Here is a 230,686-nt window from a genome sequence, read left to right on the forward strand (position 1 = left end):
TAAACGTAGTAGTAAATCATAGTCTTGCATGCTTGGTAGACTGTTATCAAAGCCTTCAACATCGCGGATAGCATCCGTTGCAATTAATAAGACGGATGTGCAAATACCATAACCTTGATTTAGTAACGATTCGTATAAGTTATCCGCTCCAAGGCAGCCAAAGTACTTTTTCCAGCCTTGATACTCTAAATACATATCGGAATAACAAATAGCTGCATTGCTTTTCTCTAATGCGTCGATTTGTTGTTCAAGTTTAGTTTGTAGCCACAGGTCATCATCATCTAAAAATGCTACATATTCGCCTTGCGCAAAATCAACACCGGTATTGCGCGCTTGGCAAGCTCCTTTGTTCGCACTATGGCGAATATATTTAATTCGCTGTTCATCAGCATATTGTTCCATTACAGCTTCGGTTTGGGCACGCGCATTGCTACTAGGATCATTATCATCAACAATCACTATTTCCCAGTTCTCATAGCTTTGAGCCTGTACACTTGCGATTGCTTTAGGTAATGCATGCGCACGTTTGTACGTTGGTATGATGACAGTAATTAATTTATTCATTTTAAAAGCCTAGGTAATATATCGCGCTTACTTATTTCGGTAACCATCGTAATAAGTAATATCTGTTTCGCTATAGTGCTTAAAGGTTAAGAAGTAATCTAACCCTTTGTTTTCTATCGGATGTCTATGTATTTCATCTTGATAAAAAAAGTTACTTTCATTAATCAGGAGCACATAAGAAAATGCGGCCATATGAAAAGCGATAACTAAAAATAAAAAGGTGCCTGTTATTATTTTGGGTGTTATGTACTGAAATGCTAACAACATTAAAGGGGCATACAAAAGATACAACGGCAATAAAATGCGATGTAACTCATCACCTATAAAAAACAGCGCAATAAAGCTGAGCAATGTCAAAAAGCTCATCATATTAAATAATCGAATATACGTTGGGCTTGTTGTTTTTATATAGCCAGGTAATGCGATAATCGTGACGAAAATAAAAAACAACAAAGAAGGTAGTTTTGAAAAACTAGGTTCAAAAACTAAACGCGTTAAAATTTTATTAATCATGTAATGATTAATAACAGAACCTACCCCTTTAATTGCTAACACCCCAAAAATTGCTGCAAAAACAAACCCTAAGATCAACAAGATTAATTGTTCAATGTTCCAACGTCTATTTAAATGCTTACTAAAAATAAGCAAAGGGAGTAGTAAAAAGCTTGTTGAAAAGTGCATTAAACTTCCTAAGAAAAAAATGGCTATGCCATGTTTCTTATTCGTTTGTGAGTACCAAATTCCATAGAGTAAAATTGGCACAGCCATACACGCTCTGATCAAGTGCCACTGACTTTGAAAGAACTTATAAAAAAATACAATCATTAAAAAGCACAACAGTGGGCTAGGATTATCAACTAACTTACAAAATTTCCAAATTAACAGGTAGGTAACCGCTAGCGTTGTAAAGTAGTAAAGGAATGAGTGATTATTAGTTAGGCTCGCTACAACCCAGCTATATAAAGCAAACAAGAAATCTGCATGCTTTGCATACAGTAATGAGGTGGGTAACATACTAGAAAAGCTGCTATAACGCTCATAAGCCATTAAGTAAGAGGGCATATCATCTGCTCCCCCCCAAAGATAGCCTATATGACGCGAAGCGATCAGCACAGATAACGAGAACACAACAAAAAAGACGATTGCACTATCAAGCTTGGTTTTTTGTACTGCAAAGGCGTAAATAAATACGCCTGCAACCCAAGCTAAAAATGGCAAAAATAACCAGCCTGCAAGCAACAGGCAGCCAGTGATTAATAGCTTGGTATTTACTACTTGCTGTTGTTGTTCAGCAAAGCAGAGAGAGTCGTCAGCGTTCAAGTTATAACCTTATCACTTTGGCTTAATCACCTTTGTGCTGACGATTATTAATACGAACAAAATGTAGCAATAAGATGCTTACACAAACAAAGAACCCTGAAAAAATAGCACCAAGAATACAAATAACCGCTCTGTTAGGAGATGACTTTCGTTCTTCAATGATAGGACTTTCAATAATCTTGAACGCAAAATCCTTACGAACCTCGGCAAGTAACATTGCTTTGGTTTGCTCTTCTACAATTGTGTAGAATACGTTTTGCATTTCGGCTACGTTGGTTTTTGATAGCTGTTCATTTAAGTACTTTATGCTTTCTTTTTTCTCAGCTATTTCACGCTCTCTAACCGATTTGTTAATCAATGCAACGATATTTTCTACATACTGCTTAGAAATGCGAGGGTCGATATGCTCAAATGAAATTTTAACTAAACCATTTACTTTGTCTTGTTGTACAGAAAGCTTTTTAAGTAGTCTCTCATATGTTTCGAACATTGAAGGTTCTAGACTTTCTTTTGTCTCTTCGTCTACTTTCCATTTTCCGTCGCTATAAAGCGCAGGATCGATTACCAGCTGCTGAGAATCTCTATTCCATTCTTTTACAGCGAATAAATTCACTTTTACGTTATTTTGCTCAATAAATTTATATAGAAAGTCTTTTGATTTGATGATCTCTAAATACACAGCAGTGTCATCACCAGCACCACCTAAATTGATACCTGCAACACTTGCTAAGCTACCCAACTGCCCTAGTGATGCTAAGGCACCACTTTCTTGCTGCTTTTGCGGCGCTAACAGTACCGTCGACTTATACATATTTGGCAAGGTTAACGAGTAAGCTAAAATTGCTGCACTAAAAACGATTGATAAAAATATGATTAACCACTTTTTGTTCCAAAGTACTAACCAAAGCTCAATCAGATCAAAGGGCTTTTGTGAACTTACGTTCTGATTTACAGTGCCTGTCATTGCGCTTTCCCTGCTGCCAATTTTAATAAATACTGACCATAACTTGTTTTACTTAAAGCTTGCCCTTGCTCTATTAAAGACTCTTTAGTGATCCACCCCTGCTTATAAGCAATTTCTTGCAGACAGGCTATTTTGAAGCCTTGGCGCTTTTCAACTGTTTGTACAAAGAGCGACGCCTCCATCAGACTATCGTGCGTGCCTGTGTCTAGCCATGCAAAGCCTCGCCCTAGCACTTCAACTTTAAGGCGGTTTTCGTCTAAATATGCTTGGTTAATTGCTGTAATTTCTAACTCACCACGAGCTGAAGGAGTGACCTTTTTGGCTTTTTCAATAACTGAGTTATCGTAAAAATACAATCCTGTTACTGCATAGTTAGATTTGGGCTCTAACGGTTTTTCTTCAATTGAAATACCATTAAAGTTTTCATCTACTTCAACAACCCCAAACCTTTCAGGGTCGTTTACTTGATATGCAAAAATACATGCTTCTTGGTCAAGTTTTGCATGGGCTTTTAACTTTGGTGAAAAGTTAGAACCATAAAAAATATTATCACCCAAAATGAGGCAAACGTTATCGTCGCCAATAAATTCTTCACCAATAATGAAAGCTTGTGCTAGGCCTTCAGGTTTTGGCTGTACCTCGTAGCTCAAATTGATACCAAAACGGCTGCCATCACCTAATAGAGTTTTAAACTGCGCTTGATCTTGAGGTGTAGTAATGATGAGTATATCTTTAATTTCAGCAAGCATTAGCACCGATAATGGATAGTAAATCATCGGTTTATCGTAAATCGGTAATATTTGCTTAGAAACACCTTGAGTTATCGGGTGTAAGCGTGAACCACTACCACCGGCAAGTATGATGCCTTTTGTTTTGCGTAATGATGAATTGTCATTGTTCATTTGTGAATTACTCATTTCCATACTTCATTTAATGGTCAGTTCTGAGCGCTTAGGTATGCTTACTTTACACTCAACTTTCTTTATCGAAACGTCCAATTTAGGCTGCAAAAGCTAGCAATTATTCTTCGGCTGCACCTAGTCGCTCACGTTGATATGAGCCATCCTGAACATTTTGGCACCAATCTAGATTGTCTAAATACCATTGCACTGTTTTTCGAATACCAGACTCAAACGTTTCTTGAGGTGTCCAATTTAGTTGGTCAGCAATTTTAGCTGCATCGATTGCATAACGACGGTCATGGCCAGGACGGTCTGTAACATAGGTGATTAGTGAAGCATACCCTTCTGCTAAATCTTTACTTGGTGCTAACTCATCTAACAAACTACAAATAGTTTTTACTACTTCAAGGTTTGTTTTTTCGTTATGTCCACCAATGTTGTATGTTTCACCTACTTTACCTTCACTCGCAACGGTGTATAAAGCACGCGCGTGATCTTCAACAAATAGCCAATCTCTAATTTGTGACCCATCACCGTAAATAGGTAATGCCTTGCCTTCTAACGCATTTAAAATGACTAGTGGGATCAGCTTTTCAGGAAAATGAAACGGGCCATAGTTATTCGAGCAGTTGGTAACAACGACAGGTAAACCATAAGTGCGGTGCCACGCTCTCACTAAATGATCAGAGCTTGCTTTACTGGCAGAATAAGGGCTACTAGGCGCATACGATGTTTGCTCTGTAAATAAAGGCAAACCTGAGCTATTTTCTACATCATCTGGATGAGGTAAATCACCATAAACTTCATCTGTCGAAATATGGTGAAATCTAAAGGTTTGTTGCTTATTGGTATCTAAGCTTGCCCAATAACCTCGTGCTGCGTCAAGTAGGGTATATGTACCAACAATATTTGTTTGAATAAATTGGCCAGGCCCATCAATTGAACGATCAACATGCGATTCTGCAGCTAGGTGCATTATAATATCAGGCTGATATGATTGGAAAAGTGAGTCGACAGTTGCACGATCACAAATGTCACCTTGAATGAAGGTATAACGTTCGTTATTTTCTACGCTTTTAAGTGACTGTAAATTTCCAGCATATGTGAGCTTATCTAGGTTTATAACTTTATGCGCTGTTTCGTTTATTAAAAAACGTACCACGGCACTTCCAATAAACCCTGCACCACCTGTTACTATAATCGTTTTCATCCACACCCTTTTTAACTAAATTAATTAGCTTTTCAACAGCAGCGAATTATCGCAAATATACAGCCTATTTGCTATAACCTGCAGATTTTTTGCCGCTTTCTAACTGTTCTAAATACAATTCTAACGTTAATAAACTGCCTATTTTTTCAGGGCGAATTGAGTCGTCCATTGCAAAGAACTTGGATAGAATTTTATTAACTTGGTCATTGCCAATTAATGTTGCGACTCGGCTATTTGGCATACATAACATATCTGTAAGATACTGCTTAAATTGCGTTTCTCTGAGCCAAGTGTCGTAGGCTACATAGTGTCTCTTAGGGGCAATTGAGCGATATAGCTTGCGTGCCACTCTTTCAAACAAAGAACCTTTTATTAGCTTTACTAATTGTTGCTTAACTGGATTTACCTTTGGCTCAACTTGATTTTCGGTCAATGAAATTGGTTTTCCTGTTTGTTGCCAAGGGATCGCTGCAAAATAGTCAGGATAATAACGTAACAACATTGCGTGGTATAACTTACCATTACGTCTAAAGCTTTCTGGTAGAGAATAAAGAAACTCAACCAAATCGTTATCCATAAACGGTTTAAGGTTATGTAACTGATGACTCAATAAATCACTTCCAGCGCCAATAAAGCGTACTCCGCGATTATAGATAAGCACTGGATCATCATTTTCATGTGTAAAGTAGTCATGATCAATGTTTGCATGTTGAACATGCTTAGTGTAGCGAGTTGCAATTCTTTTCTGCTTTGAGATTGTTGCTTGCGACTCAGGGAATAAATAGCTCCCGCCAAAAGTCACATCACCTAAATAACCATTGAGTAAATAATTAGACTCTTGCGCAATCAACTCTACAGAGCTAAGTGCATGCATGTGTAAAATATTCTTTAAGCCATCAGTCAACCAAACACCACGTTCTCTGCCAGAGAACCAATTGCTTTGATCAATTGCAACCAACTGGTTAGATACCCCTGCGAAATCTGCCACTTGTTTGGCTATAACGGCGTCATCACAGCTTGGTTCACCAAAGGTAAATGTTTTAATTTCGCCTTTATAATGCTGCTTGGCTCCTGCTAGTAAAACTCTAGAGTCAAGGCCTCCGCTTAGCGTGATCGCTAATTTAGGCTGTTTTACCACACTCATACATCGAGCCATACTAGCATCAAAAAGCTGATAAGATTTATCAACAGCCTCATCAAACGAGATGTCATTTAGTGGTTTAATCTCTGACCATTGCCAATAGAGTTGCTGCTGATAGTGTTCTGCTTGGGTATTAATAGTGACTAATGTTGCCGCTGGCACACGTCGTATATTCTTAAATAAAGTTTGCTCACCAAGCATGTGCCCTACATCAACATAGGTATCTAAAGCCGACTGATCGATCTCTTGTGTGTAGTCTGGGTGCAGTAGTATGGCTTTTGGCTCACTTGCAAACCCTTTTATACGATCACCTTCAACCCATAGGTAAAGTGGTTTAATACCGAAGCGATCTGTTGCCAAATGAAGTGCTTGTGTTTGTTTATCATATACCGAAAAAACAAAGTAACCATTTAAGCCATGACAAAACTCAAGTAGGTTATCAATTAGGTACTGCTCGCAAAGATTCTGTAGCGCATCTTCAGTTTTACAGTCATTACCATTGATTGAAAAGATATCGCCCCAAATAGTGACGTGCAAACGATCATCGCTATATTCGTAGCACGCTATATGCTCAACATTTTTAAGCATGTGCTGATAGTGCTGCGAAACAAAATAACTATGTTTATCGCCTGCTACATTCGCAAAGCAATCATGATCTTCTGCTACTTGGTCTGGGCTAATAAAACCGATCATACCGGGCATACTAAGAACCTCGAATAAAACTGTAAAACTTGAGTAGTTGCGGTGTAATTGCGATTAAGTAACCTACACAAATAAGCACAAACAAATATACTGGAGCTAATATTAATAATGGCTGTATAAGTAATAACAACAAGGCTGCTATCGCAAAAAATGCTATGCATGCTGGCCCGAGTGCGGCAGCAAACTGGAAAAAAGACAAACCACTAATAGGCTTAATAAGAAGTTTCCAGTGCAGTAAAAATAATAAAACCTGTAACGCAACCAGCGCTTGCACCATTACCGTAATACCTTCATTAATTGAAAGTACGATAACTAAGGGACGCACAATTGTTACTGCAATATTCCACCAAAAACCACGTTTTACTTCACCACTAGCACGCAACAGCACACCGATAGGGTTCATCATAGATATGATAAGCATATATAAGCCAAGCCAACGAAGAAGCTCAGCATGTTCCAGCCACTCATTTCCATAAGCCATTCCTAAAATAAACTCAGGGAATAGAGCAACTAAAGAGTACAAAGGTATATTGATTAAGCTAAGTAGCCTAATCACCATGCCATATAAAATAGCTAAGCTATGCGTTTCTTTATGTTTAACAATAAGCGGGAAGGCCACTTTATTTACCACTGGATTAATCAATTGTAATGCAGGTCTAAATACAAGGGCTTTAACGTAAGCATAAATACCAAGAACTTCTGGCCCTAGTAATTTACCGATCAGCAACTGATCAAGCTGGGCACTTATAAAGTTTACGAAGCTCTCACCTGTTTGATATAGACCATACTTAATTGGTGCGATAATGCTGTTTAAACTTAACTTGCTAAACCCAGGCCTTAAAAGAGGGAAGCCAACTAAAAAGCAGGTACTTAAAAGCAGAGCATTCAGCAATTGAGAAAACACAACTGACTCTAATCTCAAATCAACTGCTAACAATATAATTAATGCTATAAAACTTGCCACACTGGCGAATACTTCAATTTTGGCAATACTATTAAAGTGCATTTTTTGCTGTAACAAGGCTAACTGCTGCTGCCCTAAACTGCGAATAAAAAATACCGGAGACAAATAACATAACAACAAAGACAGTTGTGGCATGTTAAAGAAAGACGCAGTAGGCACAGCCATCATAAGCACTAGCAAAGAAATAACGATACCTAAAATTACATTGACTAGGTATAACTGGTTGAGTTGTGATTTTTCTAACTGTTTATGGAATATCAAGGCGTTTGAAATGCCTGCATCGCCAAAGATTTGGGCAAACCCTACCACCAACTGTATAATTGCCAGTACACCGAGCTCTGCTGGCGTTAAGAACCTAGCAAGTACAACTAGCTGCGCTAACTGAAGGCCACCTTTAATAAGTGTGGCAGAGGCAGTCCAAGATACGCCAGATACAGCATCACGTGCGACACTCATACTAATTTATCCATGGAGCTGCTCTAACATATTGCGCCATTTAGGTGCTAATGCTTGCTCAGTAAAATGTTGGTTCATCAAGTCAGGGTTACGGTTATTATCTTTGCTAATTAAATTATTTAGCTCTGAATAACTCATGCTGGCTACTTCATCAGTTTTGTAAATTTCAAAGCCAAGCTCAGTTAAGTAGTTATAACTAGATGTGTCTGAAAGCAAAAACATGGGTTTACCCATTAATAACATGGCATATGCAACATATAACCCTTGTTGACGATGTTGAGCGAACACCGTTAAATGCACATCATTTAGTAATTTATCGTAGTCTTGCTTGTTAAGCATTTCAGTGATAGCAATAAATTTATCACCAAATAGTGTCGTTGCATGTTTAACCACTTCATCAATGTAACTTTGCTCACCACCATAATTAAGTGGCATGATAATTTCGATATTTTCATTGGCCAAATGAGCAAGCTTGTTTAAAGCGTCAATATGGTTATTACTCGCTGATGCCGAATTACCTACGAGTATTTTAAGTGGTTTTTCAGACGTTAATTGCTCGCGGTCTTGTTCAACTTTCATCCCGATGAGTGGATATGGCAGCACTTTAACATTTCGCTTAAATAATACGTGTTGAGCAAGTTTTGCATCACCTTTATTTAAAGCAAATACTTGCTTATATCGGTTAATCACTAATGCATGTAAAACATGGACGACACGTTCTTTTATGGTGCGCTTCGGCCTTGTATGACGATAGAGCTCAGCCCCCCAAAGTACACAACTACAGCGTTTTGTGACCGAACTAAGCAAGAGTTTTTTCCAAACATGCATGTCAAAAGAGCCGTGAAATACTATTTGGTCTTCTTTAGCTGTACTCTCAAGCAAAGCAAAAAGCTCTGCATTATTCTTATAATTTACAAAGTTTGGAATCGATTCGGGTGTTTTAACCCAAAACAATTGTTCAGCGTCAGGTCTACATTGTTGTTCAAAAAATTGTTGCATCGGTTTATAGTGATGCGGCGTATCAGCAAAGATATGGATTATACGTTTTGTCATATCGATTATTTAGTTTGGTAGGCTGCTAGGAAAGATTTTTCATGCGCAAGTAAGCCATCTTCTCGCGCTTTAATATATTTTGCAGGCTGACCTGCGTAAATCCCCCAAGCAGCTAAAGAACGATTCACCATAGTTAATGCGCCAACAGCAACACCTTGCTCTAACGTAACACCTGGTAAAATAACACTGCCACTTCCAACAATTACATGCTTAGCTAGTGTTACAGGGGCATGTTCAACGTTAGTAAACTCACTATCAATAGTCGGGTTAGTTAAAAAAGCCCCTGAATAATCATCACTGCTTGAGTAGATAGCAACCCTTGAAGAAATATTACAAAAATCGGCCAATTGAATATGCCCAGCGCCAATAAGGCAGCTGTATACGGCAAGATGAATATGACTGCCTAATGTAATACCGCCCTCTCCAGCAGAGAGAACACAAAAATCATCGATGCGGACGTTGTCGCCTATAGAGATTCTTGAAGCACCGTAAATAGACGCTTTTTTTGATATTTTTACGTTCTCACCGAGTTTTGAAAGACCCAGGCTGAGTAATTCATCTCGCGTATAAATTGCCATCTAGCTTCCTATTAAATGGGTGTATATCAACAACTGCTTTCAAGTGCTGAAATTAAACTACTGCAAATCTGTTCAACGCCTTCTAATGTCAAATCAGTAAACATAGGTAAACATAAAATTCGTAAACTTAACTCATTACCATGTGGCGTGCTGCCCTGCATTCCATAAGCAGGGACTGTAGATAAGCTCGGATAAAAATAGCGTCTTGTTTGAATACCTTGTTCGAGCAACTTAGTCTGTACTTGTAACAATTGTTGTTCACTTTTAAGGACTACAGGCATATATGCACCATTATTTACACCTTGAGGGTGCCAAGCCTGTAAACTCAATAGGCCTTGCTCTGCAGTCGCTTTTAAAAGTAGATGGTAATGAGTAACAAGGTCACGCCTTTTCTGGGTTATCTCAGTAACATGCTCGAATACAGATAACCCCATAGCAGCGTGCATTTCGCTCATTTTAGCATTAATACCAACCAGTTCTGGGTATAGTTTTGCATCAAAACCAAAGTTAATTAATTGCTTTGCTTTTAAATAATCAGATTCATGCTTAAAGATGATGGCACCGCCTTCCACGCTATGGAACAACTTTGTAGCGTGTAGGCTTAACGTTGCTACATCACCATGATCAAGCACCGTTTTCCCATCAATATCGCTCGCAAAAGCATGAGCAGCATCATATATAACTTTTAAGTTATATTCTTTTGCTTTGTTCTCTATCGCCTCTACATCGCATGGGTTACCAAAAACATGCACAGCTAAAACCGCTGTCGCACTATTAAGCTGTGAATGCGTTGCTTTATTAATATCTAAATTATAAGTACGTGGGTCTATATCAATAAACTCGGGGGTAATACCCGCAAACTTGAGAGAACTTGCTGTTGCAGCAAATGAGAAAGGTGTGGTTAATACCGTTCCTTTAGTATCTAATGCAGCAAATGCGACTTGCAATGCTAATGTGCCGTTAGCAACCAATAGTAAATATTCAACACCTAAATATTCTGCTAGTTGTTGCTCAAATTGCTGCAAACACGGGCCATTATTTGTTAACCAGCAGCGTTCAAATACACCATCAATTTGCGCTTTGTACGCGTCGATTGAAGGCAAAAACGGTTTTACTATTGGATACTTCACTCATCATGCTCACAAAACAAAAACAGTGTCGAAGTGTAGCAAACAACGATTACAGGGGCTAGCGGAGAAAGGAATTTTTGATTAATAGCAATCCGCAATAATACTTAACCTTTTTAGGGATAAAACCTGTCGCCTCCTAGATTAACAATTTCTCATTTAGAGCAAGTAAACGTTATACATAAAAAAAGCGAGCCAAGGGCTCGCTTTTTTAAAACCATAGCTGGTTATGTACTAAATACTTATTAGTAAGTTAATACACGGTCAGCTGAAGCTTTGTGGTAGTAAACACCTTTAACACCGATGTTGCTAGATGGAGCATTAACAACTACGTTTACGTGTGCGTTACCAGTGATGCCTGACTCTTTAGCAAATGCAGCAACTTCTAGGCTGATGTTTGTTACAGAGTTAGCAGCAGCCATTTGAGTAAGCTCTTTAGTGTAAGTTTTACCTTCAGCTTTAAGAGTTACAGTGATTGCACCTTCAACAGAACCACGGTTAGCAACAGTGATTGACTGAGCGTACTCAGAACCGAAAGGCATAAGCTCGATGTCGTCAGTTGAACCATCAAGAGACCAAGAACCAGCAGAAGCTGTAGCTAAAGCAACTGTAGTAGATGCATCAGCAACTGTTGAATCAATAGTGAATGATTGTGGAGCTTTAAGTACTGAACCACCATTCGCTTGACCGATTACTTTGAAAGTTAAAGTTGAAGAAGCAGCAGGAAGAGTTGTATCTTTAACTGTTAACTCGTTTAAACCAGTATTGATTGAGAATGAAGCTGAAGTGAAACCAGTTGTAGTGATTGCGTTAGCAAGCTCAGCTGGCTCAACAGTACCGTCTTCGTCACCACCGTTTGCTTTAAGATCGTAGTCAGCTAGGTAAGAGAAATCACCTTTAATTACGTGAGTTTCTTTAGTGAAAGTAAGTGCATCAACAGCTGATGTATCGTTAGTAGCAGCAAGAGTTAACTCGTCCGCTAGTGCTGAAGTACCAGTGAATTGTGCACGGCCTTTACCAGTAGAAACTTCACCATCTAACTTAGTGATTTTGTAAGAAAGCTGGTTTACAAATTGACCAAGCTCAACTGCTTTAGCTGCATCATAGTTACCGATTAACGGGTTAACTGAGATTGCATTTGTAGCAACTGTGATTTTTTGTTTGTTTGAAGGTGTGCCTGAAACTAGACGGAAACCTGCAACTGTAATAGTGTTTGCTTTAGCGTGGTCAGCTTGAGAAACACGTAGACGTAAAGTATTTGCGTCTGAGTAATCAACAAAATCAAACTGTGAAGAACCAGCGCTTACAGTGATTGTTGGAGTTACTGTAGTGTCAAAAGTTGCACCAGTTACTTTAACGATTAAAAGGTCATTAGTAATGTAGTCACTGCCTGGAGTTAGAACTACAGAGCCAAGGTCAGCAGCATCGATTTTACCAGCATTAGCTGTTGTAGCATTACCTTCGATTGAGATGTTTTTTGAACCACCAGTTACAGCGATAGAACCAGCGTTAGCAACACCAGCAACACCAGTAAGAGCTAGTGCTAATAGAGTTTTTTTGAACATTATATATTCTCCAAAGTTTCATGAAACAGGAACGTTCATTGTTCCTTTTTTTTTAGTTTTGAATGACCATGCACTATAGGCCGTCACCTAAGTGACTACTAGTCAGATTCAGAATTAGTCTAATGAATGTTAGTTTATTGTCAAGTAATTAACAGTCGTTACACTAACAAATTTATATTACAGTTTTATGGATTCTATGTACACCTTTTAAAAACCTTAATTTTCAGAAGCTTAAATATAATGTAAATTTTTAAGTTAAAAAAAAAGTCTTTCGTTACAATTGTTTACACAAGCTGTTTTGGGTGTTTTTTGTACTATATTGTATTATGCTAATTATGCTGTGTTTTATTTACATCAATTAATGAACATTTCAAGCGACTAAATTTTTGAACAATACAGTTTTAGTACTTTCAGTCGATTTAATTACCAATCTAATTAACCCCCCCCCCTATTTGGGGTTGTTGATAACTTTAATTCAGATAGACCTTCTTTAAACTGCTCGTAAACACTTTCCCATTCAGCTGTATTACCTATGATTCGGGGTGTCACTAATACAACAAGTTCTGTTTTAGTAGAGTTATTATTTGTTTTATCAAACAGCTTTCCTAATAATGGAATACTAGAAAAGAAAGGCACTGAGGTATCACTTAACGTACTGTTTTCGCTAATTAGCCCGCCAAGCATAATTGTTTGACCATTTGCAGCAATTACCTCTGTCTGTAAACTACGCTCAAACACAATTGGATTTCCCTCTGCTCCAGTACCATCTGCTTGAGTACTTATATCTTGGCTTATTTCTAAAACAACTACACCTTGCGCATTAACGGTTGGCGTTACTTTTAAATCGATACCTGTTTCTAAGTAGTTCACAGATGTACGAGACCCATTAGTTGAATCACTAACAATCTCCCCTACAACAGGGATACGGTCACCAACACTAATATTTGCTTCAACACCGTCTCGCACTGCGAGTGTTGGCCTTGATAGTACATTTACATAATCATTAGTTTGCAATAAGTTAATTGCCAAGCTACCAGCAGCTCCAGACAAGGCGTAAGTTAGGCCTGGACTATTTTGTGTATTTGCATTAAGTGTAAACCCACCTTGAGTCGTTGCTCCTAAGTTTGTAAGAGCAAATTCAACTCCCTGTTTAAACACATCGGTCAAACTGACCTCTGCAATCATTACTTCTAACATGATCTGTTTAGGCATAATATCTAATCGTTTAATCATAGGAAGTAAGTTACGATAGGCATCACCCGTTGTATAAAAAATCAATGAATTAGAACGTTCATCAACTACCATCTTAATACCATCAGATTGAACTGAAACATTTGCAGAAGCTGATTTTTTTGACTGGCTAGAAGTATTTAGTTGTTGATTTTGGCTCGCAGCTGAGGTGCTATTCGATAAAGTCTGAGCGCTGCCTCCACCTAAAAGATTTTGAATACTTGTGCCTAAATCTACAGCTCTTGCAAACTCTGGTACAAATACAAAGTATTGCTCTTGATTACCGTCAGCTGGTTTATCAAGTTGTTTTGCCCAAAACGACACTCGCTTCAAAAAATCTTTGTTGTTTGTAAAAAACACCATGGTATTCGTGCGCTCAAGCGGCACAATAGAAATAGCTTGCTCACTTGACGCATTTATACTCACTGATATGCCTTCTTGCTTAAGTAAATCTTGTAATTGTTTACTCAATTCATCGACTGGAACAAAACTTGATTTGTACATGCCTATTGAACGATCACGAAACACGGGCTGATCAACTAACTGCATGAACTCAAGCGCCTTAATAATATCGTTTCGCTTACCTTTAAACATTATCGCTTGCTGCTCGAATAGCGGTCTAGCATCTACTTTTGTTAACTGTTTAATTGTATTTGATAAGGAGGTCTGCATACCTGCTTTAAAAGGCGCGAGTTGTACAATTTCGCTCGAAGTATTAGGTACATCTTCAGGGTTAGCACCATAACCGTACACTAAGTTATTTGATATACCATCTTCTGATTGATGAATGTAATAAATGCCGTCTTGAAAACGAATAACAATGCCTCTTTCTTGCAGCATTTGCTCACTGATTGTAAACAATTTACGCTTACTTAACGCATCTTGAAGATTTAATGTGACTTGAGCTTTACTCGTATTTAGCTGTTCACCCAAAATGTAATTAACATTTAATAACTCACCAAACACATAATGCAGGTAATCTTTAACTAGTAAGCTATCAGCAGTTAACTTAACTTGCTCAGTATCACTAAATTGGCTTGCAAGGTCTGTTTGGCTTGATTTTAGGCTGCTTTTATTTTGTAACGGCTCTACGTAAACAATTCCTTGGTTTGCTTTTTTAGCTTGCTGCGTATCTTCAACTTTGTCTACGTCTGTTGCTGTAACATTATTTGTCTGTGCTTTTTCTAAATACGATGGCGCCGCGGTAATACCGCTATTTGATCTTGCGCACCCTGTAAGTACACTCATCGCAACCATGCCTAAAAAAATGGCCTTGCTATGTTTCATAAATTTTCCGGACACTATAACTAGTTGTTTATCAACCACGTTGGTACATGATTAAAGTAATATTTTGTTGACCTTTAGTAAGCTCAACTTCGGTATTTGACAATACTTTTAAGCTATAACCATGCACTGTTTGCATATCGGCATACTTAACAAGTTGTGTATTATCGTCATTGATATTTTTTTGTTCTATTAATACATAAGGTTCATTTGTAGTGATTACAGCTTTTAGTTTAAGTTCATAATCGCCAGCAAATACGCTAATTAGTTCACCATTTTGCTCTGCTTGTTCAGCCGCGGACAAGCCTTTTTCTGCTACTTGTGTATTTTGCACGGGTTGGCTGTATTTTTTGTATGTTTGCTCTAGTGTTTGCCTTGTTGTCTCAGATAGTAACGGCAAAGGCATAACCTTTAAACTTTTCTGGTTAAAGTCGTTATCTGCTTTGGTGCTTTCTAAAATTAAACGATTGCTAAAATCTAAAGCTAATAACAATAAAATAAGAACGCTAGGAATAAGTATTGCTCTATTCATTAGGTTCTCCTTGTTGCATATAAAAGCTTAGCTGAATTGTACCATCAACCTGACCAAGTTCTTGCGCAGTTTGACCTTTCATACGCATATTAAAATCACTAACTTGCATTAATGGCGTGTTCGTTTCTAGTTGCACCAACACATTTTGAAAGTTTATCAGTTTACCACTTATGTTTAATGTAAGTTGATGACGCATCAAGCTGTCTTCTGCTACTTTAAGGCTGACCAACCAGTTGCTGTTGTTTATCTGTAGATTATGCGTTGCCATCAACTGCTCAACTTTTTGCTGCATAGCAAGTTTAAACTCTGTATCTTTTTGTGGCTCGACAAATAACCGATTAATACTCTCTAGCTGCTTACTGATTTGCTGTTGCTGAGAATCAATAGTCGCTTGATTATCGATTACAGTTTGCGATTTTGTAGCACGCTTTTGTAAGTTGCTAATTATGCCTATTTGCTCATCTTGCCAATCAAGTAGTGGGACTACCGCAAACTTAAGCACTAATAAAACCGCTAACAATGCTAAAGCTATTTGCTGCTTAGGTTGTAACTGACTCATTGCGCCCCCTGCTCAGACACCGCAGGTATCACTTGATCATTACCTGTATTTAGAACAAAACTAATAACAAAGCTTTCACCACCGCGTTCTTTACGCGATGGGTAATCAAACTTAGCATCTTCCACTCGACTATCTTGCATAACAGTCGCAAGTGCATCGGTCGCTTTATTTGCCTTACCTCTCAAAACAAAGCGCCCTTCTTGCCAGCTTATACTACTCAATTCTGCAGAATTAAATAAATCACTTATAACCATAAAAACCGGGCTAGTTATAGGAAGTTGTCGCAACAATTGCTGTCGCTGTTGTAAAGCATCACGACTGGTCATATATACATTCAATGTATTTAGCGCTTTATTGACTGTTGCTTTGTTAGCGTCGAGTTGACTTTCTAGCTGATGCGTTTTGAAAACTAAGTAGCCACTAGTTAATAAACCATAGACAACAAATATACCGCCAAAAATAGCACTGTATCGAAGAGCTAGGCGTTTGTTAAATATGTTGACTGGAATATTTAAGAAGGCTTGTAAATATTGCTTAGGTACAGCATACAAGCCATTGATTACCCGCTCTAAATATTCTTGCTCTGTATTAATATTGATTACTTTGCTTAACGGAATACCAAACATACTAGCGAAGCGTTCAGGGCTATTTATTATTTTACTTTGCAATGATGAGCAAACATTCTTCTGATGTTTAGTGATGAAGCTAGCATTATGATGAGTATTTAAAATCACTTCTCCATCATTGACTGTTTGGCTCATTAATAACGACTCAGGTAGCGTAAACCACGCTTTAGGTAAGTCTTTAGCAAATTGCCATTGCATTACTTGGCTTTGTTCTGCCGCCATCACAGTTACTAAGGTCTGGGTGGTAGCTTGCTGTTTATCTTTACTTTTTTTCTCAATTTCTAGTAACTGCTTTAATTCTTTTTTATTACCAATAGGGTAAGCATTGAGTTGCTCATTGTAGTGTTGACGCCCAACAACTAATAACCACTTCGTTGATTGTGTGTCTGATGATGGTTTTAAAGCAAATTGATGGTGCTCATTTAGCACAAGTTCGTAGGGTTGATCAGTATAAAAAGCAACCACTTTACATAACCATTTTTTAAACAACAGCTTAATTTTATTATTAATCATTATGCTCTCTATCGCGTCTTAACAGCTACTTCATTGATCACGGGATCTTTTGTTGGTTGCAAATGAAAGTATATTGTTTTATTTACTACCGCCTGCCCAACTCTCGATGTTAACGATACCCTGAATAAATTGGATGGGTACAAAATAATATCATCACTTTCAGTTATGCCAGTTGCTTGGACAAAGTCTTTAACCGTTAACCTATTGGCTTTACGTTGCATAATAACATACTCTGCAACGTCGTTACTTAATAATGCATAAAGTAACGTATTAGGCGAATTCATAGGGTTGAACGTGCCTTTTTTATATTGCGTTGTGTTTTCAGCAAGTACTGCCAATTGCTTCGAAGGCAACCCCAAATGCCCAAGCTCTTCAATATCATGAATAGCTGCATTACGTGTAACAGTGCCACCACTAATGTAGTCTGAACGCTTCTCTAAACTCTGCCAAGCTATGATCTGCAACATCGCAAGCTGGGCATCATAATCATTTAAGCCGCTATAGGTCAACAATCGCTTTAAGCGAACTTGATTTGGGTAGTGAATATTTAGCAAACCACGTAAGTCTTGTAACCGAACTTCAACATTGTTGGTTGTTTTAAAAGGCTCCCCATAAAAGTTCCACGTTGTAATTTGAGGATTGTTAGCCGGAGGACTAGGGATAGGTGTTAACTTTTCAGTCAGCAGAGAAAATACGATATTCGCTTGGGCGTTATTTAACTCAACTAAGGCTTGGGCCTTATCAACCATCATAGTTGCGCTTTTTACTTGCTGTCGGGCTGACTGCGTAAAGTATAAGGCTAATATAGAAACGACTGCGACGATTAATAATACTTGTACAAGAGCTATTCCACGCTGCTTTGTCATAATTCACCCGTTTGAATGTAATTACCAAACCAACGATTAGGCTCTTTATCTAATTGGAAGTAAAATTCCATTGGCTGCTGTTTTTTGACTAAGGTTAGCTTGATTACTAGAGGTGTTAACTGTTGATCTAGACCTGAATAAGTCGGTTGCCAAAAAGGTTTTTCGCCTGGCTCTTGCAGTGCTTTTTGCTCAAGAGAACTCCAACCATAATAACTGAAAGTAACGCTATCAAGATCGTTCAAGAGTGTGTACTTATTTGAAAATTCGATGTTTTGTTCAGAGTTAATTAATAACATATTAGCACTTGAAATCGACTGATAAACTAACTCAAAGCGACCTTGTTGATTTTGAACAGCTGTTAATCTCACAAGCTCAGGATTTTTGGTATCTGTATAACCATTTTTGGTCATCATCAGTAGGCTGTCTTCAGCGCCAACAAAAAACATCTCTGGGCGTCCTCGATTATTCTTGATCAGGTACGGTTCTATACCCTCTAAGATGTTTTGCAATATATAGATTGATTTTGTCTGTTCAATATCTTGCTCAAAGCTACCAAGCTCCTTGTCCCAACGAGAAGCCAATTGCATGTATACATAGTTTCCAGTAAACATTATGAGGGAAAGCAACGTCACTGAAATCAGCAGCTCGATTAAAGTAAACCCTTGCTGTTTATCCATTGTGCCAACTCACTTCATTAAATGTATAGCTTTTTTCAATACCATTTCGTTTAACTATGAGAGTGACTTGCCACAAATTTATTTGTTTTTTTTCAGCAGCCTGTCTACCAAATTCAAGAGTCATTGCCTCATCTACAACAACTTTACTTTGCACAATTGCAGCCTGCCATTGATATTCAACTCCCCAGCCGACTCCACGGCCTGACAAGGTAGACTGTTCTGAAGTTGATAACTTTATTTGTTGTTGGATTTGCGTTATTAATGAAGGGAGGTTAGCAACCATTTTTACATGGTTGCTCGCTTTTTCACTGGCAATAAAGGCGCCCCTATAAATAAGCGAAACGGCTGCAAGCGAAGAGAATAAAATAATAGTCGCGATAAGCAGCTCAACTAATGTAAAGCCTAACTGGTGCTTTGTTTTCATTTTGATGAGGACTCTAAACTTATCATTAGCGGTTCATCTCGAAAATAGCCTTGGATCTGTGTAGGTGAAACGAGTCCATTATTATTGAAGTTTACTTGCAGTGCATCAAACCGTAATGATTCTAATTTTTTTGTTTTTATTAGTTGGTTTGTATCACTTTGATATAAATAAAGCATATCGCCTTTGAGCTCAAGTTGATACGAACGCGATTCGACAAAAGATTGAAATGCAATGCTTTTAACCCAATTACGTGTTGTAAGAAGCTCAGTTCTAGCTACACTTTTGTCTACTGCTTTTACTGAAATTGGCGCCACAACCGAAAGTAATAATGAAACAATACTTAATACAATGATTAACTCGATCAAGGTAAAGCCATGTGCAAATTTATTATTTGCGCCCGTCATTAGAAGCCTACGTCGTTTAAAGAGATCATGCTCATCAACATGATAACGACGATACCACCGACGAAACCACCCATAAATAAAATCATTAATGGTTCAATCAACGACGTCATATTGTCTGTCCAGGTTTCAAAATCTTGTCGTGAACGATTTGCTATTTCATCGAATACGATATCTAAATTACCGGACTCTTCCCCCACTTCAAGCAGTGAAATATAAAATGGTGGATATAAAGAAGTTTGCTGTAATGCTGGGGTTAATTGACTACCACGTTTTACTTTTTTTCGCGCAATTGTCATTTCGTGATGTAGTACATGGTTTTTGATATTACCCGCAGCCAGTTCTAATGCTTGGTCAATAGGTACACCAGCTTTCAACATCAAACTTAAACCACTATTAAAACGTATGCGCTCAACTGTGGCGCTCGCATTCGCTATTACAGGTAATTTTAGTGCTGTTTTATGCCACCAATGCTGAAAACCTTTACGTTTACTTGCCCAAATAAGGGCAGGGACTGAAGCAATAACTGCTAATGCCAAGAACACTTGATAGTCATTCATCCACTCACTAATAGATAACATAAGCTGGGTATACCAAGGAAGCGAGCTTAATTGACCAAACATATCAGCCATTTTTGGAATGATGAAATTAAATATGAAAAAAATACTTAAAATACAAACAAATAAAATAACGCATGGATAAGTAAGTGAACCTACAATTTTTCGTTGTAGTTCACGTTTAAACTTAAGATCTTTGGCGATACCAGCAAATATTTCGCTTAAGTTTCCTGAAGCTTCACCTAATTCAATTAAGTTACAATAAAGGTTATCGAATACATCAGGATAAGCTCTGATTGCTTGAGAAAGGCTACTCCCTTTCTTTATGCTACTGCTAATGTTAGCAAGCATTTGTGCTAATGCAGCTTTAGCTTTTGTTCGCCTAATAATGTCTAGGCCACGATCAATCCTAACTCCAGTTGCAAGTAACAAACTTAACTCTGCTGTTAAAAATTCTAGGTCGGCTAAGGATACCTTGCTTTGAAAAAGCACACCGGTCGTTGCTCTTTTTTGCTCTTCTTTAACTTCAAATGGCAGTAACTTTTGAACTTTTAATTTGTTAATTGCATCTTGCTCAGAGGTTGCTTCAATAAGCCCCTCTGATTTTGCGCCAGATGAATCATAGGCTTTGTAATTAAAAAGCGCCATTAACCTGCGACCCGTATTACTTCATCAATAGTTGTATGACCTAGTACCGCTTTGTGTAAACCATCCTCGAGTAAGGTTCGGCGATTAAGCGAGTGGTTATGATTTTTAGCTTTAGGTATGAAATCAGCATCTTTTGGCATTGCTTTAATTTCATTATCACAGCGTAAATACTCTGTTACGGCCATTCGGCCTTTATACCCGGTATGAGCACAATGCTCACAACCTTTACCTCGAACTAAATTAATCGTATCGATACTAAAGCGTTCAGCAAACTGATTCAGGTTATATTTTTCTATAAGCTTTTGTGCATCTGGATCAGGTTCACTGCAATTGCTACATACTTTTCGTGCTAAGCGCTGTGCAACTATCGACACCAGTGCAGCATTGAGCAAGAACTCTTCTACACCAAGGTCAAGTAATCGAGTATAAGCACTTGCAGCATCATTTGTATGAACAGTACTAAATACTAAGTGGCCAGTTAATGCAGACTGTAATGCAATTTGAGCAGTTTCTTTATCTCGTATTTCACCCAACATAATTACATCAGGATCTTGACGAACTATAGAGCGCAGGCCCGCTGAGAAGTCAAAACCTATATCACTATTAACTTGCACCTGATTTATGCCTGGTAATTGGTATTCTACCGGGTCTTCTAAAGTAATAATTTTTACATCATCATTATTTAGTGCGTTCAAAAATGTATATAAGGTTGTTGTTTTACCAGAACCTGTAGGGCCGGTTAATAACACAACCCCTGCTGTTGTTTTAATATCTTCGCGGATCAATTCATCAATGTCATCTGATAAACCCAAAACGGACATATCGTAACGTACGTTCTCTTTTCTTAGAAAACGCATAACGACTGATTCACCATCATTTAATGGTAATGACGATACACGAATATCAAGCTCTTGATTGGCAATTTTCATTTCGATTTTGCCATCTTGCGGGCGGCGCTTTTCAGCGATATCCATTCCCGACAAGATTTTCAAACGCGTAATTATTGGCAGTTGTTTACGAGCCGAAATAGTTTCAGCTTCATGCAACACACCATCAATTCTAAAACGCGCCCTGTAGCGGCCTTGGTAAGGCTCTAAGTGCATGTCTGATGCACCTTGGCGTAATGCTCTGCTAATTAGTGAATTTAGTAAGTTTACTGTAGGGGCTTCTGTAGCTAATTCTTTTAGGCGTTCTTCCTCATCTAAAGGACTATCATCATCGATATCTGTTAAAGGCTCTTCGTACTTTGCTGCTAATAATTGAATATCAACTTCATTCGCAATGAATAAAGAATAAGATTGATTATTTTTACTTAACCAATCATTCATTACTTGGTTAAGTGGATCCTTACAAGCAAAGGAAATGTGCTCTTTATTGTCAGTTATTGGTAACCAGCTTTGCTCAACAAACATATCAAGCATAGGCTTATCGATGACTAGTGCAGAAAAGTTAGCGTATTGTTCACTAGTAAACAGTGGGATACCTAAATATTCACTTAGTAACAAAGGAACTTGATCTTCTGGCAAGCTCCCCATGTTTACAAGTACTTGTTCTAACCTTCCGCTATATTTTGCCTGATAATTTAAGGCTCGAGTAAGATCTTGAGGGTCAACACTAAACTTTTCTATTAATAAATCATGTAATTGCATTATTGATGTATTATATCCGCGTTGTTGTCGGTACCACCCTCTTTACCATCACTACCGTATGATTTTAGTGAATAAGGATTGCCATTTTCACCAGGGGTCTTGTAGACATAAGGGTTTCCCCAAGGATCTAACGGGATATCTTTTGGTAAATAAGGACCATCCCAACGTGGATCATCACTTTTACGTAACTGAGAAAGTTCTGTTGGGTATTTACCTAAATCAAGTCGATAAGTATCAATAGCGGTTTCAAATGATGACATTTGTGCTGCTGCTATTTTACGCTCTGATGAACTTAACTTAGAAAAAAACTTAGGCGCGACCAGTGACATTAAAAGCCCTAAGATGACAATAACAACAAGTAGCTCCATCATCGTAAAACCATTATTTTTTTTCATAAAACTCTCTTTAAATTTAGTTATTTTTTGACGTCTATTTTTTTTCGTCTTAGAAATCTTGCTACTTTCCAACAGTGTTGTAGTGCTAAAGAATAAAACACAAATACAATTAAAAATAGGGCAAGCATTATCCATTCAGGAACATTTAAAACTTCCCCTAGAATACCAACACCGCTCAAAATTATGGCAAAAAACAATATTGAGCTCAACGCCCTGCGAGGACTAAATCCTACCCGCATAAAGATATGGTGCAAATGATCGCGGTCAGCACTAAACGGGGATAGCCCCTTACGTTTACGGCGAATTATTATTGCCATCATGTCCATTAAAGGCACACCAATAATCCATAACGCTGTTACAGGTCTAAATGCTGATTCGGTTGTCTGAGTGCCTACCATTAGAAACCAAATAACACTCAAACCAATAAACATAGAAACCCGCATCACCCATAAAAATTTTCTTATTTCTATGGCCTTTAATACCTAAATTAAACGCTAAATAAGGTAGTACGGTCGCAACAATAATAAGCGGTAAATAAACCAAAGCATAGTTACCACTAAACAGCATTAAAATAAAAACAGATAATAAGGTGAGAATACTAAGTGAGCCAGCTAAACCGTCAATGCCATCGATCATATTAAAGGCATTAATACAAGCTATGACACTAATCACTGTAAATATTATACCAAACCAACCAAGGTCAATATCACCCATTAAAAATAGATTGCCCAGATTATGAATGTATATTTCACTACTATAGATCATCACAAGAGCAACTAGAACTTGGACGCCTAACCTAATTTTTACACCTAATTGACGGTAATCATCTATAACCCCCAAAACTACAATAACCGCAGCACAAGCTAAGTAACTTACAATTTTCACTGTTAGTGGGTGAAATGCCATAATCGAAATTGCCACAGCCAAAAAGATTGACAATCCACCAATTAAAGGGATGGTGCCGGTATGCTGTTTACGCAGGCATGGTTTATCGACTAAGCCAAATTTTACAGCTAATGGCGTAATCGCCAAAATTATGATGTATGAAAAAACAAATGCAAACATCAATGTTATGAATTCAAAGGTCATTATGAAGCCTTAATTAAGAAACATACTTCATTGTTATAATGAACTAATAGCCGCTACAGCTACGCCCATTTGATACACTATTTGTGTTGCTGTGCTCCAAAGAGTCAGGTTATCAATATAATCAGAATCTAAAGGTACTACTATAGTATCACCTGGCGATAACTGAGAATTATTATTAACCGCAAACCAAGACCCTTCATTTGGCACTTCAATTAAACCACTTGCCTTAATGATATAAATACGGTCTTCATCAGCACGTTGCTTTAAACCACCACTGCGGCTTAAATAGTCATTAAGGCTAAGCTCTTCCTGATAAAGGTGTGAGCCTGAAAAGTTAACCTCACCTACAACACTTACACTTGAGCGTTTTGAAGGTATATATAGTACATCTTGATCTTCTACCTCTAAATGACGCTGGCCATTCATAATTGATGGTAGATCTATAACCAAACGACCAACGGCCCTAACATTCGCTAAGTCATTTATTAAATTATTCATATCTTGATACGATAGTGACGCATCCGTGATAGAGTTGTTAAAACTTTTAGAAGCAATATCTCGGCGTAAGTCTTCAGATAACTTCTTTAGTTGTTGCTGCTGTTGTTTTCGAGTTTCCTCACGCGTAAAAATAGCCCCCTCAGGATAAGAAAACTCAGTAAAACCGCCTGCTCGCTCAATTACTTCGGCTAACGTTTCGCCTTTTGAAATACTATAAACACCAGGGAATTTTACTTCGCCAACAATATTAATTTTTCTATCTTGCTGCCAATTTGGAATCGGGTAAATATTAATTGTATCTTTGCTTTGTAACTCAAATGATGAGCTTGACTCATCATTAACTAATCTAGCTAAATCAATACTAATGTGTTCCAAATTAGATTTCCCTGCAAAGCGAGTAATTTCAGCACTCTTCAAATAGGCAGATTCTTTTAGGCCACCAGCAGCTAGCAGCGCTCCTTTCACTGATGCATTCACAGGTTTTGGATATACACCTTCGTAAAATACCTCACCACGAATACCTATAATTTGTAATCCGTCATCAGAATTTGCTTGCTGGTTCAGTTTAGCCAAAATAGGTTTAAGCAACCTTTTTCTACTAAAAACAGCATACTCATGCTCTTCTAATTCTTCCTTACTTGTGAGCAATTCTGTGATAGAAAGAACTTCTTGCTCTTTTTCTTTAGAGAGTGTCTCAGCTAGTTCCTTATCCAAAGCTGAACCAAGATCGATAAATTCATAAAACTTTCGCTCTTCGTACTCATCCCAAAGCTTGATTTTTTCTTGTTGTTTTAACTGCTCTTTAGTCAAAGCCATGCCTGCGAGGGCATTTTCTTCACTTTCTAAAGATTGGAAACGACTAAATACAACAACAATATCGCGAGGCTTTAGCTCTAGGTCTTCTTCACCACTTACTGCATTTATGAGGGAAAACTGATGTAACTCAATATCACCACGTAAGTTAGTCTCGCGAACAATTAATGAATAATCATAGTCTGCAATTGGCAGTAAATCTGCTTTTAGAGAACCAAATAGCTGACTGACAGTTTTTCCTTCATGCCACGCGTAGTTACCTGGATGAGCAACAGCACCAAGCAGAGTCACTGCATTGTCTAATTCTTTACTAGAAGATGGAACGCGAATTACATCTCCATCATTTGGTTTATATGCATCTCTTTTAGATAAGTTAAGTTGCAGGACGGTTCTCGAACTATTACCTGTGTAGCGTTCTACAACTGTTTTCTGCGGATATGCAGCTGCATTAAAGCCACCTGCCATAGCTATTAAATCTTGACTAGATTCATTTTTTTTAAGCTCAAAAATGGCTGGTCTACGTACTTCACCTTCAACACTCACTCGCATACCAACTGGTGGAATAAATACAACATCACCCGGCTTTAAAATGACATCGTTACTACTATCACCTTTTATCAATAGGTTATATAAGTCGAGAGTTGTTACTGTTTTTCCTGCACGCTTTAATTGTATATTTCTAAGTGAGCCAATATCAGACACGCCACCACTCACAAATAATGCATGTGTAATTGAAGCTAGAGAAGGAACTGTATATGCACCAGGCTTATAAGCTTCACCTAAAACCATTATGCGGATTGAGCGCGTTTTTCCCATTGATACATAAGCCTCTGTACCAATGATTTCCTGTTTAACTTTCGCTTTTATTAAGCTCACGACATCACTGTACTGCATGCCACTAACTGTAACCGGCTTAAGATTACTAATAGTTAAGCGACCTTCGCGATCTATAATAACCTCTTCTGCGGACGTTTCTTTACCAAACAAGTTGATAGTAAAAGTATCACCAGGCCCAACAATGTAACTATCAGGTACAAGTGCACTTTCTGACGGAGCAAAAGTGGTTGGTTCGCCAGAAAAAAGCTCATACCCAAATGGTTTTAACTCATCTTCTTCTGGTTTGAACTTCTCTTCTGCTGTAATTTTTTTGTTATCTTCGTTATCGTCAAACATGCCTCTAGGCATTACAGTATCTGAGACTTCATTCGTAGATTGATTTTCGTTTTGGTCTGCCGAGACTAACATACTGAGGTCTAAGCCGTACTTCTTAGCAAGTGCTTCTTGTTGAGATTTGGGGAGTTTTTTAAATTGTTCGATTTGTTGCTTAGTTGGAGTGACTGAATGAGCTTCAGTAATAAATAAAAGCGAGATAAAAAGCGCAATTACAAGTCTAAAAAACTTCACAAAGTTTCCCTTCTAAGAAAATAAAGATAACCGCGGCATACTACATCATTTTATAAACAAAAAAAATGGGTAAACAAGTTTACCCATTCATTCTCAACTGAAAAACATTAGAAACTATACACTAGCGTTAGTGACGTTTCTGTATCTGTGTTTTCTTTATCATCCGCAACATCTGAGTTGTGGGTGATGTTGTAAGCCACTTTCATTTGTAATGAGCCGTTGATCTTAGCAAGGATTGCAGACTCTGAACGTGTTTTAGTGTTGGTATCACCATATTCAACTGATACTAACTGAGTAAAACGTGCACTGTCTGAAATTTGCCAGTTATAGTCAACTTTACCTAAAGCGATTACTTCGCCTTCACGCTCACCAGCAAGTGATTCACCGTTGTCATCAACTTCTGTGCTGTTATCAGGGTATTGGAAGTATTTATAACCCGGACCAATTTCAGCGTTTAACCACATATCAGAGCGGTCGATTAAGCGTAAACCGTAACCCGCTGAGATAACAGATTCGTTGCGGTATGCACCAAAGTAATCAGATACGTGCGAACCGTAAATGAATAGGTGTGAATGCTTTTCGTTTAACTTGTAGTTACCTTGTGCAGAGATTGAGTACTTTTCGTTAGTGCGCTGTGTTTCTTTAACGCCTTGGTCGTTTTCGATCTCATCTTCTTTATAAAGACCGTCTAACTTGTACTCGTTATTCCAGTTTTCTAGGTTATGTAGAACCTTGATACCACCTTTAAGTGTGGTTGTTTCAGTGTTACCGCTTGTTACGATAGCACCTAATTCACTGGTTACATCCCAAGTTTTGGTTTCATCTGCTGCGAATGCGCTAGTTGCAGCGCTTGCTGCAACTAGAACTGATAAAGCTTTTAATTTCATTAAAAAATAACCTTTACTACTTGTAAGTTAGACTTATTAGTCTTCTTTGTGCAAATGAACATCCATTTGCGGGAATGGGATTGTGATGTTGGCATCATCTAATGCGATCTTAATGTTTTCCATTAAATCGAAATACGTTGGCCAGTAATCAGCTGAGTTAACCCAAGGGCGAACGACAAAGTTTACGCTTGAATCTGCAAGCTCAGATACAGCTACTGTGTATGCTGGGTCTTTTAATAAGCGCTCTTCCTTATCTAAAACTGATTTAAGTACTTCTTTCGCTTCTTTAAGATCTGCATCGTAACCAACACCGATAACTAAATCGATACGACGAGTTGATTCACGAGAGAAGTTAGTAATTGGGCTGCCCATAATTGATGAGTTAGGCATGATAATTACTTTGTTATCTGGTGTACGTAATTCTGTAGAGAAAATTTCGATTTTCTTAACTGTACCCGCTTTACCACCAGCTTCTACATAGTCACCTGATTTGAAAGGACGAAGTAAGATGATTAAAACGCCTGATGCAAAGTTAGAAAGTGAACCTTGAAGTGCTAAGCCTACAGCTAGACCTGCCGCACCTAAAATAGCAATGAACGATGTTGTCTCAATACCAAGTTGAGATAATGCCATTAAGATTGTTGCAGCAAATACAATTGCATAGACAATGCTAGCAACAAATGAACCTACAGCTTTATCGACTTTCTTTTTATCAAATGCTTTTTCAGTTAAGCCTTCGCAGAATTTAGCGATGCGACCACCGATGAAGAAAATGATTAGCGCTAGAACCGCCTGAACGGCGTAATGTATGATTAAACCTGAATTCTCGTTGATCCAGTTCATTATTGTATCCATGTTCTCTCCTGAAGTTCATTTGTAGCATGACGCTGTGCAAATTATATATGATCTTTGGTTAAAAAATCATTAAATTACACGCAAAACTAAGAAATGAGTATTTGCTCAATTACAAAAAACGCAAGTCTAATCTGCGAAACTGAATGCCAGCTGACCAAAGGGTTATTTCTGAATTTTCTGAGACAAGTAAGTTTTTTCGACTTTTTTCATTTTAGGGGTTCACAAGCTAAACTTAATTATGTAATATGCGCGCCACACCAAACGAGGTGTATCTCAGTGGCGGCTGTAGCTCAGTTGGTAGAGCCCCGGATTGTGATTCCGGTTGTCGTGGGTTCAAGCCCCATCAGTCGCCCCACTTCTCTCCCCTTGTAAATCTAACAAACTAGAATCTCTTCAACTATTTAAGTTTATTTAAATAATGAAACTCCTCCTAGCTTTCAATATTAAACTGACTACAAACTAACAACCCGGTTCATTTACTGTGAGTGGCTAGAAATGGATAGTTACTGTTTAATCTATTTGCTTCCAATATAGTGCTTATCACCAGCAACATAACTTAAAGGCAATAAGAAGAGATTTAAAGGTAGGTTTTCTTGTCCCTTTACTGCCTTCCCGTTCATAGCCCTTACAAATACGACTCTTATTCAAGTGCTTAATCGTAATTAAGCTCAATGAAGTTACCTGAATATTCTGGTGACTCGTAAATAAAACCAAACTCTAAATCTATAAATTTATTCATATTTTTAAAAAATTCAAAGTCAGTATCAGTTGGTTCAACCCCGCCTGATACTACAATCAACTTTTCACCTTGTTTCTGTATGTCAGGATGAAGTGTGTATCTTAATAGCTGCCCAATGGCCATCTCTATGTTTTGAATTACAGAGTTAGTGTACTTAAGTTCTGCAACTACATACTTATTACCCTCGGTATAAACAACATCTCTTCGAAATAAACCATCTGTATCTTGAGAGCGAGCATCTATACCTTTTGAAGATTTAAGCCATTTAACAAATCGCTTCTCCATTTCTTGTTCACGAAGAACAACGGAGGTAAATTCTGATAATTTACGTCTAACTATTTTAGCATCCGCATTATTACTCCACATATCTGTTGAGCATTCATCTGAGGGAGCACTAAAATTATCAAACTTAAACCTATCAAGGATTTTATCGATAATAGCTAAACATGGCTGTAATTCGGTAGCATTTATAGGAATGTAATAGTCAAAAACATTATCAACCTCTTTAACTTTTATTGCGCATTTACTTGGCAGCTCACCTAAGTCAACATTAATAAATTCTTCATTTATAATTTTAGAGCTATTTAATGGCGCAAACCTTATACGAACATTACCCTTATTTGGTGTAACAGAAATCCTTCCTTTAGATTGGTTCTTACCAAAGACTACCTTCACTGTGGCATCTTTTCGCCACTTAGTTGAGCCTGTGTAAAATTGAGATAGATGAAAATCCAATATCATACATACTTTTTTATACTCTGGATTATCATCAAACCAAGCTTTTGCTTTCTCTGTCACTGTATCTGACATTACTTTACTCTCCTTAAATTTTTCAAAAAAATAGTTCTATTAATTGTATCAAGAGTTTCGAGAGCAAAAGTCCCCTATAGCTCAAGCACCTTGCGTTGCATATAACTCTTAAACAGATATTTTGAGTTTAATCAAACGAATCATAAATCGCATTACAGCCATTAGTTCTCCACAACTCTTGATGAACTAGCTTCCAATCAAAATCATATTTCTTTTTTAACTGTCTTTTATTGGCTTCGAATGCTTTGTCAGGCTCAGACATTTTTGCGACCATATAACCCAATAAAACCCTACGGTCTTGAAGCATGTCTAAAAAAACCAGCATTCCCTTGTCATTAGCTCTAATCTGTAACTCTATGAGCTCATCAGTATTTGCTGTGATAGCTTCGTAAAACTTGGACATTGCTTTTTGGGTTTGGGTTTCTGAGTTAAAATTCCCTAATGCAACATCCAAACACTTTGCATAGTCTTTATTTATCGCATAGAGTTGCTCTGCTAAATCTGTATTAGTTTGTCCAGTTAAAGGTACTGTAAGCGCAATTAGACTAAGAGCTGTAAAAAATTTCATATATTTCCCTCAATCCAACTCCCCTAATAAAAGGCCGAAGAAAGCTTGGATAAACTGTGTAGCGAGTAAAATCAAACACCTTCACTCCCACTTGAACAACTTGCCATAATTTTTCTTAACGAAGCCTATTTTTCTGAATGATGTAAATAGGCAAAATGGCATCAAACAAGCTATCTACTTTATCGATGATTTTAGATAAATAGTTCTCTAAATCATCTTTCGTTACATCAAGAAATGTAGTTATTAGAAACTGGAGTTTATCAGCAGTCATGAACTCGACTCCACTTGCTTCTTTTGACAAGTAGTCTGCATTAGTTCCCCCCTCTTTAAAAGCCCTTAACTTTTGGTAGATTAAGAAGAAAAAATAAGCCTACATGACACAACAAATGAAAAACTCAGGTACTGAGATAGTTCAGCTTACTCTATTTGGTAGAATTGCCGCTATGAAAGGTTGACAACACCAAATTAAAAAATAAAGTGTAGAGGGGTTCGCAGTGACTATAGCCTTCTACAAGCACTAATTGCTCTACAATTTACGTATATATTTGAAGTAAACTTGAGTGTTTTAAAAACAACCACGCCTTTAAACCAAATCATCGTTAAACTTATTAGTACCCAGTAAACTATAATAAGAACACGGTTTATTGCCTTAGCCAGCTTTTATGAATCAACAAGAGGATAATAAGCTTCTCCCCAGAGCTCTTTTGAATTATCCATCATAATATCAATAATAAAAGGCACTAATTGCGATAAAAATTGTACGCCATCTTTTAATTGCTCTCTATTTGCACTGCTGTTCCATGTTGCCCCACCGTGCATTAGTTGGTTTCGTAATGTATATAAACGTTGTAATACAATAGATGCAAGTTTATCTGTTTCATTATTTGCTAATGCAAAATTTGCAAACTTCTTTGCTTCACTAAATTTACTTTTAAATTCTTGTTCAGTGATATAGCCATTGTGGAATGACCAAAATGGCTGAAATACGAATTTATTATTCAATAAAACACGAATGCTGTTAGGGAACTCATGCCATAATAAATTATAAATGCGCTTTTGCTTATCGAGTGAGTTGAGCTTTTCCAAAAATAATGTAAAAGATTGAGTTTCGTTAATGCTTAGACACTCTGTATCTTGTGCGTAAGCCGCATTAAACGATACCCACAAGAAAATAAATTGTGAGTCAAGGTCATCACACTGCTCTGACTTATTTAACCAGCTTAATGATCTATGTACGCGTAGAGCTAGATTATCAGAGAAGGACTCTCTAACTTGCTTTTGTTTATCTTTTAAGTCGCAGTATTCCATATCAATTTTCGCTGTCTCCTTGATTATAAAAATAACTTACACAGTTTACTTGCTAAAATCTAGCTCTTTATAGTGTTGTTTTTTAAGGCTTAAATAAGGAAAAACTAAAACCACCATAAATGCTAAAAATTTTTCATAAGCGACACTCCCTGTCGTAGACCCTCTGTAATCTACAAAAAACAGATAAGGTGACACTATGAAAACAATAACAGTAAATACGCAGCAAGAACTAAACTTAGTACTCGCTGAAGAAGCATATATAGCGATTATTCTTGATGGAGATGAATTTTCGATTCCTGATCAAAGATTATTAACTGGCTTTACATTTATAGGTAAAAATCCAGATACCTCATTAACATTGACAGGTACATCAGGTTACTCGTTTTGTAAAAAGAGCAAAGGTGATGTACACGATATAAATCAACTTGCTCCTCTTGGCGGAATAACAGCCGTTAAAGATTTATATATAACCTCTGAAACCCCGCTCGAGTTAGCATTTCAAGATCGTGAAGAATACAAAAACTGGAGTAGCGCGACGATTGATAGAAATAAAATCAATGTTGTTTTTATTAATGAAACAATGGACTACTTAATAGACCAAAGCAAAGACAAATCTCCAGCAGAGAGGTTTATTGACGACTTATTTGAAGATTTCGTGGATAGTGTCTTTAAAAACTAATATGAATAATGTACGTTACACGTGTAATCACAAGGAAGTAGTAATTTGAACTCACAAGCAGAAGTTAAACTTGCAGAGCGACTAGCAAGTATTATCACTCAATTAAACGATGCAAAAACACTTAGCATTTCTTCGCTTGCAGAAGAGTTTAATGTCAGTGTTCGTACAGTCCAACGCGACTTGAACGAGAGACTTAGCTTTTTACCCATACTTGAAAGTAAAGGGCACTACAGCCTAGCTCCTTCTGCTCTTGGTAATCTCTCTCCAAAAGATATACGCCACTTCGCTGCCATCTCAGGGATTGAAGCACTTTATCCTAATTTAGATACCCATTTTATCTGCTCAATTTTATCACAAGCCATCAATAGCCCATACCTAATCAAAGGTCACAACTATGAACCTAAGCATAAAGTTGAACCAAACTTAAATAAACTTGAAGAAGTTATTCAACGCAATAAACGTATTAACTTTAGCTATAAAAACAAACAATATAACAACATTGCCCCTTACCGGCTTGTTAATAGTAAAGGTATTTGGTACTTAGCGGCTGTTGATGACAATACATTAAAATCATTTCACCTGTCAGAGTTAACACATATTTTAGAGCAGGCAGAAGCGTTTACCTCACAACAGCACTTTATCGATGTAATAGAGCAAGATGATGGAATATTTTTTAGTGAAACCAAGTTTGAAGTTGTTGTAAAAGTATCAAAAGACATTGCTCAGTACTTCCTAAGACGCAACCTATTCCCCAATCAACGAATTATTGAAGAACTCGAAACAGGTGAGTTACTTGTTTCTTCAAGAGTGGCAACGAGTAAACAAATACTGCCACTAATTAAATACTGGGTACCTGAAATAGAGGTTGTTTCGCCTGATGAAATTAAACAAACTTTGATCCAAGAGCTTAAAAAGTATGTTGCAAGTTAAATGTAAAACAACGAAGCAATATTAAAGAGTCCAATTAAAAGAAAAAAAGTTATCTAATAAAGGGATATTTATGCAAATCCACCAAAACACTATTTTTGATGTACAAGATCAAACTCTTGCATTACTAAAGTCAACACAATCATTTATTGAAAGAGTGAATAAGAATAAAGAGCTACACGTAAAAGACGGTTTAATTGAAGAAAAGTACCTTACAGATGTTGCATCAATCTTAAAAAATGAGTACCAAAAAGCAAATGAGCTAGAAATGGTGATAGCTGTTGTCGGAACGATGAAAGCGGGTAAATCTACCACAATCAATGCAATTGTGGGTCATGAAGTACTTCCCAATAGAAACTACCCAATGACTGCTCTACCTACTGTTGTTACTCATATCAGTGGCAAAAAAATACCATCTTTAGAATTTCCAAATAGTAAGCCTATTAATAGTTTAAGTAAAAAAATTGCTGAAAAGATTAACAGCATGAGTGGCGATGAAATTAATGAAATTGACTTTCTACACCACAAGGAAGTTGAAGATTTAATTGGAGAGTTAAAAATAAAAGGCCAATTAAAATTAAGCCGCAATTATGAAGGGCAAGAGCAAATCTTCAAATTCTTAAAAAGCTTAAATGATATTATGCGACTTGCTAAAGAGCTAAATATTGAACCGCCTTATGAAGCTTACCGTTTAATAAATGACTTACCGACTATTGAAGTTGAGTTCCAACATTTGAGTGGCTTAGAGCAACAAAGTCACGGCAAACTATCAATTATTGATACTCCTGGACCTAATGAGTATGGGCAAAGCGAAAAATTAAAAGCAATATTCAAAGATCAACTGCAAAAAGCATCAGCAGTACTGTTAGTTGTGGATTATACGCAAATGAATAGCGAGGCAGGTGGTGATGTAAGAGAAGAGATATCAACCGTACAAGGCTCATTAGGCGAACGCTTTTTCGTAATGCTGAATAAATTCGATGCAAAAACAAAAAATGATGTATCGCAAGAAGATACCGTTTCATTTTTTTGTAACCAATTAATGGATGGCAGTGTCCCACCCTCTAATGTTTTCCCAGTGTCAGCACAAAGAGCTTTTCTTGCCAATAGAGCAATTAATGAACTGGACAGCAGTAACGCTTTAAATGTGAAAGATGATTGGGTTCCCGACTTTGGAGAGATAGCCTTTGGTGAGGATTGGGAAGAAGACATTGAAGATGCTGAAGATGTAAGAAAAAAGGCGAAAAGAATATGGAAAAGAGCAGGCTTTGAAGCGCCTCTTGAAAATGTTGTTATGGAAGCAGCAAATAATGCCGCAACCTTGAGCCTTGAATCTGCTTTAACTCAACTGGAAACCATTCACAACCGTTTAAATGAAGGGATAAATGGCTATAAAGAAGCTATTAACACAAATATCGATTCTTTAAGAGTAGCAATAAAAAATATTGAATCTGACAAGCTAAAAATTGACTCGGTTCAAAAACAAACACAAACATTAATAGTCAAACAGACGCAAGAAATGAATACTGCCATTCTGGACTTAGCTAAAGCTACTATTCAGATAGCCGACAAAAAAGTTCAATTACTTTTCGATAATACTCAAAACAATATTTTTCTTACCAAAAAAAAACAGGCAAAAATAGAGTCTAACGAAGGGGGGCAAATCATTGACTTATCGCGAATTTTTAGCAAGTTTCGCGGTTGGCGCTCAACCAGTACCCCTTCTGACAAATTAGAATCATTAATAGAAAAAGGTGAAATAAAATTCGAGAATAGTCAAAAAGCTGAAATGAAAAAACTGTTAAAATTTATTAATTCAGCTTTAGAAACCATTCAACAAGATGCGTATAAAGAGGTAACAACAAATCTCAATAAAACGATTACTAAAGCAAAGAATGCAATAAATAAAAGCATCTCGTCTGAACTTGAAGAGGTTTTAAATGAAGCAAAAAAAAACCTTAAAGATTCTGGTTTTACACTATCTCTGTCCCTTAATAAAATATCGACAAGTATAAAAAATATCGATACTGAAACGATTTCTACTGACGTAAAAAAAACAAGTGAATCCCGCAGACGTACAAGAGTTAAAGACAGCTATTTTTCAAAGTTTACTAACTGGCTAAATGATGATTGGGGCAGAGAAACTTACTATGTTGATGTAGATGTTTACATTGTGAAAGTAAACGATATTAAACAGCGCTCAAACGCAGCAATATCAAATGCTATGCAAGGAATCTCAGACACAGCTAATCGTTTTCTATTAGAGAATGTTAAGCCAGATATAGATGCACACATTACAGAGGTGTCTCGCTATCTCGAAAAGTATCGTAAGACATTACTTGCGGGAGCGAGAGCTAAAGAACAATCTCAAAAAAATCAAGAAGAATTAATTGCCAAGCTCAACGTCTTCGGAAAGGAGCTGCAATATATAGCAGAAGATACTCTGGATACGAAAGAAGACTTAAACCTAACTCAAGAGAAGTCAGTATAGTGAATTCAATTGATGTATTAGATAGCTGTGGCTTCAAACTAGACAAACAACATTTGGAAGTCGCACCTCCACATTTAACAGATAAAATGATTGTTGACTTAGTTAATGGTATAGAGGTGATAGATGACCAAATTAAAGTGTCAAAAACCAGAACTTCAAGGTGGGATCGTTTCAAAGACTCGTTCAGTGGAAGAGCTAATCAACGTGAGAGCATTATCAATGATAATTTAGCAAAGTGCCTACAAAGTACCGCAACATGGCTTCAAAATCATGACTACGAATTAGCTTCTGTTAACCTTGCGATTACAAAAGTGACTGACAAGCTTTTGGAAACAAGAACCGGTGTAATGAAGTTGAACGATAAACACAATGAACTAAAAGAGTCAGTCATTCAACTAGCAAATACTGTAGAAGAAAAAAATAGCAAACTCTACGACTATATAAGGGATATTGACCTGAGAACTCGAGCTGATAGGCAATTGGATAGAGCAATTGCGAAATGGCAAGCTGGAGGATATACCTCAGACGTGTATACAAATGTTTTTATGATTCTAGATACATTAAAAAATAACGAATTTGGACTATATATTGACAATGGTAACTCAAACTTAACTATTAAGAATGAAATGTTAGAGCACTTAAAGCATGAAATTCAAAATCAGTTATGTAATGAATTAAGCATATCGTCAACAGTGTTTAATTCATCTAGTGCTAGGTTTAGATTGGAAAACGTTGCTAAGAATATAAATGAAATAGGTAAGTCACACCTTTTATGTATAAATTATCTAAGTGATTGGAGTACTCAAAATAAAGAGCCAAATACTTGGCTACTTAATCAACTCTCAGAAGCCACAATCGAGAGAAAAGAAGCTCAAGTACTAACTTTATTTCCTAAAAATATCAGAGTAAACCGTTGGTCTGAAAGGCTCACAAATGAAAATATTTATCTAAGGAACGCCTAATATGGAAGATAAATTAGGCTTGGTGCTTTCAGGAGGTGGTGCCAAAGGTGCTTATCAAGTGGGTATTCTTAAGTATTTATCTGAAGTTGGCATTCAACCAGATGAAGTTTCGGGAACCAGTATCGGTGCTCTAAATGCTGCTGTTGTAAGTGCTCAACAAGATATTACTGCGTCAGCTAAGTGCCTTAATAAAATTTGGTTAGAGCTTGGCGAAAATAGTCCTTTACAGGTAGACAAAGGTAAAATGATATCTACCGCATCTGTTTTTTTAAGCCTTTTACCTATGGCTAAAGTTACACCGTTATTTAAAGCATATCAGATAGCTAAAGGAGGAGTAGATTTCATTAAAGATCTGCGAGCACTACTTTCAGATGAATACAAAAATAGCGATAAATACAAAGAGCATCTAGAGAATGAAGAAGGCAACCTTTACCAATCAGAACCAATCATTGACTTATTAGACAGGTTTAGTCCAATAGAGAGATTGCAAGATGGGCTTCCAATGTATGTTGGTGTATATGAAAGTGAAGGGGCAGGCAAAGACATAGTTGATTATTTTAAAGCCAACTACCTTGGTTTTGAAAATAAAGCTTCTGAGTTTTGGCATTTACAGTCACTTCCACATAAAAACATTCATGAAGCTATAATCGCTTCAGCTGCCTTACCATTATTATTCAAAGCTAAAGCTATTAATGGCAAAAAGTACCGGGATGGTGGCATAGGGGGGACATTTAACCAACAAGGAAATACACCTATTAAACCGTTAGTTGATAGTGGGTGTAACCACGTAATAGTTTCATTGCTAGATGATGCAAGCTCGTTCAACAGACATGATTACCCTGATACTACGATTATTGAAGTCCGCCCTAAGGAGTTCATTTCTGAATCTATGGAAGATATGCTCGCATTCAAACGTGGTCATATTAATAAATGGATAAGACAGGGGTATAATGATGCTAAAAGATGTATTGGTAATAGCTTAAATGCCATCAATATGAAAAATCACAAACTAGCTACATCGATACAGCGTGACCAGAGCATAGCAAAACTTAACTCTGATAATTTCGAAATAATCTAACCCAAGTTTGAAGGCATAAAGCGGCAACTAGGATTGTGATTCCGGTTGTCGTGGGTTCAAGCCCCATCAGTCGCCCCACTTCTCTCCCTTAGTAAATTCTTTTATTTTCTTAAATATTTCTCGATTTTAATTCCAAGACCTAGTTTTATCTTCAACACCTGTTTTCAATTCAAAAGTCCATCAGCTGTCAGTTTTGAGCTGAATAGTTTGTTTGCGGGTAATGTGATTAACTGACTGACAATTCGCTGTACGTTAAGAAAGATCAAATTCACAAAGAGAAGAGAATGAGTAAAAGAGAAAACCCAAGCATTACCTTAATTTACTTCCTCTAAAGCGCAGCGCCTCTTAGCCTATTTGTGAACATAAGTGATTTTAGAGCAAGCATGATGCCTACTATGTAGAAGGCGTTTTAACACCGAACAGATTTGACCTATTCACGGCTAAAGCCCTTCCCACGAGATGCGAGGTATTGTAGGCGTGAAATTTATTTCGCGCGAAAGCCTAGAACCTAATCTCTCAAATCCCAAACAAAAAAATGCCACCTTTCGGTGGCATTACACACGGGATTATTTCTATTTACTAGAAATGCTTTTCAAAGCTCAAGGCCATTAGGTTTTACATCTAGCCTCAAGCTCATAATTACTTCCAACTTTTCATCTTGTGGCCTTTCACAGCATAGAAAAGTATGAATAAATAACAAGGCAACATAACAATGTAAGCCATTTGTTGCGCTTCAGCGCTTTTTACACCACCACTTGCAAGGCCCCAAAATAATGGGCCAAATGCGCCACCGGCTATACCCATAACAAGCAGACCAGAACCTACGCTTGTAAGTTTGCCTAAACCAGATAGTGCTAACGGCCAAACGGCTGGCCAAACAATCGCATTAGCAAAGCCTAGCACAGCAATGAGCAATAGGGTATCAGGCAGTACCGATTTTAGGCCAAATAATGTTGATATAAATACAGATTCATTACTACCTGTGACTATCGCTAACGTTAACACACACCCCAATATTGCTGAGATAGTCAGCGCTGTTTGCTGCGACAGTACTCGTGGGATAAGTAAAATCCCTAAAAAGTAACCTAACACCATACAACCCATGGTGTACGAGGTCATCACGCTATATTTTTCAACACCTAACGACAACGCAAAGCTGCCTATTGTGTCACCTGCTATCACTTCAACAGCAACATATACGAATAATGCTACAATACCTAAAGCAAGGCTTGGATGCGCTAGTGCTTCTTTTACTTGCCCTGGTTTTTGTTCATCAGCATCATCAATAAGTTCTGGCAGTGGCATTTTCGTTACTGCAAAACCAAGTATACCAATAAAAAGTGCCATTCCTAAATAGGGGTATATTAAGCCATTAGCCATGGCATCAATATCAGTTTGGCTAAGTTCTTTACCGACAAAACCTTTAAAATCACTCAGTATTAATGCGGTAAATACAATCGGCGCAACAACACCAGCACCTTTATTTAATATACCCATAATACTTACTCTGGCTGCAGCTGACTCTTCTGGGCCGATTCTTACAACATACGGGTTAACTGCTGTTTGTAGCAATGTCTGCCCAGCTCCCATAACAAGTTGCGCAAATAAAAATAGCGCAAACACCTGCGTTTTTGCAGCAGGAATAAATAGCAAGCCTGCCACCATCATAGTTGCCATACCCAGTGCCATACCATTTTTATAGCCGACCTTTCTGATGATCATTGCTGAAGGTAGGGCAGTAAAAGTCACTGCAATATAAAATGAGAAAATAATCAGCGATGCCTGAAAAGGTGACAGCTGTAAAACTTGCTGTAGAAACGGCATCAATGAGCCATTTAACCACGTAGCAAAACCCAATATAAAAAACAGCGTGGCAACAATTGCCATAGGCACAACACTGCTTTGTTTATTCATTTCAGACATAACATTTCCCGTAACAGCACAGTTCAATTCTATAGCGCTGCTCATTTAGATGATTATATAAAAGGTATATTAAATATTTATAACACTACTGCAACAAAAATGACAGCGCTGACATATTTCTTTTAAGTAGTTTCTAGGAGCGGTCAGCTTTCAGCTGTCAGTTTTGAGCCGAATGTGCGGATACGTAACTGAAGTGATAGTCAATACCGTAGGCGTGAAATTTATTTCGCGCGAAGATTTATTCACAAAGAGAAGTAAATGAGAAAAGAATGAGGAAGTACTAATAATGCTTTTTGTAGCGCTCTCTTACCCTCTTTGTAATCATTTGGCTTTCTCTGTGAAGCGCGCAGCGCCTCCGTGTACTCTGTGGTTCAATAATTTTTTGCACAAAGACTAATGAATGAGAAAAGAATGAGGAAACCAAAACATTACTTTCTCTTAAGCGTAGCGTCTCTTATCCTCTTTGTGAATATAAGTGGTTTAAAACAAAAAATGACGCCTGCGGTTTACTGCAGGCGCCAAATTTATCTATCGCAAAAACAAAGATATTACTCACCTACAACTGTGACGCGGCTGGTTTGCTGAGCGTTTAAACGGGTGCGTAACGTAACTTTTGCATTGCTATCAACTTTGACTGGTTCAGCGTAAGTTTGCCAGCTTTGGCCGTTATCTAGGCTGTATTCAATGCTCAAATAAGCAAATGCACTGTTGGCATATAACTTACCATTTTCAATCACACCACCCGGTACTGGTAAATGCAGGTTGATGCCGTCTTTAGCTAATTTATCAAGCTCTTTTAAGCCTACTGCACTTGAGAATTCAGCCCAATCTTTTGCTTGTTTTTTAGTATCTACACTTTCACCTTCCCAATCGGCTTTATGCCATGCGCGCTCTGCTACTGACAGAATACGCGGGAAGATCATTGCCAATACTTGATCTTCAGTGCGAATCGTTTCTGACCATACCTGACCTTGCATACCTAAAATGTTCTCAGGCTTTTCAAGTTTAGGTAATGGACGACCAACCAAAGCTTCTAAATTAACGATTGGCTCACGGGTGCGTGTGTAATCAGCATTTGCATACACGTCATCAGGCATATAATTAAACGCTTTTTTAGTATCTGTGTAACGGGTTGCCCAGTAATAACCTCGTTCTTCTGGGCTTGCTTCATATGGGTGGTCAAAATACAAGTGCGTACCATGTGATAGCACCACTTGGTAACCTGCATTGGCTAGGCGGTATGCTCTATCTGCAACACCCCACTCCCAAATATTATCCCAGGTATTAACGGTAAAAGTTTTATTAGGGAACTCATCACGTTTAAACGAATTTTCGCGGTCATACATGATGCCGTCTTCCCAAATACCCGGAGAAATACCGCGCTTTTCAAGTAAGGTTGCAACACGCTGGGTAAAGTAAGGCTTTAAATCAGCGGGGCCAGACACACCATTGTTAGGATCTGCAAATAGCGCCTGACAGATTGGTGAGCCAATCCACGAACCAGCACCTACTTCGTCACCACCAATGTGCAGGTTCTTTAACTGAACACCTGCTTCGCGATACATCTGCTGAAGCTCATAGGTCACTTTATCTAAAAATGCGTAGGTCGAGTCCATACACACATTCATTGAGTTATCTTTGTAGTTTTGTACCGTCATGTACACAGAGGTATCTTTAGGATCGGTTAGCAAGTATTGCGTTGCTGGTCCCATATCGATGTGCTGAACTTCTTTGTTCGCTGAACGAGTTTTAATATTATTTTTAGCGGCTTTTTCAGCTTGCTCTAGCATGTTGTGATAGCGCGCTTCCATCGCTTTGATTGAGGCACGCGCATGACCCGGGCCTTCAACTTCAGGAATAATTTGAATATGGCGGTCTTTGGCAAACTTCAGTAACTCGACAAACTCTTCACGTTTCAGATAGCCATTACCTGAGCCTGATTTAAATGGCCCAGTCCCAAGCTGAGTTAATAAACACTCGCGCTCTTCTAAATCAAAACAGCGATAACCGCCAACGTCAGTGAGCTCAGGTAAACCAGGGATCTCAAGTCGCCAACCTTCATCTTCTGAAAAGTGCCAATGCAGCTTATTCATTTTGTAGCGTGCCATTTGCTCAACAAGCTTGAACATGGCTTCTTTGCCATGATAGTTACGACCGTTATCATAATGCATGCCACGCCAGCCATAGCGTGGTGAATCTTCTAACTCTAACTGCGGTAAACTCGCACTACCTTGGCTGTTTGCAGGGATCAGGTTCAACAAACTTTGCATCGCATAAAATACACCTGCGTTATCGCTACCCACGATTGTGATTACTTCATCATCAATCTCAAGGGTATAGCTTTCTGCTTTTGCATTATTGAGCTTAGGGTCAACTTTCAGGCGAATAACTTTGTCTTTGCCTACATTAATATGGTCAGGTTGTGCTTTAAGGCTAATGCCATAGTCATCTTGCAAGTCTTGCATAAACACCATGACTTCGTGTTTAAGTAGCCCTTGATAACTGATTTGCCAATTATTGTTTAACGTTGCGCTGCCACGGTTAAAATCGACTTTACGTGGCTTTGGAATAATACGCTTTAAAGCATCGTCTTTACTGACCGAAAACTTATCAGCACTATTACGTTCATAGCGGATCTTAGCTGTTGCTAAAACCGATAAATCTTTTGGTTCATTGTAACGACGTAACTGATTTTCGCGGGTAAATGGTGCTACAAACTGTTTAAAGTCTTCAGTGTCGGTATTTGCGAATACCGCGGGTTTGTTCTTACCTGAAACAAAAAACGCGCGTGGCATAAAGTCACTGTAAGCGACAATCCACACTTGTGCATCAAACGGCAGCTCTAAGCTCTCGCCAGCCGCTAAACCTTTAAATGAACTGGTTGGTACAATGCGATGTAAATCGCCATTAACGTGCTCGATATTAAGGCCAGCAACATGCTCTGTCGAAATTTTACGCACTGAGTGAATATAAAGTTGCCAGTCGCTTTCACCCGCAGGTAATGGCACATCAGAACGATTATTGAGGGTAATTTTCCCTAAAAAGCCCGCATCTTTATTACGAAAGTTATCTTCAACCGAAAATAATAACTCGGTATCTTTAGCAAAGTGATTAACTTGCGATTGGGTCAACGCTGCATTTGCCATCACAGGCGCAGTTGCTAGCATTACCGCGAATACTGACCTTTTAAAGCCCATTACATTCTCCTCGTTTAAGCCCTGAGTGTACGGTATTTCTGCGTACTATTTGTCATTTTTGTTAATAATTCGTTCCTATCATATAAAAACTAAAATGACAGCGCTATCATTTTATGAAAAATATAGGTGAGGAGTTAGCTATCAGCTATCAGCTATCAGCTATCAGCTATCAGCTATCAGCTATCAGCTATCAGCTATCAGCTATCAGCTATCAGCTATCAGCTATCAGCTATCAGCTATCAGCTATCAGCTATCAGCTATCAGCTATCAGCTATCAGCTATCAGCTATCAGCTATCAGCTATCAGCTATCAGCTATCAGTCTGACGGCTGACGGCTGACGGCTGACGGCTGACGGCTCAAACCTTAACACAAAGATACTTCTCTTCTAGGTACTCATCTAACCCTTGATGGCCGCCTTCTCTGCCTAAGCCTGACTGTTTAACACCGCCAAATGGCGCTACTGGATTTGAGATTAAACCTTCGTTAATACCAATCATGCCGTATTCGAGTGCTTCACTTACGCGATAAACTTGTTTGATATTTTCACTATAAAAATATGCAGCTAAACCATAAGGCACATCATTTGCTAACTTCAACACTTCTTCTTCATCATCAAAAGCGATAATGCTTACCACTGGACCAAATACTTCATCATGATAGATATCCATCTCTGGTGTCACATCCGTTAAAATCAGCGGTGCTTGAAAGCTGCCTTCAAGTTCGCTGTTATCGCCGATCAATGACGCGCCTTTATTAACTGCATCATCTAAGAGAGTTTGTACTTTCTCTTTAGCCTTAGGATAAATTAGTGGACCAATATCCACCCCTTCATCAAGGCCATAGCCAACTTTTAACTCAGCCACTTTGTCTGCAAGTTTTTCAAGCACCGTTTCAAGTACTGAACGTTGCACAAAAATTCGGTTAGCAGCCACACAGGTTTGGCCGGCGTTTCTAAATTTTGCAGCCATGAGGCCAGCAACAGCTTCATCTAAGTCAGCATTTTCGAAAATAATAAACGGCGCATTACCACCAAGCTCCATCGAAGTTTGCTTAATAGTTGAGGCACATTGCGAAAGTAACTGCTTACCTACACCAGTTGACCCCGTGAAGGTAAACTTACGCACTCGCTCAGATTCTGTCATGATTTCGCCAACCATTTTTGCATTTTCAGAGACCACAACATTCAACGCCCCTTTCACAAATCCAGCCTTATCAGCAAGATATGCCAAGGCAATGGCGCACAATGGTGTATGCTCAGAAGGTTTAATCACAAAGCTACAACCTGCCGCATATGCTGGTGCCACTTTACGTGTGATCATCGCGATCGGAAAATTCCAAGGTGTGATCCCAGCAACCACACCGATTGGTTGTTTTATGGTTGATAAACGATGTTGGCTGTCGGTGGCAGGGATATTATCGCCGTAACTACGCTTAGCTTCTTCACTAAACCATTTAATAAAGCCTGCACCGTATTCAACTTCACCTAACGACTCTTTTAATGGTTTGCCCTGCTCTTTGGTCATTAGTTCAGCGAGCTGTTGCTTGTGCTCAATGACTAACTCATACCAACGGCGTAACGTTTCACTGCGCTCTGTGGCAGTTGTTTTCTTTAGCTTGCTAAATGCCTCGTCAGCACTTTTTATTGCTTGCTCAACGCCAGCCTCATCAATATTAGAGACCTGCGTAATTGCTTGTCCAGTTGCAGGGTTATCTACACTAAAACGCTGGCTTGTAGAGTAAAAATCACCGTCGATAAACGAATCAGAAAAAACCAAATCAGACATAGAACCTCCAAGTAAAAGCTGTCAGCTATCAGCTCTAAAAACAAAAAACCGCTGTAGAGACCAAGCAACTACAGCGGTTTTTACGAAATCAAAGCCGTTAAAAATTAATGCTCTTCATTAACGATATTGAGATTATACTTTGGAATTTCAACCACTAAATCTTCATCTTTAATCACTGCTTGGCAACCAAGGCGTGACTCTGGCTCAAGACCCCATGCTTTATCAAGCATGTCATCTTCTAACTCATCACTTTCATCTAGAGAGTCAAAACCTTCACGGATGATTAAGTGGCATGTTGTACACGCGCATGATTTTTCACACGCATGTGGAATGCTAATACCATTTTTTAGCGCAACATCTAATACTGTTTCACCTGCAGGAGCTTCAATTGCAGCGCCTTCTGGGCATAACTCTTCGTGTGGAAGAAAAATAATTTGTGGCATACCTTACCTCGTTAAACTTCGTCTACTGACTGCCCTTGCAGCGCTTTTTTGATTGATGCATCCATTCTGCGAGCAGCAAATTCGCTACTTGCATTGTCTACAGCTTCAATCGCTGCTTTAATTTCTGCAGGTGTTGTTGCGCTTTCGCGTACGGCAACAAGTTTAGCAATTTCTGCTTTTAACGCACCTAATTCTTGTTCATCAAGTAATGCACTGTCGGTTGCGAGTGATGCTTCAAGCGCTTCAACAACACGTAACGCTTCAACTTGTTGCTCTTTAAGCATCCGCGCTTGCATATCGTCTTTAGCGTTAGTCATTGATTCTTTAAGCATGTTTGCAACTTGGTCGTCCGATAAACCAAATGATGGTTTCACCTGAATTTCAGCTTGTACACCAGTTGATTTTTCCATTGCCGATACACTTAATAAGCCATCAGCATCAACTTTAAAGGTTACGCGAATATGCGCAGCACCTGCAGCCATTGCCGGAATACCCTTTAAGCTAAATTTAGCCAATGAACGACAATCATCAACTAGCTCACGCTCACCTTGTAATACATGCAGTGACATAGCTGTTTGACCATCTTTGAAAGTGGTGAACTCTTGGGCACGTGCAACAGGAATCGTGGTGTTACGTGGAATGATTTTCTCAACCAAGCCACCCATAGTCTCAAGACCTAGCGACAGTGGTAATACATCTAATAGCAGCATGTCTGAGTCAGGCTTATTGCCAACCAGTACATCTGCTTGAAGTGCCGCACCAAGTGCAACCACGCGATCTGGGTCAATAGAAGTCAGTGGCTCTTTATCAAAAAATGCAGCAACTTGAGAGCGTACAATTGGCATACGAGTCGAGCCGCCAACCATTACAACTTGTAGTACTTCTTCGTTCTCGATACCGGCATCTTTTACGGCACGGCGACAAGAACGGAGTGTTTTCTTAACAAGGCTAAGAGCGAGCTCATCAAAGGTTTCGCGGGTTACTTCAACTTTGTGGCTTTGACCATCAAACTCTAAACCAACATTAACAGTTTGGTACTGGCTTAATGCTTCTTTACATGCTTTGGCTTTGTTGATGAATAAACGTAATACCGATGCAGAAAGCTCGCTCACACCCGTTTGTGTTTTAAAGTAATCAACTAATAGCGAGTCAAAATCGTCACCACCAAGGCTCGAGTCACCGCCAGTGGCAAGCACTTCGAATACTCCTTGGTGTAAACGTAAAATAGAAATATCGAAGGTACCGCCACCTAAATCGTATACAGCGATAATACCTTCTTGACCCGAATCAAGGCCGTAAGCAACAGCCGCAGCCGTTGGCTCGTTTAATAAACGTAAAACCTTAATACCGGCAAGCTCTGCAGCATCTTTTGTGCTTTGTCGCTGCGCATCATCAAAATACGCTGGTACAGTAATTACCGCACCTAGAATATCTTGGCCTGCAAAGCTGTCTTCTGCACGCAGTTTTAATGCTTTTAGAATTTCACTCGATGCGGTGACAGGACTAATTGCACCCGCAACTGTGCTGATTGCTAATGAGCCATCATGCTCACAAAATTCATAAGGCAGTTGACCATAGCTTTTTTCGATTTCAGCCTGCGTTTTACCTAAGAAACGTTTCACCGAGATTAATGTGTTTGCAGGGTCTTGAGTAGCAGCAGCCGCTGCTCGTTCACCTACAATAATGCTATCAGTTTGGTATTGCACAACCGATGGAAGCATCGCATTGCCCGCTAAATCAGTCAGTGTGCGAGCTTCGCCGCTTTGCACTGTTGCAACTAACGAGTTAGTCGTACCAAGGTCTATACCGACTGCTAATTTGTGCTCATGTGGTGCCGCGCTCTGCCCCGGCTCAGCAATTTGCAATAATGCCATAATGCTCTTTTTAAACTCTTAAATAGCTGCTTTAAAACAACTAACGATTAATCATCAAATAAACTGTCTTCAATACGCTCTAGTTCATCGCGTAACTTATAAACAAACTTCAATTTACGAATATTGTCAGCGGCAGCTTGCCATTGTTGCTCGTCGTTACTTGCCAACTGAGCAGCTAATTCGCTGCTGTATTGTTTATCGAGCTGTTTAATTTGCGCTTCAAACTGGGCAATTGCTGCATCAGGATCTGCGGCATTTTCAAGTTCTTCTAATTCTTCACGCAGTTCCATTTGCTGCATTAAGAATAACGGATCTTGCAATGTTTGTTGCTCGGCGCGAATATCAACACCTAGTTCACTTAGCATGTATTCAGCACGTTTTACCGGGTGTTTTAAAGTTTGTAATGCATCATTGATTTCAGCTGCATTTTGCACAGCGAGTAGTTTATCGCGGCTACTGGAGCTTGCGTGGCGATCTGGATGAACTGCGCGTTGCAGCTCGAGGTAGTTTTTATTAATAGTCGCTAAATCAATGTTGTAATCTACTGGAATTGCAAATAACTCAAAGTAACGCATTACATAATCCAACTCGGTAAACAGGAAATAACAAAGCCCTACATAGGCAGGGCTTCAAGCAAAGAAAGTTTGTTAAGCTTAAACGGTGAAGCTTTCGCCGCAACCACACTCATCGGCTTGGTTCGGGTTGTTAAATTTAAACCCTTCATTCAAACCTTCTTTGGTGTAATCAAGCTCAGTACCATCAATGTAAACTAAGCTTTTGGCATCAACGATAACTTTCACGCCACGGCTTTCAAAAATTTCGTCGCCGTCAGCTAACTCATCAACAAATTCAAGAACATAAGCAAGACCTGAACAGCCCGTCGTTTTAATGCCAACGCGTAGGCCAATGCCTTTGCCGCGATTTGCTAAAAATGATTCTACGCGGTTTGCTGCCGCATCTGTCAATGTCACTGCCATGAATTTATCTCTTACTTCGCTTGTTTGCTTTTGTAGTCAGCAATTGCTGCTTGAATCGCGTCTTCTGCTAAAATTGAACAGTGAATTTTCACTGGTGGTAATTCAAGCTCAGCACTGATATCAGTGTTTTTGATTGTTGCAGCTTCATCTAATGTTTTGCCTTTTACCCACTCAGTTACAAGTGAAGAAGAAGCGATTGCGCTACCACAACCATATGTTTTGAATTTTGCATCTTCAATTACACCTTCTGGTGATACTTTGATTTGCAATTTCATTACGTCACCACATGCTGGTGCACCCACCATGCCTGTTGCAACTGACGGATCATTTTTGTCTAAAGCACCCACGTTACGTGGATTTTCAACATGATCGATTACTTTATCACTATAAGCCATAATACTATCCTCACTACCTGCTAGCGGCGGCAATCACTGATTAGTGATGCGCCCACTCAACTGAATCTAAATCAATACCTTCTTGATGCATTTCCCATAAAGGAGACATCTCACGTAAACGGCCGATCGAGTTTTTGATTAGTTCAACGGTGTAATCAATCTCTTCTTCAGTCGTAAAGCGGCCAATGCTGAAACGAATTGAGCTGTGTGCTAACTCGTCATTACGGCCTAATGCACGTAGTACATAAGAAGGCTCTAAGCTTGCTGAGGTACAGGCTGAACCTGATGAAACAGCAATGTCTTTAACAGCCATTAATAACGACTCACCTTCAACAAAGTTGAAGCTGATGTTTACAATACCCGGAACTGACTGGCTTGGTTCACCATTGAAGTAAACTTCGTCCATATCAGCCATAATGCCATCAACCAAACGCTTACGAAGTGCGCTGATGTGTGCATGGTCTTTTTCGAAATCTTCTTTAGCGATTCTAAATGCCGCACCCATACCTACTAACTGGTGAGTAGCAAGTGTGCCTGAACGCATACCACGCTCATGACCACCACCGTGCATTTGTGCTTCTAAACGTGCGCGTGGCTTACGACGAACATAAAGTGCGCCTACACCTTTCGGGCCATATACTTTGTGGCCAGAGAACGACATAAAATCTACTTTTAACTGTTGCACGTCGATAAGTACTTTACCTGCGCTTTGTGCAGCATCAACATGGAACATAATTTTGCGCTCACGGCACATTTCGCCGATTGTCGCGATATCTTGGATAACACCTAGCTCGTTATTTACGTGCATTACACTCACAAGCACCGTGTCTTCACGCATGGCAGCTTCAAGCTTTTTAAGGTCAAGTAAACCGTTTTCTTCAACGTCCATATAGGTTACTTCGAAACCTTGGCGCTCTAGTTCACGACACGTATCAAGCACTGCTTTGTGCTCAGTTTTAACAGTGATAACGTGCTTGCCTTTCTTTTTATAGAACTGCGCAGCACCTTTAATTGCTAGGTTATTTGATTCTGTAGCACCTGAAGTGAAAACAATTTCACGCGGGTCAGCGTTGATCAGATCAGCAATATCTGTACGCGCTTGATCAACCGCTTCTTCTGCTTGCCAACCAAAACGGTGTGAGCGTGATGCAGGGTTACCAAAATTACCGTCCATAGTCAGGCATTGCATCATTTCTTTTGCCACACGTTCATCAACAGGCGTGGTTGCTGCGTAATCTAAATAAATCGGTAACTTCATTTCTCTCTCCGCTTTCGTCAAGCTACAGTTGACAGCTTACTTGAATGTTTTCCAGTTGCTTAATTGCAGTGTTGATGCTGTTATCTTGGCGAGATGCGACTTCTTTCACATCTGACTTTTCCACCAATTCAGCAAGGGTAATACTATTTAAAAAATCTTCGATACGTGCGCTTAAGTCCGACCATAGGGTGTGAGTCAAACAGCGCATGCCGCTTTGGCAACCACCCGTTGCATTGTGACAACGTGTTGCATCAACAGACTCATCTACGGCATTAATCACATCGCCGACAGAAATTTCGTTTGCTTCTCTACCAAGTAAATATCCGCCACCTGGGCCACGCACAGAGGTCACAAGGCCGTTTTTACGTAAACGGGCGAATAATTGTTCGAGATAAGATAGCGAAATCTCTTGGCGTTCAGAAATATCGGCAAGGGGAACTGCACCCACATTTGTATGTAGTGCAACATCCAACATGGCGGTTACTGCGTATCTGCCTTTTGATGTTAACTTCATAGAGCCCCCGATGTTACTGCACGCTAAGGTGTGCAAATTTTAATTACCAGACCAAAATAGTCAAGTATTATCACTTGATAAAAATTGATACTTGCCACTGATAAAACCTAATACCTGACAAAAATGGTCAAGTACTAGGTCTATTCTAATTACCTGAGTAATTTAGTCAAGTATTATACTTATAACCTGTGATTATTTTATAGACTTATTAATTGAGGTAAGAATACCGCGTAAGATGTTCATCTCTGCTTCTTCTGGGCGTGCGCGGTTGAATAAACGACGAAGTTTTGTCATCACCATACCTGGGTGTTGCTTGATGATAAAACCTGTATCATTTAGAGTTTGCTCTAAGTGCTCGTAAAACAGCTCAGTTTGCTTTGCATTTGGGTAGGTTGCTTCGTCTTCTTCTTGTGCTTTTGGCTGTTTGTTTAAATAAGCCATACGTGTTTCATAACACAATGTTTGCACAGCCATTGCTAGATTTAGCGAGCTGTATTCAGGGTTCGCAGGAATACATACGTGGTAGTTACATTGTTGTAGTTCTTCGTTAGTTAAACCACTATTTTCGCGGCCAAATACCAATGCTACTGGACCATGCTCAGCTTCAGCCACTAGTTTTTCACCACATTCACGCGGCTCAACCATAGGCCAAGATAAAGTACGTGAGCGTGCACTCGTACCAATTGTTAAACTACAATCAGCAATTGCATCAGCTAGCGTATCAACAACCACAGCTTTACCTAAAACATCCGTGGCACCTGCAGCAAGTGCACTCGCATGACTATCAATTTCACAAGCAGGATCAACAAGATATAAATTTGATAAGCCCATCGTTTTCATAGCACGTGCCGCTGAGCCAATATTACCAGAATGTGATGTGTTTACTAATACGATACGAATATCATCAAGTGTCATTGCGTTGTTACTTACTGAAAGTCAAAAATTGCGGGGATTATAGCATGGCTGCAAGCGCTAGGCGATATGCTTTGAGCGGTAAGCAAGCATTGTAGGTACGATTTTACATCGCGCAACACTTCTATGATTCACAAAGAGAATAAGAGGCGCTGCGCTTTAGAGAAAACAAAAAAGCCTTATTGTCACTTTCTTATTTTCTTCTCGCTCACTTCTCTTTTGCAAAAACATATTTGAACCACAGAGAACACAGAGGCGTTTATCGCTTCACTGAGAAAACCAAATTATCACAAAGAGATAAAGAGACGCTGCGCTTTAGAGAAAACAAGAAAACATAATTATCAGTTCCTCATTTTCTTCTCATTCACTTCTCTTTGTGTAAATATTTTCGGCACTAAAGTACCTCCTACGAGGCAGGCCTTTGACAAACCCCTGAAAAACAACACCGTTCGACTTCAAACTTAAAGCTTACCGCTTGTTGTGCAATAGGATCCCCTTACATTTCAACCCTGTACAAAAAACAACCTAATTTATTCGAGTTTATTGTTTACTTTACGCTAGAAATCGCTAGAATACGCCGGCTTAAATATATTCGTTCTTTTACAACCCAAAGGTAATGCTATGCATCCAATGTTAAACATTGCGGTTCGCGCTGCGCGTAACGCAGGCAAAATTTTACTTCGTGCAAGTGAAGATTTATCAAAAGTTGATGTACAACAAAAAGGCACTAACGACTTAGTGACTAACATCGATAAAGAAGCTGAAGCCGCAATTCGTGATACCATTTTAAAATCTTACCCTGATCACTGTATCGTAGGTGAAGAGCTTGGTGAGCACAAAGGTAAAGATGCAGATTACCAATGGATTGTTGATCCACTTGATGGCACAACTAACTTCATCAAGGGTATCCCTCATTTCGCAGTATCAATTGCACTTAAAGTTAAAGGTCGTTTAGATCAAGCTGTTATCTATGATCCAATTCGCGGTGAATTATTCACTGCTTCACGTGGTCAAGGCGCACAGCTTAACAGCAAGCGTTTACGCGTAACTAAAACTAACGAGTTAGCAGGTTCTATACTTGCAACTGGTTTCCCATTCAAACAAAAGCACCACTTAGACGCATACTCTGAAGCGTTTAAAGCACTTTTCATTCAAACTGCTGATATCCGCCGTGCAGGTTCTGCTGCGTTAGATATGGCTTATGTTGCTGCGGGTCGTGTTGATGGTTTCTTTGAAATTGGCCTTAAGCCATGGGACACAGCGGCAGGCGAGCTTTTAGTTAAAGAAGCTGGCGGTATGGTTGTTGATTTCGCAGGTGGTATTAACTATAACCAAAGCGGCAACATCATTTGTGGCGCACCTAAGTTAACTCAAGCGATCATTCGTGAAATTCGCCCAGTGTTAACTGAATCACTACTTCGCTAATAGCGGTTGTAATACAGATTTACATACAAAAAGGAGCTAAGGCTCCTTTTTTTGTGGCTGAAAATAATCGTTATCGAGTTCTATCTCTGTTACTTCACCTTCTTTAAATGGCAATTTGGCTAAGTCCTCAGCAAAGTAGCTCGCAAATAATTGCTCAAACTCGCCCGTGCTTTTCATCTTGGTGAGTCCTTTCAATAACACCTCAGCGAGTTCTGGCCTGTGGTTGCTGACAAAAAAGTAAAATGCTGTTGGGTAACTAATATAAAGGTCAGGCACTATAACCAGCTCGTCACTCTTTACTTGTTCCATTTCTGAAATGACTTCAATGAACGAACGCGGAAAATAATCAACTCGCCCTCTGATCACTAAACTAAACATTGCTTGATAATTTGCTAACGGCCTGACAGATAGACCATTTTGCGCAAGAATTTTAGTATCAGGCCAATCATGACCCTGTATAGCTGTAAACGGTGCTAAATCTTGTTTCGTTTTTACATCTTTAAAACGAGGCACAAACGCTCGTTTGGTAAGTAGCGCTCGTTTGCCTATGTAACCCTTAAACAAAGGGACGGGTACAGCAATGGCTAAGTGTTCACGCTCTGGGCTTGTCATACTCCAAAACAAATCGGCTTGCTTTGCATCAAGCATAAGCAAAGTACGCTGTTGGTGAGGATGAACAAGTACTTCATTGATTTCTGCTTGGTAATTACCGGCACGTAACGCCGCTGTCAGTAATTCATGAAGATAATAATCACGTTTATAAAATGGGCGTTGCTCAACCGCTAAATTCACCACATTGTTAGCTTCAGTAGCAAGGCTGTATCCTAGGCTCAGCAATATTAATATTGCACTACATAGTCGCTTCATTGTTATTTTTGTTAATGTGTTTTTTTTAAGCTACACCCAGTTAAACAGGGACACAAGTAAAATTAAGCAAACTTCAAATTTCTTCATGAGTTAATAGTAAGTGCTTCATCTTTTTGGCTGCTTAAACGCACCACGGCGGGGGCTGGTCGGCTACGTTTACATACAAACAAGTGGCTACTCTGATAGCGCTTGGCCTCTTTTTTCGCATCAGTAGCCAACGCTGCAACTTGGTGGCTGTTGATGCAAAGCTCCAAATCAGGCTTAACCAAACCTATTGATAGTGTAAGTAATGGCACAAACTGCTTTTTCCCTTCTCGGTTACTTGCCCAGTAACCCCCTTGCTCCATATGCTCTGGGGTGAAAAAGGCGCGAGACTGCAGCTCAAATTTATCGATAATGTCATGGCATACTTGCTCTGCATCATTTTTATCAAACACTACCATAAAGTCATCACCACCAATGTGACCCACAAAGCCTTTGCTAGTACTACAGGCCTCTACGATTACTTCTGCAAGCAGCTTTATAACGCTATCACCACTGGCGTACCCATACAGGTCATTGAATTGTTTAAAGTGGTTTAAATCAACATAGGCTAACGAGAATGGGTAATTATTGCGAAGTCTAAGTTCAATTGCTTCGTTAATAGCGACATTACCCGGCAACATAGTTAGCGGATTGGCATGTTGTGCATGGCGGATTTTTTCTTCTGTAATGTGTTTTAAGATATTACGTAGTGGTGCCAAGCCTAAGTATTCGCCATTACGGGTGATCACAATGTGACGTCGAATATCAAACTCAAATTCGGTAATTTGCTGACTCACCGTATCGAGTAACTCGTTTTCGTCTACCACTAACGGCTGCTTATCCATTAAAGAAGTAACTGGTTGCTTGTCGTAAAGTGCATGGCCATAAGGAGCGGCAAATACTTCAGTGAGTTGATCTCGATGTAATAAACCAACGGGGATATTGTGCTCTAGTACGGCTAGGCTAGTTAGGGTTTTATCTTGTTCAAAAATACTGTGAGCATCTTTACAGCGTGTTGTTGCTTCAATACTAGCGTGCTCTACCGCTAACCAACCAATCGCCATTGACTGCTCAAATGTATTGCTATTGTCTGATGACTCCAAGTGCTTTAAGCAGTGGATATTAATTTCGTAACTAGGCTGCAAGCTCGGCCTTTCCAGTAAAAAACCTTGTGCATGCTGCACGCCCAAAATTTCGAGTAGACGAAGTTCCTCAGCCCGCTCAATGCCTTCTGCTATCACTTGCGTATTGGTGGCTTTTGCAAGCTCAATAATTGACTTTAAAAACTCTTTTTTAACGACACTCTGGTCACAATGATCGATAAAGTAGCGGTCTATTTTTACAAACTCAGGACATAACTCAGACCATTGCTTTAAACCCGAATAGCCAGCGCCTAAGTCATCAATGGCAATCGAAAAACCTAACTCACGATAATGGGCAATGGTCTTTAACAATAAAAAGCCATCATCCACTTTTTCTTGCTCTGTAACCTCAATAACCACGCGATTAGTTGCAAGACCAAAGTGTTCAACTAGATGTAATGTTTCACCCTTAGGGTGGCAAGGGTCGAGTAAAGTTTTAGGACTTACGTTTAAGAACAACTTACCCTCAAGATTGAGCTTAACAAAGTTTTCAATTGCTCTACTGCGGCAAAGTAGCTCTAATTCAGAGATCTTATGGCAATCAATGGCTGCGCTGAACAATCTACTCGGCATTTCTAACTCAGACCCTTTCGGGCCGCGACTTAACGCCTCGTAGCCCAAAATATGTTGATTAGAAATGTCAAAGATAGGTTGAAACAAGGTTTCAATTGCACTGTTATCTAAGATCTGCTGTAGTTGTGCGTTCACCTTACACCTAGCCTAAAAAATACAAATAGGAGGCTAAATTAGCAACCTTGTATGACAATTTTATGGCAAGGCGATGACGAGTGCAGACTAGTCAATGGCAGTGATCAGCTCAAGCTGTTTAATACGGGCAAAACTATCAATCATTTTTAGTTTGGCGCTCTGGTAATCATCCTGTGCTAAACCTGTTTGTTGAGCTAATTTATAAATTGCAAGGGGGTTAAGTAATAACTGCTGTGCGTGATAGCAACTTGCAGCTGCAAATTCTGGAAGCTCCGGTTCTAAGTTAATCGTAATTTCATTCTTCAACGCTTCTGTATCGTCACTTTGCTGTTGCTGAAACTCTGTTGCGTTTGCCATCGCTTGCAAACTTGCCTCACATTCTGGCAGCTGTGCTTTAAGGTTTAAAAACAAACCAGTTGATGAACTAATTAGCTTAAGCGTCAGATCTTGCAAGTGCTGAGCAGTTGATTGGTTTTGTAATGCTTCTACAACTTGCCAAGCCAACCCTTGATAGCTGTCGAACTGCTGCCCTAGAGTCACCTCAGGTGATTGTTGTATTTCAGTCTGTTCTGGCTCTGCTTTTTTGCCGCAAGCGCTAAGCATTAAAAGTATAAACACACTAAACATCAGGTGTTTCATAATTTCTCCGAGAGTCTGATTTAACTCATTTTAAAACAATCATTAGTAGCAAGAGTAACCATAAATGCAAGAACAACTGAAAACATGTAACTCGTTACCAGTATAGTCAATTTCATAACACCAAGATTTACTTCAGCAACAGTGCCTCTGCAGTTAGTTCGTTCGTAATGAGACTATTGATCATTCCAGATTCTATCGCTCCAGCAATGGCTGGCACTTTATTGTTACCTGCTGCAATCCCAATAACACGTTTTTCATTGCTGGGAGAAAGTACTGCACTCGTCACTCGATTATTTATTTCTGATTCGACAAGATTACCTTCATTATTATAAATCCAGCTAATTACTTCACCTGTAGCACCAATAGCGTCAAGCGCAGCCAGTTCATGCCGAGTAACAAAGCCGTCTAAGTGAAGGGGTGAATTAGTTCCTAAATCACCAATTCCAACAAATGAAACATCAGCTTGTGATGCAAGTTGATGTACATTTTTAACATGCGTTAATTGCTGCCAGCCTACTTTCTCAGCTTCAGATCCTGCAATGACGGGTACTGGCATAGGAAAATGTTGCGCACCAACTCTTTCTGCAACATGAATTGCAACTCCATAGCGACTTGCTGAGCCATCTTGAGCAATATTTCCAACTAAAGATACAATACGATGATGTGGACAATGCATTGTTGGGAGCTCTTCTGCGCATGCACGCAACACTCTACCTGTACCAAACGCTATGATTTTTGCCTGACGTTGTTTTAGCTGTCTTTCGATTTCTGCAGCACCCGCTTGAGCCAAGCCAACAGTAGAATTTATATCGTTACTCTCGCTAGGCACCACTTCACAACTAAGCAAACCGTATCGATTTTGCAGTGCATCAGCAAGCTCCATACAGCGTCGAATTGGATGCTCTAATCGTACTTTTATTAACCCCTGTGATACTGCCAAAGCAACAAGCCTTTGCGCAGATTGGCGAGATGTATTAAGTTGCTTGGCTATTTCATCTTGAGTTTTACCAGCAACATAGTAGAGCCAGCCAGCCCTCGCTGCTTCTTCTAATTTTTGATTATCACTGCTAGAAATTGAAGCCATTTTATACGCCTGTTTAAACAATAAATGAGGTAAATAATTAGCAAAATCAGTCTGCTAAACAAGAGATTTATTACTTTTTAGGGATTTTTAAATACATTTATATAATTGTGCTGTACTCATCCCTTGGGTTGCAAACAAAGTTAAAAATCGACTCTATATTGCTTCTCAGGTTAAGTTAGAATCAGCTATGCAGCGGCTATTTTATACATAATCTGTCATGAATAACAATTTTAGGGTTCACACTCTAAACTAAAAAAGCACCTAACTAAATTTGTTTCAAAATTAGTGAGGTGCCTATGCATTTCACAAAGTGTGAATAACCTGAAGCTATTAGCATCTGAACGACAAAATCAAGAATTTGCAGTCAAATAACTTCGGTTTAAAAGGTTTAGCTAGAAATTTAAGCTCAACTGTAAACCAGCAATCATTGCATTCTCAGCATCATTATCACCATTAGGGTCGATGATATACTGGATACTAGGCATTAACTGTATTGCCGGGGTGACAACATAATTATAATTTAACTCAATCGGGTACTCATGATCCCTTACTATTAATTCATTATTTGAAAAATTAGCATTATAAAAGCGCTGAGCATCATTAAGATCATTACTCACACTGTTTCGACCTACTGCAAAACCTATACGATCGTTTGGTCTACTAACCAATGGTGCATCAATATATCCGCCAAAAGCCAAAACTTCGCCAATAGCACTGATGCTTTTATCAGCATGAATCATACTCGCAAATATACGTAAGCCACCTCCTGATACATTACGAGTAAGCTGTTGTTCAATATTAAAATAAAATGCGTTATCAGTATCCTCTATAGCAACCATATCGTTTGTCGTGCCTGCAGGATAACCAGCGTTATTGACTAGTTTAGTTTTATCTAAACTACTACGGACAATGCCAAACCGATAATCGCCATCTAAACCATTTTTGTAATCCCTTTTATATTCCAGCTCACTAACCAAGGTAGTTCCGTTAATTTCACCTGATGTTGTTAATTTTAGCCCCTGATTTAATGACATGGTTGCAGGGTTTGCATCATAACTGCCTAGTTTAAAAAGCAAATTATCAGTCACTTTGTATGTTAATTGCATTCCTAATGCACTAAGAGGGTCACCATACCAGCTACTACTCAAATAATTAGATGAACCACCACTACAAAATGTCAGGTGCTGAAAGGCACAACTCATCGCAAAAAAATCAGCACTTGGGTAAATTCGACCCACTTTAATGCTAAGTTGATCTTCAAATAAATGCTGAGTTAACGAAAATTGGGTTAAACGAGTTACATTGCCTCGACCATAAATTTGTTGCGATTGCAGCAAAACAGGCAAATTTGCTTTTTCATTAATAAGCTCGCCATTACGATTAGTAAGCTCCACTTTAAATTCGGCGCCAGACCAATTAACCAATTTTTCTAAATTAAAGTAGCCACCGACAAAAAACTGATCTGCATAGGCTGTTTCTGTGCTTTCTCCTCCTTTTAAGTTATGCGCTGTTTGGCTGAAGTAGCCTAAACGAATATTCACTCCTTGCTCTGCTAGCTTATCTCTTGCCCCTAGCCAATCGCCACTTAAATGGCTGTGAACATCAAAACTATTAGCTGTATGTCCTGACTGAGAATACAGCAACATAATGGCTGCAATAGATTGAAGTCTAGCTACATTAGAATAGCGATAGCTTCTCCCTTTCAATATACGACAAAACTTAGGTTGTTGATTTTTGTTCATATGCATGCTCTCCATTTTAAAATTGTCCTAGCTTAATCAGTATCTTGGTGTCTAGCGCTTGCAACAAGAGCAAATGACACCAGCATGAGCATATTCCTAACACACACTATATTTGTCAACATCAAAAAATAGAGCCTAAATTCTAATAAAAAGAAATTGAAATCTACCAAAGATAAATTGGAATGGATAAAACTAATCCTCGTTAATGCGACCAGTGCTTGCAGACAAAACCAAAAACAAATAAAACATTGATGAGAATGAATAAAGTTTAATAACTTAACTAAGCATAATTTAATGAGGTTTAAGTTTGCTAAACAAGTGTAATTACTTCGACTTATTATTAACAATTAACCGATTGAGCAGACTAGTTTATTAACATTGACAAAAAACAAACACCGTAGGATTATGCCCAACAGGCATAGATTTGCCCAAGAAAGCATTTGCTTTTATGTAAATGCTCAATGACAACAATCATGGGCATGTTGAATTTGAAATTTTCTATTTGTCTAATAAAAAGTTTTAAGTGTTAAGCAATAAGCACACAAATAAAAATGCGGTTTAAGCTATTCACTTGCAAATCAGCATGCCTAAAAAGTACTGGGATCGTTACTTATGAAAAGTGATCATAAAGACCTAAACCACATAGAAGAAGAACAATTGCCTATTGCAAAACATAAGCTCAAAGGATGGAGACATTTTTTAGGTTTATACGCTGGTGAGCATGTTGCTGCCACCGAATTTGTATTTGGTGCAACCTTTGTTGCACTTGGTGCAACCATGACAGATATTCTGCTTGGTTTACTAATAGGTAATATTCTCGCCGTGCTGAGCTGGACACTAATCACAACCCCGATAGCGGTTGAAACACGCCTGAGTCTATATACTTACCTTCAAAAAATAGCAGGAAACTCTATGACCCGGTTGTATAACTGGGCGAACGTAATAATCTTTACAGTCATTTCTGCAGCTATGATCACCGTCTCTGCAACGGCTGTTCGCTTTGCACTTGATATTCCCGCTCAATTAAATTGGTATCCAACAAACGCATGGTTTGTCATGGTCGTTCTTGCCGTTGGCATTATCGTTGTATTGGTTGCCATGTATGGTTTTAATGCTGTATCGCAATTCTCAGGTATTTGTGCTCCATGGTTATTTGTTATGTTCATCAGCGGTCCATTAGTACTCATGCCTGAACTTGCAAATTCTGTAATTGGTGAAACCTCAGTCTCCAGCTGGAGAGACTTTATGCACATTGGCAGTGTCTCCGTATGGACTGGGTTAGATGCTAATGGTGAGCCAGGCATTGGGCTGTTAGAAGTCATCGGTTTTTCTTGGGCAGCGAACACGATTACTCATTTTGGTTTAATAGACATGGCCCTACTACGTTACGCGAAGAAAAAAAGCTATGGCTTATGTACATCAGCAGGTATGTTATTTGGTCACTATATCGCTTGGATCTCCGCTGGTATTATGGGTGCGGGCACAGCTGTCCTTGTGAAAAAGTCTATTACGGAGCTAGATCCAGGTGATGTTGCGTTCCATGCTCTTGGATTATCTGGGTTAGTTATTGTTATTGTTGCAGGCTGGACAACAGCAAATGCAAACTTATACCGAGCAGGTCTTGCTGCACAAGCTATATTTAGTAACCTATCGCGTACCAGAACGACATTTTTGGTGGGCATAGTTACTGTTTTAATTGCTTGCTTTCCATTTGTATTTACTAAGTTACTCCCATTACTAACATACGCAGGGCTTTTAGTCGTACCTGTAGGTGCCATCGTTTTTGCTGAACACTTTTTATTTCCAAAGATAGGGCTAACTCGTTATTGGGTTACCTATAAAAAGCTTGAGCATAGCTCTGCGGCTGTGATTGCGTGGGCACTTGGTTTGGTTTTCGGATTTACATTAAACGCGATCAATATAATCCCATTCTACTACCTTTTCTTACCGACTTGGGTTTTCAGTATTGTCGTATATATATTTTTAGCAAAACGAAGTGGAGCTGCACATAAATATCCTGAAGAAGAAGCAGATCTTGCTAATTTTGATAAAAAAGTAGAAAGATTTCACGCCGAGCAAGCAGCCAATGAGCCATCATTTATTCTTGATACACGTCTGCTAACCAAAGTACTCACTTCGGTTGCTTGGTTAAGTTTAGGTATCACTGTGGTGCTAGCAGCAAATACCATGTTCTACTCACCTGATGTTGCTTCATATGAATACAATAGAACATTATTTTTCAATAGTGGATTCGCATGTACCATCATTTATTTCGTTTGTGCGTACTGGGCTATGCAACGTAAAAAACAATTTTCAGCCGTTTAACTGCTCGGAGGCAAAACATGAGCGCACTTTCTTTAAATAACTCAACACTGAGCTCATTTCCTACATCTATATCGGTGCCGCGTTATAACCGACAATCACTAAAAGCCGGGATTGTCCATGTTGGTGTGGGCGGGTTTCACCGCTCTCATCAAGCTTTCTATACTGATAACTACATCAACCATACGGGAGATTTAGGTTGGGGCATATGCGGTATAGGCTTACGCGAGGCTGATCGGGCTATTAAGCAATCTCTAGAAGCACAAGATTATCTGTACTCTCTATTAGTAAAACACCCAAGTGGCAAAACTGATGTGCAAGTAATTGGCTGTTTAACCGATTTTCTCTTAGCGCCGGATGATCCAGAAGCCGTAATAAATAAAATGGCCGCTGATGAAACTCAGATTGTTTCATTAACAATAACAGAAGGGGGTTATAATTATGACCCATCTACCGGCGAGTTCGATTTTTCAAACCCCGATATACAACATGATTTAGCAAACCCAAACAAGCCAAAGCTGATTTTTGGCTACCTTGCTGCTGCTTTAGATCGCCGTAGAAAAAGTGGCAAAAAACCATTTACAATTCAGTCTTGTGATAATGTTCAACACAACGGTGACGTAATACGGAAAATGTTAGTTACTTACATTAGTTCGTTTGACTCAGAGCTTGCTGATTGGGTAGTAAGTCAAGTTAGCTTCCCTAATGCAATGGTCGATCGTATAACGCCTGCAACCACTGATAAAGATATTGCTCTAGCTGAACAAATGGGAGTAATCGATTCATGGCCTGTCACTTGTGAGCCTTTTCACCAATGGGTCATCGAGGATAAGTTTTGTCAACAACGCCCAGCTTGGGAGAAAGTAGGTGCAAAAGTAGTAACTGATGTAACTCCTTATGAAACCATGAAAATTCGCTTGTTAAATGCGAGTCATACTGTTTTGGGAATACTCGGTTCTTTGCGTGGCTATCAAACCATAGAACAAACAATTTCAGATCCCTTATTTGCAGCAGTAATAAGCAATTTCATGGATAACGAAGTAACACCTATTTTAGATGACGTGCCCGGTATTGATCTAAGTGATTATAAGCGAACGCTGATAGCTCGATTTGCAAACCCTAACATCAAAGACAGCCTTACACGAATTTGCTCTCAAAGCGCAAGTAAGGTCTCTACCTTTTTAGTGCCTACTATTTTAGAAAACTTTAAAATTGGTGGGAATACTCCAATTGCTAATTTAGTGATTGCAGCTTGGTGCTTATACAGCGACACTCATTCATCGCAACAAGGTAAGCCTTTAGAGGTTATCGATGATATAGCTGAAACATTACAGCAGGCAGCTCATGTATCACGAATCTCACCACTCGCTTTTCTTGAGCAACCGAGCATTTTCGGCCCTATTATTGAAAACAAGTCATTTTGTGATGAATATAAATATTACATCAGTAAACTTTATGCGGGAGTGGCGATAGAGCACATTATGGAAGCATTGTTAAGTAAGGATCAGGTAAGGTAAGTTTAAAAAGATATTATTCAAAAAAAAACCGCCCTATGGCGGTTTTTCTTTGTAACACTGGTTAAGGCATAGGATCGAGATCCGCACCTTCTTTTTCTATTACTTCTGGAATTAAGTCTTCTTTACTTACACCCATTGCAATTGCTACAGCTGAGGCAACATAGATAGATGAGTAAGTACCGATGAATACACCAAATAGTAATGCAGTTGCGAAACCGTGGATCGTTTGACCACCCCAGCCAAATAACGCAATCAATACTAAGATAGTGGTGATTGAAGTTACTAGGGTACGGTTTAACGTTTGCGTTAATGAAATATCGATAATTTCAATCGTGTCATCAATACGCACCTTACGGAAATTTTCACGGATACGGTCAGATACAACGATGGTATCGTTGAGTGAGTAGCCTATTACCGCCAAAATTGCCGCAAGAATCGTTAAGTCAAACTCAAGGCCAAGCACTGAGAATAAACCTAATGTAATGATAACGTCGTGTAATAGTGCTGATACTGCACCGACCGCAAAACGCCATTCAAAACGAAACGCAACGTAAATTAAGATACAGATAAGCGCAGTTAACATGGCAAGGCCACCCTGCTCTTTCAGATCTTCACCAACACTTGGGCCAACAAATTCGATACGACGCATTTCTACTGTCGACTCAACTTTTTGTAATGCCGTAATGATTTGGTTACCAATTACTTCTGCTTTTACGCCAGGACCTTGCGGAGCAAGACGCACTAGAATCTCTTTACTTGAGCCAAACAGTTGCACCGAAAAATCTTCAAAGCCACTTTCAGTGATTGCATCACGAACTTCTTTAAGATCAGGTGCCTGTGTAAAGCCTACCTCAACAGCGGTACCGCCAGTGAAGTCGAGACCAAAATTTAAGCCTTTAGTAAAAAACGATACGAAAGAAGCCAAAATCAACAAAGTTGATAGTGCCATGGCAAACTTTCTTAACTTCATAAACGGGAGTGTTTTACCACCGAGTTTTAAAATTTGCATGCTGACTCCTAAATCGACAACTTCTCAACGCGCTTACCGCCAATAAACAAGTTGATTACCGCACGGGTACCAACAATGGCTGTAAACATAGAGGTGATAATACCAATCGCTAGCGTTACTGCGAAACCAGCAATAGGACCAGTACCCACTGCAAATAGGATCACTGCTGCGATAAGCGTTGTGATATTAGCATCTAAAATTGTGCTAAACGCGCTGTCGTAACCAAAATGAACCGCTTGTTGTGGACTGCGTCCATCTGCAAGTTCTTCACGAATACGTTCGAAGATAAGTACGTTAGCATCAACGGCCATACCTACGGTTAGTACGATACCGGCAATACCCGGTAGCGTTAGCGCTGCACCTGGGATAAGCGACATTACACCGACGATTAGTACTAAGTTGGCACCTAGGGCGATATTCGCCACCATGCCGAAACCTTTGTAATAAACAAGCATAAATAAAAGTACAAACACGAAACCAAGCACAACCGCGGTCATACCCGCTTCAATGTTTTCCTGACCTAAGCTTGGACCTACCGTGCGCTCTTCAACAATTTGAATTGGCGCAACAAGTGCACCCGCACGTAGTAATAAGCTAAGATTATGTGCTTCAGCTGGGTTATCGATACCAGTAATACGGAATGAACGGTCTAGACGCGCTTGAATCGTCGCCACGTTAATCACTTCTTCAACTTTAATTGGTGGAAGTGCTTTACCATTTTCATCTGTTTTACCTGATGGCTTATATTCGATAAATACCGTTGCCATGCGTTTACCGATCGCACGCTTAGTGAACGCATTCATTTTCGCGCCACCTTTACTGTCTAGCGTGATGCTAACTTGTGGACGTTGATACTCATCCATACCTGATTGCGCGCCAGTAATGTGGCTACCTTCAAGGATGATGCGTTGCTTAAGTACCACAGGGTAACCTTCACGAGCCATAATCATTTCAGTACCAGGCGGTAAACGGCCCTGAAGCGCAGCACTTGCATCTGCGTTTTCATCAACTTCGCGGAATTCTAATGTTGCTGTTGCACCAAGAATTTCTTTTGCACGAGCTGTATCTTGTACACCCGGAAGCTGCACGATAATGCGCTCAGCACCTTGACGCTGTACGTTCGGCTCTGCAACACCAATCTGGTTAATACGGTTACGTATAATCGTTTCGTTTTGTTTGATAGCGTAATCACGAATTTCTTTAAGCTTTTGCTCACTCATGCTGGCATAAAAAGCATTATCGCTGCTGCTATCATCAACATAAACGTTTAATGGGTAACGTGTTGATAAGAAACGCTCTGCAGCGTCTTTATCTTCTTCGTTACGCATTTCAACACGTAATCGCTCACTATTCGCTACACGGCGAATAGTACGATAACGTAGTTTTTCTTCACGTAAGTCACTTTTGAAATCTTGTTCCATTTGCTCAAGCTGAGTATCAACCGCCGTCGCCATGTCGATTTCCATAGTAAAGTGAACACCACCGCTTAAATCTAGGCCTAGCTTCATTGGGTTACCACCCAGTGACTTTAACCACTCTGGTTGAGCAGGAGCCATATTGATTGCAGAGATATAATCTTCACTAAGGGAATCACGCAGTAGATCTTGCGCTTTTAGTTGCTCTTCAACATTCTTAAAACGAACCAGAATTTGTCCGTCTTCAAGTTTACTTGATTTAACAGTAACGTTATGTTCTTTGAGAGTCGCATTTACTTTATCGAGTACGCTGAGGTCAGCATCAGTACCTTTAGTGCCCGATACTTGTATGGCCGGGTCACGGCCATACAAGTTAGGAGAGGCATATAAAATACCAACGACTAACACTACAAGAACAAGTAAATACTTCCATAATGGAAACTTGTTTAACACGTGTGAGTCCTTATTTTTATTGTTATAGCGACTTCATAGTGCCTTTAGGCAATACTGCAGAAACAGCTGATTTTTGTACTGTTACTTCTGCTTGGTCATTTAATGAAATCACGATGAAGTCTTTGTCATCAGCGATTTTAGCAATCTTACCCACTAAACCACCTTGCGTTAGTACTTCGTCGCCTTTTGCCATTGCGCTCATTAGTGCTTTATGCTCTTTTACGCGCTTAGCTTGTGGACGGTAGATTAAGAAATAAAATACCAGACCGAAAATACCCAACATGATCAGCATTTCCATGCCACCACCTGCTGGTGCTGCACCTGCCGCACTTGCGTGGGCGTTTGAGATGAATAAACTCATTTCACTTCCTCTTTAATTTTTCTAAAAATTTAATCTGATGTATCTGCAAGCTCAGGCACTTCTTGGCCGCGGCGTGCATAAAAATCTGCAACAAATTCGTCTAGTTTGCCATTGCTAATGGCATTACGTAAGCCTTCCATCACGCGTTGATAATAACGTAAGTTATGAATCGTGTTTAGACGTGCGCCTAAGATTTCATTACATTTATCAAGATGATGCAAGTATGCACGTGAATAGTTTTTACAAGTATGACAATCACACTCTGGATCCAGTGGACCCGTGTCTGTTTTATGGACTGCATTACGGATTTTAACAATGCCGCCTGTTACGAATAAATGACCGTTACGAGCGTTACGCGTAGGCATTACACAGTCAAACATATCGATACCACGGCGAACCGCTTCAACTAAATCTTCTGGTTTACCAACGCCCATTAAGTAACGAGGCTTGTCTTCAGGCATTTTGTAAGCACAGTGATCAAGAATATTGATCATCTCATTTTTCGGCTCACCTACCGATAAACCACCTAAGGCATAACCATCAAAGCCGATTTCTTCTAGGCCTTTTTGTGATTGTGCACGAAGCTCAGGATACATACCACCTTGAATAATACCAAATAGCGCAGCTGGGTTATCGCCATGACCTTCTTTTGAACGTTTAGCCCAACGAAGTGATAACTCCATAGAATCTTTAGCTTCTTTTTCTGTCGCAGGGTATGGCGTACATTCGTCAAAAATCATCACGATGTCAGAGCCTAAATCACGCTGAACTTGCATCGCTTTTTCTGGCGAAAGCATGATTTTTTCACCATTAACTGGTGAGCTGAACATTACGCCTTCTTCAGTGATTTTACGCATTGCACCTAAGCTGAATACTTGGAAACCGCCTGAATCAGTTAGGATTGGACGATCCCAATTCATAAAGTCGTGTAAATCACCGTGTTGCTTAATGATTTCTGTACCAGGGCGCAGCATTAAGTGGAAAGTGTTACCTAGGCAAATTTGCGCGCCGGTATCTTTCACTTCGTCAGGCGTCATGCCTTTAACAGTACCGTAAGTACCTACTGGCATAAATGCTGGCGTTTCTACAACACCACGTTCAAAAATCAAGCGGCCGCGGCGCGCTTTACCGTCAGTGCGGTCTAATTCAAATTTCATATTATCCTCAGTGTCGGAAAAACAGTCCAACAAGCTATAATTTAACCGCTCGATTCTACCCTGTTTGCGGGTTTATTACTATAAATTGGGCTAAATTCGAAAATAAAAAGCCCAGTTAAAAAACTGGGCTTTTTATAGTTATTTGCGCGTTAAGAACATCGCATCACCATAACTAAAGAAGCGATACTGCTGCTCAATAGCCGTATGGTAGGCACCCATAATGTTCTCTTGGCCAGCAAAAGCACTCACTAACATGATTAACGTTGATTCAGGTAAGTGAAAATTTGTCACCATGGCATCAACCACATTGAACTGATAACCCGGGTAGATAAAGATATCGGTATCACCAAAGTATGTATCTAATTTGCCGCCGTGCACTTTAGCAGCTGACTCTAACGAACGCACTGACGTAGTACCCACCGCAATTACACGACCACCTTTTGCTTTCGTTTCAGCTACCGCTTTAACCACTTCATCTGGTACTTCGATGTACTCTGAGTGCATGACATGCTCATCAACTGAGTCAACGCGCACAGGCTGGAAAGTACCTGCACCAACATGCAAAGTCACAAACGCCATGTTAATGCCTTTATCTTTTAAGGCTGCCATTAACTTATCGTCAAAATGCAGGCCTGCAGTTGGGGCTGCAACTGCACCTGGTTTTTCACCATATACTGTTTGGTAACGCTCACGGTCTGATTCGTTATCAGGGCGGTCAATATAGGGTGGCAATGGCATGTGCCCAATGTCATTAAGAATATCAAGTACATTTTCGTCTTTGGCAAATTCAAGTTCAAATAGCTCACCGTGACGGGCAACCATGATTGCTTCAGCTTTACCTTCAAGAATGATTTTTGATCCTGGTTTTGGTGATTTGCTGGCACGTACATGAGCCAGCACTCGGTGCTCATCAAGCACACGCTCGACCAATACCTCTAGCTTACCACCCGACTCTTTTTGCCCGAACATGCGAGCAGGGATCACTTTGGTGTTATTAAAAACTAATAAGTCATTTTCGTTAACGAGCGATAAAATATCACTAAATACTTTGTGCTCAACTTGCCCTGACGGGCCATCAAGCGTCAGTAAACGGCTGCTAGTTCGATCTGCTTTAGGAAAACGAGCAATTAATTCATCAGGAAGGTCAAAGCTAAAATCAGCTACGCGCATGGAGCATATCTCTCATTAATAAAAACGCGCCAAGTTTACTCTGATACGCCCACTACCTCAAGCAAAGCCCTGCACCATCTTAGCGCTCGCTAAAGGCGATTTTAAACTTAAGTGCTTTATAACCGCTTTTAGGTAAAGTTTGCTTGTAGATTAGGCAAAATGTCATTATTCTAGCTTATTCACTAAACATGGGTTAAGTAAGAGGTAGTAGCGCCATGGCAAAGCAGTTAAAGCTGCTAATTTTGAACGCGAGCGTTGCTGAGCGTGAAACAATTAAGACTACATTAAATAAGCTTAATGTCTTCACCTTTATCGAAGCTAGTGACTCTCAAGATGCGCTAAAAATTCTCAAAAGCCACCCTGTGGATATTATCATTACAGGCCTTGAGGTCGGTAAAATTGATGGCTGGCGCTTCTCGCGCATGATTCGCTCTGGGTTATTAAAGACCCCAAAAAACACACCGATTTTACTTACTCCTCCAATTTATTGTGAACGTATAGCCGAAACCACTGCACGAAGCTATGGTATTGATGCCGTACTGCCGTTTGAGCGCCAAGATATGCTACCGCAAGTACTGGCAAACGTGTTATCAACTCACCTTGAAAAAAGTAGTCGCCTTAATTTATTACTACTTGAAACAGATAACCGTAAAGCAAATGACATTAGCGAACAGCTAAAACTCAGCTTCGCTATTACCCATACCACATCAACAAAAGCGGCCCTTGCCACCTATTTGCAGCAAAAGTTTGCCATTGTACTGATAGATGCCACTGAATCTCACTCTGATACCGCAGCCGGATTGATTAGTGAAATTTTACAGCACAACCCTAAACAAGCAATTGTAACCATCATAGATAACAATGATGCAGATTACGCTGAGCAATTGTTACTTTCTGGCGTCACTGATTTTATTCGCGCACCTTACGATCATTCGTTATTGAGTAAAGTCTGCGACCATGCCGCCCGTCGTGAAGACTTTATGGTGAGCTACGCAGAGTTTGCGCAAAAAGTAGAACAACTAAGTCAGAGCCAAAGCCGTTATAAAGAGCTGTTTTCTGCCCACCAACGTATTTTATTACATCTCAATACTGTGGTACTTGAGTTTAACCAAGAGGGTAATATTCGCTTTATTAACCCTGCCTGGGAGCACCTAACGGGCTACGGCATTAAGTCTAGTTTGGCGAAATCATTAACTGACTTTTGTTTGCCTGAGTGCAAAACAAAGCTGCAGGCTACAATTCAGAGTATCTTGCGTGGTGGCGAGTTACAGCAACAAGTTGAAATTCAGTTAAAGCACAAAAATGGCAATGCAATTTGGGTTGAGTGCCGCTTACAGCTGATTAAAAATAGCCAAAACTCAGCAACCATAACTGCTACTATCGATAACATCCATGAACGTAAGCAAGCTGAACTGCAACTACGTCACTTAGCGCTCCATGATACGCTTACAGAGCTGCATAACCGCTACTACTTTGACCAACAATTACAACGTATTTGTAAAGCTAAATACACCAGTAATGATACCGAGCATGCGCTCATTTATATCGACTTAGATCACTTTAAAATTATCAATGACAGTAAAGGTCACCAACAAGGTGATATCGTTTTAAAAGAGGTTGCTCAGTTATTCATTACAAATATCAGTGAGGAGCACCTGATCTGCCGTATAGGTGGTGATGAATTTGCCGTGATCTTAAAAAATACCAACTTACTCGATGCGCACTTAGTTGCAGAAAGTATTTGTATGGCGATTGAAAAACACCGTTTTCACTCAGAAGGTCAAGAATACTCAATTAGCTGCTCGATAGGTTTAACCCAAATAACCGCTGAAAATAACGATCCAAGTGAGTGTTTAAAGCAAGCTGATATTGCTCTGTATGTGGCAAAGAGCTTAGGCCGAAATCTAGTTCATTGCTACTCGAAGGAAGACTCTAGCCACAACAGTTTACAAGCTGGCCTTGAGTGGGGCCACAGTATTCGCCAAGCATTACAACATGATGCTATCGAATTACACTATCAACCGATTTGGGATTTCAAGCAAGGTCACGTTGCCTATTTTGAAGCTTTATTACGCTTAACGCTTGATGATGAACTCATCTACCCTAACCAGTTTATTCCTGCACTAGAGCTTTTAAACGATACCTTTTTGATGGATCAATGTGTAATTCGTAATGCTATTAAAAGCGTTGCCAAGTACCCCGAACTAAATCAAGTTGCGATTAACTTGTCTGCACAGTCATTTTTAGATGAGCGCTTGCTGCCACATATTGAGTCGAGCTTAAAAGAATACTGTGTTGAACCAACACGCATTATTTTTGAGATCACTGAGTCTGCAAGTATCAATAACCTTGCTGCTACCCGTGCCATGATCGAGCGATTAAACGGCTTAGGTTGCCACTTCTCTATTGATGACTTTGGAACTGGCTTTAGTACTTTTAACTACCTTAAACAATTACCTGCTCAGCATGTAAAAATTGATGGCTCATTCGTCCGCGACATGTTGAATGACCCCATCGATTTAGCGCTTGTGAAAGCGATTAATGACATTAGTACTTCTTTAGATAAACGCTCTGTTGCTGAATATGTTGAAAATAAAGAGATATTCTTAGCGCTAAAAGAGATTGGTGTCGACTATGGTCAAGGTTACTTTATTGCTCGTCCTGTACCGGTTGAAAAAATAAACGACGAGCTTAAAAAAATATCTGAAAATAATCTGTTTAACTAACAATTATCTAGCCTTAAAAAGCTTAAATTAAATACATTTTTAAACATTTTTTATTAGTTTTTAAACTTCCATACTGACAATACTCATCTATACTTAAATCCACAGCAAGATGAAATGTCATGCATTTATGGTGATTATCCAAAAAAAACATGACATTGCATATTATATTAAACATACATAATATAACTTAACATCATTAAGTCCATGTATTGACGGTATAAAGGAGAAAAGTGATGACACAACTAATCGTTTTGTTACTGATTGTGAATCTAGGGATAGCGTATCAATGTTACCGTAATGCGACCTTTAAAGGGTATCCGGTAAAAACATTTACAGGGCTAGGGTTAGTACCTTACTTTAATTTAGTCGTGTGGGTTTACTTGTTGTTTTTACCCGACTTAAAACCATTTTCAATGAATGAAAAGCAGCCACTTTAGGCTGCTTTTTTAGTTGGGAGTGTGAAAGCTTAAAAGCTATAACTTGATGCTTTATCAAGTAATTGTGCAGCTTTTATATCACCAACCACACACTTTTTAATATCTGATTTTTTAAACACTTTTACTTGCTCACTTTTACCTTCGCTAACACCACGAATGATAAAACTGACATGCTCATCATTAGGTAGACTTCTTAAGCCGCTACCATAATCACATAAGGTCAGTGATAAACTTTTATCTACTTGCTGAGCTAAGGCGGCCAATTGCTGTTTTTGTTCTTTAACACGCGCTTGCTTCTTCTCAGCTAACTCTTTGCGCATTTCTTGCTGTTTTAATGACAACTTTTGCTGCTGTTTTTCAAGCTCTTTGATAGATGCTTGCAAAGCCTGTTTACGCTTTTCGAGCTCTTGCTCTTTCGCATCTTTATCGTGACGGCGGTCAAATTCAAGGTCGCGCTTTTCACGTTCAAGGTCGCGGATTTCACGGCTAACATCGCGCTCTTGTTCAGCTACTTCACGAACTCGTTCAGCGCTTTCTCGCATTACTTCCATGGCTTGTTGATAGGCCTCTTGGGTTTTCACTACGACAGCATCGCTAATCACTTGCACATGTTCGCCCAGCACTTCTATTTCAGCCAGCTCTTCAAAATCGATATCTGGCAGTGGTGGAAGGGGGGCATCAGGCACAGTCGCAAATACTGAAGACCAACGTGAGCTACCTCGCACATCAAAGCTAAACACCACGCCTTGGTGCTGCAAATAACTTGAAGACACGTTTCTTACCTTGTTATCGGTATCTTGTTTTAATGCGGCTGTTAGGATTTTTTCCATTATGCCTACTTCTCGCTGAATTTGATCTAATTCATCACTTGCTTGTGCTGATAAGCTTACTACTGTGCAAAGCAATAAGGCAGCTGTGGTTGATTTGTATTTTGACATCTTAATACTCCAAGTTATTGGCAACGGTTGGCAATGGGCTACCATCCACTTGCTCTGCTAAATCATTTAATTGCATACGTAAGTACGCTTGGTCTTGGGCTCGCTGCGTTTTAATATATGCAAGCACACTGGCAATATCTTCCTGACGCTCTACTCGCCCCGTCTTAATAGCTTCTTTTGCTAACTGATACATTTGTTGCTGCTGCACTTCATTTTGCGCAGTGATAATATTTTGCAATTGATCTATTTGCTTTTGTTGTGACTCTAATAAATTGGTTTGTTTGGCCACTTGCTCGAGTAATTGCTGATTTCCTTGCTGTGGATTACTAACAAAAAGCCACGCGCAAAATGCAATTGATGCAGCCACTGCCCACATCCCTGAACCAAAAAACAGATTCGATTTTTGTACTTTTGGCATACTGGACTCTCGATCCCAGTTTGGTACTGACACCGTTTCATAATTCTGACTTTGCTGTTGCCATTGCATTGCATTACTCATCATTAATGCATATTCAGCATTGGCCTGTAGCAACGCAATTTGCTCATCTGTAAGACTTTCGCCTTCTAACCATGCGCTAAACAATGAATCTAAATTAGCCATCTACGGCCTCCAAATGCACTTTTAACTTACCAAGTGCACTGTATAGTCTCGATTTAGCTGTATTGGTTGAAATACCTAATTGCTCAGCTATCTCTTCAAACGTACAGTGCTGAAAAAATTTTAACTCCACCACCAAGCGTTGCTCCCAGGGTAATTTATTCATCATTTCTTTGAGCTCATAATGCTGCTCGGATTGCAGTCGATTGGTTTCTAACTCACTCTGCTCACAACTTTCTTCTGGTACAGAATCCAAGCTCTGATGCAGCTTACGGCGGCGATAATATTCAACACTGCGCCTGTGCACAATTTGATAGAGCCAAGTGTTAAAACTCGATTCCCCGCGAAAACTTGGCAAGCTTTTATATACAGAAATAAACACTTCTTGCATCAAATCCATTGCATCATCAGGGTGGCTTAGCATCCTTAAACAATAGTTATACACCTGTGTTTCGTGCTGCTTGACTAATTTCAACCACGCCCGTTTATTACCTTGCTGCGCTTTAGCAATTAATGTTTCAAGTGATTGAAAAAACACACTAGCCTCGTCATCTGATCTGCCTTTTATGGTTTTGTTATTATGTTAGTCGAGGGAAGGAAAAAAATAGTTTGTTTAAATAATAAAAAACCCCAAATTTTTTATTTGGGGTTTTATTTAGAGGTAGAGGCTTTATTCGTTGTCACACTGACCGTCTAAGCTACATTGCTTGTTAAGAAATAGCTCTAACTGTTGGCTAAACAGCCTAAAGTCTCTGATCCGGCCTGTGGTTTTACGCCACACGATACCTATTTCTCGGTAAGCATCGCCTTGAGATGGCGTTGCGACCATATCTTTCTTATCTAAAATGCCGGCATTTATGGCCATTTGAGGTAGGAAAGTAACACCCAGTTGGTGTTCAACCATACTTAATAAAGTATGTAAGCTTGCCGCTTCAAATGGATTAATACAGCTTGAGCGATTTAAATGACAGGCACTTAGCGCGTGCCCAGTCATACAATGCTCACGTTCAAGTAAAAACACGCTAGCATCAGGTAACAGATTAAAATCTTCTACACCATCCGCTGGAGTGTAATCTTTATGATGCACTAGACTGAAGTGATCTTTGGCAAGTACTTGGGTATGAAACTTTTCAGTATCAAATGGCAAGGCCAGTAAAGCCATATCAATTTGTCCGTGCTCTAGCTTATCGAGTAGCTTGTCGCTGGTATCTTCAACCAAGACTAACTCTAACTCAGTAAAGGTTTGTTTGCAGAAATGATATAAGGGCGCAGCAATAAAGCTGGCAATCGTTGGGATCACACCAAGAGTAAGTGTCCCGCTTAAAGGCGTTAAAAAGCTCTTTGTAAGCTCTTTTAGACTAAGAGTGTCGTCAATAATTTTACGGGCTTTCTCTACAACTTCCTCACCAATAGCTGTAAACATTAAACTGCGGTTTTCGCGCTCTATGAGCTGGCAACCTAAAGTTTCTTCTAGATTTTGAATTGCACTACTTAATGTAGATTGACCAATAAAACAGGCGCTGGCTGCGCGGCCAAAGTGTTGATGTTGATGGACTGCTAGTAAATACTGTAGTTGTTTTATACTTGGTAAGTTATTCATACTCTACCTGAAAATAAAAAGACCCCAATACCTAAGGCATTGAGATCTTTTCAAGCTAAAAGTCTTTTAGTACTTTTTATACCCCGAAGGCAGTTCTCAGTACGTAGAAAATAACAATAGCAAGGGCTGCGCCAACTGGCAATGTAATTACCCAAGAAACTACAATGTTTCTTACAACACCCATATTAAGTGCCGCAATACCACGTGCCATACCTACACCTAGTACCGCACCCACCAGTGTTTGTGTAGTAGAAATAGGTAAACCAGTACCTGAAGCGATAACAACTGTAGAAGCCGCAGCAAGTTCTGCAGCAAAACCACGGCTTGGTGTTAAGTGCGTGATACCTTCACCGATTGTTTTAATTACTTTCTTACCTAAGATAGCAAGACCAGCAACAATACCTAAACCACCTAGTGGTAAAATCCACCATGCGATAGCCGCTTTCTTAGCGATTTCACCGTTGTGCTCAACAATGTTTACAACAGCAGCTAGTGGACCAATCGCGTTAGCAACATCGTTTGAACCGTGTGCGAAAGCCATACAACATGCTGTTAGTACCATAAGTACTGCGAACACTTTCTCAACGTTGTTAAATTGCATTGCTTTGTCAGCTTTAGGATCGATTTTCAGACGCGCAATAGCAATCTTACCAATAACAGCTACGACAACTGCAATCGCGATAGAAAGCGCGTAGCCTTCAACAGCACCTAAATCAATACCAATGTGCTTCAAGCCTTTCTTAATTGTTACCAGTGACATGATAAAGCCTGCTAGACCCATATACACAGGTACGAAACGCTTAGCATTTTTCAGTGGTGCATCAGTGTCAAAAATTAGCTTTTGCGCACTCATAAAGATCAGGTATGCAATAAAACCAGAAATAGCAGGGGTAACAATCCAGCTACCAACAATACCCATTACCTTGTTCCATTGGATTGCTTCGCTACCGACAGCAACCAGAGCGAAACCAATGATGGCACCAATGATTGAGTGAGTCGTAGATACAGGCCAGCCTAAGAAAGAGGCAATCAATAACCAGCTACCCGCAGCGAATAGTGCGGCAATCATACCAAGGATCATAAGTTCCGGTATGTCCATAAATGGCGTCGCATCAATAATTCCTTTTCGGATTGTAGATGTAACCTCACCACCAGCAAGGTATGCGCCAGCGAATTCAAACACCATCGCGATGATGATTGCTTGTTTAATTGTAAGTGCTTTTGAGCCAACTGATGTACCCATCGCATTGGCAACATCATTTGCACCAATACCATAAGCCATGAAGAAACCAACTGCGGCGGCAGTTAAAACCAGTATCGTGCCGTAATTTGCAATGATATCCATTGTGTGAACCTTTAATTTTTTCGTTTTTGAACTGATTTGAAATTAACGAGCTAACATCAGCTCAAGACGAGAACCTACGCGCTCAGCAATATCTGCAAGCTCGCCTACCCATTCAATGATCTTGTATAAGAACATTACGTCGACAGGATTAAGTTCATTTTCGATGGCGCGCAATTGACGGCGAATTTTGATTTGCATGTCATCCGTGTCTTGTTCAATAGCGTCCAATTCAACGAGCATTTTCTCAACTAAAGTAACTTCGCGACCTTTGAAGCCAGTTTCTAGCAGCTCATCTAGCTCATTGATTGCTTTTGATGCTTGTTTAGTCGCATCAACACAACGCGTTAAATAAACAAGAAAATCTTCTTGTATTTCAGTAGGAATAGTCATCTCACGACCAACTACACGACCTGCAATGTCTTTTGCTTTGTTAGCAATTTTGTCTTGTTGGGTAACAAGCTCAAGCAAATCGGTACGCTCAACGGGCATGAATAAACCACGTGGTAGTTGAAGGCGGATGTTACGTTTCATTTCATCAGCTTCACGCTCTAAATTGCGAATGTTTAGGCGGATTTCTTCCGCTTCTTGCCACTCTGCTTTAAAAACGTGATTAAAGAAAGGTATCAATGCTTTACTTGCTTGATGTGCTTTCTTAATGTGATCTTCCATAGGCTTAATAGGTGATTTAGCAAAAACCCCTAAAAATGCATTTGTAGGCATAACTGACCCTTTATAAATTAGTATGCTTTGGCAGCTGCGAATTTTACAGCATTGTGTTCGATTGTGAACGCTTTTTCTGCCTTACATCACCAATAAAACACAAAGCGGCCCAAGGGCCGCTCGATTTAATAATGAAAAGGAGCGGCTTAATTTACAGCGACTTTTCTATATCTTCTTGAGATGTATGACGAATATCTTTACCGTTTACAAAATAGATGATGTATTCAGCTATATTTTGGCAACGATCGCCAATTCGCTCTAATGAACGAACTGACCACACTAAATCCATAATTTTCGGAATTGAGCGTGGATCTTCCATCATGTATGTCATGATCTGACGTGTAATTGCTTCGTATTCACGGTCAACTTTGGCATCTTCTTTGTGTACTTCAAACGCACACTGCACATCCATACGTGCAAATGCATCAAGAACATCGTGAAGCATTTTCGATACTTGGCGACCCATGTTTTCAATGTTCACCAGTAGGTCTTGCTGATCTTTTGTGAATGAGTCCAGCGCTACTTTAGCAATGCGCTCAGCTTCATCACCAATACGCTCTAAATCAGCAATTGTTTTAGCAATTGCAATCACAAGGCGTAGGTCACTTGCTGCTGGCTGACGACGAGCAATGATGCGCGTGCACTCTTCGTCGATGTTCACTTCCATTGCATTCACTTTATAGTCGTTTTCACGTACTTTTTGTGCAAGTTCTGCATCACCATTGCTAACAGCATCTAGTGCACTGTTTAGTTGTTGCTCAACTAACCCTCCCATGTTCAATACATGGTTTCGCACATTTTCAAGCTCTTCATTAAAACGGCCCGAAATGTGTTTATTGATATTATGTTCCATTGTCTACCTCTATAAATTTCGTCTACGAGACCAAGTGACTTTATTGACTAACCGTAACGGCCTGTAATGTAGTCTTCTGTTTTCTTCTTGCTTGGTGTTGTAAATAACGTATTGGTATCTGAATACTCAATCAACTCACCCATGTACATAAACGCAGTTTGGTCAGATACACGAGCGGCTTGTTGCATGTTGTGAGTAACGATTACCACGGTAAACTTGTTCTTTAAGTCGTTAATTAGCTCTTCGATAACTAAAGTAGAAATTGGATCTAGTGCCGATGTAGGCTCATCCAGAAGTAGTACTTCAGGCTCGATAGCAATTGAGCGAGCAATAACAAGACGCTGTTGCTGACCACCAGATAGACCAAATGCGCTATCGTGTAAGCGGTCTTTCACTTCATCCCATAACGCTGCGCCACGTAAAGATTGTTCAACCACTTCGTCTAGTTTACGCTTTTCTTTAATACCTTGTAAGCGTAGGCCATAAACGACATTTTCGTAGATCGATTTTGGAAATGGATTAGGACGTTGGAATACCATCCCGACATTTCTTCGTAGTGCAGCAACATCTACATTCTTATCATAGATATTGTGACCATGTAGTAAGATCTCACCATCTATACGACAGCTATCAACTAGGTCATTCATACGGTTGATACAACGTAAAAGTGTTGATTTACCACAACCTGATGGACCGATAAATGCCGTTACCTGACCCTTCGGGATGTTCATATTTACGCTGCTAAGTGCCTGTTTATCACCGTAGTATAGATCTAAGTTTTTAATTTCTAACGCAGTTTGTTCTGCAGTTAGGTTATCTAAATCTAGCTTTGCCGCGCTTTTCGCTTGGTTTACTTGTGGTGCAACTGTAATCATCTCTGTCTACCTATAAAAATTCTGTATTAATGCTCAAGAGCTCTAAACTTTTCGCGTAAGTGGTTACGAATACCAATCGCGGTGATATTCAGGGCGATAATTACTGATACCAGTAAGAATGCCGTGGCATATACCAGCGGGCGTGCCGCTTCTACGTTAGGGCTTTGGAAACCAACATCATAAATGTGGAAACCTAAGTGCATAAATTTTCTATCTAAATGTATGTATGGGAAGTTACCGTCAAGTGGCAGTGTTGGCGCCATCTTAACAACACCAACAAGCATTAGTGGTGCTACTTCACCGGCTGCACGTGCAACCGCTAAGATTAAACCGGTCATAATCGCTGGGCTTGCCATCGGAATGATGATACGCCATAGCGTTTCTGCTTTTGTTGCGCCAAGTGCAAGTGAACCATGGCGCACTGTACTAGGAATACGTGATAAACCTTCTTCAGTCGAAACAATTACAACGGGTAGCGTTAGAATTGCTAGCGTTAATGCTGACCAAATAACACCTGGCGTACCAAATACAGGGCTTGGCGACGACTCAGGGTAGAACAATTGGTCAATACTGCCGCCTAGCATGTATACAAAGAAACCTAGGCCAAATACACCGTATACAATTGAAGGTACACCGGCAAGGTTGATTACCGCGATACGGATCATCTTAGTAATGGCGTTTTTTGCTGCGTATTCATGTAAGTAAATCGCTGCGACTACACCAAATGGCGTCACAATCACTGCCATTAGTAAGACCATAAACACAGTACCGAAAATCGCAGGGAATACACCCCCTTCAGTGTTGGCTTCACGAGGGTCATCCGAAACAAATTTACCAAGTTGTACAAAGTAATGACCAAGCTTAGCAAAGAAGCCCATGTCATTAGGGAACCACACATCAAGAACTTGATAAAGTGGCAAAGTAACCACTTCACCACGCATGTCTTTAACCGTTACTTGGTCACGCTTAGCTGCTTTGCGAAGTGCGAATAACTGTTTTTCTAATACAGTGTACTCAGCGCGTAGCTCAGCACGCGCTTGTGCAAGCTCTGCAACACGCTCATCTGTTAGTTCGTTATCAAGCTGGTATGCTTTTTCTTTTAAACGTAAACGCTCAAGCTCATAGTTGATATGGCCAATTTCACCATTTTGTAAATCTAAGGCTTGGCCATTCAGGTCAACTGCGCGGTCAACAAGATCATAAAGCTCTTCGATTTTGTTATCTGTGATAACTTCACCGTCTTTAATAACCTGTTCAACATAACCGTAAAAGTTACCGTTTTTGCTACGCTCGAATACAGCAAGCTCAGCTGGCGTAGTACGTGATGTAATATCTGTCTCTAGTACCCAACGGAAATCTAGATCTACATACTCTCGGTTACCTGTTTTAATGAGTAAGCGCTCTAGTTGCTCTTTGTCGTAATCAGATAAATCAACGCCCGTCGCCTCAATACGTGATTTTGCAACTAGTTCTCGGTCATAAACTTCACCGATCACTGTTTGCTTTGCTACTGAACCTTGCAGCTCAAGTTGCACTACTTCTGATGGCCAGAAAAAGCTTAAACCTTTCCAAGCAATCATGGCTAGTAAGCCAAGAACCGAGATTAAACTGATGCTTACCGCACCGCCGGTCATCCAAATCCAAGGAGAACCAGACTTAAACCACTGCTTTACCATGTCGTGTTTCTCCACCTACATTGAACTGTATTTTTCGCGCAGTTGCTGACGAACAAACTCAGCCACTGTGTTGAAAACGAATGTGAATATGAATAATACAAATGCTGCTAAGAATAGGATGCGATAATGCGAGCTGCCTACCTCAGATTCTGGCATCTCTACCGCGATATTCGCAGCAAGTGTTCTCATACCCTGGAAGATACTCCAGTCCATAATAGGTGTATTACCTGTAGCCATTAGAACAATCATTGTTTCGCCTACAGCGCGGCCTAGACCCATCATCACTGCTGAGAAAATACCTGGGCTTGCTGTTAGTAGTACTACGCGAACCAATGTTTGCCATTGCGTTGCACCTAGTGCTAATGAACCGTTTGATAAGTGCTTTGGAACACTGAATACCGCATCTTCAGCAATTGAGAAAATAGTTGGGATTACAGCAAAGCCCATTGCAATACCAACAACTAACGAGTTACGTTGGTCGAATGTCATACCTAATTCATTGGTTAAGTACTGACGCACATTACCGTCAAACATCCATAACTCAATTGAGTTACTCATCGCAAACGATAGCCAACCAATAAAGATAACAACTGGAATCAGTAATATTGAGTGAGAACCTTCAGGAACACGGTGACGGATAGACGCCGGTAATTTGTTCCAGCCAAATGCGGTTAATAAGATACCAATTGGCAGCAACACTAATAATCCGACAATCGCTGGTAAATGTTCTTCAATTAATGGTGCTAACCAAAGACCTGCTAAGAAGCCTAGAATTACCGTTGGTAATGCTTCCATGATTTCTACAGTCGGTTTAACTACTTTACGTAGTTCACTCGACATAAAGTACGCCGTGTAAATTGCCGCTGAAAGTGCAATGGGTACCGCAAATAACATCGCGTACATTGCAGCTTTAATCGTACCGAATGAAATTGGCACTAATGAGAACTTAGATTCAAAGTCATCACTTGCCGACGTTGACTGCCAGATATAACCCGGCTCTGGATAACCTTCGTACCATACTTCTTGCCATAGTGCAGACCAAGTTACTTCTGGATGCTCATTATGAATTTCAATTACTTTCAACGCGTCATCTGCAAGAATCAATGCCGCGTTAGAACGTGGTGCAATTGCAAAGTTTTGAATTGGACCTTCACTTACTTTACCTTGCCACAGTTTGGCATCGCTAGTTGTGTAATAAATACCTAGCTCACCGTTAGCACCTGTTGTGAAGAAAGTACGTCGGTAGAATTCTGTAAAAATGTTTAGTTTAGATTGCTTGCTGGTTTCAAATGCACGAATCTTTTGGAACTCACGGCCATCTTCAGTGTTTACTTCAAACCACTGAGATACTTCACCATTATCGTTGGCAAGCATCAGTGAGTTTGCACCAGCTAATAGTTGAGTTGAAACTAGGTTCGCGTTTTCTTCGTTCGCAGCAAGCAGTTGGATTTGCTCAACCTCTGAAGGGTAACGCGTATCGTATACGTAAATTTGATTTGCTGAACGCACGAATGTACGTGTTGTATCAGGTGAGATTAATAGCTCATCAACACGACCTTCAATATCAAGCTCAGTTCGTTCAACAACCCACTCAACTTCGCCAGTGAACATGTTTTCTTCACCCACAAAGCTGCTAAACAAAACGCGCCTATCAGCCGTTAAAGCAACAACCACTGTTTTATCTTCATAGTGGCTAAATGCAAATTTAGTGATTGCCGCACCTTGGTCATCGACCTCAAGCGCCAAATCACCCAGCGGGTAATCTAAACGTGGTGTTAATTGACGTTGGTTGTTAGGGAATGTCACTAAGAATTTTGGTGCAACCACAACAACAGAACCATTTTCAAGGCCATATGCGTATTGACCTTGGAACGGTGCAGAGCTTGCAAAGCTGCTTACATCGCTAGGTAATTCTGTATTAAGAGTGGTGATCTTTTTACCAAACTGCTCTTTTTCAACACTGTAAAAGTCAACATTACCTTTTTCACCAAGTAAAAAGGCAACTTCTGTTTGCTCTTCAATGCCAAGACCAACAACTTCTGACGCATTTTGTAGTTTTACACTGTTACGTGTCTCTACTTTTGCTGACTCAAAAATAGGTTGAACAACATAAAGAAGGTAAAAGAATATGAGTAGTAGTGCTACTAGCACCATTACGCCACCTGCGGAAATACCCCACTTGGCAAACCTGTCTTTAAATAGACGGCTTCTATCCGTATGAAAGGTAGGTTTATTCGGATTGGAAGTCATCAAAACACCCTTAAAACTTAACGTTGCGCGCATTATATTTCACCAAGATGACAGTAATGTTACAAACGTCATAATTCAGTGTAATAAAGCATGTATTTAAGGAACGTATTTTAACGTTAACAAATGACCAAATTGCGACATTGTTCTGCGTATTTATAACGACCAAATTCACAAGCTAACAAATTGTTATAACTAATTTTTTATAACTATATGGAAAAAATTGGACAAACAATAAAACTACATCAATACTCAATAAGACTTATTTTTTCGACAATAAGAATCATTTTTAAACCAACGCCTCCTTCCTTTTTTCGCATTTTTCAGAGGCATTTTTATAGAGATATAAGTATGAAGCAGTTAGTAATTACTATTTTAGGACCAGATAAACCCGGCCTGGTTGAAGACCTCTCAGCTACGATTTTAAACCACCATGGTAATTGGTTAAGCAGTAACTTGAGCCATCTTGCAGGTCACTTTGCAGGAATTATTGAAGCCGCAGTCCCCGAAGAACATCTGCAAGAGCTGCAAGATGCACTACATAGCCTGCCGTATTTAGAAATTAGAATTGAACGCGGTGCCGAAATACTACCTGAAGAAAAGTCTGAACAGATTAATTTTGTTATCACAGGAAATGACAGACCAGGCATTGTGCAAGAGTTAGCCAGCGTTATTCGCCATAAAGGTGCGAATATCACTCATCTAAATTCAAAACAACAAAGTGCACCTAACTGGGGGGTACCTATTTTTAGTGCTGTTGCCACCGTTGCTTTACCAATAGGCATGAACAAAGACGAAGTAATCACTGCACTTGAGTCTATTACCACAGACCTAATTGTTGATATTGAGGACGCATAACAAACAAGTTTATAGGGACATCCGAGCTTAAACTAAGCTTTAAAATTAATGACATACATGTCACAAAACCGACATATTTAATACTCAAACTACCTCTAGATACAGAATTCAGCGTTTCTCTGGGGTTTAATATCAAGGCGTTACTTTGCAGGAATGGCATTCCCTTTTAAAAAGTAACAACGCAGAGAATCGCCCTAAGGGTTGGTTTAAAAGCGATTTATTCTGCGTTATTGAATTTAACAAGGGAGCAACCATTCTTTGCATTCAATGCCTTGCCTAAATCGCTTTTAATTCCAACTGAAACGGTATCTAGAGGCAGCTTGAGTATTTTAATACAACCGTCATCTGCATCCTCTATATTCTAACTAGCTATAAACGTTGGAAAACCAGATGAACGCATCACATTCTTCTTCTCAAGCTGTAAACTACTTTGCTAAAGAGCTTAGTTGGCTGTCTTTTAATGAACGCGTGCTGCAAGAAGCCAAAGATAAATCGAACCCGATTATTGAGCGCATGCGCTTTTTAGGTATTTACTCAAACAACATGGATGAGTTTTTCAGAGTACGTGTAGCCGATGTAAAGCGTCGAATTTTACTTAATAAAATTCCTGATGCGAACTTTGAAGAAGACGAAATACTACTTCATCAGATCCAAAGTAAAGTGCTACTGCTTGGTAAAAAGTTTAATCAAATTCATAAAGATATTTTGAATGATTTAAACGAGCACAATATTCACGTAGAGCTACCAGAGAAACTATCTGAATTTCATTTAACCTGGCTGAAAAAGTTTTTCCACGACAATGTGCTACAACATATACTGCCAATTTTACTCACTGAAAAGAAAGACTATTCAGATCAAATAAACGACACCATGACCTATTTGTTTGTCGAAATGACCAATCAAAAAAGTCATTATGCCATGATGGAGGTGCCAACTGACCGCGTATCTCGCTTTGTTATTTTGCCACCAGAGAAAACACGCCGTCATAAAACTATTGTGATGCTTGATGACATCATCGCCTACTTTATTCGCGATGTGTTTAGCAGCTTCTTTAGCTTTGATAATATTCAATGTTATGCCATTAAACTAACTCGTGATGCCGAGTACAATTTAGATGACGAGCTTGAAGAAGGCTTGCTCGATAAAATGTCGAAAGGACTAAAGCAACGTATTTATGCTGAACCTGTGCGTCTTGTTTATGACGAAAGTATGCCAGCTGAAATGCTTAAAGTGATGAAAAAACGCCTTAATATTAGTCAACATGATGCGCTGATCCCCGGTGGTCGTTACCGTAACTTCCGCGATTTTATTGCGTTTCCGAATGTTGGCCGCCAGTACTTAGAAAACAAACCACTACCAGCGTTACAAAGCACGGCCTTTAATAATCACTCGAGTGTGTTTGATGCCATCTCAGAGCAAGATATTTTGCTGTATTACCCATATCACACTTTTAACCATTTACTTGAGTTTGTACGCCAAGCAGCCTTTGATCCGGATGTGACACAAATTAAGGTCAATATTTACCGTGTAGCCAGTCAGTCTCGTCTAGTTTCTACGCTCATTAATGCCGCCAAAAATGGCAAACATGTAACTGTCATGGTCGAGCTTAAAGCGCGCTTTGATGAACAAAATAATATCGAATGGGCAAAAACACTCAGTAATGCTGGTGTTAAAGTGATCTTTGGTATCCCAGCACTTAAAGTACACAGCAAGTTATGTGTCATTCACCGTAAAGAAAAAAACAACATAGTGAAGTACGCACACATTGGCACAGGTAACTTTCACGAAAAAACAGCCAAAATATACACTGACTTTAGCTTATTCACTAAGCATGAAAGTATTAGCGAAGAATGCGATAGCGTTTTTAAATTCATTGAAAGTAGTTATAAGCCATTTCAGTTTGATCATTTGATGATCTCGCCAGTCAATGCAAGGCAAACTATCATCTCACTGATAGATGCAGAAATTAGCAATGTAGAGCACGGTAAGGCTGGGCGAATTACTTTAAAAATAAACAACCTTGTCGATAAAGAGCTGGTTGATCACCTTTATTTTGCCGCAAGACGTGGCGTAAAAATTCGTATTATAGTGCGTGGTATGTGTTCGTTAGTACCCTCTGTCGCAAATGATAACATTCGTATCATTAGTATCGTTGACCGCTTTTTAGAGCATCCGCGGGTTATGGTGTTTCATAATAATGGTGATGAAAAAGTATATATTTCATCAGCTGACTGGATGACCCGTAACCTAGATCATCGTGTTGAAGTGGCCACTCCAATTTATGATAAAAAATTAAAACAGCTTATCATTGATATTCTTGAACTACAGTTTAAAGATAGAACAAAAGCACGCATAATCGATAGTGAGCAAAAAAATAGCTATGTGCGCCGTGGTAATCGTAAGAAAATTCGCTCACAAATTGCCATTTATGACCACCTTAAAAAATGGGAAAGTAACTATAATAATGAATGATTATCCCTCAATAGCTGCCGTTGATTTAGGCTCAAACAGTTTTCATTTAGTGGTGGCAAGAGAGGTCGATGGCTTTTTGCAGATCTTACACAAAGAAAAGCAGCGCGTTTACTTAGCTGACGGTTTGGATGATAAAAATCACTTAAGCCAAGAAGCTATTGAACGTGCTCTAGCCATCCTTAAACAATTTGCGACCACCTTACAGGACTTTCCCATCGAGAATGTCAAAGTTGCCGCGACGTACACATTACGCCGCGCTAAAAACATTCATTCGTTCTTAACCCAAGCAAGTAGGGTATTTAATTACCCGATTGAAGTGATCTCAGGGCAAGAAGAGGCGCGCTTAATTTATCAAGGTGTCGCCCATTACATTCATCATGATGAAAATCGCTTAGTTATTGATATTGGTGGTGGCAGTACTGAGCTCATAATTGGCAAACATTTTAAACACAAGCTACTAGCTAGCCGAAACATGGGATGTGTCAGCTATACCAAGCAGTTTTTCGCTGATGGGCAAATTACAGCTAAGCGCTTTGATAAAGCAGAGGTTCGCGCAGAACAAGAACTCGAAGTGATCTTTGCCAACTACTTATCGGCTGGCTGGCAATCTGTAGTAGGGACATCTGGCACAATTAAATCAATCCTTGCCATGATTAACGCCAATGATGCCGAGCAACAGTTAATCACGCTTGAGAGATTACTAGAATTAAAAACCCAGTTTATTGCTGCTAAACAAATTCAGGCGCTACAAATTGAAGGTCTCACAGCTGAGCGACAAGTCAGTATTTGTGGTGGTTTAGCGATATTGATTGCAGTATTTAAGCTATTTAAAATAGAAGCAATGCAATACAGCGACTTTTCTCTTCGTGAAGGTTTACTTCATGAAATGCAGCAAAAGCTCGCCCATAAAGATATTCGCACTAATACCATAGAGAACCTGTCTGAACGTAACGCCATAGATAAAGAGCATGCTAACCGCGTATCTAAAACTGCAAAATGGCTGTTTGAACAAGTAAAAGGTGCATGGCAATTTACTGATCCGGACTATATCAACTTACTGGATTGGGCCGCGCAGCTGCATGAAATTGGCTTAGGGGTAAATTCATCAGGAATACATAAGCATAGTGCGTATATCGTTGCGAATAGCCAATTACCAGGGTTTACGCAGCAACAGCAAACCTTGCTCAGTTGCATGATCCGCTTTTATCGGAAAAAGATCCGTTTAGAAGAGTTTCCGGCACTGCATACAATGCAGCATTATGAAATATTACAACTTATTGTGATTTTGCGCTTAGCGGTACTGTTGAATCAAAAGCGTATTACCGATCAAGGTTTTAAGCTTGAGATAACAGCTAAGCAAAATAGTATGTTCCTAAAGTTTCACAATAAGTGGCTCAAAGAACATACCTTGCTTTTAGCTGACTTACAGCAAGAGCAAAAATACCTTAAGAAGGTCGGCTTCTTACTCGATTTTCATTAAGCTGATTAATATATACCCAAACCACCTCAAGATGTAAGTTTCAGTTGGAATTAAAAGCGATTTAGGCAAGGCATTGATTGCAAGTAATAGTGGCTCTATTGTTAAGATCAATAACGCAGTATAAATCGCTTTTAAACCAACCCGTTGGGCGCTTCACAGGTACTTACTCTCATCGTTGTTACTTCTTAAAAGGGACTGCCATTCTTGCAAAGTAACGCCTTGATATTAAGCACCTGTGAAACGCTGAATTCTGCATCTTGAGGTGGTTTGGGTATACTACATATCCATATGGCGGTTTGAGCTTTGCATCATTTGCTTAAGGCCTTGATGCTCAAGCTCTAGCAATCGCTCAAGCTTTTCTTTGCTTTGCTCTGTATCAGCGCGCGATACTAAGTACTCGTATAAGTCGATTACTTTTTGGTGTTGCGTGGTTAAGTAAACCTGAATCGCCTTTTCATCAATTTGCTGATCTGTGCTGATATCGTTGAAGGTAATTAGCTCAGGGTTTTCAGCAAAATACTCATAGCAATACGTATCTAGCGTGTTTATCTCAGTAATTGCTTTAAAGCCAACGAGATCTTCTGCTAGTTTCTTCTCATATTGCAGATAATAATCCACCAGCATTTGATTATGCTCGTCCAGTAAATCTTTAACGCTGTGGAAATTGGCTGCCATTTGAGTATGAAATAACACGGTCCAATCATAAACTTGTTGTATTGTTTTAACTTGCATGTGTATTCCTTATCAAAATCAATTTAATATGACTTTGCATAAATCACACCATTAGAAAAAACATTAATTATCAGCGCCTTAAAAATAAAAAGTGTAACTTGAAGCAAGTAAAAGCGTACAAGTTACACACTGACTGTAAAATTTATAGGTGGCGTTTACGCCATATAAAATAAAGTGCAGGTAACACGAGTAGCGTTAAAACAATGGCACTGAGCATCCCGCCAACCATCGGCGCTGCAATTCGGCTCATCACCTCGCTTCCCGTTCCAGTACCATACAGCACAGGTAATAAACCTATGATAATAGTGGCAACTGTCATCATCACAGGCCTAACCCGAAGGCCTGCACCATTGATAATTGCTTGGCGCAGCTCTGTAACCGTAAACTGTGCTGATTGCGCTTTGGCATCTTGATACGCTTGATTGAGATAAACCAGCATGATCACGCCGATTTCTACGGCAACCCCTGCTAGGGCAATAAAGCCAACCCCAACAGCGACCGAGAAATTAAAGCCTTCAAGGTACATCAACCAAATACCGCCTATCATCGCAAGTGGTAAGGTCAGCATGATCATTGCCACCTCAATAAAACTTCTAAAATTGAGATATAACAGCACCACAATAATTGCCAAAGTTAGTGGCAATACGTAACTGAGTTTGGCTTTTGCGCGCTCCATATATTCATATTGCCCCGCCCATGTAATTGAGTAACCAGCAGGTAGCTCGAGTTGCTCATGCAGTGCTTGTTGCGCACGCTCAACATAACTGCCGATATCACTGCCTTCAATATCAATTAAGCTCCAGCCATTGATACGTGCATTTTCACTTTTAATACCCGGCGGACCATCTTCAATAAAAACATGAGCAACGTCAGCCAATGCAATACGTTGTCCATTTGGCGTCACAATGGGTAACAACTTAAGCTCTTCTGGCGAGTCACGATAATCTTGCGGGTAACGCAAGTTAACAGGGTAACGCTCTTGCCCTTCAACTGTTTCGGTCACATTCATACCACCGATAGCGGTGGCAACGACCTGTTGCACATCAGCAATGTTCAAACCGTACCGTGCTGCTTTTTCACGGTTGATATCGACTTTGATGTAGCGACCACCGGCAACGCGCTCTGAGTAAACCGAAGCTGTGCCCGGTAAATCTTTTAAGATGACTTCAATTTGCTCACCGATTTTTTGAATTTCACTCAGCTTTGGCCCTGCAACTTTGATCCCCACAGGCGTTTTAATACCAGTGGCAAGCATGTCGATTCGCGTTTTGATTGGCATAACCCACGCATTGGTGAGCCCTGGGAACTTAACCAGATTATCGAGCTCTTTTTTAAGTTTCTCGGTTGTCATACCCTCGCGCCACTGTGACTTTGGCTTTAACTGAATAAAGGTTTCGATCATGGTTAGCGGCGCTGGATCTGTCGCAGTATCTGCACGACCAACTTTACCAAATACCGACTCAACCTCTGGCACACTGGCAATTAATTTGTCGGTCTGTTGTAAAATTTCACGGGCCTTACCAATTGAAATACCAGGATAAGTAGTTGGCATATACATCAAGTCCCCCTCATCAAGAGGAGGAATAAACTCACTACCAATTTTATTAACCGGGTAAAAGCCGATAACTGCCAAAACTAAAGCCAGTACCAGTGTTGTTTTCGGCGCTTTTAACACCGCATTTAACAAGGGTTTATACGCTGCCACCAATAAGCGGTTTACAGGGTTTTTCTGCTCCGAAATAACCTTACCGCGAATAAAGTAGCCCATTAATACCGGCACCAATGTAATCGCTAGACCAGCCGAGGCCGCCATTGCATAGGTTTTTGTGTAAGCCAGCGGCGAGAACATACGCCCTTCTTGTGCTTCTAAAATAAACACTGGCATAAAACTGACTGTGATAATTAATAAACTAAAGAATAACGCGGGCCCCACTTCTGCGGCTGAGTCCATCACTACTTGCCAGCGGTTTTCGTCGGTCAGTGGAGTTTTCTCCATATGTTTATGCATATTTTCTATCATCACGATAGCGCCATCTGTCATTGCACCAATCGCAATCGCTATCCCGCCAAGCGACATGATGTTGGCATTTATACCTTGCCAATACATAACCACAAAAGCCGTTAAAATCCCCATTGGCAGCGTGATAATGGCAACTATCGATGAACGTATATGGAATAAAAACACCACACACACTAAGGCCACGACAATTAATTCTTCAATTAACTTTGAACTTAAGTTATCAAGTGCTTGTGTAATAAGGTTTGAACGGTCGTACACAGGGATGATTTCAACGCCCTCTGGCAGGCCTTTTTTGAGCGACTCTAGCTTTTCCTTTACTAGTTTGATGGTCGCTTCAGCGTTTTCTCCAAAGCGCATCACCACCACACCACCTGTCACTTCGCCCTCGCCGTTAAGTTCGGCAATCCCACGGCGCATTTGCGGCCCAAGTTTAATATCGGCCACATCGCGTAATTGCAGTGGTGTACCATTGGCATTCGTACCAAGCGGGATGGCTTCTAAATCGGCAACACCTTTAATATAACCTGTGCTTGATACCATGTATTCGGCTTCAGCCATTTCGACCACTGAGGCACCGCGCTCTTGGTTACCTTGTTTAATCGCTGTTTGAATTAAACTCAGTGGAATACCATATGCTCGTAATTTGTCGGGGTCGACATTAACCTGATACTGCTTAACCATACCACCAACAGAAGCCACTTCTGATACACCTGGCACAGTTTGCAGTTCAAACTTTAAAAACCAATCTTGCAGACTTCGTAGCTGGCTAATATCGTGTTTGCCAGTTTTATCCACCAGCGCATAAAGGTAAATCCAACCCACACCTGTTGCGTCTGGGCCAAGTTCTGGCCTAGCTGAATCGGGTAAGCGAGCACTTACTTGACTCAAATACTCTTGTACTCGACTACGAGCCCAATAAAGGTCGGTATCTTCGTTAAAAATAACGTACACGTAAGAGTCACCAAAGAACGAAAAACCCCTGACCGTTTCAGCCCCCGGCACCGACAACATTGCCGTAGTGATCGGAAACGTCACTTGGTCTTGCACTACCTGCGGCGCTTGTCCTGGGTAAGAGGTTTTTACAATAACCTGTATATCAGATAAGTCAGGTAAGGCATCAACTGGGGTATTCTTTAAAGAAAAAACCCCAAAACCTGCCAACATTAAAGACAGCAGTAATACAAAGAAGCGATTCCCGACTGACCAACGGATCACGGCTGCTATCATTGCATTTCTCCTTGCATAGGATGGCTCATGGTCATGATGTCAAAAATCATAAACTCACCGTCCACTAACTTAAAAGTAAAATGCACTTCATCATCGCTTTGCAAACTAGACATATCAATGCGCGGCGAAAAGTGAAATTCCATGGTTGCGGCCTCTCGGCCCCACTTGGGGATGGCTTCACGACTGATTACAGCTGTTCTGGCTTCACGGTCAATGCTGTTGATCACGCCATTCACCATTGCGCTGTCACTATCTGGTTCTTGCATACGCATAAAGTCAGAGCTTTTGCTTGATTCTGAGTCGATTAAGAACTGCGCTGAAATAACCACCTTATCGTCTTTCAGTAAGCCTGATAAAATCTCGACGTCATGATTATCACTGCGACCTAACGTCACAGCGACTGACTTAAAGCGGCCTTCGCCTAAATCAATCACGACACGGTCTTGGCTACCAGTGCGGATCACCGCTTCTTTTGCGATGACTAATTGCGGCTCAGTCGGCCTAGTAATAATACTCACTTCAGCAAACATATTCGGTTTTAGTAGGCCATCTTGGTTAGCAAAGCGAAGGCGTACACGAAGAGTACGGTTTTTCTCATCAAGGGTTGGATAGATGTAATCGACCTTCCCTTGCCAACGTTTACCCGGTAAATAATCTAAGCTCATGGTAACTGGCAAGCCTTTATGAATAAGGCCAGCTTGACGCTCAAAAACTTCTGCCTCAACCCACACTTCTTCTAGGTGAGCGATACTCATCATGGTGGTGCCCGGTTTCACATAAAAACCTTCGCGGATATTTAGCTCATCCAATACGCCACTTTGCTTGGCATAAAAGGTTATGTTTTGCCTAACCTTTTGGCTTTGCTCTAATCGCGCAATAAAATCGTCAGAAACATTTAATGAGGCTAAGCGCGCTTTAGCCGCACGAATAAGTACCGCATTGTTACGTTTAAGGGCAAGCAGTAGCTCTTCCTGTGCATTCACTAACTGTGGAGAATACAAGGTATAAAGAGGCTCGCCTTGCTTAACTTGGTCACCCGCAGCCTTTACATATAAAGTTTCGATCCAGCCTTCGACACGAGGATGAATATGCACTAATTGGTCTTGGTCATATTGCACATAGCCAACCGTATCAACTGTGCTTTGTAATGATTTAAAACGCACTGGCGCTGTTCTTACCCCTAAGTTATTCACTACGGCTGGTGAGATTCTCACAGTACCTGGGCTGTCTTCAGCGCTGCTTTGTTCCTCATAAACAGGCACCAATTCCATACCCATCGGCGATAAACCTGGCTCATCACGACGGTAGTTGCTATCCATAGGTGCCACCCAATATAGCGGTTTTTTTTCAGCGCTAGGCATAGTTGCATGATCTGGCTCAGCAAGTTTGTTTACAGCCGTTGCCAATGCAGCACCTACCGCCAAAGCGACAACTAATTTGACTGTGTTATTCATAGGTAACTCCTTGGCTTTGTGCCGCATTTATTTGGCTATCCTTTGCCGCCGCGTAATAGTTAAGGCGAGCGAGGGTTATTTGTTTATCTACTTCGATATTTAACGCATCAATTTTCGCATTAAGTTCGCTGATGCGTGCACGCATCACTTCTGAAAAGTCACCAGCATCGTTAGTGTAAGCATTTAATGTCGCCTCAGCTTGCTCTGCCATTTGCGGTAATAGCTTTTGCTGATACAGCGCTTTGCGCTGGGCTAGCCGGCTTAACTGGCTTAACTCTTTAAAATACTGACCTTGTAGTTTTTGTAGGGTAATAAGTTTGTTAGTTTTTACCGCCTCTGCACTAGCTATCGCAGCATTAACTTGTTGGTCCTGACGGTTATCTGTAAAGAGAGGTAAATCAACACTAACCCCTATTGAGAGTAAGTCAGCGCGCGAGTCCCCCATAGGCGTGTTTTCACGATAGCCATAGCCTAGGTTCATTCCAAATTGAGGCTTATACGCTTCTTCTGCCACTTGCACTTGTGTATTCTTAGCACGCAAAGCATGCTCAATAGCAATAATTGCGGGATGAGCCATCAACACTTCTATCACCCCTGATGGAGCAAGCTCTTGATAAGGCATTAATGCGGCCACCTTTATATTTTCATCGCTTACAGCACCGTTTAACATGTCAATCGGTAGCCATTGAGCTAGTCGCTTTTTGGCACTATCAAACTGCTGCTCTAACATCACTAGCTTATCTTCAAGACGAGTGAGCTCTAGTTGAGCGCGAATAATATCCTGCTGGCGAGTCGCACCAAGTGTATTGGCGTAACTTGCCTCAGTAATATCAATTAATTGATTGAATAAAGCTTTATCTTGGTTGATTAATTGAATGCTTTTTTGCGCGCGATAGGCATTTAGCCAGGCTTCGCTAACAATGGCTTTAACCTGGGCTTGACGATCTGCTCTAAGCCAAGGATATTGCTCAGCTGATTGCCTTAATGCCTGCTGCTGCAAGGCAAGGCTATCACCTCGACTAAACTGCTGCGACAAGCCCACTTTAAATTGCGTCATACCTTCTTGATCAAAGGCAAAGCCATCGGTTGGTAAATTCATTAGTCCGACAGTTAATACTGGGTCTGGTAAAGTGCCTACAGCAATACTTTGCGCTTCTATCGCCTGCTGCTGGTATTTATTCGCCTGCAACCAAGGCTCGTGAGTCAGTGCATAATCAATCACCTGATTGAGTGCCAACGGCTCTGCTTTCACTAAACTTGAGGTTATCAATACTACGCCTAGAGAAAGCGCCTTAATCAATTTGCTGTGAGTCATCACATGCTCCAAAAATCTTAAAAATGGTTAAAAAACAATAGATTTTGGGTGCAGAATGAGGTGTATTTCAGCGTTTTACTGAATTTTAGACAGACCTATCCTGCTTAAGCAGTAATAGGTGGACGATATAAAGAACTTGCGTGGAAACTAAGCTGGCTGGCGCCTAACACTGTGACTTTTTCGGATTGCTTAATTGATTTAACAACTAAATCATTTAACGGAAGGAGTGAGTGAGCTGTACAGGCATTAAACGGACACGCGCAATCGCTGTTATCCATTGCATCTTCATGGCAACAATCCATATCACTCATGTCGCTCATGTCGCTGTCAGCATTCATATTAGCATGATGATCCATTTGCATGCTGCCATGTGGCATATCACATACCATAGCAACAGACGCAACTGACTGACCCACAAAAGTGAGCAGCATCATAGCTATCAATAAGTAGCTTGAAAGTCGCGTCATCATCATACCTTAAAAATTAATTGCCCAAATTGTAGCCCGAAATTTACGCGCTCGACAAGGGTTTATCTATTTTAATACTATTGCTGGCAGCAATAGCAAACAGGCAGTAACCAGTAAAATACCAAAATCCATCCCCCAGTTCGGCATGCATTTTTATAAGTTCGCCCATTTGCCCATCGGCGTTGCCAGCTAAATAAGACACGATCAATGCAATCACAAACACATCGACCATGCTCCATTTACTTAGTCCTTGTATGAGTTGACCGAGTAAATGTTTAATTTTATTCATAGGTAAGAAACAATAAAACAATTGCATCAGCAATTTTAAAGTGGGGATCACTATGGAGAACACGGCAACAAGCGCGGCGACAAGGTAGTTTTTGTTATTAGCAAGCTCATTCACGGTACCCCAAATGCTGCGTGTTTTTTTATAGGCATCAATTTCACCTTCAAGCCTATCAAGCCCCAACATGCTTGATGCCATCATTAGTACACTACGGGTATTCCGGTCGCCTTCATCGGCAATCATTTCAATACCTGTTTTAGCAAGCTTAGATTTATCGATTTTTCCTTCAAGGGTAAGTACCGGCTGGGTTACTCCTGGTATAAGTAACGCCAAAGCAACTAAGATGGTCACTACCTGTAAAGCTAAACGCATTATTTACAAACCTTTTTGATACACAGAGCCCGCATCATAGCGAACTCTGCACTTTTAGTCTGTAACCGAAGATAAGCTTACGAAAACGTCATCTGCATATGCACGAGCATCGTACATGGCTTGAAAAACTACATCCATTTTTGAGGCAGGACGAATCATCATTAGCAACTCATGAGCCGTTTCCCATTGCTCTTCCTCTACCGCTTTCGTGAGTTGTAAGCTTGCACCTTGCATCCCATTAAAGTTTAAAAGAGCGCTAGAGAGCTCACTACCAAGCGAAAACTCTTTTGCTATGGTATCAAGTTCCATATCTAAAATAGCATCAAGCACAGAAAGTAGCCCAACCAAATACCCTTGCTCAGCAAGCTCTTTCCCACCTGGCTCAAGCATCAAAGAGATAAATTTTGCCCTTGTTAAACCAAGTTTTGTCAGCTCCTGCGGTTTATCATTACCTAATTCGCTAAGTGCTAATACACGCACAAATTGCCTAATCGCATCTTCACCAAGATAAATAACCGCTTGCGAGATCGACCGAATAGTTTGTTGGGTGCTGCTAGCTCGCGCATTAACTAACTTTAAAATGCGTGCGGTAAGCCCTAAATCTTTAGCAACTCGTTGTTGAATAGCATCAAAATTTAAATCAGTTTGTGCGGTGCAATTGAGTAATTCAAGTACGGCAACTTTTGATGGTTCAACATTTCCAAAACTTAAAAGTTCTGGTTTGGCAAAAAAGTACCCTTGGAACAGATCACAACCAGCGGTTTTTAACTGCTCAAAGTCTTCATAATTTTCAATACGTTCAACTATGATAGTGGTATCAGGGAAGCTGCGTTTTAGTTTTTTGATCATCATGTTGGTTTTGATAATCGGCTGCGTTACTTCAAGCTTAATAAAATCCATCAAAGGTAAGATATCTTGCCATTTATCAGTGCCATCGTAATCATCTAAAGCGAACAAGTAGCCTTCTTGCTTTAACTGCTTAACGCGGTTCACTACTTTAGGAATACTCGTCGCTCGTTCAACGATTTCGATAACCGCACTGTGTGGTTGCAACAGCTTTGGAAAGTCATCCAAAATAGCGTCGGTTGATAGGTTGATAAACGCGGGTTGAAACCCCGTTAGCTTTTCGAGCCCCATCAGCATCAACGCATTAAAAAACAGCCGCCCTGTCGCTTGACCATCACTCGTGCCTACCGGAAAAACATTGTCGCTCGATTCTCTGTACAGTAATTCGTATGCATACAAACTTCTATCAGCATTAAATATTGGCTGCCGTGCTATATACTGAGTCACACTCTGACTTTTGTTACCTTCAATACTTAATTCTGACATTCTACTTCTCACTTAGATGTGGCTATCTCCACATTACTATTGTTATAAGTATAGTGAAAGATGTTTACCTTGCTAAAAAACAAAAACCCAACCAAACTAGGTACATGAAAACGTATTCAATCAAACCATTGAACTTTTGTAACTCGACTTTATTAATTTTACTTTTGCTCTCACCAGTAGTTTTTGCTGAGCAGCAACCGGTATTAAAATACAATGTTACTGGCTCGGGTAACTATTATCCTTATTACATCAACGACAACAACACCCCTGGGATCCTACCCGAAATGATTAAGCAAGTTATGCAGCTTGCTGATATTCAAGTGCAGCATATCGAACTTCCTGCAAAAAGGACTGTAAAATACCTACACCAAGGAGACATCGACTTTGATGTTCTTAGCCCTGAATGGCTAAGCCAAGCAGAAAAACAAAACCCGCAATTTATTTATTCAGACACCCTGTTTGTCATTGAGGAGTACCTGGTCAGTTTAAAAAACTCTGTGACTCAATGGCAGCAACTTAACAATATTAATAATCAGCCAGTGGGTACTGTCTTAGGCTATTACTACTACGATGACAATCGCTTTAAGCGCGTTGATTTTCATTCTGAAAAACAACTAATAAAAGCATTAAAAATGCAGCGTATCGAAGTTGTCATAATAGACAAACTTCCGGCACAATACTGGGCTGAGCAATTTAATGTTGATATTGGCTTTGGCGCTTTACATTCGCTGGGAAACTTAAAAATTCGCCTGCGTAGTGAACATCAGCTATTGCTACCAAAAATAAATGCAGCTATTAAAGAGCTTAAAAACTCTGGCAGCTTAGATGCCATAATCAATAAATACACAAAAAGCATATCCCTACAATAATTAGGGATATTCCGCTTTGGACCTGCTTTTGCTATAATGCGCGCTGTTTTTCTTACCTTGTTAACTAAAAAGAGTCTCCTATGAGCATTGAACAAGCACTAATCGAACGCAGTAATAACCAATGTGAACTTTGCACCGCTACAGATAACCTATCTGTTTACGAGGTGCCACCTGTTACAGAGGCTCATTCTGATAAATGCATTTATGTTTGCCAAACTTGTAAAGATCAAATTGAGAATAATGCCGATCTAACTGCAAACCACTGGCATTGTTTAAATGATAGTATGTGGAGTCAAACACCTGCAGTACAAGTAGTGGCTTATCGCATGTTAAAACGTTTAGCGGCTGATAACGGCTGGGCACAAGATGCTCTAGACATGATTTATTTAGAAGAAGACACGCTAAAGTGGGCACAAACAGCACTTGCGGAAGACGATGATATTAAACACATCGACAGTAATGGCGTTGTACTTCAAGCAGGTGACACTGTAACACTAATTAAAGATCTTGATGTTAAAGGCAGTAGCCTTGTTGCTAAACGTGGCACAGCAGTAAGAAATATCGGTTTAACAAGCAACCCTGAGCACATCGAAGGTCGTGTTGACGGGCAGCGTATTGTTATCCTCACCAAATACGTGAAAAAGTAACGATTACTCTAATACGCTTTATTTTCATAAAGCGACTCGTTATGACGAAAATGGGCCTAGTGCCCATTTTTTGTTAATTAAGCTATGATTAAGTCAGCGAACTTTATGCTAACTTTAAAACAAAGACGCATACCCCTAAAAACGCAAGGAAACAATCATGGCTTCGGATACCATCTCATCTTTCAAACGCGCTTCTCTATGCAGTTTAATGATCTTAGGGAGCAGCTTAGTATTAACAGGTTGTGGTGAAGATTCAAGTGCACCACAGGCTGAACAATCAACAATGAAAACCCTAAATACTCAAGTTACTTATTTAGACCGTAGCATGCTCCCCCCTGGTTCGGTACTAAAAGTACAGTTGGCTGATGTTTCAAAAATGGATGCCAAAGCTGACGTACTCAGCGAACAAGAAATTGAATTAAACGGCGCCCCACCATACAGCGTGGAACTCGAATATGATGAAAGCAAAATTGCTGACCGTCACCGTTATAGTGTAAGTGCGCGCATAGAGAATCAAGGTAAATTACTTTACATTAGCACCACTCACAATAACCCATTTGCTGAAGATGTATCGGGCGATGTTTACAAGGTAACAGTGACAAAAGTATCGGCTAAAAAACCCGATGTTACTTTAACAAATACCTACTGGAAAGCAGTTACAATTAGCGGTGAAACAATCACTGTTGAAAATAAAGAACCCTTCGTGCAGTTTAAAGACGATGGTTCAACCAGTGGTTACTTAGGCTGTAATAACTTCTCAGGTAATTACGAAGTTAATGAGCAAATGCTGACCTTCAAACCATTAGCTATCACCGAAAGAATGTGTGTAGCACAAATGGATATCGAAGCAGCCATGTCAGCAACACTAGCAGCCACTGCTAAATACTCTATCAATGGTGAGCAATTAACCTTGCTAGATGATAGTGACGAGCCACTAGCGACCTTTGCAGCTACTTACATGAATTAATAGCGGTAAAATTAAAAACACCCAGCAATTGCTGGGCGTTTTTGTATTGAAAAAGAATTATTCTTCAACTAATTGCTCGCTACGATAAAAACCACTGCTGTCGCTTAATAATGAAACAAGTTCTGGTAATACCACATCCATTGTTTGCTTTAATTTCCATGGTGGGTTAATCACTATCATACCCGACGCTGTCATTCCATGAACGTCAGTATCGGCCTCTGTTGCGAGCTCGAAAAGCTGAATGTTACGCATACCCGATGCAATTAAACCCGCTTCCATTCTATCGATTCGTTCACGGTCAACAACCGGATACCAAATCATATATGTTCCCGTTGCAAAGCGTTTATGCGCCTTAACAAGAGTGTTAACGACCGTATCGTAGTCGTTTTTAATTTCGTATGGAGGGTCAATAAGCACGCAAGCTCGACGTGACGCTGGAGGTAACAAACCAACTAAGCCTTGAAAGCCGTTTTCGCCACGAACACGAATAGAACGTTTACCTTTCATATTGTCTTGCAGTAATTGTAGATCTCGTGGGTGTAACTCAAAAAACCAACCGTTATCTTGGCGACGCAAAAAGTGCTCGGCAATTTTTGGTGAACCTGGGTAAAAATCTAAATTACCGTTTTGGTTAAATGATTTAATTAGCTCAATATATTCATTAAGTGCATCATGCTCACTATTATGCTGCCAAAGCTTAGCAATACCCTCTAAATATTCTTGTGTTTTTTGTGCGTCACTGCCTGCAAGTTCAAAAAAACCAGCACCTGAGTGCGTGTCTACATAATCAAGTGGCTTATCTTTGATTGTTTGGTATTTAAGTACTTCAGCTAGAACAAGATGTTTTAGCACATCAGCAGGGTTACCCGCATGAAAAGAGTGTCGATAACTAAGCATATTTATAATTCGCCAGATGCAAACTGCGTTAAAAATGAATAGTCTTATTGTACATGATAAACAACAAATGATCCTAAGTTCAGGCTATTCCATGAACCATAAATGAATAAAAAAGCCATTACGCTGAATTAAGCCTTAATAATAAATAAAAATACGCTAAAACAGCCGTAAATGCTGGCATATCAAGACACTTTCCTTTACATTTGCATGACAATAACCACAGTTTTATGAGCGCATTTATGAATAACGAAACTCTTTCCCAACTCGAACAACTGATCGACAAATTAATCCTTCGCAATAGCGAACTTGAAAGCGAAGTTAAAAGCCTACAAGAGCAAACAGCTAAGCTTTTAGATGAGAACGAAACTCTGCAACTTGAAGTGCTAGAAAACGAAGAGAAGCAAAAAGATGCAAGCAGTACACTAACAGGCCTGCTTGAGAAATTACAAAGCGTACAACAGGCTAGCTAATGAGCAGCCCACAAAGTCAGCGGGTCAGCGTAGAGCTACTAGGTAAAGAACATGAGTTCTCTTGCCCACCTGGGCAAGAGCACGCCCTAGTTGCTGCTGCACAAAATTTGAATGACTTAGTGGAGCAAATGAAACAACGCTCATCGGTTCGAAATGACCAAAAAGCCCTGCTGATGGCCGCATTACATTTAAGTCATGAATTACTCGAAGTTAAATCGCAACAAGCAGAACAAGAGCAACAACATGACAAACTTATAGATAAGCTCAGCCAACATCTTAGTATTTAGAAAAAAGCGCATCCAGCGCTTTTTTTGTTTACAATCAACTGCACTGACTATTATTCGAGCGGAACACCATGCGATTTTGTGCTTTTTTGATCTGTCTTTTTGTAAGCTATAGCGCCCAATCAAGCGTTAGCTGGCATAGCATCACTCCCGAAATTCAATTTCTTCAACAACAAAATAAACTGCGCTTTTACGATTCGAATCAAGTGCTAATTGAAGGTAAAGAGTGCGCCTTAATGTTTGATGCCAGCGGTAACTTTGCCGAAGTAGAAATGCTCGCAGAGCAGCTAAAGGAACACCTAAAAACACCATTATGTTATTTAGTGGCCAGTCATTATCATGATGATCATCTACTAGGATTAGCGGTTTTACAGGCTGAATTCCCTAAAGCCAAACTGATAGTTCATCAGCAAGTAGAAACTGAGTTTGTCGCCATGCAGCAAGCATTAACTGATAAATTAGATGGCTATGAAAAAAGCATAGAGCTGAGCTATCAACGCCTTGCCAATCAACCAGAAGATCAACAAGTGATTTGGCGCGACAAACTAGAACTTGCTAAAAAGCGTTTATTTCGCTGGCGGGAGTTAACCTTAAACCCGCCGGCTATTAGCATTACTGAATCAACACAGCTAGACCTTGGTGATTATCCCGTAGTTATTACACCTTACCAAGCGCACACTAAAGGCGATCTTACTTTAAGTGCAGATCAAGGCCGCGTTCTGTTAGGCGCAGATATAGTCGACAGCTTACCCTACCCCGGGCATGGTACCTTTACTAGCTGGATCACAGTACTGCAAGATATTCAAAAAAATACCACGCTCGTAACTATTTTACCTGGTCATGGCAAGCCACTATCGCCACAAGATCTTGCGCTCCCTTTAAGGTTTTTAAAAACGATTAAAGAGATGACAAAATCAGCGCCAGATAAATCAGTTAGTGAATTAATTCCGCTTTTTCCTGCCGAGATAAAACAGCAATATCAGCTTGATGAAATAGGTGAAAGGGCTTTCTCTATGTTTCTAGAGGCTGGACTAAAACAGAGCAAGTTGTCAAAATAGAGCTAAAATAGTAAAAGGATTTTATTATATGGCTCGAGTAAGTTTGAGATATTTACTTTGGCTGAGCTTAGTTATTGGTCTACAGGGATGCCAACTAACTCAGCAGAAAACAGATGAGCGGGAAAGGCCAGCGGTTTTTAACCATTATGAGCCCGACTTAGCAACCCAGCAAGCAACTAGTGACTATGTGGCTTCAACGGCTGTTGAACCACCCGCTACAGTTGCGCCACTGCCAGCTGGTGACACTCCGTTACCAACACCTCGTTCGAACGATCTTTGGCAGCATATCGCCAACAATTTAACACTCGTCTTTCAAACTAATAAGCATACTTCTGCACGTGTAAAATGGTATTTAAAACAGCCTCATTACCTCATAAAAGTAAACAAACGTGCAGCACCTTACTTGTATCATATAGTGACACGGATCGAACAACAAAAGCTACCTATGGAGCTGGCCTTGCTGCCATTTGTCGAGAGTGATTTTAGACCGACAGTAAGCTCATCAAAGAATGCTGTAGGTGTTTGGCAACTTGTTGGCGCAACAGCTTATCATTTTGGCGTACAAAGCGATCAATGGTATGACGGACGCCAAGATATTCTCGCCTCAACCGATGCCGCTTTGGCTTATTTAAGTTACTTACACAAGCGCTTTGATGGTGACTGGTTACATGCACTTGCCGCTTACAACAGTGGCGAGGGACGTGTAAAAAAAGCCATTGAAAAGAATAAAAAAATAGGTAAAAAAACTGACTATTGGTCGTTATCTTTACCAAAAGAAACTGCCGATTATATTCCTAAACTATTAGCACTAAGTTATTTACTGAAACATCCTGAGCAAGGCTTAAAACGGCCTAAATTGGTTAATAAAGCACTCACTACTGAGTTTGATGTTGGCCAGCAGTTTGATTTTTCAGTAATAGCTAACTTATCTGGCGTGGGACATAACCAGCTCCATAAATTAAATCCAGGATATTTAAAAAACCAAAGCTCCCCGAATGGTCCGCATACCCTGCTATTGCCTCTTGACCAGCGTACGCTATTACAAAGCAAATTGTTTCGCAATAACTTTGCTGGTGAGTATATAGTGCAAAAAGGCGATACTCTTTACAGTCTTTCTAGACGCTTTAATATGTCTGTAAAGGATCTAAAAGCACTCAATAGCAAAACAAGCAACCTAATCAAAGTAGGTGAGCAGTTGCGTTTATCACAGCCACAAACAATGCCAGAATCATTACTGGTTGATTACAATATTAGCCCCTACCTCGAACAACATGAAGAAACTATCGCAACCATTGCGGTTGATTACCTAGTAAAGCCAGGTGACTCAATTTGGAGTATCAGCCAATTATACGACGTGCCACACAAAGACATTGCAACTTGGAATAAACTGAGTGCCACCAGCATATTAAGACCAGGCACGATTTTGACACTTCACTTACCGCAAGCAAAACCTGCAGAGCGACAAACGCCAACCAGTGAAGCCATGCTGTCAATAATAGAAGGCTCGTTGAAAAAGCCTTGATTGCTCAGTCTTAACGGTTAGCGTAAAATCACCTCCTATAATTTTAAATTCTAAAGAGAAATAACATGCAAATCAGTAAAGACGCAGTGGTTGAATTTCACTACACACTTAGTGAAGCAGGCGAGCAAGTCGAATCAAGTAAAGATGGCGAGCCACTTTCATATATCCATGGTACTGAAGGCATGCTTCCGGGTCTTGAAAAAGCGCTTGAAGGTAAAGCAGCTGGTGATAACTTCAGCGTAACACTTGAGCCTAGCGAATCTTACGGTGAGCGCGTTGACAACCTAATCCAACGTATTCCACTTAAGCACTTACAAGGCAACACAAAAGTGTGGAAGCCAGGTATGACTGCTATTGTTCATTCTAACCAAGGCCGTCACCAAGTGACTATCGTTAAAGTGGGTCGCTTCAATGCAGATTGTGACTTAAACCACCCATTTGCAGGTAAAACCCTGACATTTGATGTTGAAGTAGTCAATGTTCGCCAAGCAACAGCCGACGAATTATCACACGGCCACGTGCACGGTGAAGGCGGTTGTGGCCACAGCCACTAAGGGTAAATGATGACAAACGTTGCAATTGTCACAGGTGGCAGTAAAGGCATAGGCAAAGCTATAGTAGAGCGTTTAGAACGTGAAGCATACACCGTTTACAACTTAGATATCACCCCGTCTGAGGGCAATTATCACCACTGTGACGTCAGTGATACTCAGCAGGTGAAATCGGTTATCACCGATATCATTGCACAGACAGGCCGTGTCGATGCCTTAATCTCTAATGCGGGTCGTCATCTAAGTGCCAACATTGAAAACACCGATGAAGCAACGTTTGATGCCCTGTTTGCGCTCAATGTGAAAGGTGCCTATGCAGCAATTCAAGCCGTATTACCTAGTATGAAAATCCAGCAAAGCGGCAGTATCGTGTTGGTTGCCTCTGATCAGGCAATTATTGGCAAACCAAACTCGTTTGCTTATAACCTAACCAAGCACGCGCTAGCTTCCATGGCAAAAACGACAGCACTCGATTATGCCGCGTTTAATATTCGTGCTAACGCAGTGTGTCCGGGTACAATAGAAACACCACTGTTTCATAATGCGATTGATGCCTACTGTAAACGCAGTGGTGCCGATAAAGCAGAGGTTGTTGCTGAAGAAGCCGCGCTGCAACCGCTAGGGCGTTTAGGTCAACCAGAAGAAATTGCTGCTTTGGTGAACTTTTTAATAAGCCCAGAAGCGAGCTTTATTACTGGTAGCTTACAAAGTATTGATGGTGGATACACCACGCAATGAGCGACAAAATAATTGACCCCCATGTGCACTTTTTTAACCTCACTGAGGGTCAATACACTTGGCTACAAGGTAGCAATCCCCCCTCTTGGCCAAATCTAGATAAAATTAAAAAGCAAATTACTACCTCAGAACTTAAAGCCGCTTGTCCATTTCAACTAGAAGCCTTGGTGCATATTGAAGCTGGCTTTGATAATCAAGCGCCAGTGAATGAGCTTAATTGGCTTGCAACGCATTTAAATGACATTCCCTATCGAGCAATCAGCTACAGTGTGATTGACGCATCTACCAAACACTTTGAAGCGTCACTCAATGAGTTAGATCATCCATCTTTGGTTGGTATTCGCGATATAACCGAAGGTGATGAAGCCAAGCGCTTATTAACTCCTCACTGCCAAGACAACCTAGCCATGCTCGCAGGCGAAAATTTACACTTTGAAGCACAGTTTGAAATTGAAAACATGCAGACAACTGAGCAGCTTATTAAGTATTGCACAGCCCTGCCATCATTACGTGTGGTTATTAATCATTTAGGCTTTATTAGTGATGAGAAAACATGGCTTGAAGCAATCATTAAACTCAGCCACTGCGATAATATCGCGATAAAGTTCTCAGGCTTAGAATTCACGCAAATAGCCGTAAACAAACACCTTTGGCTGGTTAATAATTTAGTTAAGTACTTTGGTGAACATCGTGTGATGTTTGCAAGTAATTTCCCTGTTTGCCAAATAAATACCAGTTACGAAAACTGTTGGCATCACTATCACTCATTGTGCTCCGAGCAGAGTTTATGGCAAAAACTAAGCTATAAAAACGCCCGTGAAATCTATCAAATTGTTTAAAAAATAGCTATATTCAATAAAGTTAAAACTTATAAAGCGAACAAGCATCAAGTCTAAAATCTGTTTGCTTGTTCAGGAGTATTAATGAAAGCCTCTATTACCAGCCTTTTACTAGTTAGTGTCTTATTTGGCTGTAGTTCTAAGCAAGAACCCACTCCAAAACTACAACATGCACGGCTAACAGAGCCGCAAAGTGAGCTAATAGCACTTGGCATAGCAAGGCTAATGCACAGTAAGCCTGTTAACGTAGCCGAAGATGCGTTTATCAATAGCAGCATACTTGTTATTGAAAGCTTGAATAACGCTGCTATACCAGAGAAGTCCAACCATGGGTCTTACCCAGATATGCCTGAACGTTTTGAGCTGTTAATAAAAAACCAAATGTGTTTTGTTCGTCACTTAGACAGCAAAGCAACCGAGCCACTGCCTTTGGTTAAATGCAAAGCGGTTGATTAATTTCAACCTAAAAAGTAAATATAAAAAAAGCCCTTACGGGCTTTTTATATATAATATTTAACTTAATAGTATTATCGATTGTTACTTAATCTCAACACGCTGTGAGCGCATAACAACTTCGTCATTCAGCTCAATACCGATCCCTGGCTCTTCTGATACTTGGAAGAAACCATTTTTAGGCTGTGGATCTTGAATACATAACTCACGGTTCCACTTTTTAATCGCATAGGTGTGATGTTCGTGAATTAAGAAGTTAGGAATTGCGGTTTCTAGGTGTAACGAAGCTGCGGTTGCTACTGGTCCACCACACACGTGAGCTTGAATGCGCACATCGAAAATATCTGCATAATCACACACTTTTTTAGTTTCGGTGAAACCACCACATAGACCTAAGTCTGGCTGTAGTACATCAATACTTTGATCTTCTAGGTATGGACGCACACCCCAGCGATTATACAAACGTTCACCGCCCGCAATTGGCACGGCAACTTTGTCGGCAACTTTTGCATGTAATGAATGATTTAAGTAGTTCACTGGCTCTTCGTAATACATACAATCGAACTCTTCAGCAATCTCACCTATTTGAATTGCTGATGTCGCACCTGGTAAGCTGTGACATTCAAAAATAATATCAACTTCGTCACCGACCGCTTCACGAATAGCTTGCATACGCGCACGATATAACTTCATTTCTGCACGAGAAATAATGTTAGTACGATCATAATAAGTATTGCCGTTTTTATCGTACTGAATTGGATCAACTTTTACCGCATCATAACCTTCAGCCATCGCCTTAAGCGCTGCTTCTGCGTATTCTTCTGGGTGAACAAGCGCTTTAAATTCGCTGTCCCAGTCAAACTGTAATTGTGATGCGTAAGTACGTAGCTTATCGTTAACTTTACCGCCTAATAGCTGATAAACAGGTAAACCTAATGCTTTACCTTTTATATCCCAAAGCGCAGTATCAATGGCGCTCATTGCTGCATACACAACAGGACCACCACCTAAACCCCAAAAGCTTTCGCGTAGCATTCGTGACCACAGTTTTTCTGTTTGAAATGGGTCATGACCAATTAAAAAGGCATCAGCCATTTCTTTGATCATTGCCGCTGCTGCGCTATGACCTAAATCATAAGCAAGACCCGCTTCCCCCACACCGCTAATACCTTCATCAGTGTGAATACGCACAAAAACAGGTGTCCAAGCTGGTCTTTCTGGACAATGAATATCGAACACTTCGACGCGATTAACTTTCATGGCTACTCCTTACTGAGCAAAACTAGGATCAAGACGATAAGCTTTACGTAGCATTGCTGGCCAAGCTAACTGGCCACCGGTGCTGCCGCTATGCACGACATTCGCTTGATTATAAATATTATCGATAATAGGTTGTGGTACTGGGATTGCCGTTTGGCCACTGGCTTGAATAGCCAATTGAATTTCACAGGCGCGCTGCAAATCATAAAAGCGCATAAAGGCATCACCTACTGTTGGTCCCACGGTTAAGCCACCATGGTTAACCAATAGCATGTGATTAGTGGTGCCTAAGTCATCCTGTAAACGCTTTTTCTCGTCACTGTTTACCGCTAACCCTTCGTAGCCATGATAAGACAATGATGGTAATGAGAACATTGAGTATTGGCTTAGTGGTAACAGGCCTTTTTCTTGCGTTGCAACGGCAATGGTCTCTTTTGTATGTAAATGAATTACACAGTGAGCGTCATCACGTACTTCATGAATAGCACTGTGAATGGTAAAACCTGCCGGATTAATTTTAAACGGCGTGTCATCAAGAATATTGCCAGCTAAATCTACCTTCACAAGATTTGATGCAGTCACTTCGTCAAAACTTAAACCAAATGCATTAACTAAATAGTGATCTGTGCCTGGTAAACGCGCCGATAGGTGGGTGTAAATCAAATCACCCCATCGAAAATGATCAACTAAACGGTAGCATGCAGCTAGATCAACACGTAGCTGCCATTCTTGTTCAGATACTTTATTTTTTAAATCGAGTTTTGGTAAGTCAAACATGGAAAACCTTGTATATGTGACACTGCACAAATAGATGTATAGAAGTCTAAATTACTATTAATGGATGATCAATAGTTGATACAAAAAGGCCACATCAATTGATGTGGCCTTTTTCACTCAATTAGCGCTTATTTTACTTGCGATAAGTAATCAGCAATTGCAGACATTTCTTCTTCAGATACATTTGCAACCATCGCTTTCATTGCAGCAGTCATACCGTTACTACGCGCACCTGATTTGATATCTTTCATTTGGGCTAGTAAGTACTCTTTATTTTGACCGTTTAACTTAGGGTACTGAGGCATGATAGGTGCTTTACCTTCTGCACCATGACAAGTTTGACAAAGCTTAGCTGTGTAAAGTGTTGCACCATCGGCAGCCATAGTATTAAAAGATAGGCTTGCAGCCATTGCAATGCCAGCCCCACATAAAATTTTCGTGATCTTGCTCATTTGTATCTTCTCTTTTTTGACGGGTTATTAAACATTTTCTTTAGTGTAGACCATGATTTAACAATATTGCACCCGAAAATTGTAATGGCAATCGAAACAATAACTACCAAATTAAATCATCAGGCACTTCAAAATCAGCATACGGATCATCTTCATCCTTTTGCTTATCTTCAGGCTCAACATGGAACACTATATAATCTTCGCTGACTTCAGCGACTTTTCGTGCTGGTTCGTCTTCCAGTACAAAAAATTGGCCTTCTAAAACACAAATTGCTAAACGGCCACCAGCTAGGGCCTTCTGTGTTTTTTCGTTTACTTCGAGCTCTTTCACTTTATTTTGATAAGTGAAGTTAAATGTACGATCTCCACGGATCTCTTCTTGATTGTGATGCTCTAAAATCTGCTTAACGCGAGCCACTTGCTCACGTTGTTTCTGCTCTTCTAAACGCGCTTGATTAAGCTCATCAGCTTTTTTCTGTTGCTCTAGCTTAGTTTGCTCTATATGTTTTTGTAGATCGCTAGGATTACTCGTTGCGCCTTTCTTTTTCTTCTTTTGCTGCTTGCGCTTCTCTGTTTTGGCTACTTTAGCTTTGTGTGACGTAGTAAGGCCAGCCTTAAGTAATTGATCTTGTAATGAACCCATGACGAAATTCCAATTTATTAATGCGTATTAGGGTTATTTTAATCAGCTCTGCCAACAAATAACAGTACTGAGCCCACTTGATTCACAGCAATCGAGTATATTGCAGTGAGATTAACACGCGATGAAATCATGACATATTGATTTAACGCAAGATTTATAATTTTAGTCGCCTTTGAACTTGTAAAAAACCCTGTACCCGATAAGCTAGGGCTTTTCCTCTCGGGAGCTTAAAATGCAGCTGCGACATTTGTTACTTTGCTCTGTATTTATTTTCTTTGTTTTATACGCCCCACAACCCTTGCTTGGATTATTTGCCAACTATTTTTCTGTATTGCCAGCCACTGCAGGTAGCTTAATGACAGCGACCATGCTGCCATTGGCTATCGCCCCTTTAGTGTATGGCTTATTTTTAGCAAAACGAAATCCGTTAACAATTTTAAAGATTGCTATGTTTGTGCTAGCAATAAGCTGTGTCGCTTTTACCTTAGCACCTAGTTTTGAATTGCTATTACTGGTTCGCTTTATTCAAGGGCTCACTCTCCCAGCGGCTCTCACAGCCATGACCAGTTATATTGGTGTAACTTATCAGGCCGACCAATTACAGCGTAATATGACCCTATACATTGGCAGCACCATCGTCGGCGGTTACTTTGGACGTATACTCGCGGCCTTATTTACTGACTTTTTGAGCTGGCAAAGCTTTTATTATGTGATTGCGTTAGGGTTAGTACTGTTTGCAATCACCATTCCAAAATCAAGCAAAGGTGCGAGCATTCATGCAGCCAAATCGCCTCTGTTGTATCTAAAACAATTAAAAGATCCGCAGGTATTAAAGCTATATGGAGCGATTTTTTGTATGTTCTTTTGCTTTGCAGCGCTATTGAATTATTTACCTTTCATCCTACAAGACAGTTTTGCTATCACTAATACCCGAGACATCGGGCTGGTTTACAGCGGTTACTTGCTTGGTGCACTCGCATCCATAGCTACACCTTGGCTGTTACGAAAGTCATCAACACCTTGGCGTTTATTAACTTGGGTATTTGTATTCTACAGTCTGACCATGGTGCTACTGATGAGTCAGCAGTTAATACTTTTTGTTATTGCTTTTACCGGCTTTTGTGGCGCAATGTTCGTGATCCACTCAAGTGCGGCGCCATTAGTAAATAAAATCAGCAGTGCACCTGCAAGTGTCACCAATGGGGGTTATGTATCGTTTTATTACAGCGGTGGCGCACTCGGTTCGTTATTGCCTGGACTGGTATATCAGCAACACGGCCAAGTTGCCTTTATGACCGTGCTACTTTTAGTTTGCTTAGTGGGTTTAAGCTTAGTTTATTTGGCTGGAAGAAATACGATACGAGGCTGATGCCCGGTACTTGCAAAAAATAGCTCTAAGTCATCTTTTTTCATCAACCATGTCGCGGTATTTTCAAAAGGGTGACAATGAAAAAGCTCGTTGAACCAAATTTCTTGGTCTAGCCAAAGGGTAACATTATGTTGTTTGTCGTTTAAAAGTGCCAGCATAGAAACACAGCCCGGTGGCACTTTCAGATAACGCGCTAACCGCTCATCAGATGCAAATCCTAAACGAGATAACCCTTGCTGCTGAGCAATGGCTTTTAAGTCAAGCTGCTTGTCATGGGCAGTGATCACTAAAAAATGCCGCTTGCCTTCGTTATCTCGTAAAAACAGGTTTTTTAATCGTGTGCCCGGTCTATCGAGCATAAATTTATCGGCATCTAAACTACCATGTAACGGTGGATGCTCAATCACATCATAGTTAATATCTAATTGAGCTAGCGTAGCAGCTAACTTATTTTTATCTGCATACATTTACAAACAACGTCCTCGTAATTGCACACTTAAATCACGCCATAATACTTCGTCAATAACGTGTTTATCGTCGCAGTACTTCCGTTCTTTAAGTTCTTTATTTAATAATTCGACCGCTTGATCTTCGAGCATAAGTTTTAAGTTGCTCGATTCTTCAAATACTTCTTGCTCGGCAAAGTCTTTAAACTGCCTGCGTGTCATTGGCTTATCAAGGTTAATTGGCTGTCTTCCTTGTGCTTTAACTGACACCACATAGGCAAAAATTTTATTGCCTTGGTCGTCATTTTTTTCATAAAACTGCTTATTATTAATTTCAAATGGAGGTGCTTCTCCTTGGCTTGCGCAACCGGTAAGTAAAACAACCAAAAGCCATGCTATTTTTTTCATTATTGGATAAGCCTTGTACAGTGAATGCGCTTTAGTCTACCAAAAATAAAACAATAGAGTAAAAATTCGAACATTTTAAAAAAAATACTTGACCAAATATGTAAAAATATTTAAAGTTCACCCCGCTTGAGACGCAAGACTTAAGCATCCTGTATTTTAGGAATGTGGGGCTATAGCTCAGCTGGGAGAGCGCCTGCCTTGCACGCAGGAGGTCAGCAGTTCGATCCTGCTTAGCTCCACCACTTTCCTACCTTTCTTTAGGCAACCTGCCGAATTTAATAATCAAAACTAAGTTATCTAACCAATTTTTATATTTCTAGTCGTTTATACGTTTTACTTTATTAAAGTAAACTTGTTTTAGACATAAAAAAACCGAGCAGAGCCCGGCTTTTAAAATGATCACTTGTTATCGGTTACTCACGAATTTGACCTTCGCCATTCACTAAGTATTTTTCAGTCGTAAGTGACTCAAGACCCATTGGACCGTAAGCATGTAGCTTAGTTGTCGCAATACCAATCTCAGCACCTAGACCTAGCTGTGAACCATCAGAAAAACGCGATGACGCATTAACCATCACAACAGAGGCATCAACGCTGCGTTGGAATAGCTCAGCCGCAGCTTGGTCTTTAGTACAAATCACTTCAGTGTGGTTTGAACCAAACTTAGCAATATGATCAATTGCACCAGCAAAATCAGGCACAACTTTGATTGCGATTTCTAAATCTAAATACTCTTCACCAAATTCATCATCAGCAAGCACAGTAGCATTATCAAAGTATTCAGCAGCTTTAGCATCTGCGTTTACTTTTACGCCTTCTTGACGAAGTACCACTGCACATAGATTTAAAAACTCATCTGCAATATCTTGGTGTACCACTAAACCTTCTAGGGCATTGCACACACCGGTACGCTGAGTTTTACCATTTAATAATAAGTTGATAGCGACATTCAGATCAGCGTCTTTATCGACATAAAGGTGACAAACACCTTTAAAGTGCTGAATTACTGGAATGGTACTGTTTTCTGTTACAAAATTAATTAAACCCTCACCACCACGCGGGATGATTAAATCAATAGTGTCACGTTGTTGCATCAGTTCCATTAGTAGACCACGGTCTGGATCTGGGATCACTGAAATCAACGCTGCTGGTAAACCATGCTTCTCAAGTACTTTGTGCATCACACTAGCGATCGCTTGTGAACTACGTAGTGCCTCTTTACCACCACGTAAAATAACACCATTACCTGATTTAAAGCATAATGCACCAGCATCAGCCGTCACATTTGGACGTGCTTCATAAATCATGCACACAACACCAAGTGGTACGCGCATCTTGCTGATCTTGATACCATTCGGGCGCTCTGAAATTTCGCGTAATTGACCCACAGGATCATCAAGACTAACAATGACTTCAATACCTTCAGCCATCGCTTCAATACGCTCATCGTTAAGCGTTAATCGGTCAATCATAGATGCAGCAAGGTTATTATCACGTGCTGCCGCTAAATCGCTTTCGTTTTCTTTGATGATAAAGGCTTTGCTTTCACGTAATGCCTGTGCCATCTCAGCTAAAACTTGATTCTTAGTAGCAGTATCAAGTAAAGCTAACTGGGTTGCAGCTTTGGCAGCTTGACTCGAAATATCCGTAATTAAACTCATGACTTCTCCAATAATGCGATATCTTTCTCTGAAACAACTGGGCCGATTGAATCTTGCATTTTTTCGCTAAATTCACTTTGCTCGTTGTCAGCAATAAAATTCAATAAACAGCTACTGTAATTCGCTGTTGCTTTTGCTAGACGCGTACCATCATCACTACGAACTAGTATAGTATCGCCTACGCCAAATTCTCCGTGCACCGCAACGATCTCGTCGCTACGAATACAGCCGTCTTCATCTTTTAATGATTCATCAAATGAACCTTCAACTACAACCTCACCTTGCTCATTCGCTGTGTGAGTCATCCAATGCACAGCCTCTTGCATTGGTTTTTCATATGGTGTGAAGATAGTACCTGGGTTGTCACCCGCTAGTAGTCGATTAAACGTCTCTTCTTTAAAACCATTTAAGATAAAAGTTGTAATACCATGTGAAGTGGCTTTTTCAGCCGCTTCGATTTTCGTTTTCATACCACCTGTACCAACGGCACTGGTTGCACAACCGGCCATGGCATAAATTGATTCATCAATATTTTCAATTTTAGGAAGCAACACAGCATCTTCATGTAAATTCGGATTTTTGTCATAAAGACCATCAACATCCGAAAAAATCATCAATGCATCTGCATCCGCAGCTGCGGCGACCATTGCCGACAGGTTATCATTGTCGCCAACTTTTAAATCATCGGTCGTTACCGTGTCATTCTCATTAATGATAGGTAATACACCATGTTCAAGTAAGGTGAAAACTGTTTCACGAATACTGGTGTAACGCTCACGGTCACGTAAGTCACCGTGGGTTAATAAAATCTGTGCCGAAGGAAAATCAAAAAATCGATCCCACATTGCCATCATTTCTGTTTGACCGGCAGCAGCCATTGCTTTTTTCATCGTCACTGAACGTTTTTCTTGTTCTGGGAATAAATGCGAACCAGCAGCTACCGAACCTGATGATACTAAAATCACTTCGATACCTTGCGCTCGACAGCGAACGATGAACTGTGCAATGGTCAGTAAATAACGTGAGCGACACCCGTCTTGTTCGGGTGCGATTAATGCGCTACCTACTTTTAGTACTATACGTCGCCAATTTAACTTTTGCATAACTGTTCAACTTTCCATTTTACTATCTGTTCAGTGCCAATTTGCCACTGATTAAAAGACTCGCGTTTAGCACAACTAAACGCACTGACTATTATCACTTTGCCAAACGACTTATCTATGCACACGACTACGCCACGCAAATACTGCGATTAGATATAGCACAACTTTTATTCAGTCAGTAGACCAAACGGTTATAAACCATAAGTTGATAAAAAAAGATAAGTGTTGTTTATGTATCGCTGTAAAAAGCTGTGTGCGGCTTTTATCAATAACAACATACATAGAGCCTATACAATCTGGTACACCAACAGATAGGGTGTAGATTGTATGACCGAGATTTAGCTGCCACGATGGGAGCTAAACATTGACCAGATAATGAACTTTAATTCTATTCAACACGTAATAAATACACACTGAACACTAACAAGCTCATTTCTATTTAATTAGAAAACAAAGTGTATAAAACACTAAAACTGTTACAAACAATTGATTATTTAGAGGTAGAACTCTGAAAGTATAAGACAACGCTTATAAATATTTAGATATCAAATTGTTTGAACACGAAATATAATACGGGAAATCAGGGTCAAAGATCAAGTGTAAAAAGTAATCATGGCTTTTATACTTACCATAAATGGTAAAAATAGACATTTTTTAACAGTAACTTAGGACGCAACATCTTCGATCTGATGATTTTTCATTAACAAATCAGATTTTTGTTTTCAAAATAGTCCAAAAAGTAGTAATAACGACTAAAATCGTATTTGAAGCAACAAGTTTGCTTGTATCCATGACGGTGAGTAGGCTTTAATAGATAAGTATTTTTTAAAAGTTCAGCGGCTGTTTATCGTCTTCAAACACGATTATCTAAGGTGTTGGTATTTTTTAAATAGTAGTAACTAAAGGATAATTCATTCTATGTCAGCAATTTATATAGCAGGGATCGCCTTGTGCTCTGTATTAGCACAGTGGGTAGCATGGGCGTTTCGTGTACCGGCTATTTTATTTTTACTACTAACAGGTTTAATACTTGGACCATTTAGTGGTGTGCTTGAACCTGACGCACTGTTAGGGGATTTATTATTTCCTGTGGTTTCTTTAAGCGTAGCGGTGATCTTATTCGAGGGTTCACTTACCCTGCACTTTAGAGAGCTCAAAGGTATCGGCAAGGTTGTTCGCAACCTCTGCTCCATCGGGATGATCACAACATGCTTGGTGGTAAGCCTAAGTGCTTATTGGATTTTAGAGCTGAATTGGCGGGTTGCCGCTGTACTTGGTGCAGTTCTTGTCGTTACTGGTCCTACGGTTATCGCACCGCTGTTAAACTCTATGAGACCTACCCAAGATATCGATCGTATTTTACGCTGGGAAGGCATAGTAATAGACCCAATTGGCGCATTATTCGCTGTACTCGTATTCGAAGCTGTAATGCTTGTAGGTCAAGGCGAAGTACTAAGCCATACCATTATCGCCCTATTTAAAACTTTAGGGGTGGGTTTAACAATTGGTGTGGTTGCAGGTTGGCTTACTACATTACTGATACGCCGCGAATGGCTCCCTTTCGAATTACATAAATTTGGTATTTTAGCTTTAGTCTTAATTAGTTTTACTGTGTCTAACCACTTAAGTCATGAATCTGGTCTATTGGCTGTAACCGTATTTGGTATTTGGCTTGCTAATCAAGATGAGCTCGAAATTGACTCAGTACTTGAGTTTAAAGAAGACCTTTCGATGATCTTAATTTCATCGCTATTCATCTTACTTGCAGCCCGCCTACAGTTATCTGATTTAATGATGCTACATAGCGATGTATTTATTTTCTTAGCTATCGTGCTCTTCGTGGCACGTCCAGCATGTATTGCAATATCAACCTTTAAAACCGATTTACCGCTAAAGTCTCGCTTAGTGCTATCGTGGATTGCGCCACGAGGCATTGTTGCAGCAGCGGTAGGCTCTGTATTCGCTTTGAGTATGGTAGAAGCAGGCATTGCCGACGCCGAAAAAATAGTGCCACTCATATTCACTGTGATCATAGTAACAGTGGTACTACAAAGCCTGACAGCAACGCCATTAGCTAAACTATTAAAAGTACGCCAGCCTGCTCCAAATACCATATTAATTATTGGTGCAAACCATGTAGCACGTGCTATTGCTTGTGGCTTAAAAGATCAAAACATTCCGGTGCACTTGTCTGATCCTGCATGGGAAAACTGTAAAATGGCGCGCATGGACGGCTTACCTTGTTACTATGGTAACCCGCAATCAGAACATGCAGAGCGTTATTTACCATTAACGACGATTCGTAGCGTATTAGCGCTATCGCCTAACCGTCATCACAACGCATTGGGCGTGCAATATTTCTCGCATTTACTCGACGAAAAAGACGTGTTTTCACTGCGCTCTTCAACTAACCATGCTAAAGCAAACAAAGACAGTGCGACGTTCTTATCACGTCAGATTTTGTTTGGAGACAATGGTGCGTACGCTCGCTTAAGTAGCTTAATAGCCAAAGGCGGCAAAGTCAGTGCAACTCGCATTTCTGAGGAATTTAGTTGGGAGCAATACAAAGAGATCAATAGCGAAGCAATACCACTGTTCATTTTAAGTGGTGAAAAAAATGATGATGACGATTCACCAATTAAAATTCGCCCATTTACGACAAGTATGGAAAAGACACCACAAGTAGGTGAGCGTATCGTTGCGCTACAACCACCTAAGTTGTCGGTGTTAAAAGACCCAAACAACGGCAAACCAAAAGAAAGTAAAGAAGAGAAATAATACCAATTCGCTTAATTAAATAGTCTATTTTGAGGCAAGAAAACCTTGTTGATAACAAGGCAAAAATTTCGTTATTTAGTTGTTCTAAATGAGAAATTTTTAACGCAGGTAGCGACAGGTTTAATCCCTCAAAATGATTAAGTATTATTGCGGATTGGTATAACAAGAGGCCAGCATCAGTTGGCCTTTTTATTTGTATGTTTCTACATAGGTAAACGCGCACGCTCAACGACGCTATCTGGCATCTTTTCGGCAAGCTTCGCTAGTAAGTTTTCGATTTTTTTGTGAGTAGCTTTATCAGCAACCATTGAATGAAATAACCAACGGTAGGCATCTTCATAATCACGTGGACTGCCATAACCTTGGTTAAACAGATTTACTAAACGCATTTGCGCTTTTAAGTTGCCTTGCGCAGACGCTTCACGCAGATAGGTTACCGCCATGGCTTTATCTTGCTGTACGAGCCGTCCTGTATCATAGTAGCGGCCAAGTTGCTCTAATGCAGCGCTTAGCCCTTGTTGAGCGGCCTGACGCATATAATAAACCCCTAATTCTACATTGCGGTCTACACACACCGCATAAGCTAACATATCACCATACAAGAACTGATACGATGGTAGTGCCATTTTATTGGCTCGTGCTTCGATATCTTGTACTAACTGGCAATCATCTGCCTTTACACGTGCTAGGTGTGCATTTTTATTGATCAAGCCAATTAACTCGCTCTCTGAGTACAGAGGTACTGCTGCAATGGGCTCTTCAGCCATGCTCAGGCTGGAAAAGAGTAATGTTAAAGGCAATAAAACACGCATCAAAATCACTTAAAAAAAATCGGTCTTAGCAAATAATATACAATTATCATTCCAGAGTGAATTTTAGGCACAAAAAAAGCTGCCGAAGCAGCTTTTTTAGTCACTATGGCAATTATGCAAACGGGTTGCGTAATACCATCGTCTCTACACGGTCAGGACCTGTAGAGATAATATCAACTGGAACACCAGTGATTTCTTCAATACGTTTAATGTAATCAAGTGCCGCTTGTGGTAATTGATCAACTGACGTTACACCTACTGTGTTTTCAGACCAGCCAGGCATTTCTTCGTATACTGGCGTTACTTTCTCGTAACCTTCAGCAGCTAATGGTGTAACGTTCGTTACAGTGCCATCTTCTAACTGGTAACCAGTACAGATTTTTAATGTTTCTAAACCGTCTAATACATCTAGTTTAGTTAAACAGAAGCCTGAGATGCTGTTGATTTGAACTGCACGGCGCATTGCTACTGCATCTAACCAACCTGTACGGCGTAAACGACCTGTCGTTGCACCGAACTCATGGCCTTTATCACCTAAGTGCTTACCAACTGGATCTTGTTTATCAAGACCGTCATAAAGCTCTGTAGGGAAAGGACCTGAACCTACACGTGTCGTGTATGCTTTGATAATACCTAATACGTAATCAAGGTGTAGTGGACCAAAACCAGCACCAGTTGCTACACCACCAGCAGTCGTATTTGATGATGTTACGTACGGGTATGTACCATGGTCGATATCAAGTAATGTACCTTGTGCACCTTCAAATAAGATGTTATCACCAGCTAAACGAGTTTGATCAAGAAGCTCAGTAACATCAACAACCATTGCTTTTAAGATATCTGCGATAGCCATTGCATCGTCAAATGTCTTTTGGAAGTCAACTGGTTCAGCTTTGTAGTAATGCTCTAATGTGAAGTTATGGTATTCCAATACTTCTTTAAGCTTGCTAGCAAACTGTTCAGGGTTGAATAGGTCACCTACACGTAAACCACGACGTGCTACTTTATCTTCATAAGCTGGACCGATACCACGACCTGTAGTACCAATTGGCTTATCGCCACGTGCTTTTTCACGGGCTAAATCTAATGCAATGTGGAAAGGTAAAATTAATGGGCATGCTTCGCTGATTAATAAGCGCTCACGTACTGGTACGCCACGCTCTTCTAGCATGCCGATTTCTTTCATTAATGCTTCTGGTGATAAAACAACACCATTACCGATCACACACTTAACATTGTCACGTAATACACCCGATGGAATAAGGTGTAAAACCGTCTTTTCACCGTTGATTACCAGAGTATGGCCTGCGTTATGACCACCTTGATAACGAACTACTAAAGATGCTTTGTCTGTAAGGAGGTCAACTACCTTACCCTTACCTTCGTCACCCCATTGGGTGCCTAGTACAACAACGTTTTTACCCATTGCAAATTCACTTAGAAAAAATTAGGACGAGATTTTATCAGAAAACGAGGTGAAAGATCACCCCGTTTAGCTTATTTTTTCTGCGCCTGAATTTTTACCTTCTTTAATAATTCAACAACTACAGGCAGAACAGAGGTTTATAAAAAAGTTGAGGATGAAAATTAATCATTCACAGAAACAAAAAAGCCCTACAAAATGCAGGGCTTTTCATCACACAAATTTTAATTACTGTGCTTTTGTACCTTTCATATAATTAAAGAAGTCGCTATCTGGTGAAAGCACCATCACGTCTTGTTTATCTTTGAAAGTCTTCTTATACGCTTCTAGGCTACGCACAAAACCAAAGAATTCTGCATCTTTGCTATAGGCATTCGCGTAAATAGCAGCGGCATCTGCATCACCTTGACCACGAACAGTACGCGCATTACGCTCAGCATCTGCAAGCATAACTGTGACTCGACGGTCCACTTCGGCACGAATCGTTTCAGCTTTTTCTTGACCTTCAGAACGGTGCTCTTTAGCTACCGCAGTACGCTCAGCTCGCATACGTTGGAAGATTGAGCTACTCACTTCTTGCGGTAAGTTAATTTGCTTTACACGCACATCAAGTACTTCAATGCCTAGCTCTTGTGCACTTTCAGAAGCTTGTACTAATGCTTCTTCCATCAGTTCACTACGCTCACCTGAGACAATTTCTCTGATAGTACGAGAACCAAAGTTAGTACGCAGGCCATTATTCACTTTTTGCTTTAGTAGTGTTTCTGCATATTGCTTATCACCACGAGCACGAAGATAAAAAGCACTAAAGTCATTAATTCGCCATTTTACATATGAATCAACGATTAAATCTTTTTTCTCACTTGTTACAAAGCGATCTGGTGCACCATCTAGCGTTTGAATACGTGCATCTAAACGACGTACTTGGCTAAAGAAAGGCACTTTTAAGTGTAATCCTGGACCATATACCACCGCGTTGTCATTACTATCTTTTTCAACTTTGCTGAATAACAGAACGATTGCCTTCTCGCCTTCTTGTACAACAAAAATCGAAGAGAAAGACAGCACAACTGCAAGGGCAAGTATTACTAAACTAAAATTTTTCATCTTGCTTATCTCCCCTCATTGAAACGGTCAGTTGCGAAACGGTCATTACTTGAATTTACCGTACTGTTACGTGAAGTGTTTATTTTGTTGCGAAGATCTTTAATATCACTTGAGCTTGGTAATGCAACACGTGTCGCTGTACCTTGCTTTTCCATGATTTTATCAAGTGGTAAATACAGCATATTGTTACCACCTTTCACATCAACTAACACTTTAGAGCTGTTACTTAGCACTTCTTCCATTGCATCAATATATAAGCGATTACGTGTAACTTCTTTTGCCGCTTGATACTCTGGTAATAGCTTTTCAAATCGAGCCACTTCACCTTGTGCTTCAAGTGTAATACGTTCACGGTATGCTTCGGCTTCTTGTGTCATACGTGTTACTTGACCACGAGCACGAGGTTCAATTTCACGAGCGTACGCTTCGGCTTCACGGATGAAACGCTCTTCATCTTCTTGTGCAGCGATAGCGTCATCAAAGGCATCTTTTACTTCACCCGGCGGACGTGAATCTTTAAAGTTCACATCGCTCACAATAATACCTAGATTGTAAGGCTCGATGATTTTGTTAAGCTCATCCCACGTTTGTTGACGCACTAACTCACGACCAGTCGTTAACACTTGGTCCATTTTTACATGGCCAATAACATAACGTAGTGCACTATCAAGCGCTTGTTGTAAGCTGTGGTCAGCATCAGTAACACTGAACTTGTAAAGGTGTGGATCGATAACACGGTACTGTACTTCAAACTCTACATTAACCACGTTTTCGTCTTCGGTTAGCATGAAGCCTTTTGCAGATAGAGAGCGAACCGCTTCTATATCAACCGGAATCACACGTTCAATGAAAGTCATTTTCCAACGTAAGCCAGGCTCTGCAATACGGTCATATTGTCCAAACTGTAAAACAATACCGCGCTCAGCTTCTTTTACCGTGTAAATACCACTTAATGCCCATACGATGATGGCAATAATGAGGATGAAAGAAATGCCTGCGCCGCCAAGTCCGCCGCCGCTTTTACCTGGTTTATTACCACCAAATAAACCGCCAAACTTGTTGCCGAACTTACGCATTACCTCGTCTAAATCAGGTGGGCCTTGATCTTTTCCGCCTTTATTATTCCACGGATCTTTATCATTGCCATTATTACCCGGTTCATTCCAGGCCATAGCTATACTCCATTGTTATCTAAATGAATTAGGTTAAATCTATCAAATCTACAGCGTTTCTCATACTAAAAAAGACAAATGCCGGTGATTTTTAATTAGTCACTACGAAAGAGTCGAGCTCTTGTCCCATCTCTTTTTTCAAGCGATTCCAGTCTGCCATTGGTAAGCGTACCGATAGTAACCAGTTTCCTTGTTCATCGAAACTCTCTTGATGAACTGCGTTTAAGTTAAATAATGCTGCACGAATACGACCATATTGTGGTGCTAATTTTAGTTCATCAGCAAACATCTTCTTGGCAAGTAACTCATTAATTGCCTCAGACAGTAGCTCACAGCCTACGCCTGTTCGCGCAGATAACCAAACTCGTACCGGTTGACCTTCATCGTTTCTATCTATACGTGGCGCAACGTCATCTAGTGCATCTATTTTGTTATAAACCAATAACTGAGGCACTTCATCTGCTTCAATTTCTTTTAAAACAGACTGTACTTGCTCAATATTTTCTTTTCGACGAGGGTCTGCCACATCAATAACATGTAGCTGCAAATCAGCTTCACGGGTTTCTGTTAAGGTTGCTTTAAACGCTGCAACAAGGTCATGCGGTAAGTGACGTATAAAACCTACCGTATCAGCTAAAATAACCGGACCTATATCACCAATATCCAACTTACGTAAGGTTGGATCTAGGGTTGCGAATAACTGGTCGGCTGCATACACATCAGAATCTGTAATGCGGTTAAATAACGTTGATTTACCAGCATTGGTATAACCAACTAGTGAAACCGTTGGAATTTCATTTCGCGTTCGTGCACGCCTACCCTGCTCACGTTGAACAGCGACTTTATCTAAACGGGCACGAATATTTTTAATTCTTGCGCGCAATAATCGTCTATCGGTTTCGAGCTGGGTTTCACCCGGACCACGTAAACCTATCCCCCCTTTTTGTCTTTCAAGGTGGGTCCAACCACGGATCAATCGAGTAGAAATATGGCGTAACTGAGCTAACTCAACCTGAAGTTTACCTTCGTGAGTACGCGCTCGCTGCGCAAAAATATCTAGGATCAAACTCGTACGATCAAGAACACGACACTGGCAAACGCGTTCTAAGTTGCGCTCCTGTGACGGGCTAAGTTGATGGTTGAAAATGATGACATCTGCATTGTGGATTTTGACAGTTTCAGCGATTTCTTCTGCTTTTCCGGTCCCGACGAAAAGTTTCGGATGTGGTGCTTGACGACTGCCTTGCACAATCGCCAAACTACTAACACCAGCAGAAGATACCAACAACTCTAATTCGTGGAGATCTTCACGATCCCCCTCTTTAGGTAAGTCGATATGAACTAAAACTGCCTGTTCGCCGGCTTCATAACGGTCAAACAAGCATTACGCTCCTAAGTTTAAAAATTTCCAGGTTCTTGCTCTTCTGAATCATCACTTCCTTGAACACCTTGGAAGTTAACAGAACGCGCTGGAACAACAGTTGAAATAGCGTGTTTATACACCATTTGATTAACGGTGTTTTCAAGTAAAATAACAAATTGGTCAAATGACTGGATTTTACCCTGCAATTTAATGCCATTAACCAAAAAGATTGATACTGGAATGCGCTCACGACGTAACGCATTTAAAAATGGGTCTTGTAACGACTGGCCTTTTGCCATGTTATTTTCCTTCGTTCTAGGTGTTATTATAATTAAGTAGCTGAACTAATTTAACAAAGCTAAAAAACTTTCAGCTACTACTAGCTTAGCGAACTTACTACACGTTGCAAGTTTTCTTCATCACCCGAAGTCAACCAAGTTACATCAGGCCAACCTCTTAACCAAGTCAGTTGTCTCTTGGCTAACTGCCGTGTGGCTGCAATACCGCGAAAGACCATTTCATCATAGTCAATTTCGCCAGCAATGTAATCCCACATTTGTCTATAACCCACACAACGAATCGAAGGCAGGTCAGGGTGTAAATCCTTACGTTTATATAGGGATGAAACTTCATTTTCAAACCCCTGATCGAGCATTATTTTGAACCTTTTCTCAATTCGCTGATGTAATTCACTGCGATCATCAGGCGCAATGGCAAATTGATGGAAAGTATAAGGAAGCTCAGGCTGTTTTTGTTTTTGCAGCTCAGTCATTGTTTTCCCTGTTATACGATACACTTCCAATGCGCGATTAATTCGTTGCGAATCATTTTCGCTTATTTTTTGTGCTGCATCAGGATCAATTTTCACAAGCTCTTTATGCAAATGTGGCCAGCCTAACTGCTTTGCTTCTTTTTCAAGCTCGGCACGTACTTCAGGTGATGCCTCTGGTAGCGGTGATAAGCCATCAATAAGCGACTTAAAATACATCATTGTACCGCCAACCAATACAGGTACTTTACCTTGCTTATGAAATAGATCAATCTTTTCAATGGCATCACGGCGAAAATCTGCTACTGAATAACTATCTGCTGGGTCAATAATATCGATCAAATGATGCGGCGCACGAGCTAGCTCTTCTGCATTTGGTTTTGCAGTGCCGATATCCATATCTTTATAGACTAATGCTGAATCAACACTGATTACTTCTGTGTTTAAATGCTCACACAGCGAAATTGCTAAGTCTGTTTTCCCTGCAGCGGTTGGTCCCATTAAAAAAATGACGGGTAAGTTATTCAAGCCTAAATACCTTGCTTAGTTTAAAAACTGAGATAGATCTATTTTAACTGCTTTTTGACGTAAACGTTGCATAGTTTGTGGATTATTTTCTAACCGAGTCACTTGCTCCATAAAGGCTTGACTTGCGTAATAGCGTTTTGGAATTTGCTGTGTTAACCATTCTAGCCATTTATCCAGTGAACTTAGCGATGATTTGCAGCCGCTAATCAGGCACTCAATAGCATGACTCACATCAAGTAAATACACACAAGGCGGGAGCCTTTTAACCATCACAAATTGCTTTTCAATAACCAAATCAAAACCGAGTAAGGTAAACCACGACTGCTGAGCATTTAAGGCGCTAATGTCATCAGCACTTGCATTCACTCGCACAGGCAACAACAAAGCTTTGCCATCAAGGCTGCCAGCTTGTTCTACTTGCACTTGCCAGTCGAGTGCTAAAGCATACTTAAAGTGCGCAGCAAATAGCTGGTTATCTTCACTAAATACGCATTCACCTTCTCGTACGTGAATGAGTTTGGCAAGCTTAGCTTGCTCAGCAACCGGTGCTGCAATGCTTGGTTCAGGGCGTACTTGGTCAAAATGCGCGGCATGTTGCTCACTGATCCCTTGATAAAAAGCATTCACATCTTGATGCGATGTTTTACTGCGCCCTTGGCTGTCGCTACCAAAACCACCTCCAGAACGACCTGTTGTACCAGAATAACTTGTTAAACGTGTCGGTTGTAATTCAGATTTGGGGTAATCATACTGCTCTGCTGGCACTGATTGATTCAAACTTGGCTGCGTGCTGCTTAGGTTTGTCTCATCAAACGAAGCATGTTGAAAAGCAGTTTCATTATGTTCGGTAAAACCGGCTTCATGCTGAAGCGGCACTACAACTTGTTTTATTGCCTGCAGAATAAAATCATGTACTAAGCGACCTTGATGAAACCGTACTTCATGTTTAGCCGGGTGCACATTAACATCGACCTGGCGTGGATCAATATCAATATAAATTACAAATCCTGGAAGCTCTTCTGATCCAGCAACTTCTTCAAAAGCTTGGCGAATCGCATGCAAAATGAGTTTATCGCGCATCATGCGATTATTGACATAGGTATATTGAGTGCTATTTGCTGAACCCACTGGTAATACCCAGCCTCGTAGCATCAAGCCTGCTTCACCTGATTGAATATGCAAACCCTGCTCACTGAACGCCTTACCAGCAACTTGCGCTACACGTGTTATTGCGTGCTCAGGGTTTGGCTTTGCACGGTATTGACGCACAACTTTGCCGTTGTGTGTAAGAGTAATAGATACATCAAAGCGACTCAACGCGATACGCTTTATTAGCTCATCGATATGTGAAAACTCAGTTTTCTCGGTGCGAAGAAACTTTCGCCGCGCAGGGGTATTAAAAAATAAGTCTTTTACCTCAATGGTGGTGCCATCGGGATGTGCAGTTGGCTTGATTTGCACCGCCATATCGCGTCCTTCAGCAAACGCTTGCCATGCGGCTTCTTGTTGTTTTGGTTTTGAACTCAAAGTTAGCCGTGATACTGAGCTAATAGAAGCGAGTGCTTCACCACGAAAACCCAGTGAACAGATGTTCTCTAAATCATCAAGTGACTTAAGTTTACTTGTAGCATGGCGCGACAAAGCTAATGTCAGCTCATCTTTATTAATGCCCGAACCATTATCGCGAATGCGAATCAGCTTATGACCACCGCGCTCAATATCGATTTGAATGCGCGTTGCGCCGGCATCTAAACTGTTTTCGACTAGCTCTTTAACAACAGATGCGGGGCGTTCAACCACCTCACCCGCAGCAATTTGGTTAGCCAATCGCGCGGGTAGTATTTCTATGCTCATAGTGTTCCTAACACGAAAATTGACTAGCTTTGAGGAATATCAAGCTCTTGACCAATAAACAAGGTATTCGATTTTAACTTGTTGGCCGTTTTTAGCTTACTAACAGAGGTGTTGTATCTGCTTGCCAAAATACTTAACGACTCACCGGGACGTACTTTATGTTTAGTCGGAAACTGCGCTTTTAACTTAGCAAATAACGAGTCATCTGGCGGGTTTTGCATATAGTAATTTTTAATCGAAGTGAAAATTGCTTTTGCTAAACGCTCCTGATGCTGCGCCGTTTTTAGCATTCGCTCTTCGCGCGGGTTCGAAATAAACCCTGTTTCTACCAAAATAGACGGAATATCCGGTGATTTTAATACTGCAAGACTCGCCGCTTGTGGACGCTTCTTATGCATTTTAGCAACTTTTCTTAATTCGCTAACCACTTCTTCCGCAACACTAAAACCTGTTTTCATTGAGTGATCCATCGACATATCTAGCAGTGCTTGTGCTAAATATTTTTCGCTAGCAGTATCTTTTAACACACCAGCAGCACCACCTAAAAGCTCTGAGTGTTTTTCTTTATCCTCAATCCATTTACCAATTTCAGAATTAGCGCGACGCAGTGATAGCACCCAGACAGAAGCACCGTTTGGCTGCGGGCTGGTAAATGCGTCAGCATGAATCGACACAAAGAAGTCTGCTTTTTTCTTTCGAGCAATGCTAGTACGGGTGTTTAAATTGACAAAGTAGTCACTACGGCGAACCATGCGCGAAATCATGCCTTTTTCAGCATCTATCATTCGCTCCAGGCGCTTCGCTATTTGCAGCGTGATATCTTTTTCATACGTGCCTGACGGACCAATTGAGCCCGGGTCTTCACCACCATGGCCTGCGTCAATCGCAATGACGATATCGCGTTCTTGATGAAGCTCACGCTTTTTAACACTGGTATTGGTTGAAGCAACTGGTTCTGCCTTCGGCGTTTTATCCACAAGGTCAACCACTAAACGGTGTTTATATGGATCGGTCGGTAATAAAGCAAACACGACTGGTTTACTGGCACGAGCTAGTTCAAAAACAAAACGCACACTCTTGCTATCTTTTGGTTTTGAATAACGCAGTTTTGAAACGATCTGATGCTTTTTAGGAATAGCAGGCAAGCTATCTAGTTTGTCTGTATTTTTTAAGTCAATCACTAAACGAGCTGGGTTCTTCAACATGAAGTAGCTAAAATCAGGCTTATCGTTTAAGTCAAAGACCACACGAGTGCTGTCAGGTGAGGGCCACACACGTACGCTATTAATCGTATTTTGTGCAAGCGCAACTTGGCTCACAAACAAAAACATCAATATAGTTAATAGTTTAAATGTACAACGAGCCATTTTTACTAATACACCTTTATTTTTATATGTTTATTCTTACGCGCTCTTAAGTTGCTGAACAATTGCCTGACCACGGTCGGTTAAGCTGTTAATTAAAATAGCACGCGCCTCGCCTTCATAGCGCAGGGTGATATCAAGATCCGGTGTTGGAATAAATTCGCCGCCTTTTTCGGGCCATTCCACAACACAAATAGCCTGTGGTGAAAAATAGTCACGAATACCCATATATTCAAGTTCTTCAGGATCACCTAAGCGATATAAATCAAAGTGATAGACATCAGCTTTAGTTAATTGGTAAGGCTCGACCAGTGTATAAGTTGGACTCTTAACCTTACCTTGATGACCGAAACCTTGCACGATACCACGGGTTAATGTCGTTTTACCGGCACCTAATTCACCATGTAAATAGATGACTGCTCCTTGCTCCATTAAGGCTGCAAGTTGCTTACCCATATTAACCGTTGCCGCTTCATCAGCGAGTGGAAAACCAACACTGTCGGTCATTATTACCTCATGAAAAACTAAAAACACATTACTTTATTAATCATACCAGAATATTTTTGTAAGGCGAGAGCCGCTCTTATGCCTAATTTGACAAAAAAAAGCCGGCAAAGTTGCCGGCTTTTTAGCTTAAACAGAATTTTGTTTACAGACCTAGCTTCTTCTCAAGGTAGTGGATGTTTGTACCACCGTTTTGGAAGTTCTCATCTGCCAAGATTTTCTTGTGTAGTGGTGTGTTGGTCTTGATACCGTCAATCACTAATTCGTTTAACGCATTGCGTGAACGAGCAATGGCTACATCACGGTTTTCACCGTAACAGATCAGCTTACCAATCATTGAATCGTAATGAGGTGGTACGGTGTAATCTGCATAGATATGACTGTCCCAACGAATACCTAAACCGCCAGCAGGGTGGAATCGCGTGATTTTACCTGGTGATGGAATAAAGGTTTCTGGGTCTTCAGCATTAATACGGCACTCAATTGCATGACCACGAATAACCACATCTTCTTGTGTGAATGATAATGGCTGGCCAGCTGCAATTTTTAGCTGTTCTTTGATTAAGTCAACGCCAGTTACCATTTCTGTTACTGGGTGCTCAACCTGAATACGAGTATTCATTTCGATGAAATAGAACTCGCCGTTTTCGTATAAGAACTCGAACGTACCTGCACCACGATAACCAATTTCGATACATGCACGAGTACAACGGTCACCGATGAACTTACGCATTTCAGCTGTGATACCTGGCGCTGGCGCTTCTTCAACAACTTTTTGGTGACGACGTTGCATTGAACAATCACGCTCACCTAAGTGAACTGCATTGCCTTGACCGTCAGCAAGTACTTGAACTTCGATATGACGTGGGTTTTCAAGGAATTTTTCCATGTAAACCATACCATTACCGAAGAACTGCTTTGCTTCTTGCTGAGTAAGAGCGATTGAATCGATTAGTTCTTTTTCGCTGCGAACAACACGCATACCACGACCGCCGCCGCCGCCTGCTGCTTTAATAATTACAGGGTAACCAATACGTTTTGCGATTTGAATGTTGCGTTCGCTGTCTGCCGTTAATGGACCATCTGAACCAGGTACACAAGGTACACCTGCTTTACGCATCGCTTCGATTGCAGAAACTTTATCACCCATTAAGCGAATCGTGTCGCCTTTAGGACCGATAAACACAAAGCCACTTTGCTCAACTTGATCTGCAAAGTCTGCATTTTCAGAAAGGAAACCATAACCTGGGTGGATAGCAACTGCGTCTGTTACTTCTGCCGCTGCAATAATGCGCGGAATATCTAAGTAACTTTCAGTCGCTGATGGTTTACCAATACAAATTGTTTCATCTGCCAGTAACACGTGCTTAAGATCACGGTCTGCCGTTGAATGCACAGCAACAGTTTTGATCCCAAGCTCTTTGCAGGCGCGCAGTACGCGAAGTGCAATTTCACCTCGGTTTGCAATGACTACTTTATCTAACATAGAGTTGGCCTTTTGTTGCGCTATTATTCAATGATGAATAAAGGTTGATCGAATTCTACTGGCTCGCCATTTTCAACTAAGATAGCTTTTACTGTGCCTGCTTTATCAGATTCGATTTGGTTCATCATTTTCATTGCTTCAACGATACATAACGTGTCGCCAACATTTACTTTAGAACCTACTTCTACATAAGGTGCTGCTTCTGGAGAAGCCGCTGAGTAGAATGAACCAACCATAGGTGATTTAACTTGGTGACCAGTCGGTGCAGCTGGAGCAGCCGCTTCTGCTGCAGGAGCATCTGCTACTGGAGCTGGCGCCGCTGCAGGCGCAGGTGCTGCAAACTGTTGTGGAGCATATTGCATTGCAGGTGCTGCAGCCATGTTGTTACGATTGATGCGTACTGACTCTTCACCTTCAGTGATTTCTAATTCAGCAATACCAGATTCTTCTACTAGTTCGATAAGTTTTTTGATCTTGCGAATATCCATTGAACGACCCGCCTGTTAGTTATTTAAAAATTAATGTGTGTTTTGCAATTGGTTAACTGCAGCTTCTAGTGCCACCTTATAACCCATTGCTCCTAATCCAATAATGACGCCTTGTGCCACATCCGAAAAATACGAATGATGACGGAATGCTTCGCGAGCATGCACATTAGTTAAATGCACCTCGTAAAAGGGAATGTTTACACTGAGTAATGCATCCCGTAAGGCTACGCTTGTATGCGTAAATGCAGCAGGGTTAATAATAATTGCATCAACCTCTTGCCATGCATCGTGAATGCGCTCTATTAATGCAGCTTCACTGTTACTTTGGAAATGCGTTAAATCAACATTGAGACCTGCAGCAACCTGACTAAGTTCAGCTATAATCTCATCAAGAGATTGAGTGCCGTACTTTTCTGGTTCACGCTTGCCAAGCATGTTTAAATTTGGCCCATTTAGAACTAAAAGTTTGAATTTTGCAGCCATAATACGCGATATATCCTATAAGTAAGCAGTTTAACCATATTCATCATAAACCCACGCTTAACCTAAGCGTGCTGATGTAAAATAGCAACTATTTCTCACGTTAACCACCTATTATAGATATTTCGACGTAAATAGCAGCAAAATACTGGTCTAATCACTACCTACTTACGGCAAATGCAGGCATGACAAGGCACTCAAGTAAGTTAATCACTGTCTTTACTTGTTGTGTAATTGAACATTTACAAGAAAAAGCGCTGATTTTTAGCTAATAAAAGCATTTTTCTTAGCTAGAAACAAAAACGCCACTCTAATGAGTGGCGTTTTGCTATTTTCCTGCACGTTTGCGTTTATTTGGCAGTATTTCTTACTTTTGCTAAATGTTCAGTAAAGTCTTTCGCGTTTAAAAACCCAGTTACACGTTGCTCTAAAAGCTCATTACCTTGGGTATCAAAGAACAAAATACTCGGTAAACCGAATACCGTGTACTCTTCCATTAATTCAATAGTTTTTGCATCACTTTCGGTTAAATCAATTTGGATTAACTCAAAGTGAGCAAACTGCTCTTGCACCTTAGCGTCAGGAAAGGTGTAGTGTTCAAACTCTTTACACGCAACACACCAATCAGCGTATAAATCGACCATCACTAAACGCCCTTCGCTACTTGCGGCAGCAATTTCTTCTTTCAATTCACTTAAATTAGCAACGTGTTTAAAACGATGTGTTTGTACGGCAGCTTCAGCAACCACCGCTTTACTAGGCCAGAAATAATTTTTCGTTAAACTAGCCCCTGTCACAACAAGTAATGTTGCAGCAAACCACAATGCTGTTTTTAGCTTGCCCTGCGATTGCGCACTTTGCCAGTGGTGTAAATACAGCGCTGTTGCAAGTGCTAATAAACCAGCCATCAACCAGATGAATTCGATATCAACAATACGTTCAAGCAGAATAAGTGGCACAACCAGCATGATAAAACCGAATAAGGTTTTTACTTGCTCCATCCAACCACCGGCTTTTGGCAGTAATTTACCACCAGAAGTACCCAATAATAACAGTGGTAAGCCCATGCCTAAACTTAGTACATAGAGTGTTAAACCACCCACTAGGTAGTCACCACTTTGCGCCACGTAGAGTAAAGCAGCAGACAACGGCGCGGTTGTACACGGTGAAGCTATCAAACCAGACAGTACACCCATCATAAATACGCCAACATAGTTGCCGCCTTTTTGCTGGTTACTAACCTGAGTGAGCTTATTCATCATGCCACTAGGTAATTTGATTTCGTACCAGCCAAACATCGACATTGCCAGCAATACAAACAAAATACTAAAGCTGATTAGCACCGTTGGATGCTGCAAATATCCTTGGACTTGACCACCTAATGATGCAACCACTAAGCCCAGTGCTGCATACGTAACGGCCATACCTTGTACGTAAACGAACGACAGCGAAAACGCTTTTTTGGTCGATAAATTCTGCTGTCCCGCGATAAGACTCGATAAAATTGGAAACATTGGAAATACACAAGGTGTAAAAGCAAGACCAACACCGACTAAAAAGAAAATAACAAGATTCGTCAATAAGCCTTGCGATGCCAGTTTATCGGTATATGACTGCTCACCAGCTGGTTTTGATGCTTCTTGAGAAGGCGCTGATGACGCTTCATTTGTATCAGCTGCTTGTGTTAATGCTGCTAATGCGTTCCCCGCATCTGCAGTCTCTGATACTCGCTCACCTGCAATCACAGATAACGGAATGGTCCTAACTTCTGGCGGATAACATAACCCCGCCTCGGCACAGCCTTGAAAACGAATTTTAACAACCGCCCCTTCAGTGACATTACTGACCTTAGTAACCACACTTAACGAGTCAAAGAAGACCTCTGTCTTACCAAAAAACTCATCTTCTATAATTTGCCCTTTACCAAGATCAGGTATTTCAATATCAGCGCCTTTAGCGATTATTTCGACTTTCTTTTTATAAAGGTAATAATCAGGCGCAATATCCCAGCCAATAAATAAGGTTTTGCCTTGCTGGTCAAAATCGAAAACAAAGGCCTGTTCAACCGGCAGAAATGTTTGCTCTGCGGGCTGCAGTAGATTTCCAAGTAAATTGTTATTACTTGCACTTGCCGGCACAAGCCACAGTGCACAAAGTAATAAAAGGAACGATCGCATTAATTAAGTACCTCATCCATCCAATTAAAATAGGCTAAATTGCCTGTAGCAACATCAACGACCTGAATTTCTGGTATCTCATAACTATGCAATTTCTTGATAGTTTGGATCACTTCATTCATTTTTTCTGACTTAGTTTTGATCAGTAACTTACTTTCTATAGCTTGAGTTATCTCGCCTTCCCACATGTAGATAGATTCAATTGTAGGCATAATGTTCACACAAGCCGCTAGCTTTTCTTTAACTAGATGTTGTGCCAACTGACGGGCTTCATCCTCATTTGCACAAGTAGTAAAAATAAGTCGAAAATGCGTAGTCATAAGGAACCTTTGTTTGATTACGTGAGTCGCACCATAGTAGCCGATAGTAACTATAATGTGTAGCGAGCAAGGCGATCCTAGGTTCCACCTTGAAAAATGACCTGCTCACCCCTATTTATATTTCACTGACTCGAAAGAGAATGACATTTTTTAGAGAGCCTTATGTTTAGATTTTTGTTTTTGTTATTTATTTTAGTGCCGATTGTGGAGATTGCATTACTCATTCAAGTGAGTGAAGTGATCGGTGGCTTTGCCACCATAGCGCTTGTGATTATAACCGCGATTGTCGGTGCAAAATTAGTTAAGCAACAAGGTATAGGTGCGATTCAAAACGTGCAGTTACAAATGGCACAAGGGCAAATGCCTGCCAAAGAATTGTTTACGGGTTTATGTGTGATTATCGCCGGTGTTTTATTGATGACTCCGGGGATTATGACTGACTTTTTTGGCTTTTTATTACTCACCCCAGCAATACGAAACAAGCTAGCTGCAGGCCTTGCCAGTCAAGCCACTGTGCGCATGAGTTCGCAGACAAATCAAGGCTCTGCACACTTCCAATATCACAGTAAAACAACAACTCACGAAGAGCCAAACCACCAACCGACAACTATTGATGGTGAATTTGAGCGAAAAGATTAAAATTTTTTAATTTTTGTACTTGGATTTTTTTAAGCCACCCCCATTAATGAATGCAATGAAACGCAGCGGGTGGCTAAGCACTCCCCTGCAATAACACAAGATTTTTTCTGTACTGTTCAGAAACTGTTAGGAGAACTAAATAAATGAACATTCGTCCTTTACATGATCGCGTCATCGTTAAGCGTCTAGAAGAAGAAACTAAGTCTGCTGGCGGTATTGTATTAACTGGCTCTGCAGCTGAAAAATCAACTCGCGGAGAAGTTATCGCTGTTGGTAATGGCCGTGTTTTAGACAACGGTGAAGTAAGAGCGTTAGAAGTTAAAGCCGGTGACACAGTGCTGTTCGGCTCTTATGTTGAAAAAGTTGAAAAGATCGAAGGTCAAGAGTACCTGATCATGCGTGAAGATAACATTCTAGGCATTGTAGGCTAATCCTACTTTTCGTTTAGCAACCCGTTTACAGAATTTAAGAGGAATTAAATCATGGCAGCAAAAGAAGTACTTTTTGCAGGTGACGCACGTGGCAAAATGCTAACTGGCGTAAACATTTTAGCAAACGCAGTAAAAGTAACTTTAGGTCCTAAAGGCCGTAACGTTGTATTAGACAAATCATTCGGTGCTCCAGTGATCACTAAAGACGGTGTATCTGTTGCTAAAGAGATCGAGCTTGAAGACAAGTTCGAAAACATGGGCGCACAAATGGTTAAAGAAGTAGCGTCAAAAGCGAATGACGCTGCAGGTGACGGTACAACAACTGCAACAGTATTAGCGCAATCTATCGTAAACGAAGGCTTAAAAGCAGTTGCAGCGGGTATGAACCCAATGGACCTTAAGCGCGGTATCGACAAAGCAGTTACTGCAGCAGTTGAAGAGCTTAAAGCACTTTCTGTTCCATGTGCAGACACTAAAGCAATTGCACAAGTAGGTACTATTTCTGCTAACTCTGATAAAGAAATCGGTGACATCATTGCACAAGCAATGGAAAAAGTAGGCCGTGACTCAGGCGTTATCACTGTTGAAGAAGGTCAGTCATTAGAAAACGAACTAGACGTAGTTGAAGGTATGCAGTTTGACCGCGGTTACCTTTCTCCATACTTCATCAACAACGCTGAAAAAGGCGCTGTAGAGCTAGACAACCCATTCATTCTACTTGTAGACAAAAAAGTATCTAACATCCGTGAGCTACTACCTACACTAGAAGCAGTTGCTAAAGCAAGCAAGCCACTACTTATCATTGCTGAAGACCTTGAAGGTGAAGCACTTGCAACACTAGTAGTGAACAACATGCGCGGCATCGTTAAAGTGTCTGCAGTTAAAGCCCCTGGTTTTGGCGACCGTCGTAAAGCAATGCTTCAAGACATCGCTGTATTAACAGGTGGTACTGTAATTTCTGAAGAAATCGGTTTAGAGCTAGAAAAAGCAACTATCGAAGACCTGGGTACAGCGAAGCGCGTTGTAATCACTAAAGATGATACAACAATCATCGACGGTGCAGGCGAAGAAGACGGCATCAATGGTCGTGTTGCACAAATCAAAGCACAAATCGAAGAAGCGACGTCTGACTACGATAAAGAGAAACTACAAGAGCGTATGGCTAAACTAGCTGGCGGTGTTGCAGTAATCAAAGTTGGCGCAGCAACTGAAATCGAAATGAAAGAGAAAAAAGACCGCGTTGAAGATGCACTACACGCAACTCGCGCAGCGGTTGAAGAAGGTGTTGTACCAGGTGGTGGTGTTGCACTAGTTCGCGTAGCAAGCAAACTTGTTGATCTTGCTGGCGACAACGAAGACCAAAGCCACGGTATTAAAGTTGCACTACGTGCAATGGAAGCACCACTTCGTCAAATCGTAACGAACGCTGGTGACGAAGCATCAGTTGTTGTTAACTCAGTAAAAGGCGGTGAAGGTAACTACGGTTACAACGCAGCATCAGGCGAGTACAACGACATGATCGAAATGGGTATCTTAGACCCAACAAAAGTAACGCGTTCTGCACTTCAGTACGCAGCTTCAATCGCAGGTCTAATGATCACAACTGAAGCAATGGTTGCTGAAATCCCGAAAGATGAGCCAGCTGCTCCAGATATGGGCGGCATGGGCGGCATGGGTGGTATGGGCGGAATGATGTAATCATCCCTCCCAAGCACTTTGCTTAAAAAACCCAGCTCCGGCTGGGTTTTTTGCATTCATTTACTTGCTCTGTAAATAAACAAAGACCTTCTAACTTTACAAGTCATTTGAACCCGCAATAAATAGTTGCCTTTTCCTAATCACCCTTAATTTTGTATTTTACATACTTGTACCTAAGTATATACTGGTGCGAATACTACTAGAATGCTCCAAATACGTTCAGGATAACAATGGGTTCAGCTTTATCAAACGCCACTGTAATAACTTGCAATAGCGATCAAAATAATATTCATACTTTTATAAAAAATAGTACCGACTTCCTTCACTCTCGTGTGGAAAAACAACTAGGTGCAGTATTATTCGATAAAAATATGACCCAACAATCGTATTTAGAAATTTTAATCGCAATGCATAGTAGCTATTCTATTATGGAGGATGCTATATCAACCTATGGTGCCACAAAACATCTACTTGTTGGCCGCAGCAAGCTAAGCTGGTTAAATCAAGATATTGCTTATTTGCAAACATCTCAACACGCTCCATCTGTTAAATTATATAAACACGATGATTTAAAAAATATCTGCAACGTATCACATGCATTTGGAATGATGTATGTAATGGAGGGAGCCACCATGGGTGGAGGTCACATATTTAAAGCGCTTAAAAAGCATAATTGGATAAATGAGCTTGAAGGGATCCGTTTTTTTTATAGTTATGGTGAACTTAGGAATCAAAAGTGGGCTCAATTTATCCACGCACTAAAGCAGTATCATAACGACAACCCAAACTCAGCAGATGACATTTTATTGGGAGCAAATAAGGCATTTAGCTTAATCTCTCAAGCGCTTGGAGATATAAATTGAGCAATACATTTAAAGTCTCATTAGACAATTGCCATAAAGAACCTATTCATATTCCAGGCTCTATACAACCGCATGGGTACTTACTAGTTGTTGACCCTGAAACACTCAAAATATGCTATTTCAGCGAAAATATTTTATTGCTTTTAAATACACAAAAGGATCGCTTAGTCGGCTCACATATAACTAATTTCTTTGAAGCGAATACATCTAATATCATAGAGGAAAATAAAGCCCAAAAGGACTTTCATGCCATTAACCCACTCAAGATTGAGTTAAAAGGTAAATCGCCTGAGACCTCTATTAAAGGTGTTATTTCTCGTAACGATGAATACTTACTCATTGAACTTGAGTTTGATATAAAGAAAGAGCACTCAAGTATTGACCCCATGAATTACTTGATGAAGCAATCTCTTCACCTAATAGCTGACAAAAAAGAGCTAAACTCATCATTCGACACAGCAGTAGAAGAAGTTCGGAACTTAACAGGTTTTGATCGCGTTATGCTCTATCAGTTTGACCATGAATATAATGGTCAAGTCGTAGCAGAAGCCAAAAAAGATGAGTTAAACTCATTTCTACACCAGCATTTTCCTGAGTCAGATATTCCAAAGCAAGCACGCGCTTTATATTTGCGTAATCCTATAAGGTTACTTGCAGATGTGGATGCTGAAGTATCACCTATCTACCCACAAGACAAGCCTGTAGATTTAAGCACGTGTATAACCAGAAGTGTCTCCCCCATTCATTGCCAATATTTACGCAATATGGGTGTTAAAGCATCAATGTCTATCAGTATTATTATTGCTGGTAAATTATGGGGGTTAATTGCTTGTCACCACTATTCAAGCCATGTCGTCCCTTTTGAGGCACGACAAGTTGCACAGTATATGGGGTTGATGCTCTCATATATAATTTCCCTCAAAACACAATCAATCGAAGCGATTCAAGAAGCTAAAGCCACCGCCATCAGTGCAGAGATAGCAGAGCATATGTCTGAAGAAGTCTTTTTCATTGATGGCTTACGCAAACAAGTTCCTGCTTTACTTAGCATGCTAAGTGCTGATGGTGTTGCATGGCGGCTAGAAAAAGATATTGAAAGTTTCGGGGATGTACCCGCAAATGATGATATTTATCATTTATTTGAGTGGTTAAAAAGCAACCACTTAGAAGATGAACTGCTGTATCATAACCATCACTTGTCTAATGAAAATGCTGAATTTAATAAGTTTGCTAATATTGCAAGCGGCGTACTTGCTATGCCTGTTTCTACTAATGAAAACTTATTTATTATGTGGTTTCGTAAAGAGGTGATTGAAACAAAAAATTGGGGGGGGAAACCTGAAAAGATAATCGAATTTCTTGACGACGGTAGTCACCGCCTTATGCCTCGTAGCTCATTTCGTTTATGGCAAGAGAATGTACGTAATAAATGCTCACCTTGGAAGGCAAACGAAATATCTTGCGCTATAAAGTTTCGCAATCATTTGGTTAATCATGTTATTGAAAAATCTGAGCGCCTTAAAAAGTTAAACAACTTATTAGAAACTAAAGTTAATGAGCGAACTGTCGCTTTAAAAGCGGAAATACTCACTCGACAACAAGCCGAGCTTGACCTTGAAATCGCACTTAGAAAATCTGAAGAGTCTAACCAAGAGTTAGAACGGTTTGCTTTTGTTGCGTCTCATGATTTACAAGAACCCTTACGAAAAATACAAATGTTCGGCGATCGCCTGCAAAACTCTAAAGAACAGATTGGAGAAAGAAACGCTTCTTATATCTCTCGTATGATGGATTCTGCCGAAAGAATGCAAAAACTTATCAAAGGAGTATTGAGTTTTTCTAGAATCAATCGAAAAGGCGAAGAGTTTCGTCACTTTTCAGCATCAGATGTTTTTCATGATATTCTTGATGATCTTGAGTTAATTATCGCTGACAAGGACGCGGTGTTTCACATAGAAGACATTGGTGAAATCTATGGCGACAAACGACAAATCCAGCGTTTGTTTCAAAACTTAATTCTCAATGCGCTTAAATTTAGTCACCCACATCAAGCACCCATTATAGGGATTAAGTCAGTTGAGCGAACAGACGAGCATCTTGTTATCGCTGTCATTGATAACGGAATAGGTTTTAATAGCGAGTTTAAAGACAGAATATTTAACCTTTTTGAACGGGTTCACTCTAAACAAGCATACGAAGGAACAGGGTTAGGCTTAGCTATTTGTAAGAAAATAGTCGAACGACACCATGGGACAATTACAGCAGAAGCAAATATCAATGAAGGCTCTCAGTTTTACGTCACCTTACCACTAAGAGAAATAAAACTAAGTCAGTTTTAGTAATTTACCGCTACGATTGTGGCGGTAAAACTCTATTAATATGCTCTTTAAGTTGTCTAATTTCATTTTCAATAGACTCAAAACGCTGACTTTGCATATGTGAGTCTTGATCGGTTATAGAACTTATTTTTGCTTTTACATGCCAGATTTCTAAGATATCACTTCCCTGAATTGAATATGTTTTGTACTCAGGGTTATCACTCTTAAATAAGTAACTGACGGGGTCTGTCTTGTGGCTAAAGAGGCGTTTTGCGACAATGCCATCTTTAGTGACAGCAACACAAACTGAACCATTCTCTAACTGATTAATATCCTTGACTTGCTCAGTGATCAGCGTTTCTCTGGGGCGGATAGTTGGCATCATGCTATCGCCTTCAACTTCGAATAGTCGATAATTGCCATTTTCAAACCCCGGAATTTTATAAACATCCAGAGTTTTAATATAGTCTTCATCACTACACTGTTCTATATAACCAGCTTGAGCTTCTTCATTGACAAGTGGAATAAATGAAGTCTCTAAGGCTTTTTGATAACTCTGGAAACTCGAGTCATCAAATCCTTCTATACCAAAAATAAGCCAGTTACAATCTACATTAAACACTTTGCTGATTTTAATAATAGTACTGAGAGATAGGGTCGACTTGCCAGCCTCCAGTTGTGATAGAGCCCCCTGAGTTATACCTATTTTATCGGCAAACTCTTGTTGAGAAAGGTTCAAACTTTCGCGAAGAGCTACCACTCTATTAGTACTAGTAAGATTTACTGTCATTGGGTTATTAATAAACTTATGTTTGTATTATGGGTATAAGCAAGTTAATATAACACCTACTTAACTAAAGTATATACTATTCGATTAACTAATTATTTAATTTGTTGTTTTATTTATAAGTATCTACGTGAAAAAGATAAGCTAATCAGGAGTTGCTAATGTTTAACGACAAATTATTTATCAAAAAGTTACGCTCTGTGAGCTATATTTTAGTTGCGGATGATGACCTCGATGATCAAGAACTCATCCGTGATGCCCTGGTTGAAAATAATGTCGATGAAAATAAAATTCAATTTGTTGATGACGGCATGCAATTACTTGAGTCACTCGATAAAAATAAAATTCTACCAAGCCTTATTTTATTAGACCTAAACATGCCAAGAAAGGGTGGAAAAGAAGCGTTAGTCGAACTAAAAAAATCGGAGCGTTACCGCCATATTCCCATCATAATTTTTACGACTTCTGATTCAGAAGTTGATATTAAGCAATGTTATAGCTTAGGTACTAACGCCTTTATGACCAAGCCTTCTAGCTATTATGATTTAGTTGATTCAATGAAAATGCTAACTCAATATTGGCTTGTTCAAGCTAGGATAGTCTTAGACTAAGGCGAAATATTTAGCCTTACCTGCTCAAGTCAGCACTGCTTGCCAACTCTTTTATCAGCTCCCTTACAACGACAAACAAATCACTCGGTAACATGCCTCTTTCGCCTTCACGCTCTGCGGCAATATCACCAGCTTTTGCATGTAAGGTTACGCCTAAGCAAGCTGCTTGCTGAGGAGTAAGCCCCTGTGCGATCAGGGCCGCTATGATGCCTGTTAAAACATCGCCACTGCCGCCAACCGCAAGTGCAGGATTTCCATCTGTACACACCCATGTTTGGTTAGTGTCAGCAATTAAACTACCAGCACCTTTTAGTACACAAGTAGTGGTATAGCTATGTGCGAGCTGCTTTACCGCATGAAAGCGATTTTCTTCAATATCGCTTGCGCGACAATTGAGTAACCTTGCAGCCTCACCGGGGTGTGGTGTTATAACTGTATTAACTAATGGGAATGACGAAGCATGCTGAGCCATTAAGTTAAGTGCATCAGCATCAATCACCAGAGGTTTATTATTAGTGAAACAATACTGCATGACAGTTTCAAATGTTGTTTCTGACCAAGTGTCTTGTCCAAGCCCAGGGCCGATGGTGATACAACTTGCCCATTCTAATGCACTAATTAAGTTTGTATCAGTCACCATTAATTCTGGTCGGCCAATACTGACTGGCAAAATAGAACTGCTGTGAGTATAAACCTTCACCATACCTGCGCCAGTCCGAAGAGCGGCTTCTGCGGTCAAACGAATTGCACCCGCTGTCCCTGCGTTACCACCAATACATAGCAACTTACCATGGTTAGTTTTGTGACTGTTATTATCACGTCGAGAGAGCGGTGATTGACTTTGATAATTGATAAGCTCAGCAGTGGGTGCTGTCAGTTTTAAAAAGGTATCTCCAATACCCAAGTCAGCAAACTCAAGATTACCTGCATGTGCTCGTCCTTGCCCTGTCACTAAACCTTGTTTAATACCCACAAAGGTAACAGTGATTGCCGCTTTTATTGCGATCCCCTGTATTACACCTGTGTCTGCATGAATGCCTGATGGTAAATCAATGGCAACAATCGGCTTTTGACTTTCATTAGCGGCTTTAATCAACTCTGAGAAAGGTTCGCGCACCTCGCTTTGAATACCTAAACCGTCAATGATGATATCTGCTTGTTCAATAGCGCTAACATCCGTTGTTATTACTCCCCCAGCATTGAGCCAAGCTTGCTGAGCACTCAGCGCATCACCTTTGAGAGGTTTATCTTGTAAGCCAGCAATAACTGTAACCTGCTTACCCGCTTGTTTAGCTAAGCGGGCAACAACATAGCCATCACCCGCATTGTTACCAACGCCAGCTAATACAACGAATGTACTTGCTTTAGGAAAATAGCTGATAGCTTGCTTATAAGTAGCCAGCCCTGCTCGCTCCATAAGCTCATATAAAGTTACACCAGAGCGCTTAGCTGCTGGGCCTTCATTTTCACGAACTTGTTCTGCTAAAAATACCGACTGCGAGAGCACAACTGACATCTCTATCCTTAAATTGGCCTTTTAACCAGCATATAAGTACAGGCTAATGTAGTCAATGAGCAACTCTAAGGAATAAAAAACGGCGCGTAACTTACATTACGCGCCGTTTCTTTAAAGCTTGTGGTTACTTACTCTGTATCTGGCAAGTTACGACCGTAGAAGATTTCTTGCATCTCGCGAGTCAGCTTTGAGTAGATAACTTCTTCTTCTTCTTCAGATAAATCCGCTGTAGAAACACCGAATAAATAAGTATTCAGGTCAGTTTCTTTTAACATCATCTTAGTATGGAACAAGTTCTCTTGATACACATTCACGTCCATCATTTGGTACGCTTCTTTAGTATCTTCAGTCATGTAGTTCTGAATTGAGTTAATCGCGTGATCGATATAGTGTTTAACACCATCTACGTCACGCGTAAAACCACGTACACGGTAGTCAATGGTTACAACATCAGACTCAAGGCTGTGAATTAAGAAGTTTAACGCTTTTAATGGCGAAATTATGCCACATGTTGATACTTCGATATCAGCACGGAACGTACAAATACCATCATCAGGGTGTGCTTCTGGATATGTATGAACACAGATGTGGCTCTTATCTAAGTGCGCTACAACTGTTTCAGGAAGAGGGCCCGGCGCTTCATCAACTTCATACGTCGTTTGCTGTTCAATTGGCTCTTCTGAGATCAAGATTGTCACGCTAGCGCCTTGCGGATCATAATCTTGGCGAGAAACATTTAGAATGTTTGCGCCAATAATATCCACAACTTCACCTAAAATATCGGTCAGGCGATCAGCACTGTACTGTTCGTCGATATATTCGATATATTCCTTACGCTGTTGTTCAGTCTTTGCGTAACAAATATCGTAAATACTAAAGCTTAAGCTCTTAGTTAAGTTATTAAAGCCATGAAGCTTAATTTTATCGAAGGGTTTATTCATGCTAAACCAACCTTAAAACGAGTGAACCTGCACCAGCAGAAATAAAAGTTCGCGGATTTTATACGAATTTTCTGCTCGGAAAAAGCGTTATTTTACCTGTTCTTGCACAACTTCATGACTATGCGTAATTTCTACTGTCTTATCAAGCATTAAGGCTACAGAGCAATACTTTTCAGCAGATAATTGAACGGCACGAGCAAGGTGCTTTTCTGAAACATTATCACCAGTGACCACAAAGTGTAGATTAATCTTGGTAAACACGCGAGGAGCTGACTCAGCACGCTCTGCTGTTAGCTTAACTTGCACATCAGAAAATGATTGTTTTGCTTTTTTTAAAATACTAACAACATCAACAGATGAGCAGCACCCAGCTGACATTAAGACCATTTCCATTGGGCTTGGCGCTGCGCTATCACTACCTGCATCAAAAACTACATTATGACCTGAATTTGAAAGGCCAATAAACGTATCGCCATCTACCCATTTTACATTCGCTTGCATGTGTTTTATCTCTTAAAGTTATTTTGTTTGATTGTAAGCAAGTCACTCACAGATGCAAGGGATAAAAGGTAAGCTATATGAAAGCGAGTAGCTTATTTCAAGCTACTCGCTGAAAGACTAGAATTTTGTAGTTATTTATAAATTAGGCGCTTTCTACAACAGCGCTATCGAATAAGTTTTTCACTAATCCGGCAAATTCGTCAATAAAGGCATGTTGTTCAACGGTTACTGTGTGATTTGTAACGCTACTTAGCACTTCTTGTAAGTCGTATACGATACCGTCGACTTCACGGACAATTTGGCTGCGTTGTTCGGTATTAAGCTCTGTGTGTTGTTCGCAAAGTAACATGACGTTTTCTGCTATCACGTCTTCAATCAGCTCTAACACTGTTGGAGCTCCTGGTTTAATTTGACCCGGCTTCTCAAAAAGCGCTAAATTTTGAGTGAGATACATGACAAGATCATCATACCCTTGCCTATCTAAAACCATACGACTTCACACCTAATAAAAAACTACCTCTTTAGATTTAAGCAGAAAGCGCTTTTAATTGCTACCTTTGCCACGCATCTCATACAAAAAAAGCAGCCAAAGCTGCTTTTTATAGTTATTTACGATTACTAATCGATTTTTAAGCCTGGACTTAATGTCGCTGGCATCGCTACTTTTTCAAGCTCAACCGAAGCTACGGGGTATGCACAATAGTCAGCGGCATAATATGCGCTTGCTCTGTGGTTACCCGATGCTCCAATACCACCAAATGGAGCTGCACTTGATGCACCTGTGATAGGCCTGTTCCAGTTTACGATACCCGCACGAATACGACGTAAGAAATGGTCGTAATCTGCTGCGCTGTCACTTAACAAACCAGCTGATAAGCCAAAGCTAGTATCATTAGCTTTATCAATAGCGGCATCAAAATCGGTAAAACGGAATACTTTAAGGAGGGGTCCAAAGTGCTCTTCGTCTGGGAAGTTAGCTACATTTGTACACTCTAAAATACCTGGTGTTACAAAACCGGTATTTTCTTTGTGCGTAAGCTCAACAAGCACTTCTGCGCCAAGCTCAACAAGCTGCTGTTGCGCTTTAACCATACCAGATGCTGCCGCAGCAGAAATCATTGAGCCCATGAAAGGCTGCTCTTCAGCGTCGTAGTCACCTACTTTGATTGCTTTAGTTGCTTTAATAAGACCCGCTAAGATTGCATCACCTTGCTCGCCTGCAGGTAAGAATAACTTACGCGCACAGGTACAACGTTGACCTGTAGAGATAAACGCTGATTGAATAATATCGTGGATAGCCGCTTTAGTGTCAGCAACATCAGTAACGATAAGCGGGTTATTACCACCCATTTCTAGCGCTAAGATTTTACCCGGCTGACCAGCAAACTGTTCATGTAAAATATGGCCAGTACGCGAAGAGCCAGTAAAGAATAACCCGTCGATACCTTTATGCGCAGCAAGCGCTTTACCGGTTTCAACTTCACCTTGCACAAGGTTAATTACACCCGCAGGAAGACCCGCTTTTTCCCATAACTTTAAAGTTAATTCAGCAACCGCTGGCGTTAACTCTGATGGTTTAAATACCACAGTGTTGCCTGCTAATAATGCTGGCACAATGTGACCATTTGGTAAGTGACCAGGGAAGTTGTAAGGGCCAAACACAGCTACAACACCATGAGGCTTATGGCGGATCATCGCACGACCTTGTGGCATTGGGTTTTCAACATCACCTGTACGCTCTAAAAATGCTTTTTCAGAGATAGCAATTTTACCCACCATAGCACCTGCCTCAGTGCGTGTTTCCCAAAGTGGTTTACCCGTTTCTTGTGCGATAGCAATCGCTAATTCTTCACTGTGCTCTTTAAGTGTTTCTGCGAATGTTTTTACAATCGCTAAGCGCTCTGCAAATGTTTTATCAGCCCAGCTGTAAAACGCTTCGCGTGCAGCAGCGATTGCGCCGTCTACTTGTTCAGCTGTGGCAGTATTTGCTTGCCAGATAACATCATTATTTGCTGGGTTTACAGATTGAAAAGTATGACCAAGGCCTGCTTGCCATTGACCATTAATAAATTGCGCTGCATGAGTCATTAATATGTCTCCTGAATTCTATAGTTCTGCTAGTGATACTGAATCACCCGCTTCTAAGTGAAGTGCTTTTGCTAATTCACTTGAGATTGTGATGCTCTCGGCATCGCATGATAGGCTAACTTGAGTCACGGTTGCTCTAAAATCAGCAATTTTATCATTTGCTAACAATACCGTGGTGTCGCCTTGGCTTTCACCTATTTCAACTTTAACCGTGTGGGCATTTCTTACTGTAGCAATGTTATCTACTTTTGCTTCAACAGTTGGGCCTGCATCAAAAATGTCTACATAACCATTAAAGGTAAAACCTTCGCTCTTTAATAGTTCAATCGCAGGGCGTGTGTTGTCATGTACTTGACCAATCACAGCTTGTGCATCTTTGCTCAGTAAGTTAACGTAAATTGGGTATTTAGGCATTAACTCAGCAATGAATACTTTCTGGCCAATACCCGTCAAGTAATCTGCCGTTGGAAAGTCCATTGAGAAAAAGTGCTCTTCTAGCCATTGCCAAAATGGGCTTTCGCCGCTTTCGTCTGACACACCACGCATTTCAGCAATTACGGTGTCTGCAAAACGCTCTCTATGTTGATTAATAAACATAAAGCGCGCTTTTGAAAGCAATTTACCGTTATTGTTTTTACGGTAGCCATCTTTTAAGAATAATGTGCACAGCTCTGTTGCACCGGTGTAATCATTACACAGGGTTAAAATATCAACGGCTTTATACACGTCTAGCGTCCGAGATGAATGAATCACTTTGCTTAAATGATAATGATAAAAAGCATCATCTAAACCAACGGCGGCTTCAATACCCGAAGTCCCTACGACTTCTCCCGTTTCGCTATCTTCAAGAACAAACAAGTAACCTTCATCACCTGGCTGCTGGGCTGCTTTAGCAAATGAGCTGACAGAATGATCAATTTTCTTTTGTAATAACTCTTCATTATTAGGCAAAGACGTAAAGCCATGGCCTGACTCATCAGCAATCTTTACTAACGCTTGGTAATCGCTTTGCTGGATTGGGCGAAGGATCATCATAAGTCCGCTTGCTCCCTTATAAATAACGGTAAATTAAGAAATGTGGGCAAGCCTAGCTTGCCCTGAAATGACAGTTTCGCTTAGCCGTTAACAACTTTTGCAACTGCTTTTTCGAAACGTGCCATACCTTCGCGGATATCAGCTTCTGGAATTACAAGTGATGGAGTGAAACGAACAACATCAGCGCCAGCAACTAAAGACATAACGCCTTCTGCAGTACCAGCCACTAAAAACTCTTTTGCACGACCTTTGAACTGCTCTGTTACTACAGCACCAATTAATAGGCCTTCGCCACGGATTTCAGTGAATACATTGTACTTTTCGTTAATCGCAGTTAGTAACTCACGGAATAACGCTGATTTTTCTTTAACGCCATTAAGTACTTCTGGCGTATTAACAGTGTCGAATGCTGCTTCTGCTACTGCACATGCTAGTGGGTTACCACCGTAAGTAGAGCCATGAGTACCTACTTTTAAGTGCTTAGCAATATCAGTTGTGGTGATCATCGCACCGATAGGGAAACCACCACCTAACGCTTTTGCAGTCGTTAAGATATCTGGCGTTACATTTAGACCTTGATAAGCATAAAGCTCACCCGTACGACCAACACCTGTTTGTACTTCATCAAAGATTAGTAGTGCATTATGCTTAGTACATAACTCACGAACACCTTCAACAAACTCAGCTGTTGGAGAAATGATACCGCCTTCACCTTGCAGAGGCTCCATCATTACCGCACACGTGTTGTCTGAGATAAGCGCTTCAAATGCCGCTAAATCGTTGTAGTCACAGTGAACGATATCACCCGGTTTAGGACCGAAACCATCAGAGTATGCAGCTTGACCGCCTACCGTTACAGTAAAGAATGTACGGCCGTGGAAACCTTTGTTAAATGAGATAATTTGTGACTTTTGCTCACCAAAGTTATCAAGTGCAAAACGGCGTGCTAGTTTAAGTGCTGCTTCGTTTGCTTCTGCACCAGAGTTAGCAAAATACACTTTTTCTGCGAATGTTGCGTCAGTTAGCTTTTTAGCTAAGCGAAGAGCTGGCTCATTAGTCATTACATTTGATAAGTGCCAAATTTTTTCGCCTTGTTCTTTTAATGCACTTACAAGAGCTGGGTGACAATGACCAAGACAGTTAACAGCAATACCACCAGCAAAATCGATAAATTCGCGACCTTCTTGGTCCCATACGCGAGACCCTTCGCCTCGAACTGGAATAACACTTGATGGTGCATAGTTAGGAACCATTACTTGATCAAATAATTCGCGATTGACTGTCATTTTATATCCTCTTAATTGTAAGCACACACAGAGCAAGGTGGCGCTCTAAAGCCAAACCAAGCCATTTTACTTAGCCGATTGAGCTTAGCGCAAAATCACCAAAATAACTCTTTGGTTCAATTTTCATTCATCCATTATTCCAGAAAATTTTCGTCCTGTCTCTTAGAAAACTTTCATGTAGCCCTTGAAAATAAAGGGCTTGAGATATTTTTTCATGGATAGTGAATAACTATTTGAAGGCTGTTTTTTGGTCTAATTACTATAAAAAGGCGTACGGCTAGTGAGCCAAGCACAGGCTAATGACAAAAAATTTGTCGCTGCAGATTGATAAACAATGAATGAATAGTCGCAAAAAAATTAACAATTTTTTTAATTAATTTGAATATGAAAGCGATCAAAATTGCATTTTGCTAGCTGATTAAGCTCTTCCTTGGTGAAATCGAAGTGCGTAAACCAACGTTCAGTTTCGTCATTTTCGACCAATTGATGCTCATTTAAACTTAAATACTGCGCGTAACAACGAGCTTTTAAAATCACCTTAGTAAGTGGCAAATATTCATCGTTTTTAGCTAAGGGTGTAGTTAATTGCTGCATTACCGCATTAAATGGCAAATATCTAAAGTCCATTTGCTCAATCACGGTCGCTGTTACCTTCATCGACTGCTTATTTAGCAAGGTGCTTAAAAATAATGGATCAGGTTTTAGTTCTAATAAAGCAGTGTGTAAGTCTTTCTTTTGCTCATCACGGGCTTTCGTTACTTGACGCTGCCAAACTAATTCGAAAATACGAAGGTATATACGTACTAGCGCTATTTTACCCACATCGAGTAGCATACCTAAGGTAAAGGCGTGCACCTCATTTACACCATTTAGCTTAGCAAGCTCTTGAGCTGCAATGGCACATGCCATTGAGTTATCACGAAGTCGACGTTTTAGTAGTGGAAATGGCTCTGTGCTGTGTGGCATCCAATGGCGTACCGCAAAGGTTGGCACCACAAACTTTAAATTGTCTAAGCCTATGTAACGCAGCGCTAATAATGGATTATCAACTTGAACTGAAGTGTGTTTATTACGTTGTTTTCGATAAAAAGGTAAATTCACAAACGCAACGAGCTCACGACCTAACCAACTTAAGTCTTTAACTAATGGCTCTAGTCGACCCACTGAGGCTGAACGCACAGCTAGAATATCTAGAATAGCAGGTACACTGTCTTGGATACCGATAGTTTCGTGGATAACTGAATCAATATCTTCAAGCTGCTTTTGCATGGCAGCTTCAATTACTTGGTGTAACTGTTTACTCGCCTGAGCACGGTATTTATGGTGAGCTGTACTGCTCTTTTGACGCTTTTTCTCGGCAGCGACCTCTACTTCTAATAGAGTACGCTGCTCCATTGACTCGCCATAATCAATTTCTAAGGTATGAATAAAGCCAATTTGACGCTGTGCAAAACTGTGACCAAGCAAAAGATCGTGTGCGCGCTCATTAAGCACCATCGCAGTCCTTTGTTGTCGGGTTTCTTCGGTCATTTGCACAGGCGTATTGTCGTTCATATTTGTTAATTCACTAGCCTAAGGTTAGAAGCGAGTTAAAAAGTTAGCAAGTAATTCAAGCCCTTGTTGGGTCAAAATTGCTTCGGGATGAAATTGTACTCCTTCAAGTGCTAAATCATTATGCATGATCCCCATAATTTCATCAAAATCAGAATTTTGTTCTGTCCATGCGGTAATAGTGAAGTCACTAGGCAGGCTTTGTTTATCCACCACTAAAGAGTGGTATCGGCATACCGTCAGCGGGTTGGCCAAACCGCTAAACACACCTTGATTGGTATGCTTAACTAACGAGGTTTTCCCATGTATCACTTGCTTGGCACGAATAACATCAGCACCTAGAGCCTGAGCAATAGTTTGGTGCCCTAAGCAAATACCAAGAATTGGCAACTGCCCTTTTAATTGTTCAACCACTTGCAGAGAAATACCTGCTTCATTTGGTGAACATGGCCCGGGTGAAAGTACGATATGCTCTGGGTTAAGCTGTTTAATTTCAGCAATGCTAATCTCATCGTTTCGTTTAACTAATACATCTTGGTCTAAGCGCTGAAAATATTGCACTAGGTTGTATGTAAACGAATCATAATTGTCGATCATTAACAGCATTGCGTGTAACCCAAAATTACTCAGTCAAAATAATGAAGGCGCATTTTACCCCAAGCACTCATAAATGTCGGCAAAAAATGGTTTATTTCTCAGCGATTAAATGCGCTGTAAGGGCAGCTCTTTCTTGCTCATCAAGTTTTTTCGGGCATTTATTTGCAAAGTCATAACGAACTAATACCGTTTTACCAACTGCACAGCAATTATCTTGCTGCCAAGCTTCTTGGCGAAGTACAAATGAACTAGAACCGACATGCTCAACACTGGTTTTCACTGTAACATCGTGACCATAAAACAACTCACCCACAAAGCTTACTTCAACCTTGGCAATGATCAGTTTCCACTCATAAGGGTTTAAATCGGGCGTAAAAAACCTGAAAATAGGCGCTCGGGCGGCTTCAAACCATACAGGGAGTACGGTATTGTTGATGTGCCCTAGCACATCTGTTTCGCTAAAGCGTGGTGTGATAGTTTCAGTAAACATAGTAACCCTATAAAAAATATAAACTAAAGGTAGCTCATGACGGACTTTATTCGCGTATACGAAAACGCCCTCAGCAAAGAATTTTGCGACAACTTTATCACGGTATTTGAACAAAGCCCGCATTTAAAACAAGGCATTACCTCAGGTGGTGTCGATCTAGCGAAAAAAGACAGTCGCGATTTATACCTTAATAACCACCCTGAATACGCTGAGCAACTAAAGCATGTTCAACAAACGACCGCGGGTTACGTCTTCAAATACCTTGAAGAGCATATTTTTATGATGATTGGTGCCTTTGGTTTAAAGGTTTACCATCCGCAAACGGGCAAACCTGTTGACCTAACACAAGACAATTTTGAAGAAGTCGGTAAACCACAGTTGCCACTATTAGTGCAGCAAATTTTCCGCATGGGTCCAATTCAAGCACAAAAATACGATATCAATAAAGGTGGCTACCCTTATTGGCATAGCGAGGTATACCCGCAAGCTGGCCATAACGAGGCCCTACATCGCGTGCTGTTATTTATGTTTTATTTAAATGATGTAGAGGAAGGTGGGGAAACTGAATTTTACTATCAACAACGAAAAATATCACCCAAACAGGGCTCTATGGTCGTAGCACCGGGCTACTTTACCCACACTCACCGTGGTAATAAGCCTATTTCAAATGATAAGTATATTTTAACGTCGTGGGTTTTATTCAACCGCGCAGAACAAATTTATGGACAACCACAATCCTGACGGTAAGCAATAATAATCTAAGCTAAAAGCTGTAAGTTTTAAGCTTTAAATTAAAAGAGCGCGGCATTTGATGCCGCGCTTTTTGTTTGCTTTGATAAATGAGAGCACAAGTAATGGCTATGTTCACTTGGAAATTTCTGTAACTACTAAATTTATGAAAATAAAATTTTAATTGCCGATTTCATGCATTTTGCACTTTATGAACCAGCTGTTCTCATTCAAATGGCTTTAAACTGGCTAACTATCTTAATAGTTATCTTGTTACTTCCTTTAAATTTCACCATTGCTTCAGCACCTTTCAAGGCTTACAGCTTAATACTTTTAAAACGGCAAATAAATCTGGGCGCTGAGACCACCTTCTGGGCGGTTAAGTAGTTGTACTCGGCCGCCGTGCATATCGACAATACGTTTAATTATCGCAAGACCTAAGCCACTACCTTCACTTCCGCGAGCGGCATCACCTTGTTTAAACGGTTCAAATACAGTTTCAAGTTCACTTTCGGGAATCCCCGGGCCGTGATCATTAACTACTACCATGGCAAACTTTTTATTACTGCTCACGCGGGTTTCGACCTCTATATCACCATCTGAATAGCGAATTGCATTTTCAATCATATTAGTAACAACACGCTTTATCGCCACCATACTTACTGGCACTTCGCTTAAGCTTGGATTCTCTTTAAAGGTAATAGTACGGTGATGTTTTTGTTCTGCTTCGACAACTTCAGAAACGATCGCATTTAAGTCTTCTAGCTCAAGTTCTTCGCGCTTGTGGTGACGTAAATATTCAATGAATTGGTCGATAATGGCGTTCATATCTTCAATATCATGAATGATCCCTTCTCGAAGGTAATCTTCATCATCCGACATCATTTCAGTCGCTAAACGAATCCGTGTAAGCGGCGTACGCAAATCATGAGAAACGCCTGCCATTAATAATCGACGGTCATTCTCAAGCGCAGCAATACCCCGTGACATTTGGTTAAATGCACGGGTTACTTCAATGACTTCAGTAGAGCCTTGCTCTTCTAATTTGGTAGAAAAGTCGCCCACTCCCACTTTAACAGCCGCTTGTTGCAGCGCTTTTAAAGGTCTATTTAGATGGCGGGCAAACAACCAGCCACCGAGAACACTTAAAAAACCAATACTTGATAGATAAAAGGTTAAGAACTTTAGGTTGTTTTCTTGCAATCCAGTGAGCGGTACACGCACCCAGTAGCCTGGTGCTTGCGGTGCTTCAACCCAATAAACAAGAGGATCTGTTTGGCTAATACGCACCCGTGCAGAGCCGTTAAGCTCTTTCGACATGCTTCGCGATAGCATCGAGTATTCACGAGTTTCAGCCAAGCCTTCACTCATTGCTTGGCGCTGGGTCATGACTTCAATGCCAGTGATCTCAAAAAACTTGTCAGAGGCTTCCTTACTTACCTCAACCCCCTCTTCCCATTCAATAAACACGGTTTTCACCTGTTTAGATAGGATCAGGTTTACTTGTTCTATAGTTGGTTTAACAACATAAAAACTGACCGTGATATAAGAGACAATTTGATTGATTAACAGCAAGGCCGCAACCAAAAATACTGTTTGTCCAAACGCACTACGTGGAAACATGCCCATTACTATTATTTTTCACCGTCTGGCACAAATACGTAGCCTAAGCCCCATACTGTTTGTATATAACGCGGATTAGCCGCATCGACTTCAATCATACGGCGTAATCGTGAAACCTGAACATCGATACTGCGCTCAAGCGCACTATAATCACGACCACGCGCTAAGTTCATCAGTTTATCGCGACTAAGTGGTTCACGAGGATGAGTTACCAATGCTTTTAATACTGCAAACTCACCACTGGTTAACGACATTGTTTTGTCACCATGGCTCATTTCGCGGGTCGCAAGGTTTAGCGTGAAGTCGCCAAAGCTAATTTCGTTTTCTTCAGCAGCAGGAGCCCCAGGCACTTCTTTAGCACGACGACGTAAAATTGCTTTAATGCGCGCTAACAGTTCACGCGGGTTGAATGGTTTAGGAATGTAATCATCAGCACCTAGCTCTAAACCGATTATGCGGTCAACTTCATCGCCTTTGGCTGTAAGCATTACAATTGGAATGTCATTTTCTTTTTGACGTAAACGACGGCAAATTGATAACCCATCTTCACCTGGTAACATTAAATCTAATACAATCAAGTGGAAATTTTCACGCTCCAGCAAGCGATCCATCTGCTCTGAATTTGCTGCTGTGCGAACAATAAAGCCTTGTTCTACAAGGTAACGCTCTAGCAAACTGCGTAAGCGCATATCGTCATCAACAACCAATACTTTTGTCGTTTCGTGTCCCATAACTTTCATTCTTTTTGTAATATGTTACTTATTAATATAAATGAAAAAGTTAAGAATAAAAATCGAATTACGCGCTTAGATTGTTACTGAACATTTCAAAATCTGACTCGACAAAGTTTATACTTTGCGGCTGGTTTTCTTTTTAGGCTAAATAAAATGGCAAAGACAAATTTAATAACCCGAGAGGGGTATCAGCAATTACAACAAGAACATGATTACTTATGGCATGAAAAGCGCCCTGAAATTACTAAAATTGTTACTTGGGCAGCAAGCTTAGGCGACCGCTCTGAAAACGCAGATTATCAGTTTAATAAACGTGTTTTACGACAGATAGATCGCCGTGTACGCTATCTTCGTAAACGTATGCCAGATCTTAAAATCGTTGACTATAACCCACAACAAGCGGGTAAAGTGTTTTTTGGTGCTTGGGTCGAAATTGAGAATGAACAAGGTGATACAAAGCGTTTCCGCATTGTCGGTCCCGACGAAATTTACGAGCGCAAAGATTACATTTCTATTGATGCACCTATGGCTCGAGCGCTACTTGGTAAACAGGTTGATGATGATTTTTCGGTGATGACGCCTGAAGGCGCAAAAGAATGGTATATCAACGAGATAACTTATCCTGATGCGAAATAATTTTTCCCAGAAAATTCAGAAAGCGTTAATTATTGATTGTTTAGTCTGAAAATGTGATCTATAACTAAAGGTACTCAAGATAAATCATTACTTGAGTTTTAGAAGGTAGTAAGTATGTCAAACGCAATACAACGCATCATGAGTAATGCCATTGTATTCGCACTATTAATAAGTGTGAGTTTGATATCTTACGCCAGTGATATAGAAAGCCATTCAGACAGTGTTACGCCAACCGCTCACTTTATTGCGTGCGATAGTGCAGAGCCTGCCAACTTAGATACCGACCTCGATAAACATACTCCTGCGTTCGTTGCTAATGTAGCCCAACCACTGCCAGATGCACGTATGGTTTCGTATGTTCACTCTTCTAATAAGGTGTCTGTTTATAGCGCGCACCAGCGAGGGCCGCCTGCTTTTAATTAACTTAAATTTTCAATTTCAGTTTTATTAAAATGTATGGTGACCAAAATGAATAATTTCAAAGAATTACGTCTTCAAGATATCTCTAATGGCGCATTATCTAATGCAGTGAATGAAGTTGAGCCAACACTAGATCTCACTTCTCCAGCTTTAAAAGTACTTAATAGCTTTACTAAAAAAGACCCTTTACGTGCACATTACGGCACCACAATTGTCGATGCGTTAAAGCAAACTAATAGCTGTTGCTCAGATTTTATTTTAGTTGTAGATAGCGAGGACAAACTGCTTGGCCTTACATCTAGCGCTGACTTACAAAGCTCAAAAATTATGATTCTTGCACAGCGCTTGAACTTACACCGTGACGAAATCACCTTGCATGATGTGATGACTCCTCTTGGCAATTTAGCGGGGGTAAGCCTGCAAAGCATCAGCTATGCTTGTATTGGTGATGCTCTACAAACAATGGAGCACCAAGGTATGATGTTCCTATTAGTAACCAGTGCTAAACAAGAAATTTGTGGTTTGATTTCAGCTCGTGAAATTGCTAAAAAACTACATATCCCAGTTAATATCAACCCAATTGCTAATAGCTTTAGCGAAGTATTACAACATGTGGATCACCCACACTAAGCATTAAAATCTGCGTTGTGTAAGACTATTTTTGCAGGCCTTAAAAGCAGTGCTTTTAAGGCCTTCTTATTGTGATATTATTCTGGCAATTAATCTTCAGTTTTACTGATTTTCTATTTTTAAAAAAGGTTTATGCATGAGCAATATCTCTGCACGCTTAGCGACCGAGCTAAATGCCCAGCAATCACAAGTTGTTGCTGCAATCAAACTACTTGATGAAGGTGCCACAGTCCCTTTTATCGCCCGTTATCGTAAAGAAGTAACTGGTGGCTTAGATGACACGCAATTACGTTTACTTGAGCAGCGTTTATCGTATTTACGTGAATTAGAAGAGCGCCGCAGCTTTATCCTTGCCACTATCGAAGAGCAAGGTAAGCTAACTGCCGAGCTAAGTGATGACATTAATAACGCTGACAGTAAAACTGAGCTCGAAGACTTATATCTGCCTTTCAAACCTAAACGCAGAACGAAAGGACAAATAGCTATTGAAGCAGGCATTGAACCGCTTGCCGATGCGCTATTTAATAACTCAAGCCTTGACCCAGAAGAACAAGCTAGTAGTTACATTAATGCTGAAGCAGGCTTTGCTGATACAAAAGCAGTGCTTGATGGCGCTAAATTTATTCTAATGGAGCGCTTTGCTGAAGACGCCAAATTACTTGCTAAATTTCGTAGTCATATTGCACAACACGGTCAAATTGAAAGTGCTGTAATCGCAGGCCATGAAAATGAAGGCGTGAAGTACCGCGACTACTTTGAGCATCAAGAACCGCTTAAGAAAGTACCATCACACCGTGCACTTGCTATGCTTCGTGCTCGTAATGAAGGCGTATTACAACTGAGTATCAACCCTGAGCCAAGCGCAGAAAATCCAGCGCAAGTATGCGCGCAAATGATTGCTGATCATTACCGCTTAGATGTTAGCAACTCTGCTGCAAGCAGTTGGCTAATGGGCGTAGTGCAATGGGCATGGAAAATTAAGTTAAGCCTACATCTAGAGAATGAATTTTTAGGTGCAATGCGCGAAAAAGCAGAAACCGGCGCAATTGACGTTTTTGCTAAGAACTTAAAAGACTTATTAATGGCCGCTCCTGCAGGCCCACGCACCACGTTAGGTCTCGATCCTGGTTTACGCACAGGTTGTAAAATTGCCGTTGTAGACAGCACTGGCAAGCTGTTAACAACACAAACGATTTTCCCGCACGCTCCACAAAATCATTGGGATAAATCGCTTCGTACTTTAGAACAATTATGTCGCCAGCATAAAGTTGAGCTAATTGCTATTGGCAATGGTACGGCTTCACGTGAATCTGACAAGTTAGTAGCAGAACTGATTAAAGCAAACAGTGAACTAAAACTAAATAAAGTAATGGTCAGTGAAGCAGGCGCATCTGTTTATTCAGCGTCTGAATTTGCAGCCAATGAGTTCCCTAACCTTGATGTTTCACTACGTGGTGCTGTGTCTATTGCGCGCCGCTTACAAGACCCACTTGCCGAGCTGGTAAAAATCGAGCCTAAATCAATCGGTGTAGGTCAGTATCAACACGATGTATCGCAAAGCCAACTAGGGCAAACGCTAACTTCAGTAGTCGAAGACTGTGTAAACTCTGTAGGTGTAGACTTAAACATGGCATCAGTGCCATTACTTACTCGCGTATCAGGCTTAAACAAAACGTTAGCACAAAATATTGTTAGCTACCGCGATGCGAATGGCTCATTTAGTAAACGTTCTGAACTGAAAAAAGTTGAACGCTTAGGTCCAAAAGCCTTTGAACAAGCTGCCGGTTTCTTACGTATCAGTACAGGTTCAGATCCTCTCGATAACTCGTCAGTTCACCCTGAAGCCTACCCTGTTGTTAAGCGTATCTGCGAGAAAAACAGCTTAGATGTAAACAGCCTAATTGGTAACTCTGACATCCTAAACAAGCTCGTTGCTAACGATTACACAGACGAAAAGTTTGGTTTACCTACCGTTACCGACATTATCAAAGAACTTGATAAACCGGGTCGTGACCCGCGCCCTGAGTTTAAAACAGCGGAATTTAAAGCCGGTGTTGAAACCATTAACGACCTTAAACCTGGTATGATTTTAGAGGGTGTGGTGTCTAACGTTGCTAACTTCGGTGCCTTCGTTGATGTGGGCGTACACCAAGACGGTTTAGTGCATATTTCTGCTATTACCAATAAGTTTATTTCCGACCCACGTGAAGTGGTTAAAGCTGGTGATATTGTAAAAGTAAAAGTAGTTGAAGTAGATGCTGCACGTAAACGTATTAGCTTTACTATGCGTTTAGACGATGATGTTGATACCAGCAATAAAGCCGCACCAGCGAGCAAACCTAAGCCTGCAGCTAAAGCGAAAAGCGCACCAAAGCAAAAACGCGAATTTGGTAATGTTGCGATGGGCAATGCGTTTGCAGATGCATTTGCCAATGCAAAAGTGAAAAAGTAATCCCCAAATAGATTAATCAAACTGGTATCAATCGATAATAAAAAACCGCGTGAGTTTAAACTTACGCGGTTTTTATTTAAGGATGTTAAATAAAAGCAGAAAACTGATTTTGATTGGTGGGCGAGGTAGCTGCTTGATAAAAGTTAGCAATACGTGTGGCACGCTCGTCTACTTCTACATCACGCTTGGCTGTTTTAGTTTCACTGCTTTGAATAGCGCTATCTTCGGCATACTCACTGTTTATTTTGAAGGTCGATTTGCCTGAATCAGCATCGCTATCTGCTGATTGACTGGCAAGCTCAGCTTGTGCTGCCATAAGTTTTTGTGTGGCATCGGCCGCGATAGAACGATCAGCACTCGATGGTTCTTGTGGTGCAAGCGCTGCTGCACGCACTGTCTGCATTTTTTCGATTGTGGCTTTTGGGTCGCCTTTTATTTCAGCAACATCAATTTGCACTTCGCCGCCTACGGCATAGTTTGTACCGTCGGGGCCGCGTTGATACTCATAGCTTGGCGAGCCTGCATATTGACCACCAACTGTCGCATGCGCTTGCTCATGAATACGCACCTCGGTATCGCGGGCTTTTAACTCTTTAATTTGTTCAGCATCTTGCTGTTCTTGCTCTGCAACCTTTTGCTCTTTTTGTTGTTCTTGTTTAGCTTCCTGTTGTTCTTGCTCTGTTTGCTCAGACTCGCCTTGTTCGCGACCTTGCTGACGCTCTTCAATTACTTTGTCTTCAGCAAGACGCCCTTTAGCATCATAAGTACCGGCCTCAGAACCAGGCTGCTTGGTTTTGTCGCCATCATTAAGGGTTTTGTTTTCCGCGTTACTCGGCTTGGTAGCAGCAGGAGGTGGGATCACTTCACGTAACTGATTATCACGGCGAGCACTTTCAGTGTGCACATTCGCCGTGTTGATATTAATCGAAGGAAACGGAGTGACGATATTCATAAGTACTAAACTTTAATATCTATTAGTGTACCGAGCACTTCATCAGCAGTTTGAATCGTGTTGATATTGGCTTTTGCATTAAACTCTTCAACTTTCAAATTGACAAGCGACTCATCGATTGGGGCAGGTTGTGAAGCTGGCGGAGTAACAGCTTCATTTGGACTCGCCGCTTGTAATTGCCGTTGTTGAGCTAATTGGGCATCATCTTGCTGATCAATTGAGGCACGGCTAATCTCTGCGCTCGCCTTTTCGATACCTTGACTAGCACGGTTATAACCTTCTACCGCATTATTAAAAACAGAACTGATTGGCATAACACCCTCCAACAGTGAGATCTACTTGTTAAGTATCGCTCATAAAACGAGCAAAATAAAGCTAAATCCCGCTATTTTTCTGGCCTCTCAGCGAGTTTTGCTTAACACATTGATTTCAGTGCTGATATAAATGCTGCTTTATGAGAAATAAATGGCGCATGTGAGGCTTTATCTAAAACCTCATATTCAAACTGAGGCTGTAAAGCATGCATTTTTTCAATCGCACGATAAGGTACTAATGAATCTAAACGGCCGAAAATACCACGCACAGGTACGCTAAGGTTAGCGAATAGCTCACGCAAATCATCCTGCTGTAAAATGTCTAAGCCAGCACTTAAAGCCTGCTCTTGTGGCGCTGGATACTGGTTTAAAAGTGCTTTTAGCTGCTTAATATCGTCCCGAGCTGATTCACTGCCCATCGCTTGTATCGCCAAAAACCGTTCTATCGTTTTTTCTCTGTGGCTAACCAGCTGATCTTTAAAGGCGTTTAATACTTCAGGCTTGATACCCGGCCATTCGTCGGTTTGCGCAAAAAATGGCGTTGAAGAAACCAACACAACCTTTGCTACCTTGTCTGGCCAATGTGCAGCAATATACAAAGCAAAAAGACCACCTAAAGACCAGCCAACAAGAATAGAGTTATTATTGAGCTGGGCGCTTAATTGCTGAGCTGCATCATGCAAAGAGTAAGGTGTTGGAATTGACTGCGCATTACCAAATCCAGGTAAGTCAAAGCAACGGACTTCACCATCATGGAAAAACTCAAGCTCAGGCTTGATCACTTGCCAAACCCCCTGGTTCATTCCCCAGCCATGTAATAGCACCATATCATTTTGCATATTTTGTATTTCCCAACCACACTTAGCGCTCATAATAGCGTTTAAAGGAATGAATGCAATGTCTCACTTCTCTCATACCTTAAAACTAGGGCTAGACGCACTGTTCCCTAACTTTTGTATTAGCTGCCAAAGTCACATACAGGCTAATCAAGCCTTGTGTCAGTATTGTTTAAATGACCTCAATTTGTTCGATCTTACACGCCACCCAAACCTGTTACACAGACCTGATATATGTGATGCATTTCCTGATAGTAATTTTGATTATTTAATTGCCTGTGCTTGGTATCAAGCGCCTTTGAAACTTTGGCTCAAGCAATTGAAATTTAACGATCAGCAGTATTTTCGTGTGGCACTACAACAAGTAATAGAGAGGCAGCTGCAATTAGCTCGTCAGGTTAATATAAATTGGCCCGATCTTTTTATTGTGCTACCACTGCATAATCAGCGCTTTTTAGCACGCGGTTTTAATCAGGTAAGCCAAACTTGGCTGCCTGTTTTAAAAAAGCAGCAATGTACTGTTAGCTCAGCTCTTTACAAGCAAAAAGCAACCAAAGCGCAATCACAGTTAAGTAAAACGAAAAGAGTTAAAAATCTACAAAATGCGTTTGTTTGTCAGCAAGATTTAACAGGAAAAACCGTGGCAATTATTGATGATGTGATGACCTCTGGCGCAACCATAAATGCTGCGACAGAAGCCATAAAAAATGCAGGGGCTAAGCAAGTGTGGGCTATGCTCACTTGCTTAACTGGATTAGACAACCTGCGCTAAGATTAATTGTGATTATTTATCACCTGAGGCATGAAAGGCACTACCAAAGAATAATGCATTGCTCAGTAATCGGCTGGTACCATACCAATAACCACGGAACACTGGGTTATCGGTCATGCCTATCACACTCCCTTTACCATAAGAGTGCGCAATTAAGCCTGCCGCACCAGCTACTTGTTCTACGTTTACGTCATCAGTAAAGCCAGCTAAAAGCGGTTTATCTGTGTAAGTAAGCACGTTCACAAAAGGTGCGTCTGATTTCTCAAGTAGCCAAGTACTATTCTTAAACACAGGTAATGTATTGCGATTCAGCGAATACGTAAGTGGGTGAGATAAATCCACTGAAGTATTAAAAATAGCACCCGCAATACGCTGACGACCAGCTAAGTCATCTTTATCGGCATAGGTAAGCCCTGTTGTATCAAATGCACTGGCTACATCACGACGAGATAAGTAATTAGCCTTTAGTAGTTGCTGATCAGCTAAGAATTTAGCACCGCCTTTATGTCCCCAAATAACACCGCCTTTACGAACCCACGATTTAATAGCCACTTTAGTCGCATCATCAAGACGATTGAAATTTCCGTGCGCTAGAATAATATGACTGTAGTTTTCAAGGTCGATGCGATTTAAGCGCTCCATTTCGATAATGCTTGGCGCTGTGCCAACGAAACGATCTAAGTAATACCATACTTCACCAAGTTCATACTGGCTGGTTCCCTGACCTCCCACTAGTAATACTTTAGGCGCTTTCACAACCGCCATTGCACGAGAACCTAAATCAGCACCTTTAACCGTTAAGCCTGAACTAATTGGTGTTATTTCAATGCCAAACTCATTCTGCGCTTGGTTTAAATAGCTAACCCAGTTGCTATCAGTTTGCAGACCTGCAGGAACAAGAATACTACCTGGCTCAAAAGCTATTTCACCTGAAGGCGTTTTTGCTGTAAGTGGGCTTAATGCCACCCGTGCTTTCACACCTTGTTCGAGTAAACTATTAAGCATTTTTGGCGCTAGGTAATCATCCCATTTGAATGCATAAGCATAGCTTTGTGGTAAAGCGGCAAAGCTTGATTTAACACTTTGCTGCCAAGGCATTTTGGCAACCTTTAAGCCCCAATTACTGCTTACCTTTGCAAATTCTAAATTAAAGGCATGAGCAAGTGTCCAGCCAGATACATCATAAAATGTATTATCGACAAAACGCTGTTGCTCACTAAAAATCGCTTTAATTAAACGAAATTGCGGCTGTGCTAAAGGCACATAATAGCTCTGCTCAGAAAAGCTTTGACCGTTCACTTTTAGCGGCTCTTCTAACATGTACGCATTGATTTGATGTTGTTTTAATAAATCAAGGAAGTACTTCATGCGACTTTGATCAGCGCCGCCTTTCACCACATACCCTTTAAAGTCTTCATCACCAGCAAGGTCAACAGCTTTGTTGTAAAATTTTGCTTGATAATCAAGTAAGTCTGTACGGTTATCAAGCGCGGCTTGGAACGTCGATAGGCTCGTTAATAACTGATTTTTAATCGTAAACGGGAAGCTTAATGGGCCGTTGATGGTTTCTTGTAAGTGACCACGTGAGCTCGCTTGTTCAAATAAAATACCTACACCGCCATTTACATCTGGGTAAGTTGAGCCTTTACCATAGTAAAAGTCATCGAAGCTTTCTTCTGTGAAGTAAAGAGCATTATGCTCATCAAGTGTCTTTGCATGATAGTTTGCAATTGCTTTAGTTAGCGTGACATTTTCTTCAGGAGTGATTGGGTGCTTACGAGTTGGGATCCCAGGCTGGAAAAAGTATGTGCTGTTTGGGCCCATCTCATGGAAGTCTGTTAGGATATTGGGCTTCCATTGATGAAACTGCGCAATGCGTGCACGTGATTCAGGGTGCTGTAGTAACAACCAGTCACGATTTAAGTCAAATAAATAGTGGTTAGTACGGCTACTCGGCCAACTTTCAATGTGCTCGCGAGTTTGTGGATCTGATGATAACTTCATACCACGGTTACTATTCGCCCAATTTGCAAAACGTGCTAAACCATCTGGGTTCAATGATGGGTCTAGTAAAATAACCGTGTTGTTTAGTAAGGCATCTATTTCTGGGCCTTGTGCAGCGGCAAGGTAGTAAGCAACGAGTAGCGATGCATTACTACCTGATGACTCATTCCCATGAACACTGTAACCCATCCATACAACCGCAGGTTGTTTGCTTGAGTCACTCGTTCCACCATTTAAGCGAGCTAAGTGAGCCTTGCGGATTTGCTCTACCTGACCCAGCTTTTCTGGTGCTGTGATGGTTAGCATCACAAGCGGACGCTGTTCATGTGTGCGACCGATTACTTTGAAGTTCATTCGATTACTTTTTTCAGCAAGAATTTGCATATATTGCACAAGCTGATCGTGACGTACATGCCACTCACCCACTTCGTAACCTAGCACCTGCTCTGGGGTAGGAATAGTTGGGTCAAATTTCACATCTTCTTCAAAGTAATAAGAAAGAGGTTTTGCTAATGCGCTGACGCTCACTAGCATGGTTAATATTGTTATTATAAAACGCATAGATAGCACCCGTAATTATTTGATGTTTTAACGCTACCATTCGATAAAATAGATGCAACTTTTTACGCTCAACACTGGCGACAATACGATGAGCGGAGTATGATACTCAGTATCCGAGTAATTTAGTCAAGTATAGTCCGTTTTATGATCTCTATTTCTGAATCTGCACAATCTCATTTTGCTAAACTTTTAGCAGACCAAGCTGAACAAACGAACATTCGCGTGTTTGTAGTAAACCCAGGTACTTCGCAGGCTGAGTGTGGTGTTTCTTACTGCCCAGAAGACGCCGTTGAAGCGACTGATATTCGTCTACCATTCAATGGCTTTGATGCCGTTGTTGATGCAGAAAGCGCCCCTTTCTTAGAAGAAGCTGAAATCGATTTTGTAACTGACAAAATGGGAACTCAGTTAACACTTAAAGCGCCAAATGCAAAAGCACGTAAACTTAGCGATGATGCGTCACTGCAAGAGCGTGTTCAACACATGCTTGAAACTGAAGTTAATCCACAGCTCGCTAATCACGGCGGTCAAGTTAGCCTAGTAGAAATTACTGCTGACGGAATCGCAGTACTGCAATTTGGCGGTGGCTGTAACGGCTGTTCAATGATTGATGTCACACTTAAAGAAGGCATCGAAAAAGAAATGATCGCCAAGTTTGACGAAATCAATGGTGTAAGAGACATTACTGATCACCAATCTGGTGAACACTCTTACTACTAACTGGTATTTAAAGCATGCTTAAAAAATGGGTATTTCGCTTAGGTAGCGACCCCAAGTTAAGCTTAAAACGCTTTCTTCGCGGCCTAGCACTATTTGTGCTGGCCGTGATTTTTATTGCTATAGGTTATTATGGGCCCGCACTATTTCAATTAATTGGTCTGATCATTTTAGCTGTGGCGATATTCTTTGCAGCCTGGGGCTACTTAGGTATTTTTGCCAACCGCTTTGCACAAGTCTTAGAACGATCTTCACCGAAAGATCACGACCCGGATCTATGGAAGTGATTTAATCTAATAATTGCTGATTATTGATAATTTTACGGTAGCGAATCCACAGAGTTAACCCTCGCATCAACATAAAGCTCGTCATAGCAAACCACAAACCATGGTTCTGCCAGCTACTTACCAGCCAAAACAGTCCAAAGAAGCCCACCAAAGCACTAAATAGCATTGTATTTCGCATGTCTTTGGCACGTGTTAAACCCACAAATACGCCATCAAATAAGAAGCAACCCATCGCCGCAATAGGTAAAATAATGACCCAGGGAAGGTAAACAGTCGCGAGGCTGATAACCTCTGGCACATCGGTAAGTAAACGAATTATTGCCTTGCCAAAAAATAAAAATATAAGACTATAAAACACGGCAAATAACCCGCCCCAAAACAGGCTCAAATTAACCCATAGCTTAATCTGCTTAGTGCTTTGTTCTCCTTTAGCTTTTCCGACCTTAGCTTCACTTGCATAAGCAATACCATCAAGTGCAAAGCTCACCAACATTAAAAAGTTCAGCAATACAGCATTGGCCGCTAAAGTTGTTTCACCGATACGTGCGCCATAAAAAGTCATAAAGCTAAAACACAGTTGTAGCGCCAGTGAACGAATAAATATATCACGATTTAAATTCACTAAATCAAGTAACTTAGCAACACTTAACCATGCTTTCACGGCAAGGTTAACACCCTGCTTTTTGGCAAGTTGTGCAACTAACATAAGTGCAAAAACAAGGGCAGTATAATCAGCAATTAAAGATGCCCACGCAGCTCCAGCCACACCCCAATCAAGAAACACCACAAAATAAATATCAAGCACGATATTAGTAATATTGGTGATAAGTAATAAATAAAATGGCCCGCGGCCATAATGCACCCCTAACATCCAACCAAGTAAAACCAAATTACACAAAGCAGCAGGCGCACTAAAAATACGAATTGAAAAATAGCTATTTGCTTGTTCTAAAACAGCGTCATTGGCATTTGATAAATATGCCATTAAGGATTGAATAGGTATACTCAGCGCTATTAATAACAGCGCAACCGCTGTTGCTAGTAACAAGCTGCGCTTTAATAGCTCAGCGAGTAAGGTGTGATCGCTTTTACCATAGGCCTGTGCAACCAACCCTGTGGTGCTCATCCGTAAAAAACCTGCTAGCCAAAATAATAACGAGATAACTGCTGAACCGAGTGCTATACCAGCCAAATAGTGAGCGCTTCCTAAGTGACCGATTACAGCGGTATCAACTAAACCTAACATTGGCACGGTAATATTTGATAAAATCATCGGACCGGCTAATAACAGTAAACTTTTATGGTGTGCCTTATGACGTTTAAGAAAATGTTTCATTTAGTATTTGCAGTCCTGTTAGGTTTATCTTTGCGTGCCCATGGCGCTGTCATTCTACAGTATCACCACGTCAGTGAAACCCTTCCTGCGGTAACCAGTGTCAGCAGCGATACATTCACAGAACACATGCAATATTTGCAAGATAATAACTTTAAAGTTATTCCATTAGATGAACTCATCACCGCATTACAAGCCGGCCAGCCTCTGACAGATAAAACCGTCGCGATTACCTTCGATGATGGCTATAAAAATAACTATGAAGAAGCGGCACCAATCTTAGAAAAATTTGGCTATCCATATACTATTTTCGTTAATCCCGAGTTGATTGATGAAGGCAAAAGCTATGTTATGACATGGCAACAGTTAAAAGAGCTATCTAATAAAGGCGCCATAATCAGCAATCACACACAAGTCCATAATTACTTACATCGCAAACAGCCAGGCGAGAGTGAAGAGGCATGGTTAGCTCGCACTAAAAAAGATATTCTATCTGCTCAGCAACGCATTAAAGAAGAAATTGGTCATGATTACAAATATCTTGCTTACCCTTATGGCGAGTTTAACAATTCATTACAACAGTTAGTTAAATCTCTAGGCTTTGTTGGTATAGGTCAACATTCGGGTGCTGTAGGTATCCATTCTGACTTTACCCGATTACCACGCTTTCCGGCGTCGGGCTTTTATTCAAAACTTGATACGCTTGCCACTAAACTAGACTCGCAAGCATTCACTATCAAACAGCTCACCTACTCAGATAGCGTAACGCATGAAAACCCGCCAAGTTTAAGTATGCAATTTGATATGCAAGACTTTCATAAAAGTCAGTTTGCTTGTTATGTCTCTGGTATTGGTCAAGCTGATTTAACGTGGCTTAGTAAAGATACGGTGAAGATCACCTCACCTGAAAAACTGAAAAAAGGCCGCTCTCGCTTTAACTGTACGGCCCCATCTATCGCGAAAAAAGGAAACTACTACTGGTTCTCACAACCTTGGGTTATTTTACCTTAACAGCTTGTTTTAGCATTTGTGCCGTTACCTTATCAAGACGAACCACTTCATTAGCCGCATTGAGCTCCACTGCGGCTTTTGGCATCCCCCATACCACAGACGATAATTCATCCTGAGCTATTGTGTAAGCCCCCGCTTGATTTAGGGCCAATAAACCTCTTGCACCATCACTGCCCATACCGGTTAGTAACGCAGCCACTGTCGCTTTCGGACAGGCTACCTCCAAAGAGTTAAATAGCACATCAACAGAGGGACGATGTCGATTAACCAACTCACTCGAGTCAAGCTGACAAAACAAGCCGCCTGCTTTTTTCACCACACTTAAATGCTGATCGCCTGGTGCAATATATGCCCAGCCAGTTTGTAGCTTATCACCATGTTCAGCTTCTTTAACGTTGATTTTACAGGTTCTATCCATGCGCATCGCAAATGAAGTACTAAATACAGGAGGAATATGCTGTGTTATAACAATAGGTGGGCAGTTTTCTGGCATGCGTACTAGCACTTCTTTAATCGCTTCTGTGCCACCTGTTGAAGCACCTATTGCAAGCACGCTATTAGCTTTAAACTCAAGTGTTGCTAAAGAGCTATCGTCTTCAACTTTTGACTCTTTAAAGGCACGCACTCTAGCACCAGCTGCTGTACGCACTTTTTGATGTAGTAAATGCGCATAACGTTGCAAATTTTCAGTGACATTAATAGTTGGCTTGGCAATAAAATCAACTGCGCCAATTTCGAGGGCTTCCAAAGTGATTGGGGAGCCTTTTTGAGTAAGCGTTGAAATCATAACAACCGGCATAGGACGAAGACGCATCAAGTTTTTTAAAAAGCTTAATCCATCCATTTTTGGCATCTCGATATCAAGGGTTAAGACATCTGGATTAAGGCGCTTAATTAAATCTCGGGCTTGATAAGGGTCTTCTGCCGCACCAACGACTTGAATGTCTTGCGCTTGCTCGAGTACTTCCTTGAGTAAACCACGGATCAAAGCAGAATCATCAACTATGAGTACTTTGATCATATGCTCTCCTAAAATAATTCAATATCCGTTTCTGCATCTTGTTGCTCAATATCGTGTAAGTATTTAATTTCACGTTTCTCGAGTTGATCAGAGTGCAATTCACGCATCTTTTTAACCTGTGCCTTGCCTGTTTGTGGATCAAACATCACCTTACGTGGCCAAGGCCCGCCAACATCATGGGATACTAAATCTAAACCTTCTTCAAGTACATAGGCATTTGCAAAACGAATATTGCCAACACCAATATCTGTCATTGAACGAATAATTTTTCCACCACCAAATAGTTTAACTTTGAGATTGCGTCTAGAAGCACCATTTTTTAGGATTTCATTGATCAAGTATTCCATTGCCCAGTTGCCATAGCGGCAGTTAAGGCTGTGTGCGTTGCTAGGATCAACGCCTTTTTCTGCTGGTAGCATAAAATGGTTCATGCCACCAATGCCTAAACCTTCATCGTAAATACAGGCTGCAATACAAGAACCTAGCACGGTTGTGATCAGTTCATCTGATTTTGAAACATAAAACTCGCCAGGCAATACCTTAGCAACGACTTTATGGCGCTTACCATCCCAAAACCGCTTAACGTGTTCAAAACCAGGCAATACAGGTTTAAAATGACTACTCATAGACCACCTTTTTGATAGATCGTTTGGCCTAAATTCTTAAACTCTTTGTGGTCCTTACCCAGTGTTTCGGAATGCCCTAAGAATAAGTGACCGGAATCGGTCAACAAATCATAATAACGTTTAAATAGGGTATCTTTGGTCGGCTTATCAAAATAAATAACAACATTGCGACAAAAAATAACATCAAACGGCCCTTTCATAGGCCAGCTCTGTAATAAGTTTAGACGTTTAAAAAAAATATTCTTTTGTAGTTCGGGTTTTACTTTATATAACTGTTCATCATGGCTTTTTAAAAACCAGCGTTTAAGTTGGCTTTTGTCTAAACCATTCACATTCGCTGCTGTGTACGTACCAGCCTGCGCTTTAGCGAGCACATTTGAATCTAAGTCAGTGGCTAGGATTTTCACATCCCAGTCAGATGGAAATAAACTGCTTAAGGTCATAGCAATAGTGTAAGGCTCTTCGCCGGTTGAGCAGCCTGCAGACCACACCCTTACACGTTTTTGCTTAGCATTACTTACCAGTAGTTTTGGTACTATGGTATTTTTTAGATAACTAAAATGATGGGGTTCACGAAAGAAAGAAGTCAGGTTAGTCGTTATTGCATTAATAAACTCACTGAACTCTTGCTCTTTGTGCTCTTCGAGAAAATCTAAGTATTCTTTAAAGTTCTTAAGCTTATGTTGGCGAATACGTCTTGCTAAACGCGAGTAAACCATCTCGCGTTTATGCTCCGCTAAGACAATGCCGCAAGCATCGTACACTTGTGACGAAATAGCTTTAAAATCACTATCCGTTAATAAAAACTCTTTCATGTGTTTGACCCTGCAGCTGTAACATTAGATGCAATTAACTAGTTAGAATTTTGTTGGGAAGAGTTTTAAAACTCTTCCCACTCATCACTAGGGTCAACAAAGTTATTGCCTTTTGGCGCCGAGCGTACTGGTGAGCTTGGCTGTTTAGCGGCAGGCGCTGAACTTGCACGGCTGGTTATATCCATCTCATTATTTGATAACGAGAAGAAGTTTAATAAGCGGCGCATATCATTCGCTTGCTCTGCCATTGATTCTCCAGCGGCAGATGCTTCTTCAACCAAGGCAGCATTTTGCTGAGTCATTTCGTCCATTTGGGCAATAGCTTTATTAACCTGCTCAATACCAGAGCTTTGCTCTTCAGATGCTTGGGCAATATCAGAAATCATCGCTGTAACTCTTTGCACCGCTGTAACAATTTCTTGTAATGTTGAACCTGATTCATTAACTAGTAATGTACCATCTTCAACTTTTCCAACACTGTCTCGGATCAATTCTTTGATTTCTTTTGCTGCAGCTGCTGAACGTTGCGCTAAGTTACGCACCTCACCAGCAACAACCGCGAAACCACGGCCTTGTTCACCTGCTCGCGCAGCTTCAACAGCCGCATTCAACGCTAGTAGGTTTGTTTGGAAGGCAATTTCATCAATTACACTGATAATGTCTGCAATCTTCTTACTTGATTCATTAATTGCTGACATACTGGTGACAGCGCGATTTACCACTTCACCACCTTTTTGTGCCTTAGTGCGTGTTTCTTCAGCAAGTTCATTTACTTCTTTTGCATTATCAGCATTTTGACGAACCGTACTGGTCATCTCTTCCATGCTTGATGCTGTTTCTTCAAGTGATGAAGCTTGCTCTTCAGTACGTTGACTTAAATCAGCATTACCTTGTGAAATTTCTTCTGCGCCACTTGCAACCAGCGTTGCTGAGGTATTAATGCGATTAATTACTTCAGTAAGCTTATCAGCCGTGGCATTTGCATCACGTTTTAGCTTGTCGAACGAACCTTGGTAGTCTTGCTCAATACGTTTTGATAAGTCACCGTTCGCCATGGCATCCAGCATGTTGCCAGTGTCTTTTACTGCATCATCAACAATGCTAACAAGGCTATTTAAGCCCTGCGCTAGACGTAAGAAGAAACCTTGTTTACCCGCTTCTTCAACACGCGCTTCTAAGTCACCACTCCCCGCAGCAGCGACGAGGCCTGCAATTTCTTTTTCAATAGCGACTTCCGCGGTTCTATCTTCCCACTCCACTACCGTACCAATACGTTCGTTTTCTGGGGTGAAAATAGGGTTTGCAACCAAGCCAAAAGTACGCCCACCCACTTGAATTTCAGTGCTATAAGTATCACTTAACTTAGCAAGCATGTTGCGTTGATGTGCTGGGTTCTTATGGAACACATCAATATTTTGACCAATCAAATTATTACTGTTGAAATTAGGTAAATCTTTTCTTAAATCACTTTCAGCAATCTTCATCATGTTCAGAACAGCTTCGTTCATGTAAATAATGTTGTTGTCAGAATCAGCAATCATGGTATTCGTTGCTACACGGTCAAGTGCACGACGTACTCGCAGGTTTTCTTCTGCTGCACGCTTTTCAGCTTCAGCTTTATTTACGCTATCAGTAATATCTTGCCACTCAACAATAGTACCTAAACGCTTACCTGATGCGCTCACCCAAGGTGTTGCAATCAAGCTAAAAATAAGCCCTGCTAAACGCAATGTCGTTTTGTATGGTTCAGATAATGTTTTTAGCAGCTCACGTTGGTGTGACGGTTGTTTATGAAAATCATCAACGCAGGTTCCAACTAGGTTTGCAACTGAAAAGCTAGGTAGCACAGTTTGTAACGTTGACTCACGAGCTTGCAGCATTTGCTTTACTTGCTCATTAACGAAAATAATTTTCAAATCGTTATCGGCAATCATCACATTTGCTTGGCATACACGCAGCGCATTTGATAAGTCAGCATCACGTTTTGACTGACGTTCAAGCTCTTTTTGTGGTGTAATATCGGTAGCAAGCTTGATGACTTTAGTGACATTGCCATTGCTATCAATAATCGGGTTATAGGTGCCTTGAATCCAAACTTGCTTGCCATTTTTACCGACACGCTTAAATTCATCAACAAAGAATTCACCGCTGCGTAATCGTTGCCAAAACTGTTGATATTCAGGGCTTTGCGACTCTTCTTCAGCAACAAACATAGAGTGGTGTTGCCCTTGAATTTCTTCGAGTTGGTACCCCATGGTGTTTAAGAAATTAGCATTGGCAGTAATGATCTGCCCCGATGGTTGAAACTCAATCATCGCTTGCGACTTTCTCAGTGCCGCAATAACTAAATCATTTTCCGACTCAACATTTTTAGGACTGCTAAACCATCCCATACCCTTCACCTTCTTGTTAATCTACCCAGTTAAATGTCCATTGTTTTTTGTAGGTCAAGTAATGCGACCATCTTCTCACCCACATTGACTAAACCCGCAACAAATTGCGCGTTGTCTGAGTCAGACAAATGTGGCACTGCCTTCGCTTCATGCTCTGCAATGCTATAGACATCCGAGACGGCATCAACTGCGATGCCCATAATTTTACATGTATTTTCAAGCTGTACTTTTAGAACGATTACAACGGTTAACGGCCCGTACTCTATGGCTGATATACCAAAACGAAGCCTTAAATCAATAATTGGCACTATAGTGCCGCGCAGATTAATAACCCCTTTGACGAAATCCGGTGAGTTAGGGATCACCGTAATTTCTTCCCAACTGCGAATTTCTTGCACCGTTAAAATATCTACACCGTACTCTTCTTCGGCCATAAAGAAGGTTAGGAATTGTTTTACATCTTGATCTTGTTCAAGAGTTAGCTTGTTATGCAGGTCGTCGTGTTGTGCAATCATGACGCCTCCAAATTCGCTTTTGATTCTATAATCAATTCCTGGCTCCCTGGCTTTCTAAGCCCAGATAATTTAATCAAACCACTAATATCAACAATCAAAGAAACACGACCATCGCCTAAGATTGTAGCCCCAGAAACGCCATCAACTTTTTGATAGTTTGCCTCCAAACTTTTGATTACGACTTGTTGTTGAGATAATAAGTCGTCAACTAATAAACCTACTTTTTGATTGTCGCTTTCAACAACAACCAGTAAGGTTTTATCAAGCGTTTCAATTGCCCCTTGGTGGTTAAAAATATTGTAAAGCCTTAAGATTGGAATATATTCATCACGTAAGCGCAGCACATCTAAGTCTTTACCAACCCGACTTACCTTACTGATATCGATTTGCAATGATTCGATAATCGAAATTAGCGGGATAATATAAGTATGCTCAGCAATCCGTACTAACTGCCCATCTAAGATAGCCAATGTTAGCGGTAGGCGAATTGTAAATGTCGAACCTACACCCGGTGCTGAAGCCACTTCCACAGAACCGCTCAACGCTTCGATATTGCGCCTTACTACATCCATACCAACGCCACGACCCGATAGGTCGCTTACTTGATCGGCTGTAGAAAACCCTGGTAAGAAAATCAGCTCGTTTACTTCGTTATCAGACAACTCATCAGTTTCTGAAATTAGGCCGTTTTTAATTGCCTTTTCACGAATTTTAGTGGTGTTAAGACCTTGGCCATCATCCATAATTTCGATAACAATATTGCCACCTTGATGAAACGCATTGAGCGTGACAGTACCAACAGGGTTTTTACCCGCAGCAACACGCTTATCAACAGTTTCTAAGCCATGGTCTAGGGAGTTTCTCACTAGGTGAACCATAGGATCAGAAAGCTTCTCCATCACGGTTTTATCTAGTTCGGTTTGCTCACCAAGTAACTTTAGCTCAACTTGTTTATCAAGCTTTTGCGAGATATCTCGCACTAAGCGAGGGAAGCGACTAAACACAAAGCTTATTGGCAACATACGAATACGCATGACGTTTTCTTGTAAGTCACGAGTATTATGTGCCAGTTGCGCTAAGCCCTCTTGTAGAGAAGCAATCGTCGCTTCAGTGATTTCTTGCTCACCCAATTGGCTTAACATCGCTTGGGTAATAACTAATTCACCCACCATGTTGATGAGTGAGTCAACTTTATCAATACCAACCCTGATTGAGGTTGATTCTGCATTGGCAGTAGTTGCTTTAACTGGCGCAGGCTTTTTGGTATCAGTAGTTGGTTTAACTACTGCAGGCTCAGCCTCTTTCGCTGGTGCTGCATCTTCTGTAGCAGTTTCAGCTGCCGAAATATCTTCATCACCAAACAAACCACCGCATAGCGTGATGGTAATATCAGCGTCATCCTCAACCCATTCAAAAATTTCTTCTATACAGCTTTGCTCTTTGTCTGTGGTTAAGAAAAAGCGCCACGATAAGAAACAATCTTCAGGGGCAAGGTTAGTGATATCAGGCACATCATCTTGAAAAGCTTGTGTTTCAAGTTCACCCAACTCCGCTAATTCACTGATCATGTACAGTGGTTCATTACCGGTTTTAAATAAATGATAGTGTGGTTTGAAATCGATTTGATAGGTATTAAAACTGTTTTCGCTGACAGCTTCTTGCGCTTGAGCAGGTTCTTTACTTGCAGCACGCATGCCGAGAATTTCTTCAAACTTAATACGAAGTTCATCAGCTTCAGTTAGGTCTGGCTGCTGCTCAGCTTGCAAAGTTCTAAGTAAAGCTCGTAAACAATCAACTGATTTTAAAAGTAAATTTACATGCTCAGCAGTAAGATCACGTGAGCCTTCACGGATTTGATCTAACAGGGTTTCGAGAACATGAGTAAAATCTGCAACGGCACTAAAACCAAAGGTTCCACTGCCTCCTTTTATCGAATGCGCAGCGCGAAAGATTGTATTTATTGTCTCTAAGTCTTCTTCGCCAGGTACTAAGTTTAATAACTCAGCCTCCATAGCATCGAGTCCTTCAAAGCTTTCTTCGAAGAATACTTCAAAAAATTGGCTTAGATCTATACTCATGCCCCGCTCCTATTATTAGCGAATCACTTTTTTCAATACCGCTAACAATTGCTCAGGATTAAATGGCTTAACAATCCAACCAGTTGCTCCAGCAGCTTTTCCTTCAGACTTTTTATCAAGCCCCGACTCTGTGGTCAGCATCAGTAAAGGTGTGAACTTATAATTAGGTAAGCTACGTAATTCACGAATAAGGGTAATACCATCCATTACCGGCATATTCACATCAGAAATAACTGCATCAAAGCCTTGTTGCTTTGCGATGTTTAATGCTTCACTGCCATCTTTTGCCTCTGTAACATCAAAGCCAGCTTTTTTAAGCGTAAAACCAACCATTTGGCGCATAGATGCAGAATCGTCTACTGCTAAAATTCTTTTCATAAAAACCTCTTAATTGGCATTCTCAAGCACAAGGTAATGACTTAAGCCCAAACTATTAATTGCCTGTAGCAAAGGTTTGCTCTCGCCAACCCAAATAATTTTGTGTTGCACAGAAAGCAAGTGCTTCTGTAATGCACATAAAAGCTGAATTGATGCTGTGTCAGCACGTGTCACTTCACTGATATCCAGACAAATATCATCATTTGCTGACAACTCTTGTAGCAAATCTTGATGGAGCGTTTCGACCTGACTAATAGCTAATTCTGTAGGGAGCTTTAACATTACTTCTTCTTTCCCTGCTTTAAACAATTCATAACAAAAGCTTAGACTGACTAAATAAAAATGCCATAATTTGAATCAAAAAATAGTAAAATTTTTTAGTAGCTTAGACATATATGTCAAAAAAGGAAGCTTTTCTTTTGCTGAAATTGACTCACCAAGCAAAGAAAATTTACTTTGCGTAATAATCTGCTATTTTTTTGAACTCATCAGTCAAAGTTGTGGCATTAATCAAGGGCACACTTCCTTGTTTAAATTCAGGCTTAAAAATGGCACGCACAGAACCATCACCATCAACCATCACCACAGAAGCACTATGATCAACGGCATACTCTTGCTGATCACTGTCGTTAATTGCGTAAATTAAGCCAAGCTCTCTAACAAAGGGGAAAAGTTGTTTGTGTGGGCCTGATACAGCAAGAAATTCAGGGTTAAAGTAATCAATGTAAGCTTTGCGTTTTTCGGTTGTATCACGCTTTGGATCAACAGCAACAAACCATACTTGCACTTTGTAACCTTGGCTTAATTGCTTTTGCACTGCAGTTAATTTCGCCAGTGTCATTGGGCAGATATCAGGACAGCTAGTGTAGCCTAAAAAGACCAAGTTCCAATGCCCCATAAATTGGCTATTATCTGCAGGTTTACCATGTTGGTCAGTTAATAAAAACGGACTAATCGGCTTTGCTGGCTCGTAAACGAGCGCTTCAACTTTAGGAGCGGTGTTATTTTTGCCACAACCGGTTACAAATAATACCGCACTGAAACATAAAAAAGCGACGATTCGTGTCATAAAACTAACCATTTATCAATAAATAAGGCGATAAAGAGTAGCATTAAATGCACAATTGAAAAACGAAATAAATCCATTGCGGTATCATCTTTTGGGGCAATTTTTAGTTTTAATGCCTTATAGATGAAGACCGCATTTAGAGCGCTTGCCCCTAGCAAGTAAATTAACCCTGACATACCAATTAGATAAGGCAGTACACATACCAAAGCTAGCAAAATGCTATAACCAACAACACAGGTTTTACAAAATTCAATACCGTGAGTAACAGGCAGCATAGGAATTTTTGCACGCTCATAGTCACTTTTACGCGCAATTGCTAATGCCCAAAAGTGTGGTGGAGTCCAAGTAAATATAATCATCACTAATAACCATGGCGCAGCAGCCATATGGCCCGTTTCAGAAACCCACCCTAAAAGCGGCGGCATCGCACCAGCTAACCCCCCAATAACAATATTTTGAGGTGTCGCGCGCTTTAAAAACGAAGTGTAAATAAAGGCATAACCAACGAGTGCAAACAAAGTAAGGATTGCCGTTAATGTATTTGCCCACACCATAAGCATAACAAAACCTAGCACACCGATGGTCGCCGCAAAGCTCAAAGCATGCTGTTTGCTAAGGCGCCCTTTTGCCACAGGGCGATGACGTGTACGTGCCATTTTACTGTCGATTTCACTATCAACAACATGATTGATTACAGCAGCAGCGGCCGATAACAAACCAATACCAAGCAAACTTGCAAGCTGTACAAACACTCCACGCCCAACATCGGGAGCCAATGCCAAACCAACCCAAGCAGTTAGTACAAGCATGGCAACTACTTTAAATTTACTGATAGCTAAGTAATCTTTAAGTAACTCTGAGCTTTGGCTAAATAATGATTTTTCTGTGCTTAGTAATATTGCCATCACAGCCTCCTAGGTTCTTATTTTTAAATGGAAGCATAGTCTTACCATGCTAAGCAGTAGTAGTGCGGCCATTAGATTGTGCGCAAGCGCAACACTTAATGGGAAGTGCCAATGCACAACAGCTAGGCCTAAACAGATTTGGCACAGCAAAGCGATTAATACGGTGACTGTGCAGTGCTTAATTTTTCGAGAGTAACATCTTGAATATATGCGCCACATGATCAGTGCTAACACCACACAAGTAACCAACGCCCAAATACGATGCAGTAAGTGAATTGACATACGCGCTTGCTGCGATAACACACCATATTCATAGGTACTGTGCTCGAGCGGCAGTTGAAAAACGCTCTTCAAAGAAAACGGTTGTCCGTAGCTACAAAGCGGTAAGCCATTACAATGCGGAGCGGCATAATTTGCAGCAAGCCAGCCACCCAACGCAATTTGCAGTATTAGTACCACCAAACCCACAAGCGCTAGACGATAGTATGGCTTTGCACCGCTATCATTACTCGCTACGGGTTTCGTTTTTAAGCGTAGATACAATAAAAACACCAACGACAAAATACTAAAACCGCCAAGTAAATGTCCCATTACAACCAAAGGCTGTAAGTTCATAGTCACAGTCCACATGCCCAATGCGGCTTGGAAGATCACCAGTAGTAATAGTGCCAGTGGCAATTTAACCGGCGTATTTGGATATTGGCGTTTTAACCATGCAAAAACAAACAAAGCTAAAATTAATAGGCCAAGGGCACCAGCAAAATAGCGATGGATCATCTCTTTCCAAGCTTTTGCTGCCTCAAACATCATATCAGGGTAGTTTTGTTCAACATGTAACAGAGCAGTTTCATGTTTTGGCACAGTTAAAAACCCATAGCAACCAGGCCAGTCTGGACAGCCAAGCCCAGCATCACTCAGCCGTGTATAAGCACCAAGCCCAACAACCAAGATAGAGAAGAAAACCGTAATTAAGACTAAATATTTATAATTTTTATACATCTTTATCCCCTTGATGAGGTTTAACTTGAACGCGCGTAGTTAAGTAGTTTTTTTAAGTCTTTAAGTAAGCCTTTTTGAATAAGTCTGTTTTGTTCAGGCTCTGCCTTGTAGGGGTAATGCAAAACCACTAAGCCCATGTGATCAACCAAGTATAAATCTCCCGCTTTGAGCGCTGGACTTACCACCAATTGACGCCAGTTTGCCGATATCTGCTGTTGATTTGTCAGTACCGCCACATCCACTTTTTGCTGATTTTTACCTAAAGCGACGTATAGGTTATCTAGGCTTGCTAATTGGTTTTCACATACTTCATTGCACTCCTTTGGATAATTAAGCGCAATAGTCCATTGTTTGGGCTCACCTTGTTGCCAATCAGCTAATTTAACTTCTTCACTTAAAAGCTCACCATGATTACTCGAACCACTTGGTAACCACTCAAGCTTCAATGCTGCATAAGCAAGTGCCAGCGGCACAAAACAGCATAAAACGAATAAACTAAGCGGGTTTATTTTCATAACCTCTCCTTCTCATCGCAAAATAAGCAATAACCACACAAGCTAAGCCAATTAATAACCACTGTACGGCATAGGCGTAATGTTTATCTGGCCCCATCACGACACTCTGATAATGCGGAGTTGCGATACCATCAGCTTCATTGCGATAACCAATAAAGCCTTGTAAGGGCATTGCTAATTGAGTACTCAAAATTGCTAAATCAATACCTTGAATTCGCTTTGGCCACCCTTGTTCTGCACCAATCTCATCGGCAAGCGTAAAACCTTGCAAGTTACCTTGTTTCAATTGCACTGTGGCCGTAAAACGTGTTGATTCTGGCCACACAACGGTTGGGAATTGGCTCCGGTTTGTAGGGGCTTTTAGCCAACCAAAGTTAACAATTAAAGGGGCGGTTTCACCTGCAATAGTCATAGCTACAAGTAAGTCATAGCCCACTTGTCCCTGATAGATTTGATTATCAAGCAGCCAGTACTGTTGTTTATTTACCTCGCCAGAGACCTTAACTTGCAAACCCGTTTTATTTAGCTCTGTAGGTAGACTTTGCAGCGCTTGCCAGCTCAAAATTCCTTGTTCTTTCGAAACGGCCAACTGGCTTAGTTGCTGCTGTTTTTGCTCGCCTCGTTGGTATTGCCAAACGCTTAGTCGTAAACAAATAAGCACTGCTAGTATCACAACGCAAATTGCGATAATTGAGCTAAGCTTTTGTTTACGCCATAAAATTAACTGCATTTGGATTACCTAATATGATTAAAATCATTATTGTTTTGTTATTACTTTATATTCTGTTCAACCTATTTAGAGCGCTGTTTGTGATGATGTCAGCAAAAGAGCACTCGAAACCTATGTCGCATTACCTAGGTCGTCGAGTGCTGTTTTCAGGTATTGTGCTGATCCTTATCATTGCCGCGTTAAAGCTTGGATTTATACATACAAACCCGTCGCCGCTTCACAAAGCTACAGCACGTACACAAATACAAATAAGCACAACCACACCACATCAACAAAGTGCCAATACCAAGCGGCTGCTTGAAAGGCAAAATGCTTTTCACTCGTAAAGTGACCTTTAAAAATTCTTAGCAAAACCACGAATAAAATGATGGTTCCTAAAGTCACGTGCATACCATGGAAGCCTGTTAACAAGAAAAAGGTATTTCCGTACACTCCCGCATCAAGGGTTAACCCTAAATCACGATAAGCATGCATATACTCGTAAACTTGTAAGCCAAGGAAAATCACACCTAATAGCACGGTTAAAGATAAAAACACCTTAAGAGCGCCACGCTTATTGTTTTCCATAGCAACATGAGCAAAGTGAATTGTGACCGAAGAGGTAAGTAGAATAAGCGTATTGATCAGGGGGAGACCTTGCCAGCCCATAGCCTGTGTTGTCTCGCCCGATGGCGTGGTTATCAGCGGCCATACAGCTTCAAAGGTTGGCCAGAGTACTTCGTTGGTCATGGCATTATTGCCTGCACCACCAAGCCAAGGCACTGAAATCATTCGAGCGTAAAAAAGAGCGCCAAAAAATGCCATAAAAAACATGACCTCAGAGAATATAAACCAGCTCATACCTTGTCGGAATGAGCGGTCCATTTGTGCTGAGTAAAGCCCTTTATGAGACTCTTCAATAACGTTTTTAAACCAACTAAAAACCATATAAATTAATATGGCAATGCCAAGATACAATACATACTGGCCATTACTGCCTTCACCACTGACTTGCATCACAGTTAAACCAGCACCGACAGCAATTAAAAACATCGCGATGGCGCCCACTATTGGCCAAGGGCTTTGTGCTGGAACATAGTATTTTTCGTAGTTTTGATTCATTTTGTTTGCTCCCAATTAGCAATTAGCTTGGCGGCTTTTAATCGTTTTTAGCCACAACATGCCCGCTAATATCAAACACGGTATACGACAATGTCAGTTCCTCAACATCGTCGGGTAACTCAGTATCAACATAAAACAACAAGGTAAATTCCATTTCTTCACCGGCTTTCATTGGCTGCTGATCAAAGCAAAAACAGGCGATTTTATGTAAATACTTTGCCGCTTTTCCCGGTGATACCGATGGAATTGCTTGCATGACTTTGTCTTCATTACTGGTGTTTTTTGCTGAGAATTTAACTTCACGCATGGCACCAGGTTGTACCGCCACGCTGTATTGCTCAGACTGCACCTTAAATGGCGCGCCGCTTTGAGCGTGAGTGGTAAAGCTGACATCAACTTGACGCTGTGTATTTATTGATTCACTCGCGCTCGCTTTTTCTAATGATGGCTTACCATTCAACCCTGTAACGTCGCAAAACACGTCGTAAAGCGGCACCATTGCAAAAGCAAATGCGAACATGAGCAAGCATGTAATCAGCAGTTTTTTTAGCAAAGGTGCATGGTTCATTACTTAATCTCCGGCGGTGTTTCAAAAGTGTGATAAGGCGCTGGAGAATCAACTTCCCACTCTAAACCTTCAGCTCCATCCCATACTTTGGCAGGCGCTTTTTCGCCACCTCTAGCACATTTAAATACCACCAACACAAACAACAGTTGCGATAAGCCAAATGCAAAACCACCAATACTGATAATGGCGTTAAAGTCAGCGAATTGCAGAGCATAGTCAGGAATACGACGCGGCATACCGGCAAGGCCAACAAAGTGCATAGGGAAGAACAGCACGTTGACACTGATTAGCGATAGCCAAAAATGCCATTTCGCCAGCGTTTCGTTGTACATGTTGCCAGTCCATTTCGGTAACCAATAATAGGCTCCCGCCATAATTGAGAACACGGCTCCTGTCACGAGCACATAATGGAAGTGTGCCACCACAAAATAGGTATCGTGATACTGGAAATCTGCCGGTGTAATGGCAAGCATCAAGCCAGAGAAACCACCTAATGTGAATAACACAATAAAGGCGATAGCAAACATCATCGGAATTTCAAAGCTAATTGAACCGCGCCACATGGTAGCTACCCAGTTAAACACTTTAACGCCCGTTGGCACCGAAATGAGCATTGTGGCGTACATGAAAAACAACTCGCCGGCTACAGGCATGCCTGTGGTAAACATATGATGTGCCCAAACGATGAAGCTCAGCAGCGCAATGGATGAGGTTGCATACACCATAGAAGCATAGCCAAATAACTTTTTGCGTGAGAAGGTCGGCACAATAGTCGAAATAATCCCAAAGGCTGGCAAAATCATGATGTACACTTCGGGGTGACCGAAGAACCAGAAAATGTGCTGGAACATCACAGGATCACCACCACCTGCCGCATCAAAAAAGCTTGTTGCAAAGTATTTATCTGTCAGCACCATAGTGACAGCCCCAGCTAAAACAGGCATAACTGCGATCAATAAGAATGCTGTGATTAACCAAGTCCAAACAAATAGCGGAAGCTTCATCCAAGTCATACCCGGCGCTCTTAGATTGACGATAGTCACGATAACGTTAATCGCCCCCATAATTGAGCTAATACCCATGATATGTATGGCAAATACAAACAGTGCAGTGTTATCGTTACTATAAGTGGTGGAGAGTGGTGCGTAGAATGTCCAGCCAAACGCAGGACCACCACCTGGCATCAGTAACGAAGCCAACAGGATTAAAAATGCGAAAGGTAATATCCAAAAGCTCCAGTTGTTCATGCGTGGCAGTGCCATATCAGGTGCACCAATCATCATAGGCACCATCCAGTTAGCAAGCCCAGTAAATGCGGGCATAACGGCGCCAAACACCATGATCAAGCCATGTACCGTGGTCATTTGGTTAAAAAAGTGCGGATCAACTAACTGTAATCCTGGCTGAAATAGTTCAGCGCGGATCACCATAGCCATCGCTCCACCAATCAAGAACATGGTAAGAGAAAAAATCAGGTATAAACTCCCGATGTCTTTATGATTGGTGGTGTAAAGCCAACGCTTAAAACCTTTAGCAGGATGATGATGGTCGTGATGCGCATGCCCAGTTGCTTGCTCATTAATAACGTTACTCATTATTTCGCCTCCGCTGCTGCATCAATCGCGGCTTGAATTTGACTCGGTTGGATCACATCGCCGGTATCATTACCCCATGCATTTCGCTTATAGGTAATAACCGCAGCAAGTTGCTTAATTGAAAGCTGCTTATCAAACGCTTGCATCGCCGTACCAGGGCGGCCATGTAACACGATATCTATGTGATCTTTTACATCACCTAATACAATGGGACTGCCTTTAAGTGCAGGAAACACGCCTGGTAAGCCCATACCAGTAGGCTGGTGACATGCAGCACAACTTGCCATATACACTTGCTCACCTAAGACCATAAGCTCTTCTTTAGGTAATGTTTGATCAAGCAAAGCAGCATCAGCGGCTGCTGCATTAGCCTTTTCTTCCTTAGCATCTGCAAGCCAATTAGCAAATTCGTCTTCAGGTAAGGCTTTCACCACAACAGGCATAAAACCATGATCTTTACCGCATAGTTCTGCACATTGACCACGGTAAACACCTGGTTCGTTAATACGTGTCCACGCTTCATTGATAAATCCCGGGTTTGCGTCCTTTTTAACTGCAAAATCAGGAACCCACCACGAATGGATAACATCGTCTGAGGTCATTAAAAAGCGGACTTTTTTATTGATAGGAAGCACTAGCGGTTTATCTACCTCAAGCAAATAATGCTCCGTTTTTTCTGCCTGATTGTCTATTTGATCTTTTGGTGTAGATAGGATTGAGTAATAGGCTATATCTTCACCCATATATTCGTAATGCCACTTCCATTGCGAGCCTGTCACTTTAATTGTGATATCAGCTTTAGAGGCATCTTCCATAGCAATGAGAGTTTTTGTGGCAGGCACAGCCATGGCTATTAAGATGACAAATGGAATGGCAGTCCAAAGTATTTCAACTTTTGTACTTTCATGAAATTGGGCAGGCTTGGCCCCTTTAGATTTACGGTGGTGTATTAAAGCCCAAAACATCACCGCAAATACGATGATGCCGATTACACAACAGATAATAAATATCGTCATGTGTAACTCATAAACATTATTACTTATATCAGTCACCCCTTTTCGCATATTGTATTGACTATTTGCCAATACAATTTCTGGGAGTGCAACCAATATAAGCCACAAGGCGTAACGCAGTTTACCCATGTGACGGCTCCTTTAGATGCTATTGCAAGACGCAAAGCGAAAAGGCGATACAGCAAGGTGCCCATTCGTTTTTTTTATTGTTCAGAGCGACTACGTATCATTTTAACTCACTTATGATACTGGCCCCCTGTCTAACACCTCGCACATTTTTGTGTCTTTTTATTAATCAGGTGTTAATACATTGCTTTAACCAATTAGTTAAAAAATGACCAATAAGCAAGTTTTAGTGATAATAAATGTTTATTTTGGTGCAGAAATAACAACTATAATCAGCGCGTTATTTAATGTTATGGTTTACGAAGAATATACAAAAAGAGAGGAAAACTGCGCCATATAAGGCTTTAAATAAAGAGTAAGGATTCACAAATCCTAATTAAGTGGCAAAATCACAATGGCGCACCAAATTAAGTCAATTTAGTGCACCAAATAAGGGACAACTACATCCAGTCAGCGTTACGAATGACTCCTACAGCTAACCCTTCAATATTGAAAGATTCATGCTCAAGGTCAACCTCAATAGGTGAGAACTCTTCGTTTTCAGCGTGTAAAAGTACTTTCCGACCTGCTTTTTCTAGCCGCTTAACAGTTACATCTTCATCAACTCGAGCTACAACAACTTGCCCATTCTCAGCAACTTGCGTTCTATGTACTGCAAGCAAGTCACCGTCCATAATACCAATATCTTTCATACTCATGCCATTTACACGTAGTAAAAAGTCAGCGGCTGGTTTAAATAACGTAGGGTCAACTTGGCAATGACTTTCGACATGCTCCTGAGCCAAAATTGGCTCACCAGCTGCAACACGGCCAATCAAAGGTAAACCTAACTGCTCAGGTTCATCTTCTTCAATCAACTGAATACCACGACTCGCTCCAGGCTTCATTTTGATCATGCCTTTTTTTGCCAGTGCTTTTAGATGTTCTTCAGCGGCGTTGGCACTTTTAAAACCCAATGTTTGAGCTATTTCAGCGCGTGTTGGCGGCATGCCTGTATCTTTAATAAAGACTTTAATTAGTTCTAAGATTTGCGATTGGCGTTTAGTTAATGGGCGCATACAACTGGTTTTCCATACAGTACATTTAACTGTGAGTATATACAGTTATTTGAAAATCGCAAATTTAAATTAACTCCATCATATTGCTACAAAACTAACATTGAACCGCAATGAAAGATGCCATAAGGTATTAGCTTTAATTCGCATGTTAAGGAAACACAATGAGTATTTGGCACCATCCAATCACGCTGGAGCAATGTAAAGACTTGGAACAAGGAGTAACCGGGCAAGGCACTTTAATGAAAACGATGGGTATTGAGGTGACTGAAATTGGCGATGATTATTTAGTGGCCACCATGCCTGCAATTCCTGAACACCATAACCCTATGGGCATGGTTCATGGCGGAGCAAACGTTGTGTTAGCAGAAACAGTGGCAAGCTATGCAGCCAACTTTGTTATTGATTTCAATAAATTCTATGCTGTTGGTCAAGAGATTAATGCCAACCACATAAAAGCGTCTCGAAAAGGGACATTAACGGCAACGGCCAGACCACTTCATTTAGGTAAGCGCACCTCTGTTTGGGATATCAAAATTACCAATGCTGCTGGGGAGCTGTGCTGCGTATCAAGAATGACCGCAGCAGTCGTAGAGCGCTAAATTCAGTTTACTTTTCGACTGGATAAATAGTAATTTCAATCCCTGCGCCAATTGCTGAGATACGTAACAAGGTATCTGCATGCAGGGGTTGGTTAAAGCACTTTGGCGAGTTACCCGATTCAAAACCTAAATCAAATGTACGTTTTGAACAAGATAACCACTGCTTTAATGCATTGCGCGAGCAAGATTCAATTAATTCGCAAAGCTGGTTAATCGCTTTGTCTGGAGAGCTGATATCTGCAGTTGCTTCAATGCGTGCAAGTTGACGGTATTCATCTTGGTCATAATGTAAAACCATAGCGTTTTTCTTCAAATCAGCAACAAGCGCACTAATATCGTGCTTTGATTCAAGCTCCAGATCTACATTTAAAAATTGAATTTCCGACATACTCTCGTTTTTATCCTCTATTGATATCGACTGAAACTTTAACTCAGTTTTGTATATATACCAAATCTAGAATACAGTTAATGCGACATTTTGCCGCATTGGCAATACAGCTAAACAACCTAAAATAGCGCCCATATAACAATAATAACGGGGTGGTAATGAATAAACGCATGTTCAAATATGCTCGTAAAGGGCATAAATGGCTAGGCTATTTACTTGCTTTGCAGATCTTTTTTTGGCTATTAGGTGGGCTTGTAATGAGTTCATTGCCGCTTGAAAAAGTGCATGGAAAACATCTAGCAAATCGCAGTCTAAGTAACCCTTTCTTAGTGTCAGACTACTCTGCTTCTATCGATAAAATAACGGCACAATTTGAACAAATTGAAAGTATCAAGTACAGCCACTTTTTAGAGTCGCCAATCATAGAAGTCACGGCACCGAGCGGCTCCTTTAATTTTGATGGCAGAACAGGTGATAAAATGCCTGCGCCGAATAAAGCACAAATAATTGAAAACGCGAGAACTCACTTACTTATTAACGCAAATATCACGCAAGCACAGCTGTTAACCAAAGGACCAAGAGAAGTGGCTCACAAGGCCAATGTTTGGCAAGTGAGTTTTGATGATTGGCTGACAACAACCTTATATTTAGATAGCCAAACCGGTAAAGTCATTACAGTGCGCAGCTCCCTATGGCGCATTTTCGACTTTTTCTGGATGCTACACATCATGGATTATGATGAGCGCGAAAACTTTAATAACCCACTTCTAATTAGCTTTTCGGCCACCAGCGTACTGTTTTGTATTACGGGGATTATTTTATTGCTACAGAACATTCGTTTAAAACGTAAAAAGCCTGCTAAACGTGCTGGTCAATCAAAATAGGGTTGCCATCTGGGTCGGTGATAATAAAACTCGCGTCACCGGCTTTTTGTATTTCTAACCCTTGTTGCTGAAAATGCGCGGCTAATTGCTCAAAAGTGGCAAACTCTACCAGTGCCTCAGCATTTTGATCCCAGCCTGGGTTAAAGGTCAGCATGGTTTTATCAAACATGCCTTGAAACAAACCTATTAAATGTTCGCCGTTTTTCATAATTAACCAATGCTGCTCGATTTCGCCGGCAAATTCTTTAAAGCCTAGTTTTTCATAAAACTGCTTTGAAGCATGAATATCTTTCACATTTAAACTCACAGAAAAGGCACCTAATAACATAGTTGTAATTCCTCTAATAAACGGCCTAACAACTATAGCTGAGTTGAAAAACTTTTCCTTTTTAGAATAGTAGCTCTAAAATGGCTGCTCCTGTAGTTCACTGATGTGATGGATATGCGTTTATTTCTATATTTAACCCTTTGTTTAATTTTTACTTCCCCTGTATCCGCTAAACAATTTTCGAGCTTTTACAGTGCAAAAAAGCACTTAATTAAGAATCTACCAAGCAATAGTAAAAGCTTATATTGTGGCTGCGATATAAAGCGCCAAGGTAAAAAGCTTGTACCAGACCCTGAAGCTTGTGGTTATATTCCAAGAAACGCCATTACCCGCTCAGGAAACGAAAACGCTCGAGCAAAAAGAATAGAATGGGAGCATATAGTACCTGCGTGGGAGTTTGGTCATCAATTACAATGCTGGCAGGATGGCGGACGTAAAAACTGCATTAAGGTCAGTGAAAAATTTCGTCAAATGGAAGCCGACATAAATAACCTCGCTCCAGCTATTGGCGAGATCAATGCAGACCGTTCTAATTTTCGCTATGGAATAGTCGCAACATCTAGTGCCAGTTATGGAGCTTGCCCAGTAAAAATCGATTTTAAGCAACGTGTATTTGAGCCACCGATTTATGCAAGAAAGCAAATAGCCGATACCTACTTTTATATGCAAAAAACCTATGGCTTAAAAATATCTAACAAACAACGTAAGCTATTTGAGTCATGGCAGAAGCTCAAAGTAGCTGAAATTAGTAACCGTAAGTCTTTATAACTAATAGCACATTCATTTACATTTGAGGCGCTACAATTTATTGCTTTCAGATACAGTAATTGCTAATTTTTAAGAAATACTATCGGAAAGGAAGCAAATATGTTTAACAATAATAAACTCGCCTTAGCAATATTTTTAGCAGTCTCAGGCGCGTCTCTATCTGGCTGCGGTGGCGGCGGTGGCTCTTCGAGCAATAACAACACAACAAACCCGCCACCAACAAGTTCAGAACCCACTTGGACCGCTGGTGTTTTTGAGCCATCAAGTGAATTTAAAGATCAATGTGCCGTACCACGAACAGGCAATGATCCTTATAACAATAATCAGCCTTACCCAGATACTGCTGGCTCTGAGTTTACCGAGAAGATGTGGTTACGTTCATGGAGTGACGAAACCTACCTTTGGTACGACGAAATAGAAGACAACAATCCTGATAATTTCAGCTCTGTCGCCGCTTATTTCGACCAGTTAAAAACATTCGAAACGACGGACTCGGGTTCTTTTAAAGATAACTTTCATTTTAGCAGACCTACTGAAGAGTATTTTAAAGAAGCTCAATCTGGGGTTGTTTCAGGTTATGGAATTAACTGGGTATTTATCAGTAATGTTCCGCCACGAGAGCTACGTGTTGCCTATTTAGAGGATGACTCACCTGCTGCAAATGCAGGGTTACAACGCGGTGATACTATTTTAATGGTTGACGACGTTAGTATTGACACTAATACCCAACAAGGCGTAGATATTTTAAATGAAGCGCTATTTGGGCCTACGGCTGGTGACGCCCATAACTTTGTTGTACGCAGTAATGATGGTACTGAAAAATCCTTTACTCTAGTAGCCGGTAATATTGCTCAAACGCCCGTTCAGAATGTTGATACCTTAACAACTGAGAACGGTACAAAAGTTGGGTATATGCAATTTAATAGCTTTATCAGCATTGCTCAACCTGAACTGATAAGTGCTGTGAATAAGTTCAAAGCTGATAATATTGATGAGTTGGTTATCGATTTTAGATATAACGGCGGCGGTTTATTAGCGCTTTCATCGCAGCTTGCATATATGGTTGCGGGTCCTGCTAATACCGATGATTTCTATTACTATCAAACGATTCAAAACGACAAACAGCCGCAAGATGATCCATATCCATTTATCGACCTTGAAATTGATTACTCTACATTTCAAACAACCAATAGCCGACTTCCTGATCTCAACTTATCTAAAGTATATGTACTAAGTACAGCCGGAACTTGTTCTGCGTCAGAAGCGTTTATAAATGGTTTAAAAGGTATAGATGCAGAAGTCATACTTATTGGTGATACGACCTGCGGCAAGCCTTATGGCTTTACACCAACACATAACTGCGCAACCACGTATTATACAATCCAATTTTCAGGCGCAAACTATAAAGGCTTTGGGGAATACGCCGATGGATTTAAACCAACACCTTCCCCCCAGTTTGATGCGGACATAAAAGGCTGCGAGGTTACAGATGACTTTGATCACAAACTAGGTGATAGCGAAGAGAGCTTATTAGCAACCGCGCTTTATCACATTGAAAATAATACCTGCCCAATTGTGGTGGAGTCCTCAAGTGCTAAGCAACCAAGCTTTACATCACAAGCAATTCAAGAAACAGGGCTACCACTTACAATTAAGCAGCCGCTTTACAAAAATAATATGGATTTAACCCGTCCGCTACCAGCGAAGGAAGGTAATAATGAATAAAACACTGTTATTAACCTGCACTTTACTGGCAAGCTTAGCGGGCTGTAAAAGTACCCAAGCGGAGCAACCGCAAGATGCTACGCTTGTTCGCGTAAATCCAGGTGTGATTACGGAGTTACAGCAGGCTATTCAATCCGCCAAAGGTGGTGCTATCGTCACACTAGCCGACAATGTATTTACTAAAAGTTCAGAGCTATTGATTGATCACGGCACCAACAAAGGGCCGGATGGCCTCCCTATTATGGGCGCTCATGCAATTCCTTCTGAGAAATTTGTTTTACAAAAATCAGGTGAGCAATGCCTACTTTACTACCCTAAAAAAGAGCTACGTATTCCACTACCTAATGTAGAGTGCGAAGTAAACTAACAAAAGGCGCAGCAAAAGCTGCGCCTTTTTTCATTATAGCGTTTGGTGAGGTCCAAACAACTCATAATGAATTCGTTCACTTGCAACCCCTAAACTTAGCAGCTGCTCTTTTATCATTGCCATAAATGCGATTGGACCACATAGGTAAAAGTCTGCCTCGCTAATTGGTAAGTTATCAGCAATGTGATTTACATCCATTAAGCCCGCAAAGTCCCCTCCCTTGCCATCCTTAAACCAAGAAACACAATTAAATAACGCATGTGCTTGCTGTTGCTTTAGTAAATACTCATCAAAGGCAAACTGCGTTTGACTATCACAAGCATGCAAGTAATGGATTGGCTTGCTATGTTGATTGCTCAATAATGTTTCAAGCATCGCCATCAATGGAGTTTGACCAACACCTGCCGAAATTAGCACAATAGGGGAATCAATTTCACGAAGCACAAAATCGCCTGCGGGTGGATAAATTTCTACTTCATCACCCTCACTTAAACTGTGTAAATAATTAGACACTAAACCTTCTTTTTTCACGCTAATGCGATAATTGCGGCCATTACTTTGCTGCGATAAAGAGTATTGCCTAACTTGAGTTAAATCACTCTTCGCTGGCGTTACTTTAATCCCTAAATATTGACCCGGTAAATACGCTACAACAGGCTTTGCATCAGTAGGCGTTAATGTAAAACTACAAATTTGCGCAGATTCCATACGTTTTTCTGTAATCGTGAAAGTGCGGGTACCAAACCAGCCGCCCGTTGCCTTTTTGTTTTTTTGATATAACGCCATCTCCTCGTTGATACATACATCAGCCAATAGGGAATAGGCTTCACGCCAAGCATACTCGACCTCAGGCGTAAATTGCTCAGGCAGTAACTCTTTTAAAGTTGCAATCAAATGCCCACCAACAATGGGGTAATGTTCTGGCAAAATATGGTAACTGGTGTGTTTATGGTTAATACGCGCAAGCGTACCTTTCAATACTGCCAAATTATCAATATTTGCAGCATAGGCAGCCAAGGCATTAAACAACGCAAATTGTTGAGTACCTGATTGCTGGTGAGTCATATTAAAAATATTTTTAAGCTCTGGATTGTAGCTAAACATACGATCATAAAAATACTCAGTAACTTGAGGTCCTGCTTCTGCAAGCAACGGCAAAGTACTTTTAACAATCTGGATCGTTTTTTCAGATAACATAGTTTTTCCTATTAGAGAGTTTAACCGCGGCGACCATCAACACGACGATTCACTAAGATGGGCGCACAATGAAATAAAAATAAGCTAAAGCCAACAACCCACAACAAAGCACTTAACTGCCATGTAAGATGGTGACCTAAAAAAGGAGGAAGTACCGAGCGTACAATGGCAGCGAAAGCAATTAATACGAATGCCATACTAATAAACGAAGGGACTTGCAGTGCCCGGCCAGTATGGCCATGAGATACACGCACCATCATGGCAATTATCATCAAGCCAATGGTGCCGACAGTGATCAGGTGAAGTGCGTCTTTGAATAAAATACTGGCACTATAAAAGCTTAATGCAATGAGTCCTAAACCCACAGATAAAGCCCAATAAGCTAAGTGCAATGACCAAAGCAGAGGTACTTTTAACACCCCTCTTTGCCACCACAAAACACACCTTGTGGCATGTAAACTAGCAAGCCAAGCAAAAATCCAACCAGTGCTCATCGCACTAAAAAACAGCTGACTCATAAAGAACCATGTAATGGCAAAAAATGAGCTAAACACAACTAATTTATCAAGCTTTGGCGTTCTAACTTGCTCACTCAAGTTAAGACCTCGCGCGGTAAAAAACGGCACGACTCGACCAGCTAGAACGCCAACTAGAAGAGTCATGATCAGCACGCCAGTATCAACAACACTAAGCGCAAGCGACATTTTATTAAGCACAACTAAGCTCAAAAAAATCATATTTAGCGCACAAAGCAAAGATGTGATAACGATAAATAAATAGTTGTGGTTACTTTTCGCTTGTATCAGCATGTCAGCTAGAATAATAATCCCAGCCAGCCACCATGCTAGCTGCAATATACTTACAATATAAAGGTTTAGCTGTTCGACCCCAGCAATATCAATAAAAAAACTAAGCCTTGCAGCAAGCCAGATAACACTGAGCAAACAAAGCTTAATGCCACTGACACTAGGGACGCCAGTCCATGTTTGCGCAGCGGTTAGCAAAAATCCCATAGCAACTATGCCAGCAAAGCCAAACAACATTTCATGAGCATGCCAAAGGGTTGCCGGCAATGCTAAATACCAATGCGCAACTCCCGCCAAAATTAATAACCAGTAACTCATTGCAAACACAGCTAGAACACTAGCAGCCAAGAAAAAAGGCCTAAATGCTAATGCCCATAACGGCCACTGATTGATTTGATAAAATTTAATACTACTTGGCATAGGTTCAGTTAAGTTAATGACTTTCATTAGGGCTCTCAGCGTTTAATTTCCTTAGCTATTGCACAGTTCGAGCCAAAAATAAAAACCAATAAATATCAATACATTAAAATTAAATACTTGATAAAAATGTCAAAATGACACACTATCAAAAGCATCAAAAAAACATATTCAGGTCAAATTGACATGCCACTCAAAAAATCAATTCTTGATGTTGCACTTGCCCTTACGAAAGCAAGCAGTGTTGATCACAATTTCAGCTATTTATTGAGTTGCATTAATGATTGGGTTGAATGTGATGCAGTCGCCTTATTATTAAAACAAGGCGATGTATTAAAGCCCGTAGCCCAGCAAGGACTCTCGGACGATACGTTAGGAAGGCGTTTTAAAATTATGGAGCATCCTCGCTTATTTGAAATATGCCGAGGTACTGAGCCCCTTAAATTCGCCAAAGATTGTGGTCTCCCTGATCCCTATGACGGCTTATTAGAAAGCCAGCATGGCGACTTTCCAGTTCATGCCTGCATGGGCGTGCCGCTATTTAGCACAAAAGCTAGTAGCGAACTGCTTGGCGTTTTAACCTTTGATAGCTTAGATGAACATGCCTTTGACGCTTTAACTATTAACGAGCTCAATCAATTGAAACAACTTGCAGCAGGCTATGTTGAGCATGCCCTGACCTTGCAGCACTTTAGGCAACACGCACAGCATAGCCACCAAGTTGCACAGCAGCTTAATATCGAGGCACTCACGCGAGAAGGTGTAGAAATTATTGGCAGTAGCCAAGCAATGCTAACCCTTAAAAATGATATCCAGCTGGTTGCGGCCTCAGAATTTAGCGTATTAATTCAAGGAGACACTGGGGTTGGTAAAGAATTGGTTGCGCGTAATATCCATTTAAACTCTAAGCGCCGTGATATGCCGTTGATCCACCTAAACTGCGCATCATTACCTGAAAATTTGGCAGAGAGTGAGTTTTTTGGTCACAGTAGAGGGGCATTTACTGGCGCACATACTGCTCGTCAGGGTAAGTTTCAACTCGCCGATGGCGGTACCTTATTTTTAGATGAAATTGGCGAACTTCCGCTCGCTATGCAAAGTAAGCTATTACGCGTTTTACAAAGCGGTGAAGTACAAACGGTGGGGGAAGACCAAAGCCGCTATGTCGATGTCAGAGTGATTGCGGCAACCAACCGAGATTTAAAGCAAGAAGTAGCTGCAGGACGCTTTCGTGCAGACCTTTATCACCGATTAAGCGTCTACCCATTGCATGTTGCACCATTAAAAGAGCGCGATAACGATGTTATTTTACTCGCGGGTTTTTTTATTGAGCAAACGTCTAAAAAGCTTGGCATTAAACAACTTAAACTCAGTATTGATACACAATTACTACTACGCCAATATGATTGGCCTGGAAATGTGAGAGAGCTTGAACATGTCATTAGTCGTGCTGCACTCAAAGCAAAGCAACAGCAATGGCAACAAAGCATTGTCACAATCGAGCCTCAGCATTGTGATATTGATAAAACTGCGATTGCTACACCAAGCCCAGATGCTGTTAACGAACAAAAAATCACTGGCTTATCGCTCAAAGAGGCAACCGATGCTTTTAGCTATCAGCTTATCATGCAGCAACTTGAACTACACAACCTAAACTGGGCTGCCACAGCGCGCAGTTTAAGCGTTGATAGAGCCAACCTTGTGCGCCTAGCCAAACGGCTAGGCATTAGCATTAAAAAATCTGTTTAAGCTTTTAACGCTTTAAAATAGGCTTTTAAAAGTTGGCTAAATGCTTGTACTTTGGCTGTGCGATGTACCAAATGGTGTGTCACCAGCCAAAGGTCTGTTGGCCAGCTCAGCTCTTTAGGAAGTACAGGCAGCAAATCAGGGTATTGGCTCGCCACTTCATGCTGTAAACCACCGATCCCCAAGCCTCTAACAATAGCCCGCGTGGCTTCCGAGGTTTCAGATACACGTAACTTAATTTGCGCTGATTCAATATGCTGATCAACCCATGCAAAATAAGGCACTTTACCGTTATAGCCAGCCACTCCAGAAACAAAACTATGCTGCTGTAACTGCTGAATATTCTTTGGCATGCCGTACTTTTCAATATAACTTTTTGAGGCATAAAACCCCGACGAAAGCTCAGCTAAATGCTGAGCAATATAGTCGCCTTCATCAGGGCGAGGGCCTGCTCGCACAGCGATGTGCGCCTGACCATGATCAAGGCGTAAACGGTTTTGATCAAGAATAACTTCGAGCTGCACTTGTGGATGCAGATTTTGAAACTGCTCACACACATCACTCAGCACATCAATAAAACCACTGACAGTGGTTAATAATAAACTCCCTCGCAACTGACTGTCAGCAGCAATTATATCGTTGTGAAGTTTATCAAGCTCAACGTTAATCGATTTAGCTGTAGCAAATAACTTAGCGCCAATTTCTGTCACTGTATAACCACGGGCATGGCGGTGGAATAGCCGCGCATCAAGGTTGTCTTCTAAATTATTAATTCGTCTTAGAAACCGTGCTGTGATGAACCCCCAGTGATTCGGCAGCAGCGGTTAACGTACCGAGCCTTGCCACCTCGTAAGCAACTTTTACATCTTGCCAATCATCAAATTGAATCGCCATAGCGGCTCCTTGTGTGCATATACGCACATAAGTTTTGCGTTTATTGGGCTTTTCTGCAAGCTGTTTTTTGCTACAGTGAACGTATCAGCAGTGAGTGTATCAACAACAGTGAAGCTTAAAAAAGGAAGCCATCATGACAGCACCAAAAATTATTGCCCTAGCAGGCAGTCTACGTAAAGACAGCTTTAATCAAAAACTGATTAATGAAGCTGCACGCTTCGCCCTCGAAAGTGGTGCAGAAGTAGAAGTGATAAAACTAAGTGATTTAAACTTGCCTTTATTTGATGAAGATATTGAAGCGCAAGGCACGCCAGCTGGCGCACAATTGTTAAAAGATAAGCTTCGCGCTGCTGACGGCATTTTATTAGCTAGTCCAGAGTATAATGGTTCAATTACAGCACCACTTAAAAACGCAATCGATTGGGCATCCCGTACAGAGCAAGGCGCGGTTCCAGCATTTCGTAATAAAATCACGGCGCTTTATGCAGCTTCGCCAGGTGGTTTAGGCGGCTTACGAGGTTTAAATCACGTACGTGATATTTTATCAGGAATTGGCAGTATCATACTTGCTGATCAATTAGCAGTTTCTGCTATCCACACAAAACTAGATGAACAAGGCCGCATCAGCGATGCTGATACAGCCGAGCAAGTTGCGAGCCTTGCCCAGCAACTTGTGAGCGTAGCGAGCAAATTAAATAAATAATTGCTAACTTAGTTTTGTCGCTGCTAGCTTAGCAGCGATAAAATCTTCGTGGGTTACATACAGTAAGCTTGCAACGCGGCGAATAACCATTTCTTCATGCTTATCTAAATTGCCATCTGCGTAGGCTAAACGCCACAACAGCTCGATGATATCAATACGCTGCTCGGCACTGCATTGGGCATTGATTTGTTTTGAAAACTGAAAATAATCTATCGCATCATCAAGGTGCTGAGACGCACTTGCAACTAACTCTTGAACCTCTTCATCGGTAAGAGAAAAGTACTTCTTTAAGGTCTCATTCAGGGTCTGTTGCTCATCATCTTGTAACTCATCATCTGCTCGCATAACCTCAATTAATAACGCAGCAACGGCGGTTTTTAGGTCATGCTCAGAAATATTAGATTGGGTATCGTTCAAAGCTGAAAACAGCTGTTTTATTTTATTGAGCATCACATTTTCCCTTTTTGGGTGTTAAACTACATGTAAGACATAACGTTACCTTAGTTTGACTATGGATGCTAATTCAGGTTCAACATCACGATGAAACAAGGTATTAATCACATGGAGTTAAGTGTTTATGAGTGAAGTGAGAAGTACACAAGCACTATTAATCAGCGCCTTTTTAATATTAGCGGGGTGCAGTTATGCGCAAGCTGCAAAAGGCGAAACAGAAAAACTCTATGATTTTGACGAGAAAGTCCATTATAACCAAACTGCATTAGCCGACGGCCGCTACCACCTCGAAATTCAGTCTGACGACTACAAGCACTTTCGCAATCAAAGCGTATTCTTACTGCGCCATGCAAACCGCTTATGTAGAGACAAACCATTTATGCTAAGAGTGACTGATGGGGTGCAGGAGTATGAACGTTTTCCAACTAAACCACGCGCCTATCAGCCACCTTTAACGGTTGTTTTACAGTGTGAAGACGAAGCTAAATAATACTAGTCTTCATATCCCCACGGCGCGCTTGGCGGCGTGATAGGTTTAGTTAAGTCAAAATCAACGCGAAACTCACGTCCTTCACGTACTAAGCGATAAGTAAATTGCTTAGGATAAATATACATTTGCCACGTGTTACCCATTGATTGGGGAATACCTTGGCTAACAAACAACTCTTTTGAATATTGATCAGCCGGGAACGACTGCGCGTTAGCAAAGCCAGCATCAAGGGTATGACCACCATACATGGTTGATTTATCATCGCTGCCATCTTTATGGCGATGGTCATGCTTTAAACTCAAACCACTGCCAGTTTTTGTGATGATCCAAGTACGAGATGCATCATCACCCACATGAAATGGCACTTGTAACTCACGCTCGTTACAACGACGTACATGCATTACTAGCTTTTTGCCCGCAAACGAGCTTGGACCAGCCGCGTTATCAACGCTCACTTTACCTTCGTAAGCTTTACCGCAATGGGCTGCAATGTTGTCAAAAAAGCCATCATGGCTTGGAATTGACACTAACGGCGCAGGTCGTGCAGCCGCTACTGATGATGCTGCCACGAGCATCGATGCCACTAAGTATTTCATGGTGTGTTCCCTAAATAAAATTTTGCTTAGGCTAATGGTTTAAAGCTTAGAAAGAAAACAATTACGATAAATAACAAAAAACGCGGCCTTGGCCGCGTTTAGGTTCACATGGAAAAAACAGGTTATTGCCAAGGGCGCTCAGCTTTTAGCTTACTTTCAAAGGCGTCAATTTGGCTGTTAAGTGTTTCAGTCACACCGATAAAGTCTAAGCCGCTTAATAAACGCTCTTTAATGTCCTCGCGAATATCAAAGTGAATGGTGTCAAACTTATCGCTACGAAGTTGTTGGTTTTCTAAATCCACTTCGATATGAATATCATCATGCTGTTCACTCAGCACAAATAATTGCTCAAGCGTTTCTGCCGGTAATGCGATAGCAAGCATTTGGTTATTACCGCAGTTATTGAAGAAAATATCGGCAAAACTTTCCGCTAAGATAACTTCAAAACCATATTGCTTTAATGCCCATGGCGCGTGCTCACGCGATGAACCACAACCAAAATTATCGCGAGTTAAAAGAATTTGCGCACCTTGGTAACAAGGACGGTTCAAAATAAACTCAGGGTTTGGCTCGCCATTATCTAAATAACGCCAATCGTAAAAAAGCGCCGCATCAAAGCCGTCACGGCTTGTCGACGTTAAAAACTGCTTTGGAATAATTTGGTCAGTATCAACATTGTTTTTATCTAATGGGGCCATTAAGCCACTAAAAAATACGCTCATTAGGCTTCTCCTCTGATATCAACAAAACGACCATGAATTGCAGCTGCCGCAGCCATTGCAGGGCTCACTAAGTGGGTGCGTCCACCGCGACCTTGGCGTCCTTCAAAGTTACGATTTGAGGTCGACGCACAGCGCTTACCAGCTTCTAATCTATCATCATTCATTGCTAAGCACATTGAACAACCCGGCTCACGCCATTCAAAGCCAGCTGCTTTGAAGATATCTGCAAGGCCTTCGTCTTCGGCTTGTTTTTTTACAAGACCAGAACCTGGAACAATCAGTGCTTCAACACCTGCTGCAACCTGTTTACCTTCAACAATCTGTGCAGCAGCACGTAAATCTTCAATACGGCTATTCGTACATGAGCCAATAAATACGGTATCAACAGTTGCTGAAGACAATTTATCGCCAGCCTTTAAACCCATATATTTTAGTGCGCTGCGAATTGCATCGGCTTTAATTAGATCTGGCTCTTGCTCAGGATCAGGAATGAATTCATCTACGCCAATGACTTGCTCAGGGCTGGTACCCCAAGTAATTTGCGGTTGAATATCAGCAGCTTCCAATTCAACAACATGGTCAAATTGTGCGCCTTCATCTGTTTTTAGCGTTTGCCAGTAGGCAACAGCACTATCAAAGTCAGCACCTTTTGGTGCAAATGGGCGTCCTTTTAAATAATCATAAGTTGTTTGATCTGGTGCGATTAAACCCGCTTTTGCGCCCATTTCAATACTCATATTACAAAGCGTCATACGGGCTTCCATAGACAGCGCTTCGATTCCTTCACCACAAAATTCGGCAACATAGCCAGTACCACCAGCAGTTCCTAATTTACCGATCACTGCCATGATTAAATCTTTTGCAGTAACGGTTGGACGAAGGCGACCATTAATTTGAATTTTTAACGACTTGGCTTTTTTCTGCTGTAGCGTTTGAGTGGCTAGTACATGCTCAACTTCTGAAGTACCAATACCGTGCGCTAGTGCACCAAATGCACCATGGGTAGAGGTATGGCTGTCACCACAAACAATGGTTGTGCCAGGTAAAGTTATGCCTTGCTCAGGCCCCATTACATGCACAATACCTTGGTTAATAGAATTTAAATCATAAAGTTGAATACCAAACTCTTTACAGTTTGCATCCAGTGCCATTAATTGGTTTTTCGACACTTCACTGGCTGCATCTAATGAGCGGCTTTTTGTTGAAACGTTATGGTCCATGGTTGCAAAGGTCTTTTCTGGGCAACGTACTTTGCGGTTTTTCTCACGTAAACCAGCAAAGGCTTGCGGCGAAGTAACTTCATGAACTAGGTGACGGTCGATATAAAGTAAATCGGTTTGATCATTAATACTGGCGACTACATGAGCTTGCCAAATTTTATCGTATAAGGTTTGGGCCACTTGCTATTCCCTCATTTTAGTTACGCTGAGTGACGAGCTCAGCGCTAACAATTTTTAATTAAATACGTGCCACAATTGCCGCAGCAACATCACTGGTGGTGTATCCTGCATTTGGGTAGATATCTGGCGTACCAACACCGGCCTCAACCGCTTCTGCTACCGCTTTTTCAATCGTGCGAGCCGCTTCATCTTGACCTAGTGAGTAGCGCAGCATAAGCGCAGCACTTAAAATTTGTGCGATTGGGTTTGCAACCCCTTTACCCGCGATATCTGGTGCTGAGCCACCAGCAGGTTCATACAAACCAAAGCCAGACTGATTTAAACTCGCTGATGGCAATAACCCCATAGAGCCTGTGATCATCGCGCACTCATCAGACAAAATGTCACCAAATAGGTTATCGCAAAGTAGTACATCAAACTGGCTTGGCTGTTTCACTAATTGCATTGCCGCGTTATCAACATAAATGTAGTCTAGGCTTACTTCTGGGTAGTCTTTGCTCACTTCAGAGACCACTTCACGCCAAAGTACGCTGGTCGCTAATACATTCGCTTTATCAACTGAAGTAACGTGATTACTACGCAGCTTTGCAGCTTCAAATGCAAAGCGTGCGATGCGCTCAATTTCTTTACGTGAATAGGTCTGGGTATCGAAAGCTGCTTCTTGATCACCTTCGCCACTACGGCCTTTTTCACCGAAATAAATACCGCCGGTTAACTCACGCACACATAAGATATCAAAGCCTTGTGCACTGATATCTGCACGGAGCGGTGACGCAGCACTTAGTGCTGGTAATAATTGTGCTGGGCGTAAATTACAGAACAAACCAAAATGCTTACGCAGTGGCAGCAGTGACGCGCGCTCTGGTTGCTCGTTCGGTGGTAAGTTTTCCCACTTAGGGCCGCCTACCGAACCAAATAAAATCGCATCAGCATTTTCGCATGCGCTCAATGTGCTTTGCGGCAGTGCCTGACCAAACTCATCGATGGCAGCACCACCAATCGCGTGGTGATGACGAGTCAAAGTAAAACCAAATTTTTCGCTTACAGCATCCAAGACGGTTTCTGCTGCAGCCATAACTTCTGGACCAATCCCGTCGCCTGCTAATACTGCGATACTGTAATTCGATTGACTCATCCTGCTTTCCTCTGTTGTTTTAAATCAGACACTTTTTGTGCACGATAAATTAAGTTATAAACACGGATCATGGCGCGTACTGACGCTTCAACCACATCCGCTGCAATGCCCGCACCGTGATAAGGGCGACCATCGTATTTAGCAATAATGTTCACTTGCCCAAGCGAGCTGGCGCCTTGGCCTGTTGCTTCTAGGTTGTATTCAATCATTTCGACCGACATACCCGTTAAGCGCTCAATTGCTAAGAATGATGCTTCAACAGGGCCATTACCTGTTGCCGCCTCTTGCTTAGACTCGCCATCAATTGTCATACCGATTGTTGAGCTCGCTACTGATTGTGAGTTAGACGTAGAGTTAACAAATTCAAGTTGATACTTCTCGTCTTTATCTTTGATTTGATTGAAGTAAATCATCGCTTCTAAGTCGTAGTCATACACAGTGCCTTTTTGGTCTGCTAATGCTAAGAAGCTAGTGTATAAGCTATCCATATCGTAATCAGATTTTTGATAGCCTAACTCTTCTAAACGATGCTCAATAACATGACGACCTGAACGCGAAGTCATGTTTAATTGGTTATTAGGTACACCGACACTTTCTGGCGACATAATTTCGTACGTGTTTTGCGCTTTTAATACGCCGTCTTGGTGAATTCCTGAACTGTGTGCAAAGGCATTTTCGCCAACAATTGCTTTGTTTGGTTGCACAGGCATATTACAAATCTTCGCGACTTGGCGCGAAGCACGATAAATTTCTTCACTGCGAATATCGGTATGCACTTTTAAGTGGTCTTCACGCATCTTCATGATCATCGCCACTTCTTCAAGCGAACAGTTACCTGCACGTTCACCAATACCATTAATAGTACATTCGATTTGACGCGCACCGGCTTGTACCGCAGCAATTGAGTTAGCAACCGCTAAACCTAAATCATTATGGCAATGCACACTTAAACGCGCCTTGTCGATGTTTGGTACATTGTTCATTAAGTGATGAATCATCGCTGCATATTCGTCAGGTGTTACATAGCCTACGGTATCAGGTAAGTTGATGGTTGATGCACCCGCATCAATGGCACTCTCAACGATGCGGCATAAATCCCAGTGTGGCGTGCGGCCAGCATCTTCACATGAAAATTCAACGTCATCCGTGTAGTTACGAGCAAGTTTAATCGACTTAACAGCCATTGCCGTTGCATCGTCTAAACTCATACGTAATTTGTGCTCAAGATGTAATGGGCTGGTTGCGATAAAAGTATGAATACGGCCCTGCTCTGCCGGGCGAAGTGCTTCACCACATGCTTCAATATCTTTTGCTACAGCACGTGCTAAGCCACAGATAATTGGCCCTTTCACTTCAGTCGCAATTCGCTGTACAGAGCGAAAATCTGCCGGGCTAGATACCGGAAAACCTACTTCCATTACATCCACATTTAAGCGGCTAATGGTATGCGCAAGTTGAATTTTGTCGTCTTCGGTTAGGCTTGCTTTTAATGCTTGCTCACCATCACGTAACGTTGTGTCAAAAATCCAAACCTTATCTTTCATAAACTGTCCTCGTTCCCAATGACCCATTAGCGAGATAAAAAAAACCCCGCGGTTGCGGGGTTTTTTAATGTTCTACAAATGCATATACACTAAGCCCCGCTCACTGATTTAATCAGTAAGAGGTTTAGTTTTAATGTAATTGAATGTGTAATTTGCATCTTAATTTACTAAATGTGTGTTCAGTGGCTGTATTTTTAACATTCAAAAAACCAGCTTGCAAGCATAATTTTTCCACAAAATCGATTTTCAAATCCCAATTTTAGAAATAAAAATCCACAACAAAGCAATTAACGGGTTAATTAACCCAACTTAAATGTATTGAACGTTTAAAATTTCGGACGGTAAAGCTTCTATTGCTTAGATTAACTTTTGAGATTGATTACTATCACGTACATATAAAGTGGCACCGCGCGCAATGTAACGTAATTGCCAGATCAGGCGTTCAACCAGCTCTTCGCGCTGCGCCCCTTCAATATCGAGGGCCTCGGCACCGGCGTTAAATACCAAAGTCACCATAGCTTCAGCTTGGATATATGCATGAGTTGGATCGCATGGTGTTTCGCTTTCAAGATAATGTGCTAGTTCTAAAATGAAATGTTTAATCTCACGAGCAACCGCGGCACGAAATGCTTTTGAAGTCCCTGAGCGCTCTCGCAATAACAATCTAAATTGGTTGCTCGAGTTATCTATAAATTCCATAAAGGTAACGATTGATGTGGTGATCACACTGCCGCCACTCTCAATACGACGGCGAGCTTGGCGCATAAGTTGGCGAAGTGTTAAACCAGCTTCATCAACCATGGTCAATCCGAGCTCATTCATGTCTTTAAAGTGACGGTAAAAAGAAGTTGGTGCAATCCCTGCTTCACGGGCAACTTCACGCAAGCTTAAATTAGAAAAACTATGATCAGCACTCAATTGATTGAATGCTGCTTCGATCAGTGCTTGTCGTGTTTTTTGTTTCTGTTGCGCTCTAACACCCGACATGGAAACTCCCAGAGTGAACTTTTAATAATTTTTTCGGTTAATGAGACAGTCTAATACTTGACGCGGAGAGAATGAAACACTATTTTAGCGTACAACTGTACGCCGAGATTTATTCAGATGAAAAAACCACCGATTATTTGGACCAATGTGCTATTTTTTAGCCTTACATTTTTGGCCGCGATCACCCTTGTTCCTTGGTATGGCTTTAGCTACGGATACACCAGTACACAGTGGATAGCCTTCGTTGGCTGTATGTTCTACGCCGGACTTTCTATTACTGCCGGTTATCACCGTTTATGGGCACACAAAGCCTATGATGTGCACCCTGTTATTGAAGTATTTTTTGCTTTAGGCGGTGCTTTTGCTCTGCAAAATAGTGCGTTGCACTGGAGTAGCGATCACCGTATTCATCATGGTCAAGTCGATGATCCAATTAAAGACCCATATGCTGCCACAAATGGTTTTTGGTATAGCCACATAGGTTGGATGTTACGTGATTATCAAGGCGAGCAATACGGGAACTATAGTAACTGTCGCGACTTACAAAAAAATAAAGTTGTTATGTGGCAACACCGCCATTATATGAAGTTAGTCGTCGCGACTAATTTTGGTATTCCTTTATTGCTAGGTTTAATGCTTGGTGATGTATGGGGGATGTTATTACTGGTTGGTTTACTGCGCTTAGTATTAAGCCAGCATTTTACGTTTTTTATCAACTCACTTGCACACATCTGGGGCTCACGTCCTTATACAGAAAAGAACACGGCGCGTGATAATGGTTTTTTAGCACTATTCACTTACGGTGAAGGCTATCATAACTTCCACCACATTTTTGCAAGCGACTACCGTAACGGCATTAAGTGGTATCACTATGATCCAACGAAGTGGATGATCCGCTCTTTAGCTGCAATTGGCCTTGCTTCAAAATTAAAGCGCACACCTATTGAGCGAATTGAAAAAGCCAAAGCAGAAACCTTGATGAATAAGACCCAAGGTCGCCTCGCAAAATTGCCTTTAGCGCAAGATAAGCTTACATTATTACAATCTGAGTACGATTTACTGCTGAAAAGACTGCAACACTTCTGTGCCCTGCAAAAACGCGTGTTAGAAATCAAACGAAATAAAATGATGAAGCAGTGCGAAAAATCAGCATTAATGACACAATATCATGAGCTTGAAGCCGCTTGGGAAAACCAAAAGCAGGCTTGGCTTGCACTAAATGCGAGGTTGTTAAAAGCCTCTTTTAGTTAACATAGGAGCGGCTGTGGCCAAACAACAAGTAAAGCAAAAAGATACTCCATCTTATCAATATGATGCGATCATCATAGGTACAGGTCCTGGCGGTGAAGGTACCGCCATGAACCTATCTAAAAGCAACAAAAAAGTCGCTGTTATTGAGCGTCAAGAAGCAGTAGGTGGCGGTTGTGTTCACTGGGGTACTATCCCGTCAAAAGCATTACGTCATTCTGTGAGCCGTTATATTGAATATAAAGCAAACCCGCTTTTTAATATTAGTGAGCGCCCTAACCGCTTAACTTTCCCAGATATTTTGCGCCACGCAAGTAACGTCATTTCAAAGCAATCTAATTTACGTAGCAGCTTTTATGAGCGAAACCGCATTCATATGTATCAAGGTGATGCTGAGTTTATTGATAAACACACTATCAAAGTGACGCACCTAGACGGTTCGTTTGAAACTCTTACTGCACAAACGATTGTTATTGCTACTGGCTCGCGCCCTTACCGTCCACCGGGTGTAGACTTTAAACACCCACGTATATACGACAGCGATACGATTTTAGGCCTTGAAGATGACCCTCATCGTGTGCTGATTTATGGTGCCGGTGTGATTGGTTGTGAATACGCCTCTATTTTTAAAGGCTTAGGTGCCAAGGTTGACCTGGTGAATACCCGCGACCGCCTACTGGCCTTTATGGATGCAGAAATTTCAGATGCTCTAAGCTATCACTTTTGGAATAGCGGTATTGTTATTCGTCATAATGAAGAGTTTGATCGCGTAGAAACTCGCGATGATTGTGTGGTAATGCACTTAAAATCAGGTAAGCGCGTAAAAGCTGACTGTATTTTATTTGCCAATGGTCGTACTGGTAACACAGACACACTCAATCTTGAAGCTGTTGGCCTAAAAGCGGATGGTCGTGGCCAGCTTAGAGTGAATGAAACATACCAAACAGAAGTCGACAACATTTATGCTGTCGGTGATGTAATTGGTTACCCAAGTCTTGCCAGTGCGGCATTTGACCAAGGCCGTATTGCAGCCGATGCGATTGCATGTGGTAACTGTGATGAGAAGCTGATCATTGATATTCCAGCAGGTATTTATACAATTCCTGAAATGAGCTCAGTCGGTAAAACAGAGCAAGAGTTAACAGCAGCAAAAGTCCCTTACGAGGTAGGTCGTGCTCAATTCAAGCATTTAGCGCGTGCGCAAATTGCGGGCACTGAGGTAGGTAGCTTAAAGATTTTATTCCATGTTGATACCAAAGAAGTACTTGGCGTGCACTGCTTCGGTGAGCGTGCCTCTGAAATCGTTCACATCGGCCAAGCAATTATGGAACAAAAGAACGGCGGTAATAACATTGATTACTTTGTAAATACCACGTTCAACTACCCGACCATGGCAGAAGCCTATCGTGTAGCTGCACTAAATGGTTTAAATCGTTTATTTAAGTAACAAAAAGCCCGCTTAATGCGGGCTTTTTTATGACTAGCTTTTGCTTATTTGTGGTATTTACCACTGAATTCATGAACGGCGTTGATAAATACACCTGCGTTTTCTGGGTCTACATCTGGTGTAATGCCATGACCTAGGTTAAATACATGGCCAGAGCCTGTACCAAAGTCTTCTAGGATAGTCGCAACTTCTTGGCGAATTCGCTCAGGCGTGCCATGCAGCATGGCTGGGTCCATGTTACCTTGTAGCGCTACTTTATCGCCAACACGACGTTTTGCATCACCGATGTTAATTGTCCAGTCTAGGCCTACTGCATCACAGCCAGTTGCTGCAATTGCTTCAATCCACTGACCGCCATTTTTAGTAAATAACGTCACTGGCACTTTACGGCCATCGTATTCACGAATTAAGCCATCAACAATCTTGTGCATGTATTGTAATGAAAACTCATTGTAGTCACGTGGGCTTAATACACCGCCCCATGAGTCAAATACCATTAACGATTGCGCACCCGCTTTAACTTGCGCGTTTAAGTAGTCAATCACTGAGTCAGCTAATTTATCAAGTAATAGGTGCAGGGTTTGCGGCTCTGCAAAGGCCATTTTCTTGATTTTACCGAATGTTTTGCTGCTACCACCTTCAACCATGTAAGTAGCAAGTGTCCAAGGTGAACCAGAGAAACCAATTAGCGGTACTTCACCTTTTAATTCGCGGCGAATCGTACTTACCGCATTCATCACATAACCAAGCTCATCAGTTGGATCGATATTTGGGATTTTTTTAACATCTGCTAATGAAGAAATCGGACGTTCAAATTTCGGACCTTCACCTGTTTCGAAGTAAAGACCTAAGCCCATAGCATCAGGAATAGTTAAAATATCACTGAATAGAATTGCAGCATCAAGCGGATAACGACGTAATGGCTGTAACGTTACTTCACAAGCAAGTTCAGCGTTTTTACATAAACTCATAAAGTCGCCTGCTTGGGCACGTGTAGCACGGTATTCAGGTAAATAGCGGCCAGCTTGGCGCATCATCCATACCGGTGTGACATCAACAGGTTGCTTTTGTAGTGCACGTAAATAACGATCGTTTTTTAATTCGCTCATGCGTATAGAATCCTAGAACTGAATGAAATTGAGCAGATTGTATCACCATATTGCGCGTCTCACTATGGATAGATAATCAAGGCTAGATATAGATCATGTTTTTTAAGCCAGTCTAAGCCTACCGTGCGTTTTTTGCACAAAAACAAAATAAATTTAAAACTTTTCATTAATAAATTTGCAACATCCAAAAAAGCTTGGTATAACTTACCCCGCGTTAACAAAAACAATAATAAAAATCTTATAACAATAAGAACAACAATCTTCCCATAATAATAAGAACGCTTGTTTAACAAGTCTTAGAAAAAGAATTAAACCACCACTTTTGGTGGTTTTTTCTTTTCTAAATCAGTAATTTACACACCCATTCCTTAGATAAAAATTGCAAAATTAATACTAGTAGTTTTGAATCAATTCCCATACACTGCAATTAGAGAAAAAAAAGTCCACTCTAAAAAACAAGGGTGCTTCTTAGCCTATTCAATGCTAAAAAATATGCCTTTAGGATGACTTTTACAATCTGTTGCAATTAGACACTAAGAATTTAGTTGATCTTTGTGTCATATTTCCTTTTTATATATACAAAGGAAAACCTACTCAGCGAGGAGATGAAATATGCTGACGCGTTTGGAAAAAGCTCAACAAAAGTGGGGCGGTAGTCACTCTGTAATCGACAAATGGCTTACAGAACGTCAAGAGCTGCTTGTGTTGTTCTGCCGTATTGCAGGCTTTTCACCGTATGAAAAGAAAGATCACGCCCTTCCTGATCAACTGCAAATTCAAAACTTTTGCCAAATTCTGATGGATTACCTTTCTGCTGGCCATTTCGAAATTTACGACGACATTGCCAAAGCGTGTGAAGAAAAAGGCCCTGATAGCCAAAAGTTGGCTAATACCTTATATCCTCGCATTTCTGAAACCACAGATGTAGCACTCGATTTTAACGACAAATACGCAGAAGTAGAGCAAGACGACCTGCTTGATGAGTTTGATAAAGACTTATCAACGTTAGGTGAAGCCCTTGAATTACGCTTTGAATTAGAAGATGAGTTAATCGACAACTTATATTCAAATCACACCAGCTAACATCAGTTACACAGCAGAGAAATACTCTCTGCTGAAAGTTTCTTTTTGCCATCTCCAAAAGAATCATCTATTCCATTTCGTAACAAATATTTGAAATATTTTTTTCAATGCGATACTCATACTATAAAAACATGAGGCTCGCTATGAATAAACGGTCATTTTTAAAGTCACTCTCAATCCTTGCAGCAGGCGCAAGTCTAACATCAACTCCCTTAATGGCTGCACAAAATAGCTGTACCCAAACATTAATAAAGCCAAAAATACTGGCAAAGGGAGGCACTATAGGTGTGTGCAGTCCATCAGCAGCCACCGCGCAGCAGGCTGATATCGTACTAGCAAAGGGCGTTATAGAAGCATTAGGCTACAAGGCTAAGCTTGCACCAAACATTCTGGCAAGACGAGGGCACTTAGCTGGCACAGATGCAATGCGAGCTGGCGATTTGAATAGCTTATTCAGTGATAAAGAAGTTGATGCCATTTTGTGCTTACGTGGAGGTTCAGGGGCCGCCCGTATTTTACCTTTGCTTGACTACGCGATGATCCGTAACAATCCAAAACCACTGATGGGATATTCGGATATTACTGCTCTGCACAACGCGTTACTCTCTCAAGCTGGGTTAATCAGCTTTCATGGTCCAAATGCATCAAGTGACTGGAACCCGTTTCATGTCGCGCAATTTAAGAGCATGTTCGAAGCGCGTAAGCTGATGTATTTCCAAAACTTACCAAAAGCCGAAGATGAGTTAGTTAACACACAATATTTGACCCAAACGATTACTCCAGGTAAAGCTACTGGACAATTAATAGGTGGCAACTTAACGGTGCTGACTGCCCTTGCAGGTTCGGACTATTTACCTGACTTTAATGGCGCAATTTTATTTTTAGAAGATATCGATGAAGCGCCGTATCGAATTGACAGAATGATGAGTACACTAAAACTCATGGGCGCACTTGATAAGATTGCAGGCTTTGTATTTGGTGATTGTAATGACTGTAGGCCTGGCCGAGGTTATGGCTCATTAACCCTTGACGATATTTTTGCAGATTATATAAAACCGCTGGGAATTCCTGCTTATCGTGGAGCCATGATTGGCCATATTAAACGCCAATTTATTTTACCTGTTGGCACTTTGGTTGAGCTTGATGCAAATAATGGCACATTAAAAATGAAAGAAGCGGCATTTAGTTAATAAACTTCACGCGTAAAAAAAGGGCCTATAGGCCCTTTTCTAGTGAGTTAAATATTACTCAGCTGGAACAGCTTTATCATCGCTTTGGATTTCAAGTAATTCTACTTCGAAAACAAGCGTTGAGTTTGCTGGGATCTTACCAAGATCACGCTCACCGTATGCAAGATCAGATGGAATCGTGAACTTGTACTTAGAGCCAACTGGCATTAATTGTAAACCTTCAGTCCAACCAGGGATCACACGGTTAAGTGGGAACGTTGTTGGTTCGTTACGTGAGTAAGAGCTATCAAATTCAGTACCGTCAATTAAAGTACCTTTGTAATGTACTTTAACAACGTCAGTTGCTACTGGCTTTTCGCCTTCACCTTCAGTGATTACTTCGTACTGTAAGCCAGACTCAGTTACAGTAACGCCTTCTTTCTTCGCGTTTTCAGCTAGGAATTTCTCGCCTTCAGCTTTGCTCTTTTCAGCTTCTACTTTCGCTTTTTCTTCTTGCTTGGTACGAATGCTTTGATCAAGCGCCGTTAATACTTCACGAATTTTTTCGTCATCAAGTTTAGCGTTACCTGCTAGTGCGTCTTCAAAACCACGCTTAAGAAGTGCTTCGTCTAATTCAACACCCAGTGCTTTTTTATCTGCAAGATCTTGGTTTAGGAAGTTACCAACCGACGCACCAATACCGTATGCTTGTTGTTGAGCTTCAGTCTCTAGTTTAACTTCAACTTGCTGTTCTTTTTTTGCTTCCTGATTACAAGCTGTTAGCGCTAAAACTGACGCTGCAATCAATGACAATTTAATCGTCTTTCTCATTTTATATCTCCGACACACTTTGCAGTTGTCAATTATTGTATTATTACTAGTTAAAGATTAACGACCTACATGGTAGGCTGCTTGTCTAATAACTAACGTCATGCAATTGCATGATCAGCGATTAGACTAACAACCTAGGCCTTCAACGAGACCTAGTCTAACCTCTCAATCACTAAGAGTTAAGGGGAAATACTCGTAATATGTCGATATTTCGTACTTTTTTGTATCTGCTCAGCCTTTGCTTAGTTGCAGGCTGCTCTGAGCAACATGAGCAATCTACTGCACGCTATGAGCATGCGGCTAGAGGAGCATTTGCTTCCGCGCTTTCGCACGATGGCAAATACAGCCTAATCTCATCAATACACCATGGGGTTGCACTGTGGGATAATCAACAGCAAGTGTTAAAATACCAATGGTTCCAACAACAAGCTCAAGATAGCCTCGTTCACACCGTAGCTCTTTCTTACGACAATAGCCATGCTGTTACCGCCGAGAAGTCCACATTCGCAGTGTGGGACATTGCTACGGGAAACAACACAGGTTATTACAAAATTCACGCCTCAACCATTAGAGATATCGCGATAAGTAACCAAGGGCGCAGCGTATTATACGGCCGCGCCGACGGTGTAGTCGTTTACCTCGACTTAGAGAGTGGAAGGCGCATAGAGTTCCTTGGTCATCAAGAAAAAGTTAATGTTGTTGACCTATCACCTAACGGCCACTACGCCATCAGTGGTTCAAATGACTACGTTGCTTACTTTTGGGATACTCGTACAGGGCAGGTGATCCATCGCTTTAATCATCCAAGTCGCGTTACTCAAGTCGCCCTTGATCCACAAGGTCGTTACGCATTTACCTCAGACAGTATGAAGCAAGCAAATGTATGGCGGCTGACTACAGGTGATCTTGTTAGCAAACTGGCGTATATTGCGCGTCAGAAAATTTTTACCGCCGTCCGTTTTAACGATGAAGGCACTTTAATTGCCACCGGTTCACCCAATCGATTAGTCGATTTATGGCAGCTTGAATCTGGTAAAAAATTACAAACGTGGCAAGTTATTCCTCGTGAAGGAAGCCGCCCGAAATCAGCCGTGGTGTTAGATGTTGCGTTTACTGATAACAACCAAGCGTTATTAACCGAAAGCTCCAGCGGATTCGCTGAAAGTTTTAATCTAAGAGAATCAAATGAATACAATTGAAAATCGTCTAATGGAACTTGAAGCGAAAGTCGCTTTTCAAGATGAAACAATTGAAATATTGAATGATGAGCTTAAAGCGCACCAACAGCAGTTGGCAAAAATGAAACGCCAGACTGAGTTACTTGCAGAGAAGATCAAAGAATCACAACAGCCTTCTTTGATGTCGCAAATGCAAGAGCCGCCACCGCCGCACTATTAATTAGGTAGGATAGAGCCGGGAATTAATCGCCCGGCTTAAATACACCAATCACTTGCTCAAATTGGCGTGTTGAGGCTTGCACAGCCTGTTCTGGTTGCGTCATTTTGTGGCCACACTGTACGCACTCCACTTTTTCCACATCATGTTCTTTATAAAGCATCATGGTGTCCATAGCCTTACACTCAGGGCATGATGCGCCAGCAATAAAGCGTTTCTTTTGTCTCATAGATGATCTCCCGTGGCATGTAGGTGGCTATTTTAGCCTAATAACTCTCTGTTTGATACGATTGCGAAGCCTAATGTGATCCGTGTTATGATAGCGGCAATTTAATTAGTGCTGTGCAAGTAAACTTTCATGATCCAAATTTCAGACATCGAACTTCTACGTGGTGGTAACGCCTTATTAAAAGGTGCCTCTGCAACCTTATTCCCAGAGCATAAAGTCGGCCTTGTTGGCGCTAATGGCTGTGGTAAATCAACGCTGTTCGCGCTATTAAAGTCTGAATTGCAACTCGATGCCGGTGAATGCCAAATTCCTAAAGACTGGTCAATAGCCTCTGTAAAGCAAGAAACACCCGCGCTCGAAATCAGTGCCCTCGATTATGTATTACAAGGCCATCCTGAATATTACGCGCTAAGAATTGCACTACGCGAAGCTGAGCAAAATAATGATGGCGATGCGCAAGCTAAAGCACATATTGGCCTAGAATATATTCAAGGCTACAGCATTGAAGCAAAAGCCGGCGAACTGTTACACGGTTTAGGTTTTAGTAATGAGCAAATAGACAACCCGGTGAGCGCCTTTTCGGGTGGTTGGCGTATGCGCTTAAACTTGGCGCAAGCGCTTATACGTGATGCCGATTTATTGCTGCTGGATGAACCAACCAACCACTTAGACCTAGATGCCGTGTATTGGTTAGAACGTTTTTTACGGGCCTACACAGGCACTCTGGTGCTCATTTCCCATGACAGAGAGTTCCTCGATGCCGTGGTTGACCAAATTTGGCACATAGACTCACAAAAAATAAACGTTTATAAAGGCAACTACTCGCAATTCGAACGTCAAAAAGCAGAGCGCTTATTACAACAACAAGCGATGTTCGAAAAACAACAAGAACAAATTGCTCACCTTGAAAAGTTTATTACTCGCTTTAAAGCAAAAGCCAGTAAAGCTAAGCAAGCACAAAGCCGCGTAAAAGCGCTAGAGCGTATGGAAAAATTGGCCCCAGCCCATGTTGACTCACCCTTTGATTTTGAGTTTGCTGAGCCAACGGCCCTGCCAAATCCATTAATGACACTCGACCAAGCCAAAGCAGGTTATGGCGACATCACCATTTTACATAGCATCAAGCTAAATCTTGTTCCAGGTAGTCGCATCGCCCTGCTTGGCCGTAATGGCGCGGGTAAGTCAACACTCATTAAATTATTAGCCGGCGATTTACAGCCTCAAGCTGGAGAAGTATTTCAGCATCAAGGCTTAAATATTGGTTACTTTGCTCAGCATCAGCTTGAGTCACTTGATTTAAAAGCCAGTGCTGTGACCCATTTACAACGTTTAAACCCGCAAGCTCCAGAGCAATCACTGCGTGACTTTTTAGGTGGCTTTGCTTTTTTTGGTGATAAAGCACTTGAGCCAGTTGCGCCATTTTCTGGCGGTGAAAAAGCCCGTTTAGTATTAGCCATGCTGGTGTATCAAAAGCCAAACCTTCTGTTACTGGATGAGCCAACTAACCACCTAGATTTAGAAATGCGCCATGCCCTAGTGATGGCACTACAAGGCTTCGAAGGTGCTATGGTTACCGTATCGCACGACCGTCACATGCTAAAAAATACCGCTGATGAGTATTACCTCGTTGATAACGGCGAAGTAACACAATTTGGTTATGACCTTGATGCCTATTACCAATGGCTACTCAATGCTAACAAAGAAGCTGCTAAAAGCACTGAAGACAATGCCTCTAAAGCACATTCAAGCGTTAACCGTAAAGAGCAAAAGCGCTTAGAGGCAGAATTTAGAAAGTCAGTACAGCCGTTGAAAAAGCAAATCGAAAAGCTTGAAAAGCTACTTGATAAGTATTCTACAGAGCTTGGAGAAATCGAAAATGCACTTGCTGACAATGACTTATACAATGATGAAAATAAAGCCAAACTGACAGAGCTGCTTAGTAAACAAGCAAACTTAACCCCGAAGCTAAATGACGTTGAAGAAGAGCTACTCATGGCACTTGAAGAGCTTGAAGAAAAAGAGCAGGCCTTTGCCGATGAAAACGCTTAACAGCGAGGAATTTTGGCAGTTTGCATGTCAGCTTTACAGCAAAGATGGCATGCAAACAAAGCTACTAGACTATCAAAACCAGCAAGGCAAAAATGTGAACCTTTGCCTACTGCTTTATTATCTGGACTCATTAGAGCTTGCTGTAACCCCACCTCAACTAAGTGAGCTTGAGTCATGCATAGCCGAGTTTGACCAGCACGCTTTACAACCCTTACGTGCAACACGCGCCTACCTTAAAACTATACAAACCGAGCTTCCAGACTACCCCACTATTCGCAAAGAGTTACTCAGCGCAGAACTCAAGCTCGAAAAACAGCAACAACAATTACTTATAAACACATTAAATAGCATGGCACTCTCTCGGTGTCCTAATACTAACAATATAATGCTATATATAAGCGATAAGCGATAAGCGATAAGCGATAAGCGATAAGCGATAAGCGATAAGCGATAAGCGATAAGCGATAAGCGATAAGCGATAAAATTTCTCCTACCATTTAATTAAAAATCAAGCTAACAACATTAAAAGACCATCCAATCGCTCTGCTTAACTCTCAACGCCCCCATTAAACTTGATCCAAATCAACTATTAAATCGCCTTAGTTAGCATCAGGAAAATTGCTTGATCTGGATCATATCAGCCGTCCTCAAGCCAGCCTATGATTAACTCATAGACATTAGGAGGCACAACCATGAACGTATTCTTCAGAGATTTTTTTAGCGACCCAGTTTTATTTATGTCATTCGGCATTTTGGCAGTTGTTATCGTTTTATGCCTTTTCTATGTTGGTTACTTTATTAAAAAAGTTCACGACGCAGAAGTTCCTAAGTAAGAATTAAGCACGACGCACAAAGCCCCTATTCAATTTATTGTTTAGGGGCTTTTTATTTGTATATAGCAAAAATCTCGCAGCGGTTCTCAAAAAGCAAAAACTTGCTACAATAGGCGCTTATTTTGTTTCGAAAGTGTCAGCTATGTTACCTGAGTTTAAGCCTGCGTGGTGGATGCGCAATCGCCATTTACAAACCATAATGCCGCGCTTTTTTCGCCCTTTTCATAATACCCGCTACGACTTATCGACAATCGATACCCCTGATGGTGACTTTTTAGAACTAGCTTGGGCAATCCCTCATAACGAACAAGCCCCACTCGCCATTGTATTGCATGGTTTAGAAGGCAACATAAATAGTTTTTATGCTAAAGGCATGATGAAAAAACTAAAGCAGCAAGGCTTTGCAGTGGTGTTAATGCATTTTCGAAACTGCTCACGCGAAGTTAACCGTTTAGCACGTGCTTATCACAGTGGAGAAACAGAGGACCTACGCTTTTTCATCAGCCACCTTAAGAGCAAATTTCCAAAACGCCCGCTTTTTGCTGTGGGCTTTTCATTAGGTGGTAATGTGCTTGCAAAATATTTAGGTGAGCAAGGTGCTAAATCGAACTTAACAGGCGCAGCAGTTGTGTCTGCGCCGTTTGACTTGTCATCGTCTTGTGAAGTTATTCGCAAAAGCTTGGGCAAAATATATCAAAAGTATTTGCTCGACCGTATGAAAAAATCAATGCAAAGAAAGCTGCCACAAATCGAACAGCAAATTAACTTAACACCTGAAAAACTAATGGCGATTGATGACTTATGGCAATTCGATAACATGCTCACAGCACCACTACATGGCTTTGCTGGCGCTGAAGATTATTATCAACAAGCTAGCGCAAAACCATTTTTGAAAAGCATTGCAACGCCTACGCTTATTGTGCACGCCAAAGATGACCCTATGTTATCAATAAAAGCTGTGCCAGATAGCTTAGATGTGAGTGAACATGTTACGCTGCGCATCTCTGAACAAGGTGGTCATGTTGGCTTTATTAGCGGCAAAAACCCTTTTAAACCCAAGTATTGGCTTGAAAGTATTGTTCCAGAGTATTTTCAACAATTAATTAAGAAAGAGCAGCTATGATCATTCCTCACGACCGCCTTGATAAAGAAACCCTACATAATTTAATCGAAAGCTATGTTTTACGTGAAGGTACTGATTACGGCGAACAAGAGTTTAGTATTGAAAGCAAGGTCGCGCAGGTTCACCAACAACTTAAAAGTGGTGAAGCTATGGTGTTTTTTTCTGAGTTACATGAGTCAGTTACGATTATCTCTAAAGCTGAATTCATCGCTTTGCAAGCCGATCCAGAGTACCAAGCGTCGTTTAACGACTAAACTTGTAAGTTATACAGTAACCCTTCACAATGACTTTTTAACTTAAAGAGCCATTAAAAATGAAAAAACTAAGCTCACTGGTTGCTGCGGTTTCTTTGGCCCTGATTGGTCAAGCAAACGCAGCTCAGGTTACTGCATCAGATAAAGCCATTAAGCTGGCAAAAGACACTATTTTAATCGATACCCATATCGATGTACCTTACCGTATTCATAACAAATGGGCAGATGTAACAAAAGCCACAAGCGACGGAGACTTTGATTATCCACGTGCAGTGCAAGGTGGTTTGAATGCCCCTTTCATGTCAATTTACATTCCTGCAAACCTAGAGTTTGAAGGCAAAGGTAAGAGCTATCAATTAGCAAATCAGCTGATCGATTCTATGGAAGCCATTGTGCAACGCGCGCCAAATAAGTTCGCTATTGCAGACTCTACTGCCGATATTAAAGAGCAATTTAAACAAGGCAAAATGTCGATTGCTATGGGTATGGAAAACGGCTCGCCTATCGAAGGCGACATTAAAAACCTTAAGCATTTTTATGAGCGTGGCGTACGTTATATCACTCTAGCTCACTCACAAAGCAACCATATTTCTGATTCATCTTATGATATTCGTCGTAAGTGGAAAGGCCTGAGCCCATTTGGTAAAGAACTAGTAAAAGAAATGAACAACATTGGTATGCTAGTTGATGTTTCGCATATTTCTGATGATGCGTTTTACCAAGTAATGGAAATTTCAAAAGTACCAGTGATTGCTTCACACTCGTCACTTCGTAAGTATACGCCTGGTTTTGAGCGTAATATGAATGATGACATGCTATTGGCGCTGAAAAAGAATGGTGGGGTGATTCAAATTAACTTCGGCTCAAGCTTTGTTACAGCAAAAGCTGGCTCTTGGTACGATCAACTAAAATCTGCAAAAGCCGATAAGAAAAAAGACGGTACTAAACTAAGCAAAGATTTTGACGCAGCTTATCGTGCTAAAAACCCATTCCCATTTGCGAGCTTAGAGCAAGTACTTGATCACATTGACCATGTAGTTGAACTAATTGGCATCGATTATGTGGGTATTGGCTCAGATTACGATGGTGTAGGCGACTCTCTACCTACTGGCTTAAAAGATGTGTCTAGCTATCCGAACCTAGTGCAAGGTCTAATGGACCGTGGTTATAGCGATAAAGACATCAAAAAGATTTTAAGTGGCAATATGCTACGCGTATGGCAACAAGCCGAAGCATACGCAAAAGCCCATTAATCAGCTTTAACTCTATTTAAAAGCGCAGCTAACTAGCTGCGCTTTTTTATCAATATAAGTAATTGATAATACAAATAGCCTGTTTTAATCTGCTAGTATTACAAAGCAATTTGGGTGATGTGATATGTCGACTTGGCAAGGGAATATTGCGTTGGTTTTTGCAAGCATTGCACTGGGCTTATCAATTTATAGCCAAACAAAATCAACTCCTACTGACAAACCTTTTCTAATTCAACCAGCAAAATCTAGCTTAAAAGAGTTAGCTATTCCTGAGCAAGACCGAGAAAATCTCATTGCTTTACATGGCTATATTTTAGACCTAGAAACACGCATTCACGAGCTTGAGCATCAAACTCCAACCATTGCTCCTGAGCTACTTGCCTCATTGGTAAAGCAAGCAATCGAACAACAAGAAAGTGAGCGACGCGCCGAGATTGAAAAGAGAAACCCTGCTCTTGGTTGGCTAAGTAATTTACCTGACGACTACCGCGAACGCATTAAAGCAGACCCACAATATGCTGACTCTTCGATAAATGAAGCACTCGCAACATTGCTTAATTTAAGCAAATCAGAAAATGAGCGTTTAGCAGCATACGGCCAACTAAAAATGACCTTAAGCATGCTCAGGCGCGACCTAGATGAAAGCCAAGCAAATGCAGTAATCGATGCCATGATAAGCATCAGTGAATACACTAATGATGCCAAGATCCGAGTTAGTGCCCTAGAGAGTTTATCTCGGCAAACAAACGTTTCGCCAAAACTCGCTGAGCATTTTCAGAAGTTACTACAAACGGACGATAATAATTATGTTCGCAATATTTCTGCCACTGCACTGATTGGACAATTTTTCCGTGCAATGCGAGACGGAAATAATAGTTTCGCCACCGATTTAGCAGAACGAATAACTACTCTTGAAAATAGCAGTAATGCAAAAGTTGCCGAAATTATGGCTGAAAATCTAAAAAGCCCACGCTTAAGAGAAGAGCTAGACAAAGCGTTAGGGAAATGAAAAAGCGGCTTAAAGCATGCAGCTGATAGCTTTTTCACCCATAAAAAAAACCGAGATTAAGCTCGGGTTTTTCTTAATGCTTGATGCATTACTATAGTTGATTACTCAACGATAGTTGCAACAACACCAGCACCAACTGTACGGCCTCCGGCTCATCACAGAGCTCTTTGCCTTCAAGCTGCGGGAGTTTCACTCCCGAACTCCCCGCTTTCAGCCTTCACGGATAGCGAAGCGTAAACCTTCGTCCATTGGGAGTTTGAAGGCGGCAGATTAGTCTTTCACTCTAAACTGCTTAAAACTTACAGCTGATAGCTTTTTCACCCATAAAAAAACCCGAGACTAAGCTCGGGTTTTTCTTAATGCTTGATGCATTACTATAGTTGATTACTCAACGATAGTTGCAACAACACCAGCACCAACTGTACGGCCACCTTCACGGATAGCGAAGCGTAAACCTTCGTCCATTGGGAGTTTGAAGGCGGCAGATTAGTCTTTCACTCTAAACTGCTTAAAACTTCAGCTGATAGCTTTTTCACCCATAAAAAAACCCGAGACTAAGCTCGGGTTTTTCTTAATGCTTGATGCATTACTATAGTTGATTACTCAACGATAGTTGCAACAACACCAGCACCAACTGTACGACCACCTTCACGGATAGCGAAGCGTAAACCTTCGTCCATCGCGATTGGGCAGATTAGTTCTACAGTCATCTTGATGTTATCACCAGGCATTACCATTTCAACGCCGTCTGGTAACTGTACGTCACCTGTTACGTCAGTTGTACGGAAGTAGAACTGTGGACGGTAACCTTTGAAGAATGGAGTGTGACGACCACCTTCATCTTTAGAAAGTACGTATACTTCTGAAGTGAACTTCGTGTGTGGAGTGATTGAACCAGGCTTAGCTAGTACTTGACCACGTTCAACGTCTTCACGCTTAGTACCACGTAGAAGTGCACCGATGTTCTCACCCGCACGACCTTCGTCTAGAAGCTTACGGAACATCTCAACACCTGTACAAGTTGTCTTCGTAGTTTCTTTGATACCTACGATTTCAACTTCGTCATTCACGTTGATGATACCAGCTTCAACACGGCCAGTTACAACAGTACCACGACCTTGGATTGAGAATACGTCTTCGATAGGCATGATGAATGGCTTATCGATGTCACGCTCTGGCTCTGGGATGTAAGAATCTAGTGCTTCTGCAAGCTCAACGATTTTGTCTTCCCACTCTTTCTCGCCTTCTAACGCTTTAAGCGCTGAACCTTGGATTAGTGGTAAGTCATCACCTGGGAAGTCGTACTCTGAAAGAAGTTCACGAACTTCCATCTCAACTAGCTCAAGTAGCTCTTCGTCGTCAACCATGTCACATTTGTTCATGAATACGATGATGTAAGGTACACCAACCTGACGAGAAAGTAGGATGTGCTCACGAGTTTGTGGCATAGGACCGTCAGTCGCAGCAACTACTAGGATTGCGCCGTCCATTTGAGCAGCACCAGTGATCATGTTTTTAACATAATCGGCGTGTCCTGGACAGTCTACGTGTGCGTAGTGACGAGTTGGAGTATCGTACTCAACGTGTGAAGTTGAGATTGTGATACCACGCTCACGCTCTTCTGGAGCGTTATCGATTGATGCGAAGTCTTTAGCTACACCACCGTATACTTTTGCAAGTACGTTTGTGATTGCTGCTGTTAGAGTTGTTTTACCGTGGTCAACGTGGCCGATTGTACCAACGTTTACGTGCGGTTTTACGCGTTCAAACTTTTCTTTTGCCATGACGGAACCTATCAGTTTTGTGTATCTAGATTACATATGAAAATAATCCACCGAGGGTAGATTAATTTAATTTTTTCAAATTTCAAATAGTTTTTTCTGACAGATAAAGGAAGATATTAAGATGAGTTCTCGATACTGGTGCTGATAGGCAGATTTGAACTGCCGACCTCACCCTTACCAAGGGTGCGCTCTACCAACTGAGCTATATCAGCAACACCAGAAGTCTGGAGCGGGCAGCGGGAATCGAACCCGCATCATCAGCTTGGAAGGCTGAGGTAATAGCCATTATACGATGCCCGCATAGGAACCTGTTCTTAAACTACCTCTAACCGTCAAGAATAAAGTGGTGGAGGGAGCTGGATTCGAACCAGCGAAGGCTGAGCCGTCAGATTTACAGTCTGATCCCTTTGGCCGCTCGGGAACCCCTCCACGAAAATTCTTTACTAAGTCACTTCCGGTAAAAGGAAAGTGGTGCCGACTATCCGAGTTGAACGGATGACCTACTGATTACAAGTCAGTTGCTCTACCAACTGAGCTAAGTCGGCACTGCTTTAGTACGGGGCGAGATTCTAAGGTAAGGTTTATTGTGATGCAACCATAAAATTAAAAAAAATGTGATTTTATGTGTTAAACGCTCACTATTCAGACAAATACCCATACTTTTACTATTTTGTGGCTATTTCATGCCAATAATTTAGCCCTTTAAAAACCAGTAAGCTGTCAAATTTAGCATCTATAAATGAATCTGCTAACAGTTTGCCATAGCCACCAGCAAATAATAGCTGACAATCTTGTTGGTTAAGATGTTGTTTTGCTAGCTCGATTGCACCTAGGGTAGCAACCATGGCACCATTTTTTAGACCATTTGGAGTATTACGCCCTAAATCTGTAGTAAAGGGTATTTGTTTATCATCAAATACCCGCTGCGTGTTTTGGGTAAGTGAAGACGTCATTAAATCAAGACCGGGTAAAATCCAGCCCCCTAAATGCGCCCCTTCTTTGTTGAGCACATCGATTGTCGTTGCGGTACCGGCATCGATAATGATGCAGTTTTGCTGAGGATATTCTACATACGCAGCTATCACCGCGAGCCAGCGATCAATTCCTAAGTTTTGAAACTGCTGATAGGCGCAGGTTAACATAGCGAGTTTAGCTGTCACCTCTGCTTCAAAGTAAGGAACAGCATGTTGCTGCGCCTGTGCCAATAAAGGTTTAAGTAGCTCAGCGCTACCCACGCAGGCATATACCAGCTCTTTTATTTGTAACCAAGGTAAATTGCTGAGCTCACATGCTTGATAACCCTTACCATCAAATAAAACGGCTTTAATTGCGGTATTGCCAACATCCACTAATAGTTTCATAGCTCAGCCTTACGTAATGAAATTTCACCACCATAATAACTTTTTACTTCGCCATCTTGACGAATGCGCACGCCACCTTGGTTATCAATCCCTTCGCAAATGCCACGCCAGCTTCGATGACCAGTATTTAGCTCAACGCACTCGCCTGCAAATGCATTTAACTGATTCCACTGTAGATACATACCGTTTAAACCTGATTGCTGATACTGGGTTAAGCGTTTTTCTAAATAAAAGCACAAATAAGCCACCAGCTTGTTTTTATCTAACCCCTTTACATGCTGGCTTAAGTCAGTCCATGCTTGATCTATGTGTTGGCTAACACTTTCTGGCATATGTAAGTTGATACCTATACCTATTACAAGCTGGCAAGGTCCTTGTGGTTGACCATCAAGTTCAACTAATACACCTGCTAATTTTTCACGGTTTAAGTAGATATCATTTGGCCATTTAAGCTCTACATCCAATTGGTACAAGGCTTTAAGTGTATCGTAAACAGCCAGCCCAACAGCAATAGATACCCCCATAGCAGCTTGCAAACCATCATCCAAACGCCAAAAATAACTAAAGTATAAGTTTGCACCAAACGGAGATTGCCAAACGCGCCCACGGCGTCCTCTTCCAGCTTGCTGCATTTCTGCAACTAACACGCTACCAGATGGCAGTGGTACCTCTGTTTGCAAACGGCGCATAAGCTCACTGTTAGTTGAATCAATAATTGGCTGCACTTCGACCTCAGCGGTGCTGCCACCCAATACAGTATAATACTGGCCGATTTTATCTTTGTTCAGTAAGCCTGCACTATTGTTAAGGCAATACCCTTTACCAGTGACCTTGAAAATATCGAGCCCCATTTCCTGTAACGAGTGAATATGTTTACCCACTGCTGCGCGGCTAATACCAAGTTGCTCACCCAATTGCTGACCAGAAATAAAACCACCAGTATTCAGAGCATGTAAAATAGCGAGCTTATTACCGTCTGGTGCTTTCATAATGAAGCTCCTAATTCAATGTGACACTCATGAACGGCATTAATCAGTCGTACTTCGTGTTGTAGAGCAATCTGATATTTTTGCCAAACTTGTTGTTGAACATGTTTTACCATGGCAATTAAATCATCGCCTGTACTATTACCATGATTGACTAGCACTAACGCTTGCTGTTGATGAACCTCAATACCTGCGATTTTACAACCTTTTAATCCTGCTTGTTCAATCAACCATCCTGCCGCAACCTTATGGTGCTCAGCATCAACAAAGTAATGAGGTAACTCAGGATACTGTTTTAAAAGTAACGCAAGTTGCTCATTACTGATCACTGGGTTTTTAAAAAAGCTGCCAGCATTCGCAAGTTTGTTTGGATTTGGTAATTTACTGCTTCTAGTTGCGATGATTTGCTCAAACACCTGCTGAGGAGAGGGAGCTGAAAGCTGTTGCAATGGTCCATAACTAAGCACTGGCTGCCATTTTTTAGGTAACAGCAACCCTACTTGGGTGATCACAGCTTTATTTTTCAAGGCATGTTTGAATATAGAATCACGATAGCCAAATTGGCATTCATTCTTAGCTAAGCGGTTTATCGTTTTGGTTGCAATATCAAAGTACTCAACATAACTAACAAACTTTTCAAGCTCCACACCATAAGCACCAATATTTTGCACTGGCGCAGCCCCAACAGTACCTGGAATTAAAGCAAGGTTTTCAAGCCCAGGCATTTCATTGGCAACGGTCATAGAGACTAATTGGTGCCAGTTTTCTCCGGCTGCGATGTGCAATAAAAAGCCATCACTTTGCTGCTCTATATCTATGCCCTTCGTGTTCATGTGGATCACAGAAACCTTGGTAGTCAGATAAAAACACCGTATTACTACCTTCACCTAAAATACAAAATGGCTTAGAAAAGTCTGTGCTTAAAAGCTGATCCACTTCATCAATTTGATAAAAATGCTGGCATTGGCTAGGCAAAGAAAAGGTATGAAAAGATTGCAGGGACTGAGCCACAAAACGCCTCAAAGGTTACCGGTAACTAATCGCATTAGTGTAACCTATCGTCGCAAAATACGCATTAGATTGTAAAAATCACTCAACCCACTGCACTAATCATGTTATAAAACGAGCTCTTTTTCATTTCCGTTCCAGGGTTATTATGAAGTTTAAACCATTACTTTTAAGTCTTGCTATGGCCGGTGCTTGCTCTCAAGCAACTGCAGATGCAATCAGCCAGCACACTTACGCAAACTTAGATGACGTAACAACCACTCACCTACTACTAGATTTAGATGTTGATTTTGATGACAAACAACTTGAAGGTTTTGTTGAGCACACGCTAGATTGGCACAATGCAACAAGCAAAACGCTAGTACTTGATACACGCGATTTAGATATCGACAAAGTAATGTATCAAGATCAAAAAGGCAGCTGGCACAAGGCTGACTTCACCCTTGCTGCACGTGATGACGTGAAGGGCTCAAAATTAACAATTAAATTTAAAAGCCAAGCGGTTAAAGCTCGTATTTACTACAACAGCCGCCCAGAAGCTTCAGGTTTACAGTGGTTAACGCCAGAGCAAACAGCCAGTAAATCACACCCATTTATGTACAGCCAATCACAAGCAATTCATGCTCGTAGCTGGATCCCAGTACAAGATACGCCAGCAATGCGCGTAACATACTCGGCACGTATTCACACCCCTAAAGACATTCGTGCGGTAATGAGTGCTGATAATAAAGATGCTCTTTATAAAGACGGCGATTACTTATTTAATATGCCACAACCAATTTCGCCATACTTAATCGCAATTGGTGCTGGTAATTTAGAATTTAAAGCCATGTCTAAGCAAACAGGTATCTTTGCTGAGCCAACAATTTTAGATGCATCTGTTGCTGAGTTTAACGACACACAAGCGATGATCGATAAAACTAACGCTATGTATGGTGAATACGCATGGGGTCGTTATGACTTATTAATGCTACCACCAAGCTTCCCATTTGGTGGCATGGAAAACCCACGCTTATCTTTCATCACCCCAACAGTTGTTGCTGGTGATAAAAGCTTAGTAAACCTAATTGCTCACGAGCTTGCTCACTCTTGGTCTGGTAACTTAGTGACTAATGCGACGTGGGAAGACTTATGGCTAAATGAAGGTTTCACGTCTTACGTTGAAAACCGCATTATGGAAGAAGTGTTTGGCCGTGACCGTGCAGTTATGGAACAAGCGCTTGATGCAGCCGGCTTACGTGCATTACTTAAAACTCTGCCAGCACCAGATACGCGCCTTAACTTAAAACTTAATGGCCGCGATCCTGATGATGCATTTAGCTCAGTGCCTTACACTAAAGGTCAGCTTTTCTTAATTTATCTTGAAAACAAATTTGGCCGTGACAAGTTCGACCCATTCGTAAAAGGTTACTTTGACCAGTTTGCGTTTAAGTCTCTTACAACAGCTCAATTTGTTACTTACTTAAAAGCCAACCTTATCGACAAATATCCTGGCGTAGTGAGCATGGATAAAGTCAATGAATGGATCTTTGAGCCTGGTTTACCAAGCGATGCACCGAATCCAACCTCTGATGCCTTCGATAAAGTTGATGCAGTAACCAAAACATGGTTAAACGGTGAGATCAGTGCAGCCCAATTACCAACAGCAGATTGGTCAGTTCATGAGTGGCTACACTTTTTAAATAATCTTCCTCGCGATTTAAGCATTGCAAAAATGACTGAGCTGGATAATCAATTCAACCTAACACAGTCAACTAATGCAGAGCGCGCTTTCGCATGGTTTATGCTAGCGGTAGGTAATGGTTATCAACCTATCTACCCTGCTTTAGATAAACATCTATCAGGCATCGGTCGCCGTAAATTAATTGTGCCACTCTATAAAGCACTTATTAAAAATGGTAGAAAAGACTGGGCACATGATGTGTACTTAAAAGCACGTCCGGGTTACCACCCACTTGCACAAGGTACTGTTGACGACTTATTTGCAAAGTAAGTCATCAAACACAAAAAAGGCGCTGAAAATCAGCGCCTTTTTTAATTCTTTTATTAGTTACTTACTTTTTGTAAGAAGGCACGGCGCTCTTCAGGGCTTGCTTGTTGCCACCAAAATTCAAGCATCGCAGCCGCATTTGGCATATTTTTAAGTCCTGCTTGTCCGCCGGGTACTTTTGCAGGCAATGTAACAGGTTTTGCAGTCGCAGGCTTGTTGCTTGTAGCAGCAACTGGGGCGCTTGCCACAGCTTGTACAGGCGTGCTTGATACACGATAGCTAACTATAGATAAAGGCACAGCAAGTTCACTGCCCTTGGCTTTTAAGCTTACTTGCGGTGATTCAGCAAATACTTCTGCGGCTACAGCATTATTGGCACGATTGAACACTAAATCATAGTCTTTGCCACTTTCCACCGTGAGCTCAACCCAAAACGGCTCAGACTCAACAACTTGATGGTCATCGTATCCTTGTTCGTATAGATCTGTGTATTTCATCTTCACTTTGTATGTACCAGGAGCAAGCTCAACATCGTCAACACGACTGAAAAACGACTGCTCAATAAGGCGCTCTCCAACTTGTAAAGGTACAAACTCTTCTGGAAAGTGAATAGTCTCAGCTACACTGCTAAAACTGTTAAATAGCATTAACGCACTACTCAGTAATACTAACTTACGCATGTTCACTCCTTGGTTGTTCAACTTGCGGCAGTTTCAGTTTGACACTGCAAATAAAGTTTGTCATTAGTGGGTGGTCATTTAACCACATTTATAAGAGAGCTAAGTATGAGCCAAGAGACTATTTTTACAAAGATTATTAACCGAGAGATCCCAGCTGATATTATTTATGAAGATGAGCTATCACTGGCTTTTAAAGATATCAACCCGCAAGCCCCTTTTCATGTACTGATCATCCCAAAAACTCCAATAGCGACAATTAACGATGTTACAGAAGAAAATGCAGCTTTAGTCGGTCACTTATATGTGGTTGCAGCAAAGCTCGCCAAGCAATTTGGCTTTAGTGAAGACGGTTTTCGCGTCGTAATGAACTGTAATGACCATGGTGGACAAACTGTGTACCATATACATCTACACATGCTAGCAGGTAAAGAAATGGGCTGGCCTCCATATCAAGATAAGAAAAAACAACCGATCTAATACTTTGATATGTAAACAATTGTAAAAACTAGCACAAACATATTATTTTCGGCTATAATAATTATATATCAGTTAGTTAACATACTGCACTTTGTTAACTAACTGTAATTTTTGACAGAAAACAGACACAAACTGTACTTTTCCTGCACAACTCTCAGAAATTTCTAATACGAAAGGGGTGGATTGCGTGATAGGATTTAACTGTCAACTTTATTCAAGAGTGTATATATATGAGTAGTTCAGCCTTTTTATTATTAGATCCAGAGCCAATTAACACTATTGGCATAAACGTATTAGAGCCATTGTTAAAAACACAAGGACTTGCAGTGACATCTGGTACTGATATCTCTGAAGTACCAGAAGGAACACGCTTGTTATTTATTGAAACTTCAAGCACTGATCCGTGGGGTAAGTTAAAAGAACAACTAGTTAATCTTCGAATGAAATGCGATATCGTACTGTTTAACTTAGATGAAAACCCTGAACTTGCTAACCGTGCTCTATTAAGTGGTATTCGTGGTGTATTTTACACAACAGATAATGCAGATGTGTTAATGAAAGGCATTCGTTTATTACTTGAAGATCAACTATGGTACCGCCGCGATATCATGTGTAACGCACTAAATCGTATGTTGCAGTTCAATAAAGATGCACTCCACAAATTGACAGATGGTGATATCGAACCGGTTAAACTTACTAAACGTGAAAAAGCAATTATCTCACTAATGAGTAAAGGCTCGAAGAATAAAGAAATTGCTGAAGACTTAAGCATCAGCCCACATACAGTTAAAACTCATTTATATAGTGCATTTAGAAAAACTAAATGTCGTAACCGTATCGAGCTATTGTCTTGGGCACAGCAAAATATTCCAGACGAAATTCGTTAAACCAAACATCCTACTAATTAAAACAGACGCAGCCGCGTCTGTTTTTGTTTCTGGTTGCTAAACACTGCAATTGACTTTATGCTCAAACTGATTGCAAAACACCGGAAATACAATGCTCGATTCTGTTACTTTATATTACGCCAGTGCAGCCATGATGGCAGTGATGACCCTTCTTAACTATCTTACATGGCGAACCAATAAAAAAACTCCGGGTACTTTACTTTATATTTTCTATCCTTTAGTGATGTTTGCATCAGTAATGAGTTTTGCATTACATGGCCACATCAATAATATTGCCAGTGTTGGCATTGCAAATACGTTGCTCTTTAGTGCTTCCATTATTCATGTACTCGCTATTTGCCAGTTTTTAAATGCCAAATGCGTTGGCTTTAAAACCTTTATTGCTATTACCGTCGTACTAGCTATCAGCATAATTTACCTTGCCTCCGACAGCGCAGAATTACGTAGTCGAATTCTGGTTTCAGACCTTCAACATATCGTTGAGGTACTATTTTTACTGGCTTTATTCATTCGTAATGGTCGTAAAAGTTACCCAAATGGCAGTATTGTTTATATTTTAATTCTCAGCATTCTTCTAGCGGTTTTCACAGGCCGTACTGTAATGATGGAAAATGTCACTGCAGCTAATCTACTATCTACAAATTGGTTTAGTATCCCTTTGTTGATAAATGGCGTCATCGCGCCGATCTTTTACGCAACAGGTATGGCACTTTTATGTAATGAACGTCGCGAACAAAACTTAAACCAATTAGCCGAAAAAGCGCATAAAGATCTAGAAATACGTGGCTTATTCTTATCAACTATCAGCCATGAGATACGCACACCATTAAATGGAATTTTAGGAAGTGCACAGTTAATAATGAATCAGTCGAGTGACCCACGAGATAAGCCTTACTGTGAGGCGATAATTAACTCAGCTGAATCACTAAACCTATTGGTAGATAAAGTACTCGACTATGCAAGCCTCGACCAACGTGATGAAGCGCTTTACGAAGAAGACGTAGAGTTTAAAACCTGGCTCAATAACCTCTGCCTTTTACTAAGCCCTTTAGCAGAGCAAAAACACTTAAAATTTGAACTTATTTACAACCTACCCGAACAAGCATGTTATTACTGCGACCAACAAAAACTCAGGCAAGTAATTATTAATCTTGTTGGAAATGCGATTAAATTTACCGACCACGGTGCCGTGAAAATCCATGTTAAACTGCTAAATGAAGGTCAATTAGATCACCTTGTGCGTGTTAGTGTAATAGACTCAGGTCCAGGTATTGAAGATGAAGAGATTGCATACCTAACAGAACCTTATGTACAAAGCAGCGCAGGTAAAGAAAAAGGCGGAACGGGCCTTGGCTTAGCGATCACCAGTCGTTTACTCGAAAAATTAGGCAGTAAACTGATTATTGAAAGTGAACTAGATAAAGGCAGTACTTTCAGCTTTGATATTCCTCTTGCTATTGGTGAACTCAGCTTAGTTGAACAACGCCATCAATCAAAAGATTACGTAACCGGTCTTGATGTTTTATTAGTTGAAGATCTCGATTTAAACCAGAAAATTGCCATTGAATTTATGGCCGATGATGAACACAAAATTAAGCTTGCTAAAGATGGTACCAGCGCAATTGAACTGATGCAGAAACATCACTTTGATGTAGTATTATTGGATATGAATTTACCAGATCTAACTGGCCAAGAAGTGCTGAAAAAGCTAAAAAATATTGACCATTTAAACCAACGAACCCCTGTATTAGCGTTTACCGCAAGCCTTAGTCCGGATGAAATTAAAGAGTACTTAGCACTCGGTATTAAAGACATTGTAGGCAAGCCAATAAAGCAGCAAAAACTACGCCAAGCGCTCAGTGATTCACAAACGAATCAAGCAGCAAGTATTGCCGTAGAACTGCGTGATACACTTTATGATGAAACGGCCGCAGCCACTCTTGTAAGTTCATTCAATGAAGATGAGATGTCATCAATTTACAACGAGTTTGTACTCTCAGCTAGAAACAAACTGATCCGCTGCCAGCAGCTCGTCGAAGACGATAAAGATCAGTGTATCAAGCTACTCCACCGCCAAGCTAGCACAGCTTTGCAACTAGGCTTTAACCGCTATGGTTTAGAACTTAAGAAAATTGAGCGTAAGCTACTCGATAACAAACCTTTGAAGGATTCATTAACTGATGCCATGGTACTTTGGCAAGAAAGCCTACAAGCCTATTTAAAGCATGTGAGAAATGAATTGGCATAGCGGTAACAAACTTGAGTTAATGAACTCAAGTTAAAAAGCCACTCTCTCGATCAGCATATTGCTGTATTTTAAAAACAAAAAGCCCCAGCAGATGCCGAGGCTTTTTAGTAAGGAAACTTAATTAAAAATTAAGCTTTCTTTGGACGCTCAACAACGTCTACTAAAGTCCAAGACTTAGTCTTAGAAATAGGAGCGCACTCAGAAATAGTAACTACGTCACCAGTTTGAGCTGTGTTGTTTTCGTCATGTACGTGTAGTTTAGTCGTACGTTTGATGAATTTACCATATACTGGATGCTTCACGTAACGTGCGATAGCAACAGTGAAAGATTTGTCCATCTTGTCGCTGATTACACGGCCTTGAAGAGTACGGATTTTATCGCTCATTATTGACCTGCCTTCTGGTTAATAACTGTTTTTACACGCGCGATATCGCGACGTACTGTTCTTAGCGTGTGTGTCTGAGCTAACTGACCAGTGCTTGCTTGCATGCGCAGGTTGAACTGCTCACGAAGAAGTCCTAGAAGTTCAGCATTTAGCTCTTCTACGCTTTTGTCTTTTAGTTCGCTAGCTTTCATTACATCACCGTCCGAGTTACGAAAGTTGTTGTGAATGGTAATTTACGCGCTGCAAGGTTGAATGCTTCACGAGCAAGCTCTTCAGAAACACCTTCCATTTCGTAAAGTACTTTACCAGGTTGAATTTCAGCAACCCAATATTCAACAGAACCTTTACCTTTACCCATACGAACTTCTAATGGTTTGTTCGTAATTGGCTTATCTGGGAATACACGAATCCAGATTTTACCTTGACGCTTTACGTGACGTGTCATAGCACGACGAGCTGCTTCGATTTGACGAGCAGTCATACGGCCACGGCCAGTAGCTTTCAAACCGAAAGTACCGAAGCTTACTTTGTTACCGTTTTGCGCTAAACCGCGGTTGCGGCCTTTGTGCATTTTACGGAATTTTGTACGTTTTGGCTGTAACATTACTCGCTACCTCTACTTAGCACTTTTTTTGGCTTTCTTTGGCGCGCGTTTAGCTGGCTTCTCTTGCTCTTGTACTAGTGGTAAACCACCAATAACTTCGCCTTTGAAGATCCAAACTTTAACACCAATGATACCATAAGTGGTTAAGGCTTCAGAAGTTGCGTAGTCGATATCAGCACGAAGAGTATGTAGAGGTACACGACCTTCACGATACCATTCTGAACGTGCGATCTCAGCACCGCCAAGACGACCGCTAACTTCAACTTTGATACCCTTTGCACCAATGCGCATTGCATTTTGTACCGAACGCTTCATAGCGCGACGGAACATAACACGACGCTCTAGCTGTGACGCAATACCGTCAGCTACTAGTTGTGCATCAAGTTCAGGCTTACGAACTTCAGCGATATTAATCTGAGCCGGAACACCTGCAATCTTAGTTACTGCTTGACGTAGTTTTTCAACGTCTTCGCCTTTTTTACCGATAACAACACCAGGACGAGCTGTGTGAATTGTTACACGGATAGATTTAGCTGGACGCTCAATAACGATTTTAGACACAGAAGCCGCTTTTAATTCCTTAGTAAGGAATGTACGTACTTTGTGATCGCCAAAAAGCTGATCAGAGAAATCTTTTGAATTCGCGTACCAGGTAGAAACCCAAGGTTTAGAGATACCTAGGCGAATACCAGTAGGATGAACTTTTTGTCCCATTACTTATACTCCTAGCTATCTGAAACCACAACAGTGATGTGGCTTGTACGCTTAAGGATGCGGTCTGCGCGTCCTTTAGCACGTGGCATAATACGCTTCATTGTTGGACCATCGTCCACAAAGATCGTAGTTACACGAAGCTCATCAATGTCAGCACCTTCGTTATGCTCTGCGTTAGCAATAGCAGACTCAAGTACTTTCTTAACTAATACAGCCGCTTTTTTAGGGCTGTACGCCAGGATTTCTAGAGCGCGATCAACCGGAAGTCCGCGGATCTGATCTGCAACTAGACGTGCTTTTTGCGCCGAACCAGAGGCGAATTTATGTTTAGCTAATGCTTGCATTTATCATTCCCCTCTTAACGTTTCTTCGCTTTCTTATCCGCAGCGTGACCGCGGTAAGTGCGAGTTGGTGCAAATTCACCTAGTTTGTGACCGATCATTTCGTCTGTGATGAACACAGGAACGTGCTGACGACCATTATGGACAGCGATGGTCAATCCGATCATGTTAGGTATGATCATTGAACGACGGCTCCAAGTTTTAATTGGCTTCTTGTCACCGCTTTCCAACGCTTTCTCTACCTTCTTCAGCAAGTGTAGGTCAATAAAAGGACCTTTCTTGAGAGAACGTGGCATGGCTATTCCTCAACTATTATTTAGTACGACGACGTACGATAAATTTATCAGTACGCTTGTTCTTACGTGTCTTAGCACCTTTAGTCGGTTTACCCCATGGAGACACAGGATGACGACCACCAGATGTACGACCTTCACCACCACCGTGCGGGTGATCTACCGGGTTCATGGCAACACCACGAACTGTCGGACGGATACCACGCCAGCGATTTGCACCAGCTTTACCTAGTGAACGAAGCATATGCTCAGCATTACCTACTTCACCAAGCGTTGCGCGACAGTCAGATAGAACTTTACGAACTTCGCCAGAACGAAGACGTAGAGTTACGTATTGACCTTCACGAGCAAGGATTTGAACGTATGCACCAGCAGAACGTGCGATTTGCGCACCTTTACCTGGTTTTAATTCTACGTTGTGAACAGTCGAACCTACAGGCATGTTACGCATTGGTAACGT

Annotated in this window: 220 protein-coding genes, 6 tRNA genes and 4 pseudogenes (2 of these 230 only partly in view); 70 read left to right on the plus strand and 160 right to left on the minus strand. The window is 40.8% G+C overall.

Annotation, left to right across the window (positions count from 1 at the left end):
• The 26 genes and pseudogenes from HYD28_00235 to HYD28_00360 all read right to left on the minus strand — a co-directional run.
• Positions 1-564, minus strand: the 5' portion of a protein-coding gene (locus tag HYD28_00235) for a glycosyltransferase family 2 protein (protein ID QLE07519.1). 378 nt of this gene lie to the left of the window's left edge; only the first 564 of its 942 coding nucleotides appear in the window; the start codon lies at positions 562-564; the stop codon falls past the left edge of the window.
• Positions 565-591: 27 nt separating this feature from the next.
• Positions 592-1,884: an EpsG family protein gene (locus HYD28_00240; GenBank protein ID QLE07520.1), complete on the minus strand. Its 1,293-nt coding sequence runs from the start codon at positions 1,882-1,884 to the stop codon at positions 592-594.
• Between the two features lie 22 nt (positions 1,885-1,906).
• Positions 1,907-2,848: a lipopolysaccharide biosynthesis protein gene (locus HYD28_00245; protein QLE07521.1), complete on the minus strand. Its 942-nt coding sequence runs from the start codon at positions 2,846-2,848 to the stop codon at positions 1,907-1,909.
• On the minus strand, positions 2,845-3,750 hold the full coding sequence (gene rfbA / locus HYD28_00250) for a glucose-1-phosphate thymidylyltransferase RfbA (GenBank protein QLE10451.1): 906 nt from the start codon (positions 3,748-3,750) through the stop codon (positions 2,845-2,847). Before rfbA ends, HYD28_00245 begins: the two co-directional genes overlap by 4 nt.
• A 118-nt stretch (positions 3,751-3,868) precedes the next feature.
• A complete protein-coding gene (rfbB, locus tag HYD28_00255; GenBank protein QLE07522.1) occupies positions 3,869-4,960 on the minus strand; it encodes a dTDP-glucose 4,6-dehydratase in 1,092 nt (363 codons plus the stop codon).
• A 64-nt stretch (positions 4,961-5,024) separates the two neighbouring features.
• Positions 5,025-6,803 carry an asparagine synthetase B family protein gene (locus tag HYD28_00260; protein QLE07523.1) on the minus strand — a complete coding sequence of 593 codons (1,779 nt, stop codon included), beginning with the start codon at positions 6,801-6,803 and terminating at the stop codon, positions 5,025-5,027.
• Position 6,804: 1 nt separating this feature from the next.
• A complete protein-coding gene (locus HYD28_00265) occupies positions 6,805-8,223 on the minus strand; it encodes an MOP flippase family protein (protein QLE07524.1) in 1,419 nt (472 codons plus the stop codon).
• 6 nt (positions 8,224-8,229) lie between these two features.
• The gene (locus HYD28_00270) at positions 8,230-9,276 is read right to left on the minus strand and encodes a TDP-N-acetylfucosamine:lipid II N-acetylfucosaminyltransferase (GenBank protein ID QLE07525.1); all 1,047 of its coding nucleotides are present in this window, start codon (positions 9,274-9,276) and stop codon (positions 8,230-8,232) included.
• 5 nt (positions 9,277-9,281) lie between these two features.
• A complete protein-coding gene (locus tag HYD28_00275) occupies positions 9,282-9,854 on the minus strand; it encodes an acyltransferase (GenBank protein QLE07526.1) in 573 nt (190 codons plus the stop codon).
• A gap of 26 nt (positions 9,855-9,880) precedes the next feature.
• Positions 9,881-10,984 carry a DegT/DnrJ/EryC1/StrS family aminotransferase gene (locus HYD28_00280; GenBank protein QLE07527.1) on the minus strand — a complete coding sequence of 368 codons (1,104 nt, stop codon included), beginning with the start codon at positions 10,982-10,984 and terminating at the stop codon, positions 9,881-9,883.
• A gap of 242 nt (positions 10,985-11,226) precedes the next feature.
• Positions 11,227-12,546, minus strand: a complete 1,320-nt coding sequence (locus tag HYD28_00285) for a hypothetical protein (protein ID QLE07528.1) — start codon at positions 12,544-12,546, stop codon at positions 11,227-11,229.
• A 435-nt stretch (positions 12,547-12,981) separates the two neighbouring features.
• Positions 12,982-15,063 (minus strand): Type II secretory pathway component PulD-like protein, encoded by a 2,082-nt coding sequence (locus HYD28_00290; GenBank protein QLE07529.1) that lies wholly within the window; start codon positions 15,061-15,063, stop codon positions 12,982-12,984.
• 31 nt (positions 15,064-15,094) lie between these two features.
• Positions 15,095-15,592 (minus strand): hypothetical protein, encoded by a 498-nt coding sequence (locus tag HYD28_00295; protein QLE07530.1) that lies wholly within the window; start codon positions 15,590-15,592, stop codon positions 15,095-15,097.
• The gene (locus tag HYD28_00300; protein ID QLE07531.1) at positions 15,585-16,151 is read right to left on the minus strand and encodes a hypothetical protein; all 567 of its coding nucleotides are present in this window, start codon (positions 16,149-16,151) and stop codon (positions 15,585-15,587) included. Before HYD28_00300 ends, HYD28_00295 begins: the two co-directional genes overlap by 8 nt.
• Positions 16,148-17,290 carry a hypothetical protein gene (locus tag HYD28_00305; protein QLE07532.1) on the minus strand — a complete coding sequence of 381 codons (1,143 nt, stop codon included), beginning with the start codon at positions 17,288-17,290 and terminating at the stop codon, positions 16,148-16,150. The genes HYD28_00300 and HYD28_00305 overlap by 4 nt, the downstream gene beginning before the upstream one ends.
• 8 nt (positions 17,291-17,298) lie before the next feature.
• Complete coding sequence (locus tag HYD28_00310) at positions 17,299-18,156, minus strand: general secretion pathway protein GspK (protein QLE07533.1); 858 nt, start codon at positions 18,154-18,156, stop codon at positions 17,299-17,301.
• Complete coding sequence (locus tag HYD28_00315; protein ID QLE07534.1) at positions 18,153-18,833, minus strand: prepilin-type N-terminal cleavage/methylation domain-containing protein; 681 nt, start codon at positions 18,831-18,833, stop codon at positions 18,153-18,155. The genes HYD28_00310 and HYD28_00315 overlap by 4 nt, the downstream gene beginning before the upstream one ends.
• Positions 18,826-19,257 (minus strand): prepilin-type N-terminal cleavage/methylation domain-containing protein, encoded by a 432-nt coding sequence (locus HYD28_00320; protein QLE07535.1) that lies wholly within the window; start codon positions 19,255-19,257, stop codon positions 18,826-18,828. Before HYD28_00320 ends, HYD28_00315 begins: the two co-directional genes overlap by 8 nt.
• Entirely contained in the window at positions 19,254-19,661 is a 408-nt protein-coding gene (locus HYD28_00325) for a type II secretion system protein (protein ID QLE07536.1), read from the minus strand. Before HYD28_00325 ends, HYD28_00320 begins: the two co-directional genes overlap by 4 nt.
• Complete coding sequence (locus HYD28_00330) at positions 19,661-20,863, minus strand: type II secretion system F family protein (GenBank protein ID QLE07537.1); 1,203 nt, start codon at positions 20,861-20,863, stop codon at positions 19,661-19,663. The genes HYD28_00325 and HYD28_00330 overlap by 1 nt, the downstream gene beginning before the upstream one ends.
• Positions 20,863-22,512, minus strand: coding sequence for a type II/IV secretion system protein (locus tag HYD28_00335; GenBank protein ID QLE07538.1), 1,650 nt, complete (start codon positions 22,510-22,512; stop codon positions 20,863-20,865). Before HYD28_00335 ends, HYD28_00330 begins: the two co-directional genes overlap by 1 nt.
• Positions 22,512-22,907: a type II secretion system major pseudopilin GspG gene (gene gspG, locus HYD28_00340; protein QLE07539.1), complete on the minus strand. Its 396-nt coding sequence runs from the start codon at positions 22,905-22,907 to the stop codon at positions 22,512-22,514. The genes HYD28_00335 and gspG overlap by 1 nt, the downstream gene beginning before the upstream one ends.
• A 20-nt stretch (positions 22,908-22,927) precedes the next feature.
• Positions 22,928-23,996, minus strand: a pseudogene (gene wecA / locus HYD28_00345) (UDP-N-acetylglucosamine--undecaprenyl-phosphate N-acetylglucosaminephosphotransferase).
• Positions 23,997-24,029: 33 nt separating this feature from the next.
• Positions 24,030-26,711 carry an SLBB domain-containing protein gene (locus HYD28_00350; protein ID QLE07540.1) on the minus strand — a complete coding sequence of 894 codons (2,682 nt, stop codon included), beginning with the start codon at positions 26,709-26,711 and terminating at the stop codon, positions 24,030-24,032.
• Between the two features lie 107 nt (positions 26,712-26,818).
• Entirely contained in the window at positions 26,819-27,598 is a 780-nt protein-coding gene (locus HYD28_00355) for a DUF481 domain-containing protein (GenBank protein ID QLE07541.1), read from the minus strand.
• 36 nt (positions 27,599-27,634) lie between these two features.
• Positions 27,635-28,453 (minus strand): mechanosensitive ion channel, encoded by an 819-nt coding sequence (locus tag HYD28_00360; protein QLE07542.1) that lies wholly within the window; start codon positions 28,451-28,453, stop codon positions 27,635-27,637.
• A 279-nt stretch (positions 28,454-28,732) separates the two neighbouring features.
• Here HYD28_00360 and HYD28_00365 point away from each other — a divergent pair.
• Positions 28,733-28,808: transfer RNA gene (locus tag HYD28_00365), tRNA-His, on the plus strand.
• 297 nt (positions 28,809-29,105) lie between these two features.
• On the opposite strand, the gene HYD28_00370 is transcribed toward HYD28_00365, so the two are convergent.
• The 4 genes from HYD28_00370 to HYD28_00385 all read right to left on the minus strand — a co-directional run bounded on the left by HYD28_00370 (position 29,106) and on the right by HYD28_00385 (position 31,878).
• A complete protein-coding gene (locus tag HYD28_00370) occupies positions 29,106-30,002 on the minus strand; it encodes a hypothetical protein (protein ID QLE07543.1) in 897 nt (298 codons plus the stop codon).
• A 127-nt stretch (positions 30,003-30,129) separates the two neighbouring features.
• A complete protein-coding gene (locus tag HYD28_00375) occupies positions 30,130-30,570 on the minus strand; it encodes a hypothetical protein (GenBank protein QLE07544.1) in 441 nt (146 codons plus the stop codon).
• 115 nt (positions 30,571-30,685) lie between these two features.
• Positions 30,686-30,841, minus strand: a complete 156-nt coding sequence (locus HYD28_00380) for a hypothetical protein (protein QLE07545.1) — start codon at positions 30,839-30,841, stop codon at positions 30,686-30,688.
• A gap of 389 nt (positions 30,842-31,230) precedes the next feature.
• Positions 31,231-31,878: a hypothetical protein gene (locus HYD28_00385; protein QLE07546.1), complete on the minus strand. Its 648-nt coding sequence runs from the start codon at positions 31,876-31,878 to the stop codon at positions 31,231-31,233.
• A 196-nt stretch (positions 31,879-32,074) separates the two neighbouring features.
• On the opposite strand from HYD28_00385, the gene HYD28_00390 reads away from it, so the two are divergent.
• From HYD28_00390 to HYD28_00410, 5 genes are all read left to right on the plus strand, one after another.
• A complete protein-coding gene (locus tag HYD28_00390) occupies positions 32,075-32,557 on the plus strand; it encodes a hypothetical protein (GenBank protein QLE07547.1) in 483 nt (160 codons plus the stop codon).
• A gap of 45 nt (positions 32,558-32,602) precedes the next feature.
• Positions 32,603-33,487 carry a WYL domain-containing protein gene (locus tag HYD28_00395; GenBank protein QLE07548.1) on the plus strand — a complete coding sequence of 295 codons (885 nt, stop codon included), beginning with the start codon at positions 32,603-32,605 and terminating at the stop codon, positions 33,485-33,487.
• Between the two features lie 70 nt (positions 33,488-33,557).
• The gene (locus HYD28_00400; protein ID QLE07549.1) at positions 33,558-35,975 is read left to right on the plus strand and encodes a dynamin family protein; all 2,418 of its coding nucleotides are present in this window, start codon (positions 33,558-33,560) and stop codon (positions 35,973-35,975) included.
• Complete coding sequence (locus HYD28_00405; protein ID QLE07550.1) at positions 35,975-36,937, plus strand: hypothetical protein; 963 nt, start codon at positions 35,975-35,977, stop codon at positions 36,935-36,937. Before HYD28_00400 ends, HYD28_00405 begins: the two co-directional genes overlap by 1 nt.
• Before the next feature lies 1 nt (position 36,938).
• Positions 36,939-38,015, plus strand: a complete 1,077-nt coding sequence (locus HYD28_00410; GenBank protein QLE07551.1) for a patatin-like phospholipase family protein — start codon at positions 36,939-36,941, stop codon at positions 38,013-38,015.
• 639 nt (positions 38,016-38,654) lie between these two features.
• On the opposite strand, the gene HYD28_00415 is transcribed toward HYD28_00410, so the two are convergent.
• Positions 38,655-39,902: a sugar MFS transporter gene (locus HYD28_00415; GenBank protein ID QLE10452.1), complete on the minus strand. Its 1,248-nt coding sequence runs from the start codon at positions 39,900-39,902 to the stop codon at positions 38,655-38,657.
• A 584-nt stretch (positions 39,903-40,486) separates the two neighbouring features.
• Positions 40,487-43,135, minus strand: a complete 2,649-nt coding sequence (locus HYD28_00420) for a carbohydate-binding domain-containing protein (protein ID QLE07552.1) — start codon at positions 43,133-43,135, stop codon at positions 40,487-40,489.
• Between the two features lie 113 nt (positions 43,136-43,248).
• Here HYD28_00420 and HYD28_00425 point away from each other — a divergent pair, with 113 nt between their 5' ends.
• Positions 43,249-43,467, plus strand: a complete 219-nt coding sequence (locus tag HYD28_00425) for a hypothetical protein (GenBank protein QLE07553.1) — start codon at positions 43,249-43,251, stop codon at positions 43,465-43,467.
• A gap of 25 nt (positions 43,468-43,492) precedes the next feature.
• Here HYD28_00425 and HYD28_00430 read toward each other — a convergent pair whose 3' ends face one another.
• The 9 genes from HYD28_00430 to trmJ all read right to left on the minus strand — a co-directional run bounded on the left by HYD28_00430 (position 43,493) and on the right by trmJ (position 51,296).
• A complete protein-coding gene (locus HYD28_00430; protein QLE07554.1) occupies positions 43,493-44,920 on the minus strand; it encodes an NAD-dependent succinate-semialdehyde dehydrogenase in 1,428 nt (475 codons plus the stop codon).
• A gap of 104 nt (positions 44,921-45,024) precedes the next feature.
• A complete protein-coding gene (gene fdx / locus HYD28_00435; protein ID QLE07555.1) occupies positions 45,025-45,363 on the minus strand; it encodes an ISC system 2Fe-2S type ferredoxin in 339 nt (112 codons plus the stop codon).
• 11 nt (positions 45,364-45,374) lie between these two features.
• Positions 45,375-47,237: a Fe-S protein assembly chaperone HscA gene (gene hscA, locus HYD28_00440; GenBank protein ID QLE07556.1), complete on the minus strand. Its 1,863-nt coding sequence runs from the start codon at positions 47,235-47,237 to the stop codon at positions 45,375-45,377.
• Between the two features lie 47 nt (positions 47,238-47,284).
• Positions 47,285-47,812, minus strand: a complete 528-nt coding sequence (hscB, locus tag HYD28_00445; GenBank protein ID QLE07557.1) for a co-chaperone HscB — start codon at positions 47,810-47,812, stop codon at positions 47,285-47,287.
• 78 nt (positions 47,813-47,890) lie between these two features.
• Complete coding sequence (iscA, locus tag HYD28_00450; GenBank protein ID QLE07558.1) at positions 47,891-48,214, minus strand: iron-sulfur cluster assembly protein IscA; 324 nt, start codon at positions 48,212-48,214, stop codon at positions 47,891-47,893.
• An 11-nt stretch (positions 48,215-48,225) separates the two neighbouring features.
• Positions 48,226-48,609, minus strand: coding sequence for a Fe-S cluster assembly scaffold IscU (gene iscU, locus HYD28_00455; GenBank protein ID QLE07559.1), 384 nt, complete (start codon positions 48,607-48,609; stop codon positions 48,226-48,228).
• Between the two features lie 40 nt (positions 48,610-48,649).
• On the minus strand, positions 48,650-49,867 hold the full coding sequence (locus HYD28_00460; GenBank protein ID QLE07560.1) for an IscS subfamily cysteine desulfurase: 1,218 nt from the start codon (positions 49,865-49,867) through the stop codon (positions 48,650-48,652).
• A 22-nt stretch (positions 49,868-49,889) separates the two neighbouring features.
• Positions 49,890-50,381, minus strand: a complete 492-nt coding sequence (gene iscR / locus HYD28_00465; GenBank protein ID QLE07561.1) for a Fe-S cluster assembly transcriptional regulator IscR — start codon at positions 50,379-50,381, stop codon at positions 49,890-49,892.
• 192 nt (positions 50,382-50,573) lie between these two features.
• Positions 50,574-51,296 carry a tRNA (cytosine(32)/uridine(32)-2'-O)-methyltransferase TrmJ gene (gene trmJ / locus HYD28_00470; protein ID QLE07562.1) on the minus strand — a complete coding sequence of 241 codons (723 nt, stop codon included), beginning with the start codon at positions 51,294-51,296 and terminating at the stop codon, positions 50,574-50,576.
• A 618-nt stretch (positions 51,297-51,914) separates the two neighbouring features.
• On the opposite strand from trmJ, the gene suhB reads away from it, so the two are divergent.
• The gene (gene suhB, locus HYD28_00475; protein QLE07563.1) at positions 51,915-52,718 is read left to right on the plus strand and encodes an inositol-1-monophosphatase; all 804 of its coding nucleotides are present in this window, start codon (positions 51,915-51,917) and stop codon (positions 52,716-52,718) included.
• Between the two features lie 36 nt (positions 52,719-52,754).
• On the opposite strand, the gene HYD28_00480 is transcribed toward suhB, so the two are convergent.
• The 5 genes from HYD28_00480 to HYD28_00500 all read right to left on the minus strand — a co-directional run bounded on the left by HYD28_00480 (position 52,755) and on the right by HYD28_00500 (position 58,924).
• Positions 52,755-53,585: a transporter substrate-binding domain-containing protein gene (locus HYD28_00480; protein QLE07564.1), complete on the minus strand. Its 831-nt coding sequence runs from the start codon at positions 53,583-53,585 to the stop codon at positions 52,755-52,757.
• Positions 53,586-53,668: 83 nt separating this feature from the next.
• Positions 53,669-55,459, minus strand: a complete 1,791-nt coding sequence (locus HYD28_00485; protein QLE07565.1) for a GGDEF domain-containing protein — start codon at positions 55,457-55,459, stop codon at positions 53,669-53,671.
• 87 nt (positions 55,460-55,546) lie between these two features.
• Positions 55,547-56,098 (minus strand): hypothetical protein, encoded by a 552-nt coding sequence (locus HYD28_00490; GenBank protein ID QLE07566.1) that lies wholly within the window; start codon positions 56,096-56,098, stop codon positions 55,547-55,549.
• 127 nt (positions 56,099-56,225) lie between these two features.
• Positions 56,226-57,182, minus strand: a complete 957-nt coding sequence (locus HYD28_00495; protein ID QLE07567.1) for a sugar-binding transcriptional regulator — start codon at positions 57,180-57,182, stop codon at positions 56,226-56,228.
• 392 nt (positions 57,183-57,574) lie between these two features.
• On the minus strand, positions 57,575-58,924 hold the full coding sequence (locus tag HYD28_00500) for a carbohydrate porin (protein ID QLE07568.1): 1,350 nt from the start codon (positions 58,922-58,924) through the stop codon (positions 57,575-57,577).
• Positions 58,925-59,536: 612 nt separating this feature from the next.
• On the opposite strand from HYD28_00500, the gene HYD28_00505 reads away from it, so the two are divergent.
• Both HYD28_00505 and HYD28_00510 read left to right on the plus strand, forming a co-directional pair.
• The gene (locus HYD28_00505; GenBank protein ID QLE07569.1) at positions 59,537-61,249 is read left to right on the plus strand and encodes a hypothetical protein; all 1,713 of its coding nucleotides are present in this window, start codon (positions 59,537-59,539) and stop codon (positions 61,247-61,249) included.
• A gap of 17 nt (positions 61,250-61,266) precedes the next feature.
• Positions 61,267-62,763, plus strand: a complete 1,497-nt coding sequence (locus HYD28_00510; protein QLE07570.1) for a mannitol dehydrogenase family protein — start codon at positions 61,267-61,269, stop codon at positions 62,761-62,763.
• Between the two features lie 61 nt (positions 62,764-62,824).
• On the opposite strand, the gene secF is transcribed toward HYD28_00510, so the two are convergent.
• From secF to queA, 5 genes are all read right to left on the minus strand, one after another.
• Complete coding sequence (secF, locus tag HYD28_00515) at positions 62,825-63,772, minus strand: protein translocase subunit SecF (protein QLE07571.1); 948 nt, start codon at positions 63,770-63,772, stop codon at positions 62,825-62,827.
• Between the two features lie 8 nt (positions 63,773-63,780).
• Positions 63,781-65,640, minus strand: a complete 1,860-nt coding sequence (gene secD, locus HYD28_00520; protein ID QLE07572.1) for a protein translocase subunit SecD — start codon at positions 65,638-65,640, stop codon at positions 63,781-63,783.
• Positions 65,641-65,662: 22 nt separating this feature from the next.
• A complete protein-coding gene (gene yajC, locus HYD28_00525; protein ID QLE07573.1) occupies positions 65,663-66,001 on the minus strand; it encodes a preprotein translocase subunit YajC in 339 nt (112 codons plus the stop codon).
• Between the two features lie 29 nt (positions 66,002-66,030).
• Positions 66,031-67,158, minus strand: a complete 1,128-nt coding sequence (gene tgt, locus HYD28_00530) for a tRNA guanosine(34) transglycosylase Tgt (GenBank protein QLE07574.1) — start codon at positions 67,156-67,158, stop codon at positions 66,031-66,033.
• Between the two features lie 138 nt (positions 67,159-67,296).
• Positions 67,297-68,328 carry a tRNA preQ1(34) S-adenosylmethionine ribosyltransferase-isomerase QueA gene (queA, locus tag HYD28_00535; GenBank protein ID QLE07575.1) on the minus strand — a complete coding sequence of 344 codons (1,032 nt, stop codon included), beginning with the start codon at positions 68,326-68,328 and terminating at the stop codon, positions 67,297-67,299.
• A gap of 215 nt (positions 68,329-68,543) precedes the next feature.
• On the opposite strand from queA, the gene HYD28_00540 reads away from it, so the two are divergent.
• On the plus strand, positions 68,544-71,054 hold the full coding sequence (locus HYD28_00540; protein ID QLE07576.1) for an EAL domain-containing protein: 2,511 nt from the start codon (positions 68,544-68,546) through the stop codon (positions 71,052-71,054).
• Between the two features lie 233 nt (positions 71,055-71,287).
• A complete protein-coding gene (locus HYD28_00545; protein QLE07577.1) occupies positions 71,288-71,491 on the plus strand; it encodes a hypothetical protein in 204 nt (67 codons plus the stop codon).
• A gap of 29 nt (positions 71,492-71,520) precedes the next feature.
• Here HYD28_00545 and HYD28_00550 read toward each other — a convergent pair whose 3' ends face one another.
• The 10 genes from HYD28_00550 to HYD28_00595 form a co-directional block, all read right to left on the minus strand.
• Positions 71,521-72,429, minus strand: a complete 909-nt coding sequence (locus HYD28_00550; protein QLE07578.1) for a hypothetical protein — start codon at positions 72,427-72,429, stop codon at positions 71,521-71,523.
• A 1-nt stretch (position 72,430) separates the two neighbouring features.
• Entirely contained in the window at positions 72,431-73,030 is a 600-nt protein-coding gene (locus tag HYD28_00555; GenBank protein ID QLE07579.1) for a hypothetical protein, read from the minus strand.
• A complete protein-coding gene (locus HYD28_00560) occupies positions 73,023-73,565 on the minus strand; it encodes an RNA polymerase sigma factor (GenBank protein ID QLE07580.1) in 543 nt (180 codons plus the stop codon). Before HYD28_00560 ends, HYD28_00555 begins: the two co-directional genes overlap by 8 nt.
• A 132-nt stretch (positions 73,566-73,697) precedes the next feature.
• Positions 73,698-74,627, minus strand: a complete 930-nt coding sequence (locus HYD28_00565) for a hydrogen peroxide-inducible genes activator (GenBank protein ID QLE07581.1) — start codon at positions 74,625-74,627, stop codon at positions 73,698-73,700.
• A 76-nt stretch (positions 74,628-74,703) separates the two neighbouring features.
• Positions 74,704-75,972 carry an inorganic phosphate transporter gene (locus HYD28_00570; GenBank protein QLE07582.1) on the minus strand — a complete coding sequence of 423 codons (1,269 nt, stop codon included), beginning with the start codon at positions 75,970-75,972 and terminating at the stop codon, positions 74,704-74,706.
• 42 nt (positions 75,973-76,014) lie between these two features.
• Positions 76,015-76,692 (minus strand): TIGR00153 family protein, encoded by a 678-nt coding sequence (locus HYD28_00575; protein QLE07583.1) that lies wholly within the window; start codon positions 76,690-76,692, stop codon positions 76,015-76,017.
• A gap of 151 nt (positions 76,693-76,843) precedes the next feature.
• Entirely contained in the window at positions 76,844-77,545 is a 702-nt protein-coding gene (gene phoU, locus HYD28_00580; GenBank protein QLE07584.1) for a phosphate signaling complex protein PhoU, read from the minus strand.
• Positions 77,546-77,592: 47 nt separating this feature from the next.
• Positions 77,593-78,420 carry a phosphate ABC transporter ATP-binding protein gene (locus tag HYD28_00585; GenBank protein ID QLE07585.1) on the minus strand — a complete coding sequence of 276 codons (828 nt, stop codon included), beginning with the start codon at positions 78,418-78,420 and terminating at the stop codon, positions 77,593-77,595.
• Positions 78,421-78,446: 26 nt separating this feature from the next.
• The gene (gene pstA / locus HYD28_00590) at positions 78,447-80,096 is read right to left on the minus strand and encodes a phosphate ABC transporter permease PstA (GenBank protein ID QLE07586.1); all 1,650 of its coding nucleotides are present in this window, start codon (positions 80,094-80,096) and stop codon (positions 78,447-78,449) included.
• Between the two features lie 15 nt (positions 80,097-80,111).
• Entirely contained in the window at positions 80,112-82,346 is a 2,235-nt protein-coding gene (locus HYD28_00595) for an ABC transporter permease subunit (GenBank protein QLE07587.1), read from the minus strand.
• 348 nt (positions 82,347-82,694) lie between these two features.
• Here HYD28_00595 and HYD28_00600 point away from each other — a divergent pair, with 348 nt between their 5' ends.
• From HYD28_00600 to ppx, 3 genes are all read left to right on the plus strand, one after another.
• Complete coding sequence (locus tag HYD28_00600) at positions 82,695-83,201, plus strand: glycine cleavage system protein R (protein QLE07588.1); 507 nt, start codon at positions 82,695-82,697, stop codon at positions 83,199-83,201.
• Positions 83,202-83,591: 390 nt separating this feature from the next.
• Positions 83,592-85,673 (plus strand): polyphosphate kinase 1, encoded by a 2,082-nt coding sequence (gene ppk1, locus HYD28_00605; protein QLE07589.1) that lies wholly within the window; start codon positions 83,592-83,594, stop codon positions 85,671-85,673.
• Positions 85,666-87,153, plus strand: coding sequence for an exopolyphosphatase (gene ppx / locus HYD28_00610; GenBank protein QLE07590.1), 1,488 nt, complete (start codon positions 85,666-85,668; stop codon positions 87,151-87,153). The genes ppk1 and ppx overlap by 8 nt, the downstream gene beginning before the upstream one ends.
• A gap of 276 nt (positions 87,154-87,429) precedes the next feature.
• Here the strand turns inward: ppx and HYD28_00615 are convergent, their stop codons facing one another.
• From HYD28_00615 to HYD28_00645, 7 genes are all read right to left on the minus strand, one after another.
• Entirely contained in the window at positions 87,430-87,885 is a 456-nt protein-coding gene (locus tag HYD28_00615) for a hypothetical protein (protein ID QLE07591.1), read from the minus strand.
• 142 nt (positions 87,886-88,027) lie between these two features.
• Complete coding sequence (locus HYD28_00620) at positions 88,028-91,132, minus strand: efflux RND transporter permease subunit (protein QLE07592.1); 3,105 nt, start codon at positions 91,130-91,132, stop codon at positions 88,028-88,030.
• Positions 91,129-92,586, minus strand: a complete 1,458-nt coding sequence (locus HYD28_00625) for an efflux RND transporter periplasmic adaptor subunit (GenBank protein ID QLE07593.1) — start codon at positions 92,584-92,586, stop codon at positions 91,129-91,131. Before HYD28_00625 ends, HYD28_00620 begins: the two co-directional genes overlap by 4 nt.
• Positions 92,579-93,901, minus strand: a complete 1,323-nt coding sequence (locus HYD28_00630) for a TolC family protein (protein ID QLE07594.1) — start codon at positions 93,899-93,901, stop codon at positions 92,579-92,581. The genes HYD28_00625 and HYD28_00630 overlap by 8 nt, the downstream gene beginning before the upstream one ends.
• Positions 93,902-94,005: 104 nt before the next feature.
• Positions 94,006-94,368 (minus strand): hypothetical protein, encoded by a 363-nt coding sequence (locus HYD28_00635; protein ID QLE07595.1) that lies wholly within the window; start codon positions 94,366-94,368, stop codon positions 94,006-94,008.
• A 43-nt stretch (positions 94,369-94,411) separates the two neighbouring features.
• Positions 94,412-95,026, minus strand: coding sequence for a paraquat-inducible protein A (locus HYD28_00640; protein ID QLE07596.1), 615 nt, complete (start codon positions 95,024-95,026; stop codon positions 94,412-94,414).
• Positions 95,027-95,080: 54 nt separating this feature from the next.
• Complete coding sequence (locus HYD28_00645) at positions 95,081-96,358, minus strand: HDOD domain-containing protein (protein ID QLE07597.1); 1,278 nt, start codon at positions 96,356-96,358, stop codon at positions 95,081-95,083.
• Between the two features lie 104 nt (positions 96,359-96,462).
• Between HYD28_00645 and HYD28_00650 the strand changes: the two genes are divergently transcribed.
• From HYD28_00650 to HYD28_00660, 3 genes are all read left to right on the plus strand, one after another.
• A complete protein-coding gene (locus HYD28_00650) occupies positions 96,463-97,227 on the plus strand; it encodes a transporter substrate-binding domain-containing protein (GenBank protein QLE07598.1) in 765 nt (254 codons plus the stop codon).
• Between the two features lie 80 nt (positions 97,228-97,307).
• The gene (locus HYD28_00655) at positions 97,308-97,874 is read left to right on the plus strand and encodes a PhnA domain-containing protein (protein ID QLE07599.1); all 567 of its coding nucleotides are present in this window, start codon (positions 97,308-97,310) and stop codon (positions 97,872-97,874) included.
• Between the two features lie 157 nt (positions 97,875-98,031).
• Entirely contained in the window at positions 98,032-98,841 is an 810-nt protein-coding gene (locus tag HYD28_00660; protein ID QLE07600.1) for an META domain-containing protein, read from the plus strand.
• A 57-nt stretch (positions 98,842-98,898) separates the two neighbouring features.
• On the opposite strand, the gene HYD28_00665 is transcribed toward HYD28_00660, so the two are convergent.
• Complete coding sequence (locus HYD28_00665; protein ID QLE07601.1) at positions 98,899-99,738, minus strand: 23S rRNA (adenine(2030)-N(6))-methyltransferase RlmJ; 840 nt, start codon at positions 99,736-99,738, stop codon at positions 98,899-98,901.
• Positions 99,739-99,977: 239 nt separating this feature from the next.
• Between HYD28_00665 and HYD28_00670 the strand changes: the two genes are divergently transcribed.
• The 8 genes from HYD28_00670 (at position 99,978) to HYD28_00705 (ending at position 105,656) form a co-directional block, all read left to right on the plus strand.
• Entirely contained in the window at positions 99,978-100,208 is a 231-nt protein-coding gene (locus tag HYD28_00670) for a DUF904 domain-containing protein (GenBank protein QLE07602.1), read from the plus strand.
• Positions 100,208-100,495 (plus strand): cell division protein ZapA, encoded by a 288-nt coding sequence (locus HYD28_00675; protein ID QLE07603.1) that lies wholly within the window; start codon positions 100,208-100,210, stop codon positions 100,493-100,495. The genes HYD28_00670 and HYD28_00675 overlap by 1 nt, the downstream gene beginning before the upstream one ends.
• Positions 100,496-100,563: 68 nt before the next feature.
• Positions 100,564-101,550 carry an MBL fold metallo-hydrolase gene (locus tag HYD28_00680; protein QLE07604.1) on the plus strand — a complete coding sequence of 329 codons (987 nt, stop codon included), beginning with the start codon at positions 100,564-100,566 and terminating at the stop codon, positions 101,548-101,550.
• Between the two features lie 28 nt (positions 101,551-101,578).
• Positions 101,579-103,072: a transglycosylase SLT domain-containing protein gene (locus HYD28_00685; protein QLE07605.1), complete on the plus strand. Its 1,494-nt coding sequence runs from the start codon at positions 101,579-101,581 to the stop codon at positions 103,070-103,072.
• Positions 103,073-103,137: 65 nt separating this feature from the next.
• Positions 103,138-103,626, plus strand: coding sequence for a peptidylprolyl isomerase (locus tag HYD28_00690; GenBank protein QLE07606.1), 489 nt, complete (start codon positions 103,138-103,140; stop codon positions 103,624-103,626).
• A gap of 9 nt (positions 103,627-103,635) precedes the next feature.
• Positions 103,636-104,361 (plus strand): SDR family oxidoreductase, encoded by a 726-nt coding sequence (locus HYD28_00695; GenBank protein ID QLE07607.1) that lies wholly within the window; start codon positions 103,636-103,638, stop codon positions 104,359-104,361.
• Positions 104,358-105,200 carry an amidohydrolase family protein gene (locus HYD28_00700; protein ID QLE07608.1) on the plus strand — a complete coding sequence of 281 codons (843 nt, stop codon included), beginning with the start codon at positions 104,358-104,360 and terminating at the stop codon, positions 105,198-105,200. Before HYD28_00695 ends, HYD28_00700 begins: the two co-directional genes overlap by 4 nt.
• 84 nt (positions 105,201-105,284) lie before the next feature.
• Complete coding sequence (locus HYD28_00705; GenBank protein QLE07609.1) at positions 105,285-105,656, plus strand: hypothetical protein; 372 nt, start codon at positions 105,285-105,287, stop codon at positions 105,654-105,656.
• Positions 105,657-105,737: 81 nt separating this feature from the next.
• Here the strand turns inward: HYD28_00705 and HYD28_00710 are convergent, their stop codons facing one another.
• The 4 genes from HYD28_00710 to HYD28_00725 form a co-directional block, all read right to left on the minus strand.
• Complete coding sequence (locus HYD28_00710; protein ID QLE07610.1) at positions 105,738-106,913, minus strand: mandelate racemase/muconate lactonizing enzyme family protein; 1,176 nt, start codon at positions 106,911-106,913, stop codon at positions 105,738-105,740.
• 9 nt (positions 106,914-106,922) lie between these two features.
• A complete protein-coding gene (locus tag HYD28_00715) occupies positions 106,923-107,690 on the minus strand; it encodes a class II aldolase/adducin family protein (GenBank protein QLE07611.1) in 768 nt (255 codons plus the stop codon).
• Between the two features lie 128 nt (positions 107,691-107,818).
• A complete protein-coding gene (locus HYD28_00720) occupies positions 107,819-108,142 on the minus strand; it encodes a c-type cytochrome (GenBank protein QLE07612.1) in 324 nt (107 codons plus the stop codon).
• Positions 108,143-108,245: 103 nt separating this feature from the next.
• The gene (locus HYD28_00725) at positions 108,246-108,785 is read right to left on the minus strand and encodes a DUF2058 domain-containing protein (protein QLE07613.1); all 540 of its coding nucleotides are present in this window, start codon (positions 108,783-108,785) and stop codon (positions 108,246-108,248) included.
• A gap of 232 nt (positions 108,786-109,017) precedes the next feature.
• On the opposite strand from HYD28_00725, the gene HYD28_00730 reads away from it, so the two are divergent.
• Positions 109,018-110,154 (plus strand): MFS transporter, encoded by a 1,137-nt coding sequence (locus HYD28_00730; protein QLE07614.1) that lies wholly within the window; start codon positions 109,018-109,020, stop codon positions 110,152-110,154.
• Here HYD28_00730 and HYD28_00735 read toward each other — a convergent pair.
• Positions 110,121-110,621, minus strand: coding sequence for a prolyl-tRNA synthetase associated domain-containing protein (locus HYD28_00735; GenBank protein QLE07615.1), 501 nt, complete (start codon positions 110,619-110,621; stop codon positions 110,121-110,123). The genes HYD28_00730 and HYD28_00735 overlap by 34 nt on opposite strands.
• Positions 110,622-111,008 carry a hypothetical protein gene (locus HYD28_00740; GenBank protein ID QLE07616.1) on the minus strand — a complete coding sequence of 129 codons (387 nt, stop codon included), beginning with the start codon at positions 111,006-111,008 and terminating at the stop codon, positions 110,622-110,624. It lies immediately after the preceding gene.
• A 166-nt stretch (positions 111,009-111,174) separates the two neighbouring features.
• Here HYD28_00740 and HYD28_00745 point away from each other — a divergent pair.
• Positions 111,175-111,250 (plus strand) — tRNA-Ala (locus HYD28_00745).
• A gap of 171 nt (positions 111,251-111,421) precedes the next feature.
• Here HYD28_00745 and HYD28_00750 read toward each other — a convergent pair.
• Entirely contained in the window at positions 111,422-112,669 is a 1,248-nt protein-coding gene (locus tag HYD28_00750) for a glutamate-5-semialdehyde dehydrogenase (GenBank protein QLE07617.1), read from the minus strand.
• Positions 112,666-113,772, minus strand: coding sequence for a glutamate 5-kinase (gene proB / locus HYD28_00755; protein QLE07618.1), 1,107 nt, complete (start codon positions 113,770-113,772; stop codon positions 112,666-112,668). The genes HYD28_00750 and proB overlap by 4 nt, the downstream gene beginning before the upstream one ends.
• Before the next feature lie 918 nt (positions 113,773-114,690).
• Here proB and HYD28_00760 point away from each other — a divergent pair.
• Positions 114,691-116,550, plus strand: a complete 1,860-nt coding sequence (locus HYD28_00760) for a sodium:proton antiporter (protein ID QLE07619.1) — start codon at positions 114,691-114,693, stop codon at positions 116,548-116,550.
• 203 nt (positions 116,551-116,753) lie between these two features.
• Here the strand turns inward: HYD28_00760 and HYD28_00765 are convergent, their stop codons facing one another.
• The 15 genes from HYD28_00765 to HYD28_00835 all read right to left on the minus strand — a co-directional run bounded on the left by HYD28_00765 (position 116,754) and on the right by HYD28_00835 (position 132,397).
• Complete coding sequence (locus HYD28_00765; GenBank protein ID QLE07620.1) at positions 116,754-117,362, minus strand: sel1 repeat family protein; 609 nt, start codon at positions 117,360-117,362, stop codon at positions 116,754-116,756.
• Between the two features lie 112 nt (positions 117,363-117,474).
• A complete protein-coding gene (locus tag HYD28_00770) occupies positions 117,475-118,788 on the minus strand; it encodes an adenylosuccinate synthase (protein ID QLE07621.1) in 1,314 nt (437 codons plus the stop codon).
• A gap of 225 nt (positions 118,789-119,013) precedes the next feature.
• On the minus strand, positions 119,014-119,892 hold the full coding sequence (gene hflC / locus HYD28_00775; protein ID QLE07622.1) for a protease modulator HflC: 879 nt from the start codon (positions 119,890-119,892) through the stop codon (positions 119,014-119,016).
• A 5-nt stretch (positions 119,893-119,897) separates the two neighbouring features.
• Positions 119,898-121,064, minus strand: coding sequence for an FtsH protease activity modulator HflK (hflK, locus tag HYD28_00780; protein QLE07623.1), 1,167 nt, complete (start codon positions 121,062-121,064; stop codon positions 119,898-119,900).
• Between the two features lie 91 nt (positions 121,065-121,155).
• On the minus strand, positions 121,156-122,445 hold the full coding sequence (gene hflX, locus HYD28_00785) for a GTPase HflX (protein QLE07624.1): 1,290 nt from the start codon (positions 122,443-122,445) through the stop codon (positions 121,156-121,158).
• A 17-nt stretch (positions 122,446-122,462) separates the two neighbouring features.
• Positions 122,463-122,726 carry an RNA chaperone Hfq gene (gene hfq, locus HYD28_00790; GenBank protein QLE07625.1) on the minus strand — a complete coding sequence of 88 codons (264 nt, stop codon included), beginning with the start codon at positions 122,724-122,726 and terminating at the stop codon, positions 122,463-122,465.
• Positions 122,727-122,806: 80 nt separating this feature from the next.
• A complete protein-coding gene (gene miaA, locus HYD28_00795) occupies positions 122,807-123,724 on the minus strand; it encodes a tRNA (adenosine(37)-N6)-dimethylallyltransferase MiaA (protein QLE07626.1) in 918 nt (305 codons plus the stop codon).
• Positions 123,725-123,739: 15 nt separating this feature from the next.
• A complete protein-coding gene (gene mutL / locus HYD28_00800; protein ID QLE07627.1) occupies positions 123,740-125,578 on the minus strand; it encodes a DNA mismatch repair endonuclease MutL in 1,839 nt (612 codons plus the stop codon).
• A 23-nt stretch (positions 125,579-125,601) separates the two neighbouring features.
• Positions 125,602-126,945: an N-acetylmuramoyl-L-alanine amidase gene (locus HYD28_00805; protein ID QLE07628.1), complete on the minus strand. Its 1,344-nt coding sequence runs from the start codon at positions 126,943-126,945 to the stop codon at positions 125,602-125,604.
• Positions 126,946-126,981: 36 nt separating this feature from the next.
• Positions 126,982-127,449, minus strand: a complete 468-nt coding sequence (gene tsaE / locus HYD28_00810; GenBank protein QLE07629.1) for a tRNA (adenosine(37)-N6)-threonylcarbamoyltransferase complex ATPase subunit type 1 TsaE — start codon at positions 127,447-127,449, stop codon at positions 126,982-126,984.
• 142 nt (positions 127,450-127,591) lie between these two features.
• The gene (gene accC, locus HYD28_00815; GenBank protein QLE07630.1) at positions 127,592-128,932 is read right to left on the minus strand and encodes an acetyl-CoA carboxylase biotin carboxylase subunit; all 1,341 of its coding nucleotides are present in this window, start codon (positions 128,930-128,932) and stop codon (positions 127,592-127,594) included.
• A 23-nt stretch (positions 128,933-128,955) separates the two neighbouring features.
• On the minus strand, positions 128,956-129,420 hold the full coding sequence (locus HYD28_00820) for an acetyl-CoA carboxylase biotin carboxyl carrier protein (GenBank protein QLE07631.1): 465 nt from the start codon (positions 129,418-129,420) through the stop codon (positions 128,956-128,958).
• Positions 129,421-129,450: 30 nt separating this feature from the next.
• The gene (aroQ, locus tag HYD28_00825) at positions 129,451-129,903 is read right to left on the minus strand and encodes a type II 3-dehydroquinate dehydratase (protein ID QLE07632.1); all 453 of its coding nucleotides are present in this window, start codon (positions 129,901-129,903) and stop codon (positions 129,451-129,453) included.
• Between the two features lie 347 nt (positions 129,904-130,250).
• Complete coding sequence (locus HYD28_00830; protein ID QLE07633.1) at positions 130,251-132,077, minus strand: protein-disulfide reductase DsbD; 1,827 nt, start codon at positions 132,075-132,077, stop codon at positions 130,251-130,253.
• The gene (locus tag HYD28_00835; protein ID QLE07634.1) at positions 132,077-132,397 is read right to left on the minus strand and encodes a divalent-cation tolerance protein CutA; all 321 of its coding nucleotides are present in this window, start codon (positions 132,395-132,397) and stop codon (positions 132,077-132,079) included. Before HYD28_00835 ends, HYD28_00830 begins: the two co-directional genes overlap by 1 nt.
• Before the next feature lie 162 nt (positions 132,398-132,559).
• Here HYD28_00835 and HYD28_00840 point away from each other — a divergent pair, with 162 nt between their 5' ends.
• The 5 genes from HYD28_00840 to HYD28_00860 all read left to right on the plus strand — a co-directional run bounded on the left by HYD28_00840 (position 132,560) and on the right by HYD28_00860 (position 138,367).
• Positions 132,560-133,036, plus strand: a complete 477-nt coding sequence (locus tag HYD28_00840) for an FxsA family protein (GenBank protein QLE07635.1) — start codon at positions 132,560-132,562, stop codon at positions 133,034-133,036.
• 143 nt (positions 133,037-133,179) lie between these two features.
• The gene (locus HYD28_00845) at positions 133,180-133,467 is read left to right on the plus strand and encodes a co-chaperone GroES (protein QLE07636.1); all 288 of its coding nucleotides are present in this window, start codon (positions 133,180-133,182) and stop codon (positions 133,465-133,467) included.
• Between the two features lie 51 nt (positions 133,468-133,518).
• Positions 133,519-135,165 (plus strand): chaperonin GroEL, encoded by a 1,647-nt coding sequence (gene groL / locus HYD28_00850; protein QLE07637.1) that lies wholly within the window; start codon positions 133,519-133,521, stop codon positions 135,163-135,165.
• Positions 135,166-135,395: 230 nt separating this feature from the next.
• Positions 135,396-136,028, plus strand: a complete 633-nt coding sequence (locus HYD28_00855) for a biliverdin-producing heme oxygenase (GenBank protein ID QLE07638.1) — start codon at positions 135,396-135,398, stop codon at positions 136,026-136,028.
• Entirely contained in the window at positions 136,025-138,367 is a 2,343-nt protein-coding gene (locus tag HYD28_00860) for a GAF domain-containing protein (protein QLE07639.1), read from the plus strand. Before HYD28_00855 ends, HYD28_00860 begins: the two co-directional genes overlap by 4 nt.
• A 10-nt stretch (positions 138,368-138,377) precedes the next feature.
• On the opposite strand, the gene HYD28_00865 is transcribed toward HYD28_00860, so the two are convergent.
• Positions 138,378-139,136, minus strand: a complete 759-nt coding sequence (locus HYD28_00865) for a helix-turn-helix domain-containing protein (protein QLE07640.1) — start codon at positions 139,134-139,136, stop codon at positions 138,378-138,380.
• Positions 139,137-139,294: 158 nt separating this feature from the next.
• On the opposite strand from HYD28_00865, the gene HYD28_00870 reads away from it, so the two are divergent.
• Complete coding sequence (locus tag HYD28_00870; protein QLE07641.1) at positions 139,295-139,744, plus strand: response regulator; 450 nt, start codon at positions 139,295-139,297, stop codon at positions 139,742-139,744.
• Positions 139,745-139,760: 16 nt separating this feature from the next.
• Here the strand turns inward: HYD28_00870 and HYD28_00875 are convergent, their stop codons facing one another.
• The 10 genes from HYD28_00875 to HYD28_00920 all read right to left on the minus strand — a co-directional run bounded on the left by HYD28_00875 (position 139,761) and on the right by HYD28_00920 (position 149,749).
• Positions 139,761-141,260: an NAD(P)H-hydrate dehydratase gene (locus HYD28_00875; protein QLE07642.1), complete on the minus strand. Its 1,500-nt coding sequence runs from the start codon at positions 141,258-141,260 to the stop codon at positions 139,761-139,763.
• A gap of 128 nt (positions 141,261-141,388) precedes the next feature.
• Positions 141,389-142,201, minus strand: a complete 813-nt coding sequence (speD, locus tag HYD28_00880; protein ID QLE07643.1) for an adenosylmethionine decarboxylase — start codon at positions 142,199-142,201, stop codon at positions 141,389-141,391.
• Positions 142,202-142,288: 87 nt separating this feature from the next.
• On the minus strand, positions 142,289-142,702 hold the full coding sequence (locus HYD28_00885; protein QLE07644.1) for an OsmC family protein: 414 nt from the start codon (positions 142,700-142,702) through the stop codon (positions 142,289-142,291).
• 142 nt (positions 142,703-142,844) lie between these two features.
• Positions 142,845-143,192: a DUF3802 family protein gene (locus HYD28_00890; GenBank protein ID QLE07645.1), complete on the minus strand. Its 348-nt coding sequence runs from the start codon at positions 143,190-143,192 to the stop codon at positions 142,845-142,847.
• Between the two features lie 128 nt (positions 143,193-143,320).
• The gene (gene astD / locus HYD28_00895) at positions 143,321-144,790 is read right to left on the minus strand and encodes a succinylglutamate-semialdehyde dehydrogenase (protein ID QLE07646.1); all 1,470 of its coding nucleotides are present in this window, start codon (positions 144,788-144,790) and stop codon (positions 143,321-143,323) included.
• An 18-nt stretch (positions 144,791-144,808) separates the two neighbouring features.
• On the minus strand, positions 144,809-145,825 hold the full coding sequence (astA, locus tag HYD28_00900) for an arginine N-succinyltransferase (protein ID QLE07647.1): 1,017 nt from the start codon (positions 145,823-145,825) through the stop codon (positions 144,809-144,811).
• A gap of 80 nt (positions 145,826-145,905) precedes the next feature.
• Complete coding sequence (locus tag HYD28_00905) at positions 145,906-147,111, minus strand: aspartate aminotransferase family protein (GenBank protein ID QLE07648.1); 1,206 nt, start codon at positions 147,109-147,111, stop codon at positions 145,906-145,908.
• Positions 147,112-147,480: 369 nt separating this feature from the next.
• Positions 147,481-148,641 (minus strand): HDOD domain-containing protein, encoded by a 1,161-nt coding sequence (locus tag HYD28_00910; protein QLE10453.1) that lies wholly within the window; start codon positions 148,639-148,641, stop codon positions 147,481-147,483.
• A 48-nt stretch (positions 148,642-148,689) separates the two neighbouring features.
• Positions 148,690-149,268 carry an aminodeoxychorismate/anthranilate synthase component II gene (locus tag HYD28_00915; GenBank protein QLE07649.1) on the minus strand — a complete coding sequence of 193 codons (579 nt, stop codon included), beginning with the start codon at positions 149,266-149,268 and terminating at the stop codon, positions 148,690-148,692.
• Between the two features lie 82 nt (positions 149,269-149,350).
• Positions 149,351-149,749: an acyl-CoA thioesterase gene (locus HYD28_00920; protein ID QLE07650.1), complete on the minus strand. Its 399-nt coding sequence runs from the start codon at positions 149,747-149,749 to the stop codon at positions 149,351-149,353.
• A 36-nt stretch (positions 149,750-149,785) separates the two neighbouring features.
• Between HYD28_00920 and HYD28_00925 the strand changes: the two genes are divergently transcribed.
• Positions 149,786-150,490, plus strand: coding sequence for a 2OG-Fe(II) oxygenase (locus tag HYD28_00925; protein ID QLE07651.1), 705 nt, complete (start codon positions 149,786-149,788; stop codon positions 150,488-150,490).
• A 321-nt stretch (positions 150,491-150,811) separates the two neighbouring features.
• Here HYD28_00925 and envZ read toward each other — a convergent pair whose 3' ends face one another.
• Both envZ and ompR read right to left on the minus strand, forming a co-directional pair.
• A complete protein-coding gene (gene envZ, locus HYD28_00930; protein QLE07652.1) occupies positions 150,812-152,107 on the minus strand; it encodes a two-component system sensor histidine kinase EnvZ in 1,296 nt (431 codons plus the stop codon).
• Positions 152,108-152,112: 5 nt separating this feature from the next.
• Entirely contained in the window at positions 152,113-152,832 is a 720-nt protein-coding gene (gene ompR, locus HYD28_00935; protein QLE07653.1) for a two-component system response regulator OmpR, read from the minus strand.
• Positions 152,833-152,988: 156 nt separating this feature from the next.
• Between ompR and greB the strand changes: the two genes are divergently transcribed.
• The 4 genes from greB to HYD28_00955 all read left to right on the plus strand — a co-directional run bounded on the left by greB (position 152,989) and on the right by HYD28_00955 (position 156,973).
• Complete coding sequence (gene greB / locus HYD28_00940) at positions 152,989-153,471, plus strand: transcription elongation factor GreB (protein QLE07654.1); 483 nt, start codon at positions 152,989-152,991, stop codon at positions 153,469-153,471.
• Between the two features lie 114 nt (positions 153,472-153,585).
• Entirely contained in the window at positions 153,586-153,894 is a 309-nt protein-coding gene (locus HYD28_00945; GenBank protein ID QLE07655.1) for a hypothetical protein, read from the plus strand.
• A gap of 45 nt (positions 153,895-153,939) precedes the next feature.
• A complete protein-coding gene (locus tag HYD28_00950; GenBank protein QLE07656.1) occupies positions 153,940-154,521 on the plus strand; it encodes a hypothetical protein in 582 nt (193 codons plus the stop codon).
• A 136-nt stretch (positions 154,522-154,657) separates the two neighbouring features.
• Positions 154,658-156,973: an RNA-binding transcriptional accessory protein gene (locus HYD28_00955; protein QLE07657.1), complete on the plus strand. Its 2,316-nt coding sequence runs from the start codon at positions 154,658-154,660 to the stop codon at positions 156,971-156,973.
• Between the two features lie 85 nt (positions 156,974-157,058).
• Here the strand turns inward: HYD28_00955 and HYD28_00960 are convergent, their stop codons facing one another.
• From HYD28_00960 to bioH, 3 genes are all read right to left on the minus strand, one after another.
• Complete coding sequence (locus HYD28_00960; protein QLE07658.1) at positions 157,059-157,925, minus strand: catalase; 867 nt, start codon at positions 157,923-157,925, stop codon at positions 157,059-157,061.
• Positions 157,926-157,930: 5 nt separating this feature from the next.
• Complete coding sequence (locus tag HYD28_00965) at positions 157,931-158,239, minus strand: hypothetical protein (GenBank protein QLE07659.1); 309 nt, start codon at positions 158,237-158,239, stop codon at positions 157,931-157,933.
• Between the two features lie 101 nt (positions 158,240-158,340).
• On the minus strand, positions 158,341-159,078 hold the full coding sequence (gene bioH / locus HYD28_00970; GenBank protein QLE07660.1) for a pimeloyl-ACP methyl ester esterase BioH: 738 nt from the start codon (positions 159,076-159,078) through the stop codon (positions 158,341-158,343).
• 58 nt (positions 159,079-159,136) lie between these two features.
• Between bioH and HYD28_00975 the strand changes: the two genes are divergently transcribed.
• Positions 159,137-159,847, plus strand: coding sequence for a ComF family protein (locus HYD28_00975; protein ID QLE07661.1), 711 nt, complete (start codon positions 159,137-159,139; stop codon positions 159,845-159,847).
• 12 nt (positions 159,848-159,859) lie between these two features.
• On the opposite strand, the gene HYD28_00980 is transcribed toward HYD28_00975, so the two are convergent.
• Positions 159,860-162,412: a peptidase M14 gene (locus tag HYD28_00980; protein ID QLE07662.1), complete on the minus strand. Its 2,553-nt coding sequence runs from the start codon at positions 162,410-162,412 to the stop codon at positions 159,860-159,862.
• Positions 162,413-162,556: 144 nt separating this feature from the next.
• On the opposite strand from HYD28_00980, the gene nfuA reads away from it, so the two are divergent.
• Positions 162,557-163,132, plus strand: a complete 576-nt coding sequence (gene nfuA, locus HYD28_00985; GenBank protein QLE07663.1) for a Fe-S biogenesis protein NfuA — start codon at positions 162,557-162,559, stop codon at positions 163,130-163,132.
• Between the two features lie 14 nt (positions 163,133-163,146).
• A complete protein-coding gene (locus tag HYD28_00990; protein QLE07664.1) occupies positions 163,147-163,416 on the plus strand; it encodes a hypothetical protein in 270 nt (89 codons plus the stop codon).
• 1 nt (position 163,417) lies between these two features.
• Here the strand turns inward: HYD28_00990 and dinF are convergent, their stop codons facing one another.
• Positions 163,418-164,752, minus strand: a complete 1,335-nt coding sequence (gene dinF / locus HYD28_00995) for an MATE family efflux transporter DinF (GenBank protein ID QLE07665.1) — start codon at positions 164,750-164,752, stop codon at positions 163,418-163,420.
• Between dinF and HYD28_01000 the strand changes: the two genes are divergently transcribed.
• Positions 164,744-165,760, plus strand: a complete 1,017-nt coding sequence (locus tag HYD28_01000; GenBank protein ID QLE10454.1) for a polysaccharide deacetylase family protein — start codon at positions 164,744-164,746, stop codon at positions 165,758-165,760. The two genes, dinF and HYD28_01000, sit on opposite strands and share 9 nt — an antisense overlap.
• On the opposite strand, the gene HYD28_01005 is transcribed toward HYD28_01000, so the two are convergent.
• From HYD28_01005 to HYD28_01065, 13 genes are all read right to left on the minus strand, one after another.
• Entirely contained in the window at positions 165,747-166,781 is a 1,035-nt protein-coding gene (locus tag HYD28_01005) for a chemotaxis response regulator protein-glutamate methylesterase (protein QLE07666.1), read from the minus strand. The two genes, HYD28_01000 and HYD28_01005, sit on opposite strands and share 14 nt — an antisense overlap.
• Before the next feature lie 8 nt (positions 166,782-166,789).
• Positions 166,790-167,407, minus strand: a complete 618-nt coding sequence (gene cheD / locus HYD28_01010) for a chemoreceptor glutamine deamidase CheD (protein ID QLE07667.1) — start codon at positions 167,405-167,407, stop codon at positions 166,790-166,792.
• Positions 167,404-168,222, minus strand: a complete 819-nt coding sequence (locus tag HYD28_01015) for a protein-glutamate O-methyltransferase CheR (protein ID QLE07668.1) — start codon at positions 168,220-168,222, stop codon at positions 167,404-167,406. Before HYD28_01015 ends, cheD begins: the two co-directional genes overlap by 4 nt.
• A gap of 65 nt (positions 168,223-168,287) precedes the next feature.
• Positions 168,288-170,615, minus strand: a complete 2,328-nt coding sequence (locus HYD28_01020; protein ID QLE07669.1) for a PAS domain-containing protein — start codon at positions 170,613-170,615, stop codon at positions 168,288-168,290.
• Between the two features lie 29 nt (positions 170,616-170,644).
• Complete coding sequence (locus tag HYD28_01025) at positions 170,645-171,130, minus strand: purine-binding chemotaxis protein CheW (GenBank protein ID QLE07670.1); 486 nt, start codon at positions 171,128-171,130, stop codon at positions 170,645-170,647.
• Positions 171,127-173,208: a chemotaxis protein CheA gene (locus tag HYD28_01030; protein ID QLE07671.1), complete on the minus strand. Its 2,082-nt coding sequence runs from the start codon at positions 173,206-173,208 to the stop codon at positions 171,127-171,129. Before HYD28_01030 ends, HYD28_01025 begins: the two co-directional genes overlap by 4 nt.
• A 15-nt stretch (positions 173,209-173,223) precedes the next feature.
• Positions 173,224-173,586: a response regulator gene (locus tag HYD28_01035; protein ID QLE07672.1), complete on the minus strand. Its 363-nt coding sequence runs from the start codon at positions 173,584-173,586 to the stop codon at positions 173,224-173,226.
• A 9-nt stretch (positions 173,587-173,595) separates the two neighbouring features.
• Positions 173,596-173,868, minus strand: a complete 273-nt coding sequence (locus HYD28_01040; protein QLE07673.1) for an STAS domain-containing protein — start codon at positions 173,866-173,868, stop codon at positions 173,596-173,598.
• A gap of 169 nt (positions 173,869-174,037) precedes the next feature.
• Entirely contained in the window at positions 174,038-174,667 is a 630-nt protein-coding gene (locus tag HYD28_01045; GenBank protein ID QLE07674.1) for an SCO family protein, read from the minus strand.
• Complete coding sequence (locus HYD28_01050; GenBank protein QLE07675.1) at positions 174,652-175,560, minus strand: protoheme IX farnesyltransferase; 909 nt, start codon at positions 175,558-175,560, stop codon at positions 174,652-174,654. The genes HYD28_01045 and HYD28_01050 overlap by 16 nt, the downstream gene beginning before the upstream one ends.
• Positions 175,561-175,569: 9 nt before the next feature.
• Complete coding sequence (locus HYD28_01055) at positions 175,570-176,559, minus strand: COX15/CtaA family protein (protein ID QLE07676.1); 990 nt, start codon at positions 176,557-176,559, stop codon at positions 175,570-175,572.
• Positions 176,560-176,579: 20 nt separating this feature from the next.
• Positions 176,580-177,074 (minus strand): transmembrane cytochrome oxidase associated protein, encoded by a 495-nt coding sequence (locus HYD28_01060; protein QLE07677.1) that lies wholly within the window; start codon positions 177,072-177,074, stop codon positions 176,580-176,582.
• Entirely contained in the window at positions 177,055-177,804 is a 750-nt protein-coding gene (locus tag HYD28_01065; GenBank protein QLE07678.1) for an SURF1 family protein, read from the minus strand. The genes HYD28_01060 and HYD28_01065 overlap by 20 nt, the downstream gene beginning before the upstream one ends.
• A 14-nt stretch (positions 177,805-177,818) precedes the next feature.
• On the opposite strand from HYD28_01065, the gene HYD28_01070 reads away from it, so the two are divergent.
• Positions 177,819-178,130: a DUF2909 domain-containing protein gene (locus tag HYD28_01070; GenBank protein QLE07679.1), complete on the plus strand. Its 312-nt coding sequence runs from the start codon at positions 177,819-177,821 to the stop codon at positions 178,128-178,130.
• Here HYD28_01070 and HYD28_01075 read toward each other — a convergent pair.
• The 5 genes from HYD28_01075 to lexA all read right to left on the minus strand — a co-directional run bounded on the left by HYD28_01075 (position 178,030) and on the right by lexA (position 183,265).
• The gene (locus HYD28_01075; protein QLE07680.1) at positions 178,030-178,905 is read right to left on the minus strand and encodes a cytochrome c oxidase subunit 3; all 876 of its coding nucleotides are present in this window, start codon (positions 178,903-178,905) and stop codon (positions 178,030-178,032) included. The two genes, HYD28_01070 and HYD28_01075, sit on opposite strands and share 101 nt — an antisense overlap.
• Before the next feature lie 37 nt (positions 178,906-178,942).
• Positions 178,943-179,473 carry a cytochrome c oxidase assembly protein gene (locus tag HYD28_01080; protein ID QLE07681.1) on the minus strand — a complete coding sequence of 177 codons (531 nt, stop codon included), beginning with the start codon at positions 179,471-179,473 and terminating at the stop codon, positions 178,943-178,945.
• Entirely contained in the window at positions 179,473-181,068 is a 1,596-nt protein-coding gene (gene ctaD, locus HYD28_01085) for a cytochrome c oxidase subunit I (GenBank protein ID QLE07682.1), read from the minus strand. The genes HYD28_01080 and ctaD overlap by 1 nt, the downstream gene beginning before the upstream one ends.
• Positions 181,068-182,210: a cytochrome c oxidase subunit II gene (gene coxB, locus HYD28_01090; protein QLE07683.1), complete on the minus strand. Its 1,143-nt coding sequence runs from the start codon at positions 182,208-182,210 to the stop codon at positions 181,068-181,070. Before coxB ends, ctaD begins: the two co-directional genes overlap by 1 nt.
• A gap of 437 nt (positions 182,211-182,647) precedes the next feature.
• On the minus strand, positions 182,648-183,265 hold the full coding sequence (lexA, locus tag HYD28_01095) for a repressor LexA (GenBank protein QLE07684.1): 618 nt from the start codon (positions 183,263-183,265) through the stop codon (positions 182,648-182,650).
• 161 nt (positions 183,266-183,426) lie between these two features.
• Between lexA and HYD28_01100 the strand changes: the two genes are divergently transcribed.
• Entirely contained in the window at positions 183,427-183,864 is a 438-nt protein-coding gene (locus tag HYD28_01100; GenBank protein ID QLE07685.1) for a PaaI family thioesterase, read from the plus strand.
• Positions 183,865-183,871: 7 nt separating this feature from the next.
• Here the strand turns inward: HYD28_01100 and HYD28_01105 are convergent, their stop codons facing one another.
• Positions 183,872-184,252, minus strand: coding sequence for a hypothetical protein (locus HYD28_01105; protein ID QLE07686.1), 381 nt, complete (start codon positions 184,250-184,252; stop codon positions 183,872-183,874).
• Between the two features lie 158 nt (positions 184,253-184,410).
• Between HYD28_01105 and HYD28_01110 the strand changes: the two genes are divergently transcribed.
• Positions 184,411-185,136: a hypothetical protein gene (locus HYD28_01110; protein QLE07687.1), complete on the plus strand. Its 726-nt coding sequence runs from the start codon at positions 184,411-184,413 to the stop codon at positions 185,134-185,136.
• Here the strand turns inward: HYD28_01110 and HYD28_01115 are convergent.
• Entirely contained in the window at positions 185,111-185,464 is a 354-nt protein-coding gene (locus HYD28_01115) for a VOC family protein (protein QLE07688.1), read from the minus strand. The genes HYD28_01110 and HYD28_01115 overlap by 26 nt on opposite strands.
• A 108-nt stretch (positions 185,465-185,572) precedes the next feature.
• On the opposite strand from HYD28_01115, the gene HYD28_01120 reads away from it, so the two are divergent.
• The 3 genes from HYD28_01120 to HYD28_01130 all read left to right on the plus strand — a co-directional run bounded on the left by HYD28_01120 (position 185,573) and on the right by HYD28_01130 (position 188,324).
• On the plus strand, positions 185,573-186,232 hold the full coding sequence (locus tag HYD28_01120; protein QLE10455.1) for an endonuclease: 660 nt from the start codon (positions 185,573-185,575) through the stop codon (positions 186,230-186,232).
• Between the two features lie 99 nt (positions 186,233-186,331).
• On the plus strand, positions 186,332-187,957 hold the full coding sequence (locus tag HYD28_01125) for a PDZ domain-containing protein (GenBank protein ID QLE07689.1): 1,626 nt from the start codon (positions 186,332-186,334) through the stop codon (positions 187,955-187,957).
• Positions 187,950-188,324: a hypothetical protein gene (locus HYD28_01130; protein ID QLE07690.1), complete on the plus strand. Its 375-nt coding sequence runs from the start codon at positions 187,950-187,952 to the stop codon at positions 188,322-188,324. Before HYD28_01125 ends, HYD28_01130 begins: the two co-directional genes overlap by 8 nt.
• Positions 188,325-188,357: 33 nt before the next feature.
• On the opposite strand, the gene hmpA is transcribed toward HYD28_01130, so the two are convergent.
• Entirely contained in the window at positions 188,358-189,521 is a 1,164-nt protein-coding gene (hmpA, locus tag HYD28_01135) for an NO-inducible flavohemoprotein (GenBank protein QLE07691.1), read from the minus strand.
• A gap of 20 nt (positions 189,522-189,541) precedes the next feature.
• Positions 189,542-190,774: an NnrS family protein gene (locus tag HYD28_01140; protein QLE07692.1), complete on the minus strand. Its 1,233-nt coding sequence runs from the start codon at positions 190,772-190,774 to the stop codon at positions 189,542-189,544.
• A gap of 156 nt (positions 190,775-190,930) precedes the next feature.
• Between HYD28_01140 and norR the strand changes: the two genes are divergently transcribed.
• A complete protein-coding gene (gene norR, locus HYD28_01145; protein ID QLE07693.1) occupies positions 190,931-192,493 on the plus strand; it encodes a nitric oxide reductase transcriptional regulator NorR in 1,563 nt (520 codons plus the stop codon).
• Here the strand turns inward: norR and HYD28_01150 are convergent.
• Positions 192,490-193,384: pseudogene (locus HYD28_01150) on the minus strand (LysR family transcriptional regulator). The gene norR and the pseudogene HYD28_01150 sit on opposite strands and share 4 nt — an antisense overlap.
• 133 nt (positions 193,385-193,517) lie before the next feature.
• Here HYD28_01150 and HYD28_01155 point away from each other — a divergent pair.
• Positions 193,518-194,087 (plus strand): NAD(P)H-dependent oxidoreductase, encoded by a 570-nt coding sequence (locus HYD28_01155; GenBank protein ID QLE07694.1) that lies wholly within the window; start codon positions 193,518-193,520, stop codon positions 194,085-194,087.
• 3 nt (positions 194,088-194,090) lie between these two features.
• On the opposite strand, the gene HYD28_01160 is transcribed toward HYD28_01155, so the two are convergent.
• On the minus strand, positions 194,091-194,537 hold the full coding sequence (locus tag HYD28_01160; protein QLE07695.1) for a TerB family tellurite resistance protein: 447 nt from the start codon (positions 194,535-194,537) through the stop codon (positions 194,091-194,093).
• A gap of 127 nt (positions 194,538-194,664) precedes the next feature.
• On the opposite strand from HYD28_01160, the gene HYD28_01165 reads away from it, so the two are divergent.
• Positions 194,665-195,030, plus strand: coding sequence for a hypothetical protein (locus tag HYD28_01165; GenBank protein QLE07696.1), 366 nt, complete (start codon positions 194,665-194,667; stop codon positions 195,028-195,030).
• A 2-nt stretch (positions 195,031-195,032) separates the two neighbouring features.
• Here the strand turns inward: HYD28_01165 and HYD28_01170 are convergent, their stop codons facing one another.
• The 6 genes from HYD28_01170 to fabR form a co-directional block, all read right to left on the minus strand.
• Positions 195,033-195,626 carry a hypothetical protein gene (locus HYD28_01170; GenBank protein ID QLE07697.1) on the minus strand — a complete coding sequence of 198 codons (594 nt, stop codon included), beginning with the start codon at positions 195,624-195,626 and terminating at the stop codon, positions 195,033-195,035.
• A gap of 122 nt (positions 195,627-195,748) precedes the next feature.
• Complete coding sequence (gene leuD / locus HYD28_01175; protein QLE07698.1) at positions 195,749-196,348, minus strand: 3-isopropylmalate dehydratase small subunit; 600 nt, start codon at positions 196,346-196,348, stop codon at positions 195,749-195,751.
• Positions 196,348-197,748, minus strand: coding sequence for a 3-isopropylmalate dehydratase large subunit (gene leuC / locus HYD28_01180; GenBank protein QLE07699.1), 1,401 nt, complete (start codon positions 197,746-197,748; stop codon positions 196,348-196,350). Before leuC ends, leuD begins: the two co-directional genes overlap by 1 nt.
• Before the next feature lie 58 nt (positions 197,749-197,806).
• On the minus strand, positions 197,807-198,883 hold the full coding sequence (gene leuB / locus HYD28_01185) for a 3-isopropylmalate dehydrogenase (GenBank protein ID QLE07700.1): 1,077 nt from the start codon (positions 198,881-198,883) through the stop codon (positions 197,807-197,809).
• On the minus strand, positions 198,880-200,427 hold the full coding sequence (gene leuA / locus HYD28_01190; protein ID QLE07701.1) for a 2-isopropylmalate synthase: 1,548 nt from the start codon (positions 200,425-200,427) through the stop codon (positions 198,880-198,882). Before leuA ends, leuB begins: the two co-directional genes overlap by 4 nt.
• Before the next feature lie 357 nt (positions 200,428-200,784).
• On the minus strand, positions 200,785-201,414 hold the full coding sequence (gene fabR / locus HYD28_01195; protein QLE07702.1) for an HTH-type transcriptional repressor FabR: 630 nt from the start codon (positions 201,412-201,414) through the stop codon (positions 200,785-200,787).
• Positions 201,415-201,531: 117 nt separating this feature from the next.
• Here fabR and HYD28_01200 point away from each other — a divergent pair, with 117 nt between their 5' ends.
• Positions 201,532-202,665 (plus strand): fatty acid desaturase, encoded by a 1,134-nt coding sequence (locus HYD28_01200; protein QLE07703.1) that lies wholly within the window; start codon positions 201,532-201,534, stop codon positions 202,663-202,665.
• Positions 202,666-202,678: 13 nt separating this feature from the next.
• Positions 202,679-204,109 (plus strand): Si-specific NAD(P)(+) transhydrogenase, encoded by a 1,431-nt coding sequence (sthA, locus tag HYD28_01205; GenBank protein QLE07704.1) that lies wholly within the window; start codon positions 202,679-202,681, stop codon positions 204,107-204,109.
• A 44-nt stretch (positions 204,110-204,153) separates the two neighbouring features.
• On the opposite strand, the gene hemE is transcribed toward sthA, so the two are convergent.
• On the minus strand, positions 204,154-205,218 hold the full coding sequence (gene hemE, locus HYD28_01210; protein ID QLE07705.1) for a uroporphyrinogen decarboxylase: 1,065 nt from the start codon (positions 205,216-205,218) through the stop codon (positions 204,154-204,156).
• 612 nt (positions 205,219-205,830) lie between these two features.
• On the opposite strand from hemE, the gene rsd reads away from it, so the two are divergent.
• Positions 205,831-206,301: a sigma D regulator gene (gene rsd / locus HYD28_01215; GenBank protein QLE07706.1), complete on the plus strand. Its 471-nt coding sequence runs from the start codon at positions 205,831-205,833 to the stop codon at positions 206,299-206,301.
• 143 nt (positions 206,302-206,444) lie between these two features.
• Entirely contained in the window at positions 206,445-207,491 is a 1,047-nt protein-coding gene (locus tag HYD28_01220) for an LD-carboxypeptidase (protein ID QLE07707.1), read from the plus strand.
• 54 nt (positions 207,492-207,545) lie between these two features.
• On the opposite strand, the gene fkpA is transcribed toward HYD28_01220, so the two are convergent.
• On the minus strand, positions 207,546-208,301 hold the full coding sequence (fkpA, locus tag HYD28_01225; protein ID QLE07708.1) for an FKBP-type peptidyl-prolyl cis-trans isomerase: 756 nt from the start codon (positions 208,299-208,301) through the stop codon (positions 207,546-207,548).
• 200 nt (positions 208,302-208,501) lie between these two features.
• Between fkpA and HYD28_01230 the strand changes: the two genes are divergently transcribed.
• Both HYD28_01230 and HYD28_01235 read left to right on the plus strand, forming a co-directional pair.
• Complete coding sequence (locus tag HYD28_01230; GenBank protein ID QLE07709.1) at positions 208,502-209,500, plus strand: hypothetical protein; 999 nt, start codon at positions 208,502-208,504, stop codon at positions 209,498-209,500.
• On the plus strand, positions 209,487-209,699 hold the full coding sequence (locus tag HYD28_01235) for a SlyX family protein (GenBank protein QLE07710.1): 213 nt from the start codon (positions 209,487-209,489) through the stop codon (positions 209,697-209,699). Before HYD28_01230 ends, HYD28_01235 begins: the two co-directional genes overlap by 14 nt.
• Before the next feature lie 22 nt (positions 209,700-209,721).
• Here the strand turns inward: HYD28_01235 and HYD28_01240 are convergent, their stop codons facing one another.
• Positions 209,722-209,925 (minus strand): YheV family putative metal-binding protein, encoded by a 204-nt coding sequence (locus HYD28_01240; protein QLE07711.1) that lies wholly within the window; start codon positions 209,923-209,925, stop codon positions 209,722-209,724.
• Positions 209,926-210,054: 129 nt separating this feature from the next.
• Between HYD28_01240 and HYD28_01245 the strand changes: the two genes are divergently transcribed.
• From HYD28_01245 to HYD28_01275, 7 genes are all read left to right on the plus strand, one after another.
• A complete protein-coding gene (locus tag HYD28_01245; protein ID QLE07712.1) occupies positions 210,055-211,974 on the plus strand; it encodes an ATP-binding cassette domain-containing protein in 1,920 nt (639 codons plus the stop codon).
• Entirely contained in the window at positions 211,961-212,386 is a 426-nt protein-coding gene (locus tag HYD28_01250; protein QLE07713.1) for a TIGR02444 family protein, read from the plus strand. The genes HYD28_01245 and HYD28_01250 overlap by 14 nt, the downstream gene beginning before the upstream one ends.
• A 280-nt stretch (positions 212,387-212,666) precedes the next feature.
• Positions 212,667-212,807: a DUF3149 domain-containing protein gene (locus HYD28_01255; protein QLE07714.1), complete on the plus strand. Its 141-nt coding sequence runs from the start codon at positions 212,667-212,669 to the stop codon at positions 212,805-212,807.
• Between the two features lie 142 nt (positions 212,808-212,949).
• Positions 212,950-213,930, plus strand: coding sequence for a hydrolase (locus HYD28_01260; protein QLE07715.1), 981 nt, complete (start codon positions 212,950-212,952; stop codon positions 213,928-213,930).
• On the plus strand, positions 213,927-214,184 hold the full coding sequence (locus tag HYD28_01265) for a YheU family protein (GenBank protein ID QLE07716.1): 258 nt from the start codon (positions 213,927-213,929) through the stop codon (positions 214,182-214,184). The genes HYD28_01260 and HYD28_01265 overlap by 4 nt, the downstream gene beginning before the upstream one ends.
• Positions 214,185-214,243: 59 nt before the next feature.
• Positions 214,244-215,437 (plus strand): membrane dipeptidase, encoded by a 1,194-nt coding sequence (locus HYD28_01270; protein ID QLE07717.1) that lies wholly within the window; start codon positions 214,244-214,246, stop codon positions 215,435-215,437.
• Positions 215,438-215,561: 124 nt separating this feature from the next.
• Positions 215,562-216,446, plus strand: a complete 885-nt coding sequence (locus tag HYD28_01275) for a hypothetical protein (protein QLE07718.1) — start codon at positions 215,562-215,564, stop codon at positions 216,444-216,446.
• Positions 216,447-216,830: 384 nt separating this feature from the next.
• Here the strand turns inward: HYD28_01275 and HYD28_01280 are convergent.
• The 9 genes and pseudogenes from HYD28_01280 to murB all read right to left on the minus strand — a co-directional run bounded on the left by HYD28_01280 (position 216,831) and on the right by murB (position 221,588).
• Positions 216,831-216,917 (minus strand): annotated as a pseudogene (locus HYD28_01280) (elongation factor Tu).
• Positions 216,918-217,045: 128 nt separating this feature from the next.
• The gene (gene tuf / locus HYD28_01285; protein QLE07719.1) at positions 217,046-218,230 is read right to left on the minus strand and encodes an elongation factor Tu; all 1,185 of its coding nucleotides are present in this window, start codon (positions 218,228-218,230) and stop codon (positions 217,046-217,048) included.
• A 136-nt stretch (positions 218,231-218,366) separates the two neighbouring features.
• A tRNA-Thr gene (locus tag HYD28_01290) sits at positions 218,367-218,442 on the minus strand.
• 13 nt (positions 218,443-218,455) lie between these two features.
• Positions 218,456-218,530, minus strand: a tRNA-Gly gene (locus tag HYD28_01295).
• A 44-nt stretch (positions 218,531-218,574) separates the two neighbouring features.
• A tRNA-Tyr gene (locus HYD28_01300) sits at positions 218,575-218,659 on the minus strand.
• A gap of 40 nt (positions 218,660-218,699) precedes the next feature.
• Positions 218,700-218,775 (minus strand) — tRNA-Thr (locus HYD28_01305).
• 120 nt (positions 218,776-218,895) lie between these two features.
• Positions 218,896-219,591, minus strand: a complete 696-nt coding sequence (locus HYD28_01310) for a type III pantothenate kinase (protein ID QLE07720.1) — start codon at positions 219,589-219,591, stop codon at positions 218,896-218,898.
• Positions 219,588-220,580: a bifunctional biotin--[acetyl-CoA-carboxylase] ligase/biotin operon repressor BirA gene (gene birA / locus HYD28_01315; GenBank protein QLE07721.1), complete on the minus strand. Its 993-nt coding sequence runs from the start codon at positions 220,578-220,580 to the stop codon at positions 219,588-219,590. The genes HYD28_01310 and birA overlap by 4 nt, the downstream gene beginning before the upstream one ends.
• Positions 220,577-221,588, minus strand: a pseudogene (murB, locus tag HYD28_01320) (UDP-N-acetylmuramate dehydrogenase). Before murB ends, birA begins: the two are co-directional and overlap by 4 nt.
• Positions 221,589-221,733: 145 nt before the next feature.
• Here murB and HYD28_01325 point away from each other — a divergent pair.
• Positions 221,734-223,578, plus strand: a complete 1,845-nt coding sequence (locus tag HYD28_01325) for a M1 family metallopeptidase (GenBank protein ID QLE07722.1) — start codon at positions 221,734-221,736, stop codon at positions 223,576-223,578.
• Positions 223,579-223,631: 53 nt separating this feature from the next.
• Here HYD28_01325 and HYD28_01330 read toward each other — a convergent pair whose 3' ends face one another.
• Entirely contained in the window at positions 223,632-224,255 is a 624-nt protein-coding gene (locus HYD28_01330; GenBank protein ID QLE07723.1) for a DUF2057 domain-containing protein, read from the minus strand.
• 105 nt (positions 224,256-224,360) lie between these two features.
• Between HYD28_01330 and HYD28_01335 the strand changes: the two genes are divergently transcribed.
• The 3 genes from HYD28_01335 (at position 224,361) to HYD28_01345 (ending at position 227,888) form a co-directional block, all read left to right on the plus strand.
• Positions 224,361-224,732, plus strand: a complete 372-nt coding sequence (locus tag HYD28_01335; protein QLE07724.1) for a histidine triad nucleotide-binding protein — start codon at positions 224,361-224,363, stop codon at positions 224,730-224,732.
• 230 nt (positions 224,733-224,962) lie between these two features.
• Entirely contained in the window at positions 224,963-225,619 is a 657-nt protein-coding gene (locus tag HYD28_01340; protein ID QLE07725.1) for a response regulator transcription factor, read from the plus strand.
• A gap of 112 nt (positions 225,620-225,731) precedes the next feature.
• On the plus strand, positions 225,732-227,888 hold the full coding sequence (locus HYD28_01345; GenBank protein ID QLE07726.1) for a response regulator: 2,157 nt from the start codon (positions 225,732-225,734) through the stop codon (positions 227,886-227,888).
• Between the two features lie 128 nt (positions 227,889-228,016).
• Here HYD28_01345 and rpsQ read toward each other — a convergent pair whose 3' ends face one another.
• The 7 genes in view from rpsQ to rplB are tightly spaced (at most 16 nt apart) and all read right to left on the minus strand, a layout consistent with a single transcriptional unit that may run on beyond the window.
• Complete coding sequence (gene rpsQ, locus HYD28_01350; GenBank protein ID QLE07727.1) at positions 228,017-228,274, minus strand: 30S ribosomal protein S17; 258 nt, start codon at positions 228,272-228,274, stop codon at positions 228,017-228,019.
• The gene (gene rpmC, locus HYD28_01355) at positions 228,274-228,465 is read right to left on the minus strand and encodes a 50S ribosomal protein L29 (GenBank protein QLE07728.1); all 192 of its coding nucleotides are present in this window, start codon (positions 228,463-228,465) and stop codon (positions 228,274-228,276) included. The genes rpsQ and rpmC overlap by 1 nt, the downstream gene beginning before the upstream one ends.
• Complete coding sequence (gene rplP, locus HYD28_01360) at positions 228,465-228,878, minus strand: 50S ribosomal protein L16 (protein ID QLE07729.1); 414 nt, start codon at positions 228,876-228,878, stop codon at positions 228,465-228,467. Before rplP ends, rpmC begins: the two co-directional genes overlap by 1 nt.
• Before the next feature lie 12 nt (positions 228,879-228,890).
• Positions 228,891-229,592, minus strand: a complete 702-nt coding sequence (gene rpsC, locus HYD28_01365; GenBank protein ID QLE07730.1) for a 30S ribosomal protein S3 — start codon at positions 229,590-229,592, stop codon at positions 228,891-228,893.
• 11 nt (positions 229,593-229,603) lie between these two features.
• Positions 229,604-229,936, minus strand: coding sequence for a 50S ribosomal protein L22 (gene rplV / locus HYD28_01370; protein ID QLE07731.1), 333 nt, complete (start codon positions 229,934-229,936; stop codon positions 229,604-229,606).
• A gap of 14 nt (positions 229,937-229,950) precedes the next feature.
• The gene (rpsS, locus tag HYD28_01375; GenBank protein ID QLE07732.1) at positions 229,951-230,229 is read right to left on the minus strand and encodes a 30S ribosomal protein S19; all 279 of its coding nucleotides are present in this window, start codon (positions 230,227-230,229) and stop codon (positions 229,951-229,953) included.
• Positions 230,230-230,245: 16 nt separating this feature from the next.
• Positions 230,246-230,686, minus strand: partial view of a 50S ribosomal protein L2 gene (gene rplB, locus HYD28_01380; protein ID QLE07733.1) — the 3' portion only. Its footprint extends 384 nt past the window's final position; 441 of the gene's 825 nt are visible here — the last part of the coding sequence; its start codon lies beyond the right edge, outside the window; it ends in the stop codon at positions 230,246-230,248.

The sequence above is a fragment of the Pseudoalteromonas shioyasakiensis genome (genome assembly GCA_013391845.1).
GTDB lineage: Bacteria > Pseudomonadota > Gammaproteobacteria > Enterobacterales > Alteromonadaceae > Pseudoalteromonas > Pseudoalteromonas apostichopi.

Coding starts and splice junctions, on each gene's coding strand:
- HYD28_00245 (QLE07521.1), bottom strand. CDS start 2,848: ATGACAGGCACTGTAAATCAGAACGTAAGTTCACAAAAGCCCTTTGAT.
- rfbA (QLE10451.1), bottom strand. CDS start 3,750: ATGAACAATGACAATTCATCATTACGCAAAACAAAAGGCATCATACTT.
- rfbB (QLE07522.1), bottom strand. CDS start 4,960: ATGAAAACGATTATAGTAACAGGTGGTGCAGGGTTTATTGGAAGTGCC.
- HYD28_00260 (QLE07523.1), bottom strand. CDS start 6,803: ATGCCCGGTATGATCGGTTTTATTAGCCCAGACCAAGTAGCAGAAGAT.
- HYD28_00265 (QLE07524.1), bottom strand. CDS start 8,223: ATGAGTGTCGCACGTGATGCTGTATCTGGCGTATCTTGGACTGCCTCT.
- HYD28_00270 (QLE07525.1), bottom strand. CDS start 9,276: ATGACAAAACGTATAATCCATATCTTTGCTGATACGCCGCATCACTAT.
- HYD28_00275 (QLE07526.1), bottom strand. CDS start 9,854: ATGGCAATTTATACGCGAGATGAATTACTCAGCCTGGGTCTTTCAAAA.
- HYD28_00285 (QLE07528.1), bottom strand. CDS start 12,546: ATGTTCAAAAAAACTCTATTAGCACTAGCTCTTACTGGTGTTGCTGGT.
- HYD28_00290 (QLE07529.1), bottom strand. CDS start 15,063: ATGAAACATAGCAAGGCCATTTTTTTAGGCATGGTTGCGATGAGTGTA.
- HYD28_00295 (QLE07530.1), bottom strand. CDS start 15,592: ATGAATAGAGCAATACTTATTCCTAGCGTTCTTATTTTATTGTTATTA.
- HYD28_00300 (QLE07531.1), bottom strand. CDS start 16,151: ATGAGTCAGTTACAACCTAAGCAGCAAATAGCTTTAGCATTGTTAGCG.
- HYD28_00305 (QLE07532.1), bottom strand. CDS start 17,290: ATGATTAATAATAAAATTAAGCTGTTGTTTAAAAAATGGTTATGTAAA.
- HYD28_00310 (QLE07533.1), bottom strand. CDS start 18,156: ATGACAAAGCAGCGTGGAATAGCTCTTGTACAAGTATTATTAATCGTC.
- HYD28_00315 (QLE07534.1), bottom strand. CDS start 18,833: ATGGATAAACAGCAAGGGTTTACTTTAATCGAGCTGCTGATTTCAGTG.
- HYD28_00320 (QLE07535.1), bottom strand. CDS start 19,257: ATGAAAACAAAGCACCAGTTAGGCTTTACATTAGTTGAGCTGCTTATC.
- HYD28_00325 (QLE07536.1), bottom strand. CDS start 19,661: ATGACGGGCGCAAATAATAAATTTGCACATGGCTTTACCTTGATCGAG.
- HYD28_00330 (QLE07537.1), bottom strand. CDS start 20,863: ATGGCGCTTTTTAATTACAAAGCCTATGATTCATCTGGCGCAAAATCA.
- HYD28_00335 (QLE07538.1), bottom strand. CDS start 22,512: ATGCAATTACATGATTTATTAATAGAAAAGTTTAGTGTTGACCCTCAA.
- gspG (QLE07539.1), bottom strand. CDS start 22,907: ATGAAAAAAAATAATGGTTTTACGATGATGGAGCTACTTGTTGTTATT.
- HYD28_00355 (QLE07541.1), bottom strand. CDS start 27,598: ATGAAATTAAAAGCTTTATCAGTTCTAGTTGCAGCAAGCGCTGCAACT.
- HYD28_00360 (QLE07542.1), bottom strand. CDS start 28,453: ATGGATACAATAATGAACTGGATCAACGAGAATTCAGGTTTAATCATA.
- HYD28_00370 (QLE07543.1), bottom strand. CDS start 30,002: ATGTCAGATACAGTGACAGAGAAAGCAAAAGCTTGGTTTGATGATAAT.
- HYD28_00375 (QLE07544.1), bottom strand. CDS start 30,570: ATGAAATTTTTTACAGCTCTTAGTCTAATTGCGCTTACAGTACCTTTA.
- HYD28_00380 (QLE07545.1), bottom strand. CDS start 30,841: ATGACTGCTGATAAACTCCAGTTTCTAATAACTACATTTCTTGATGTA.
- HYD28_00385 (QLE07546.1), bottom strand. CDS start 31,878: ATGGAATACTGCGACTTAAAAGATAAACAAAAGCAAGTTAGAGAGTCC.
- HYD28_00390 (QLE07547.1), top strand. CDS start 32,075: ATGAAAACAATAACAGTAAATACGCAGCAAGAACTAAACTTAGTACTC.
- HYD28_00400 (QLE07549.1), top strand. CDS start 33,558: ATGCAAATCCACCAAAACACTATTTTTGATGTACAAGATCAAACTCTT.
- HYD28_00410 (QLE07551.1), top strand. CDS start 36,939: ATGGAAGATAAATTAGGCTTGGTGCTTTCAGGAGGTGGTGCCAAAGGT.
- HYD28_00415 (QLE10452.1), bottom strand. CDS start 39,902: ATGGCAATTGTTGCCACGCTGTTTTTTATATTGGGTTTTGCTACGTGG.
- HYD28_00420 (QLE07552.1), bottom strand. CDS start 43,135: ATGGGCTTTAAAAGGTCAGTATTCGCGGTAATGCTAGCAACTGCGCCT.
- HYD28_00425 (QLE07553.1), top strand. CDS start 43,249: ATGAAAAATATAGGTGAGGAGTTAGCTATCAGCTATCAGCTATCAGCT.
- HYD28_00430 (QLE07554.1), bottom strand. CDS start 44,920: ATGTCTGATTTGGTTTTTTCTGATTCGTTTATCGACGGTGATTTTTAC.
- fdx (QLE07555.1), bottom strand. CDS start 45,363: ATGCCACAAATTATTTTTCTTCCACACGAAGAGTTATGCCCAGAAGGC.
- hscA (QLE07556.1), bottom strand. CDS start 47,237: ATGGCATTATTGCAAATTGCTGAGCCGGGGCAGAGCGCGGCACCACAT.
- hscB (QLE07557.1), bottom strand. CDS start 47,812: ATGCGTTACTTTGAGTTATTTGCAATTCCAGTAGATTACAACATTGAT.
- iscA (QLE07558.1), bottom strand. CDS start 48,214: ATGGCAGTGACATTGACAGATGCGGCAGCAAACCGCGTAGAATCATTT.
- iscU (QLE07559.1), bottom strand. CDS start 48,609: ATGGCTTATAGTGATAAAGTAATCGATCATGTTGAAAATCCACGTAAC.
- HYD28_00460 (QLE07560.1), bottom strand. CDS start 49,867: ATGAAGTTACCGATTTATTTAGATTACGCAGCAACCACGCCTGTTGAT.
- iscR (QLE07561.1), bottom strand. CDS start 50,381: ATGAAGTTAACATCAAAAGGCAGATACGCAGTAACCGCCATGTTGGAT.
- trmJ (QLE07562.1), bottom strand. CDS start 51,296: ATGACACTTGATGATATTCGTATCGTATTAGTAAACACATCACATTCT.
- suhB (QLE07563.1), top strand. CDS start 51,915: ATGCATCCAATGTTAAACATTGCGGTTCGCGCTGCGCGTAACGCAGGC.
- HYD28_00480 (QLE07564.1), bottom strand. CDS start 53,585: ATGAAGCGACTATGTAGTGCAATATTAATATTGCTGAGCCTAGGATAC.
- HYD28_00490 (QLE07566.1), bottom strand. CDS start 56,098: ATGAAACACCTGATGTTTAGTGTGTTTATACTTTTAATGCTTAGCGCT.
- HYD28_00495 (QLE07567.1), bottom strand. CDS start 57,182: ATGGCTTCAATTTCTAGCAGTGATAATCAAAAATTAGAAGAAGCAGCG.
- HYD28_00500 (QLE07568.1), bottom strand. CDS start 58,924: ATGAACAAAAATCAACAACCTAAGTTTTGTCGTATATTGAAAGGGAGA.
- HYD28_00505 (QLE07569.1), top strand. CDS start 59,537: ATGAAAAGTGATCATAAAGACCTAAACCACATAGAAGAAGAACAATTG.
- HYD28_00510 (QLE07570.1), top strand. CDS start 61,267: ATGAGCGCACTTTCTTTAAATAACTCAACACTGAGCTCATTTCCTACA.
- secF (QLE07571.1), bottom strand. CDS start 63,772: ATGCAAATTTTAAAACTCGGTGGTAAAACACTCCCGTTTATGAAGTTA.
- yajC (QLE07573.1), bottom strand. CDS start 66,001: ATGAGTTTATTCATCTCAAACGCCCACGCAAGTGCGGCAGGTGCAGCA.
- tgt (QLE07574.1), bottom strand. CDS start 67,158: ATGAAATTTGAATTAGACCGCACTGACGGTAAAGCGCGCCGCGGCCGC.
- queA (QLE07575.1), bottom strand. CDS start 68,328: ATGCGCGTAGCTGATTTTAGCTTTGACCTTCCTGATGAATTAATTGCT.
- HYD28_00540 (QLE07576.1), top strand. CDS start 68,544: ATGGCAAAGCAGTTAAAGCTGCTAATTTTGAACGCGAGCGTTGCTGAG.
- HYD28_00545 (QLE07577.1), top strand. CDS start 71,288: ATGACACAACTAATCGTTTTGTTACTGATTGTGAATCTAGGGATAGCG.
- HYD28_00550 (QLE07578.1), bottom strand. CDS start 72,429: ATGTCAAAATACAAATCAACCACAGCTGCCTTATTGCTTTGCACAGTA.
- HYD28_00555 (QLE07579.1), bottom strand. CDS start 73,030: ATGGCTAATTTAGATTCATTGTTTAGCGCATGGTTAGAAGGCGAAAGT.
- HYD28_00565 (QLE07581.1), bottom strand. CDS start 74,627: ATGAATAACTTACCAAGTATAAAACAACTACAGTATTTACTAGCAGTC.
- HYD28_00570 (QLE07582.1), bottom strand. CDS start 75,972: ATGGATATCATTGCAAATTACGGCACGATACTGGTTTTAACTGCCGCC.
- HYD28_00575 (QLE07583.1), bottom strand. CDS start 76,692: ATGCCTACAAATGCATTTTTAGGGGTTTTTGCTAAATCACCTATTAAG.
- phoU (QLE07584.1), bottom strand. CDS start 77,545: ATGGAACATAATATCAATAAACACATTTCGGGCCGTTTTAATGAAGAG.
- HYD28_00585 (QLE07585.1), bottom strand. CDS start 78,420: ATGATTACAGTTGCACCACAAGTAAACCAAGCGAAAAGCGCGGCAAAG.
- pstA (QLE07586.1), bottom strand. CDS start 80,096: ATGGTAAAGCAGTGGTTTAAGTCTGGTTCTCCTTGGATTTGGATGACC.
- HYD28_00595 (QLE07587.1), bottom strand. CDS start 82,346: ATGACTTCCAATCCGAATAAACCTACCTTTCATACGGATAGAAGCCGT.
- HYD28_00600 (QLE07588.1), top strand. CDS start 82,695: ATGAAGCAGTTAGTAATTACTATTTTAGGACCAGATAAACCCGGCCTG.
- ppk1 (QLE07589.1), top strand. CDS start 83,592: ATGAACGCATCACATTCTTCTTCTCAAGCTGTAAACTACTTTGCTAAA.
- ppx (QLE07590.1), top strand. CDS start 85,666: ATGAATGATTATCCCTCAATAGCTGCCGTTGATTTAGGCTCAAACAGT.
- HYD28_00615 (QLE07591.1), bottom strand. CDS start 87,885: ATGCAAGTTAAAACAATACAACAAGTTTATGATTGGACCGTGTTATTT.
- HYD28_00620 (QLE07592.1), bottom strand. CDS start 91,132: ATGATAGCAGCCGTGATCCGTTGGTCAGTCGGGAATCGCTTCTTTGTA.
- HYD28_00625 (QLE07593.1), bottom strand. CDS start 92,586: ATGAATAACACAGTCAAATTAGTTGTCGCTTTGGCGGTAGGTGCTGCA.
- HYD28_00630 (QLE07594.1), bottom strand. CDS start 93,901: ATGACTCACAGCAAATTGATTAAGGCGCTTTCTCTAGGCGTAGTATTG.
- HYD28_00635 (QLE07595.1), bottom strand. CDS start 94,368: ATGACGCGACTTTCAAGCTACTTATTGATAGCTATGATGCTGCTCACT.
- HYD28_00640 (QLE07596.1), bottom strand. CDS start 95,026: ATGCGTTTAGCTTTACAGGTAGTGACCATCTTAGTTGCTTTGGCGTTA.
- HYD28_00645 (QLE07597.1), bottom strand. CDS start 96,358: ATGTCAGAATTAAGTATTGAAGGTAACAAAAGTCAGAGTGTGACTCAG.
- HYD28_00650 (QLE07598.1), top strand. CDS start 96,463: ATGAAAACGTATTCAATCAAACCATTGAACTTTTGTAACTCGACTTTA.
- HYD28_00655 (QLE07599.1), top strand. CDS start 97,308: ATGAGCATTGAACAAGCACTAATCGAACGCAGTAATAACCAATGTGAA.
- HYD28_00660 (QLE07600.1), top strand. CDS start 98,032: ATGGCTTCGGATACCATCTCATCTTTCAAACGCGCTTCTCTATGCAGT.
- HYD28_00665 (QLE07601.1), bottom strand. CDS start 99,738: ATGCTTAGTTATCGACACTCTTTTCATGCGGGTAACCCTGCTGATGTG.
- HYD28_00670 (QLE07602.1), top strand. CDS start 99,978: ATGAATAACGAAACTCTTTCCCAACTCGAACAACTGATCGACAAATTA.
- HYD28_00675 (QLE07603.1), top strand. CDS start 100,208: ATGAGCAGCCCACAAAGTCAGCGGGTCAGCGTAGAGCTACTAGGTAAA.
- HYD28_00680 (QLE07604.1), top strand. CDS start 100,564: ATGCGATTTTGTGCTTTTTTGATCTGTCTTTTTGTAAGCTATAGCGCC.
- HYD28_00685 (QLE07605.1), top strand. CDS start 101,579: ATGGCTCGAGTAAGTTTGAGATATTTACTTTGGCTGAGCTTAGTTATT.
- HYD28_00690 (QLE07606.1), top strand. CDS start 103,138: ATGCAAATCAGTAAAGACGCAGTGGTTGAATTTCACTACACACTTAGT.
- HYD28_00695 (QLE07607.1), top strand. CDS start 103,636: ATGACAAACGTTGCAATTGTCACAGGTGGCAGTAAAGGCATAGGCAAA.
- HYD28_00700 (QLE07608.1), top strand. CDS start 104,358: ATGAGCGACAAAATAATTGACCCCCATGTGCACTTTTTTAACCTCACT.
- HYD28_00705 (QLE07609.1), top strand. CDS start 105,285: ATGAAAGCCTCTATTACCAGCCTTTTACTAGTTAGTGTCTTATTTGGC.
- HYD28_00710 (QLE07610.1), bottom strand. CDS start 106,913: ATGAAAGTTAATCGCGTCGAAGTGTTCGATATTCATTGTCCAGAAAGA.
- HYD28_00715 (QLE07611.1), bottom strand. CDS start 107,690: ATGTTTGACTTACCAAAACTCGATTTAAAAAATAAAGTATCTGAACAA.
- HYD28_00720 (QLE07612.1), bottom strand. CDS start 108,142: ATGAGCAAGATCACGAAAATTTTATGTGGGGCTGGCATTGCAATGGCT.
- HYD28_00725 (QLE07613.1), bottom strand. CDS start 108,785: ATGGGTTCATTACAAGATCAATTACTTAAGGCTGGCCTTACTACGTCA.
- HYD28_00730 (QLE07614.1), top strand. CDS start 109,018: ATGCAGCTGCGACATTTGTTACTTTGCTCTGTATTTATTTTCTTTGTT.
- HYD28_00735 (QLE07615.1), bottom strand. CDS start 110,621: ATGTATGCAGATAAAAATAAGTTAGCTGCTACGCTAGCTCAATTAGAT.
- HYD28_00740 (QLE07616.1), bottom strand. CDS start 111,008: ATGAAAAAAATAGCATGGCTTTTGGTTGTTTTACTTACCGGTTGCGCA.
- HYD28_00750 (QLE07617.1), bottom strand. CDS start 112,669: ATGAGTTTAATTACGGATATTTCGAGTCAAGCTGCCAAAGCTGCAACC.
- proB (QLE07618.1), bottom strand. CDS start 113,772: ATGCAAAAGTTAAATTGGCGACGTATAGTACTAAAAGTAGGTAGCGCA.
- HYD28_00760 (QLE07619.1), top strand. CDS start 114,691: ATGTCAGCAATTTATATAGCAGGGATCGCCTTGTGCTCTGTATTAGCA.
- HYD28_00765 (QLE07620.1), bottom strand. CDS start 117,362: ATGCGTGTTTTATTGCCTTTAACATTACTCTTTTCCAGCCTGAGCATG.
- HYD28_00770 (QLE07621.1), bottom strand. CDS start 118,788: ATGGGTAAAAACGTTGTTGTACTAGGCACCCAATGGGGTGACGAAGGT.
- hflC (QLE07622.1), bottom strand. CDS start 119,892: ATGAAAAATTTTAGTTTAGTAATACTTGCCCTTGCAGTTGTGCTGTCT.
- hflK (QLE07623.1), bottom strand. CDS start 121,064: ATGGCCTGGAATGAACCGGGTAATAATGGCAATGATAAAGATCCGTGG.
- hfq (QLE07625.1), bottom strand. CDS start 122,726: ATGGCAAAAGGCCAGTCGTTACAAGACCCATTTTTAAATGCGTTACGT.
- mutL (QLE07627.1), bottom strand. CDS start 125,578: ATGAGCATAGAAATACTACCCGCGCGATTGGCTAACCAAATTGCTGCG.
- HYD28_00805 (QLE07628.1), bottom strand. CDS start 126,945: ATGGCTCGTTGTACATTTAAACTATTAACTATATTGATGTTTTTGTTT.
- tsaE (QLE07629.1), bottom strand. CDS start 127,449: ATGACCGACAGTGTTGGTTTTCCACTCGCTGATGAAGCGGCAACGGTT.
- accC (QLE07630.1), bottom strand. CDS start 128,932: ATGTTAGATAAAGTAGTCATTGCAAACCGAGGTGAAATTGCACTTCGC.
- HYD28_00820 (QLE07631.1), bottom strand. CDS start 129,420: ATGGATATTCGCAAGATCAAAAAACTTATCGAACTAGTAGAAGAATCT.
- aroQ (QLE07632.1), bottom strand. CDS start 129,903: ATGGCTGCAAAATTCAAACTTTTAGTTCTAAATGGGCCAAATTTAAAC.
- HYD28_00830 (QLE07633.1), bottom strand. CDS start 132,077: ATGCGATCGTTCCTTTTATTACTTTGTGCACTGTGGCTTGTGCCGGCA.
- HYD28_00835 (QLE07634.1), bottom strand. CDS start 132,397: ATGACTACGCATTTTCGACTTATTTTTACTACTTGTGCAAATGAGGAT.
- HYD28_00840 (QLE07635.1), top strand. CDS start 132,560: ATGTTTAGATTTTTGTTTTTGTTATTTATTTTAGTGCCGATTGTGGAG.
- HYD28_00845 (QLE07636.1), top strand. CDS start 133,180: ATGAACATTCGTCCTTTACATGATCGCGTCATCGTTAAGCGTCTAGAA.
- groL (QLE07637.1), top strand. CDS start 133,519: ATGGCAGCAAAAGAAGTACTTTTTGCAGGTGACGCACGTGGCAAAATG.
- HYD28_00855 (QLE07638.1), top strand. CDS start 135,396: ATGGGTTCAGCTTTATCAAACGCCACTGTAATAACTTGCAATAGCGAT.
- HYD28_00865 (QLE07640.1), bottom strand. CDS start 139,136: ATGACAGTAAATCTTACTAGTACTAATAGAGTGGTAGCTCTTCGCGAA.
- HYD28_00870 (QLE07641.1), top strand. CDS start 139,295: ATGTTTAACGACAAATTATTTATCAAAAAGTTACGCTCTGTGAGCTAT.
- HYD28_00875 (QLE07642.1), bottom strand. CDS start 141,260: ATGTCAGTTGTGCTCTCGCAGTCGGTATTTTTAGCAGAACAAGTTCGT.
- speD (QLE07643.1), bottom strand. CDS start 142,201: ATGAATAAACCCTTCGATAAAATTAAGCTTCATGGCTTTAATAACTTA.
- HYD28_00885 (QLE07644.1), bottom strand. CDS start 142,702: ATGCAAGCGAATGTAAAATGGGTAGATGGCGATACGTTTATTGGCCTT.
- HYD28_00890 (QLE07645.1), bottom strand. CDS start 143,192: ATGGTTTTAGATAGGCAAGGGTATGATGATCTTGTCATGTATCTCACT.
- astD (QLE07646.1), bottom strand. CDS start 144,790: ATGACTCATGCAGCGCAATTTATTAATGGTCAATGGCAAGCAGGCCTT.
- astA (QLE07647.1), bottom strand. CDS start 145,825: ATGATGATCCTTCGCCCAATCCAGCAAAGCGATTACCAAGCGTTAGTA.
- HYD28_00905 (QLE07648.1), bottom strand. CDS start 147,111: ATGACAGTCAATCGCGAATTATTTGATCAAGTAATGGTTCCTAACTAT.
- HYD28_00910 (QLE10453.1), bottom strand. CDS start 148,641: ATGACCGAAGAAACCCGACAACAAAGGACTGCGATGGTGCTTAATGAG.
- HYD28_00915 (QLE07649.1), bottom strand. CDS start 149,268: ATGCTGTTAATGATCGACAATTATGATTCGTTTACATACAACCTAGTG.
- HYD28_00920 (QLE07650.1), bottom strand. CDS start 149,749: ATGTTTACTGAAACTATCACACCACGCTTTAGCGAAACAGATGTGCTA.
- HYD28_00925 (QLE07651.1), top strand. CDS start 149,786: ATGACGGACTTTATTCGCGTATACGAAAACGCCCTCAGCAAAGAATTT.
- envZ (QLE07652.1), bottom strand. CDS start 152,107: ATGGGCATGTTTCCACGTAGTGCGTTTGGACAAACAGTATTTTTGGTT.
- ompR (QLE07653.1), bottom strand. CDS start 152,832: ATGGGACACGAAACGACAAAAGTATTGGTTGTTGATGACGATATGCGC.
- greB (QLE07654.1), top strand. CDS start 152,989: ATGGCAAAGACAAATTTAATAACCCGAGAGGGGTATCAGCAATTACAA.
- HYD28_00945 (QLE07655.1), top strand. CDS start 153,586: ATGTCAAACGCAATACAACGCATCATGAGTAATGCCATTGTATTCGCA.
- HYD28_00950 (QLE07656.1), top strand. CDS start 153,940: ATGAATAATTTCAAAGAATTACGTCTTCAAGATATCTCTAATGGCGCA.
- HYD28_00955 (QLE07657.1), top strand. CDS start 154,658: ATGAGCAATATCTCTGCACGCTTAGCGACCGAGCTAAATGCCCAGCAA.
- HYD28_00960 (QLE07658.1), bottom strand. CDS start 157,925: ATGAATATCGTCACTCCGTTTCCTTCGATTAATATCAACACGGCGAAT.
- HYD28_00965 (QLE07659.1), bottom strand. CDS start 158,239: ATGCCAATCAGTTCTGTTTTTAATAATGCGGTAGAAGGTTATAACCGT.
- bioH (QLE07660.1), bottom strand. CDS start 159,078: ATGCAAAATGATATGGTGCTATTACATGGCTGGGGAATGAACCAGGGG.
- HYD28_00975 (QLE07661.1), top strand. CDS start 159,137: ATGTCTCACTTCTCTCATACCTTAAAACTAGGGCTAGACGCACTGTTC.
- HYD28_00980 (QLE07662.1), bottom strand. CDS start 162,412: ATGCGTTTTATAATAACAATATTAACCATGCTAGTGAGCGTCAGCGCA.
- nfuA (QLE07663.1), top strand. CDS start 162,557: ATGATCTCTATTTCTGAATCTGCACAATCTCATTTTGCTAAACTTTTA.
- HYD28_00990 (QLE07664.1), top strand. CDS start 163,147: ATGCTTAAAAAATGGGTATTTCGCTTAGGTAGCGACCCCAAGTTAAGC.
- HYD28_01000 (QLE10454.1), top strand. CDS start 164,744: ATGTTTCATTTAGTATTTGCAGTCCTGTTAGGTTTATCTTTGCGTGCC.
- dinF (QLE07665.1), bottom strand. CDS start 164,752: ATGAAACATTTTCTTAAACGTCATAAGGCACACCATAAAAGTTTACTG.
- HYD28_01005 (QLE07666.1), bottom strand. CDS start 166,781: ATGATCAAAGTACTCATAGTTGATGATTCTGCTTTGATCCGTGGTTTA.
- cheD (QLE07667.1), bottom strand. CDS start 167,407: ATGAGTAGTCATTTTAAACCTGTATTGCCTGGTTTTGAACACGTTAAG.
- HYD28_01015 (QLE07668.1), bottom strand. CDS start 168,222: ATGAAAGAGTTTTTATTAACGGATAGTGATTTTAAAGCTATTTCGTCA.
- HYD28_01020 (QLE07669.1), bottom strand. CDS start 170,615: ATGGGATGGTTTAGCAGTCCTAAAAATGTTGAGTCGGAAAATGATTTA.
- HYD28_01025 (QLE07670.1), bottom strand. CDS start 171,130: ATGATTGCACAACACGACGACCTGCATAACAAGCTAACTCTTGAACAA.
- HYD28_01030 (QLE07671.1), bottom strand. CDS start 173,208: ATGAGTATAGATCTAAGCCAATTTTTTGAAGTATTCTTCGAAGAAAGC.
- HYD28_01035 (QLE07672.1), bottom strand. CDS start 173,586: ATGAAAAGAATTTTAGCAGTAGACGATTCTGCATCTATGCGCCAAATG.
- HYD28_01040 (QLE07673.1), bottom strand. CDS start 173,868: ATGTTAAAGCTCCCTACAGAATTAGCTATTAGTCAGGTCGAAACGCTC.
- HYD28_01045 (QLE07674.1), bottom strand. CDS start 174,667: ATGGTTAGTTTTATGACACGAATCGTCGCTTTTTTATGTTTCAGTGCG.
- HYD28_01050 (QLE07675.1), bottom strand. CDS start 175,560: ATGGCAATATTACTAAGCACAGAAAAATCATTATTTAGCCAAAGCTCA.
- HYD28_01055 (QLE07676.1), bottom strand. CDS start 176,559: ATGTATAAAAATTATAAATATTTAGTCTTAATTACGGTTTTCTTCTCT.
- HYD28_01060 (QLE07677.1), bottom strand. CDS start 177,074: ATGAAAATAAACCCGCTTAGTTTATTCGTTTTATGCTGTTTTGTGCCG.
- HYD28_01065 (QLE07678.1), bottom strand. CDS start 177,804: ATGCAGTTAATTTTATGGCGTAAACAAAAGCTTAGCTCAATTATCGCA.
- HYD28_01070 (QLE07679.1), top strand. CDS start 177,819: ATGATTAAAATCATTATTGTTTTGTTATTACTTTATATTCTGTTCAAC.
- HYD28_01075 (QLE07680.1), bottom strand. CDS start 178,905: ATGAATCAAAACTACGAAAAATACTATGTTCCAGCACAAAGCCCTTGG.
- HYD28_01080 (QLE07681.1), bottom strand. CDS start 179,473: ATGAACCATGCACCTTTGCTAAAAAAACTGCTGATTACATGCTTGCTC.
- ctaD (QLE07682.1), bottom strand. CDS start 181,068: ATGAGTAACGTTATTAATGAGCAAGCAACTGGGCATGCGCATCACGAC.
- coxB (QLE07683.1), bottom strand. CDS start 182,210: ATGGGTAAACTGCGTTACGCCTTGTGGCTTATATTGGTTGCACTCCCA.
- lexA (QLE07684.1), bottom strand. CDS start 183,265: ATGCGCCCATTAACTAAACGCCAATCGCAAATCTTAGAACTAATTAAA.
- HYD28_01100 (QLE07685.1), top strand. CDS start 183,427: ATGAGTATTTGGCACCATCCAATCACGCTGGAGCAATGTAAAGACTTG.
- HYD28_01105 (QLE07686.1), bottom strand. CDS start 184,252: ATGTCGGAAATTCAATTTTTAAATGTAGATCTGGAGCTTGAATCAAAG.
- HYD28_01110 (QLE07687.1), top strand. CDS start 184,411: ATGAATAAACGCATGTTCAAATATGCTCGTAAAGGGCATAAATGGCTA.
- HYD28_01115 (QLE07688.1), bottom strand. CDS start 185,464: ATGTTATTAGGTGCCTTTTCTGTGAGTTTAAATGTGAAAGATATTCAT.
- HYD28_01120 (QLE10455.1), top strand. CDS start 185,573: ATGGATATGCGTTTATTTCTATATTTAACCCTTTGTTTAATTTTTACT.
- HYD28_01125 (QLE07689.1), top strand. CDS start 186,332: ATGTTTAACAATAATAAACTCGCCTTAGCAATATTTTTAGCAGTCTCA.
- HYD28_01130 (QLE07690.1), top strand. CDS start 187,950: ATGAATAAAACACTGTTATTAACCTGCACTTTACTGGCAAGCTTAGCG.
- hmpA (QLE07691.1), bottom strand. CDS start 189,521: ATGTTATCTGAAAAAACGATCCAGATTGTTAAAAGTACTTTGCCGTTG.
- HYD28_01140 (QLE07692.1), bottom strand. CDS start 190,774: ATGAAAGTCATTAACTTAACTGAACCTATGCCAAGTAGTATTAAATTT.
- norR (QLE07693.1), top strand. CDS start 190,931: ATGCCACTCAAAAAATCAATTCTTGATGTTGCACTTGCCCTTACGAAA.
- HYD28_01155 (QLE07694.1), top strand. CDS start 193,518: ATGACAGCACCAAAAATTATTGCCCTAGCAGGCAGTCTACGTAAAGAC.
- HYD28_01160 (QLE07695.1), bottom strand. CDS start 194,537: ATGCTCAATAAAATAAAACAGCTGTTTTCAGCTTTGAACGATACCCAA.
- HYD28_01165 (QLE07696.1), top strand. CDS start 194,665: ATGAGTGAAGTGAGAAGTACACAAGCACTATTAATCAGCGCCTTTTTA.
- HYD28_01170 (QLE07697.1), bottom strand. CDS start 195,626: ATGAAATACTTAGTGGCATCGATGCTCGTGGCAGCATCATCAGTAGCG.
- leuD (QLE07698.1), bottom strand. CDS start 196,348: ATGAGCGTATTTTTTAGTGGCTTAATGGCCCCATTAGATAAAAACAAT.
- leuB (QLE07700.1), bottom strand. CDS start 198,883: ATGAGTCAATCGAATTACAGTATCGCAGTATTAGCAGGCGACGGGATT.
- leuA (QLE07701.1), bottom strand. CDS start 200,427: ATGAAAGATAAGGTTTGGATTTTTGACACAACGTTACGTGATGGTGAG.
- fabR (QLE07702.1), bottom strand. CDS start 201,414: ATGTCGGGTGTTAGAGCGCAACAGAAACAAAAAACACGACAAGCACTG.
- HYD28_01200 (QLE07703.1), top strand. CDS start 201,532: ATGAAAAAACCACCGATTATTTGGACCAATGTGCTATTTTTTAGCCTT.
- hemE (QLE07705.1), bottom strand. CDS start 205,218: ATGAGCGAATTAAAAAACGATCGTTATTTACGTGCACTACAAAAGCAA.
- rsd (QLE07706.1), top strand. CDS start 205,831: ATGCTGACGCGTTTGGAAAAAGCTCAACAAAAGTGGGGCGGTAGTCAC.
- HYD28_01220 (QLE07707.1), top strand. CDS start 206,445: ATGAATAAACGGTCATTTTTAAAGTCACTCTCAATCCTTGCAGCAGGC.
- fkpA (QLE07708.1), bottom strand. CDS start 208,301: ATGAGAAAGACGATTAAATTGTCATTGATTGCAGCGTCAGTTTTAGCG.
- HYD28_01230 (QLE07709.1), top strand. CDS start 208,502: ATGTCGATATTTCGTACTTTTTTGTATCTGCTCAGCCTTTGCTTAGTT.
- HYD28_01235 (QLE07710.1), top strand. CDS start 209,487: ATGAATACAATTGAAAATCGTCTAATGGAACTTGAAGCGAAAGTCGCT.
- HYD28_01240 (QLE07711.1), bottom strand. CDS start 209,925: ATGAGACAAAAGAAACGCTTTATTGCTGGCGCATCATGCCCTGAGTGT.
- HYD28_01245 (QLE07712.1), top strand. CDS start 210,055: ATGATCCAAATTTCAGACATCGAACTTCTACGTGGTGGTAACGCCTTA.
- HYD28_01250 (QLE07713.1), top strand. CDS start 211,961: ATGAAAACGCTTAACAGCGAGGAATTTTGGCAGTTTGCATGTCAGCTT.
- HYD28_01255 (QLE07714.1), top strand. CDS start 212,667: ATGAACGTATTCTTCAGAGATTTTTTTAGCGACCCAGTTTTATTTATG.
- HYD28_01260 (QLE07715.1), top strand. CDS start 212,950: ATGTTACCTGAGTTTAAGCCTGCGTGGTGGATGCGCAATCGCCATTTA.
- HYD28_01265 (QLE07716.1), top strand. CDS start 213,927: ATGATCATTCCTCACGACCGCCTTGATAAAGAAACCCTACATAATTTA.
- HYD28_01270 (QLE07717.1), top strand. CDS start 214,244: ATGAAAAAACTAAGCTCACTGGTTGCTGCGGTTTCTTTGGCCCTGATT.
- HYD28_01275 (QLE07718.1), top strand. CDS start 215,562: ATGTCGACTTGGCAAGGGAATATTGCGTTGGTTTTTGCAAGCATTGCA.
- tuf (QLE07719.1), bottom strand. CDS start 218,230: ATGGCAAAAGAAAAGTTTGAACGCGTAAAACCGCACGTAAACGTTGGT.
- HYD28_01310 (QLE07720.1), bottom strand. CDS start 219,591: ATGAAACTATTAGTGGATGTTGGCAATACCGCAATTAAAGCCGTTTTA.
- birA (QLE07721.1), bottom strand. CDS start 220,580: ATGAAAGCACCAGACGGTAATAAGCTCGCTATTTTACATGCTCTGAAT.
- HYD28_01325 (QLE07722.1), top strand. CDS start 221,734: ATGAAGTTTAAACCATTACTTTTAAGTCTTGCTATGGCCGGTGCTTGC.
- HYD28_01330 (QLE07723.1), bottom strand. CDS start 224,255: ATGCGTAAGTTAGTATTACTGAGTAGTGCGTTAATGCTATTTAACAGT.
- HYD28_01335 (QLE07724.1), top strand. CDS start 224,361: ATGAGCCAAGAGACTATTTTTACAAAGATTATTAACCGAGAGATCCCA.
- HYD28_01340 (QLE07725.1), top strand. CDS start 224,963: ATGAGTAGTTCAGCCTTTTTATTATTAGATCCAGAGCCAATTAACACT.
- HYD28_01345 (QLE07726.1), top strand. CDS start 225,732: ATGCTCGATTCTGTTACTTTATATTACGCCAGTGCAGCCATGATGGCA.
- rpsQ (QLE07727.1), bottom strand. CDS start 228,274: ATGAGCGATAAAATCCGTACTCTTCAAGGCCGTGTAATCAGCGACAAG.
- rpmC (QLE07728.1), bottom strand. CDS start 228,465: ATGAAAGCTAGCGAACTAAAAGACAAAAGCGTAGAAGAGCTAAATGCT.
- rplP (QLE07729.1), bottom strand. CDS start 228,878: ATGTTACAGCCAAAACGTACAAAATTCCGTAAAATGCACAAAGGCCGC.
- rpsC (QLE07730.1), bottom strand. CDS start 229,592: ATGGGACAAAAAGTTCATCCTACTGGTATTCGCCTAGGTATCTCTAAA.
- rplV (QLE07731.1), bottom strand. CDS start 229,936: ATGCAAGCATTAGCTAAACATAAATTCGCCTCTGGTTCGGCGCAAAAA.
- rpsS (QLE07732.1), bottom strand. CDS start 230,229: ATGCCACGTTCTCTCAAGAAAGGTCCTTTTATTGACCTACACTTGCTG.